This window comes from Streptomyces sp. NPDC050534 (assembly GCF_044457745.1).
Classification (GTDB): domain Bacteria; phylum Actinomycetota; class Actinomycetes; order Streptomycetales; family Streptomycetaceae; genus Streptomyces.
In genome coordinates, this window is record NZ_JBITHF010000016.1 from 1 (window position 1) to 217,877 (window position 217,877).

The following is a 217,877-nucleotide window of genomic DNA, read 5'->3' on the forward strand; positions in this document are numbered from 1 at the left end:
ACCGGCAGCACCGAGCCGTTCACCATCCACACCCGCTGGATCGAGACCGAGTTCGTCAACGAGATCAAGCCCTTCGCCGCCCCCGCCGACGCGGACACGGACGAGGAGCCGGGCCGCGAGACGGTCGTCGTCGAGGTCGGCGGCAAGCGCCTGGAGGTCTCCCTGCCGTCCTCGCTGGGCATGTCCCTGGCCCGCACCGGCCTGGCGGCCGGCGCCCGCCCCAAACGGCGCGCGGCCAAGAAGTCCGGCCCCCTCGCCTCCGGCGACACCCTCGCCTCCCCGATGCAGGGCACCATCGTCAAGGTCGCCGTCGAGGAGGGCCAGGAGGTCAACGAGGGCGACCTCGTCGTCGTCCTGGAGGCCATGAAGATGGAACAGCCCCTCAACGCGCACAAGTCCGGCACCATCAAGGGCCTGTCCGCCGAGATCGGCGCCTCCCTCACCTCCGGCGCCGCCATCTGCGAGATCAAGGACTGACGACCGGAACGTTCACGAGGCGCCCGGCGGACTGGAGCAACAGGTCCGCCGGGCGCCTCGTTTTTCTCCCCCGTCCCCCGAGGCATCGGTCTCGACCGGCGCGCCGCACCCGGCAGGTGCCGTCCTCGCGCGGAGCGCCTCAGATCAGTGAAGCGGTGGGACGTGTCCGGCGACCACCCGTCAATTCTGACGGGTCGCGACGTATCGCATTCGTCAGTCGCCGATCAGCCCGAGATCCCGCCCCCGGCGCAACAGCGCCGCCGTGTGCCCCGCCTCCAACTTGCGGTGCAGGGAGGCGATGTAGCCCCTTACGGTGGTCGGCGAAAGACCCATGTGCCGGGCCGTCTCGGTCGCCGTACGCCCCTCGTGGAGATGGAGCAGCGTGCGGTGCTCCTGCTCGGTGACCCCGTGCCTGCGGGCCGTCGCGCGGGCGCGGGCGAGGTCGCGCAGGAGAAGCAGGGCGGAGAGCCCGGGTCCGGCCGGGGGCACGTACCGCACCTCGATGTGCCGGGCGACGAACGACTCGGGCCGTCCCAGCCGCGGATCGTCCCCCACCACGGCCAGCAGGCCGGCGGCGACGGCGTTGAGAGCCTGCGGGCGCCCGTTCCCGTCGAGGGCGGCGACCCCGCGCTCGTGCCCGCCGGCCAGCTCCAGGGCCACGGCGGCCAGCGCGCGCAACTGCTCGCGCTCGCGCACCGCCCGTTCCGCGAGGCCGAGCCGGAGCTGGGCGAAGCCGAACAGGTCGCGGTCGTGCTCGGTGAAGTCCTCCCCCGAGCGGGCCAGCGCGTACCCCTCGACCGTGGCCGCGTCCGAGCCGGCCGATGCCACCAGGTGACGGCGCAGCCCGAAGGGACGGAAGTCCAGGTTGTAGCAGTGGGTGCGCCGCCACTCCCGGTCCCCGGCGACGTCACTCACCCGCCAGGCGTCCGGGGCCGGCGTCTCCAGCATCGCGTCGGTCAGCGGGTGGTCGAGGGGATGGTCGTAGATGACCATCGGGTCCTCGTGGAAGGACTCGTGCGGCAGCGAGAGGGCGGACACCGCCGATCCGTCGGCCGAGAACCGGTAGCACTGGGCCGCGTCGGCGCCGATCAGTCCGAGCAGCCCGGGCAGCGCCCGCTCCTGCAACTCCCGGACGGAGTCGGACTCCTCCAGATCCTCCACGAGCGTCAGCACGTGACGCGCGTCCGCACCGCTGATGTCCATCCCGATCTCCCGGCGCTGCTCCCGCCTGAGAAGACGGTACGGCCTGTGCACGGTCCTTCAAGCCCGCTCGCGCATCCTCGATGGCATTCTTGAGGCAGAAGGGGGCGCACGCGAGGACGAACGGGAGGCATGGTGGACACGACGTCGGCGCAGACCGCGGCGCACGGCGGTGCCACGGTGACACCCGCGACGCCGCGCGCCATGCGGGCCGACGCCCGCCGCAACCACGAACGGCTGCTCGCCGAGGCCCGCTCCGCCTTCGCCGCCCACGGCACGGACGCGTCCCTGGAGGACGTGGCCCGCCGCGCGGGCGTCGGCATCGGCACGCTCTACCGTCACTTCCCCAACCGGCACGCCCTGTTGAGCGCCGTCTTCGAGGACGCGGTCGGCGACCTGCTCGCCCGCTCCCGCGAACTGCTCGGCGCCCCCGAGCCCTGCACGGCACTGGTGACCTGGCTCCGCGAGACGGTCACGCACGCGAGCGAGTACCGCGGTCTGGCCCGGGCCCTGCTGTCGGTCTCCGCCGACACCACGTCGGCCCTCTCCCGATGCAGCGACCCGATCCGCGAGGCGGGCAGCGCCCTGCTGCTCCGCGCCCAGGAAGCGGGAAGGATCCGCCCCGGCGTCACCATCGGCGATCTCCTCCAACTGACCCACGCCATCGCACTGGCGGCAGAGGAATCCCCGGCGGACCCGGACCTCGCGGACCGCCTGCTGACGCTCACCCTGCAGGGCTTGAGAGCCGTCTAGCAGCAACGCCCCAAGGGGCGCGGGGCTGTGTTCAATATGCGGCTCCGCCGCGCGGGCGCGACAAGCCACGACGGACCCGCACTCGCCCACGAACACGAGCCCCCACGGCGCCGAGGCGCAAACCCCTAGCGCCGCCGCATATCCGCGACCCGCGCCCGCTGCTCCGCCCCCGCCGACGTCTCACCGAGCACCGTCGCCGTCCTGAGCCCGGACGGCCCGCGCCGAGGTCCCGGCAGGGCCACGTCCCGGCGCGGCTGGCGCGGGGGGACCGAATCACCGCCCGAGTTCCCGGACGCCCCGGCCACCGCGATCTGCACCCCTTGATCGGCAAGGGCCTGCAGCTCGGTCGCCGCCCGGTCGTCGTGCGCCGGCGGCTCGTCCGTCACCAGCCGGGTGATCACGTCCGTGGGCACGGTCTGGAACATGGTGTCCGTACCGAGCTTGGTGTGATCGGCGAGGACGACGACCTCCGCCGCCGCCTGCACCAGCGCCCGGTCGACGGACGCCGAGAGCATGTTGGACGTGGACAGCCCGCGCTCGGCGGTGAGCCCGCTCCCGGAGAGGAAGGCCCGCGAGACCCGAAGTCCCTGCAGGGACTGCTCGGCTCCGCTGCCCACGAGCGCGTAGTTGGAACCGCGCAGCGTGCCGCCGGTCATCACGACCTCCACGCGGTTGGCATGGGCCAACGCCTGGGCGACCAGCAGGGAGTTGGTGACGACGGTCAGCCCGGGCACCCGGGCGAGCCGGCGGGCCAGCTCCTGGGTGGTGGTGCCCGCCCCGACCACGATGGCCTCGCCTTCTTCCACGAAGTTGGCGGCGAGGTCCGCGATGGCGGTCTTCTCGGCGGTCGCGAGATGTGATTTCTGCGGAAAGCCGGACTCCCGCGTGAACCCGCCCGGCAGTACCGCACCGCCGTGCCGGCGGTCGAGGAGTCCTTCTGCCTCCAGTGCGCGCACGTCCCGCCGTACGGTCACTTCGGAGGTCTGGACGACGCGGGCGAGCTCACGGAGCGATACGGCCCCGTTCGCTCGCACCATTTCGAGGATCAATTGGCGACGTTCTGCAGCGAACACGAAACTGACAGTAACCCCAACGACCGTCTGGTTTCAGCAGTTTGCGCCGAATAACAGAAGTTGTTCGCACAGAAGGCCGGGAAGTGGTATGGGGCCTACCCGCCCCGCCTATGCCGCACGCATGCTCGACAACTCCCTGTGACCAGCGGGGAGTCGGATCCGGCCGCTGGACAGAGCCTAGACGTCCCCGCTCGTCTTGCGCGTGTGGAGCTGGCGGGCGACCTCCGCGATCGACCCCGAAAGGGACGGATACACGGTGAACGCGTTCGCGATCTGTTCGACCGTCAGATTGTTGTCGACGGCGATCGAGATCGGGTGGATCAGTTCCGAGGCGCGCGGCGAGACGACGACACCGCCGACCACGATCCCCGTGCCCGGGCGGCAGAACAGCTTCACGAACCCGTCGCGGATGCCCTGCATCTTGGCGCGCGGGTTGCGCAGCAGGGGCAGCTTGACGACGCGGGCGTCGATCTTGCCGCCGTCGACGTCCGCCTGCGTGTAGCCGACGGTCGCGATCTCGGGGTCGGTGAAGACGTTGGACGAGACCGTCTTCAGGTTCAGCGGGGCCACCGCGTCGCCGAGGAAGTGGTACATGGCGATACGTCCCTGCATGGCGGCGACGGACGCGAGCGCGAAGACGCCGGTCACGTCGCCGGCCGCGTAGACGCCCGGGGCGGTGGTGCGCGAGACCTTGTCGGTCCAGATGTGCCCGGAGTCGCGCAGCCTGACGCCGGCCTCCTCCAGGCCCATGCCCTGGCTGTTCGGGATGGCGCCGACCGCCATCAGGCAGTGCGTGCCGGTGATGACCCGGCCGTCGGACAGGGTGACCTCGACCCGGTCGCCGACCCGCTTGGCGGCGGCGGCACGGGAGCGCGCCATGACGTTCATGCCGCGGCGGCGGAAGACGTCCTCCAGGACGGCGGCGGCGTCCGGGTCCTCGCCGGGCAGCACGCGGTCGCGGGAGGAGACGAGGGTCACCTTCGAGCCGAGGGCCTGGTAGGCGCCGGCGAACTCGGCGCCGGTGACACCGGAGCCGACCACGATGAGCTCCTCGGGGAGCTCGGTCAGGTCGTACACCTGCGTCCAGTTGAGGATGCGCTCGCCGTCGGGCTGGGCGTCGGGCACCTCGCGCGGGTGGCCGCCGGTGGCGATCAGGACGGCGTCGGCGGTGAGGGTCTCCTCGCTGCCGTCCGCGGCCGCGACCACGACCTTGCGGGAGCCGTCGAGGGCCTGCATGCCCTCGAGGCGGCCGCGGCCGCGCATGACCCGGGCGCCCGCACGCGTGACCGAGGCGGTGATGTCGTGCGACTGGGCGAGGGCGAGCCGCTTCACACGGCGGTTCACCTTGCCGAGGTCCACGCCCACGACCCGCGCAGCCTGCTCCAGCGGCGGGGTGTCGTCGGCGACGATGATGCCGAGCTCTTCGTACGACGAGTCGAAGGTGGTCATCACCTCGGCCGTGGCGATAAGGGTCTTCGACGGCACGCAGTCGGTCAGCACCGACGCTCCGCCCAGACCGTCGCAGTCGACGACGGTCACCTCCGCGCCGAGCTGGGCGGCCACCAGGGCCGCCTCGTATCCGCCGGGTCCGCCACCGATGATCACGATCCGAGTCACGTACCCCATTGTCCCGCACTCCTCAAGGTGCTTCTGCCCGGGGGCCCGGGCCCCCGGGTTCCGCCGGCGCGGGGCAATGGGTTGGCAAGGGGCCTCCGGTACCGGCGGGGCGGGTGTGTCCGCTGCCGTACTCTCGACGCATGTCGCTCTACGCCGCGTACGCCGGAAACCTCGATGCGCGGCTGATGTCCCGTCGCGCCCCCCACTCGCCGCTGCGCGCCACCGGCTGGCTGAACGGCTGGCGGCTGACCTTCGGGGGCGAGCACATGGGCTGGGAGGGCGCGCTGGCGACGATCGTCGAAGACCCCTTCTGCCAGGTCTTCGTCGCGCTGTACGACATCGCGCCGCCCGACGAGGAGGCCATGGACCGCTGGGAGGGCGTCGGGCTCGGCATCTACCGCCGGATGCGGACCCGGGTGCACACGCTGGACGGCGAGGAGCCCGCCTGGACGTACGTCCTCGACGGCTACGAGGGCGGTCTGCCGGCGGCGCGCTATCTGGGCGAGATCGCCGACGCGGCGGAGTCCGCGGGGGCTCCGCACGACTACGTGATGGAGTTGCGGAAACGCCCCTGCTGATCCCGGCCCGCCGCCGCGGCCGGGCACAGCCTGCGCACAGCCACGTCACATGAGCCGCAGAGGCCCCGCTGCGTCACGGCTTTCGTTGGAAACGACAAGACAACGATCGCCATCCCGTGAGCTCCGTCATCTACGCGCGTAGGCCCAGACCGGCTACTCTCGTGCGCGTGAACGCATCTCTTCTTCCGGACGACATCCAGGGCGACCCGCACGCCGCCGCCGACGCCGCCGCCTCGCGCCTGCGCGAACTGACCGGCGCCGAGACCCACGACGTCGCCCTCGTGATGGGCTCCGGCTGGGCGCCGGCCGTGGACGCCCTCGGCGCACCCGACGCCGAGTTCCAGGTCACCGAGCTGCCCGGGTTCCCGCCCCCGGCGGTGGAGGGACATGGCGGCAAGATCCGCTCCTACCGGTTCGGCGGCAAGCGCGCGCTGGTCTTCCTGGGCCGGACGCACTACTACGAGGGCCGCGGCGTCGCCGCCGTCGCGCACGGCGTCCGCACCGCGGTCGCCGCCGGCTGCAAGACCGTGGTCCTGACCAACGGCTGCGGCGGCCTGCGGGAGGGCATGCGCCCCGGCCAGCCGGTGCTGATCAGCGACCACATCAACCTGACGGCGACCTCCCCGATCGTCGGTGCCAACTTCGTCGATCTGACCGACCTGTACTCCCCGCGCCTGCGCGCCCTGTGCAAGGAGATCGACTCCACGCTGGAGGAGGGCGTCTACGCCCAGTTCCCCGGCCCGCACTACGAGACGCCGGCCGAGATCCGCATGGCCCGGGTGATCGGCGCGGACCTGGTGGGCATGTCGACGGTGCTGGAGGCCATCGCCGCGCGCGAGGCGGGTGCGGAGGTGCTGGGTATCTCCCTGGTGACCAACCTCGCCGCCGGGATGACCGGCGAGCCGCTGAACCACGAGGAGGTCCTGCAGGCGGGCCGCGACTCGGCGACGCGGATGGGTTCCCTGCTGGCTCAGGTACTCGGCCGGCTGTAGGCAACGCACCAGGAGGCTCCGCCCCCTGGACCCCCGCTCCTCAAACGCCGGAGCGCTGGTTTTGACGATCACGAGAGGCTGACCCCGACGTGCACGACGACCTGCTAGCCCGCGCCCACGCATGGCTCGCCGAGGACCCCGACGCGGAGACCCGCGACGAGCTCGCCAAGCTCATCGAGGCCGGGGACGTCACGGAGCTCGCCGAACGGTTCGGCGGCACGCTCCAGTTCGGCACCGCGGGTCTGCGCGGTGAGCTCGGCGCCGGCCCCCAGCGTATGAACCGCGCGGTCGTCATCCGGGCGGCCGCCGGTCTCGCCGCGTACCTGAAGAAGATCGGCCAGGGCGGCGGCCTCGTCGTCATCGGCTACGACGCCCGCCACAAGTCCGCCGACTTCGCCCGCGACACCGCGGCGGTCATGACGGGCGCGGGTCTCGGGGCCGCCGTGCTCCCCCGCCCGCTGCCGACCCCGGTCCTGGCCTTCGCCATACGGCACCTCGGCGCGGTCGCCGGTGTCGAGGTCACCGCCAGCCACAACCCGCCCCGCGACAACGGCTACAAGGTCTACCTCGGCGACGGCTCGCAGATCGTGCCGCCCGCCGACGCGGAGATCGCCGCCGAGATCGACGCGATCGCCGCCCTGGCCGACGTGCCGCGCCCGGAGACCGGCTGGGAGACCCTCGGCGACGGCGTCCTCGGCGCCTACCTCTCCCGTACGGACGCCGTCCTGGCGCCCGGCTCCCCGCGCACCGCCCGCACCGTCTACACGGCGATGCACGGCGTCGGCAAGGACACCCTCCTGGCCGCCTTCGCCCGGGCCGGCTTCCCCGAGCCGGTCCTCGTCGCCGAACAGGCCGAGCCGGACCCGGACTTCCCCACGGTCGCCTTCCCCAACCCGGAGGAGCCGGGCGCCATGGACCTCGCGTTCGCCAGGGCCCGCGAGACCGACCCGGATCTGATCGTCGCCAACGATCCCGACGCCGACCGCTGCGCCGTGGCCGTCAAGGGCGCCGGCGGCGACTGGCGCATGCTGCGCGGTGACGAGGTCGGCGCCCTGCTCGCCGCGCACCTCGTCCGGCGTGGCGCCCGGGGCACCTTCGCCGAGTCGATCGTCTCGTCCTCCCTGCTGGGCCGCATCGCCGAGAAGGCGGGCCTGCCGTACGAGGAGACCCTCACCGGCTTCAAGTGGATCGCCCGCGTCGAGGGCCTGCGCTACGGCTACGAGGAGGCCCTCGGCTACTGCGTCGACCCCGACGGCGTACGCGACAAGGACGGCATCACCGCCGCCCTGCTCATCACCGAACTGGCCTCCGAACTCAAGGAGCAGGGCCGTACGCTGCCCGACCTGCTCGACGACCTCGCGGTGGAGCACGGTCTGCACGCCACCGACCAGCTCTCGGTCCGCGTCGAGGACCTCTCGGTCATCGCCGACGCGATGCGCCGCCTGCGCGAGCAGCCGCCGACCGAGCTCGCGGGCCTGGCCATCACCCGGGCCGAGGACCTCACGCAGGGCACGGAGACGCTCCCGCCCACCGACGGCCTGCGCTACACGCTCGACGGCGCCCGCGTCGTCGTCCGCCCCAGCGGCACGGAACCCAAGCTGAAGTGCTACCTGGAGGTCGTGGTCCCGGTCTCCACGCACGCCGGCCTTCCGGCCGCCCACGCCGCCGCGACCGACCGCCTCACGGCGATCAAGCGCGACCTGTCGGCCGCCGCCGGGATCTGAGGCATGCGGCCGGCGGCCGCCGGCCCGGCATGCGGAACGGGGTGCCCGTACCGGGCGCCCCGTTCGGCGTCCCGTGCGGCGCTCAGCCCGTCGCCACCAGGATCGCCAGCAGCACCGCACCGGCCACCACCGGTGCCGCGATCTCGTAGGCCCAGCGGACCCTCACCTCGCCCTGCGCCGCCTCCGACTCCCCCTTGGTCTCCAGGAGCTCGCGCAGGTCGTCCATGACCTTGTCGGACTCCGCGCGTGCGGGTCCGTCGGAGACGTCGGCGGCGCCGCGGGAGAGGCCGCCGAGTCCGAAGCCGCCGCCCATGCCGCGGCGGCCGCCCTGGCCGCTCGCCTCGGCGGCGCGCTGCGCGTTCGCCCTGGAGTCCCGCGCGGCCGCCTTCTTCCGGGCCCGCAGCGAGACGGGGACGGCCCACAGCTGGTACTTGCCGCCGGACTTCGCGACGACCTCGTTGGAGTAGCCGGACCGCAGCGAGACGACCTGGCCCCAGGGCATCGTGATGATGCGGAAGGGATTGCGGATGCGCAGCCGCTCCTCGTTGGCGAACACGGCGGGTCGCAGTGTGAAGGCCGCGACCAGCGGGACGAGGAAGATCATCGCGGCGAGTGCCAGCCAGGGGGTGCGGTCGCGCCCGGAGACGATCGCGTCGATGCCGAGCCAGGCCACGATGGCCAGCAGCAGGACGCCTCCGGCGATGCCCATGGGGGAACGGTAGGCGCGGTCCCGCTGCCCCGGGGTGGGGGGCTGGGACGCAGGTGACTCGTGGTCGGGGGTCGTCATGCCTGCGATTGTGCCGTAGGCGGGGCGTGCGGGCGCCGTGGGGCCGGGCGTCCCTTCCGTACAGCGATCCGTCTTCTCGGGCTGTACAGCCGCTACGCGCGTAGATATGCTCGTCTGGTGACCATGCCCACCAATGCACCGTCCGCAGCCCACGCACTGACGGACATCACCACGTCCGACCGCACGCTGCGCCGCTTCCTGCACGGGCTGCCCGGCGTCGACGCGGTCGGCCTGGAGGCGCGCGCCGCCTCGCTCGGCACCCGTTCCATCAAGACCACCGCGAAGGCGTACGCCATCGACCTGGCCATCTCGATGGTCGACCTGACGACGCTGGAAGGCGCGGACACCCCGGGCAAGGTCCGGGCGCTCGGCGCCAAGGCGGTCCGGCCCGACCCGACGGACCGCACGGCTCCGTCGACCGCGGCCGTCTGCGTCTACCCCGACATGGTGCCCGTCGCCAAGGAGGCCGTGGCCGGCTCGACCGTCAAGGTCGCCTCCGTCGCCACCGCCTTCCCCGCGGGCCGCGCCCCGCTCTCCGTGAAGCTGGCGGACGTGCGCGAGGCCGTCGCCGCGGGCGCCGACGAGATCGACATGGTCATCGACCGCGGGGCGTTCCTCGCGGGCCACTACATCAAGGTGTACGACGAGATCGCCGCCGTGAAGGAGACCTGCGGGACCTCGGCCCGCCTGAAGGTCATCTTCGAGACGGGCGAGCTGTCGACGTACGACAACATCCGGCGCGCGAGCTGGCTCGGCATGCTGGCGGGCGCCGACTTCATCAAGACGTCCACCGGCAAGGTGGCGGTGAACGCGACGCCTGCGAACACCCTGCTGATGCTGGAGGCGGTGCGCGACTTCCGCGCCCAGACCGGGATCCAGGTCGGGGTGAAGCCGGCCGGCGGCATCCGTACGTCCAAGGACGCGATCAAGTTCCTGGTACTGGTCAACGAGACCGCCGGCGAGGACTGGCTGGACAACCACTGGTTCCGCTTCGGCGCCTCCTCGCTCCTGAACGACCTGCTGATGCAGCGTCAGAAGCTGGCCACCGGCCGCTACTCCGGCCCCGACTACGTGACGGTGGACTGATCACCATGGCACCCGCATTCGAATACGCCCCGGCGCCCGAGTCCCGCTCGATCGTCGACATCGCCCCGTCCTACGGCCTGTTCATCGACGGCGAGTTCACCGAGGCCGCCGACGGCAAGGTCTTCAAGACCGTCTCGCCGTCGACCGAGGAGGTCCTCTCCGAGATCGCCCAGGCCGGCGAGGCGGACGTGGACCGCGCGGTGAAGGCCGCCCGCAAGGCCTTCGAGAAGTGGTCGGCGCTGCCCGGTTCCGAGCGCGCCAAGTACCTGTTCCGCATCGCCCGGATCATCCAGGAGCGCAGCCGTGAGCTGGCCGTCCTGGAGACGCTGGACAACGGCAAGCCGATCAGGGAGACGCGCGACGCGGACCTGCCGCTGGTCGCCGCGCACTTCTTCTACTACGCGGGCTGGGCCGACAAGCTCGGCCACGCGGGCTTCGGCGCGGACCCGCGGCCGCTCGGCGTCGCGGGGCAGGTCATCCCCTGGAACTTCCCGCTGCTGATGCTGGCATGGAAGATCGCCCCCGCGCTGGCCACGGGCAACACGGTCGTCCTGAAGCCCGCCGAGACCACCCCGCTCTCCGCCCTCTTCTTCGCGGACATCTGCCGCCAGGCCGGTCTGCCCAAGGGCGTCGTCAACATCCTTCCGGGATACGGCGACGCGGGCGCCGCGGTCGTCGCGCACCCGGACGTGAACAAGGTCGCCTTCACCGGCTCCACCGCCGTCGGCAAGGAGATCGCGCGGACGGTCGCGGGCACCCGCAAGAAGCTCACCCTCGAACTGGGCGGCAAGGGCGCCAACATCGTCTTCGACGACGCCCCGATCGACCAGGCGGTGGAGGGGATCGTCACCGGCATCTTCTTCAACCAGGGCCAGGTCTGCTGCGCGGGCAGCCGGCTGCTGGTCCAGGAGTCGATCCAGGACGAGCTCCTCGACTCCCTCAAGCGCCGCCTGTCGACGCTCCGGCTCGGCGACCCGCTGGACAAGAACACGGACATCGGCGCGATCAACTCCGCCGAGCAGCTCTCCCGTATCACCACGCTCGTCGAGCGGGGCGAGGCGGAGGGCGCCGAGCGCTGGTCCCCGGCCTGTGAACTGCCGTCCTCCGGCTACTGGTTCGCCCCGACGCTGTTCACGAACGTCACCCAGGCGCACACGGTCGCCCGCGACGAGATCTTCGGGCCGGTGCTGTCGGTGCTGACCTTCCGCACCCCCGACGAGGCCGTCGCCAAGGCCAACAACACCCCGTACGGCCTGTCGGCGGGCATCTGGACGGAGAAGGGCTCGCGCATCCTCGCGGTCGCGAACAAGCTCCGGGCGGGCGTCGTCTGGTCCAACACGTTCAACAAGTTCGACCCGACCTCGCCGTTCGGCGGGTACAAGGAGTCGGGCTTCGGCCGCGAGGGCGGCCGCCATGGCCTGGAGGCGTACCTCGCCCCGTCGAGCCCGGAGGGCGAGCGATAAATGAGTGCAGTCGAGCGACTTTCTGTCTTCAAGACCTACAAGCTGTACGTGGGCGGGAAGTTCCCGCGTTCCGAGAGCGGCCGGGTGTACGAGGTGACCGACAAGAAGGGCAACTGGCTGGCGAACGTGCCCCTTTCGTCCCGCAAGGACGCCCGTGACGCGGTGGTCGCCGCGCGCAAGGCGGTCGGGGCGTGGTCGGGTGCGACGGCGTACAACCGCGGCCAGATCCTCTACCGCGTCGCGGAGATGCTCGAGGGCCGGCGGGAGCAGTTCGTCCGCGAGGTCGCCGAGTCGGAGGGGCTGTCCAAGTCGAAGGCGGCCGCCCTCGTGGACGCCGCGATCGACCGCTGGGTCTGGTACGCGGGCTGGACCGACAAGATCGCCCAGGTCGTGGGCGGCGGCAACCCGGTCGCGGGCCCGTTCTTCAACCTCTCCTCGCCGGAGCCGACGGGCGTGGTCGTGGTCCTCGCGCCCCAGGAGTCGTCCTTCCTGGGCCTGGTCTCGGTGATCGCCCCGGTGATCGCGACCGGCAACACGGCGATCGTGATCGCGAGCGAGAAGTCCCCGCTGCCCGCCCTGTCGCTGGGCGAGGTGCTGGCCACCTCGGACCTCCCCGGCGGCGTGGTCAACGTCCTGTCCGGCCGTACGGCGGAGATCGCCGCCCCGCTGGCCGCGCACCAGGACGTCAACGCGATCGACCTCACGGGCGCCGGCGCCGACGACGTACTGGCGAAGGAGCTGGAGATCGCGGCGGCGGACAACCTCAAGCGGGTTCTTCGTCCACAGCCTGTGGACGAAGTCGACTGGTCGGCGGAGCCGGGCACCGACCGCATGACGGCGTTCCTGGAGACGAAGACCGTCTGGCACCCGACGGGCGCGCTGGGCGCGTCCGGCTCGTCGTACTGAGCCCCCTGCCGCAAGACCGAGAGCCGCGCCCTCCCTCCGTCCGGGGAAGACGCGGCTCTCCTGCGTGCGCCGCTGCGGCGCGGCCGCCGTCAGGACAGGCCGCTCGCGCCGCCGCCCAGCAGTCCCGCGACTCCTTCCAGCGCCGGGACGGCGCCGATCGGGCCGGTCTGGGTGACGGGGCCGGTCAGCTGGGAGAGCGGGATGTCGACGCCGTTGCCGTGCGGGTCGCCTGCCGCGCCCCTGAGGATCGTGACGTCGCCCCCGATGCCCTTCACCGGACCGGCCTGCGCCGCGGCGGCGGAGTCCGCGGACGCCGTCGCCGCGCCCGCGCCGAGGGCCGCCGTCGCGGCCGCCAGGGCGATCAGGGCGCGCGTGGCGGTGGAGTTGAGGGGGGACGAGTGTCGTGCCATGGCTGAGGCCACCTTCGGATGCGTCGAGTAATCGGGTCGACACGAAGGGTAGTTGAGGTGTGATCCGTGCTCAAAAGCCGACCCGCGGGGTCGGCAGGGCGTACGGCATACGTCAAACTGGTGTCCCGTGAGCATCCATCCCTCCTCGCCCGCCCGCGTCGTGCTGCTCTGCGGTCCCTCGGGCTCGGGCAAGTCCCTCGTCGCCGCCCGCTCCGGCCTCCCCGTGCTGCGTCTCGACGACTTCTACAAGGAGGGAGCGGACCCGACGCTGCCCCTGGTGGCGGGCAGCGGCGACATCGACTGGGACCACCCGGACTCCTGGGACGCGGACGCCGCCGTCGCCGCGATCGCGGACCTGTGCCGCACGGGCCGTACGAACGTCCCCGTCTACGACCTCTCCCTGTCCGCCCGCACCGGCGAGGAGACCGTCGACGTCGGACGGACGCCGGTGTTCATCGCGGAGGGCATCTTCGCGGCCGAGATCGTCGAGCGCTGCCGGGAGTCGGGGCTGCTGACCGACGCGCTGTGCCTGAACCGCGGCGCGGTGCGCACGTTCCGCCGGCGCTTCCTGCGCGACCTCAAGGAGGGCCGCAAGTCGGTCCCGTTCCTGGTCCGCCGCGGCTGGCGGCTGATGCGCGAGGAGCGCTCGATCATCGCCCGGCAGACCGCCCTCGGCGCACACGCCTGCGACCGGGACGAGGCCCTCGGCCGACTGGCCGCCGCCGCGGTGGGCCGGCGTCCGGCGGCGGCGCCCACGAGCTGAACGCCGGCGCCCGGGCGCCGGCGGGCACACATACGAAAAGCGGGACTGGACGGACCCCCCGGCCTTCCAGTCCCGCTCTCCCCCGTTCCCCCGTGGCGCTCCCCCCGGGTTACCGGTCGCCAGTGACCCCCGTTTCCCCCGTGGGTCCCCGGCGACCGTTCCCCCGTCCTTCCCCCGTGCTCCCCCCGTTACCTGCTTCCCCCCGGACCCTCAGGCGACGAGCTCCCCGAAGGCGTCCTCCTCGTCACGGCCGAAGCTGAGGACCTCGTCCTCACGCAGCCGGCGCAGGGAGCGCCAGATGCTCGACTTCACCGTGCCGACACTGATGTCGAGGATCTCCGCGATCTCCGGGTCGGTGCGGCCCTCGTAGTAGCGCAGGACCAGCATCGTGCGCTGGAGTTCGGGCAGCCGGGCGAGCGCCTGCCACAGGACGGCGCGCAGTTCGGTGCCGCGCATCGCGTCCGTGTCGCCGGGCGTCTCCGGCAGTTCCTCGGTCGGGTACTCGTTCAGCTTGCGGCGGCGCCACGCGCTGATGTGAAGATTCGTCATGGTGCGGCGGAGGTAGCCCCCGACCGCAGCCTTGTCGCTGATCCGGTCCCATGCCTTGTACGTCGAGAACAGCGCGCTCTGCAGCAGGTCCTCGGCCTCGAAGCGGTCACCGGTCAGGTGGTACGCGGTTGCGTACAGGGAGGCGCGGCGCTCCTGGACGTAGGCGGTGAACTCCGCCTCCGACAGCGAGCGACGTTCCCCCGTGTCCTCCCTGTACGCGCTTCCCCCGTGGTTCTCCCCCGTGCTGTCAACCACCGACATGTACCCGGTGTGCTGACGCCCGGTGCCGCGAGCGCACCCCCGCCCGCTCACGGCACCGGACTTCTCTGAACCCCGGCCCCCGTTCACGTCGTGCAGGCGCGTGATCACTGCGCTGATGCTGGTGCCGTGCAGCGTATTCATCTCGCGCCCCCCGTCGTGGACTTCCGGTGTTCGGTCTTCTCAGGCGGTGCTTCCTTGCCTGTGCCGAGAAGCTTGCCGGGGCACCTTCATCGCCGTGTCAGCCGACTGTCACAGACCTGTCACAGGGGTCCCTGGTACTAGGGGCACAGCACGGTCACAGAGAGGAGCTGTACATGCACGTACTCGTACAGGAGTCGAAACCGCGGCCTGCCATGGGCCAGAATGTGCCTCGTGCCTTCCCTGTTGCTGATCGAGGACGACGACGCCATCCGTACGGCCCTGGAGCTGTCCCTTACGCGCCAGGGACACCGGGTTGCCACCGCTGCCACCGGTGAGGACGGTCTGAAGCTCCTGCGGGAGCAACGGCCGGACCTGATCGTGCTGGACGTGATGCTGCCCGGCATCGACGGGTTCGAGGTGTGCCGGCGCATCCGGCGCACCGACCAGCTGCCGATCATCCTGCTGACCGCGCGCAGCGATGACATCGACGTGGTGGTGGGCCTGGAGTCCGGCGCCGACGACTACGTCGTCAAACCCGTCCAGGGGCGGGTGCTCGACGCCCGCATCCGGGCCGTGCTGCGGCGCGGTGAGCGGGAGGCGAACGACTCGGCGACCTTCGGCTCGCTGGTCATCGACCGCGCGGCCATGACCGTGACCAAGAACGGCGAGGACCTCCAGCTCACCCCGACCGAGCTCAGGCTGCTCCTCGAACTGAGCCGGCGGCCCGGACAGGCCCTGTCGCGGCAGCAGTTGCTGCGGCTGGTGTGGGAGCACGACTACCTCGGCGACTCCCGGCTGGTGGACGCCTGCGTCCAGCGGCTGCGCGCCAAGGTCGAGGACGTCCCGTCGTCCCCGACGCTGATCCGTACCGTGCGTGGTGTGGGCTACCGGCTGGACACTCCTCAGTGACACCAGCGCAAGGGGGGGTTCGCGGCTGGGCCGCGACGCGCAAGGGACATCTGTCGCGGCTGCGGTTCACCAGTCTCCGGCTGCGCCTGGTCGTCGTGTTCGGGCTGGTGGCGCTCACCGCGGCCGTGTCCGCGTCGGGCATCGCGTACTGGCTCAACCGCGAGGCCGTACTCACCCGCACCCAGGACGCGGTGCTCGGCGACTTCCGGCAGGCGATGCAGACCCGCGCGGGCACGCTGCCCCCGCATCCCACCCAGGACGAACTCCAGCGCACCGCGGGGCAGATGACGAACACCAGCCAGCGCTTCAGTGTGCTGCTCGTCGCCAAGGACTCCGACGGCCGCACGGTGTACGGCAGTTCGGGCGGCCTGGACGGCTTCTCGCTCCAGGACGTGCCCGCGTCGCTGCGGGCGGCCGTGAACAAGAAGCAGCCGGTCGACTCCGGCAACAAGTACGCGTACCACCTGTACTGGCAGCGCGTCGTCGACCACGGCACGCCGTACCTGGTGGCCGGCACGCGGGTGATCGACGGCGGTTCGACGGGCTACATGCTCAAGTCGCTGGAGCCGGAGGCCAAGGACCTCAACTCCCTCGCCTGGTCGCTTGGGATCGCCACCGGTCTGGCGCTGATCGGCTCCGCGCTGCTCGCGCAGGCCGCCGCCTCCACCGTACTGAAGCCCGTGCAGCGGCTGGGCGTGGCCGCCCGGCGGCTCGGCGAGGGCAAGCTGGACACCCGGCTCAGGGTGTCCGGGACGGACGAACTCGCCGATCTCTCCCGGACGTTCAACGACGCGGCCGAGGCGCTGGAGAAGCGGGTCGACGACATGGCCACGCGCGACGACGCGTCCCGGCGCTTCGTCGCGGACATGAGCCATGAACTCCGTACGCCGCTCACCGCGATCACCGCCGTGACCGAGATCCTGGAGGAGGAGCTGGAGGCGGAGTCGGGGTCGATGGACCCGATGATCGAGCCCGCCGTACGGCTCGTCGTCAGCGAGACCCGGCGGCTCAACGACCTCGTCGAGAACCTGATGGAGGTCACCCGCTTCGACGCGGGCACCGCCCGGCTGGTGCTCGACGACGTGGACATCGCGGACCAGATCACCGCCTGCATCGACGCGCGCGCCTGGCTGGACGCGGTGGACCTGGAGGCCGAACGCGGCGTCCACGCCCGGCTCGACCCGCGCCGCCTGGACGTGATCCTGGCGAACCTCATCGGCAACGCCCTCAAGCACGGCGGCTCCCCGGTGCGGATCGCGGTGCGGGCGACGGACGACGAGATCGTCATCGCGGTACGGGACCACGGCCACGGCATCCCCGAGGACGTCCTGCCGCACGTCTTCGACCGCTTCTACAAGGCGAGCGCCTCCCGGCCGCGCTCCGAGGGCAGCGGCCTGGGCCTGTCCATCGCGATGGAGAACGCCCACATCCACGGCGGCGAGATCACCGCAGCGAACTCCCCCGAGGGGGGCGCGGTGTTCACGCTGCGGCTGCCGCGCGACGCGTCGGAGCTCGCGGAGGAGTCCGAGAAGGACTCGGGGAAGAACGGGGACGCCACATGACCGTACGACGCCTGCTGGCGGTCCCGGTTCTGGCCGCGCTGCTCACCGGGTGCGGCATCCGGTCCACCCAGGTGCCCACGGACTTCGGGGCTGCGCCGTCACGGGTGCAGTGCTCGCTCCCCGAGCCGGAGGTCGCCTCGCAGGCCTCGCGCGGCCTGCCGGTGCAGGTGTTCCTGCTGTGCGGCTCGTCGCTGGTCGCCGTGGACCGGACGGTACGGGTACCGGACGGCACCGCGGACTCGCAGCGGCGGGTGCTGGTGGCGCAGGGGCTGCTGGACCAGCTCGCGGCGACGCCGTCGGCCGCCGAGAAGGAGGCCGGGTACACCACGGACGTGCGCGGCGGCATGACGGTCGGCGGCCCGCGCGCCGGCGACCCCGAGGACACGCTCCGCCTCAGCACCCCGCCCGGCGACCTCACGTCCTTCGCTCTCGCCCAGGTCGTGTGCACCTTCTCCGACTCGGCGGCGGCCCAGGGTGACGGCTCGGTCATCCTCGGCGGCCCGGGACGCGAGCCGCTGCGCCGCTACGAGTGCACCGACGACGTCCGCTCCCGCCCCGGCACCGCACAGCCGCCGTCGAGCGCGGTCACGGGCGGCTGACGCGGCGCGGGGGGCCGCAGGGGCCCGGCACCGCCCGCGGCGTCCCGGGAGGTGAACGCGCGTCGACGGGGGCGTGTGGCGCAAGCCTCACCCAGGTACCTGCGGGCGACCCGGAACCGATCCCGCCGGTGGCCGCGTCTAGGGGGGCGTGCAGCGTCAAGGCTCCATCGGCGGCAGCGCCGCGATCCGCATCCGTGTGACAGGGGTTGTCCTCCTCGTCGCACACCTCGCGCTCGTCGCCTGGCTCACGCTGCGTCCGCTGGACGTCCCCTGGGTGATGCCGCCCAATCTGCGTCCGTTCGCCGGCATCCGGGCCGATCTCGCGCTGGGCGGACCGGTGGCGGCCCGCTGCATCGCCGAGGGCCTCGCCCTCCTCGCACCGCTCGGGGTGCTGCTGCCGATGGCGCACGGCAGGCTCTGGGTCTCCCCGTTCGCCTCCTTCGTCCGTACGGTCGCCGCGGGCGCCCTGGTCTCGCTGGGCATCCTGCTGCTGCAGACGGGCGTGCCGGGGCGGGTCCCGGACGTCGACTCGCTGCTGCTGAACACGGCGGGCGTGGCCGTCGCGCACCTCGCCGTCGTCCCCGCGGCCCGCTCCTGGCTCCGCCGCAGGTCGCAGTGGAGGGATCACGCGGCCGTCCGCCAGGAGGAAGCGGCTCAGGGTCGGACCCCGACGTTTCCCAGGGTGGGGATCGCACCGTGGAGCGATGCTTTGCCCCCTTCGTCCTCGTAGCGTTGAAGGCAGATGAGGAAGCCACACGGGCTCTCTCATACCGACGCTCACGAAGGAGCCGCACATGTCCGCCCTCGTCCGCCCCACCCAAGGCCGCATGATCGGCGGCGTGTGCGCCGGTCTGGCGCGGCGCTTCGGCACCTCTGCGACCACGATGCGCGTGATCTTCCTGCTCTCCTGCCTGCTGCCGGGCCCGCAGTTCCTGCTCTACATAGCGCTGTGGATCCTGCTGCCCTCGGAGGACAAGGCGGCCGCCCGCTCGGCCTGGTGACACCTGTTCGCACGTACGCCGACGGGGCGCCCCCGTGTCCAAGGGGGCGCCCCGTCGGCGCGTTGCGCGGGCGGATCAGCCGCCGAGCGGCAGGCCCTTCACCGGCACGCCGCCCTGCACCGGCAGACCGCCGAGCAGCCCGGCGACCGGCGTGGACGGGCCGTCGGCGATGGCCCGCTGGGCGGCCGGCTGCACGGAGGCCAGACCGCGCTCGATGGCGGGCTTGCCCTGGGCCACCGCCGCCTGGGCGCCGGGGAGCGCCTGGGAGACGTTCTGCGCCGGGAGCTGACTGGTGACGGAGTCCAGCGTTCCGGAGGCGTCCGGAACCGCCGAAGCCGCGTTCGCGGCGCCCGCGCCCGTGGCGGCGAAGGCGGCACCGAGAGCGGCGACACCGAGGGTCTTGGCAGCAGACTGCTTCATGAAAATGCGTCCTCGAAATGGATTACGGGGAAGTGAGCGGTGTCCAAGACCGTAAACACGCACACCCGCCCGCCGCAAACATCAAAATGCGGACGGGTTGTGAATACCCGTCCGCATTCCTCACACCCCAATTTTTTCCGTCACTCGTCCGATTCCACAGAACCGCTGGTGGAGGCGGTCTGCTGGAACAGCCATTCGGACTTCAGCTCGGCATATCCGGGCTTGATCACGTCATTGATCATCGCGAGTCGTTCATCGAAAGGAATGAACGCTGATTTCATCGCATTGACGGAGAACCATTGGAGGTCGTCGAGCGAATAACCGAACGCCTCGACCAGGTGCTCGAATTCCCTGCTCATACTCGTGCCCGACATAAGGCGATTGTCCGTATTCACCGTCGCGCGGAAGTGCAGCCGGCGCAGCAGACCGATCGGATGCTCCGCATACGACGACGCCGCGCCGGTCTGGAGGTTGGAGCTGGGGCACAGCTCCAGCGGGATGCGCTTGTCGCGGACGTAGGAGGCGAGCCGGCCGAGCTTCACCGAGCCGTCGGCCTGCACCTGGATGTCGTCGATGATGCGCACGCCGTGCCCGAGCCGGTCCGCGCCGCACCACTGGAGGGCCTGCCAGATGGACGGCAGCCCGAAGGCCTCGCCGGCGTGGATGGTGAAGTGGTTGTTCTCGCGCTTGAGGTACTCGAAGGCGTCGAGGTGCCGGGTGGGCGGGTAACCGGCCTCCGCGCCCGCGATGTCGAAGCCGACGACGCCCAAGTCCCGGTAGCGGTTCGCGAGTTCCGCGATCTCCAGGGCGCGGGCGGCGTGCCGCATGGCGGTGAGCAGGGCGCCGACGCGGATCCGGTGGCCGTTCGCCCGGGCCAGCTGCTCCCCTTCCCTGAAGCCCTCGTTGACGGCCTCGACGACCTCTTCGAGGGTGAGTCCGCCTTCGAGGTGCTGCTCGGGGGCGTACCGCACCTCGGCGTACACCACGCCGTCCTCCGCGAGGTCCTCGGCGCACTCGCGGGCGACCCGGACGAGGGCGTCGCGGGTCTGCATCACGCCGACGGTGTGGGAGAAGGTCTCCAGGTACCGCTCCAGCGAACCGGAGTCGGCGGCCTCGCGGAACCAGATGCCGAGCTTGCCGGGATCGGTCTCCGGGAGGCGTGAGTAGCCCGTGTCATGGGCGAGTTCGACGATCGTCCCCGGGCGGAGGCCGCCGTCGAGGTGGTCGTGCAGCAGAACCTTCGGCGCCCGGCGGATCCGGTCCGGCGTCGGGGTCTTCGAGATGGCCTGGCTCGTCATCTCCGCACTCTATCCCCTACGCGCGTAGATCGCCCGTTGTACAGTTCCGCCGATACGTAACGGTGACCGCAAGTACGGGTCGCGTACACCCACCCTTCTGACACTGTTCTGTCATGGCGCACCAAGCGATGCCGATCCGGGCCCGGCTGGGGCGGGCACTCGGCCCGGAGCCGACAGCGGTGAGCGGAGTGGTCCTGCTGCTCCCCGGCGGTGCCGAGGAATCGGCCCGCAGACCCTCCCCCATGCTGGCGACCGCATCCGTACGCGCGCTGGGCAGACGGCTGGCCCGCGCGGGCCGCGACGAGGGCCTCGCCACGCACGTCGTCCACTACCGCTACCGCGGCTGGAACGGCAGCGAGGCCCATCTGGCGCGTGACGCCGCCTGGGCCGCCGACGAGGTCGTACGACGGTACGGCGACGTCTCGATCTGCCTCGCCGGCGTCGACATGGGCGGCCGGGCGGCGCTGCGCGCGGGCGGGCACGAAGCCGTCAACTCCGTTCTGGCGATAGGGCCCTGGCTCCCGGAGGAGGACGTCGCCGCCTCGCCCGAACCGGTGAAGCAGCTGGTCGGCCGGCGGGTGCTGATCGTGCACGGCACGAACGACGGTGTCTGCGACCCCGAGCTGTCCTTCCGGCTGGCGGCGCGGGCGAAGAAGGCGAACCGGGACGTGTGCCGGTTCGAAGTCCACTCGGACGGCCACGGGTTGCATCAGTACCGCAGTGAAGTGCAGGCGCTGGCCGAGAACTTCGTGCTGGGGAGCCTGTTCGGCCGGGCGTACTCCCGGCCGGTCGAGGACGCGTTCGCGGCTCCGCCCCCTCTGGGGTTGCGGATGCCGTTGGCCGCGGGGTTCGGCAAGTCGCTGCGCCGGTGACCGGGGTCAGTCGGGCAGCAGGCTGCCCCTCCTCGACAGCAGGAACTTCTTGAAGGCCGCCACCGGGGGTGTGTCCGGGCGGCCGTCCAGCCAGGCGACCCCGATCTCGCGGACCGCCCGCTGGCCGGTGACGGTCAGTTCCACAACTCCCGGGCGGGGCACGGTCGGTGGGGGCAGGAGGGCGACGCCGAGGCCCGCGGCCACCAGGCCCCGAAGGGTCTCCGTCTCCTCTCCCTCGAAGGCGATCCTGGGCCGGAAGCCGGCCTCCAGGCAGAGGTGGTCGGTGATGCGGCGCAGGCCGTAGCCGGGTTCGAGCGTCACGAAGGTCTCGTCGGACGCCTCCGCCAGGCGGATGCGGCGGCGGGCCGCGAGCGGGTGGTCGGCGGGAACGACCAGCCGGAGCTTCTGCTCGTCGAGACGGCGGGCGACGAGGCCGGGGGCGTCCGGGACCGGTGAGGTCAGGCAGAGGTCGAGCTCCCCCGCCCGCAGCTTCTCCAGCATCGCCTCGCCGTAGTTCTGGACGAGGCTGAAGCGGACGCGCGGATGGTCGACGCGGAAGGCCTGGAGCAGGCCCGGGACCGTCTCCGCCCCCATGGTGTGCAGAAAGCCGAAGGCGACCTTGCCGGTGGTGGCGTCGGCGTCCGCGCGCACCTCGTCGGCGGCCCGCTCGATCTCGGCGAGCGCCCGCTCGACCGAGGCGAGGAAGGTGCGCCCGGCCGGGGTGAGGGAGACGGTGCGGCCGCGCCGGGCGAACAGGTCGACCCCCAGGTCCTGTTCCAGGCGGACCATGGCCCGCGACAGGGTCGACTGCGGCACCTGGAGTTCCTGCGCGGCCCGGGTGACGTGCTCGGTACGGGCGACTCCCGCGAAGTGCGCGAGACGGGGAGCCAGCAACATCACCATGTCTTCTGTGTCACTGGACGGTGACAGGCGAGGCTGTGAGCTGTGTTGATGCGCCATGGGAACGATTATGGCAATTCCGTGCATTGGACGGATGAGCGGGAGCGTACGTAGCTTCGAAGCATGTCTCCCGCCGATACCGGGGCGTCCACCGTCGTGGGCGCCGCTCCCCTCGTCCCCTCCACCGATTCCCGTCTGGCCCCGGGCGGCCCCGGCTACCGCCGGATGAGCTTCGCCCTCTTCCTCGCGGGCGTCGCGACCTTCGCCCTGCTCTACTCCACGCAGGCCCTGCTGCCGCTGATCTCGGGCGAGTTCGGGGTGGCGGCGAGCGCGGCGAGCTGGACGGTGGCGGGCGCGACCGGCGGTCTGGCGCTGTTCGTGCTGCCGATGAGCGCGCTGTCGGAGCGGTTCGGCCGCCGTACGGTGATGACGGGCTCGCTGGCGGTCGCGGTGACGGTGGGGCTCCTGGTCCCCTTCGCGCCCTCGCTGACCACGCTGGTCGTGCTGCGGGCCGTGCAGGGCGCGGCCCTGGCCGGGCTGCCGGCCTCGGCGACCGCGTACCTGGCGGAGGAGGTCCGGCCGAAGGCGCTGGTCACCGCGATCGGGCTGTTCGTCGCCGGCAACAGCGTCGGCGGGATGAGCGGCCGGGTCATCACCGGATGGGTCGCGCAGGAATGGGGCTGGCGCGTCGCGGTGGGCGTGATCGGCGTGATCGCCGTCGCCTGCGCGGTGGCCTTCCGGCTGCTGCTGCCCGCCCCGCGCCACTTCACGGCGGGCTCGCTGCGGCCGCGGGTCCTGGCCCGCACGGTGCGCGACCACCTCGCCGACCCGCTGCTGCGCCGGCTGTACGCCATCGGCGCGCTGTTCATGACGGTCTTCGGCGGCGTCTACACGGTGATCGGCTACCGCCTGACGCAGGCGCCGTTCTCGCTGCCGCAGGGCATCATCGGGTCGATCTTCCTGGTCTACCTGGTGGGCACGGTCTCCGCCTCGACCGCGGGCCGGCTGGTCGGGCGGCTGGGCCGCCGCGGCTCCCTGTACCTGGCGGGCGGTACGACGACGGCGGGCCTGCTGCTGACCCTCGTCGGGTCCCTCGTACCGGTCCTGCTCGGCCTCGTGCTGATCACCGCCGGATTCTTCGCGGGCCACGCGGTCGCGTCGTCGGCGGTCAGCAGGACCGCGACCCGCGGACGCGCGCAGGCCGCGGCGCTCTACCAGTCGGCTTACTACATCGGCTCCAGTGCCGGCAGCACGGTCGGCGCGGTGGCCTTCCACGCCGCGGGCTGGTCCGGGACGGTCGGGGTCGGCCTGCTGGCCGTGCTGGGAGTCGTGACGATCACGGTGGTCGGGTCGCGCGCGGCACGGGTCGCCGCACGGCAGCCCGTCATGGCCTAGCCGCTTTCCCCACCCCCGGCCTGACCTGCGCCTTCACCAACTCCGGGCGCCATTGTCAGTGCCCTGCGGTAGCTTCCAAGGTGCTGGGCGCAAAGGCGCGCGACAGATATTCCACAGGGGTGGGTGGACGATGAGCGACGGTACGGGGACGACGACAGCGGACCTCGACATCAGGCTGGAGAAACACCGCGTCGAGCTGACCGGCTACTGCTACCGCATGCTCGGCTCCTCCTTCGAGGCCGAGGACGCGGTGCAGGACACCATGGTCCGCGCCTGGCGGAGCTACGAGAAGTTCGAGGGCCGCTCCAGCCTGCGCTCCTGGCTGTACCGCATCGCGACGAACGTCTGCCTGGACATGCTGACGGCGGGCAACAAGCGCGCCCGCCCGATGGACCTCAGCGAGTCGACGCCCCTGGCCCAGGCCGCCCTCTCCCCCCGCTCGGACAACACCTGGCTCGAGCCGATGCCGGACAACCGCGTCCTGCCCACGACCGACGACCCGGCGGAGGCGGCCGTCGCCAAGGAGTCCGTGCGGCTCGCCTTCATGGCCGCGCTCCAGCAGCTGCCGTCGAAGCAGCGCGCGGTGCTCATCCTGCGCGAGGTGCTGGCCTGGAGGGCGAGCGAGGTCGCCGAGCTGCTCGACACCTCGGTCGCGTCGGTCAACAGCGCGCTCCAGCGGGCCCGTGCGACCCTCGCCGAGCGGGACGAGAAGGCGGCGCACGCGGCCGTCTCGGACCCGCTGGACGAGGACCAGCAGAAGCTCCTCGACCGCTACGTCGCGGCCTTCGAGGGATACGACATGACGGCGCTGACGACCCTGCTGCACGAGGACGCCGTCATGACGATGCCGCCGTTCGACCTGTGGCTGACCGGCCACGACGACATCACGGGCTTCATGACGACGCTGGGCGCGGCCTGCGAGGGCTCCCGTCTGGTGCCGGTGCAGGTCAACGGCCTGCCGGGGTTCGCCCAGTACAAGCCGGACCCGGAGCAGGGCGGCTACACCCCGTGGGCGGTGCAGGTGCTGGAGATCTCAGACGGCCGGCTCACCGGGTTCCACTTCTTCCTGGACACCAAGCGGTGGTTCCCGCTGTTCGGCCTGCCCCTCCATCTCGAAGCGGAGCCCGACCAGATTCAGGAGGGCGTGTAGGGAGGGGCTGGGGTCCCGCAGCCGGATCCGGCCCCCGGCCCGCCGGGCGGACAGCTCCAGCCGGGCGAGCAGGTCGACGGCACCGAGCCCCGGGGGCCCTATGGCCGCGACGTCGACCACGAGGACCCCGGTGCCGGTGGACTCCAGCAGGTCGCGCGCGTCGTCGCACAGCCCGGTCGCCTCGTCACGGGTGACGGGGCCGGGCAGGACGAGTACAGCGTGTGTCACGGCATCCACGATCTGTAGACCGGCCGGACACCCGGAAATCATCGGGTCGCGCGCCCCCGTTCGCGCCGACCCTCCCTCCCGCACGGCCGTGTCCGCCGGCCGGGATCACATTGACCTGCCGCCCTCCTCCCCCGGAGGGTTGGCTGTATGCCCCACGGATCAGCACCGCCCCGGATACCCGACGGCCTCCTCCGCTTCGAGGAGGCTCCGTGCAGGGGGTGCTGACGGGCTTCGCGGTCATCGCGGTCGTCATCGCGGTCGGGTACGTCATCGGCCGGCGGGGCCATCTCGGCGAGCACGGCCGCGAGGTGCTGACCAAGCTGGCCTTCCACGTGGCGTCCCCGGCGCTGCTCTTCACGACCCTCGCGAAGGCCGACCTGTCGGTGATCTTCTCCAGCCGGCTGCTGGTGACGGCGATGAGCACGGCCGCGGCGGCCGGCGTCTTCGTCGCGGTCGGAGCCGTGCGGGGCTGGGGCGTGGGCCGCACCACGATCGGCGCCCTGTGCTCCAGCTACGTCAACTCCGGCAACCTCGGCATCCCGATCGCCGTGTACGTGCTGGGCGACGCCTCCCTGGTGGCGCCGGTGCTGCTGTTCCAGATCATCGCCGTCACCCCGATCGCGCTGACGATCCTCGACCTGTCCGGCAGGGGCGAGAAGGGCCCGCTGTGGATGCGGCTGCTCACGCCGCTGCGCAACCCGATCGCCGTCTGCTCGCTCGCCGGCGTCGCGGTCGCCGCGGCGGGCGTCCGGGTCCCGGACCCGGTCATGGACCCGCTGACCCTGATCGGCAACATGTCCGTCCCCGCGGTCCTGCTGGCCTTCGGCATCTCCCTGTGCGGCAGCACGATGCCGGGCCGGGGCGCCGACAGGGCCCCGGTGTTCCTCTCGGTCGCCCTGAAGGCGGTGGGTCAGCCGGTGGCGGCCTGGGCCCTCGCGACCGGCGTCTTCGGCCTGCGCGGCTCCCAACTCCTCGACGTGGTGGTGACGTCGGCGCTGCCGGCGGCCCAGAACCTGTACACGTACGCGAGCCGTTACCGGGTGGCGGAGGGCCTGGCGCGCGACTCGATCCTGTTGTCGACGGTGCTTTCCGTGCCTGTACTCGTGGTGGTGGCCGCCCTGCTCGGCTGACCCCGGGAAGGCCGAAGGGGCCGGTCCCCCCGGGACCGGCCCCTTCAACTCACCGTGAACGTCAGGCGATTCGCTCCAGCACGACCGGCGACGGCTTGAACTCCGTCTCCGCGGCGCCGATGTCGTACGAGCCCTCCAGGGCCTGGAGCGCGTACTCGAAGCGCTCGGGGGTGTCGGTGTGCAGGGTCAGCAGGGGCTGTCCCTCGGTCACCGTGGCGCCGGGCTTGGCGTGGAGTTCGACGCCCGCCGCCGCCTGGACGGGGTCCTCCTTGCGGGCACGGCCCGCGCCGAGACGCCAGGCCGCGACGCCGATGCCGTAGGCGTCGAGACGGGTCAGGACGCCCGCCGACGGGGCCTTGACCACGTGCTGCTCGCGGGAGGTGGGCAGTTCGGCGTCCGGGTCGCCGCCCTGGGCCGTGATCATGCGGCGCCAGACGTCCATCGCGGAGCCGTCGGCCAGAGCCTTCGCCGGGTCGGCGTCCCGCACGCCCGCCGCGTCCAGCATCTCGCGGGCGAGGGCCAGGGTCAGTTCCACGACGTCCGAGGGGCCGCCGCCGGCCAGGACCTCCAGCGACTCGCGGACCTCCAGGGCGTTGCCCGCCGTGAGGCCCAGCGGCGTGGACATGTCCGTCAGCAGGGCGACCGTCTTGACGCCGTGGTCGGTGCCCAGGCCCACCATGGTGGACGCCAGTTCCCGTGCGTCCTCGATGGTCTTCATGAAGGCGCCGGTGCCGACCTTCACGTCCAGGACCAGCGAGCCCGTGCCCTCCGCGATCTTCTTCGACATGATGGAGGAGGCGATCAGGGGGATCGCCTCGACCGTGCCGGTGACGTCCCGCAGCGCGTAGAGCTTCTTGTCCGCCGGGGCCAGACCGTCGCCCGCCGCGCAGATCACCGCGCCGGTGGTGTCGAGGACGTGCAGCATCTCCTCGTTGGAGAGCAGGGCGCGCCAGCCCGGGATCGACTCCAGCTTGTCCAGGGTGCCGCCGGTGTGGCCGAGGCCGCGGCCCGACAGTTGCGGCACCGCCGCGCCGCAGGCCGCCACCAGGGGTGCCAGCGGAAGCGTGATCTTGTCGCCGACGCCGCCCGTCGAGTGCTTGTCCGCAGTAGGGCGGGACAGCGAGGAGAATTCCATGCGCTCGCCGGAGGCGATCATCGCGGCCGTCCAGCGGGCGATCTCACGGCGGTTCATGCCGTTGAGCAGGATGGCCATCGCGAGTGCGGACATCTGCTCGTCGGCGACCTCCCCGCGGGTGTACGCGTCGATGACCCAGTCGATCTGCTCGTCGCTGAGTTCGCCGCGGTCCCGCTTGGTGCGGATGACGGAGATAACGTCCATGGCCATGACGTGCGTTCCTTCCGAGGTTCCTGGAAGTGCGCGGCCCCTCCGCCGAAGTCAGAGGGGCCGCACGGGAGTTACTGGGTGAGATGGTCCGGGCCGAAGGCCTGGGGCAGCATCTCCGAGAGGGGGAGGATCCCCGCCGGGGTCTCCAGCAGCAGGTCCGGGCCCCCGAACTCGTGGAGCAGCTGGCGGCAGCGGCCGCACGGGACCAGGATCTCGCCGTGTCCGTCCACGCACGTGAAGTGCGTCAGACGGCCGCCGCCGGTGCGCTGCAGCTGCGAGACCAGCCCGCACTCGGCGCACAGGCTGATGCCGTAGGAGGCGTTCTCGACGTTGCAGCCGGAGACCGTGCGGCCGTCATCGACCAGGGCGGCGACCCCGACGGGATAACCCGAGTAGGGGGCGTACGCGTGCGTCATGGCTTCGCGGGCCTCGGCACGCAGCGCCTCCCAGTCGACGCCGGCCTGCGAGGTCACTTGCCCTGGCCCTTCCGGTAGCGCATGCCGTCCGCCTTCGGCATCCGCAGGCGCTGCGCGGACAGCGACAGCACCAGCAGGGTGACGACGTACGGGGTGGCGCCCACGAAGTCGCTCGGGACCTCGTCGGTGAACAGGTACCAGACCAGGACCAACGCGCCGACCATGAGGCTGATCCCGCCCTGCCAGTGCGCCCCGCGGTACATCTTCCAGCCGGCCAGGCCCACGAGGAGCACGACCAGCAGGAGCAGCAGCGCGTGGACGGTCTCGCCGCCGTTGCGCAGCTGCAGCGCGTCGGAATAGCCGAACAGGCCGGCGCCCATGGCGAGTCCGCCCGGCCGCCAGTTGCCGAAGATCATGGCCGCGAGACCGATGTAACCGCGCCCGCCGGTCTGGCCCTCGAGGTAGGTGTGCGAGGTGACCAGTGCGAGGAAGGCGCCGCCGAGCCCGGCGAGGCCGCCGGAGATGGCCACGGCCACGTACTTGTACCGGTAGACGTTGACGCCGAGCGACTCCGCGGCGATCGGGTTCTCACCGCAGGAGCGCAGGCGCAGACCGAACGAGGTGCGCCACAGCACCCACCAGCTGCCGACGAAGAGCAGTGCGGCCAGGATCGTCACCACGGACAGGTCGGTGACCAGGCCGCCGAGGATGCCCGCGAGGTCGGAGATCACGAACCAGTGGTGGTTCTCGACGGAGTGCAGGGCGTCCGAGAGACCGGGGATGTCGAAGTTGGGCAGCGAGTCGACCGGCGGGGACTGCTTGGGGTTGCCGCCCGCGTCGGCCGCCTTGCCCTCCGAGAAGAAGAGCTTGGCGAGGTACTGGGTGGCGCCCAGCGCGAGCAGGTTGACCGCGACACCGGAGACGATGTGGTCGACGCCGAAGGTGATGGTGGCGACGGCGTGCACCAGGCCGCCGAGGACACCGAAGCCGATGCCGCACAGCAGACCCAGCCAGGGGTTGGTCTGCCAGCCGATCCAGCCGGCACCGAAGGTGCCGAGGATCATCATGCCCTCGAGGCCGATGTTGACCACGCCGGACCGCTCGGACCACAGACCCGCGAGACCGGCGAGACCGATCGGCACGGCGAGACCCAGCGCGGCGGAGATCTGTCCCTCGGAGGTGAGCTGGTCGGCACCGGTGATGATGCGGACCACGGCCACCAGGACCACTCCGGCGGCGAGGATGGTGAGGATACGGCCGAGCGGGCGGCCCGAGCCGGAGCGGCCGGTGTCCGCCTTGGGAGCCGCGGGCGGCGGCGTGTCGGTCATCGTGGCAGTCATCACGCCACCTCCTGCTTCTCGGTCGTGGCGGCGGCCTGGGCGGCGAGCTCGGCGCCGACCCGCTGCTGCTGGCGCTTGAGGCCGTAGCGGCGTACGACCTCGTAGGCGATGACGACGCACAGGACGATGACGCCCTGGATGACGCCGAGGATCTCCTTGTCGTAGCCCTGGAACTCCAGGTGGTTGGTGGTGCGCTCCAGGAAGCCCCACAGCAGGGCGCCGAGGGCGATGCCCACGGGGTTGTTGCGGCCCAGCAGCGCGATGGCGATGCCGGTGAACCCGATGCCCGACGGGAAGTCGTTGCTGAACTGGTGGCTGTCGTTGAGCAGGGTCGGCATGCCGATCAGACCGGCCACGGCGCCCGAGATGAGCATGCTGGTGGCGACCATCTTCTTGACGGAGACACCGCTCGCGGAGGCCGCGCTCTCGGACTGGCCGACCGTGCGCAGGTCGAAGCCGAAGCGCGTGCGGCCGAGCACGAACCAGTACGCGACACCGACGAGCACGGCGATCACGATGAAGCCCCAGAGCTCACCGGCCGCACCCGTGTTGAAGCTGAAGAAGTACGAGTCCTTCGGCAGCGGTTTGGTCGACACGACGGTGCCGCCGCTCTGCAGCTCGGCGAGCTTCCCCGGCTGCAGCAGGTAGGCAATGATCGCGGTGGCGATGGAGTTCAGCATGATCGTCGAGATGACCTCGCTGACCCCCCGGGTCACCTTCAGGATGCCGGCGATACCGGCCCACAGGGCGCCCACCGCCATCGCGCAGAGGATCATCAGCGGGATGGAGACGAAGCCCGGCAGGGTCAGCGCGCCGCCGAGCACCGCCGCGAAGAACGCGGCGATGCGGTACTGGCCGTCGACGCCGATGTTGAACAGGTTCATGCGGAAGCCGATGGCCACCGCGACACCCGCCAGGTAGTACGTCGTCGCCTTGTTCAGGATGTAGACCTGGCTGTCGCTTGCGGAGCCGTAGGTCGCCATGTCGCTGAAGGCGGCGCCCGGGTTCTTGCCGGTGGCGAGGATGACCAGGGCGGTGACGACGAGCGCGGCGACGATCGCCAGCAGGGGCGCCGCGATGCCGAGGAGCAGCCGCTCCTTGTCGATGCGTTGGGTCAGCTTCTTCATCGGTCGTCGTCCTCTGCGTGCTCCAGGTGGCCGGAGGCCGCACCCGTCATGGCGGAGCCCAGCTCCTCGGGGGTGATCGTGGCGGGGTCGGCGTCGGCGACCAGGCGGCCGCGGTACATCACCCGCAGGGTGTCGGAGAGCCCGATGAGCTCGTCCAGGTCGGCGGAGATCAGCAGCACGGCCAGGCCCTCGCGGCGGGCCTCGCGGATGTGGTCCCAGATCGCGGCCTGCGCGCCGACGTCCACACCGCGGGTGGGGTGGGCGGCGATGAGCAGCTTCGGCGCGTGGCTCATCTCGCGGCCGACGATCAGCTTCTGCTGGTTGCCGCCGGACAGGGAGGCCGCGGTCACCTCGATACCCGGGGTGCGCACGTCGTAGGCCTGCACGATGCGCTCGGTGTCGGCGCGGGCGCCCTTGATGTCGAGCAGCGCGCCGCGCGAGTTGGGGCGCTCGGAGACATGGCCGAGGATGCGGTTCTCCCACAGCGGGGCCTCGAGGAGCAGGCCGTGGCGCTGGCGGTCCTCGGGGATGTAGCCGACGCCGGCCTCGCGGCGGCGGCGGGTGGGCGCGTGGGAGATGTCGGTGCCGTCGAGCGTGATGGAGCCGGCGTCGGGCTCGCGGATGCCGACGATCGCCTCGACGAGCTCGGACTGGCCGTTGCCCTCGACACCGGCGATGCCGAGGACCTCGCCCTTGTGGATGGTGAAGCCGATCTCGTCGAGGATGACCCGCTCGACGCCGTCGAGATCCGTCTGGCTCAGGTGCAGCCCCGACACCGCCAGCATCGGGACGTCCGTGACCGTGGACTCCTCGGTCTCCGGCGTGGGCAGCTCGCTGCCGACCATCAGCTCGGCGAGCTGCTTGGACGTGGTGCCGCGCGGGTCGACCGTGCCGACCGTGGTGCCGCGCCGGATGACGGTGATCGTGTCGGCGACGGAGAGCACCTCGCCCAGCTTGTGCGAGATGAAGATGACGGTGAGCCCCTCGGCCTTCAGCTCACGCAGGTTGTCGAAGAGGGCGTCGACCTCCTGCGGCACGAGGACGGCGGTGGGCTCGTCGAGGATGAGGGTCTTGGCGCCGCGGTAGAGGACCTTGAGGATCTCCACCCGCTGGCGGTCGGCGACACCGAGCTGCTCCAGCAGGACGTCGGGCCGTACGTTCAGCCCGTACGCCTCGGAGAGCTCCTTGATCTTGGCGCGGGCCTTGGCGCCGATGCCGTACAGCTTCTCCGCGCCGAGGACGACGTTCTCCAGCACGGTGAGGTTGTCGGCGAGCATGAAGTGCTGGTGCACCATGCCGATGCCGCGCGCGATGGCGTCTGCGGGGTTGTTGAAGGTGACCCGCTCGCCGCCCACCGTGATGGTGCCCTCGTCCGGCTGCTGCATGCCGTAGAGGATCTTCATCAGGGTGGACTTGCCGGCGCCGTTCTCACCGCAGAGCGCGTGGACGGTGCCCGCGGCGACGGTGATGTCGATGTCCTTGTTGGCGACGACGCCGGGGAAGCGTTTGGTGATGCCGCGCAGTTCGACGGCAGCGGGAGGGCTGGACGCGTTGATGGCGCACTCTCCTCGGGGAAAGGGGCTGCGTAGGGGAGGGCAGGCGTCGGCGACGCTAGCGCGGCAACTCCACGCTACACGCGTAGAGTTGACACATTGTTATGGCTCGGCGAGGGGGTTGTCGAGCGCCCCTTCGCCGAGCCGTGGTCCGGCGGGAACCGTCAGGTCACGGAGTGGTCTTGACCTTGATGGTGCCGTCGACGATCTTCTTCTTGGCGGCGTCCAGCTTGGGCTGGATGTCGGAGATGAAGCCACCGCTGGTCGCCAGGGAGACACCGCCCTTGGACAGCGAGTAGACCTGGTTGCCGGTCAGCGGCTTGCCGTCGTGCACGGACTTGATGAAGTCGAACACACCGACGTCCACGTTCTTGACCATCGAGGTCAGGATCGAGCTCTTGTAGGCGGCCAGACCCGGGATGTTGTACTGGTCGGAGTCCACGCCGATGGCCCAGGCGCCCTTGACGCCGTGGACCGCCTCGATCGCGCCGTTGCCCGAGGAGCCGGCCGCCGTGTAGATGACGTCGGCGCCCTTGTCGAGCATGCCCTGCGCGGCCTCCTTGCCCTTGTCGGGGCTGGAGAAGCCGGAGAGGTCGGAGCCGTGCGTCAGGTACTGGACGTCGACCTTGACCTTGGCGTTGGTGTCCTTGACGCCCTGGACGTAACCCGCCTCGAACTTCTTGATCAGCGGGGTGTCGACACCACCGATGAAGCCGACCTGGTTCTTCTTGGTCTTGAGCGCCGCGGCGACACCGGCCAGGTACGAGCCCTGCTCCTCGGTGAAGGTGATGCTGTTGACGTTCTTGCCCTCGACGACCGAGTCGACGATGCCGAAGTTGATCTTCGGGTACTTCGCGGCGACCTTCTGCATCGAGGTGGCGTAGGAGAAGCCGACGCCGACGATGGGGTTGTAGCCGGCGTCCGCCAGGTCGGTCAGGCGCTGCTCGCGGTCGGCCTCGGTGTCGGAGGTCTTGGCGGTCAGCTCCTTGATCGAGCCACCGAACTGGGACTTGGCCTTGTCGGCGCCGCGGGCGGCGGAGTCGTTGAAGGAACGGTCACCGCGACCGCCGACGTCGAAGGCGAGGCCGATCTTGACGCCCTTGCCGCCACCGGAGGAGGCGGACGAGGAGCTGCCACTGTCGGACGAGGTGCTGCCACATGCAGTGGCAGACAGTGCGAGAGCTGCGGTCGCGATACACGCAGCGGAAAGCTTGGCTACCCGGCGCACGGGAAGGCTCCTTCACCTGACCTGAGCGCCTCGTCGGCGCTTGATGTGAGCACCATGCCAGTGCTCGAGCCGGAACGCCCCGGCGGCGTTGGCTTCGCGGCATCGTAACGCGCGTAGATGTCAGAAAAACACCTCTCGCGAAGCCGTTATCGATTCGAGGCAAACACCGTCTGAACTTGGTGCCTTGCGGTCGTCCGCGGTTGATTTCGATGGGTGAACGAATGGCTTACAACCGTGTTGCGCCGGACGGCGGAGGGGCCCTCGCGGGGCCCCGGCCGCTCAGCGGGCGTCCGCGTCCAGCAGTGCCGCCGCCGTGAAGAGCTCCACGCCCACGGTGATCGCCGACTCGTCGGCGTCGAAGTCGCCCTGGTGCAGATCGCGTACGGTGCGCTCGCCCGGGGTGCGGACGCCGAGGCGGGCCATGGCGCCGGGCACGTGCTCCAGGTACCAGGAGAAGTCCTCGCCGCCGAGGCTCTGCTCGGTGCTCTCGACGGACTGCGCTCCGCGCCGCGCGGTCATGGCGTCGCGCAGCAGCTCCGTCACGTCCGGGTCGTTGACCACGGGCGGAACGCCGCGCACGTAGTTGATCTCCGACTTGGCGCCGTGCAGGTTGGCGACCTCGTCGATGGCGGCGACGACCATGTCCGGCGCCTGCCGCCAGGCGGCGAGGTCGAGGCAGCGGACGGTCCCGGAGAGCTCGGCGTGCTGCGGGATGACGTTCGGGGCGTGCCCGGACTCGATCCGGCCCCAGGTGATGGCGAGCCCGCTGCGGGTGTCCACGCGCCGGCCGACGAGGGCGGGCACGTCGACGACGACGCGGGCGGCGGCGGTGACCAGGTCGGTGGTCAGGTGGGGCCGGGCGGTGTGCCCGCCGGGGCCGTCGAGGCCGATCTCGAGCCGGTCGCAGGCGGAGGTGATGGCGCCCTCGCGCAGTCCGATGCGGCCCGCGTCCACCCTGGGGTCGCAGTGCACGGCGATCATCCGGCCCACGCCGTCGAGCACGCCGCACCCGATGGCGTCGGCGGCGCCGCCGGGCAGCACCTCCTCGGCCGGCTGGAAGATGAGCCGGACCGGCCGCGGGAGCAGGCCGCGGCGGTGCAGCCCGGCCAGGACCAGACCGGCGCCGAGGACCACGGTGGTGTGCACGTCGTGCCCGCACGCGTGGGCGCGGTCGGGGACGGTGGAGCGGTAGGCGCACTCGGTCTTCATGTCCGGGATGGGCAGGGCGTCGATGTCGGCGCGCAGGCCGAGCATGGGCGTCCCGCCGTCCCACTCACCGATGTCGCAGACGAGTCCCGTACCCATGCCGAGCACACGCGGCGTGAGGCCCGCGGCCTCCAGCCGTGCCTTGATCGCGGCGGTGGTGCGGAACTCCTGGTTGCCGAGTTCGGGGTGCATGTGCAAGTCGCGCCGGAAGGCTACGAGCTCGGCACGCAGATCCTCGGGCAGCGTGCCGGGAAGCGCGGCTTCCCCGGGAAGGTCGACCTCGGGCTCAAGAGACATCAGTTGCTTCACCCTCTGAAGGGTAGGACGCCGAAGTGGTGGACCGACCCTCGATCAACAAAAGTTCAACCCCTGAGGGGAAGAAAATCCGGCCGCTCGACGCATGGCTGTGAGTAGAGATGGGTAAACCTGTGTTTTCTCTACGCATACCACGCTCCGTACCGCGTCGGCGGTTCTGTTCCATCTGTCGGGACGGCCCCCGGGCCCAGGGCGCCCCCAGTAGGGTGCGGCGCGTGAGCTCCGAGAAACCGGCCGGCCCGGATTTCCTGTACACCACACGAGTCTCCTACGACGCGATCGCCAAGCCCTACAGCGAGCAGTTCGCCGACCATCTGGGTGACCAGCCGCTGGACCTGGCCCTCGTCACCGCCTTCGCCGAACTCGTCCGGGCGTCGGGTACGGCGCCCGTCGCGGACGTCGGCAGCGGGCCGGGGTACGTCACCGCGCGGCTCGACGCTCTGGGGGTCCCGGCCTTCGGGGTGGACGTCTCCCCCGGCATGGTGGCCCTCGCCCGGCAGGCCCATCCCGGGATCCGCTTCCACGTGGGCTCGATGACGGCGCTGGATCTGCCGGACGCCACGCTGGGCGGCGTGCTCGCCCTCTACTCGGTCATCCACGTCCCGGACGACCACCTGCCGACGGCCTTCGCCGAGTTCCACCGCGTCCTGGTGCCCGGCGGCCACGTTCTGCTCGGCTTCCAGAGCGGCGACGAGGGGGGCCACCTGCACATGACGGAACGCTTCGGCCAGGACATCGCCCTCGACTACTACTGGCGCACGCCCGACTCCGTCACGGAGCACCTGGTCAAGGCGGGCCTGCGCCTGCGGGCCCGCGTGCTGCGCGAGCCGACCGGGCAGGAGAAGCGCCCACGGGCGTTCCTGCTGGCGCAGAAGGAGGACTGAGGGGTCCTTGCCGGCCCCGTACGGAGCCTTCAGGCGGCAGTGACCGCCGACAGGCGCGTCACGTCCCGGGCCTTGCCCGTCACTCCCGACAGGAAGCCCTGGGCCCGGGGCGAGGCGTTCTCCGTCAGCCAGGCCGGGTCGATGTCGCAGACCGCCACACGGACCTCCGTGCCGGCCAGGGCGAGGGGGAGGGTGTGGACGACCGTGGAGGGGAAGCTGAGGATGGTGCGGCCCACCGGGCCGCGGCGGGCGATCACTTCCAGCGGAAGGTCGGGGCGGACGATCTCCAGGCCCGTCTCCGCGGCGAGGCGGTGCAGCTTGTCCACGCTTTCGCGGCGGTGCGCGAAGTAGCGGGTGGCGCCGTGGGCCTTCGCGAGGGTGCGGACGGCCTCCAGGTAGTGGTCGCCGTCGACCACGCCGGTCTCCACCAGCGAGGTGCCCACCATGTCGGCGCCCTTGGTGATACGGGGCGGGCCGAAGCGGGCCCGGGTCCAGGCGAAGTCGTTCGCGGTCACGGTCACCCCCTCCGGCTTCTCGTCCACCGGCATGGAGGAGAAGACCTCCACGTGCCGCCGGTCGCCGGGCGTCAGCCGGCGGCGGGCCGAGGAGGAGACGGGCGCGAAGATCAGGTCCCGGGCGCCCGGCCGGCCGCCCTTGCGGTGCCAGCGCACCAGGCGCTCCCCGCGGGCGAGTTGCGCGACGAACTCCATCGTGGCGGTGCCGTCGTCGACGACGACGAGGTCACGGGCCTTGGTGATCGTCAGCAGAAGCTGTACGTAGCGGGAGAACGGGTCTCCCATCACGACCCGCCGCGCCCGCCGCAGCAGCGGCGTCAGGCCGCCGATCGTCTGGAAGGGGGCGCCCGGACCTCCGCGCGCCTCCTCCCAGCGGACCTGGTACCCCTCGTCCCGCGCCAGCTCGGCCATCCGGCGCAGCTGGCCACGGGTCATGGGGTCGGTCGGGGACAGCACGACGAGCATGAGAGCCGGGGAACCGGCTCCGGGTCCCGCGCCGGATGCCTCCGGGGCCCCGAGGGCATGGAGGTGCGCCCACTCCAGCACGTTGAGCAGCTGTACCGGGCTCTCGACGAACGCGAGAGTGTGGGGGCCGGCTGACCCGGCGCGGGGGCTCATCTACGTACGACCGTCCCGTCGTAGAGCGTCACAGGTGTTGAGCGTTGCGGGTGTTCAGACCGAGACCGGCTCGCCCGCGGCCGCGGCGATCTCCGCCTCGGCGACGGCGCCCGCGACACGGCGCAGCTTCTTCATCGGGCCGAGCTCGGAGTCGTAGACCTTCTTGACGCCGTCGCCCAGGGAGGCCTCGATGGTGCGGATGTCGCGGACGAGGCGCGTCAGGCCCTGCGGCTCGACCGACGCCGCCTGGTCGGAGCCCCACATCGCGCGGTCGAGGGTGATGTGGCGCTCGACGAAGGTGGCGCCGAGGGCGACCGCGGCGAGGGTGGTCTGCAGGCCCGTCTCGTGGCCGGAGTAGCCGATCGGGACGTTCGGGTACTCGTCCTGCAGGGTGTTGATGACGCGGAGGTTGAGCTCCTCGGCCTTCGCCGGGTACGTCGAAGTGGCGTGGCAGAGAAGGATGTTGTCGCTGCCCAGGACCTCGACCGCGTGGCGGATCTGCTTCGGGGTCGACATGCCCGAGGACAGGATGACGGTGCGGCCCGTGGCGCGCAGGGCGCGCAGCAGCTCGTCGTCGGTCAGGGAGGCGGAGGCGACCTTGTGGGCGGGGACGTCGAACTTCTCCAGGAAGGCGACGGCCTCGGTGTCCCACGGGGAGGCGAACCAGGCGATCCCCTTCTCCTTGCAGTACTCGTCGATCTGGCGGTACTCGTCCTCGCCGAACTCCACGCGGTGGCGGTAGTCGATGTAGGTCATCCGGCCCCAGGGGGTGTCGCGCTCGATGTCCCACTGGTCGCGCGGGGTGCAGATCTCGGGGGTGCGCTTCTGGAACTTCACGGCGTCGCAGCCGGCCTCGGCGGCCACGTCGATGAGCTTGAACGCGTTCTCCAGCTCGCCGTTGTGGTTGATGCCGATCTCGCCGCAGATGTAAACCGGCTGGCCCGGTCCGGCAAGGCGCGAGGAACCGAACGTACGCAGGCGGGAGTTGGTGCTCATGGCAGAACTGTCCTTACTTGGTTAGGGAGTCGAGAGAGGGGCCGAGGATCCAGCTGGCGATCTCTCGGATCGCGCCGTCGCCACCGGGGAGGGTGGTGACCGCACGGGCGGCGCCGCGTACCACGTCGTGGGCGCTCGCGACCGCCACGGGCCAGCCCACGAGGGCGAAGCACGGGAGGTCGTTGACGTCGTTGCCGACGTAGAGCACGCGCTCGGGCGCGATGCCCTGCTCCTCGCACCACTGCTTCAGCGCGAGGTCCTTCCGGTCGATGCCGTGCAGGACCGGGATCTGCAGCTTCCGGGCCCGCGCGGCGACGACCGGGTTCTTCTCCGTGGAGAGGATCAGCATGTTCAGCCCGCTCCTGCGCAGGGCGGCGATGCCGAGGCCGTCTCCGCGGTGCACGGAGACGAACTCCTTTCCATCGGCGTCGATCAGCACCCGGTCGTCGGTCTGGGTGCCGTCGAAGTCCAGTACGACCGCGTCGACGTCGTCGGCGGTCGGCAGCGAACCGGGGCGGTCCGCGTCGAAGAGGGGCGCCAGCGCCCGGGCCCGCGCCATGTCGTGCGGGTCGTCGATCTCCAGCACGCGCGCGGGGTCCGTGCGGACCAGCTCGGTGCGGCCGAAGAAGCGGTGCTGGTGCTTGCGGAAGCCGGCTGCGTCCATGCCGTAGACCGCGCCGGTCTCCAGGAAGTCCTGGGGGCGGTCCTGGCGGCGCGGCCGGAAGGACTTGTCGTGGTTGATGCCGTAGCCGCCGCCGGTGGCAGCGTCGATCTCGGTGACGCTGCCGGCCACGGCCTCGTCGTCGGCGTCGCGCCACACGAAGCCGTGGAAGGGGGCCACGGTGTGGGCGGTGTCGGCGCCGTTATGCACGACGGCCTCGACCACCCCGTCCACGTCCTCGCGGAGGATGAAGGGGCTGGTGCACTGCACCAGCAGCACCACGTCCACCGGCGAGCCGTGCAGCGCCTCGTGCGCGTCCATCGCGTGCAGCACCGCCGCCTCGGAGGTCGCCGTGTCCCCGGCGATGGCCGCGGGCCGCAGCACGATCTCGGCGCCGGCCTCGCGCGCCGCCGCCGCGATGGCCTGGTCGTCGGTGGACACCACGACGTCGGTCACCAGCCGGGACGCCCGGCACTCGCGCACCGCGCGCGCCACCAGCGGGACCCCGCCGACGGGCAGCAGGTTCTTCGCGGGCACGCCCTTGGAGCCGCCGCGCGCGGGGATCACCGCGAGCACCCGGCGCACCGAAACGCCTTGGCCCGCTTGCGGGTTGGACATGGGGTCAGCTCCTTGGAATGGGGTCGTGCGGCTCACAGCTCGCCCATCCGCCGGATGACGGGCGCGACCCGCTGCACTCCGTGCCGGTAGGCGCCGCGCGCCGCCCTGCGCACGATCTGCCGTACCGGTCCGGGCTCCTTGCCGGCGGCGGGGGCGCCGGGCAGCGGACTGCCGTCGGGGCCGAGGTGGTGGCGAGCGAGGATCCCGGGCAGATAGCCGGGGGCGGTCGCGGGTGTGTAGTACGGGGTGAGCGGCTGCAGGCCGCCGGGCCGGTCGAGCAGCTTGGCGATGCGCTCGCGCGCCGCGTCGAAGGCCGCCTCATAGGAGCCTCCCCCGGAGGGGGAACCCCCGGCGACGACCCCCTGCCGGGCCACCCAGTCCGCGTCGGGAACGGGCCGGTGCCCGTCGTCGAGCTGGTCCCAGGAGGCGAGGCAGCCCGAGCCGACGAAGTGGTGGTTGCCGAGCACCTCGCGCACGCCCAGGTCGGTCAGGACCACCGTGGGGATACGGCGGTGCAGGGACTCCAGGGCGGCCGTCGAGCTGATGGTGACCAGCAGGTCGGTGCGGTCCAGGACCTCGCCCATGTTCCCGTAGACCAGGCGGAAGTTGGCCGGCGGTTCGAGCCGCTGGACCAGCTTCTGGTAGGGCAGCTCCTCGATGTGCGTGGTGTGTTCGCCCGGCCGGGAGCGCAGCTTCAGCAGCACCTCGCGCCCGGGGTGCAGCCGGGCGTGCTGGATCAGCCGGTTCAGCAGGTACACCCGGTCCCTGCGGTTGTCCGGGACGGACGGCTGCACGGCGAACACCACGGTGCAGCGGTCGTGTTCACCTTCGTACGGAGCACCGCCGAGGAACGGCAGTGCCACCTCGGTCACCGACGAGGCGTCGGCGCCCACGCCCTCGTAGACGTCCCGGAAACGCTCCGCGTCCTGGCGGGAGTTGGCGAGGACGAGGTCCGCGCCGTGCCGCAGCAGCAGGCCGTCGGCGAGCTTCTCGTAGACGACGCCGACATAGCCGGTGACGACCACGGGGCGGTCCGTGCGCCCCTCCCACACCCGCCCCAGGCCGTGCAGCATCGCCTGGACGCCGCCGCCGACGAGCGCGAGCACGACGACGTCGTACGACTCCTCGGCCATGGCGCGCAGGAACTCGACGGCCGAGACCTCCTTGAGGGAGTCGGCGCGCACACCGATCTCCGCCAGCTGGCGCGCAGTTGGCGTCGCCCGTCCGCGCAGCAGGAATCCGTCCAGCTCGACACCGACTTGCGCGTCGTCGAGAGATGCGGCTTCCATGGACGGGTTCGGAGCGATACGGGCCGCGGTCAGCGCACCCCATTTCCAGCGGGTGTCGGAGTCCGCGAGTACGGCGATTCGCGTGGGCTTCGAGGTACTTGGTGGCACGCCGAAGACGCTAGGAAGCAATTCCGAGGAGCGGCCCAACCGCACCTCAACAAAAAGTTAACAACACCCCGCCGAGAGCCGAACTGGCCCGCCAAAACCCGGGAAGTACATGCGATGCACCGATCCGACACATTCAGTTCACCGTCTGTACGGGTACCGTAAAGTTCCCCCGACGGGCGGCCTCCTAGGCTTTCTCATGTGCCAAAGCTTTCCGTCATCGTGCCGTTCTACAACGTGCAGCAATACGCCCCGGACACTCTTAGAAGCCTTCGGTTGAACGCTCGACAGGATTTCGAGTTCATCCTGGTCGACGACCATTCCAAGGACGAGACTCCGGCCATTCTCGAACGCGCGGCCGAGCAACTCTCGGACGTCGCGCAGGTGCGTTACATCCGCCATGAGAAGAACGGGGGACTCGCCACCGCGCGCAACACCGGCCTGGACGCCGCGCAGGGCGAGTACCTGACGTTCCTGGACGGCGACGACTGGCTGGCTCCCGGCTACTTCGCCGAACTGGTCGGTGCCATCGAGAAGTTGGGCTGCGATTTCGTCCGTACCGACCACGTCCAGGCCACCGCCCGCGCACGCAGCGTGCACCGGGTACCGATCGGGCGCCGCTGGGAGGCGTTCGACCCGCGTGAGGCCATCCTGCCCGCCGACCGCAGCACCTCCGTCGACTACGCGTACGCGTGGGCCGGCGCCTACCACCGCCGGCTGCTCGACAAGGGCCTGCTCCACTTCACCGACGGCCTGCGCACCGCCGAGGACCGGCCGTGGATCTGGAAGCTGCACCGCGAGGCGGAGTCCTTCGCCGTGGTCAGCCTCCTCGGCGTCTTCTACCGGCGCGGGGTCGCCTCCTCGCTGACCCAGATCGGCGACGTCCGCCAGCTCGACTTCATCCGCGCCTTCGACCAGGTCATCGAGGAGACCGCGCAGGACCCGGACGCGGACAGGCTGCTGCCGAAGGCCGTGCGGACGTACTGCGCGATCATCGCCCACCACCTCTCCGACGAGAGCAAGTGGGAGCCCTCGGTGGCCAGGCAGCTGCGGGCCATGAGCGCGGCGGCGATCAAGCGGATGCCGCAGGACGCCCTCGGTGACGTCCTGGAGACCATGGACTTCCACCGCTCCTCCAAGCTGCGGCGGCTGCGCCGCCGGGTCACCACTGCGAAGGCGGCTGCCTGATGTCCCGGACCACCCGTATCTTCTGCGTCTCGACCCTGTACGGCGCCGCGACGCTGGCCGCGGCGATCGACTCGGACTGCTTCCAGGAGAGGGACGGCCAGGAGCCGGCCCGTCGGCTGCTGCTGGTCTTCAACAACTCCGCGACGCCCGAAGTCACTGTGCCCGTGGACGAGATGCCCGGCTTCGAGCCGCTGCGCGGCCGCTTCGACGCCATAGTGTCCTGGAACGAGGCCATCCGCCCCTTCCACCCCGGGTCCTGGACCCCGCGCTCGGACGACGTCCCGCTGTTCGAGCGCTATCTGCGCATGCTGTGGGACCTGGGCGAGGACCGGGTGGAGCTGGTCCTGGAGTCCATCCAGGTCGCCCCCGCGCTGAGCGTGGCCCAGCTGTTCACCGACGCGCCCGTCGAGGTCTACGCCGACGGCCTGATGAGCTACGGCCCCACCCGCAACAAGCTCGACCCGCTGGTCGGCACGCGGGTGCGGCGGCTGCTGCACCTGGATCTGGTGCCGGGGCTCACCCCGATGCTGCTGACCGAGTTCGGGGTGCCGGCGCAGGTCCTGCCGACCGAGGCCTTCCTGAAGGTGATGGGCGAACTCACCTCCTCCGTACCGGAGTTGCCCGTCCTGCCGGACGACTCGGCGCTGCTGCTGGGCCAGTACCTGTCCGCGCTGGGCATCCTCTCCCCCGAGGAGGAGGAGGACCTGCATGTGCGGATGATGCGCGGGGCGGTCGAGCGCGGCCACCGGGCGATCGTCTTCAAGCCGCACCCCACGGCACCGGCCCGCTACAGCCGCGCGCTGGAGACCGAGGCGGAGCGGCTCGGCGTCGACCTCACCGTCCTCGACCTGCCCGTCCTCGCCGAGCTGCTCTTCGAGAAGTCGCCGCCCGGGCTGGTCGTGGGCTGCTTCTCCACGGCGCTGTTCACGGCGTCCTCGTTCTACGGCCTCCCGGCCGCCCGCATCGGTACCGAGCCGCTCCTCGATCGCCTGACGCCGTACCAGAACAGCAACCGGGTCCCGGTCGTCCTGGCCGACGCGCTGATCCCGGACCTGGAGGGCGGAAAGAGCGAGCAGACGGTCCCCGCGGACACGCTGGACGGCCTGCTGGCCGCGCTCGGCTACACCATGCAGTCCCAGATCCACCCGGGGCTGCGCACGGCGGCGGAACGCTATCTCTCCCGGCACCTCGGGCCGCGCACCAAGCGCTACTTCAAGCGCAAGCGCCTCACGTCGCTGGGCCTGCCCGGGGGACTCCCGGAACGCCTGGCCTTCCTCCCCCGCAACTCCACGGCCCGCCGGGTGGTCCGCCGCGCACGGGCCCTGAAGAAGTCCGTGAAGCGCTGAGCGAACGCCCGCACGGAACCCGTGCGAACGCACGCCTGCGCCATGCCGGTGGGGCGGCCTGCGGATCCCCGGATCCCGGAGGCCGCCCCACCGCTTTTGCGGGGTGCGGCCCGTGGGCTACCCGGCGTACCTCGCCTCGACCCCCGCGATCACCAGCTGCAGGCCCTCCTCGAAGTGCCGGTCGTGGTTCTGACCGCCGCTACGAACTCGCCAGCGACAGCTTCACCGCGAAGCCCAGGAACAGGGCCCCCGCCGCCGAGGTCGCCGTGGCCGACAGGCGCTTGCGGCGGCGGAAGGCGGCGGCGAGGCGGGTGCCGCCGAAGATCAGGGCGCTGAGGTAGAGGAAGCTCGCGATCTGGGCGAAGGTGCCGAGGACGACGAAGGACAGCGCCGGGTAGGCGTAGCCCGGGTCGACGAACTGCACGAAGAAGGCGACGAAGAACAGGATCGCCTTGGGGTTGAAGAGGCTGACGACCAGCGCACGGCGGTAGGGCCGCTCGTCGGCCGCCACCGGAGCGGCCTCCTGCTCCGCGGCGCGCTCCCGCCGGCCCCGCCACATCGCCCACGCGGCCCGCATCATCCCGATGGCGAGCCACGTCAGATACCCGGCACCGGCGTACTTCACGATCCCGAACAGCACTGCGTTCGCCTGGAGCAGCGAGGCGACCCCGGCGGCGGAGAGGGTCATCAGCACGGTGTCGCCGCACCACACGCCGGCCGCCGCGGTGTATCCGGCGCGTACCCCGCGGCGGGCGGCCACGGAGAGCACGTACAGCGAGTTGGGACCGGGCAGCAGCACGATGAGGACGAGGCCCGCCAGGTAGGTGGGGAGATCTATGACGCCGAGCATGAGAGGGAGTGTGACATGTCAGAAGGCGTCCGACGGCACGTGGGTGCCCCATACCTCCCGGAGTGCGTTGCACACCTCGCCGACCGTCGCGCGGGCGCGCAGGGCGTCCTTCATCGGGTACAGGGTGTTGTCCTCGCCGGCGGCCGCCTTCTTCAGCGCCGCGAGGGCCGCGTCCACCGCCGGCTGGTCGCGCTCGGAACGCAGCTTCGCCAGCCGGGCCGCCTGCTGCGCCTCGATGGCGGGGTCGACGCGGAGCGGCTCGTACGGCTCCTCCTCGTCCAGCTGGAAGCGGTTGACGCCGACCACGACCCGCTCACCGGAGTCCGTCTCCTGAGCGATCCGGTAGGCGCTGCGCTCGATCTCGGCCTTCTGGAAGCCGCGCTCGATGGCGTCGACCGCGCCACCGAGGTCCTCGACCTTCCGCATCAGCTCGACGGCGGCCGCCTCCACGTCGTCGGTCATGCTCTCGATGACGTACGAGCCCGCGAAGGGGTCGACCGTCGCCGTGACGTCCGTCTCGTACGCCAGCACCTGCTGGGTCCGCAGGGCGAGGCGCGCGGACTTGTCCGTCGGCAGCGCGATCGCCTCGTCGAAGGAGTTGGTGTGCAGCGACTGGGTGCCGCCGAGCACCGCGCCCAGGCCCTGGACCGCGACCCGCACCAGGTTCACCTCCGGCTGCTGGGCCGTCAGCTGCACCCCGGCCGTCTGCGTGTGGAAGCGCAGCATCATCGACTTCGGGTCCTTCGCGCCGAACTCCTCCCGCATCACACGGGCCCAGATCCTGCGCGCGGCACGGAACTTGGCGACCTCCTCGAGGATCGTCGTACGGGCCACGAAGAAGAAGGACAGCCGGGGCGCGAAGTCGTCCACGTCCATGCCGGCGGCGACCGCCGTGCGGACGTACTCGATGCCGTCCGCGAGCGTGAAGGCGATCTCCTGCGCGGGGGACGCGCCCGCCTCGGCCATGTGGTAGCCGGAGATCGAGATCGTGTTCCACTTCGGGATCTCGGCCCGGCAGTACTTGAAGATGTCGGCGGTCAGCCGCAGGGACGGCTTGGGCGGGAAGATGTACGTCCCGCGCGCGATGTACTCCTTCAGCACGTCGTTCTGGATCGTGCCCGTGAGCCGGGAGGCCGCGATCCCCTGCTCCTCGGCCACCAGTTGGTACAGGAGCAGCAGCAGGGCGGCGGGCGCGTTGATCGTCATCGACGTCGAGACCTGGTCCAGCGGGATGCCTCCGAACAGCACCCGCATGTCGTCGATCGAGTCGATCGCCACGCCCACCTTGCCGACCTCGCCGTGCGCCAGGGGGGCGTCGGAGTCGTGGCCCATCTGGGTGGGCAGGTCGAAGGCGACGGACAGGCCGGTCGTGCCGTGGGCGATCAGCTGCCGGTAGCGGGCGTTGGACTCCGTGGCCGTACCGAATCCGGCGTACTGGCGCATGGTCCACGGCCGGCCCGTGTACATCGACGGGTAGACACCGCGGGTGAAGGGGTACGACCCCGGTTCGCCCAGTTTCCCGCCCGGGTCCCAGCCCGCCAGGTCCTCAGGCCCGTAGACCGGTTCGATGGGCAGTCCGGACTCCGACTCGCGCGCCATGGTGGTGATGCCTCCCGCTGGGGGTTGACTCCGAACCGGACGTGTACGGTCCCGGTCCCCACAATGCCGCGCCGTTCGCGGCCAGTCATCCGCGGGCACCATCTCAGGTGACACGCGGGTGTGCCGCTGAGAGCGAGGGGGGCCGTGGTGCGTAATACGGGCATGGGGAGATCGTTGGCCGCCGTGGCGGCACTCGCGGCCCTGGTCGCCGTGTGCGGGTGCACCGTGCAGGGCACCGACGGCAAGACCCACTCGCCCGTGCACATAGAGCTGCCCGGCAGCAAGCCGCCCTCCGCCACCGCCGACGGCAGGCCGGGCGGGAGCGACGGGAAGCCGAGCGCGCCCACCTCGAAGGGCGGCGCCCCGGTCATGTGGTCCCCCGGCGACTCCGGCGGCGGAGTGCGCGAGCTGCAGGCCCGGCTGCGCCAGGCCGACTGGCTCTTCGACGGTCCGACCGGCACGTACGACGACCTGACCGAGAACGCGGTCAAGGGGTTCCAGGGCAAGCGCGGGCTGCCGAGGACGGGCGAGACGGACACGGTCACCTGGCAGCGGCTGACGGGGATGACGCACGAGCCGGGCAAGTGGGAGCTGTATCTGATGGGCGGCCAGCCCGCGGGGCCCGCCGATCCGCGGTGCCTGACCGGGCGCGTGCTGTGCATCGACAAGACGAGCCGGACCCTGCGCTGGATGATCGACGGACGGACGGTGGCGACGATGTCGGTCCGCTTCGGCGCGGTCGGCACACCGACCCGCGAGGGCGTCTTCCACGTGTACTGGAAGTCCCGCCACCACTGGTCGACGCTCTACGACTCGTCCATGCCGTACGCGATGTTCTTCAGCGGCGGCCAGGCCGTGCACTACTCCTACGACTTCGCCGCCCGCGGCTACACCGGCGCCTCGCACGGCTGCGTCAACGTACGGGACGAGGCGGCGATCGCGGATCTGTACGCGCAGGTGCGCACCGGCGACAAGGTCGTCGTGTACGAGTGAGGTCCCGGAAGCGGGAGAGGAGTGTGGGGCGCGGGCGGGACCGGGGGAACGTGTCCCGCCCGCGCCGAGGTGCACGAGCCGTAGGTACGGGGGGAACCCCGGCTCTGTGCGACGGCCGATGACCAGTCGGCTCACTCTCTACTGCGCGGAGGCGGCCGAAAACGTTACTGACGCGGCCGGGAAAAGTTCCCGCACCACAAAACCGCAGGTCAGAGCGCGCTGTACGTCGGGCTCGGAGCCGGGGTGGGGGTCTTGATCAGCTGCTTGGGCAGCACCGGGGCGAGGGAGGACGACGTACCGGCGCCGGTTCCGCCGACGCCGGGCAGTATGCCGTGGCCGTCGCCGTCACCACCCTGGTCGCCCTGGTCGCCGCCCTGGCCGTGCTCGCCGCCCTGATCGCCCTGATCGCCCTGGCCGGTGTCGCCGCCCTGGCCGTCCCGGCCCGTGTCCTTGCCGCGGGACGCGCCGTCGGTGAGGGCGAGGACGCTCTTGCAATACTTCCCCACGCGCTTGGGGTCGGAGCCGCCCGCGGCATCCTCGAGGGCACGCCTGCGGACGGCGCCCAGCTCCTTGCCGTCGCGGATGTCGCCGCAGGCCGACGGGGCCCCGCGCCACCAGCGGCCGGCGCTGTTGCGGCCGTCGGAGCCGCGGCCCGGGGCGGCCGACGTGGCACCGCCGGACGAGCCGGGCGGGATCGCCGGGCCGGTGGAGGCGCCGGAGGAGCCGTCGGGTGTGGGCTCGCCCAGGGAGCCGCCCGTCGAGGGCGACACGAGCGGGCTCTGCTGCGGCACGGAGGCCGAGACGGAGGCACCGGGGGCGGGGCGGTCGTGGCCGAACGGCGTCGGGAGCACTCCGCTCGTCGCCGCGACGGCGACTCCGCCGACCATCCCGGCGGCCAGTACGGCCGTCAGCACGAAGCGCGAGGACCGGCCCCGGCGGGAGGTGCGTTCGCTCCGGCCGGGGCCGCCGATACGGACGAGACCGGCGTCGGGGGGCGGAGGTGCCGCGGCGCGCGGCCCCGTGGTGGAACGCCCGGCCCGCGCGTCGGACCGCGCGGCGCGGAAGGCGGCCAGCGCGGCGGCCTCACCGGGCAGTTCGACGCTGCCCTGCGGGGGTTCGCCGGTCAGCCCCTCAAGGGTCTTCGCAAGCCGTTCGGCCTGATCACGGACGGCGGGGTCGACAGCCTCGAGCGACTCTCCGCGCAGCAAACACTCCGCTGTTTCGCGGTCCAGCCACCTGTACTGCTCGTCGGCCATCACATGTCCTTCTGCGTCCGCGCACGCATATGCGTCACACTCGCGGACGTCACCGCGGCGCCGCGCGGTTCTCGCTGGGGCGGCAGCCCGTCCAGACCGCCGGTCGATTCCGGATCGTCGCCGAGCAGTTCGGCGAGTCGTTTCAGACCGCGGTGCGCCGCCGTGCGCACGGCGCCCGGGCGCTTGCCGAGCGTCTCGGCGGCGGTCTTGGCGTCCAGGCCCACGACCACCCGCAGCACGACGGCCTCGGCCTGGTCCTGCGGCAGCCGGGCGATCAGGGAGAGGGTGTGGTCGGTGGAGAGCGACTCCATGGCCTCGCCCGCGGTGTCGGACTCGGCGGGCCTGCCGGTCAGTTCCGTTTCGTCGCCGCCGATGGCGGGGCGGCGCCCGCGCATGCGTATGTGGTCCAGTGCGCGGTTGCGGGCGATCCGGGCGGCCCAGCCGCGGAAGCGGTCCGCGTCGCCCTCGAAGCGCTCCAGGTCACGGGCAATCTGCAACCAGGCCTCGGACGCGACGTCCTCGGCATCCGGGTCGCCGACCAGTGTCCGGACGTATCCGAGCAGGCGCGGGTGCACTGCGCGGTACACAGTCCGGAACGCGGTCTCGTTCCCGTCCTGCGCCGCAAGCACCGCGGCCGTCAGCTCCGCGTCGTCCCCCAGCACCAGTGGTTCCTCGTTCGATGGTCGCGGCGTCGAGGCCGCCGATCGTTGCCATGATCTTGTCTTCCGCGCCCGGCGCGAAAGGCACGTTACGACCTGAAACCGCTGCTCGTCCATGTCCGTACAACATGCAACCACCTGTCACGCGGAGCGGAATGCCTGGGGTGTGACAGAAACCGCACTCATGGCGCTGTAGGAAGTACGGGTCGCCGCGCGGCCCGTGCCGCGCGACGGCCGGGGCCTCTCCTGTGGGGGGTGGCGGCCCCGGCCGTTGCTTCGGTGGTGCACGGCAGGGCCGTGAACGAGCCACGGCGGGGTCCCTGACGAGGGCACGCCGAAGGAAGCGGAACCCGGCTTCCCGCTCGGATTCCCCTTCGGACCGCCCTTGCGAAGAGGGCTAATTTCCCTTCTTGCCGGAGTCGGCGCCGGTGGATCCGGCAGAGCCGCCCGAGCTGCCCGAGCTGCCCGCGTTGGCGTTCTTCGACGGCCTGGCCCTCTGGGTGCTCTGCGGGTTCTTCGGCTTCCTGGTCGCGGACGGCGTGTTCCCGCCCGCCGGCTGCCTCAGCTTCGCGGCGCAGTAGGCCGTGACGTTGTCCTTGCCGCCCGCGGCCGCGACCAGCCGCTGCCAGGCGGTCGACTCCAGCGCCTTGCCGCTTCCCTCGGCCTTCTCGTACGCCCGGCAGTGCGCCTCGGTGTCCTTCGCCGTCGGCGGCTGGTCCGGTGCGGCGGGTGAGCCCGGCGTGTGGGACGCCGTGCCGGACGCGGCGGCCGGGGCGTGGGTCTGCTGCCGGGAGGCGTGCCCGTCGTGCGAGGAGCGGTGTGCGGAGTCGATCGCGGCGAACGCGACGCCGCCCAGGGTGAGGCCGGCCAGGGAGAGCGTGAAGGTGACGCGCAGCGAGCGTCGGATCCTGCGGTGCTCGCGCGGGCGCCAGTCGTCCCGCCGGCGGGTCCGCGCACCGGGTACCCCGGCCCGGTGGGCAGCCCGGAACGCCGCCACGGCGCGCCGCTCGGCGTCGGCGTCGAGCGCCTCCGTGCGCAGCACGCCGGCGATCAGGCTCTCCAGTGCCGGGCCGGCCGGCCCGTCGAGCGGGCCCGGCAGGGTCTCGCCCGGGTGCGCGCGCCGACGAGCGCGGGCACCGCCGTCGCTGTGCCGGTCACCCATGTCCGTATCCATCCGTGTGCGGCTGCCGGCCGTTCGCGCCGGTCCCGCCGTCGTCGTCATTCGTCGCGTCGTGGACGTTCGATCCGAGGTGGACGTTCGTTCCGCCGCTGTCAGTCATGTCGACTCCCCCAGCGTCCGTGGATCGTCATTCGTCACACCCGGGCCGTTGATCAGGGTCGCGAGGCGCTTCAGTCCCCGGTGCGCGGCCGTGCGCACGGCGCCGGGGCGCTTGCCGAGGACGCGGGCCGCCGAGGGGCCGTCGAGCCCGACGACCACGCGCAGCAGCACGGCTTCGGCCTGGTCGGGCGGCAGGCTGCGGACCAGCTCCAGGGCGCGCTCGGTGGACAGCGCCTCCAGGGCCTGATCGTGGGTGCTGTGCGGACCGGCCAGCTCCAGTACGTCCGCATCGAACCCCGCCGACCGGGGCCGTACCTTCTGCCGGCGCAGGTGGTCCAGGGCGCGGTGCCGGGCGATGGTCGCGGTCCAGCCGCGAAAGCCCGCCCCGTCGCCCTTGAACCGCCCGAGGTCGCGGGCTATCTCCAGCCAGGCGTCGGACGCCACGTCCTCGGCGTCGTCGCCGACGATCCCGCGCAGATAGCCGAGGAGCCCGGGCTGCACGATCCGGTACGCGCGGGCGAAGGAGGCCTCGTCGCCCTCCTGGGCCCGCGCGACGGCCGTCCCCAGCTCCTCGTCGTACGCCTGCGCGCGGCGGGGTTCCCGTCCCTGGCCCAACACATTCCTCGTCGTTCGTACGAGTGGTCCGCGGGCTCCGCAGAGCCCGCACCGTGCGCCACATCGGCCCGTGGACACGCCCCCACGGTCCTCTGCGCCAGGCGTCACAGAAGTGTCACAGGTGACGTTTGGTCAAAGCTTGGCGCTGTGTGTAAGTGCCACCTGCCGTCTCAGGTGTGCCACGCATGAACTTCTCTTAGGGGTGGGGTAATTGAGTCCTCGCGGTACGCGCGCGTACAGACCGCTGAGCCTGAAACGGAGGGCATGGCTGACGCTCGGCGCGGTGGTGCTGGGAGGGGGCGGCGTCGTCACCTACGCCGTGGCCAGCCCGTCCGCCGATCACCAGGCGGCCGGCCGGGCCAAGCGGCCGGTGAAGGTCTACGACCTCGCGCTGAAGGACGCCGCGAACGGCAGGCGGGAACTGCCGCGCACGGACACGAAGCAGTTCTCGATGCTCGGCGTCTCCTGGACGGGGGCGACCCGGCGGCTGCACGGCACGGCCCAGGTCCGTACGCACGGCGTCGAGAGCGGCGAGTGGAGCGCCTGGCGGGACCTGGAGGCGGACGCCGACCCGCTGCGGGACCCGCAGGCGGGTGCCGACGCCCGCGGCGCGTCCGAGCCGCTGTGGGTCGGCCCGTCCGACGGCGTCGAGGTCCAGGTCGTGCACAAGAACGGCTCCACCAGCGCCGGACTGCCCAAGGGGCTTCAGGTCAACCTGGTCGACCCGGGTGTGGTCACCGACGCCGAGGCGAAGGCGACCGACCCCGCGAAGGAGCCCGCCGCGTTCGTGGCGGACACGACGCCGGGCGCCACGCCGACGGACAGCGCCTCCGCGAGCCCGACGGACACCACGTCACCGAGCCCGACCGACAGCGTGTCGGCGAGCCCGACCGACACCACGTCGCCGAGCCCGACGGACAGCGCCTCCGCCAGCCCGACCGTGCCGACCGCGCCGCCGTCCACCGTCCCCGAGCCGCCGATCACCTCGCGCGCGGGCTGGGGTGCGGACGAGTCGATCAGCCCCGACCCGTCGGAGTACAACGCGGACGTGAAGGCCGTCTTCGTGCACCACACCGACGGCTCCAACGACTACTCGTGCGCCGACTCGGCCTCGATCGTGCGCGGCATCTACGCGTATCACGTGCAGGTCAACGGCTGGAACGACATCGGCTACAACTTCCTGGTCGACAAGTGCGGCACGATCTTCGAGGGCCGCAAGGGCGGCACCGACCTGCCCGTGCTCGGCGCCCACACCTACGGCTGGAACCGCGAGTCCGCGGGCATCGCGGTGCTCGGTGACTTCACCTCCACCGGCGCGACCGACGCGGCCCTGGCCTCCGTCGCCCGTATCGCGGCCTGGAAGCTGGGCCAGTACGGCGCCGATCCCTCCTCGACCGTGAAGCTCACCGCGGGCGCGGCGCAGACGAACTACTTCGGCACCGCCTTCACCGCGGGCAGCCAGTACACCTTCAACCGGATCTCCGCGCACCGCGACGGCTACAACACGCAGTGCCCGGGCAGCTCGCTCTACGCCCAGCTGCCGACCGTCCGCGCCTGGGCGTCCGGCCCGGTGCAGGGCCTGAAGATCACCTCGCTGTCCGGCGCGGGCCTGTCCGGCTCGACGTACTACACCAAGGGCGCGATCACGGCGAAGTGGTCCACCACCACGCCCAGTTCGCTGATCTCCAGGTTCGAGCTGCTTGTGGACGGCAAGGTCGCGGCCACCGCGACGGGTTCGGCCACCTCCGTCGGCGCCACCGTGCCGTCGGGCAGCCACACCGTCGCCGTACGGGCCGTGCACCAGTCGGGGAAGACGGCGACGAGCTCCGCGCTGACCGTCGTGACGGACACCACCGCGCCGGCGTTCACGACCACCCCGAAGATCTCCCTGCGCACCGGCACGGTCAACACCACAGCCGTCCCGGTCACCCTCGGCTGGAAGGCCACCGACAGCGCCGCGCTGAAGTCCGTGAGCCTGCTGTCCCCGACGACGGCCACCTTCGGCCCGACCACGACCAGTTCCAGCCGCACCGCCAAGTCCGGCACCGCGAGCACCTGGTCGATGAAGGCGTACGACTACGCGGGCAACACCAAGACCTCGTCGCCCTCGTACACGCCGGTGATCCTGCAGGAGTCCTCGGCGGTCAAGTCCGGTAGCTGGACCACCCGTTCCTCCACCAGCTACCTCGGCGGCAAGTCGTACTCCAGCGGCTCCAAGAACGCGAGCCTGACCTGGACGTTCACCGGCCGCTCCGCGTCCTGGGTGGTCTCCCGGGCCTCCAGCTCGGGCCAGGCCTACGTCTACGTCGACGGCACGAAGGTCTCCACCGTCGACCTGAAGTCCTCGACGACCCTGTACCGGCAGGCGATCTGGACCAAGACCTGGTCGAGCAGCGCCAAGCACACCGTGAAGATCGTGGTGGTGGGCACCAGCGGCCGCCCGACGATCACGACGGACGGCCTGGTCTACGTCAAGTAGCCGCTCACAGCGCCGAATCCACCGGCTCGGGCGCCCGCTTCTCCGCACTCTGGGGAGTGGGCGCCCGCTTCGCGTTCACGACCACCCCGGCGATCAGCGCGGCCAGCAGCAGCGCGGCCATCGCCCACCACGTGGCGACGTTGAAGCCGTGAACGGTGGCCTTCGCCGCCAGCAGCCCCTTGTCCACGCCCGGCGCCGCGTGCGCCGTCAGATACCGCGCCGTCACGGTCGCGGCGATGGTGTTGAGCAGCGCCGTACCGATCGAACCACCCACCTGCTGGGCGGTGTTGAAGGTCGCCGAGGCCGCGCCCGAGTCACGCGGCGCGACGCTTCCCGTGGCCAGCGACACCGAGGTCATCATCGCCGAACTCATGCCGAGACCCAGCATCAGCATGCCGGGCAGGACATGCGAGGCGTACGCCGGCTCCACACCGACCTGGGCGATGACGGCCAGCCCGCCCGCGGCCAGCAGCAGCCCCGGCACGATCACCACGCGGGGCGGCACCCTGTTCAGCAGCCGTGCGGCGATCTGGGTCGAGCCGACGACCATCGCGACCGTCATCGGCAGGTAGGCGACCCCGGTCTTCAGCGGCGACCAGCCGAGGACGCCCTGCAGGTAGTACGTCAGGAAGAGGAAGACGCCGAACATACCGACGGTCACCAGCAGCACGGTCAGGAAGGCGCCGATCCGCTGCCGGTCCTTCACCACCGACATCGGCAGCAGAGGCACCCGGGCCCGCGTCTGCCACCAGCCGAACGCCACGAGGAGCACGACCCCGCCGGCCAGCATCCCCAGCACCAGGCCGTCGCGCCAGCCCCTCGACTCCGCCTCGGAGAAGCCGTACACCAGCGAGAGCATCCCGGCGGAGCCGAGCACCGCGCCGGGCACGTCGAGACGGGCGTCGGGATGGCGCTCGCCGGGCGTGAGCAGCGCCAGGGCGCCGAAGAAGGCGACCAGGGCGATGGGGATGTTGACGTACAGGCACCAGCGCCAGTTCAGGTACTGGGTGAGGAAGCCGCCCGCGAGCAGACCGACGGCGGCGCCGGCGCCGATGATGGCGCCGAAGATGCCGAACGCCTTCCCGCGGTCCTTGGGGTCGGTGAAGGTCGTGGCGAGCAGCGACAGCGCGGACGGCGCGAGCAGCGCGGCGAACACGCCCTGCAGGGCCCGCGCCCCGAACAGCATCGCCGAGCTGCCGGCGGCTCCGCCGAGCGCGGAGGCGGCGGCGAAGCCGAGCAGCCCGATCACAAAGGTCTTCCGGCGTCCGACCAGGTCGGCGACCCGGCCGCCGAGCAGCAGCAGTCCTCCGAAGGCCAGCGTGTAGGCGGTGATCACCCACTGGCGGTTCCCGTCCGACATGTTCAGGTCGGCCTGGGCGGACGGCAGGGCGATGTTCACGATGGTCATGTCGAGGACGACCATCAACTGGGCGAGGGCGATGACCACGAGCGCCCACCAACGGCGGTTGTCAGCCATACGGCCCATCGTGCGCCCGTCGCCCCCCGTTTGGGAACGCCAGCGTCTCTTATTACGTGGTTTTTGCCGCCCCGGCCACCCCGCCGACCGCCGTCCCGGCCGCCGTCACCACGTCCCGGCACAGCAGCCGCAGCGAACCGTCGCCCCCGAAGCAGCGGCGGGCCTCGTCGATCGGGTCCCACATCCGCCCGTCGGGCGTACGGATCCAGTGCTCCCCGCTGCCCGACCACCACTCGGCGCCGGTCTGACGGACGATCACCTCGCCCGCGTACGCCCCGAAGGAGCGCAGCACGCTCTCCACGGCGGCGTACGGCGCCCCCTCCTGCCGTATCCCCTCGATGATCCGGTCGACGCGCCACAAACTCTGTGCCGAGTAGTCGAGGCGCACCCGCGCCCCCTCGCGCATCGCCAGAACGGCGTCCGCCGCCCACCGCACGGGCTTCGTCGCCGCGTTCGGCCTGGTCTCGTGGAAGGTAGTCACATACACAGGAGCGGAACAGGCGTGCCGGGTGTCACGCCGATTCCGGGGATTCCCCGAGACGGGCGCAGGACCGCCCCAGCCCCGCCGCAGGACGGACACAGGACGCTCTCAGGTGCGGGTTCTTCCGGGGGAGTGACGCTTCGCCCCTGCGCTGCGCTCCACTCACTGATGAGCATGTACTTCCATCTCCGCGCGGTGCCCCCGTCGGCGCTGCGCAACAGCGCGAACTGGTTGCGGCGGCTGTTCGAGGACGACTGGACGACAGTGCGCCGAAGGATCGACCGGCACCGGGAGGAATTCCTGTACCGGCACCACCCCGACCACGACCTCCTCTACGCCGGCGCTCCACCGCACCGCACCGAGGGCGGCCCACCGGCCGACGTGGTGCTCGGCGGCAGCCCGGTCCCGCACCCGGACCCCGGCCACCCGCCGTTCCTCCTGCTGCCGGCGGCCCGGGCCGCCCAGGTCGCCGCCTACCTCACGACGGCCGACATCGCGGACCTGTGGCACCGGTCCCGCGAGGAACTCCTCCCCCGCTACGGCGGCGCCCCCGCGGAGGACCAGACCCGCACCCTCTTCGAATCCACCCACCACGACCTGACGGCCTTCTACACGAGGACGGCCGAATACGGTGACGCGGTGGTCAAGTGCGTCCTGCACTGAAGGGGCCGCAAGCAACCACCGACGACCCGCACCCTCCGAACGGCCAACCGCCCCTACCCCAACCGCGCCCGCCGAGCGACAACGGCCTGCAGCACCCGCCGCCCCTCGATGGAAACCTCCAGGGCCCGGCGCAGCCCACCCGCACCATGCCCGGCCAGCACCTCGAGCACCACAACCTGCCGGCGCAGCTCCGCGGCGACAAGAGGCGACATCCCGTCCGTACGCCCTTCACGGCGCGCGTCGACGGAGGACTCCTCGTCGTCGACCAGGTCCAAGAGCCGGTGTATCTGCAGCGCGGCCACGGAACAGGCGTCCGCCCACACCCGCACCGGCCCACCAACGGGATCGTCCGGCGCAGCCGCCAGCATCCGCCGGGCCAGCATCGCCGCCTCGCTCTCGCCGGGCTCCTCGGGGCCGCCCAGCTTCGCCCGCGCGTCCTCCAGCCGCTCGCCCCAGTCACCGGTGTCGCCGGCGTCGGCGAGGTTGGCCCACAGCGGCCGCAACACCTCGTCGTCGCCGCCGAGCAGGGGCACACAGCGGTCCAAACAAGCCAACCCGCTGGCGGCCAGTCCGCGTTCGTCGGCCTGAGCGATCAGGTCCACCAGGCTCATCCACGCCTCCCTCTGCGGGTCCCCCGCACGGTTCAGCAGGGCTCCACACCTCACCGAGCCCGCACTTTCCCTTACTGCGTGCGACGGCCCGTGAGTGTCACAGCGGCACCACGCCCAGCCGGTCGAGCAGCCGGAAGAAGAGGTTTTCGGCCAACGGGTCGGGGTCGGCGGCCAGTACGTCGACCAGCGGTCCGGCCGCCACGTCGTACCCGGCCTCCGCGGCCCAGGCGACCGCCCGGCCGGCGGCGTCCTGGGGCTCGAGGAAGTAATCCTCGACCGTGAGCCCGTCGCTCCCGAGGTACCCGGCCATCGCCTCCCGCGCCAGACACGTCGTCCACGCGCCGCTCTCCGGCGCCGATGCCTCGACGACCACGCAGTCGCTGTCCATGACGTACCCGAAGAGCGCGGGCGCCCCGGTCTCCCCGGCGAGGACGTTCATGTTCCCGACCTCGCCCTCCCCGTTCGGGTACTCCCACACCTGCCAGCCGCCGGGCGCCTCTGCGCGCAGCTCCATGCCCTTGGCGTCCGACAACGCGTCCAGCTCCGCGAGCGGCCGCCCGCTGCGGCCCACGACGAAGTAACCCCAGTAGCCCATGTCCCGCTCCCCCACGGCTGTGTCGGCTTCGGCTCGCGCCGAATACACCACATTCGTACGGCAGTTCGCAGGCGGACGACCCAAATGGCCCGAGTCCCGGGGCGGGCTCAGCCCACCTTGGCCGCCAGTGCCTGGAACTGCGCCCACGTCAGCGCCGGCCTCCGCGGGTCCCACAGCTTCTGGACCGTCGCCCGCAGGGGCATCCGGATGCCGGCCGCGACCTGGTCCTGCGTCTGCGAGCCGGAGAGGTCGCACCAGACCGCGAAGGATCCGCCGAGGATCTGCGCGTCGTACCTGGCCGGCACCGCCTGGGTGCCGCGCACGACGAGCGGGGTCCACTGCTCGTAGATCCGCCGGCCCGTCGGGTACACGAAGCCGTTCGGCTGCCCGAGGACGTAGTACAGGTACTCGTCGTTGTAGTTGATCAGCTTCCGGCCGGCGCTCAGGTACTCCACCGGCTGCCGCGCCCCGATCTCCTTGCCGGTCCAGTACGCGACCTGCAGGTCCTTGGCGGGCTGCACCGACGTCCCCGCGTAGAAGCCGTCGTTCCACGCCCGCATCGTCCGGTCATGGGCCCGGACCGTCCTGGCGCGGTCGTTCAGCCACCCCGTGGCGAGGTCGGAGATGGTCCCGCCGGGCCCGTACGCCTTCTGGGCGGCGGCCGCCAGCTGCGGATAGGAGGCGGACGGGCTGGGCGCCATCAGCGCCTGGTACTCGTCACCGCCGAGGTTCCACTTGCCGCCGGGGAAGAGGCCGGCGTACTCGTTCAGCAGGTCGTCGATGATCCTGGCGGCGGCCGGCTTGGAGATGTCGACGGCCCCGCGCGCCGCCACGCCCCGCGTGTTGCGCAGCTGGAGGTCGGGGTGGGCGGCGATGACGGCCCCCAGGTGCCCCGGCGAGTCGATCTCGGGGACCACGGTGATGTGCCGGCTCGCGGCGAGACCGACGATCTTCTTGACCTCGGCCTTCGTCAGATGCTGCTCCGACACGATCTCCGGATGCGTGCCGGACTCGATCCGGAAGCCCTGGTCGTCGGAGAAGTGCAGCCCCAGCTCGTTGAACTTGAGGTCGCCGAGCTCCCGCACCCGGTCCTCGATCCAGCCCGCGGTGAAGTGCTTGCGCGCGATGTCCAGCATGAACCCGCGCACCGGCTTGGCCGGCCCGTCCTTCACGACGCCCTCGGGCGCCGTGCCTGAGCCGTGCACCTCCTGCTTGAGGGTTCGCGTGCCGTAGAAGACGCCCGCGTCGGAGCGCCCGCTGATGCTCACCCGCCCGCCGCGCACGGTCATCGTGTACGACTCGGGGTCCGCCCCCTCGTCGTCGTTCAGCGCCAGCCGTACGTCCCCGGCCTGCACGTCGTCCTTCTCGCCGCCGTACGCCAGCCCCAGTTCACCGGCGATCAGCCGGCCCTCGTCGGCCAGGTCGGCGTCGCCGACCACCACGCGCTCACCGCGCGCCGGCCGCCAGCCGGGCCCGCGGGCCGCGGTGTGGGAGCGCACGGCCGGGATGGTGGCGGGAGCCTTGGAGAGGGCGTAGGAACGGGTCGGGCTCGGCTTCGCGCTCGTGCCGTCCGAGCCGGAGGAGTCCCCGGTCCTGCCGGCCGAGGGCTGCTGCGCCGACCCCGCCGGGCCGCCGTCGCCGGCGGAGGCCCACAGACCCAGACCGACCCCGAGCGCGATCGTCCCGGCTACCGCGCCCGCGACGATCATCCGCCTCTGCTTCACATTCCGCGCCGGAGGCCGGCGCCGGTGCTGGCTCACAGGGCCAACCTAGAACCCTCGGGCACCACGGTGCGTCCACCACACGTTCCGAAACTCTCCCCTCCGGGTGAAATTCGGGCATCCCCCGGACACGTCATGCCCACTCTCGATAACGTGACGTCACACCTCCCACAGCTTCCTCTGCCGAAACCCACGTGACGCCCACACACTTTCCTGGCCGGGTCGCCGCCATACCGGCGCTGCCCGAGCAGACGCGCACTCCACCGTCCCCGAAGGGGCTGGAGGAGTTCAACACCGCGCCCTCCGACGAGGCGCGGCGCCTTCTCCTCACGTGCCTCCGCAGCCTCAGCTGGGCCCATCGCGTGGCGGCCCACCGTCCCTACCCGGACCTCGGCTCCCTCCTCGCCGCCTCCGACGAGGCCGCGTACGACCTCTCCCCGGCCGACCTCTCGGAGGCGCTGGCCGGCGAGGCCTGGCCGGCCCTTCCGGACGAGACGTACGCGGCCGCCCATACGGCACTGAGCGCGGCCCACGCGGCGTACGAGGCCCGTTTCGGCCACTCCTTCGTCATCTACGTGGGCGACGCACCCCCCGGCGAGTACCTCGACCGCATCCTCGAAGGCATCCGCTCCCGCCTGGCGAACGACCCGGAGGAAGAACGCGTGGTGGCGGCCGAGGAGCTACGGCGCCATGCGAAGGACCGGCTGGTGCAGCTGCTCAGGAGCACGATCGGCACATAACCGCACACACCGCCCCGGAAGCCGCCCCTCTAACCCATACGCGTGCCACTTTGATCACACCGGTAGGCCCGGCGTAAGCCCGGCGGCAGCGCCTGAGTACGATGCTGGGGGCCGGAGGACCGTACCCGGCCGGGCCCGACCGACAGCACAAGCCGGCGCGGCCCCAATCCCCGCTCCCGGAGGGACTTCCGTGCCGGCTGGAACGCTGTACCGCGGCCGGGAAGGAATGTGGTCCTGGGTGGCTCATCGAGTCACCGGCGTCCTCATCTTCTTCTTCCTGTTCGTTCACGTGCTGGACACCGCTCTCGTTCGTGTCTCCCCCGAGGACTACGACAAGGTCGTAGCCACGTACAAGACCCCGATCGTGGCTGTGCTGGAGTACGGCCTCGTCGCGGCCATCCTCTTCCACGCACTGAACGGCCTGCGCGTCATCGCCGTCGACTTCTGGTCGAAGGGCCCGCGCTACCAGAAGCAGATGCTCTGGTCCGTCGTGGGCATCTGGGTCGTGCTGATGCTCGGGGCGATCTACCCCGTCCTCGGCCACGCCGCTCGTGAACTGTTCGGGAGCTGACTCAGATGGCGACCACTGAAACCACCGCGTCCGGGATCGGGCCCGTCGAAGGCGACTCCGTCTACAACGTCGACAACCCGGCGCCCCTCATCGAGGCCCCGCGCAAGCGCACCAAGAAGACCCCGAAGTCGACCCGGGGCAACTTCGAGATGGCGGCCTGGCTCTTCATGCGCCTGTCCGGCGTCGTCCTGGTCGTCCTGGTCATCGGCCACCTGCTGATCCAGCTGGTGCTGGACGGCGGTGTCTCGAAGATCGGCTTCGCCTTCGTGGCCGGCCGCTGGGCGTCCCCCTTCTGGCAGGTGTGGGACCTCCTGATGCTGTGGCTCGCGATGCTGCACGGCGCCAACGGCCTGCGCACGATCATCAACGACTACGCGGAGCGCGCGAACACCCGGCTGTGGCTGAAGGCCCTGCTCTACACCGCCACGGTGTTCACCATCCTGCTGGGCACGCTGGTGATCTTCACCTTCGACCCGAACATCCGCTAGGCACGGGGCTGCGAGAATCATGAAGATCCACAAGTACGACACCGTCATCGTCGGCGCCGGCGGCGCCGGCATGCGCGCGGCCATCGAGTCGACGAAGCGCAGCCGCACCGCCGTGCTGACCAAGCTGTACCCCACCCGCTCCCACACGGGCGCCGCGCAGGGCGGCATGGCCGCCGCGCTCGCCAACGTGGAGGAGGACAACTGGGAGTGGCACACCTTCGACACGGTCAAGGGCGGTGACTACCTGGTCGACCAGGACGCCGCCGAGATCCTCGCGAAGGAGGCCATCGACTCGGTCCTCGACCTGGAGAAGATGGGCCTGCCGTTCAACCGCACCCCGAACGGCACGATCGACCAGCGCCGCTTCGGCGGGCACAGCCGCAACCACGGCGAGGCCCCGGTCCGCCGGTCCTGCTACGCCGCGGACCGCACCGGCCACATGATCCTCCAGACGCTGTACCAGAACTGCGTCAAGGAGGGCGTGGAGTTCTTCAACGAGTTCTACGTCCTGGACCAGCTGATCACCGAGGTCGACGGCGTCAAGCGCTCGGCCGGTGTCGTCGCGTACGAGCTGGCGACCGGCGAGATCCACGTCTTCCAGGCGAAGGCCGTGATCTACGCGTCCGGCGGCTGCGGCAAGTTCTTCAAGGTGACGTCGAACGCGCACACGCTGACCGGTGACGGCCAGGCCGCGGTCTACCGCCGGGGTCTGCCGCTGGAGGACATGGAGTTCTTCCAGTTCCACCCGACCGGCATCTGGCGCATGGGCATCCTGCTGACGGAGGGCGCCCGCGGTGAGGGCGGCATCCTCCGCAACAAGGACGGCGAGCGCTTCATGGAGAAGTACGCGCCGGTCATGAAGGACCTCGCCTCCCGCGACGTCGTCTCGCGCTCCATCTACACGGAGATCCGCGAGGGCCGCGGCTGCGGTCCCGAGGGCGACCACGTCTACCTCGACCTCACGCACCTCCCGCCGGAGCAGCTCGACGCGAAGCTGCCCGACATCACGGAGTTCGCGCGCACCTACCTCGGCATCGAGCCCTACACCGACCCGATCCCGATCCAGCCGACGGCCCACTACGCGATGGGCGGCATCCCGACGAACGTCGAGGGTGAGGTCCTGACCGACAACACGACGGTCGTCCCGGGTCTGTACGCGGCCGGCGAGGTCGCCTGCGTGTCGGTGCACGGCGCCAACCGCCTGGGCACCAACTCGCTGCTGGACATCAACGTGTTCGGCCGCCGGGCCGGCATCGCGGCGGCGGAGTACAGCCAGAAGGCGGACTTCGTCGAGCTGCCGGAGAACCCGGCGCAGCTCGTGATCGACCAGGTCGAGCAGCTGCGTTCGTCGACGGGCACCGAGCGCGTGGCGGTCATCCGCCGCGAGCTGCAGGAGACCATGGACGCGAACGTCATGGTGTTCCGCACCGAGCAGACGATCAAGACGGCCGTCGAGAAGATCGCCGAGCTGCGCGCGCGCTACAAGAACGTCGCGATCCAGGACAAGGGCCGGCGGTTCAACACGGACCTGCTGGAGGCCGTCGAGCTGGGCAACCTGCTCGACCTGGCCGAGGTCATGGCCGTGTCCGCCCTGGCCCGCAAGGAGTCCCGCGGTGGTCACTACCGCGAGGACTACCCCAACCGCGACGACGTCAACTTCATGCGCCACACCATGGCGTACCGCGAGGTGGGCGACGACGGCACCGAGTCCATCCGTCTCGACTACAAGCCGGTCGTCCAGACCCGCTACCAGCCGATGGAGCGTAAGTACTGATGGCAACCCCTGTTCTGGACAAGGTGGAGGCGGAGTCCGCGGCGTCCCCCTACATCACGGTCACCTTCCGTGTCCGCCGCTTCAACCCCGAGGTCTCGGCCGAGGCGACCTGGGAAGACTTCCAGCTGGAGATCGACCCCAAGGAGCGCGTCCTCGACGGCCTGCACAAGATCAAGTGGGACGTCGACGGCACGCTGACGTTCCGCCGGTCCTGCGCGCACGGCATCTGCGGCTCCGACGCCATGCGGATCAACGGCAAGAACCGCCTTGCCTGCAAGACGCTGATCAAGGACATCAACCCCGAGAAGCCGATCACGGTCGAGCCCATCAAGGGCCTGACGGTGCTCAAGGACCTCGTGGTCGACATGGACCCGTTCTTCCAGGCGTACCGCGACGTGATGCCCTTCCTGATCACGAAGGACACCAACGAGCCGACGCGCGAGCGGCTGCAGTCGGCGGAGGACCGCGCGCGGTTCGACGACACGACGAAGTGCATCCTCTGCGCGGCCTGCACGTCCTCGTGCCCGGTCTTCTGGAACGACGGCCAGTACTTCGGCCCGGCGGCCATCGTCAACGCGCACCGCTTCATCTTCGACTCGCGTGACGAGGCCGGCGAGCAGCGCCTGGAGATCCTCAACGACCGTGACGGCGTGTGGCGTTGCCGCACGACCTTCAACTGCACGGACGCCTGCCCGCGCGGCATCGAGGTCACGAAGGCGATCCAGGAGGTCAAGCGGGCGCTGATCACGCGCCGCTTCTGAGCTCCGCTCTCCTGCGCCAGGAAGGGCCCCGCCCCGGTTTCGCACCGGGGCGGGGCCCTTCTCGCGTCCTATTCTGACGGTATGTCAGATGACCAGTCGTACGAACTGCTCGGATTCGACAACGTCCTGCTGCCCGTCGGCGACCTCGGCACGGCGGTCGGTTTCTACGAGAGCGCCGGGTTCGCGGTGGGGTTCCGGTTCGACGAGGCCGGGATCGCGCTGCTCAACGCCGGCGCTGAGACCCCCGGCGTCCTGCTGCGCCAGGAGGACGGCCTGGGGCACCGACCACCGCCCTGGCCCTCCGCGCGCCTGTGGATCGAGGTGACCGACGCGCGGACGACGGCCCGCGCCCTCGCCGCGGCCGGCATCCCCCCGCTCGACGAGCCCTTCGCCGTGGCCACCGGCTGGACGGTGGAGATCGCCGATCCGTGGGGGAACGTCGTCGGATTCACCGACTACACCAAGCGCCCCGAACTGGGCCGCCGCACCTGAGACTTCACACCACCCCTCCCCCGGTTGAACGCGTTCAAAAATGGGTCTAGAGTCATCCCCGTCAGCTTTTTGAACGCGTTCAAGAAGGGTGGGGGCATGGACCGCACGGTCGTCGCCTACGTCATCTACCTGCTGGTCAGCATCGCGCTGACCATCTGGGTGGCCCGCACGCTCAGCCGCAACGGACGGATCTTCCTCGCCGACGTGCTCAAGGGGAACGAGAACCTCGCCGAGGCCGTCAACCACCTCCTGGTGGTCGGCTTCTACCTCGTCAACCTCGGCTTCGTCGCCCTGTACCTGAGCGGCGACGGCACCATCGAGGACACCCGGGGAATCTTCGAGACCCTGTCGACCAAGCTCGGCGTGGTGCTCCTGGTGCTCGGCGTGATGCACCTGGGCAACGTGTACGTCCTCAACAAGATCCGGCGGCGCGGGGCGCTGGAGCGGGAGCAGGTGCCGCCGGTCGCGCCGCAGGACTGGGTCGGGGCGTGAGGACCGTGGGCACCACCGCGGCGGACCGGGTCCCGGTCCGCCGGCTCACCCTCCTGTACGACGCCGAGTGCTCGCTGTGCACCTTCCTGCGCGACTGGCTCACGCGGCAGCCGCAGCTCGTGCCGCTGGAGCTCGTGCCCGCGGGCTCGGAGCAGGCCCGGCGGCGCTTCCCCGCCCTCGACCACCGCGCCACCCTCGACGACATCACCGCCGTGGGCGACGCCGGGCAGGTCTACCGGGGCGCCGCCGCCTGGATCGTCACCCTGTGGGCGCTGCGCGAGCACCGGCCGCTCGCCCACCGGCTCAGCACTCCGTCGGGCGCGAGGCTCGCCAAGGGGGCGGTGCTGGCGGCCGCGAAGTGGCGGGGCGGCCAGTGGGGCGGCCGGGCGTACAGCCGCGGGGACGGCTGGCGCTACGACCCGGGGCAGGGCTGGCGGTACGTGACACCGGGGTGCGACGACGGTACGTGCCTCACCCCTTAGGCTCTGGTTCCGTGCCTGCGAAGAACGACGGCCCCGACGAGGGCGCCAACCCGACCAAGTCCGAGCAGACCCGCGCGCTGATCCTGGAGACCGCGATGCGGCTGTTCCAGGAGCGCGGCTACGACAAGACGACGATGCGGGCCATCGCCACGGAGGCCGGCGTCTCCGTGGGCAACGCGTACTACTACTTCGCCGGCAAGGAGCACCTGATCCAGGGCTTCTACGACCGGATCGCCGCCGAGCACCGGGTGGCGGTCCGGGAGGTCCTGGACCGGGAGACCGACCTGGAGGCGCGGCTCGCCGGCGTGCTGCGGGTGTGGCTGGACATCGCGACGCCGTACCACGAGTTCGCGGTCCAGTTCTTCAAGAACGCCGCCGATCCGGACAGCCCGCTCAGCCCGTTCTCCGAGGAGTCGGAGCACGCGCGCGAGGAGGCCATCTCCATCCACCGGGAGGTGCTCGCGGGGGCGACCAGGACCAAGGTCCCGGAGGAACTGCGGGACATACTGCCCGAGTTGATGTGGCTCTCCCAGATGGGCCTGGTCCTGTACTGGATCTTCGACCGCACGGAGGGCCGGGAGCGCAGCTACCGGCTCGCCGAGCGGGGGGCCCGGCTGACCGCCCGGGGCGTCTCCCTGGCCCGCTTCCGGGTACTGCGGCCGCTGGTGCGGGAGGTGCACGAACTGTTCACGGACTTCCTGCCGGGGATGACGAAGGTTCTCCCCACCCCCGGCAAGTCCTAGCGCCGGGACGCGGTCAGTTCACCGCGTCCACCTCGCCCTCCGCCAGCTCCACGTCGAACACCACAGGGCCCTCGGCCACCGCCACATGGGCCGCCCGCGAGCCGTACGGCGCGGCCGTGGTCGCCAGGAGGTACGTCCCCGGTGCGGGCACCGACACGATGTACGAGCCGTCCGCCAGGGACGTCACCCGGTCCAGCTGACGGCCGCCGTTGGACAGCAGCGTCACCGAGGCGCCGTCGACCGGCTCACCGTCGGAGGTGCGGATGAAGCCGTGGACCGCCGAGGCGGGGCCGTGCGCGGCCGGCGGTTCGAGCGCCTCCTCCTTCGGCTCGACCGCCAGGTGCGGCAGCCGCCGCTCCAGCCATCCCGGCAGCCACCAGTTGGAGTTCCCGAGCAGATGCATCGCGGCCGGCACCAGGGCCGTACGGAGGATGAAGGCGTCGAGCGCGACCGCGGCCGCGAGGCCGACGCCCGCCATCGCCGCCCCCGAGTCGCCGCTCAGGACGAACGCCAGGAACACGCAGACCATGATCAGAGCGGCGCTGTTGATGACCCGGCTGGTCTCGGCGAGGCCCACGCGCACCGCGCGCGCGTTGTCCCTCGTGTGCACCCACTCCTCGTGCATCCGGCTGACCAGGAACACCTGGTAGTCCATCGAGAGCCCGAAGAGCAGCGACAGCATGATCACCGGCAGGAAGGCGTTGATCGGTCCCTCCTTGCCGAGGCCGAGCAGGTCCAGGCCCCATCCCCACTGGAAGACCGCGACGAGCACGCCGAAGGAGGCCGCCGCGGCGATCAGGTTCATCAGAGCGGCCGTCAACGGCACCACGAGCGAGCGGAAGGCGACCAGCAGGAGCAGGAAACCGAGTCCGATGATCGTCGCGATGAACAGCGGCAGACGGTCGCCCGTCACCGACGCGAAGTCCTTGGAGACCGCGGTCACGCCGCCCACGTGCGCCTGCGCGCCCGCCTTCGGGATCACCTCGTTGCGCAGGGTGTCGATCAGGTCGTCCGTCTGCTTCGACTGCGGTGACGTCGTCGGCACGACCTGGATCACCGTCACGCCCTTGGCGGGCGGCAGCGGGGCGACCCGGGCGACCCCCGGGGTCGCGTCGATGCCCTTGACCAGCGTGGCCGTGTCGCCGCTCACGCTGACCACCTGGAGCGGGCCGTTGAAGCCGGGCCCGAAGCCCTCCGCGAGCAGGTCGTACGCCTTCCTGGTGGTCGTCGACGCGTCGTCGTTGCCCTGGTCGGTGGCGCCGAGGCGGAGCGACAGCACCGGGATGGCGAGCACGGCCATGACGACCAGGGCGAGCGCGGCGATCCGGCGGGGGCGCTTCTGGACGTTCACCGACCAGCGCGCGGCGAGCCCGCTCGCCTTCTCGGTCTCAAAACCGTTCGCGGCCAGCCGGCGCCGCTGGCGGCGGCTGAGCACGCGCGGGCCCAGGAGGCCGAGCAGGGCCGGGAGCAGGGTCGTGGCCGCGAGCACGCTCAGCACCACGGTCAGCGAGGTGCCGATGACGACGCCGTCCAGGAAGCGCAGCCGTGTCACGAGCATGCCGGCGAGCGCGATGCAGACCGTGCCGCCCGCGAAGAGCACCGCCCTTCCCGACGTGTTGAGGGCCGTGACCGCCGACTCCTCGGGGTCCATGCCCCGCTGGATGCCGCGCCGGTGCCGGGTGACGATGAACAGGGCGTAGTCGATGCCGACACCGAGGCCGATCAGGGAGGCGAGCAGCGGAGCGATGTCGGGGACGTCGGTGGTGTGGCTGAGCAGCTGGGTGGAGAACAGGCCCATGCCCACACCGAAGACGGCTATCGCGATCGGCAGCAGCATCGCGAAGAGCGAGCCGAACGCCAGGAACAGCACGACGGCCGCGGCGACGATGCCGACCATCTCCGACAGGCCCTGCGGCGGCTCCTGGATGCGCTGGATCGCCTGGCCGCCCAACTCGACCCGCAGGCCGCCGCGTTCGGCGTTCTGCGCGGTGTCGACGACGTTCTGGACGAGGTCCTTGGGCACCTCGTTCGCGCGCTTGGTGAAGGTCAGCTGGGCGTACGCGATCTTGCCGTCACCGCTGATCTGCGCGGCCCCCCGGGCACCCGCGTAGGGGCTGGCGACCGCGCCTACGCCGGGCATCTTCGCGATCTTGTCGAGGGCCGGCTGGACGCGGGTCCGGACCGCCTGGTCCCGCACCGAGCCGTCGTCGACCTTCCACACCACCGTGTCGGTGTCGCCCGAGGTGCTCGGGAAGGCCTTCTGCATCAGGTCGTACGCGCTCTTGGAGTCCGTGTCGGGGAGGGAGAAGACGTTCGCGTAGTTCGTGCCCGCCGCCGAGGCCGAGAAGCCCACGCCGAACAACGCCCCCACCCAAAGGATCAGGACCACCAGCCGGTGCCGATAGCACCACCGTGCCAATGCCGCCACGATCAATCGCTCCTTGTCGGTCGTCGGTCGGTCCCCCAGGTCCTGGGCAACAGGATTGGGTGCGCGGCACGCGCACGGGCGGGCTGGGCCATGACTCTCAAGGAACTCCAAAGACCGATCCGGCCCCGCTGCCGGTGGTCCACCCGATACTGGGGACATGACGACGGCTCCAGGCACCGTGCTGGTGGTGGAGGACGAGCCGAGCATCGCGGACGTCCTGGCCATCGCCCTGCGCTACCACCGCTTCGAGGTGATGGTCGCGGGCACCGTCCGCGAGGCCCTCGCGCTCATCGAGCGCACCCGGCCGGACGCGGCACTGCTCGACGTCATGCTCCCGGACGGCGACGGCCGGGCGCTCGGGCGTGAACTGCGTGTCCGGCAGCCCGATCTGGCGCTCGTCTTCCTCACCGCGCGCGACTCGCCCGCCGAGATCGTCGGCGCCCTCGGCTTCGGCGACGACTACATCACCAAGCCGTTCAACATCGACGAGGTGGTCGCCCGGATCACGGCCGTGCTGCGCCGCACCCGCCCGGCGGACGTGCTGCCGCAGCGGCCCCCGCTGAGATACGGCGACCTGGAGCTGGACGAGACGACGTACAGCGTCCACCGCGCGGGCCGCAGCGTCGAGCTCACCCCCACCGAGTACGCGCTCCTGCGCTTCCTGGTGCGCAACGGCGGCCGGATCGTGCCCAAGGAGCAACTCCTGCGCCACGTCTGGCAGTACGAGCACACTCCGCCCGAGTCCACCGTGGTCGAGACGTACATCAGCTATCTGCGGCGCAAGCTGGAGGCGCTCGGGCCACCGGTGATCACCACCCGGCGCGGTGTGGGATACGGGCTGGCATGAGGATCCGCTGGCTGAACTGCGAGCGCGGCATGCACTCGCTGCGCGCCAAGCTGACGCTGACCAACGTCGCGCTGCTCGCCCTCGGCATCGTGGCGACCACCGCGATCAGCCTCATGGGCATGCGCTACTACCTGCTCGACCAGGTCGACTCGCAGCTGACCAAGATGCGCGACTCCCTGAGCGGTTCGCAGCTCACGATCCGGCAGATCGACTCGCTGAGCGCCCTGGCGTTCGTACACGACCGGCTGGTCCCGGACGACACGGACAAGGAGCGCTCCGCCCCGGACTCGATCTACACGGCCGTCGACGGCCGCGGCACGGCCGTCGGCATACTCGGCGTCGAGCCCACCGAGGCGCAGCGGGGTCTGGCCCACGCGGTCGGTGACGCCGCGGCCCTCGCCAAGGACACCGATCCGCACGACGTGAAGGTGCACGGCACCCCGTACCGGGTCACCGCCGTGCGGCTGGCCGACGGCACGTACGTCCTGATGGCCACCTCCACCGAGGCCCTGCACACCGGCATGAGCAAGGCGCTCCGGCTCGACTTCGCGGTCGGCGGTCTGCTGCTCGCCCTGCTCGCCTGTCTGACGCTGTTCAGCGTGGGGCGGCGGATGCGGCCGCTGGAGGACATGGTGGAGACGTCGTCGGCGATCGCGGAGGGCGACCTGACCCTGCGCGTCCCCTCCAGCACCCATCCGACGCAGGAGGTCGAGCAGTTGCGGCTCGCCCTCAACTCCATGCTCCACCAGGTCGAGTCGGCGTACCTCACGCGCGAGCACAGCGCGGCCCAGCTGCGCCGCTTCGTCGCGGACGCCTCGCACGAGTTGCGCACCCCGCTGTCCGCGATACGCGGCTATCTCCAGCTGTACGACAAGGGCATGCTCAGCGATCCGGACGAGCGAAAGCGCGCCTGGGAGCGGGTACTGGCGGAGACGGACCGCATGGGGCGGCTGGTGGACGAGCTGCTCACCCTGGCCCGCCTCGACCAGCAGCCCGAACTGCGCTTCCGTAACGTCGACCTGAGCCGCCTGGTACGGGACGCGGCCGAGGACCTGCGGGTGCAGCAGCCTCAGCGGCCCATCACGGTGGGCGCCGACGGCGCGCTCCTGGTGCACGCCGACGAGTCGGGTCTGAGGCAGGTGCTCGGCAACCTGGTGGGAAACGTCCGCACGCACACGCCCGCGGACGTGCCGGTGCGGCTGGACGTGGGACGGCAGGACGGAGTCGTCCACCTGTGCGTCGCGGACGAGGGCCCGGGGCTGTGCGACGACGACGCGGCACGCGTCTTCGACCGCTTCTTCCGGATCGGCACAGGCGCGGGCAGCGGACTGGGCCTGGCGATCGTGCAGGGGGTCGTGCAGGCACACGGCGGAGAGGTGGCGGTGCGCACGGCACCGGGAGAGGGTCTGGCGGTGACGGTCACGCTCCCGGCCCGCACGGCCGCACGGCCGTGACTTCGGGGGCCGTACGCCTGCCGGCCGCAACTCCCCTTGCGTGACTCAGGCGTTGGCCGTCACGAGCGCCCACACCGTCTTGCCGTGGCGCCCTCTGCTCCACACCCCCCAGGCCGCGGCGACGTGCTCCACCAGATGCAGGCCGCGGCCGGCCTCCTCCCGGTCGCCGACGACGCGAAGACGTGGCTCCAGCCGGCCCTCGTCCGACACCTCGATGAGACAGGAGCCGTCCGCCAGCGCGGTCACCGCCACCTCGAACTCCCGCTCCAGCAGCGGCCCGTGGCGTACGACGTTGGTCGCCAGCTCGGACACCAGCAGCACCGCGTCGGCCAGCGCCGGATCGTCCGGCAGATGGCCCCAGTCGGCCAGATGGTCCCGGACCCGGTGCCGGGCGAGACCGACGGAAGCCGGATGCCGGGGCAGCCGGAAGGAGTTGCGTCTCAACACGTTCGCTCCTCACCGTGCGCACGCCTCCGTCACATGGTCCTGCGTCGGACGGGTGTCCGGCATCCCTCGCGGAGGCCGGCGCCGCGAGTTCACGTCAGATCCAGGTGAGGCTCCACAGCCGGAACACGCCGGTGCCGTCGTCGAGATACTGGCCGCCGCCGACGTCCTCGCTGCTGAGGACGTACTCCTTGCCCTGCCACAGCGGGATGACCGGCACGTCGCGGGCGACGTCCTGCTGGAGACTGCTGAAGTCGGTCGCGGCGTCCGAGCGGTCGGCGTACGACTGGCTGGTCCGGATCAGCCCGTCGACCGCCTTGCTGCTGTACCCGGTGTTCATGGTCCCGTCGCTGCCGACGAGCGGGGCGCCGAAGGTGTCCGGGTCCGGGTAGTCGGCGACCCAGCCGACGGCGTACGCGTCCAGCTTCCCGGCGGCCCAGCGCTCCTGGAAGTCGGTCCACTCGTAGCCCTTGAGGGTCACCTTGAACAGGCCGCTCGCCTCCAGCTGCCGCTTGAGGGCCGTGGCCTCCGCCTCGGAGGCGCCGCGGTTCTTGGCATAGCCGTAGGTGAAGCGGACCGGCGTCGTCACGCCGGCCTCGGCGAGCAGGGTCTTCGCCTTCTGCGCGTCCTGCCTGGGGTAGGCGTCGAAGAACGACGTGGTGTGGCCGGTGATGCCCGTCGGGATCAGCGAGTACAGCGGGTCGACGGTCCCCTCGTACACCGTGGCGGCCAGCCGCTCGCGGTTGATGAGCCAGGCCATGGCCTGCCGCACCCGCACGTCGTGCAGGGGCGAGCCCGCCCGGGTGTTGAGGTAGAGGTTGCGGGTCTCGGAGCTGTCCGACTCCGACAGTCGCTGGTGCGGATCGCTCGCCGAGAGCCCGGACAGGACCCCGGGCGGCAGCTGGCGGGTGGCGACGTCGACCTGCTTCGCGTTCCAGGCCTTGTCGAGGGCCTGCGGGTCGACGTAGTAGAGCAGGTCGACGGGCCGGCCCGTGCTCTTCAGGGCGCCCCGGTAGCGCTTGTTGGGCATGAGGACGGCCTTCTTGCCCTTGTCGTACGACGTCAGCGCGTACGGCCCGGTGCCGTCCACGCCGGCGTCGGTGCGCAGGCCGCCCTTCGGGTACTTCTGGCTGTCCACGATCGAGCCGGCGCCGGTGGCCACCTTGAACGGGAACGTGGCGTCCGGCGAGGACAGGTGGAAGGTGACGGTCAGGCCGTCCGCGCTCACCGAGCGGAGCGTGCCGAACAGCGAGGACGGGCCGACGTCGGACTTGATCTTCTTGACCCGGTCGAAGGAGTACTTGACGTCCTCCGCCGTCATCGCGCGGCCGCTCGGGAAGGTGAGCCCGGCCCGCAACCGGCAGCGGTACGTGGTCGGTTCGCTTCCGACGAAGCCGCAGCTCCGGGCCGCGTCGGGCACCGGCGTGGCGCTGCCCGGCTCGTAGGTCAGCAGTGACTGGAAGACGTTGCTGAACAGCGCCCAGGAGCCCGCGTCGTAGGCGCCGGCCGGATCGAGTGCCGTGATCTCGTCCGTCGTGCCGACCCTGATGGTCTTCCCGGAGTCCTCCTGTGACGGCAGCAGTTGCCAGCCACCCACTCCCACGCCCGCAAGTACCAGAAGCGACGCGAGAATGCGCATGCGAACCGAGCGCATCGGTTTGCCCTCCCCTGCCCCGAAGGGCCCCACCCCATGTGCCACCCCCTAGTGGCGCGGCTCACCTAATCACACGTGTTTCAGCTGAGGGAAGAGGAATCTGGTGAGTTGAGACCGAAGTCGCCGCAAGGGGTTTCCGCCACGTTTCACAGCGTCTTCACAGGGTCCGTCCCGGATGGTCGCGCAAGCGGTCACCACGGACGGCCCGGGACGGTCAGGCCCGCGTCGAGGCCAGTTCGATCACGGTGATGTCGGACGGCGCCCCCACGCGCGTGGGCGGCCCCCAGGCGCCGGCGCCCCGGCTGACGTACAACTGCGTGTGGCCGTAGCGCTCCAGGCCCGCGACGGTCGGATTGGCGGCCGCCGCGATGAAGTTGCCGGGCCAGAGCTGGCCGCCATGGGTGTGGCCGGAGAGCTGGAGGTCGACGCCGTGCTTGACGGCGTCGTGGATCTGGACCGGCTGGTGGGCGAGGAGCACGCACGCGCGTGCCGTGTCCCGGTCGCCGAGCGCCTTGCCGAAGTCGGGGCCCTGGCCCGTGCTCTCGCCCGCGATGTCGTTGACACCTGCCAGGTCGAACCAGGGCAGTTCGGTACGGGCGTTCTCCAGCGGGTGCAGTCCGAGCCGCCGCACCTCCTCGACCCACTGCTCGGCGCCGGAGAAGTACTCGTGGTTGCCGGTGACGAAGTAGGAGGGCGCCTGCAGCTGCGTCAGCGGGGCCGCCGCCGGAGCCAGGTTCTTCACGCTGCCGTCGACCAGGTCCCCGACGACCGCGACGATGTCCGGCTGCGTGGAGTTGATCGTGTCGACGACCTTCTGCGTGAAGCTCCGGCCGAGGATCGGGCCCAGGTGGATGTCGCTGACCACCGCGATGCGGTACCCGTGCGCCGCACGCGGGAGCTTGGCCAGCGGCACGGTGACGCGCTTCACACTCGGACCACGCAGGACGCCGTACGTGCCGTACCCGACGGTGCCGACGGCGGCGGCCGCGGCGGCGCCCGCGACGACACGGGAGACGAAGAGGCGGCGTGAGGGGTCGGAGGACCCGCCCTCCGGCTCACTGCCTGACTCGGGCCCGGGCCCGGACTCGGGTTCGCGCAGGGGTACGGATCCGGCCGAAACCGGCAGCGCCTGCGGTACGTCCGCCGAGGCGCGCGCCCGCCGGGTCGACGCGCGGCGCAGCAGCGGCCGTACGACCTCACCCGCCACCACGGCCAGCAGCAGGTAGAGCGACAGCGCGAGCCACAGGAAGCCCGGCCAGGCGAGGACCTGCTGGAGCCAGAAGGGGGCGCCGGCGCGCTCGGCGACGATCGCGCCGACGGCCAGCACCCAGCCGCCCGCGATCAGCGCCGCGCCCGCCCGCCGCACCGGGCCCGGCCGCGCCGTCGTGTCGCGGAACAGACGGCGCCACAGGTACCAGTTGGCCGCGCCGAGCACGCCGAGCGCGAGCAGGGCGACCAGGACGAAGACGATGACCACCGTGCCGTTGACCCCCGTTGCCGGTTCTGGCGTTGTGTGCGGGTTCGCCGCTTATGAGGTCTGACGCAAAGCGCGCAGGCCGCGCAACCCGATGCCGCCGATGACCGTCCCCAATACGAAGGAGACGACAGCGAGCGTCAGGTGCACCCAGAAGTAGGCCGTCGGGTGGCCGTCGTCGAACGCGAGGCCGCTGCCGTCCTTGACCAGGTTCTTGACGAAAGTGACCCAGATGACCCAGCTCCACACCCCGAAGGCGAGCAGGAACCAGGAGACGGGGCGACTGAGCTTCATGCGTCCAGTATCACCGCCGCCTGTCCCGTTCGGCGTCCGGGGTGGGGTGGGAGGCGGGACTTCGCGCCGTACGGCATGTACGTTTCCGTCCGTGTCCGCTCCCAAGAAGACCATCAGGCGATCCCTGCTGGTCACCGCCGCCGCCCTGTCCTCGCTCCCGCTGGCCGCGACCGCCGCCCTCGCGGCCCCCAGTCCCTCCACGAGTCCGTCGGCCACTCCCCCCGCGCACATGTCGAGCGTGGGCGGCGCCCGCCTCGGCCTGTCGGGGACCCAGGTGAACCTCGGCAGCGGCGCCCCGGTGCTCCCCAAGGACATCACGGCCCGCTCGTGGATCGTCGCGGACGCCGAGTCGGGCGAGGTGCTCGCCGCGCACAACGCGCACTGGCGGCTGCCCCCGGCGAGCACGATGAAGATGCTGTTCGCTGACACGGTGCTGCCGAAGTTCCCGAAGACCGACAAGCACAAGGTCGTCCCCGCCGACCTGGCCGGTATGGGCGCCGGCTCCAGCATGGTCGGGATAAAGGAGGGCGAGACCTACACGGTCCACGACCTGTGGCTCGGCGTCTTTCTTCGCTCCGGCAACGACGCCGTGCACGTGCTGTCGGCCATGAACGACGGCGTCGACACCACCGTCAAGGAGATGAACGAGCACGCCCAGGACCTCCAGGCCCTCGACACGCACGTCGTCACGCCCGACGGCTACGACGCCCCGCGCCAGGTCTCGTCGGCGTACGACCTGACCCTGTTCGCCCGCTCCGGGCTGCAGAAGAAGGACTTCCGGGAGTACTGCTCGACCGTGCGCGCCAAGTTCCCGGGCGAGACGAAGAAGGGCAAGAAGGGCGGCAAGCCGGTCCGTCAGTCCTTCGAGATCCAGAACACCAACCGGCTGCTGGCGGGCGACTACGACACCCCCGTCTACCAGGGCATCGCGGGCGTGAAGAACGGCAACACGACGAACGCGGGCGCGACCTTCACGGGCGTCGCCGAGCGCAACGGCCGGGTGCTGCTGGTCACCGTCATGCACCCGGAGAAGAGCGACCACAACGAGGTCTACAAGGAGACCTCCAAGCTCTTCGACTGGGGCTTCAAGGCGTCCGGCAAGGCGACGCCGGTGGGCGCGCTGGTCGCGCCGCGGAGCGCGCAGGCGAGCGCGCAGCCGGGGGCGACCCCCTCGGGCCAGGCGGGCGGCGCCGGTGACGCCTCGGGTGCGCCGGTGGCGAGCTCCACGGCGAAGGGCGCCCCGGGCGGCATGGGGGTCGCCTTCGCCATAGCGGCCGGGGTGCTGGTGCTGCTCGGGGCGGGCGCCTTCCTGGTCAACCGCCGCTGGCCGCTGCCGGATCTGGTACGCCGCCGACCTCGGCCGTGACGTCGTCCGCGGCCTCCTTGCTCTGCGTCGCCGTCCACGCGGCGCAGAACAGGACCAGCTTCGAGGTGAAGTTGATCCACAGCAGCAGGGCCACCGGCACGCCGAACGCGCCGTACATGCTCTTCGCCGCCACGCCCTGCATATAGCCGCTGAGCAGCGTCTTCAGCAGTTCGAAGCCGATCGCGCCGGTCAGCGCGGCGATCGCCAGCCGGCGACGCGGCGGCTCGACGCCGGGCAGCAGGGTGAGGACGTACAGAAGCAGCAGGAAGTCGGCGAACACGGAGACGGCGAACGCGATGACGTAGAGCAGGATGCCGCCCCAGCCGTTCTTGTCGATGCCGATCTGCCGGGTGATCCAGCCGACCATCGCCGAGGCGACGGTGGAGGTCGCCAGCGTGACGAGGACGGCGCCGCCGAGTCCGACGAGGATGCCCAGGTCCTTGGCCTTGCGCAGGAAGAAGTTCTCCTCCTCGTCGGGCAGCTCCCACACCGCCCGAAGGCTGTCCCGCATGGAACCCGCCCAGCCGATGCCGGTGAACAGCAGGACGGCGCCCGCGATGAGGCCGATGGTGCCTGCGTTGTCGACCAGGCTCTGGATGTCGAGCTGGTCGGAGATGCCGGGCACCTGCTCGGCGATCTTGTCCTGGAGGTCCTTCTGCTGCTGGTCGCTGAGCGTGGCGGCGGCGACCGCGGCACTCACGGTGAGCAGCGGGAACAGCGCGACGAAACTGGTGAAGGTCATCGCGGCGGCCAGCCTGGTCCACTTCACACGATCCAGACGCTCGAACGAACGCCACGCGTGCGTGAGCATCAGTCGCGCCACCAGCGGGCCGACGACGGGGAGTTTCTTCAGCCAGTCCATGATCCGACTCTCCCCTCGGTACGGACACCCGATGTGCGCATACCCCTGTGCGAGTACCCCGAAAGGATTGCGGCGTTACCGCGCCGTGCGCGCTCAAGGCCGTCGATGTCGTGGCAATATTGCCCGACATCCCACTAATCACCCATTTCGCGGATGAGCGTCATGTTTTCAAACTGATCGCCGGTAAAGGGGCGATACGGTCACCGACATGTCTGCCGACACCGTTCCCGTCACCCTCACGGGCTGGGGCCGCACCGCTCCCACCGCGGCCCGTCTGATCCGTCCCAGGACGTACGAGGAGGCCGTGGCCGCGGTCCGGGGCTGCGGAGTCCGCGGGGGCATCCCGAGGGGCCTGGGGCGGGCGTACGGAGACGCCGCGCAGAACGCCGGCGGAACGGTGCTCGACATGACGGGCCTCGACCGCATCCACGCTGTCGACGCCGACGGCGGCACCGTGCTGTGCGACGCGGGCGTCTCGCTGCACCGCCTGATGGAGGTGCTGCTGCCGCTCGGCTGGTTCGTGCCGGTCACGCCCGGCACCCGCCACGTGACGGTGGGCGGAGCGATCGGCGCCGACGTCCACGGCCAGAACCATCACGTGGCCGGATCGTTCTCCCGCCACGTCCTCTCGCTCGAACTCCTCACCGCCGACGGCGAGATCCGCACGGTAGGCCGGGACACGCCCCTGTTCGACGCGACCGCCGGCGGCATGGGCCTGACCGGAGTGATCCTGACGGCCACCGTCCGGCTGCTGCCGGTGGAGACCTCCCTGATGTCGGTCGACACGGTGCGCACCACCGGCCTCGACGACCTGCTGGCGCGCCTGACGGCCACCGACCACCTCTACGGCTACTCGGCCGCCTGGCTCGATCTGCCGGCCCGTGGCGCGGCGACCGGGCGCGCGGTCCTCACCCGTGCCGACCACGCCCCGCTCGACGCGCTGCCGGCACGCGCGCGTAGAGCTCCGCTGGCCTTCCGAACCCGGCGGTTCGCCGCTCCCTCGGCGCTCCTCCCGGCGGACCTGCTCGGCGGCCCGGCCGCGGGCCTGTGCAACGAGCTGCGGTACCGGACGACGCCACGCGTGCGTACCGGCGAACTGCGCGGCATCTCCGCCTACTTGCATCCGCTCGACGGCGCGCCCCAGTGGAACCGTGTCCACGGCCGCGGCGGCTTCGTGCGGTACCAGTGCGTCGTCGGGGACGGCCAGGAGGACGCCCTGCACCGGATCGTGCGCCGCATCGCCGCACAGCGCTCCCCGGCCTTCCGGGCCGTCCTCAAGCGCTTCGGTGAGACCGGCCCGGGCTGGCTGTCGTTCCCCTTGCCGGGCTGGTCGCTCGCCCTAGGACTCCCGGCCCGCCTGCCCGGCCTCACAGCCTTCCTCGACGGCCTCGACGAGGAGGTCGCCGCGGCCGGCGGACGCGTCTGCCTCGCCAAGGACGCCCGGCTGCGCCCCGAACTGCTCGCCGCGATGTACCCGCGCCTCGACGACTTCCGGGCCCTGCGGGCCGAACTCGACCCGCGCGCGGTGTTCGCCTCGGACCTGTCCCGCCGTCTCGCCCTCTAGACACCTAGGAGCTGCTGTCGTGAAGGACGCCTTCGGCCTCCCCCAGTCCCTGCTCGTCCTCGGCGGTACGTCCGAGATCGCGCTCGCCACCGCACGCCGGCTCATCGCCCGCCGCACCCGCACGGTGTGGCTCGCGGGACGCCCCTCCCCCGCCCTGGAACAGGCCGCCGAGCAGCTGCGCGGGCACGGCGCCGACGTGCACACCGTCGCCTTCGACGCGCTCGACCCCGGCTCCCACGAGACCGTCCTCGGCAAGGTCTTCGCCGAGGGCGACGTCGACATGGTGCTGCTCGCCTTCGGGATCCTCGGCGACCAGGCACGCGACGAGCGCGATCCGGCCGCCGCGGTGCGCGTCGCGCAGACCAACTACACAGGGGCGGTGTCGGCGGCCCTGGTGAGCGCGAGCGCGCTGCAGGCGCAGGGCCACGGATCCCTGGTGGTGCTCTCCTCCGTCGCCGGCGAGCGGGCCCTGCGCAGCAACTTCATCTACGGCTCCAGCAAGGCCGGCCTGGACGCCTTCGCGCAGGGCCTGGGCGACGCGCTGTACGGCACGGGCGCGCACGTCATGGTCGTACGCCCCGGGTTCGTCCGGTCGAAGATGACCGCGGGTCTGCCCGAGGCGCCGTTCGCGACGACCCCGGAGGCGGTCGCCACGGCCGTCGAACTGGGGCTGCGGCGGCGCTCGGAGACGGTGTGGGTGCCCGGCAGGCTGCGCGTGGTGATGTCGGTGCTGCGGCATGTGCCGCGGGCGGTGCTGCGCCGGCTGCCGGTCTGATCAGCGGCGGGGGCTCGGTTCCGGTGAGTGCCGGCTACTCGGTTCCGGTCAGTGGCTGGGGATGGTGCCGCGAACATGACCACCCTGGGGCGGCACCATCGGGCTCCCGAAGGGGAACTCGCGCATCTTGCGCCAGACGCCGTCGGGGCCCTGCTCGTACAGCGCGAAGCCGGTGCACGACCACTCGGCGCGGTAGTCGGCGAGTTCCTCGAAGGCGCGGTCCATCGACTCCTCGTCGATGCCGTGAGCGACCGTGACGTGCGGGTGGTACGGGAACTGGAGCTCCCGCGGCACCGGGCCGGAGGCGTCGCGGACCTGCTTCTGCAGCCAGGTGCACGCCTCGGCGCCCTCGTCGACCCGTACGAAGACGACGGGTGACAGGGGCCGGAAGGTGCCGGTCCCGCACAGCCGCATCGGGAACGGCCGCCCGGCCGCGGCGACATCGGTCAGATGCGCCTCCACGGCCGGCAGGGCACTGCCGTCGACCTCCGTCGGCGGCAGCAGGGTGACGTGGGTGGGAATGCCCTGAGCCGCGGCGTCGCCGAAGCCCGTGCGCAGCTGTTGGAGCAGGCTGCCGTAAGGCTCCGGGACCGCGATCGAAACGCCGATCGTTACGGTCCCCACGTCGTCTCCTGTCGTCGTGACGGATTTGTTCTCGGCCGTCGGCTATCGACTGTACGGCTACGGATGTGTCGTGGGCACGCGCAACCGTAGTGATGTGCAGCGCTCTGCCGAAAGGTGCCCGTGGGCAGTGGTGCGCGTCAGTGCTTGGCGGGCAGGAAGCCCACCTTGTCGTACGCCTGAGAGAGGGTCTCCGCGGCGACCGCGCGCGCCTTCTCGGCGCCCTTGGCCAGGATCGCGTCCAGCGTCTCCGGGTCGTCCAGGTACTGCTGGGTGCGCTCCCGGAAGGGCGTCACGAACTCGACCATGACCTCGGCGAGGTCCGTCTTCAGCGCGCCGTACATCTTGCCCTCGTAGTCGCGCTCCAGCCCGGCGACGGACTTGCCGGTGAGGGTCGAGTAGATGGTGAGCAGGTTGCTGACGCCCGGCTTGTTCGCGACGTCGTAGCGGATGACGGTGTCGGTGTCGGTGACCGCGCTCTTGACCTTCTTCGCGGTGGCCTTGGGCTCGTCGAGGAGGTTGATCAGGCCCTTCGGCGTGGACGCCGACTTGCTCATCTTGATCGACGGGTCCTGCAGGTCGTAGATCTTCGCCGTCTCCTTGAGGATGTACGGCTTCGGGATCGTGAAGGTCTCGCCGAAGCGGCCGTTGAAGCGCGTGGCGAGGTCACGGGTCAACTCGACGTGCTGGCGCTGGTCCTCGCCGACCGGGACCTCGTTGGCCTGGTACAGCAGGATGTCGGCGACCTGGAGGATCGGGTACGTGAACAGGCCGACGCTCGCGCGGTCGGCGCCCTGCCTGGCGGACTTGTCCTTGAACTGGGTCATGCGGCTCGCCTCGCCGAAGCCGGTGAGGCAGTTCATGACCCAGGCCAGCTGGGCGTGCTCGGGGACATGGCTCTGGACGAACAGCGTGCAGCGCTCGGGGTCGAGACCGGCCGCGAGGAGCTGGGCGGCGGCCAGACGGGTGTTCGCGCGCAGCTCGGCCGGGTCCTGGGGAACCGTGATCGCGTGCAGGTCGACGACCATGTAGAACGCGTCGTGGGACTCCTGCAGGGCGACCCACTGGCGAACGGCGCCGAGGTAGTTGCCGAGGTGGAACGAGCCTGCGGTGGGCTGGATTCCGGAGAGCACGCGGGGACGGTCTGAAGCCATGTTCACCATTCTCTCAGGTCCCGGGCCCCGATCCGGAACTGGTCGGAAACAGACGGGAACCGATCTGTCTCCCGCGGTGTAACAAGGGTGTGAGGACGCGGGAGGGGGGCCGCATCGTCGATGAGGCCGCGGTGATCGCACGCGTACGCGCCGGAGAGCCGGAGGCGTACGCGGAGCTGGTGCGGGCCCATACGGGCATCGCGCTCAGGGCGGCCGCCGCGCTCGGGGCGGGGGCGGACGCGGAGGACGTGGTGCAGCAGGCCTTCGTGAAGGCGTATTGCGCGCTGGGCAGATTCCGGGACGGCGCGGCCTTCAAGCCGTGGCTGCTGTCGATCGTCGCCAATGAGACGAGGAACACAGTGCGCACGGCGGCGCGGCAGCGCACGCTCGCCGGCCGGGAGGCGGCCTTCGCGGAGGCGGAGCCGCTGATACCGGAATCGGCGGACCCGGCGATGGCGACGCTGGAGACGGAGCGCCGCACCGCCCTCCTGGCGGCCCTGGAGCGGCTGAGCGAGGAGCACCGCCTGGTCGTCACCTACCGCTATCTCCTGGAGATGGACGAGTCCGAGACCGCCCAGGCCCTGGCCTGGCCGCGCGGGACGGTCAAGTCCCGCCTCAACCGCGCCCTGCGCAAGCTGGGCCGGCTCCTGCCGGATTTCGAGCCCCGGGAAGGGGGTGATGAGCGTGAGTGAGGGACCGAATGTGTACGACGGTGAGGGTGGGCGTGGCCGTGACGGTGACCGGGGTCCGGGGCAGCGAGGACGCGTCCGCGGTCGGCGTCGTGACGGCGGCGCGTCCGGGCTGCGGGATGATCTGCGGGCGCTGGGCAGGTCGCTGGAGGCGCCCGGGGCGAGCGGCGCGGGGGGCGCCGGTGATCCTCTCGGCTCCGAGACGATGGTCGAGCGCGTGCTGGGACAGATACTGGCCGAGCGGCTGCCGGTTCCCACGGCCGAGCCCCGGGGCGCGCGCGAGGGGCTGCGTGCGGTCCGGCGCTGGGCGCGGCTGCGGTGGCGGTCGGTGACCGCGGCCCTGTGCGGCCTGCTGACGGTGCTCGCGCTCACGCCTCCCGTGCGGGCCGCGGTCATGGACTGGTTCGACTTCGGCGGGGTCGAGGTGCGGTACGACCCTTCGGCGGTGCCCTCGCCCGGAGCCGTTGTGCCCGGCTGTGGCAGGTCGGTGTCGCTCGGACAGGCCCGGCAGCGGGCCGGCTTCGAGCCGCTGGTGCCGGACGCGCTCGGCATGCCGGACACGGTGGCGGTGACCGACGAGCCGCACGGCCGGTTCCTGGTGAGCCTGTGCTGGCGTGAGGGCAGGCGGACGGTCCGGCTCGACGAGTTCCCGGCCTGGCTGGACGTCGGCTTCGCCAAGAGACTGCGGGAGCCTCCGCAGTGGCTCCCGCTGGGCAGCCGGACGCCGTCCGGGGGCGTGCGGGACTTCGCCCTGTGGTTCCCCGAGCCGCATCTGCTGAGCTTCTGGCTGGTGGACGCGGACGGGCACCGCTTCACACGCGAGGAGCGGACCGCCGGGCCGACGTTGCTGTGGACCCATGCGACCGGGGACGGGGGCGTGACGCTGCGCCTGGAGGGCGTGGCGTCCAAGGAGCGGGCCGTGCGGATCGCCGAGTCGGTGCGGGCGCCGTCGGGGAAGTCGTCCGAGTCCTCTGGATAGTTCGCCGGGACTGGGAACCCCGGCGGGCCGGGCGGTGTACCAGAAGTGACATGCGGTTCGAGGACGGGCCGCGCGGACTTTCCGGTGGGGGGACGACATGGGTGGATGGAAGCGCGGGGTCCGTGAACCGGCGGCACTGGCAGGGACCTTGGCGACCTTGCTCGCCCTGACGCTGTGGGGCGCGTCCTCCGCTTCGGCCGGTGGGCCGGCGAACCCTCACCCGGACGTCCCGGATCTGGCGATGATCGTGGCGGGCGGGACAGGCCGGACGACGGTGCTGCGCTCCGGCCAGGCTTCCTTCGACCATCTGCGGCAGCTGCTGCGGCCCGACTACATGGGGACGGAGCGGGTGCCCGAGGCGTGGGCCGAGGGCCGTTTTCCGCCGGTGGACTTCACCGTGGTCTGGGGCCTGACGGGCGTCGGGGGCTGGCCGCAGACGGATCGTGCGCCGGGCGGTGACGTGGCGGTCGAGCGGCAGGACCAGCTGGTGGTGGCGGCGGACGGCACGCCCTGGATACGGACCGATCCGGCACCGGACATCCAGGACGACGACATCCGCTGGCACCGCGCGCCGCGCTCGATCTTCGTGGAGCTGGAGCGGGAGATGGTGCTCGCCGGGCTCGGCGGGAGCGCGTCCGAGGCCGGGCGGGGCGGGGACGGGGCCGCCCCGCGGAAGGCCGCCGGGGACGGGGGCGGCCGGGGCAGTCGCTGGTGGGCGGTCCCGGGGCTGGCCGTGGGGCTCGTGGCCGGCGCAGGCGGCACGCTGCTGATACGCCGCGCGGCGGCCCGGCCGGGAGCCGGACCGCCGCGGGAGGAGCCACGACAGGAACTCATCGATCTCTGACCGTCGCGCATTCCGCCTCGACCGTCGTGGACCTCGCAGAGTCCCGGATCTTTGAAAACTCCAGAGAGGGCGTGTCAGCCCAGGTCGATCTCCGGGTACAGCGGGAATCCGGCCACGAGGTCGGTGGCGCGGCGCGAGATCTCGTCCGCGATCTTGGGGTCGAGGATGTGCTGGGCCTTCGACCGGGTGCCCTTGCTGGTGGTGCCCGGTTCCGTGCTGGTGAGGACACGGTCGATGAGGCCCGCGACCTCGTCCATCTCCGCGGTGCCCAGGCCGCGCGTGGTCAGGGCGGGGGTGCCGATCCGGATGCCGGAGGTGTACCAGGCGCCGTTGGGGTCGGCCGGGATGGCGTTGCGGTTGGTGACGATGCCGGAGTCGAGGAGCGCGGCCTCGGCCTGGCGTCCGGTGAGTCCGTACGAGGTGGCGACGTCGATCAGGTTGAGGTGGTTGTCGGTGCCGCCGGTGACCAGGGTGGCGCCCCGGCGCATCAGGCCCTCCGCCAGCGCACGGGAGTTGTCGACGATGCGCTGCGCGTAGTCCTGGAAGTCGGGCCGGCGGGCCTCGGCGAGGGCGACGGCCTTGGCGGCCATGACGTGCGGCAGCGGACCGCCGAGGACCATCGGGCAGCCGCGGTCGACCTGGTCCTTGAGGGAGTCGTCGCACAGGACCATGCCGCCGCGCGGGCCGCGCAGCGACTTGTGGGTGGTGGTCGTGACGATCTGGGCGTGCGGGACCGGGTCGAAGTCGCCGGTCAGCACCTTGCCCGCGACCAGGCCGGCGAAGTGCGCCATGTCCACCATCAGGGTCGCCCCGACCTCGTCGGCGATCTCGCGCATGATGCGGAAGTTCACGAGGCGCGGGTAGGCGGAGTAGCCGGCGACGATGATGAGCGGCTTGAACTCACGGGCCGACTCGCGCAGCGCCTCGTAGTCGACCAGGCCCGTCGTGGGGTCGGTGCCGTAGGAGCGCTGATCGAACATCTTGCCCGAGATGTTGGGGCGGAAGCCGTGGGTGAGATGGCCGCCGGCGTCCAGGGACATACCGAGCATGCGCTGGTTGCCGAAGGCCCGGCGCAGCTCGGCCCAGTCGGCGTCGGACAGGTCGTTGACCTGGCGGACGCCGGCCTTCTCCAGTGCCGGGGTCTCGACGCGCTGGGCCAGGATGGACCAGAAGGCGACGAGGTTGGCGTCGATGCCGGAATGCGGCTGGACGTAGGCGTGGCGGGCGCCGAAGAGCTCCCTGGCGTGCTCGGCGGCGAGGGACTCGACGGTGTCGACGTTGCGGCAGCCGGCGTAGAAGCGGCGGCCGATGGTTCCCTCGGCGTACTTGTCGCTGAACCAGTTGCCCATCGCGAGAAGAGTGGCCGGGGAGGCGTAGTTCTCGGAGGCGATCAGCTTCAGCATCTCGCGCTGGTCGTGGACCTCCTGGCCGATGGCGTCGGCGACGCGCGGCTCGACGGACCTGATCACGTCGAGGGCGGCACGGAAGGCGGTGGACTCGGTGGAGAGGGGCTGCTGCTCTGACATGTCGTCGGCCTCCGGGTGGCGTGGCTTGAAGCATTCACGGTTCACGGTTTGGCCCAGGCGCACGGCACTCGCTCGCTTCACGGGCCGCTCCCCGATGGTCGGTCCCATCCCAGCGCGCCAGTCACGGCCCGTCGGCCAGCCTACCGGGCGGGCCGGCAGGCCGAGGGTCCGCGTCCACCATGCGAGCGACGACGAAAGTGGGGGCACCTCCGGCACCCTGCACGTTTCGGCGTTTCGCTCCGGCGCCCTCGGAGGCGCCCTTCCGGAACCGGGAAGCTCCTAGAGGATCACGTGCGGCAGGAAGCGGGCGTACTCGTCCGTGATCAGGCCGGACGACTCGCGGATGCCGAGGCCCGCGGACTCGTCCTCCACGACCCAGGCGCCGAGGACGACGCGGTTGCCGTCGAAGTCGGGCAGCGGAGCCAACTCCTGGTAGCAGCACGCCTCTTCGTGGAGGGATGGCGGCATCGTTCTGTTGCCGGCCTGCTCGGTGCCGGGCTCGTGGACCGTCACACCGGCGCCTTCGCGGCCGAGCAGGGGCTTGGCGACGTAGCCCGTCGTGCTCGCCAGGTCGCGGGGCCCGTCGAGGTAGGCCGGGAGGAGGTTGGGGTGACCCGGGTGGAGCTCCCAGAGGATCGCCAGGAGGGCCTTGTTGCTGAGGAGCATCTTCCAGGCAGGCTCGATCCACATCGTCGACCCCGTGCCGCCGCCGTTGTCGAGGGTGTCGAGGACATGGCCGGCGAAGCCGTCGGTGGTGAGCCACTCCCAGGGATAGAGCTTGAAGCAGCTGCGGATGAAGCGGAGCTGGTTGTCGACGAAGCGGCCGGAGAGGGAGTCCCAGCCGATCTCCTCCATGGAGATCCAGTCGGTGTCCAGACCTGCCTGCTCGGCGGTCTCCTTGAGGTAGGCGACCGTCATCAGGTCCTCGCCGAGTTCGTCGTCCGAGGAGTGCGCGAAGTAGAGGGGGCTGCCCGGCGGGAGGAGGGCGGACTGCTTCTTCCAGGCGGCGACCAGACGTTCGTGGAGGGAGTTCCACTGGTCGGCGCCCGGGAAGCGCTCCTCCATCCAGAACCACTGGGGGGAGGCGGCCTCGACCAGGGAGGTGGGGGTGTCGGCGTTGTACTCCAGAAGCTTCGCCGGGCCGGTGCCGTCGTAGCGGAGGTCGAAACGGCCGTAGAGGGAGGGGAGTTCGTCGCGCCGGCGCCAGGCGTCGGCGACCGCCTCGGCCACGCGGGGGTCGGTGATGCCCAGGTCGGCGAAGCGGCCGGCGGTGACGATGTGGTCCGCCGCCGCCAGGCACATGCGGTGGAGTTCCTCGACGGTCTCCTCCAGCGCCTCCACCTCGTCGAGGGTGAAGGAGTAGTAGGCGCTCTCGTCCCAGTACGGGCGCAGGGAGTCGTCGGGGTGCCGGGTGAGCGGGTAGATGAGGCCCTGCTCCTCGACGGTCTGCTGCCAGCCGGGGCGGGGGGTGATGGTGTGGCGTCGCATGGTGTGGCCCGTGTCCCGGCTCAGCCGCCGGAGCTCCCCTTGCCGCCGCCGAAGCCGCCGCGGGAGACACCGTGGCCGCCGCCGGAACCTCCCGAACCACCGGAAGCCTTGCGGGGCTTGGTGAAGGAGCCGTCCTCGACCCAGGAGCCCTTCTTGCTGCCGCCGTAGTACCAGGAGCCTCTGGCCGAGGTCTTGGTGGACGTGCAGTTCTTGTCGGAGACGACCTTGTAGCCCTTGGCGAGGTGGTAGCTGTCGCGGTCCACGCAGCGCTTGTCGGGGTCCGAGGAGCAGGCGGTCAGGGCCGCGGCGAGCAGTCCCATGCCGCCGAGTACGACCGTGCCCGAGCGAAGTTGCCGGCGTGCGTCCGCCATGTCCTGTCTCCCCGTTGAAGTACCGTCGCGCGATGTCGGTCGCGATGTCAGGGGCCAGCCTAGAGATCGGTGTGAGCACACCCCGAGGGGCCCCATCCGGGCGGGCCTCCCCTACAGTCACTTTGTGATCTTTGGGATGCTGTGCGCCCTCGGGGCGGCGGTCTGCTTCGGCACCGCGACGGTGCTGCAGGCGGTCGCCGCGCGAGCGGCGAGTGCGGAAGGGGGCGCGGGCGGGGAGGCGGCGCTGCTGCTCCGGGCCCTGCGGCAGTGGCGTTATCTGGCCGGGCTGGCGCTGGACGGGCTGGGATTCCTGCTCCAGATCGCCGCGTTGCGGTCGATCCCGATCTACGCCGTGGCGGCGGCCCTCGCGTCCAGCCTCGCGGTCACCGGGGTGGTGGCGGCGCGGCTGCTGCGGGTGCGGCTGAGCGGGGTGGAGTGGGCGGCGGTCGGCGTGGTGTGCGCCGGGCTCGCGATGCTCGGTCTGGCGTCCGGGACCGAGGGAAACAGCGCGGCGCCCGCGGCGCTGAAGTGGGTGATGCTCGCGATCGCCGTACTGGTGCTGCTGCTCGGGCTGTTCGGCGGCCGCTGGACCGGGCGCGGGCGGGCACTGGTCCTCGGATCGGGGGCGGGGTGCGGGTTCGGGGTGGTGGAGGTGTCGGTGCGGCTGATCGACTCACTCAAACCGTCGGATCTGCTCACCAATCCGGCGATGTACGCGCTCCTTCTCGGCGGGGGCGGCGCCTTCCTGCTGCTGACCTCGGCGCTCCAGCGCGGTTCGGTCACCACGGCGACGGCCGGAATGGTGATCGGCGAGACGATCGGACCGGCGCTGGTGGGCGTGGTGTGGCTCGGGGACCGTACCCGGGACGGGCTGGCCTGGCTGGCGGTCCTGGGGTTCGTGATCGCCGTCGCGGGGGCGCTGGCGCTGGCACGGTTCGGGGAGGCGCCGGAGGTGGAGGAGACGGCCTGAATCCCGCCCACTGCCTCTCGGCACTCCGCCTCGGCGTTCACAAAAACGGAGGGGGCCATCACGGGCCGGACGGTTCTGACGCCGACGATTCCGGCCCGTTCAGCTCCGGCCCCGTCAACCCCGGCCCGTCGCCTCCAGCTCGTCGGATTCCGGCAGCACCGTGCACAGCGCCTCCAGTGCTCCCGACCACGCGTGGTCCGGTGGTGTTCCGTAGCCCACCACCAGCGCGTCCAGGGGCTTGAACGTCGCGTCGGGGTGCCGGTAGCGGTGCAGGCCGTGGAGTGCGAGGTCCTGCCAGGAGGCCGCCCGTAGCGTCGCCTGTTCGGTGCCGGGCGGCAGGCGGAGCACCACGTGCAGGCCGGCCGAGATGCCGGTGGCGTGGACCTGCGGGGCGCGGCGCGCGAGCTCGGCCACGAGCGCGTCACGGCGGCGCCGGTAGCGCAGACGGGCGGCGCGCACGTGGCGGTCGTAGGCGCCCGAAGTGAGGAATTCGGCGAGGGTCAGCTGGTCGAGGGCGCCGCACATGTCCTTGCCGCCCTTCGCCCGTGCCGCCTCCTTGACGAGGCCCGACGGGAGCACCAGCCAGGCCAGCCGGAGGCCGGGAGCGAGGGACTTGCTGATGGTGCCCGCGTAGACGACGTGGTCGGGGTCCAGGCCCTGGAGGGCGCCGACGGGCTGGCGGTCGTAGCGGAACTCGCCGTCGTAGTCGTCCTCGACGATCAGCCCGCCGGTGCGGCGCGCCCAGTCGACGACGGCCGCGCGACGGTCGCGGTGCAGGGTGCCCCCCATGGGGAACTGGTGGGCGGGGGTGAGCAGGACGGCAGCCTGTTCCGTCAACTGCCGTGGATCCGTGCCGAGTTCGTCGAAGGGCAGCGGGACGGTCCGCAGGCCGGCGTCGGCCAGCAGCCGCCAGTGGACGTCGAGGCCGTACGACTCCACGGCCACCGTGCTCGCGCCGCGTGCCCGGAGCATGGCGCCGAGGATCTGCAGGCCGTGCGAGATGCCCGCGCAGACCAGGATGCGTCCGGGGTCGGCGCGTACGCCCCGGGCGCGGGCGAGGTAGCCGGCGAGGGCGGTGCGCAGTTCGACGCGGCCTCGCGGGTCGCCGTAGTCGAAGGCCTCGTTCGGCGCGGCGACGAGGGCGCGGCGGGCGGCCTTGAGCCACTCGGCGCGGGGGAAGGAGGAGAGGTCGGGCACGCCGGGGAGCAGGTCGTAGGCGGGGCGGCTGCGGGGGCGGGGCTGCGGGGCGGTGCCGGTGGGCTGGACGGCTGCGCTCCCCCACGGCCCCGAAGCCGTGGAAGGCACCCCCGCCGCCACGCGTGTGCCCGAGCCCTGCCGCGCGGTGAGCCAGCCCTCGGCGACCAGGTCGGCGTAGGCGTCGGCGACGGTGTTGCGGGCGATGCCCAGGTCGGCGGCGAGGGCGCGGGAGGAGGGCAGCCGGGTGCCGGGGGTCAGCCGGCCGGTGCGGACGGCCTCGCGCAGGGCGTCGGTCAGGCCCCGGCGCACCCTCGGCCCGGTCGGCTCCACATGCAGGTCGATGCCCAAAGTGGCCCGTGATTTCGCCATAGAACTGGACCATACCCGTGGGCTGCCCTGCTCCTAGAGTCGACGGCATGACGACACAGGAGACCGTCGAATACGCCACCGAACACGAGCCCCGGCTGCGCTGGGCCCAGCACGCACCCGAGGTCTACAAGGCGATGCTCCGCCTCGACGCGGCCGCCCGGCAGGGGGTCGACCCCCGGCTGCTGGAGCTGGTGAAGATCCGCGCCTCGCAGCTCAACCACTGCGCGTTCTGCCTGGACATGCACTCCAAGGACGCGCTGGCGGCCGGCGAGAGCGTGGAGCGGATCATCCAGCTCGGCGCGTGGGAGGAGTCGGCGCACTTCTACACGGAGAAGGAACTCGCGGCGCTCGCGCTGACCGATGCGGTGACCGTGCTGACTGGGGGCACCTCCCAGGCTTTCGGCTCTGGGGGAGGTTTCGTGCCGGACGACGTCTACGAGCGGGCCGCCAAGCACTTCGAGGAGGCCGAGCTGGCGCAGCTGATCGCCGCGATCACCGTGATCAACGCCTGGAACCGGTTCGGCGTGACCTGCCGGATGACTCCGGGCCACTACGAGGCGGGGCAGCACCGATGAGCCGGACGACGGTTCTCGACCGCGAGGTCGCACAGGCATTCTCCGCGCTCAGCGCGACCGCGAAGCGGGGGCTCGGCGACCCCGCGCTCGCCGAGCTGGTGGTGCTCCGGGCCTCGCAGCTCAACCACTGCGCCTTCTGCCTGGACATGCATCTCGCCCTCGCCCGCAAGCACGGGGTGAGCGAGCGGCAGCTGGATCTGCTCGCCGCCTGGGAGGAGACCGAGGACGTCTACGACGAGCGGGAGCGGGCCGCGCTCGCGCTGACCGAGGCGGTGACCGTGCTGACTGGGGGCACCTCCCAGGCTTTCGGCTCTGGGGGAGGTTTCGTGCCGGACGAGGTCTACGAGCGGGCCGCCAAGCACTTCGACGAGCCCCGGCTCGCCCATCTCATCGCCCTGATCGTGTCCATCAACAACTGGAACCGGGTGATGGTCAGCCGCCGCATTCCGCCGGGGGGTTACACGCCGTGAGCAAGGTGGAGGTCTTCCGCGCACTGCACCGGGGCCGGCTCCCGGGCGACCCCCTCGTGCTGCCCGGACCCTGGGACGCGGTCAGCGCCCAGGTGTGCGTCGAGGCCGGCTTCCCCGCGCTGGCGACGCCGAGCGCGGGGGTCGCCGCGTCCCTCGGGTACGAGGACGGCTCGACTCCGGCCGAGGAGATGTTCGCCGCGGTGGCGCGCATCGTACGGGCCGTGGACGTGCCGGTGTCGGCGGACATCGAGGGTGGATACGGGCTGGCGCCCAAGGAGTTGGTGGAGCGGCTGCTGGAGACGGGAGCCGTGGGCTGCAACCTCGAGGACTCTGGGTCAGGAGTTCTCAAGGACCCTCGCGAGCATGCGGACTGGCTCGCCGAGGTGCGGGCGGCGGCCGGTGACCAGCTCTTCGTCAACGCCCGCGTCGACACCTTCATCCGGGGCGAGGCCGACCCCGACCGGGCCATCGAGCGGGCCGCGCTGTACGTCGCCGCCGGTGCCGACTGCGTCTATCCGATCGGCGCCCCGGCGGACGTGCTGCCGCTGCTGCGGTCCGGCATCCAGGGCCCGGTCAACGTGCACGGCACCCTGGACGGCAAGGGCCCCTCGCCCACCGAACTCGGTGAACTCGGGGCCACTCGCGTCACCTTCGGGCCGGGGATGCAGCGCTGGGCGGAGCGGGCGCTGCGCGGGATGGCCGACGAAGTGACCAGGCGCCGGTGATCAGGACAGCCACGCCTTCCAGGTGGACGCGTGGCTGTCCACCCACTTCTTCGCCGCCTGTTCCGGCGTCATCTTCTGGTCGGCGATCATCAGGGAGACCTCGTTCTGGTCGTCGGTCGTCCACCTGAACTTCTTCAGGAAGGCCGCCGCCTTGCCGCCGTTCTTCGAGAAGCCGGCGTTGAGGTACTTCTGCAGCGGGGTATGCGGATAGGCGCAGGCGACCTTGGCCGCGTCCGCGTCGCATCCCTCCTTGTACGCCGGCAGCTTCACCTCGGTCATGGGGACCTTCTTGAACAGCCACTGCGGCGCGTACCAGTACGTCAGGAAGGGCTTCTTCTCCTTGGCGAACTGCTTCATCTGGGTGATCTGCGCGGCCTCCGAACCGGCGAACACCACCTGGTAGTTCAGCTTCAGGTTGTTCACCAGGGCCTTGTCGTTGGTGACGTAGGACGGGGAGCCGTCCATCAGCTGGCCCTTGCCGCCGCTCTCCGGGGTGCGGAACAGCGAGGCGTACTTGTTGAGGTTCTTCCAGTCGGTGATGTCGGGGTGCTGCTTGACCAGGTAGGTCGGCAGGTACCAGCCGATGTGACCGGTCACGCCGAGGCCGCCGCCGCGGGTGATCGTCTTCTTGTCGGTGACGTACCGCTTCTCCTGGTCGGGGTGGCCCCAGTCCTCCAGGATCGCGTCGACCCGGCCCTGGCTGAGCGCGTCCCAGGCGGGCACCTCGTCGACCTGGACGGTGTCGACGCGGTAGCCGAGCTTGTGCTCCAGCAGGTACTGGGCGACGGCGACGTTCGACTGGGCGCCGACCCACGACTGCACGGACAGGGTCACGGTCTTGGCGCCCTGCGCGTTGGCGAAGGGGGACGCCTGCTTGGTCATGTCGGCGGCGCCGCAGCCGGTGAGGAGGGAGAGCGCCGCGGCCGAGGAGGCGATCAGGGCCGTCCTGCGGTTCAGGTTCGGTGCCATGTCACACACCGCCCTTCGTGCGGCGCTGCGTCGGCTGCGTCACCCGGTCCAGCATCAGCCCCAGGCACACGATCGCGGCACCGGCCACCAGACCGGTCGCCAGGTCGCCCTGCGCGAGGCCGAAGACGACGTCGTAGCCGAGCGCGCCTCCGCCGACCAGACCGCCGATGATGACGACGGCGAGGACCAGGACCACGCCCTGGTTGAGGGCGAGCAGCAACGCGGGCCGGGCGAGCGGGAGTTGGACCTGGCGCAACTGCTGGGCGCTGCTCGCGCCGAGCGAGCGGGCCGACTCCAGCGCCGCCGGGTCGACCTGGCGCAGGCCCTGCGCGGTGATGCGGACGACGGCGGGCAGCGCGTAGACGACGGCCGCGGCGACCGCCGGGGCGCGGCCGACGCCGAAGAGCGCCACGACCGGGATCAGGTACACGAACTGCGGCATCGTCTGGAAGACGTCCAGGACGGGGCGCAGCGCCCGTTCGAAGCGGTCGCTGCGGGCCGCCGCGATACCGATCGCGAAGCCCAGGACGAGCGTGACGGCGACGGCGGCGAGCACCTGGGAGAGCGTGTCGAGTGACGGCTTCCACACTCCGAGCACACCGATCGCGGCCATGGCGAGGACCGCGGTGAGCGCGGTGCGCCAGGTGCCGATCAGCCAGGCGAGCGCGGCCACCAGCAGCAGGACCGACCACCAGGGCAGCCACTGCAGGCCGCTGCGGACCGGGTCGAGCACCCAGGTGGTGAAGCGGCCCGCCCAGTCGGCGGTGCCGCCCACGACGGGGACGCCCGAGTACAGGTGCGCGGTCATCCAGTCGACGGCGCGGTTGACCGGGCCGGCGAGGTTCGCGGTCCAGGCGTCGGGCCAGTCCAGGAGCCCGGCCAGGCGCCCGGCGACTGCCACGGCGACGGCGGCGACGGCCGCGTAGAGCCAGCGAAGCCGGCCTCCGGGTTCCTCGCCGGCGTGCTCGCCCGCCGCGCCGGTGATGCGGTCCAGGACGACGGCCAGCAGCACGATCGGGATGCCGGCTTCGAGGGCGGCGCCCACGTCGACCGAGGCCAGCGCCTGGTAGACGCGGTCACCGAGGCCGCCCGCGCCGATGACGGAGGCGATGACGGCCATCGACAGCGCCATCATGATCGTCTGGTTCAGGCCCAGCAGGAGCTCCTTGCGGGCCAGCGGAAGGCGGGCGGTCAGCAGGCGCTGGGGTGCGGTGGCGCCGAGCGACTCGACCGCCTCCAGCACCTCCTTGTCGGCGCCGCGCAGGCCGAGCGCGGTGAGGCGGGCCATGGGCGGGGCCGCGTAGACGACGGTGGCGAGGACGGCGGCGGGGACGCCGATGCCGAAGACCAGCACCACGGGCAGCAGATAGGCGAACGCCGGCAGCACCTGCATGGTGTCCAGGACGGGGCGCAGCGCCCGGTCGAAGCGGTCGGAGAGGCCGGCGGCGAGGCCGAGCACGGCTCCCACGATCACCGATACGAGCACGGCGACCACCATGAGGGCGAGCGTCTGCATGGTCGGCACCCACATGCCCAGCAGCCCGCAGGCCAGGAACGCGACGGTCGTGCCGAGGGCAAGGCGCACTCCGGCCACGCGCCAGGCGACGACGGCGCCGATGGCCGTGACCCCGGCCCAGCCCGCCGCGAGGAGCAGCAGGTAAACGGCGCGTACGGAGAGCACGACCGCGTTGCTGATGTAGCCGAAGAAGTACAGGAACAGCGGGTGGCTGTCGCGGTTGTCGATGATCCAGTTGCTGGCGTCGGCGAGCGGCTTGGAGACGTCGACGGTGAGGGCGTGCGGCCAGCTGCCGCTCGACCAGCGGGCGGCGGCGAGCGGCACGAGGACCGCGGCGGCGAGCCCGAGCAGCAGCAGCTTGCGCACGGCGTGGTGCCTGAGGACCCCGGGCAGCGCGAGGCGCGGGGCGGACGCGGTGACCGTGGTCATCAGACCGCCTCCTTCTGCGGCTCCGTTCCCGCCACCACCCCGAGCAGACGTTCGTGGTCGACGACGCCGAGACAGCGGCCGTCCTCCACGACACAGGCGGCCCTGCCGCTGCGGGCGACGACCTTGATGGCGTCGGCGACGACCTCGCCCGGGGCGAGCGCGCCGGGGTGCTCCGTCCCGTCGCAGGCGCCGGGCCGCATCGCCGTACGGACCGTCATGACGTGTTCGCGCGGCACGTCGCGGACGAACTCGCGGACGTAGTCGTCGGCGGGGTGGCCGACGATCTCCTCCGGGGTGCCGAGCTGCACCACGCGGCCGTCGCGCATCAGGGCGATGCGGTCGCCCAGCTTCAGCGCCTCGGACAGGTCGTGGGTGATGAAGACCATGGTGCGGCCCTCCTCGCGGTGCAGGCGTATCACCTCCTCCTGCATGTCCCGCCGGATCAGCGGGTCGAGCGCACTGAACGGCTCGTCGAAGAGCAGGACCTCGGGGTCCACCGCGAGCGCCCGGGCCAGGCCCACGCGCTGGCGCTGGCCGCCGGAGAGCTGGGCCGGGCGGCGCTGCTCCATGCCCTCCAGGCCGACCTTGTCGACGACCTCCTGGGCGCGCCTGCGCCGCTCGGACCGGCTCACGCCCTGGATCTCCAGGCCGTACGCCACGTTGTCGAGGACCGTGCGGTGCGGCAGCAGGCCGAAGTGCTGGAAGACCATCGCGGCGCGGTGGCGGCGCAGTTCGCGAAGCCGGGACCTGTCCATGGCGCGGACGTCCTCGCCGTCGATGGCGATCGAGCCCGCGGTCGGCTCGATCAGCCGGGTCAGACAGCGCACGAGGGTCGACTTGCCCGAGCCGGACAGGCCCATCACCACGAAGACCTCGCCCTTGTGGACGTCGAAGGAGACGTCACGGACGGCGGCCGTGCAGCCGGTGCGGGAGCGCAGTTCGGCGGGCTCCAGCGAGGTCAGCTCCTGGTCGCCGGGGACGCGGTCGGCCTTCGGGCCGAACACCTTCCACAGCCCCTCGACCGAAAAGACCGGAGTACTCATCACACACCACTTCCCATCAGGTCTACGGCCCTCTCCCCGACCATCAGCACTCCGATCATCGGGTTCACGGCGGTCATGGTCGGGAACACGGAGGCGTCCGCGACGCGGATGCCGTCCAGGCCGCGGATCCTCAGCTCCGGGTCCACGACGGCCCGCGGATCGTCCGCGGCGCCCATGCGGCAGGTGCCCGCCGGGTGGTACACGGTGTGCGCGACCTTGCGGGCGTACTCGCTCAGTTCCTCGTCGCTCGTGAGGTGCGGGCCGGGGGCCACCTCGCGCTTGAGCCAGCCGGCCAGCGGCTCGGTCTTCGCGATCTCACGGGCGATCCGGATGCCGTCGACGAGGGTGCGGCCGTCGTAGTCGTCCTCGTCGGTGAAGTAGCGGAAGTCGAGGGCGGGCTTGACCGACGGGTCGGCGCTCGTCAGGTAGAGGCGGCCGCGGCTCTTCGGCTTCGGGATGTTGGGGGTCATCGAGACGCCGTGCGGCGGGCGTTCGTAGCCCAGGCGCTCCGGGTTGTCCGTGAACGGCACCTGGTAGAAGTGGAACATCAGGTCCGGGCCCGCGTGTTCGGGGTCGCGGCGCACGAACAGCCCGGCGTCGCTGTCCATCGCGGAGTTCTCCGGGATCGGCCCCTCGGTCTCCCAGACGATCACCGACTCGGGGTGGTCGAGCAGGTTCTCGCCGACGCCCGGCAGGTCGTGCGCGACGGGGATGCCGAGCGCCTGGAGGTCCGCCTTCGGGCCGATGCCCGAGTGCAGCAGCAGACGGGGCGAGTCGACGGCGCCGGCGCAGAGCACCACCTCGCGCCGGGCCTTGACGAGGATCTCCTCGCCGTCCTTGGTGCGCACGTGCACGCCCTCGGCGCGGGTGCCGTTCAGCTCGAGCCGGTACGCCCACGTCTCCAGCAGGATCGTCAGGTTCTCGCGCTGGTCCATCACCGGGTGCAGATACGCCACCGACGCCGACGAGCGCTTGTTGTCCTCGGGGTGGTAGGCGAGGTCGAAGAAGCCGGCGCCGTCGGCGAAAGGCGCGAGGTTGAAGCCCTCGACCCGGGGCACTCCGGTCGCATGCAGAGCTGCGTCGACGAAGTCACGGGCGATGGGATTCCGGTCCTTCTCGTCGACCGGGACGATGTTGTTCAGCAGCCGGGCGTAGTACGCCTCCATCGGCACCGCGCCCCAGCCCTTGGCGCCGGCCTCCTCCCACTCGTCCCAGTCGGAGGGCAGCGGCTTGAAGGCGATGAGCGTGTTGTGCGAGGAGCAGCCGCCGAGGACGCGGGCGCGGCTGTGCCGGATGTGGGAGTTGCCGCGCGGCTGCTCGGTGGTGGGGTAGTCGTAGTCCAGCTCGCCGCCGAGCAGGCCCATCCAGCGGCGCAGCGTCAGGACGTCCTCGCGGCCGACGTCGCTGGGGCCGCCCTCGACGACGGCGACGGTGACGTCCGGGTTCTCGGTGAGGCGGGAGGCGATGACGGAGCCCGCCGTGCCGCCGCCGATGACGACGTAGTCGTATATCTGGGTGTTCTCGGGCATGTCGGGTCGTGCTCCAAGGGGGGTGGGGGAGGTCGTGGGGGAGGGCGGCTCAGCCCGCGAACCAGCGCACCGGCTTCGGCGCGAGGTTCTGGTAGACGTGCTTCGTCTCGCGGTACTCGGCGAGCCCTGCGGGGCCGAGCTCCCGGCCCGTGCCGCTCTTGCCGAAGCCTCCCCACTCCGCCTGCGGCAGGTAGGGGTGGAAGTCGTTGATCCAGACGGTGCCGTGGCGCAGCCGTCCCGCGACGCGGCGGGCCCGGCCGGCGTCCGTGGTCCACACGGCGCCCGCGAGGCCGTACTCGGTGTCGTTGGCGAGGGCGACCGCCTCGTCCTCGGTGCGGAAGGTCTCCACGGTGAGGACGGGGCCGAAGACCTCCTCGCGTACGACGCGCATCTCGCGGTGGCACTGGTCGAGGACCGTCGGCTCGTAGAAGAAGCCGCCGTCGGGCCGCTCCGGCGCGGCCTCGGGCCGCCTGCCGCCGGTGCGCAGCACCGCGCCCTCCTCCAGCGCGGAGGCGACGTACGCCTCGACCTTGGCGCGCTGCTGCTCGGAGACGAGGGGGCCGCACTCGACGCCGTCCTCGCTGCCGCGGCCGAGGCGGATCCGGCCCGCCCGGCGGGCGAGTTCGGCCACGAAGCGCTCGCGCACGGACTCCTCGACGATGAGGCGGGAACCGGCCGAGCAGACCTGGCCGCTGTGGATGAAGGCGGCGTTGAGGGCCTGGTCGACGGCCGTGTCGAAGTCCTCGTCCGTGGCGCAGGCGTCGGCGAAGACCACGTTGGGGTTCTTGCCGCCGAGTTCGAGGGCGACCTTCTTCACCGTGGGGGCCGCGGCCTCGGCGACCTTGGTGCCGCTGACCAGGCCGCCGGTGAAGGAGACCAGGTCGACGTCGGGGTGCTCGGCCAGCCGGGCGCCGACCGAGTGGCCGGGTCCGGTGACGATGCCCGCGACACCGGCGGGCAATCCGGCCTCGGACAGCAGGTCGATCAGGGCGATGGTGGTCAGCGGGGTGATCTCGCTCGGCTTGACCACGAAGGTGTTTCCTGCCGCGAGGGCCGGCGCGATCTTCCAACTGGCCTGCAGCAGCGGGTAGTTCCAGGGTGTGATCAGCGTGCAGACGCCGACGGGTTCGTGCACGACGACGCTGTGGATGTCGGGCGAGCCCGCGTCCACGACCCGGCCGGGGGCCTCGCCCGCGACCAGGTCGGCGAAGTAGCGGAAGGCGTCGGCGACACAGTCGATGTCGACCCGGCCCTCCTCGATCGTCTTGCCCGCGTCGCGGCTCTCCAGCCGCCCGAGCCGTTCGCGGTCGCGCACCAGGAGGTCCGCGGCGCGGCGCAGCAGGGCGGCGCGCTCGGCGACCGGGGTGCGGGGCCAGTCGCCGTCGTCGAAGGCCCGGCGGGCCGCCGCGACCGCCAGGTCGACATCCTTCTCGTCACCCTCCGCGACCAGAGCGAAGGGCTGTCCGTCCGCCGGGTCGAGAATCTCGCGCGTGGCGCCGGAGACGGCATCTCGCCACTCCCCCGCCACGTGGATGGTCGCCTGCGCGTCCAGCCCTTGGGTTTCCGCTCTGTCCGCCATGATCCGTGTTGCCTTCCGTTCCTGTTCCACATCCCTGAGTGACACAGGTGTCACCCACCAGGACCGGGAGCGCCTGCCCCCTCGCCCGCGGATACATGCGCATCGCTTCCGCAAAGTGCGCCGTGTCACTGAAACCGTCCGTCGCCGCCGCCCCATGGACACCCGAAAATCCTTTGACTAAAGTCAAAGAAATATGGAGCCAGTGTCTACGGAGCAGGTGGCGGCCCTCCGCCGGTTCAACCGTTACTTCACGCGCCGCATCGGGGCGCTGAACGACCACTACCTCGGCCAGGACCGCCCGCTCGGCGAGGCGCGGCTGCTGTTCGAGATCGGGGACGGGCTCCCGCTGCGCGAGCTCAGGAGCAGGCTCGGTCTGGACGCCGGCTATCTGAGCCGGATGACCAAGGCGCTTCAGGCGCAGGGCATGGTCCGGGTGAGCGTGCATCCCGAGGACAGCCGGGTGCGGATGATCGCGCTCACTCCGGCCGGCCGTATCGAGGTGGACGAGCAGAACCGGCGGGCCGACGCCCTGGCCACGGGCCTGCTCGACGCCCTCGACGCGGGCCGGCGCGCGCAGCTGATCGAGGCGATGACCACGTCACAGCGCCTGCTGCGGCTGGCCGCCATCACCGTCGAGCTCGTCGACGGCGCCGCTCCGGACGCCCGCACCTGCCTGGACGCCTACGCCGCCGACATCGACGCCCGCTTCCCGGAGGGCTTCGACCGGTCCGACCTGGTGTCGCCCGAGGAGGTCTCCGGTGAGGCGGGCGCGTTCTTCGTGGCGTACGAGGAGGGGTGCCCGGTGGGCTGCGGGGCGCTGCGCCGGCTGGAGCCGGGCGTCGGCGAGATCCGGCATGTGTGGGTGCACGCCGGGGCCCGGCGCCTGGGCCTGGCCCGCCGCATACTCGCCGCGCTGGAGGGTGCGGCCGCCGCGCGCGGGCTGAGCGTCGTGCGGCTCGACACGCACCGGGCGCTCACCGAGGCGCAGGCCATGTACCGGGCGTCCGGCTACACCGAGATCCCGGCCTACGTCGACCACGTCTACGCGGACCACTGGTTCGAGAAGCGGCTACGGACGGGCGGCTGAGACGCCCCGCCGCCGGGCCACTCGGCAAGCGGCTCCCGCACCGTCCGCCGCAGCCAGGCGTGCGCGGGGCCGGCGTCGCGCCACGGATGTCAGGCCAACCCGACCGTCAGGGGCGGCAGTTGGAGCGGTACCTCGTGGGCGACCGGGCCCGGCGCGGTCACCCGCGCGGCTACGAGCACTGCGCGCCCGTCGGGCAGAAGGAGCGCACGGCCGCGGCGAGGGGCTCCCGCACCTGCTCCGGGTCGAGATCCGCGGGGCCGCTGGAGCGGATCGCGTACAGCGTGCCGTCGGCGGCCCGGAAGCGGTGGTCGATGACCTGGCGGGCACCCTTGTCGGTGTCGTCGTAGCGGTAGGTCAGTTCGGCCCAGGTGTCGCCGCGGTCGCGGCCGAGGGGCTGGTAGCCGCGCTGCTTGGCGAAGCCGAAGCCCGGGTCGGTCTCGGCCAGCGTCAGGGACTGGTAGGGCGTGTCCTCGGTGACCTCGAAGATCTGCAGCTGGCGGCCGTCGGAGGCGTTGTCGTAGTAGACGACGGGGGCCAGCTTGCCCTGCGTCTGGCGGCGGGTCCAGCTGTCGGGGACGTCGACCGAGTAGCCGACGGGGTCCTGCGCGCGGCGGTAGCCGACCGAGGGCGAGGACGACGGGGACGCGAGCGTCGAGGCCGACGGGGTGCCGGTGGCGGTCGGGGTGTCCGTCGCCGTCGGGCTCTGCGACGGCGTGGTGGTGACCGTGACGCTGACGCTCGTCCCGGGACCGGCCCCGTTGCCCGTCGAGTGGTCGCGGGTGAGGTACCAGGCGCCCGCTCCGGTGCCCGCTCCGACGACGGCCACCGCGACGAAGGCGAGCAGCACGTTGCGGGCGCCGCGGCGCGGGGCGGGTGCGACCGCCGGGGTCGGCACGGTCGTCGCGGGGGCCGGGCCGGGGCCCGGGACCGGAGGGGGCGGCGGCGGGGGCGGCCAGGCCGACGGCGTAGGGCCGCCCGTGCGGGTCTCGGCGGACGCCCACGGCGGCGGTGTCTGCCCGGCCTGTGTCTCGGCCGACGCCCAGGGCGGCACGCTGCCCGGCTGTCCGGCGGCCCAGGCCGCCTGGCCTCTCTCCTCGCTGGGTTCGCGCTCCGGCCCGGAGCCGGAGTGGTGGCCTTCTTCGTAGCCGTCCCATTCGGTCATGACACGTCCCCCGAATCACCCCATTGGCTATCGCTTTCAGACGGTAGCGGTGAAAACGGCCACGGGCCCCGTTCCGGCGAAATCCGGAACGGGGCCCGTGCAGGCTCGTGACAGAACCGTAAAGGGCTCAGATGAGGCCGAGGGAGCGGACCGCCTCGCGCTCCTCCTCGAGCTCCTTGACGGAGGCGTCGATACGGGCGCGGGAGAACTCGTTGATGTCCAGGCCCTGGACGATCTCGTACGCGCCGTCCTTGACGGTGACCGGGAAGGAGGAGATCAGGCCCTCCGCGACGCCGTAGGAACCGTCCGACGGGATACCCATGGAGACCCAGTCGCCGTCCGCGGTGCCGTTGACCCACGTGTGCACGTGGTCGATGGCGGCGTTGGCGGCGGAGGCCGCGGAGGAGGCGCCACGGGCCTCGATGATCGCGGCGCCGCGCTTGGCGACGGTCGGGATGAAGTCCTCGGCCAGCCACTTCTCGTCGTTCACGACCTCGGCGGCGTTCTTGCCGGCGATGGTGGCGTGGAAGATGTCGGGGTACTGCGTGGCGGAGTGGTTGCCCCAGATCGTCAGGCGCTTGATGTCGGCGACCGTGGAGCCCGTCTTCTTCGCGAGCTGGGTCAGCGCGCGGTTGTGGTCGAGGCGGGTCATCGCGGTGAAGCGCTCGGCCGGTACGTCCGGCGCGGCGGCCTGGGCGATCAGGGCGTTGGTGTTGGCCGGGTTGCCGACGACGAGGACCTTGATGTCGTCCGCGGCGTGGTCGTTGATGGCCTTGCCCTGCGGCTTGAAGATGCCGCCGTTGGCCTCCAGGAGGTCACCGCGCTCCATGCCCTTGGTGCGGGGGCGGGCGCCGACGAGCAGACCGACATTGGTGCCGTCGAAGGCGACGTTCGGGTCGTCGGTGATGTCGATGCCCTGAAGGAGCGGGAACGCGCAGTCGTCGAGCTCCATGGCCGTGCCCTCGGCCGCCTTCAGCGCGGGCGTGATCTCGAGCAGGCGGAGCTTGACCGGCACGTCCGCGCCGAGCAGCTGGCCGGAGGCGATGCGGAAGAGGAGGGCGTAACCGATCTGGCCGGCCGCGCCGGTGACGGTGACGTTCACGGGAGTGCGGGTCATGGCGTTCTCCGTATGACAGCTGGCGGTGGGCGTAGCGTCCTTGCCCTGGGGTGCGGACGGACGTACAGATGATCGATCTCTTGGTATCAAGAGAGATCCACCGGTCAGGCTATCGCGCATCCGGCATCCCGGATGCGCGGCCCCCTGTGGCCCACCCCACAGAGCGGGACCCGTACGAAGAATTCTCGGGTGGCAGGAATACACACCCTCATCCCGGGCACGCGAACGAGTACCCCCACGGGAGTCCGGCACGGTCGGTACCCCCAACGGCGGCCGTCGCAGTCTCTCCTCTCCCGGACGGGCGGCCGCCCCCCTCTGTCTTCACCGTCTTTCAGGGCCCGTTACGGGGTGCACCCCTTCTGCCCCGACGCCAGCGTCGCGCACGCCTTCGCCTCGCCCGCGTCCTTCACGGCGACCATCGGGGTGTAGGCGATGGTGTCCCCGGTCGCGGTGATGCTGTCGTTCTCCTTGGCCGAGCCGGCGCTCACCTGCACCGAATCCCCCTGCGCGGCCTGGGTGATACGGCCCCACGCCGCACCGCACGTCTTGCTGTAGCGCACCTCCAGCGTGGTCGCGCCGACCACCGCGGTCTTGGCGGTGGTCACCGCGGCGGTGTCCTTGGTGCAGCCCATGGCCTCGGCGTCCTTGCCGGTGCAGGAGGCGCCCGCGCACTTCACTCCGGGCGGCAGGTCGGTCCGCTTGTCCGCGGACGGGGACGGCTTGTTGCCGCCCTCGTTCTTCTTGCCCCCGCCGTTGTCGGTGAGGAAGAAGACGGCCGCGATCACGACCAGCACGCCGACGACGCCCGCGAGGAACATCGTCAGCCTGCGCCGGCCCCCTCCGGGGGAGGGATCTCCACCGGGGCGCGGGCCCTGCGGCGGCTCGCCGAACGGGCCGGGCGTCCCCGGCGTCCAGGCGGGACCGTCGGCGGAGGGCGTCGGCGCCGCGGCCTCCGGTGCCCGGCCGCCGGTCTGCGACGGCCCCTTGTAACCGGCCAGCCGCCACGAGTTGGAGCCGGAAGAGCTCGCCTGCGAGGAGGATGCCTCCGGGTCGCGGGCGTCGCGGACGTCGGGCGCCGTCGGCTGGGACGGCACCGACGGCTGTGCGGGCGCCGAGGGCGGGGAGGGCACCGAGGGAACCACTCCCGCCGGCCCCGCGACACCCGGCGTCGCCGTCGCGGGACCGGACTTGCGGGCCGGCTTGCCGCCCTTGGCGTTGGGCGGAGGTGCCCCGAACTCACTGAGCGCGGCGCGCGCCTGGGATATGCGGATGGCCTCCATGGTCATGTCGTGGCGCATCTCCGAACGGCTCCAGGCGCGTTCGGCGAGCTCCCACATCGTTGTGAGATGGACCGGATTGGTGCCCGTGACCTCGGCCAGCGCCACGACCGCGCCCTTCGGCGCGAGCAGCCGGCCGTTCAGATAACGCTCCCACGACGTCTTGCTGTAGCCCGTACGGTCGGCCACCGACGCGATGCTCAGGCCGCTGCGGTCCACGAGCCGCCGCAGCTGGCTCGCGAACTCCCTGACCTGCGGATCGAGTTCGTCCGGCAAGGCCCTCCAACGAGGCATTGCTTCCCCCTCTTCCCCCCGGTTCGTGCTGGTACCTCGCGACTCCCCCGTGCGTGGTGCCCGTTCTGGCTACCCACAGGGATGCGCCCGACAAGGATCTCAGTTCCCGGGCTGGGGGCGCACGGGAGCGTTCGAGCCGCTCGGCAGCACCGTCGCACGCCGACCCGGCCGTGGTCCAGTGTCCCACCGGCCGCCGACGCCGCCCGGACGTCCGGCTCAGCCGAGGGCGACGGCGGCGACCAGCAGGATCAGCAGCATGAGGACGATGAGCAGCGCGAAGTAGAGCAGCAGCGGGCCGCCGGGCCTGCGGCCGCCGTCCTCCTCGGGGGTGTCCCACCAGGGCAGGGTGGGGTCGTCCTCGTACTCGGGCGCGCTCTGCTCACCGGCGGGTTTCGCCGGCCGCGGCCAGACCTGGACGGCCAGTTCCCAGCGCACGACGTACCGTTCGGCATCCGCCTCGGCGAGGCCCGCGATGCGGCACAGGGCGGCGACCGCCTGCCGGGGCGGCGGCTGGGTGGCGTTGAGATAGCGGTGCCACGAGGACTTGCTGTACGCGGTGCGGGCGCCGAGTGCGACGAGGCTGAGCCCCGTACGGTCCTTCAGGAGCCGCAGTTGCTCCACGAAGTGCCGCACCTCCGGCGGCAGATCGTCCGGCAGCGGCTGCCAGCCGCCCATCGCCCACCTCCACGGCCTTTCTCGCAATTGCCCGGTCTGAGCAGGTGACGAAGCCGGCCCGCCGATGGTTCCCGCGTTGCGGAACGGTCACCTCCGTGCCACAGCGCTCTGACAGCGGTTGAACAGGCAGTTCTCCGTGCAGGAGGGTGGATCCCGGCGCCGGTCCGTCCTTGCTCGGGGGAGAGGACGGGCCGGTGCCGTCGCGTGCCGGCGTCAGCCGCCGCTGCTGACCGTGAAGTGCAGCGTGTCCTTCAGGAACGGGATCTGCAGCCACGGGTTCGGCTGCACCATCATCGCCAGCAGCACGATGACCAGGCCGAGGACGCCGTAGGTGACGATGTCCGTGAAGCGGGAGCGCACGGCGAGCATGCCGACACCGGGCATGACCCAGCGCAGCACGGCGCCGGCGACCAGGGCGAGGCCGATCAGCAGGGTGCCGTAGCGGAAGAGGTCGAGCGCCGTCAGCAGCAGGCCGAGGCCGACCACGCCGCAGACGGCGAGGATCGGCCACTGCCGGGCGGGCGCGGGGGCGTCCGAGGGCGCCGCACGGCCGCCGCCCTCGGGGCGCGCGGTGTCCCTCGTGAACAGCGGGAAGCGGCGCGTCGTGCGACGCGGGTGCCCCGTCGCGTCAGGAGCGCTGATCGCGTCTCGCACGGTCTCCTCCGCCTGTTCCTGGGGGTCCTTCGCCTCAGCCGGCACTGCGCTCCGCCGCCTCGACCACGTTGACGAGCAGTTGCGCGCGGGTCATCGGGCCGACACCGCCGGGGTTCGGCGAGACCCACCCGGCGACCTCGGCGACGCCCGGGTGGACGTCACCCACGATCTTGCCCTCGGCGCTGCGCGAGACGCCGACGTCGAGGACGGCCGCGCCCGGCTTGACGTCCTCGGGCCGGATCAGGTGGGCCGAGCCCGCGGCCGCGACGATGATGTCCGCACGCCTGAGGTGGGACGAGAGGTCGCGGGTGCCGGTGTGGCACTGGGTCACGGTCGCGTTCTCGCTGCGCCGGGTCAGCAGCAGCGGCATCGGGCGGCCGATGGTGACACCGCGGCCGACGACCACGACCTCGGCGCCCTTGATCTCCACGCCGTAGCGGCGCAGGAGCGTGAGGACGCCGTTGGGGGTGCAGGGCAGCGGGGCCGGCTCGTTCAGGACCAGCCGGCCGAGGTTCATCGGATGCAGGCCGTCCGCGTCCTTGTCCGGGTCCATCAGCTCGAGGATGCGGTTCTCGTCGATGCCCTTCGGCAGCGGCAGCTGGACGATGTAACCGGTGCACGCCGGGTCCTCGTTGAGCTCGCGGACGACCGCCTCGATCTCCTCCTGCGAGGCCGTGGCGGGCAGTTCGCGCTGGATGGAGGCGATGCCGACCTGGGCGCAGTCGCGGTGCTTGCCGGCGACGTACTTCTGGCTGCCGGGGTCGTCCCCGACGAGGATCGTGCCGAGGCCGGGCGTGACGCCCTTCTCCTTCAGCGCCGCCACGCGGGCGGTCAGATCGGACTTGATCGCGGCTGCGGTGGCCTTGCCATCGAGAATCTGGGCGGTCATACCCCCATCCTCGCGGATGACCGCCTCGCGGTTCCAATCAGGGGCCCGTACGACCGCCCCGTCACACCTCCGTCCGTATCCGGCCAAGATCACGGATGTTGCACTTGCACAACACATATGGCTTCCCGCTGGACAAGTAAGTCAGCAGTAAAGAACGATGGCCCGATAGTGCCGCGGGCAGCTCATCGGGGGGATCGAGCGCACTACAAGAACGTTCCTCCGTACGGAGCCGCGCGTCGTCCCCGCACTTGGACCCGACGGAGGAAGACCCGCCATGAGTTTCGGCGACCCGAACAATCCCTACGGCCCCCCTCAGGGCCAGCAGCAGGGCTACGGCTATCCGCAGCAGCCGCAGGCACCGGGCGGCTACGGCTACCCGGCGGCTCCTCCGGTCGGCCCCTACGGCGGCGGCCCCGTGATGACGTCGATGCCCGGCACGGTGAGCGCGGCCCGCGTGATGCTGTGGGTCATCGTCGGCCTCCAGATCCTCGGTGTGGCCCTGTTCGCCTTCGGTGCCGCGAGCGTCCACGCCGCCAAGAACGACGACCAGCTCAAGAACGACGCCGCCTTCCAGCAGCTCGCCGACTACTCGTCCGGCATGCTCTGGGGATTCGCGGCCTTCGCCGTGGCCTGGGCGGTGTTCGCGATCGTGCTGGCGGTGAAGTTCAACACCGGCGGCAACGGCGTCCGGATCACCACCCTGGTCTTCGCCATCATCACCGCGATCCTCGGCATCTACCCGTTCATCGTCGTGGGCCTCATCCACACCGTGCTGGCCATTCTGGTCGCCGTGTTCGTGGGCAACGCCAACGGCGCCGCCTGGTTCAACCGCCCGCGCTACTGAGCGTCCGGCACCATCGGCACCAACACGCGGGCCGCACTGAACAGTTCGCGCCAATAAATCGCCCCGGGCCGTGTCTCACCCGTATGAGGGGGACACGGCCCGCGCGCGTCCCCCTACGCTGACGTGGATAGCTGCAGGCACGGGGAGACGCACCTTGTACAGCATCATCGTGGTACCTCCGCCGACCACGGAGGAACGCCACCGCACCCAGTTCCGGCTCGCGCCCGGCGAGCGGCTCACCTTCGGACGCTCGGCGCACGACGTCGACGTGCCGATCCCGCACGAGGGCGTGTCCCGCAGAGCGGGTGAGATCACCGCGCAGGGCGCGTTCTGGATACTGAGCAACCTCAGCCGGGAGCAGACGTACGTCGTGGAGAACCCGGAGGGCGCCGGGGAGCACATCAAGGTCGGGCCGGGCCGGCTGGACGCGCCGGTCCCGTTCGAGTTCTCGCGGATCGTGCTGCCGGCCGCGGGCGACCTGCTGCCGATCGAGGTGTGGGCGCCGCGCCACGACTACCTGCACACCGAGGGCGGCCTCGACGGCGCCACCACCGCGCCCGCCTTCTCCGTCGACCGCACCAAGCGGTACTTCGCGGTGCTGGCGGCCCTGTGCGAGCCGCGGCTGCGGGGCGAACCGCACGCGCCGCTGCCCACGGTGGACCAGGTCGTCGGCCGGCTGCGCCCGAACTGGCCGAGCGCGTCGCGCACTTCGGTGCAGTGGAACATCGACTACCTCGCGGTGAAGCTGCGTCTGAAGCCCGGCCCGGAGGAGGCCGACACGGGCCCGCGCCTGAACGGCAAGAAGGAGTCGCTGGTCTCGCTCGCGCTCCGCTTCGACCTCGTGCGCGAGGACGACCTGATCGTCCTGTCCGCCGCACGGTCCGGCCGGGCCGCCCGGTGACCGAGCCGTACGCCGTGCCGGTGCCCAAGGGGTACCGGGTCGGTGCCTGGGAGGTCCGGGAGCCGATCGCCACGGGTGCCTTCGGGAGCGTGTACGAGGGCAGACGCGTCGGCGACCCGGCGGCCGGCCTGCCCCGCACGGCCGCCCTCAAGTTCCTGCCCACCGGCACCGGCACCCCCCGCCAGCTCACGCACCTGCGCGAACTCATCGACCGCGAGGTCGAGTTGCACCGCAGGCTGAAGCAGCCGCGGCTGATCCGGATGTACGAGTCGCTCGTCGTCGACGACCGGGAGCGCCCCGCCCTCGACGGCGCCACCGTCCTCGTGCTGGAGAAGGCGGAGGGGTCGCTCGGCGCGCTCCTCGACCGCACGCCCGCACCGGACGCGGGGCCCGCGCTCCTCGCGCAGATCTGCGAGGGCCTGGCGCAGCTGCACCGCGCGGGCTGGGTGCACGGCGATCTCAAGCCGGCCAACGTGCTGCTGATGAAGGACGGTTCGGCGCGGCTGGCCGACTTCAACATGGCCGCGGAGCTGGAGGGCACGCACGCCTACACGCCCGCCTTCTCCACGCCCGACTACACCCCGCCGGAGCTGCTCTGGGCGGAGATCGGCGAGCGGGGCCGCCGCATCCGCCCGTCGGCGGACGTCTGGGCCTTCGGCGTTCTGGCCCATCTGGTGCTGACCGGCTCCTTCCCGCTGCCGGGCGGCACCCCGACGGCCCGCCGTGACGCGGCGGTCGCCTACGCCCGCGGTACGGACGAGCTGCGGCTCTCCCCCGAACTCCCGGACGCCTGGCGGGAGATCGTGCGGGACTGCCTGGCCCGGACGCACGCGGACCGCGTCGGCACCGACGCGCTGCTGCGGCGGGTCGAGACGGCGGCCGGCACGGGCCGCTCGCCGCGGCTGCCCAGGGCGCTGCTCCCGCGCCGGCGCCGCGGCGCCGTGGCGCTGGCCTCCGCGGTGGCGACGGTGGCCGTGGCGGCACTCGGCTACGGCATCAGCGACTGGGCCGACTCGGGCGCGCAGGAGGCCAGGAGCTCCACGGGCGCCGCCGCCTACGGCGCCGCCGAACTCCGTACCGACAAGGGCATCCCGGTGCGCTACCGCCGCCTGATCGTCGACTCGGCGCACGACTGCCTCCAGCGGGAGGTCTCCCCGGTGCTGATCGCGGCGATGCTGAAGGTGGAGAGCGACTTCGATCCGAACGTCTCCGATCCCTCCGTGGACGGGGGCGAGCACGGCATCGCCCGCTGGACGCCGGGCGTGCTGCGCTGGTGGATCCGCTCCGACGGCGTGCCCGCCTCGGCGACGCCCACGCCGCCGCTGTCGCCCTCGGTGTCCATCCCGGCCATGGGCCGCTACCTGTGCTACATGGAGCCCCTGCTCAACACCTCCCTGCCGGGCGACCGCCGCGTCCTGCTCGCCGCCGCCTACCGGACCTCGTACAAGAAGGTGAACGCCGCGGGCGGTGTTCCCCCGAAGAACCGCGCCTACTCCACCCGCGTCGCCCACTACCTCAAGGAGTACGCCCCTCCCGGCAGGAAGTGACCCTGAGACTTCTCAGGTACCGCCCGCGGGGGGCCCGCGCGAGCGTGGTCACATGACCGCGGCCTCCGGCTCCCTCGGGGGAGGGCCGGAGGCCGCGGTCGTGTCCGGGTCGGTGAGATCCGGGTGTCAGTGGAAGAAGTGGCGCGTGCCCGTGAAGTACATCGTGACGCCCGCCTTCTCCGCGGCCTCGACGACCAGTTCGTCGCGGACCGAGCCACCCGGCTGGACGACGGCCTTCACGCCGGCGCCGGTGAGGATCTCCAGGCCGTCGGGGAAGGGGAAGAACGCGTCCGAGGCGGCGTACGAGCCCTGGGCGCGCTCGGCCCCGGCCCGCTCGACGGCGAGCTTCGCGGAGTCGACGCGGTTGACCTGGCCCATGCCGACGCCGACGGAGGCGCCGTCCTTGGCGAGCAGGATCGCGTTGGACTTGACGGCGCGGCACGCCTTCCAGGCGAAGGCCAGCTCCGACAGCTCGTCCGCGGTGAGCGCCTCGCCGGTCGCCAGCGTCCAGTTGGCCGGGTCGTCGCCGTCGGCCTGGAGGCGGTCGGTGACCTGGAGGAGGGCGCCGCCGTCGATCGGCTTGACCTCGACCTGGGTCTCGGGGCGGCCCGGGGCGCGCAGCACGCGAATGTTCTTCTTCCTGGCGAGGGCCTCCAGCGCGCCGTCCTCGTAGCCGGGCGCGACGATGACCTCGGTGAAGATCTCGGCGACCTGTTCGGCCATCTCCCGGCTCACCGGACGGTTGACGGCGATGACGCCGCCGAACGCCGACAGCGGGTCGCAGGCGTGCGCCTTGCGGTGCGCCTCGGCTACGTCCGAACCGACCGCGATACCGCAGGGGTTGGCGTGCTTGATGATCGCGACGCACGGCTCGTCGTGGTCGTACGCGGCACGGCGCGCGGCGTCCGTGTCCGTGTAGTTGTTGTACGACATCTCCTTGCCGTGCAGCTGCTCGGCCTCGGCCAGTCCGCCCGTGCCCGAGGTGTAGAGCGCGGCCGGCTGGTGCGGGTTCTCGCCGTAGCGCAGGGTGTGGGCGCGCTGCAGGCTGGACGCCGTGAAGTCGGGGAACTGCGAGTCGTCGGCGGGCGCGTAGGAGGAGGCGAACCAGGAGGACACGGCGATGTCGTACTCGGCCGTGTGCCGGAAGGCCTCCGCGGCGAGGCGCTTGCGGGTGGCGAGGTCGAAGCCGCCGTTCTCGGCCGCGGCGAGGACGTCCCCGTACCGCGCCGGGCTGGTGACGACGGCGACCGACGGGTGGTTCTTGGCGGCGGCGCGGACCATCGACGGGCCGCCGATGTCGATCTGCTCGACGCACTCGTCGGGCGAGGCACCGGAGGCGACGGTCTCGCGGAACGGGTACAGGTTGACGACGACGAGGTCGAAGGGCTCGACGCCCAGCTCGGCCAGCTGCTGCCGGTGGCTCTCCAGGCGCAGGTCGGCGAGGATGCCCGCGTGCACCTTGGGGTGCAGGGTCTTGACCCGGCCGTCCAGGCACTCGGGGAAGCCGGTGAGCTCCTCGACCTTGGTGACCGGGACGCCGGCGGCGGCGATCTTCGCGGCGGTGGAGCCGGTGGAGACGAGTTCCACGCCGGCCTCGTGCAGCCCGCGGGCGAGCTCCTCCAGGCCGGTCTTGTCGTAGACGCTGACGAGCGCCCTGCGAAGGGGCCGCTTGTTGCTCTCGGCGGTCACTGGATAACTACCTTTCGTCCCTCAATGCGATAGCCGTTGCGGGCGAGCCGCCCCACGACATCGACGAGCAGCCTTCGCTCGACTTCCTTGATGCGCTCGTGCAGAGCGCTCTCGTCGTCCTCGTCCCGGACCTCCACCACGCCCTGCGCGATGATCGGCCCGGTGTCGACGCCGTCGTCGACGAAGTGGACGGTGCAGCCGGTGACCCTGGCGCCGTACGCGAGCGCGTCACGCACACCGTGGGCTCCGGGAAAACTGGGCAGCAGGGCGGGGTGGGTGTTCACGAACCGCCCGCCGAAGCGCGCGAGGAACTCCTCACCGACGATCTTCATGAATCCGGCGGAGACGACGAGGTCGGGCTCGTACGCGGCGACGGCCTCGGCGAGGTGCGCATCCCACTCCTTGCGGCTCCCGAAGTCCTTCACCCGGCAGACGAAGCTCGGCAGCCCCGCGCGCTCCGCGCGCGCGAGCCCCTCGATGCCCTCACGGTCGGCGCCGACGGCCACGATCTCCGCGCCGTAGGCCTCGGCGCCGGCGGCCCCGATCTCGTCGAGGAGCGCCTGCAGGTTGGTACCGGATCCGGAGACCAGCACGACGAGGCGCTTGACCACGGGCTTGGCGGCCACGGGTGGGGCCCTTTCTCGAAGGAGCGTTTGTACGGTCGTACGAATGCTTCGGGCCCCCGGATACGGGGAAGTCTACGAAGCGGCCGAACGTCAGCAACGATACCGGCACTCCGGACGGCCCCCACGGGACGGGGGCGTGGCCGGAAGGTAGCGTCTGGGAGAGCTCCGTCGGGAACGTGGTCGTCGCGCGGTGCGTTCCCCGAGGGAAGGGCTCACGCGAGACCGCCGTACGAACGCCTGATCAACGCCGTATACCTAGGGGAAGACGCTCACTTGATGCCGGACCGCAGCCTGCGACTCCTCACGCTCCCGCCGCAGCAGGTGCAGGGAGGGGAGCGCCGCGGCGTGCTGCTGCGGGAGCGCCCCGCCTCTCCGCCCGACGCGCCCTCCGACCGCGAGGACGGCAAGAAGGACGGCGGGGGCCAGGACGAGGACAACCCCTTCGCGCCGCCGCCGGAGGGCACGCCCGACCAGCCGTGGCGGCCGCGCCGCCCGGCCGGCGGCGGTGACGGGTCCGACGGCGACGGCAGCTCCCCGTGGGGCAGCCAGTGGAGCGACCGCCAGCCGGGCCGCTCCCCCGGCGGCTTCGGCGAGCGGCCCGGCGGTCCGCCGGCCGGCCCCGAGGGCCAGGGCGGCAACACCCCGGGCCAGGGCATGCGCTGGGACCCGTCGGACCCCGCCCAGCGCCGCGCGCGCTACGCACTGCTGTGCGGCATGTGGGCCTTCTTCTTCGCCCTCTTCAGCTGGCCCTACGTGGCTCTGCTGCTGGGCGCCCTCGCCCTGTACTGGGGCGTGAGCGCGCTGCGCGCCAAGTCCGGCGACCGGGAGTCCTCGCACGACCCGGCGGCCGGCCGGCCCCAGACGACGGCGGCGGTGACCGGCCTGGTGACGGCCTCGCTGGCCCTCGCCCTGGTCGCCGCGACCTTCACGGCCCAGCTGGTCTACAGCGACTACTACTCCTGCACCAACGACGCCCTCACCAGCCAGGCGAAGCAGTCCTGCAGCGATCTGCTGCCGAAGGAGCTGCGGGGTCTGCTGGGCACGAACCCCTGACGGGCGCCGTCACGGCCTGTCGGTCGGGTCAGTGGTGTCAGTGGTGTCCGACGCGGCCGGCGCATCCGGTGCGGCCGGTGGCGTCGCCTCGCGCGTCTCCGGCGTACGGGACAGCGCGGACTCCTGCTTGAGCGCCGTCCAGCGCGCCTCCAGCTCCGCCCAGCGGGCCTCGCGGGCCTCGCGGGCGGCGTCGTCGCGCCGGGGAGCGGGCGGCGCGGGGAACGGTTCGGCGGGCAGGAAGTCGTACGGCGTCTCGTCCTTGGCGCCGAGCGGGCCGTACACGTCCCCCTGGTCGTAGGGGACGGACGGCGGCTTCGCCGCTGCTCCGGCCGTCGCCGGCTCCTCCTGGCCGGGGGCCTTCTGGAACCCGAACCACGCCCCGACCGACCTGATCGCCCGCCGCACCCGGCCGCCGCGTACCGGCGTCCCCGAACCGGGCCCTCCGCACCCGGGCGCCACCGCCTTCGCCCCCGCGGCCTTCGCGCCGGCGCTCTGCTGCCCCACGATCTGCTGCCCCACGACCTTCGGCTCCACGGTCTTCGGCTCCTTGATCCTCAGTTCCACGGTCTTCTTCGTCCGGCTCCTCTTCTCGGCCGCCCGGCGGCGCTTGCGGCACCCCCAGGCCCACCGCGCCAGCGCCACCGGAACCGCCACCGGCGCCGTCCACGCCAGCGCCGCGGCCCCGGTCTGCCACCACACCGGCCCGAACCGGGCCAGCTCCGCGACGCCGAGCGGGCCCCCGGCCAGTCCGGTGAGTACGGCGGTGGCGCCCGCGCTCAGCACTGCCGCCAGCACGGCGGTCCCGGCGGTGCGCCGGGCACCGGCCGGTTCGGCCCGGCCCACGAACCAGCCCACGGTCAGGGCGGACGCCAGCGGCACCCCGCCCGCGGCCCAGTTCACCCACTCCCCGGCCCCGGCCTCCGGCACCGCTGCCAGCAGCGGGAACGGCGGCAGCAGCGGTGCCGGCGCCGAGGACAGCGGCCCCACCACATGCCCCGCGCCCAGCACGAATCCCGGTCCGAGGCCGTACGCCGCCGCCCACACCGCCGCGTTCGGCACCAGCGCGACGCACAGCAGCAGCACGGCGAACCGGCCCGACCAGCCCTCCGTGAGCTGCCGGAACGCGGCCTGCACCGCCTCGCCGTGCCACATCAGGGAGGCGGCCACCAGCAGCGCCCCGCCCCCGGCGAGCACGGCCGTGCCCGCGCCCGCGGCCCGCGCCGCCGTGACCAGGCGCGCACGGCCGTCCGGCGTGAACAGCGGACGCACCGGCGGCTGCCGTCCCGGCACGACGTCGGCGACCTCGAGCGGCCGCCCGTACGCCGCCCACACCCCGCTCGCCGCCGCCCCCATGACAAGGACCGGCAGGCTCACCACGGTCCACTCCCAGGACGGCCGCAGCTCACCGCCGGACGCGTACACCGCGGCGGCCAGGCCGACACCGAGGTAGCCGATGACGACGCCCGCCCACGCCGCGCGGCCGGAGCCGGGCGGCGCGTCCTCCGCGCCGCTCTCCACCGCGTCGCGCGCCGCCCGGTGCACCAGCCACACGGACAGCGCGAGCAGCAGCAGCGGGGTGACGCCCACGGGCGCGGGGACTCCGGAGAGGGTGTCGGTGCGGATCAGTTCGGCGCCGTGCGCCAGCAGCCAAAGCGACGCGGCGACATGGAGCGAGCCGCCCGGCCCGCTGTCGGGATACGGCGAACTGATCCACATCACCACCACGAGCACGGCGAACGACCCGAGCCCCAGCCCGGCGGCCAGGACACCGCCGACGAGGCCGGCGGCCAGTCCCGGCGAGCGCTCGCGCAGCCGGGCGAGCAGGGACGACAACGGAGGTCGGCGAACAGTCGTCTGGATCACGCCCGCCATGCTCCCAACGACACGCGCTTTCTCGTCGTAACAGGCAAACCTCCGAAGTGTCGCTCAATATACGTTTATGTTCTTTTTCAGTCGGAAGGGCGCACCGTGACGCCGAACGCAGCGAGCCCGCTGCCCCCGCCCGCGGAACGCCGACGCCTGCGCGAGTCCGGCTCGCTGACGCAGGATCAGCTCGCCAAGCGGCTGGGCATCCCGAGCAGGACCGTGAACGCCTGGGAGAGCGGCCGTACCACCCCGCGCGGCCGCAAGCGCAAGTCCTACGCCGCCCTGCTGGCCGAACTCTCCCGCAGCGCAGCCAAGGTGACGGTCAGTCTGGAGAAGCGCCCGGCGGCTCCGGAACCGGCTCCCGCCGCCGCCCCGCTGACGCCCGCTCAGACCTTCGACGCGCTCTACGCGTTCTGCGCCCCCGCCCTCGTACGGCAGGCGTATCTGCTCTGCGGGCAGCGCGAGCTGGCGCGCGAATCGGTCGAGCGGGCCTTCCAGCTCGCCTGGCAGCGCTGGCCCGAGGTGGCCGTCGACCGGGACCCCGCGGGGTGGGTGCGGGCGTCGGCGTACGAGTACGCGCTCTCTCCCTGGCACCGCTTCCGCCCGAGTCACCGGCACCCCGAGCCGCCCCCGCCGGACGCGGACGACCGCGCGCTGATGGACGTACTCCTGAAGCTGCCGCCGCCGTACCGCCGGACGCTGCTGCTCTACGACGGCGTCGGACTCGACCTGCCCGAGACCGCGGCCGAGACGGAGGCGAGCACACCGGCGACGGCCGGCCGGCTGCTGCACGCGCGCGAGACGATCGCGAGGCGCCTGCCGGAGCTGGCCGATCCGTCCGTGCTGCACCGGCGGCTGGCCGAACTCGCCTCCGTGGAGCGGCTGAACGCGCCCAGGCCGCCGGCGGTGCGCACGGGCGGCGAGCGCCGGTCCCGTTTCTGGACGCGGGCCGCCATCGCCTTCACGGTGGCGCTGATCGGGACGACGACGTTCACCCTGCGCACGGCTCCGACGCACTACGAAGCCCCGGTGCCGGCCGGCGTGCAGGTGCAGGGGGTGCCGCCGCGGGTGGCTCTCGGTCCCCTGTCGGAGGCGGAGACGCAGCTGCGGACGAAGCTGCGCCAGGCCGCGGCGCACGGGCCCGAGCGACTGCTTCCGGTGTTCCGCTGACGCGGACGGGCCCGCCCCCCGGAAGGGAGCGGGCCCGTCGACTAGCAACCGGGGAGCGGCTGTTCAGCCGGCCAGGATGGCGCGCGCCAGCTTGGCGGTCTCGGTCGGCGTCTTGCCGACCTTGACGCCGGCGGCCTCGAGGGCCTCCTTCTTGGCGGCGGCCGTGCCGGAGGAGCCGGAGACGATGGCGCCCGCGTGGCCCATGGTCTTGCCCTCGGGCGCGGTGAAGCCCGCGACGTAGCCGACGACCGGCTTGGTCACGTTCTCCTTGATGAAGGCCGCGGCCCGCTCCTCGGCGTCGCCGCCGATCTCACCGATCATCACGATCAGGTCGGTGTCGGGGTCGGCCTCGAACGCGGCGAGCGCGTCGATGTGGGTGGTGCCGATGACCGGGTCGCCACCGATGCCGACGGCGGAGGAGAAGCCGATGTCACGCAGCTCGTACATCATCTGGTACGTCAGCGTGCCGGACTTCGAGACCAGGCCGATGCGGCCCGGCTTGGTGATGTCGCCCGGAATGATGCCGGCGTTCGACTGGCCCGGCGTGATGAGGCCGGGGCAGTTCGGGCCGATGATCCGGGTCTTGTCGCCCTTGGACTTGGCGTACGCGTAGAACGCGGCCGAGTCGTGGACGGCGATGCCCTCGGTGATGACGACCGCGAGCGGGATCTCGGCGTCGATGGCCTCGACGACGGCGGCCTTGGAGAAGGCCGGCGGTACGAAGAGGACGGATACGTTCGCGCCCGTCTTCTCCATCGCCTCGGCGACCGTGCCGAAGACCGGGATCTCGGTGCCGTCGAAGTCGACGGAGGTGCCCGCCTTGCGCGGGTTCACGCCACCGACGATGTTCGTGCCGTCGCCGAGCATGAGCTTGGTGTGCTTCATGCCCGTGGAGCCGGTCATGCCCTGGACGATGACCTTGGAGTCCTTGTTGAGGAAGATAGCCATGGCTGGTGTGTCCTCGTCCCTTACTTCGCAGCCGCGAGCTCGGCGGCCTTGTCGGCCGCGCCGTCCATGGTGTCCACGCGCTGGACCAGCGGGTGGTTGGCGTCGGTGAGGATCTGACGACCCAGCTCGGCGTTGTTGCCGTCCAGACGCACGACCAGCGGCTTGGTGACGTCCTCGCCGCGGTCCTCCAGGAGCTTCAGCGCCTGGACGATGCCGTTGGCGACCTCGTCGCACGCGGTGATGCCGCCGAAGACGTTGACGAAGACGGACTTGACGTCCGCGTCGCCCAGGATGATCTCCAGGCCGTTCGCCATCACCTGCGCGGAGGCGCCGCCGCCGATGTCGAGGAAGTTGGCGGGCTTCACTCCGCCGTGGTTCTCACCGGCGTACGCGACGACGTCCAGGGTGCTCATGACGAGACCCGCGCCGTTGCCGATGATGCCGACCTCGCCGTCGAGCTTGACGTAGTTGAGGTTCTTCTCCTTCGCGGCGGCCTCCAGCGGGTTCGCGGAGTCCTTGTCCTGGAGGGCCTCGTGCTCCGGCTGGCGGAACTCGGCGTTCTCGTCCAGGGAGACCTTGCCGTCCAGGGCGAGGACCTCACCGGAGGCGACCTTGGCCAGCGGGTTGACCTCGACCAGGAGGGCGTCCTCCTCGACGAAGGTCTTCCACAGGGTGACCAGGACGTTGGCGACCTTGTCGGCGACCTCGGCCGGGAACTTCGCGGCCTCGACGATCTGGCGCGCGACCTCGGGGGTCACACCCACGTTGGCGTCGATCGGCGTCTTGGCGACGGCCTCGGGGCGGGTCTCCGCCACCTCCTCGATCTCCATGCCGCCCTCGACGGACGCGATGGAGAGGAAGGTGCGGTTGGCACGGTCGAGGAGGAAGGAGACGTAGTACTCCTCCACGATCTCGGGAGCCGTCTCGGCGATCATCACCTTGTGGACCGTGTGGCCCTTGATGTCCATGCCGAGGATGTTGGAGGCGTGCTCGACCGCCTCGTCGGCGGTGGCGGCGAGCTTCACGCCACCGGCCTTGCCGCGGCCGCCCACCTTCACCTGGGCCTTGACGACAGACTTGCCACCGAGACGCTCGGTGGCTGCGCGGGCCGCCTCAGGCGTGTCGATGACTTCACCGGCCAGCACCGGTACATCGTGCTTGGCGAAGAGGTCCCTCGCCTGGTACTCGAACAGGTCCACGCGCTTCCGTCCCTATCAGTGATCTCGCGGTTCGTTGGATGCGTGGGCGTGCCGCGAAGGGCAACGTGACGTCCGCATGTGTCACAAGGGAGGCGCACACGGTGTCCGAGCGCGCGGCATGTCCGTCTCGCAGGTTATCTCTGCTTCCGAGGGGCCTCTAAATCGCGGGTCACACCTGAGCGGTGATACCTGTCACATGATGCCGCGCTCACTGGCACGGCGTGCCGCATGTGAGGCACCGGAGCGGTATGGGGCGGACGACGGGAAGGGCCTCACCGGGCTGGGGTTGACCCGGTGAGGCCCCTTGAACACCCCCGGAGGGCCCTGATCGGGCCGCCCCTGGGGCTGCGGACGGGCGATCACCACCCCAATGGGGACCGTCCGTCCCGTTCCGCGGGGTCTCGGCCGGACGGACCGACGGCTTTCGGCCGTCCGGGTCTCGTCACCCCGTGGAGTCGGTTGGCCGGCGCGCCCGTCGGGCGCGCCGGTTCGGGACGCGCCGCTCTCCGGGCGCGTCCGGTGGGGGTCAGATCCCGTAGGTGCCGCCGCCGTGCAGGTAGTCGGGCGTAACGGACCCGGCGACGCCGTCGACGCCGGTGACGGCGTGCCCGGCGAGCGGGCCGGCGGTGGAGCGCACGGTGCCGGTCAGGTCACCGGCGAAGGGCGCGACCTGGTCCACGACGCCGTGCGCGAAGGGGGCGGCCTCGCCGGCCACCGCGCCCGCGAACGGGGTCACGTCGCCCGCGACGCCGTACGCCAGCGTCGTCGCGGTGCCGCCGACGCCCCGCACGACCGGCCGGACCGTCCCGGTGACGGAGTCCACGACGGGCTGGACGGCACCGGTGACACCCTGCGCGAACTGCGGCACCTCGCCGGTCACGCCGTGGGCGAGACCGGTCGCGTGACCGGCCACGCCGTACGCGAACGGCACCGCGGCCTCGGCGACCCCGCCGGCGAACGGCTGCACGTCGCCAGTGACGCCGTACGCCAGCGCGCCCGCGTCCGTCACGGCCTGCCCGGCGACCGGCAGCACGCCGTCCACCGCGGTGTGCACGACCGGCGGCAGCACGGAGCCGGTGACGTCGTCGCGGACCTGGCCGACCAGACCGGTGGCGTACGGCGGCACGTCCGCGACGACTCCGCCCGCGACCGGCACCACGCCGTACACGGCGGCACCGGCCACCGACCGCACGCCGGACACCGCACCGCCGGCGACCGGCGTCACTTCCTGCACCACACCGCCGGCGACCGGCTGCACGCCCTGGACGACGCCCCCGGCGACCGGCTGGACGTCGGCCACGACGCCGTACGCCAGAGCCGTCGCCGCGTCGACCGTGTGACCGGCGGTCCGCGCGACCCCGGCGACCGCTCCGCCCACGACGGGCGTAACGCCGTGCACGGCACCGGTGGCGACCGGCACCACGCCGTCGACCGCGTGACCGGCGACGGGCGCGACCCCGGCGACGGCCCGGCCGGCGACCGGGACGGCACCCGCCACGGCCTGACCGGCGATCGGCGTCACGCCGTGCACAGCGTCGGCCGCGAGCGGCGGGACGGTCTCCTCGACGACCGGGGCGACCAGGCCGGGAACGCCGTCGACGGTGCCGACGACCCGCTGCCCGACACCGGTGACGGTGCCCGTGACATGGCCGGGAACCGCGGAGACGGCCTCGTGCGCGGCGCCGGCGACGGCACCCGCCTCACCCTGAGCGGTGCCGGTCACGCCGCCGGCCCGGCCCCCGGCGCCGGCCACCGCGGTCTGTGCGGCGCCGTGGACACCCGCCGCGGTGCGGCCCGCGCCCGCGACGGCGTACTGCGCCTTCGTCCGTACGGTGCCGTCGACGCCCTGCGTCCGGGTGCGGGCCGCCGACTGCACGCCCTGGAGCTTGGTCTGGGCGGCGGCGAGCGCCTCCTCCACCTCCGGCGCGAAGGCACCGAGGGGACCGAAGAGGTAGTCGACCTCGCCGCGGGTCGAGGAGCCGGCGCCGGAGACGGTGGTGCGGGCGGCGGCCACGGTGTGCTCGGCCGTGGCGTGCACGTCGGCGTGCGTCCGGGCCTGCGCGGCGCGGGCGGCCTTGGCGCCGTGGATGGCGGCGGCGCCCCTGATCCTGGACGCCGTCCCGGTCGTCCTCTCCGCCGTCCGGACGGCGGAGGACTTCGCGGCGGCCTGCCGGCCGGTCTGCTCGGCGGTGCCGGCGGGTGTGGTCTTCCGGACCCCGCCGAGGGTGTCGCCGACCGTGGAGGTCGCCGTGCCCGCGGTGTCGTCGGCCGTGCCGGTGACGCCGGAGACGGTGTCGTGCACACCGGTGACCACGCCGTCGACCGTGCCGGTGACGGCGTCGGTGACCGAGCCGAGGGTGCTGCCGGTGTCACCGGTCGCGTCGGACGTGGACAGGGAGGATGCGGGCAGTTCGTCGGCGCTGGCCACGGCCGAACCGAGCGCCCACGCGCCGGTGACACCGGCGGCTATGACGATGGAACGGCGGATGTTCTTGTTCATGCGTGCGTCAGATCCCTAGATCTTCGAAAGGCTTGGGGCATGTGCGGTGCCGCGTCCTGTCCTGGTCCGGGGAGTCGGGGACCAGCGGTGGCGGCGGCTTGCCGTCCGGGGAACGCAGACGTGCCCCGGCGGGCGGACCTGTTCCACCCCCGCGCGACAGGTCGGGCGGGGGAAGGGCCTGCCGTGCCCTAGCCGGGAAAGACGGGGATGTCCCGGTGCCTGTCCCGGGTGCCGGCCGCGCCGGCGCGAGCGGCGGAGCCGGGCGCGAGCAGCACGGGCGCCCGGTGGCTCAGGGTGACGGCGTGCGCGTCACCGTGCCTGGAGCTGCCGTTGTCGACCGCGGCATGGCTCACCAGCTCGTCGGTCGGGTCACCGTCGGGGGCGGGGTGGGGGTGCGCCGGGGCGCGCCCGGCCGAGGCCGGCCGCGGCACACGGGTGGCACCGGCCACGGCCTCGGTGGTGCCGGTGGCGGGCTGCGGCCCGAACACCGCGCCGCTCGCTCCCGCTGACGGGCGCCTCTCGTCCACGGCCGCTTCCGCCGCGTGCCCCGCGTCACCGGGCTTCGGGGCCTGTACGACCGGCGCGGGGAGCGTGTGGCCGGGCAGCGCGCCGGGCAGGGGCGGCAGCACGGGCAACGACGGAGACCCGGGCACCGGCACAGCGGGCAGGGATGCCAACGGCGGTATCTGCCAGGTCACTTCGCCCAGCCCTGTGGTCACGGTCCCGATCAGGTCGCCCACCGGCTGGACGACGCGGTCGCACACGGTCCGCACGAGCTGATCGGTCAGCGGTCCGAGAACGGGGCCGGCCGTGCCGGGGCGCGTGAGGGCGTCGGTGAGCGGGCGGCCGGAGGACTTGGTGACCGGGCGGGCCGGAGCCGGGAGTTGCGGCGCGGCGGGCGCGGACTCGGGGTCGGCCGGATCGGCCGGCTTCGTCTTGGGGTGGGGCTGGGAGTGGGGGTGGGGCTGGGGCGCGGGCGTGGCCGGGACGTACGGCTTCGGCCTGGCCGGAGTGACCGGCTTCGGCTCGGCGGTGGGCTTCGTCGAGTGCACCGCGGGTGCCGCGGGAGCGTGTGTCAGGCGGGCGACCGCGCCGACCGCGCTGCCCACCAGGGAGCGGACGCCGACCGCTGGTTCGGCCGGGGCGGCCTTCGCAGAGGAGAGGACCGGCGTTCCCTCCGCCGCGTGTGCCTGCTCGCCGCACAGGAAGCCGAGCGCGAACAACCCGCCCACCAGCAGGACCACTTGCAGCGCACGCCGCCCGGCCGCTGTGCGCATCATGCGCACAGCGGCTCCGGGCAGAGCTGCTGACCAGGTCAAGGGGGGTGGGTCCTCCCGTGCGGCGGAACTGATGACACGTAACGAACCGTGACGAGCTACGCGTCGGCGTGGCGCGGTACGAACGTGCGGAGCGCGGCGCACAGCCGGCGAGCGTCGATCCTCGCACGGGACTCCCGAGGTTGCGCAAGCCCCCTGTTACCGATGGGTAGTCATGTCCCTTTTGCTGGGCCAAGTCGGACGGTCACGGGTCGACAAATCGTCGCCGAACACCCCGCCTCGGCCCGGCGCGCGTCTCCCGGCCGGCCCGGCGGTCACGCCGTGTCCGGTATCGGCAGCGGCCGCTTCTCGATCGCCGCCGCCATCACCTCCGGGAAGAGGTCGGGCGTGCAGGCGAACGCCGGTGCCCCGAGCGCCCCGAGCGCTGCCGCGTGCTCCCGGTCGTAGGCGGGTGCCCCCTCGTCCGACAGCGCGAGCAGCGTCACGAACTGCACCCCGGACGCCTTCATCGCGGCGACCCGCTTGAGCATCTCGTTGCGTATCCCGCCCTCGTAGAGATCGCTGATGAGCACGACCACCGTCTCCGCGGGCCGGGTGATCTGCGACTGGCAGTAGGCGAGCGCCCGGTTGATGTCCGTGCCCCCGCCGAGCTGCGTCCCGAACAGGACGTCCACCGGGTCGTCGAGCTGGTCGGTGAGGTCGACCACCGCCGTGTCGAAGACGACGAGTCGCGTGGAGATCGTCCGCATCGAGGCGAGCACCGCTCCGAACACCGATGCGTACACGACCGATGCCGCCATGGATCCCGACTGGTCGATACAGAGGATGACCTCCTTCTTGGTGGACTGCGCCGCCCGCCCGTACCCGACGAGGCGCTCCGGCACGACCGTTCGGTACTCGGGCAGGTAGTGCTTGAGGTTGGCCGCGATGGTGCGGTTCCAGTCGATGTCGTGGTGGCGCGGCCGGCTGATCCGGGCGCTGCGGTCGAGCGCGCCGGTGAGGGTGGCGCGCGTGCGGGTCGCGAGCCGCTTCTCGAGGTCCTCGACGACCTTGCGCACGACGGCCCGTGCCGTCTCCTTCGTCGTCTCGGGCATCGCCTTGTTGAGGGAGAGCAGCGTGCCGACGAGGTGGACGTCGGCCTCCACCGCCTCCAGCATCTCCGGCTCCAGCAGCAGCGTGGACAGACCGAGCCGGTCAATGGCGTCGCGCTGCATGACCTGGACGACGGAGGAGGGGAAGTACGTCCGGATGTCCCCGAGCCAGCGCGCCACGGACGGCGCCGACGCCCCGAGCCCCGCCGAACGGTCCCGCCCCGCCTGTGCCTTCCTGTCCCCCTTCCCGTACAGCGCGGCCAGCGCTCCGTCCATCGCGGCGTCCTGGCCCGACAGCGCGCATCCCGTCCCGTCGGCCGCGTCGCCCCCGAGCACCAGCCGCCAGCGCCGCAGCCGCTCCTGCGCCGGGTCCGTCGCCCCGGTGGTCATCGGCACACCCCCCGACGGGGCCGGTCCCACAGCGGCATCACCGCGACGGAGACCGCCGGCCGGTCCTTCCCTCCGCTTCCGTACCCGTGGCCGGCGCCGTCCCGGCCGGCCGCCGCCCTGCCCGCGCTCTCCCGCTCTTCCGTCCGCCGGTTCTTCGTCATCCCGCCACCCCCGCAAGGTCGTTGTCGATGTCCTCTTCCGCTCGGCCCGGTCGGGCCGAACCGTCCAGCCCCAGCAGCAGCCGGAGCACCGGCAGTACGGCCTCCGCGCGCGCGGGGTCGAGATCGGCCGCGAAGCCGGGTATGCCGGAGCCGGCGGCCGTCACACCGCCCCGCTCCCCCGGTCCGCGCCGGACCAGCTCGCCCAGCGTGCGGCGCACCCCGGGCTCGTACGCCGAGAACGTCCGCCGCAGCAGCGGCAGTACGTCCGTGAACGCCTCCCCCGGCACGCCGGTCAGCCACGCGTCGACCAGCCCGAGCAGCCGCTCGTCGTGGACGAGGAGCATTCCGCCTCCGGAGCCTCCGCCGACGAAGCCCTCGATCCACGCGGCCGCGTCCCCCGGCGGCGTCCCCGGCGACAGCACGAGCCCCATGAGCCGAGCCGCCTCGTCCTGCCCCAGCTCCCCGTCGTCCAGCAGCAGCCGTACGGCCCGGCCCCGGATCACGCCGGGCACGGTGTCCCGGACGGACAGCACGCGCAGCACGGACTGCCAACGCGCGCGCAGATCGCGGTGTCCCGGCCCGGGCACGTCGTCCAGCAGCCCCACCGCACCGTGCACCGCGTCCACATGACGCCGCATCTCCTCGGCGGCGTCCGCGTCCAGGGCCGTACAGGCCGGCGGCAGGCCGACGAAGATCCGCTCGGCGAGGCCCGCGGCCACCCCGGCCAGCGCCCCGGTGCCGGTGCCGCGCACATCGCCGTACCGCAGGGAGCGGACCAGGGCCGGCAGGGCCTGCGCGAGATGGCCGACGTCGGTGTCGAGCGCCGCGCGGTCGGCGAGGACCCGCATCACCACCGGCAGCGCTTCCGGCAGTTCGGCCAGCAGACAGTGCTCGGCGAGCCCGGTGACGTCCGCCAGGGCCTGCGCGCCGAGGGCGTCCGCCTCCGCCTTGGCGGTCGCGGCGGCGAGCACGGTCGTGCCCCACACCCCGGCCTCCGCGACCCGCACGGACAGCTCCGGCTCCCAGCACAGCCGCCACGTCTCCCGGAAGGTGCCCGTGCTCCCGCGCGACACCGCCGGCTCGCCCCACGCGATGCCCAGCAACCGCAGCCGGTGCAGCAGCCTGCTGCGCCCGGCGTCGGTCTCCTTGCGCAGGTCGAGCTCCAACTCCCGCTCCAGCGCCTCCGGTTTGAGCCGCAACCGGCGCTGGGTCCGGTCCAGGTCCCGCTGCAACGGCACGGCGGGCGCGGCCTGCGGCACCTCCCCCAGCACGTCCCCGACCACCAGCCGGTCGTGCACCAGCGCCAGCGGCACGTCCGAGCCCTCGCACATCACCGCGCGCACGGCGTCGGTCGTCTCGCCGAGCCCCGCCAGCGGGCGGCCGCGCATCGCGGCGAGCGTCTCGGCCAGCCGCACCGCCTCGATCACGTGCGCCGAGGAGACGATCCGGTCCTCGTCCCGCAGCAGTCCGGCCACCTTGGTCATCCACCGCTCGACCGGCCGGTCCGGGGCGGCGAACAGATGTCCGTACCAGCCCGGCGAGTCGATCCCCGCTCCGTACCCGCTGACCCGCGACAGCCTCCGGTGCGTCCACGGCACCCAGGTCATGTCGGCCTTGACCTTGGGCAGCCCCTTCAGCAGGGCACGGTCGGCGGCGACGGCCGTCTTCCGGCGCAGTGCGGGCACGTGCCAGGCCCCGCACACGACGGCCACCTCGGCCCCGAACTCCCGCTGCGCAGCCCGCACTTGGAGCCGCATGTACGCCTCCCGCACGAGATCCCGCTCGTGCCCCCCGGTGCCGTACGCCTCCCGCAGGGCCCCCATGGCCTCTTCGAGCACGGCGAACGGGGCGAACACGTCCCCCTCACCGATCCCCCGGTGCTCGACGACGTCCTCCCACCACCGCTCGGCATCGTCATAACCGGCCGCCTCGGCGAGGACGGCGAGCGGGTCGATGCGGACGTCGGCGTCGGCCGCGGGGCCGTCGGCAGAGGGCTCGCCGTCGGCACCGGCACCGCTTTCCGCGTCGGCGTCCCCACCGGTGCCCTCCCCGTCGCCTGCCGCGCCCTCGTCCAGCGCCTCACCTCTCCCCCACGCCAGCGAGTGCGTCGCCGGCAAGTCGATGAACCGCGCCGGGACTTCGTGCCGCCCGGCCCATCGGATCGCGACCCACTCCGGGGAGAACTCGGCGAGCGGCCAGAAGGCCGAGCGACCGGGCTCGTCCACGGCGTGGGCGAGCAGGGCGACCGGCGGCCGCATGTCCTCCTCGGCGGCCAGCGGGATCAACGCGTCGGCCTCGGGCGGCCCTTCGATCAGCACGACCTGGGGCCGGGCCGCGTCCAGCGCCGCCCGCACCGCGCGCGCGGAGCCGGGCCCGTGGTGCCGCACGCCGAGCAGCAGCGGCCCGTCACCGGCCGCCCCGCTCGCGCCCCTGTCCAGCCCTGTCACACCGTCCCCCTCGTCATCGCCACGCCCGGCTGCCGCTGGGCGCCTTCGTGACGCCCGCCCGCCGCTGCCGCGCCCGTCCGTGCACACCGCCCTCGTACGACGCGCACATGAAGCCACCCGATCCCTTGGACCCGCCTGACCCCTTGGACCCGCTCGAGCCCTTCGGCCCGCCCGAGTCCTTGGATCCGCCGTCCTTGCTCCCGCCCGAGTCCTTGCCGCCGCCCGTGCGCCCCCACCCCAGATCGCTCACGCGCTGACCTCCCGGCAGGCCCGGTAGAAGTCCTTCCATCCGTCACGCTCGCGGACGACCGCCTCCAGGTACTCCTGCCAGACGACGCGGTCGGCCGCCGGGTCGCGGACGACGGCGCCGAGGATGCCCGCCGCCACGTCGCCGGACCGCAGCACGCCGTCACCGAAGTGGGCGGCCAGGGCGAGCCCGCTGGTGACGACGGAGATGGCCTCGGCCGTCGACAGCGTGCCGCTGGGCGACTTGACCTTCGTACGGCCGTCGGAGGTGACCCCGTCGCGCAGCTCACGGAAGACGGTCACGACGCGGCGGATCTCGTCGATGCCGTCGGGCACGGCCGGCAGGTCCAGCGAGCGGCCGATCTGGTCGACTCGGCGCGAGACGATGTCGACCTCGGCCTCGACGCTCTCCGGCAGCGGCAGCACCACCGTGTTGAAGCGGCGGCGCAGCGCGCTGGAGAGCTCGTTGACCCCGCGGTCGCGGTCGTTGGCCGTGGCGATCACGTTGAAGCCGCGGACCGCCTGCACCTCCTGCCCCAGCTCCGGTATCGGCAGCGTCTTCTCGGAAAGGATCGTGATCAGCGTGTCCTGCACGTCCGCCGGGATACGGGTCAGCTCCTCAACCCGCGCCGTCATCCCCTCCGCCATGGCCCGCATGACCGGACTGGGCACCAGGGCGTCCCGGCTCGGGCCGTTGGCCAGCAGCTGCGCGTAGTTCCAGCCGTAACGGATCGCCTCCTCCGGCGTGCCCGCCGTGCCCTGCACGAGCAGCGTCGAGTCGCCGCTGACCGCCGCCGCCAGGTGCTCGGACACCCAGGTCTTCGCGGTGCCGGGCACGCCGAGCAGCAGCAGGGCGCGGTCGGTGGCGAGGGTGGTGACGGCGACCTCGACGATGCGGCGCGGGCCCACGTACTTCGGTGAGATCACCGTGCCGTCCGGCAGGGTGCCGCCGAGCAGATACGTCGCCACCGCCCACGGCGACAGCTTCCAGCGGGCCGGGCGCGGGCGGTCGTCCTGCGCGGCCAGCGTCGCCAGCTCACCGGCGAAGGCGTCTTCGGCGTGCGGTCGCAACGCCTCGGCGGGCTCCTTCGCGAGAACTTCCACAGACGTCGGTTCCACGGACACAGACATGGCTGAGGCCCCCTCCAGCTCGGCCGGTTCGGATCTGTCACCAACCGTGCACCACGCCACTGACAATGCGTTGTGACCTGCGCAAACGCTCTCGCGAGGCCGATTGTCAGTGCCGGGATCTACCTTCGATGACATGACTCAGCAGGGGGTGCGCTGGAGCGCGGAACAGGTGCTGGCACTGGCGCCTGACGCCGCGTCACGCAAAGCGGGCAGCAAACTCGGCGCGGCCGGGCCGTGGTCCGAGGCGGGGAGTTCCGACGAGGGGGCGTTGTGGGGGTTGTGCAAGGGCAGCGGCAGCAAGCCGTATCGGACGGTCGTCGACATCGCGGACGCGGCGGGCCCCGCCTACAAGTGCAGTTGCCCGAGCCGCAAGTTCCCGTGCAAGCACGCCCTCGGGCTGCTGCTGCTCTGGGCGGGCGATGACGGCGCGGTGCCGCCGGGCGAGGCGCCGGACTGGGCCGAGCAGTGGCTGGCGGGGAGAAGACAGCGCGCCGAGCAGAAGCGGGCGGCGCCCGCGGCCGGTGCCTCGTCAGGCTCCGGTGATCCGGAGGCCGCGCGGCGCCGGGCGGAGCGCCGGGCCGAGCGGGTGACGGCGGGCGCGACCGAGCTGGAGCAGCGTCTGGCCGACCTGCTGCGCGGCGGCCTGGCGAGCGCCGAGCAGGCGGGCTACGGACTGTGGGAGGAGACGGCGGCCCGCATGGTCGACGCGCAGGCCCCCGGACTGGCCGCCCGCGTGCGGGAGTTGGGGGCGATCCCGTCGTCCGGACCCGGCTGGCCGGTGCGCCTGCTGGAGGAGTGCGCGCTGCTGCACCTCCTCGACCAGGGCTGGCTGCGCCGCGAAGAGCTGCCGGACGGCCTGGCGGCGACGGTCCGTCACCGCATCGGCCTGTCCGGCACCGCGGACGGCCCGCCGCTGCGCGACCGCTGGCTGGTCCTCGCCCAGTACGACACGGCGGACGCCCGCCTGACGACCCGCCGCATCTGGCTGCACGGCGCCGACTCGGACCGGACGGCACTGCTGCTCTCCTACGGCGCGGCGGGCCGCGCACCGGAGCTCGCGCTGCCCGTCGGGCTGGCCCTGGACGCCGAGGTGTCCGCCTACCCGGGCGCCGGGCAGCTGCGGGCGTCCCTGGGCGAGCAGTTCGCACCGCCGGCACCCGACGCGACCCGGCCGCCGGGCGTGACGGCGGCCCAGGCGGCGGCGCGCTACGGCGAGGCGCTGCGGGACGATCCGTGGCTGGACTCCGTCCCGGTGACCCTGGACCGGGTCATACCGGTCCCGGACGGTGACTCCTGGCAGCTGGCGGACGCGGACGGGAACGCGGCGCTCCCGCTGACCTCCGCCGCCCGTTCCCGACCCGGCCTGTGGCGCCTCGTCGCTCTCTCGGGCGGCACCCCGGTCAAGGTCTTCGGGGAGTGCGGCCACCGGGGCTTCACCCCGCTGACGGCCTGGCCGGAGAAGCCGGGAGAGGCGGTACCGCTGTGCTGACCGCCCGAACCACCGGCGTATCCGGCCCCTCTCCCCTCCTCGGCACCCCACGGAAAGGAACCGCATGAACAGGACGCCCGTACCTGCGGACGCGCCCGCGCCGGGCGCCTGGGAAGAGCTCGTCACGACGGCCCTGCTCGGTACGGAGCGACGTACCCCGCCGGGCGGTGCGCCGGGGCGGGAAGCGCCGGTGGCGCTGCTGGACGCGGCGGCCGTGGAGACCGTACGGCGACGGGCCGGACTGCGACCCGCCCGCGCCGCCGGGCGGCCGGAGCCGGCTGCCGAGGACCCGCGTCCCGCGCTGCCCGCGGCGGCGGTGCGCAGGCTCGCGCTGCTGCTGGCCGACCGTCCCGGCACGGGCGGCGGCCGCAGAGGTACGGCGCCGGACCTCATGGAACTGCTGCCCCAGTGGCTCGCGGCGGTGAACGCCCGCGGCTTCGCACCACCCCCGCAGGCGCTGCCCGCGCTGCTGGACGCGGCGCGGGGACGCACGGATCTGCGTCCTGCGGCGCTGGTCTTCGCCGGCCCGCGCGCGGTGTGGCTGGCCCGGCTGAACCCGGACTGGCGGTTCGCCCTGCGCGCGACGCCGGGCGGGGGCACCGCCCTGCCGGACCCCGAGGACGCCGAGCAGACCCGGCGCCTGTGGGAGGAGGGCCTGTTCGCGGAGCGGGTCGCGCTGCTGTCCGCCCTGCGCGCCCGCGAGCCCGCCGCCGCACGCGAACTGCTGTCGACGACATGGACCACGGAGCGGGCCGAGGACCGGCTGATGTTCCTGGACTCGCTGCGCACCGGGCTCGGCCCGCAGGACGAACCCTTCCTGGAGCAGGCGCTGTCCGACCGCAGCCGGAACGTAAGGGCGACGGCGGCCGAGCTGCTCTCCGCGCTCCCCGGCTCGGCGCTCGCGGCGCGGATGGCGGTCAGAGCCGCGGCGTGCGTGGCCGTCGACCGCACGCAGGACTCACCGGCGATCACGGTCGAAGCGCCGCACGAGTGCGACTCGAGCATGGAGCGCGACGGTGTCGTGGCCAAGCCTCCGGCAGGACGGGGTGAACGGTCATGGTGGTTCGGCCAGTTGGTGGAGGCGACGCCGCTCGCGACCTGGTCCGCGCGCCTGGGCGGGCGTACGCCCCGGGAGATCGTGGCCCTGCCCGTCGCGGACGACTGGCAGGGCGAACTGCACGCGGCATGGTGCCGGGCGGCCGTACGGCAGCGGGACCCCGAGTGGGCCCGCGCGCTCCTCGGCGCCCCGTCCGCCCCGGAGGCGGGCGGTCCGGGAGCGGTGTCACTGGCCGAGCGCGCCAAGCTGCTCGGCACCCTGGACGCCGCCGAACGGGCCGGCTGGGTCGCCGGATTCATCGCGGCACACGGCCTGTCCGAGGCGTTCCAACTGCTCGGAGTCTGCGCGTTGCCCTGGACCGCGGCGCTCGGCGGGGCGGTGGTCGACGCGCTCAACATCGCGCGGGACGCGGGGAGTTACCCATGGAGTTTCAGCGGAGTGATGGGCCTGGCCGAACGCTGCCTCGACCCTGCCGAGGCGAGCCACCTCGACGGCCTCCTCGCGATACCGGACGAACGCGAGGACGCGTCACCCGGCGCCGGCGGCTACTGGGCGGAGGCGTTCCAGCGTCTGGTCACGACACTGCGGCTGCGCAAGGCGATGGCGGAGGAACTGGAAGCGGAGTAGGACTGCACCTCGCGGCCCGTCCGGCGTTCGAAGACGAGGCCCGCGGGGCCGACCGGGGGTCCGGGGGCGGAGCCCCCAGGGCCGGTCACCCCACCCGACCCGCACCCACCGACCACCGGCGCCAAGACGTATGCCTACGCCGGCTGCCCGGCGTGGCCCCGCACCCAGTCCACGATCGACTGCGTGGTCGCCCCCGGCGTGAAGATCTCCGCGACGCCCTTCTCCTTCAGCGGCGCAATGTCGGCCTCGGGAATGATCCCGCCGCCGAACACCAGGATGTCCTCCGCGTCCCGCTCCTTGAGCAGTTCGATCACGGCGGCGAACAGGGTGTTGTGCGCGCCGGAGAGGATGGACAGCCCGATCGCGTCGGCGTCCTCCTGGATCGCGGTGTCGACGATCTGCTCGGGGGTCTGGTGAAGCCCGGTGTAGATGACCTCCATACCGGCGTCGCGCAGGGCCCGCGCGATCACCTTGGCTCCCCGATCGTGGCCGTCGAGCCCCGGCTTGGCCACCACCACGCGGATCGGACCGGCTGCCACACCCATCACTGCCTCCATGAAGCGACTGCATTCATCCCTACCGACAAGTACAGCGGTACCCGCACCCACCAGGGAAGTGAACGAACGTTATCCCCAGCATCCCGCAACCGGCAGTTTCGCGGTCCAGACCGAGGGGGAAATCACACGATGGGACACGTTCACCGCGCGGCGTTCCGGCGGGAGCACGCGCAACAGGAGCCGCAATGAGGTCGCCGTACCACGGCACCGCAGGCACGCGGGCCGTGGCGGTGTGGCGCGTCGACGACGGCAGGACAGAGCCGTCGACCGCCGTCCTCGCGGCTTCCCACGAGGGCACACGGGGGACAGAGGCGTCCTCCTGCGTGCCGACAGGAGGTCGGCCATGAAGGTCACCAGGGCAGCACTGCCCTTTCCGCCGCTCTGCCAGAGGCTGCTTCCGGGCAGGCTGGCGGGGCTCTCACTGGCCCTGCTGAAGGCGACCGCCCTGGAACTCGCGATCCTCGCGGGCCACCTCCTCCTCTATCCCACCGGCATCACCGCGGAACGCCGAGGACCCTCGGCCCAGGCCCCCTCGCCGGACGGCGCCGCGCAGCTGCCGACCGAGACCAAGCCCCCGGTCGTCCTGCTGCACGGCTTCATAGACAACCGCTCGGTCTTCCTGCTGCTGCGCCGCAGCCTCGCCCAGCACGGCAGGCAGCAGGTGGAGTCGCTCAACTACTCGCCGCTGACCTGCGACATCCGTACGGCGGCCGAGCTGCTCGGCCGGCACATAGAGGAGATCTGCGAGCGCACGGGCAGCAGGCAGGTCGACATCGTCGGGCACAGCCTCGGCGGGCTGATCGCGCGGTACTACGTGCAGCGGCTCGGCGGCGACATCCGCGTCCGCACCCTGGTCACGCTGGGCACCCCGCACTCCGGGACGCGGGTGGTGCCGCTGGCCAACGCGCACCCGATCGTGCGCCAGATGCGCCCCGGATCGGCGCTGCTCGAGGAGCTGACCCGGCCCGCGCCGGGCTGCCGTACGCATTTCGTCAGCTTCTGGAGCGACCTCGACCACCTGATGGACCCTCTGGAGACCGCCTGTATCGACCACCCCGACCTGATGGTGCAGAACGTCCAGGTGAGCGGGATCGGGCATCTGGCCCTGCCGGTGCACCCGGCCGTCGCGACCGGGATACGCCAGGCCCTCGACGCCGAGCGGACGGGAGCCGAAGCCGCCGCCCACGCCGGCGGCCTGACAGTGGCGTGACAGGCGCCGCTCAGAGACCCCGCAGAGACCTCACACGAGACCCCGCGCGAGACCTCACATCGAACAGCGCTCGAACACTCGGCCAAGGCCGCGTCCGCACTCCGCCGAAACACGGCCGAATGCCCGTTTCCTGCGCGCCCGAAACCAGTTGAAGATTGTCGCGCCCGCATACCGCCGGGTACAGTCGCCGCACTGCTCTGGCAGCCCCTGTTGTCGAGGCGAAAGAGAAGTTGGTGAACGACCGTCACCCGTCGGGGACCATGACCACCCCGGCCCCGGCTTCCGATGCCGCCTCGGCGCACTTCGCGCCCTATGGCACGCAGGAAGTCCAGTACGGCGACTTCACCACGTACGGCGACTACGACGCCAACGGTTTTGCGACCGGCGGACACCCGGTCGCGACGGCGACCTTCGACGCCGATCCCCTCTTCGGCAGCCTCCCGGGCGACGGCGGCACCGGCTCGTACGACGCGTCCCAGTGGGGCACGGGCCACCACCAGACCGCGCACTACGACGCGTACGCGACCGGGCAGCACGCCACCTACGACACCGGCGCCTACGAAACGAACGCCTGGGCCGCCGGCTACCAGCAGCCGCTCCCGGTCATCCCGCCGCAGTCCACCGGCCACGACGCCTCCGGTCAGTGGGACGCGAACGCCTGGCTCCAGCCCGATCAGCAAGGCCACGCCGCCGACCAGACCCAGCACTGGGAATGGGGCACCCAGACCTTCGAGACCGGCACGTACGACGCCACGCAGTGGAACTCCGGCGGCGAGCAGCCCGGAGAACCGTTCGACCAGCAGTCGACCACCGTCTTCGAGCAGGCCGAGCCGGACGCGTACACGGACCAGGACGCGTACACGGACCAGAGCCAGTACGGGGAACACGCGGAGGACGACGGCGAGTTGGGCACCACGGGTGAACTCCCCGCCGTGGCGCCGCTGCTGGACGACCAGGAAGAGGTCGTGCCGGTTCCGGCTCCGCGCGCCGCCCCGCGCAACGCGTCCCGTTCCCGCCGCCGCGCCCCCGCCAAGCGCTCCGCGCTGCTGACCATCGCCGTGCCCTCGGCCTGTGTGATGGGCGTGGCCGGTATCGCCGCCGCCTCCGTGGGCACCTTCAGCGAGAGCAAGGACACCGCGACGACCGCGTCGGACGCGCACGCGGTGAAGCCGTCCTCCGCCAACAACAAGCTGGACAGCCAGCTCCAGAGCCTCTCCGCGGGCGCCGACGACTTCGCCGACCGGGCCAGCCGTACGCAGGAGCGCATCGACCTCAAGGCACAGCAGGCGGCCGACAAGAAGAAGGCGGCGGAAGAGGCCGCCCGCAAGGAGCGGCTGCGCCCCAAGTTCGTGCTGCCGGTGACCCAGAAGGGGCTCAGCGCCTACTTCGGCCAGGCCGGCGTCAACTGGATGTCCGTGCACACCGGTATCGACTTCCCGGTCTCGTACGGCACTACGGTGATGGCCGCGACCGACGGCACCGTCCGTACGCAGTGGAACAGCGCGTACGGGAACATGCTGATCCTGACCGCGAAGGACGGCACGGAGACGTGGTACTGCCACCTCTCCAGCTACCGCGTCTCCTCCGGCACGGAGGTGAAGGCCGGCACGCCGATCGCGTACTCCGGCAACTCGGGCAACTCGACCGGCCCGCACCTGCACTTCGAGGTCCGGCCGGGCGGCGGTGCCGCGATCGACCCGCTGCCGTGGCTGCGCAGCCACGGGCTCGACCCGACGTAGAGCTGATGAACTTCCGCGAGCCCCCGTCGTTGAGCGGGGGCTCACGTGTGAGGACCTACAGCTTCTCCACCGGCGCGTACCGCAGCAGCAGCCGCTTCGGCTTCTCGTCGCCGAAGTCGATCGTCGCCTCGGCGTTCCCGCCCGTGCCCTTCACCGCGACGACCGTGCCGAGCCCGAACTGGTCGTGGGTGACCCGGTCGCCGACGGCCAGCGAGACCACCGGCTTGTCGGAGGCGCGGCGGGTGGCGAAGCCGGACGCGCCCGACGCCGAGGAGCGCGAGCGGGACGACGACAGGGAGGCGGCCACACCGGACGCCGGGCCGGAGGAGACCGGTGCCGTGGCGCCCGTCCGCTTCCAGTCGACGTGCTGGGCCGGGATCTCCTCCAGGAACCGGGAGGGAGGGTTGTACGACGGCTGGCCCCAGGCGCTGCGCAGCGACGACCGTGTCAGATACAGCCGTTCCCGCGCGCGCGTGATGCCGACGTAGGCGAGCCGGCGCTCCTCCTCCAGCTCCTTGGTCTGGCCGAGGGCGCGCATGTGCGGGAAGACGCCGTCCTCCATGCCGGTCAGGAAGACGACCGGGAACTCGAGGCCCTTGGCGGTGTGCAGGGTCATCAGGGTGATGACTCCGGAGCCGTCCTCCTCCTCGTCCGGGATCTGGTCGGAGTCGGCGACCAGCGCGACCCGCTCCAGGAAGGCGGCGAGCCCGGGGGACTCCTCGCCCTCGCCGGACTCCTGCTCGAACTCCAGGGCCACGGCCGCGAGTTCCTGGAGGTTCTCGATGCGTGTCTCGTCTTGCGGGTCGGTCGAAGCCTGCAACTCGGCCAGATAACCGGTCCGTTCGAGAATCGCCTCCAGGACGGTCGCCGGGCCCGCGCCGGACTCGGCGATCGTACGGAGGTCCTCCATCAGCGTGTTGAACTTCTTGACGGCGTTGGCGGAGCGCGCCGCCATGCCGTACGCCTCGTCGACGCGGCGCAGCGCCTGCGGGAAGCTGATCTTCTCGCGCTGGGAGAGGGCGTCGATCATCGCCTCGGCGCGCTCGCCGATGCCGCGCTTGGGCACGTTGAGGATGCGGCGCAGCGGCACCGAGTCCTCGGGGTTGGCGAGCACCCGCAGGTAGGCCAGGACGTCCCGGACCTCCTTGCGCTCGTAGAAGCGGACGCCGCCGACGACCTTGTAGGGCAGGCCGACGCGGATGAAGACCTCTTCGAAGACACGGGACTGGGCGTTGGTGCGGTAGAAGACGGCGACGTCGCCGGCCTTCGCGTCGCCCGCGTCCGTGAGACGGTCTATCTCGTCGGCGACGAACTGGGCCTCGTCGTGCTCGGTGTCGGCGACGTAACCCGTGATGCGCGCGCCCGCGCCCGCGTTGGTCCACAGGTTCTTGGGGCGGCGGGACTCGTTGCGCTCGATGACCGCGTTGGCCGCGGTCAGGATGGTCTGCGTGGAGCGGTAGTTCTGCTCCAGCAGGATCGTCGTCGCGTCCGGGTAGTCCTCCTCGAACTGGAGGATGTTGCGGATCGTCGCGCCGCGGAAGGCGTAGATGGACTGGTCGGCGTCGCCCACGACACACAGTTCGGCGGGCGGGAGGTCGTGCTCGCCGGGCGGTACGTCCTCGTCGTGGGCACCGGTCCCGACGAGTTCCCGTACGAGCGCGTACTGGGCGTGGTTGGTGTCCTGGTACTCGTCGACGAGTACGTGCCGGAAGCGGCGGCGGTAGTGCTCGGCGACGTCCGGGAAGGCGCGCAGGAGATTGACCGTCGTCATGATCAGGTCGTCGAAGTCGAGGGCGTTCGCCTCGCGCAACCGCGACTGGTACATCGCGTAGGCCTGGGCGAGGGTCTTCTCGAAGCCGTCGGTCGCCTGCGCGGCGAAGTCCTCCTCGTCGATCAGCTCGTTCTTCAGGTTGCTGATCTTGGCGCTGAAGGACTTCGGCGGGTAGCGCTTGGGGTCGAGGTCCAGGTCGCGGCAGACCAGGGCCATCAGGCGCTTGGAGTCGGCGGCGTCGTAGATCGAGAACGACGACGTGAAGCCGAGCTTCTTCGACTCACGGCGCAGGATGCGCACGCACGCGCTGTGGAAGGTCATCACCCACATCGCGTTCGCGCGCGGGCCGACGAGGTGCTCGACGCGCTCCTTCATCTCGCCCGCGGCCTTGTTGGTGAAGGTGATCGCGAGGACCTGTCCCGGATGCACGTGGCGCTCCGCGAGCAGGTGGGCGATGCGGTGCGTGAGCACACGGGTCTTGCCGGAGCCGGCGCCGGCCACGATGAGCAGCGGCGTGCCGGAGTGGACGACGGCCGCGCGCTGGTTCTCGTTCAGCCCGTCCAGCAGGGCGGCCGGGTCGATCGCCGGGCGCGGCGCGCCGTCGCGGTAGTAGGAGTCCCGGTCCGGCGGCACGTCGAACTTCCCGCCGAACAGATCGTCCGGAACCGGCTCCGGTACGTGATCGTCCTCGGGCGGCGGTGGGGGCTCCCCCTCGTGCCCGCGAGGGGCCTTGAGGTCCGCCAGGAAGCTGTCGTCAAAGAGGCTGCTCATCGCCTTCCGAGTCTAGGGCGCCTCACTGACAGCCCGCCGCCACCCCGGGAACTTCGCCGGATCGGGGACGTCGCGCCCGGAAGACGCTGATCCGCCCGGTCCGGCCGCCCGGTGTCCCGCCCCCGGTGTCCTGTTGCCGTCCAGGACCGAGCCGTCACGCTCCGCCACCGATCAGGTGCAGTCCGCCGCACCCCGCACCCCTCCCCCCGCCGTGGCACCCGACCACGGTTGGCTGGAAATTAACGCTCGGAAGCAGGCACACCGTGCCGATCTGACCGAAATGCCCGCGAATCCGTACAGGCCATACCGGAAAGACCGCACGCTGCGACCTCTTGACCAAAGGTCACGAAAATGTATCGGGCATATCGAACATCAACCTTCACAGGGGCCACACGAGTTGGCTACGGTTCCGGGCAGGCCGTACGACCCCCACCGGCGAACGTCGCCGGGCCGCGCGGCCTCCGCCGAATCCGGTGCGCCGCCGCGTATCCGGAACCGGGGACCCACCGTCCCCGGGGTGAATCGGCCCGACTCCCGCACGGGGCCCGGACCGTAGGGCAAGCCTTCCGAACCACCCGCCCGAACCCGACAGCTAACCCGGTAGGCGGAACGTGGAAGGAGTCGCCTCCCTTGGCGTCGCACCGCAAGTCGCGCCCCTCAGGTTCGCGCGTCGCAGGCATACGTACCCCCGCTCTCGCCACGGCCGCCCTCACCTCCGTGGCCCTGCTGTCCCAGTCGGCCAACGCCGCTCCCGTGGCCGACGGCAAGCCGAGCGTGGAGGAAGTCGAGAAGAAGGTCGACGACCTCTACCGTCAGGCGGAATCGGCCACCGAGAAGTACAACGCGGCCAAGGAGAAGACCACGACGCAGCGCAAGCGCGTGGACACCCTCCTCACCGACGTCGCCAAGCGCACCCAGAAGCTCAACGACGAGCGGGAGCAGCTCGGCACGTTCGCCGCGGCCCAGTACCGCACGGGCGCCTCAGCACCCGGCACGGCGACCCTCCTGCTCGCCGACTCCCCGCAGGACTACTTCGACCAGACGCAGCTGATGGGCCGCCTGACCTCACGTCAGAAGACCGCGGTCGACGACTACTTCACCGAGCAGTCCGCGACGATGAAGAAGCGCCAGGAGGCGTCCAAGGACCTCCAGACGCTCACCGCGACCCAGGGCGACCTGCGGACGGCCAAGTCCACGGTGCAGAAGAAGCTCTCCGACGCGCGCGAGCTGCTGTCGAAGCTGAACGCCGAGGAGAAGGCGCGGCTCGCGGCGATCCAGAAGCAGAAGGAAGAGGAGGCCGCCCGCCAGGCGGCCGAGCTGGCCAAGAAGCAGGCGGCCGCGCAGAAGGCCAAGGAGGAGGCGGCGGCCCAGGCCGGCAGCTCCTCGTCCGGGTCCACCTCCACCTCCGGCTCGTCCTCGGGCTCCACCTCCACCTCCACCGGCGACTCCACGTACGCCACCAAGGCCGCGAAGACGCTCGCCTTCGCCCGTGCACAGATCGGCAAGCCGTACGTCTGGGGCGCCACCGGCCCCGACTCCTACGACTGCTCCGGCCTTACCCAGGCCGCCTGGAAGGCCGCCGGCGTCAGCCTCCCGCGCACCACCTACGACCAGGTCAACGCCGGCACCACGGTCTCCCTCACCGACGCCCAGCCGGGCGACCTGATCTTCTTCTACGACGACATCAGCCACGTCGGCATCTACATCGGCAACGGCATGATGATCCACGCCCCGAAGCCCGGCGCGTACGTCCGCGAGGAGTCGATCTACTACGCCGGCTCGTCGATCATCCACAGCGTGGTGCGGCCCGCCTGAGACACGCGCGGGGCACTCCCCCGCGCGTAATTTGCCGCGCCCGCGCGCGTGCCCTTCCCGCAACACCGCCCGCGCTCCTTAGCATCGGCCCCATGTCCGGACCGAGCTCCTTCCGCGCCTGGTGGGCGCAGCGTCCGCCGGCGGCCGGGGCCGCCGTGATGGCGACCGGCATCGTGTCGGTCGGGCTGCGCCTGACGGAACACTTGGTGCTGTCGCGCATCGCCCTGGTCCTGGCCTGTGCGGCCTGGGTGGGGCTGGCGGCGGACTTCGGCGTGCGTCTGGTGCGGGACCGGGAGAGGTGGTGGGCGGACGCGCGCAGACCGCAGTCGCTCACCGCCGTCGCGGCCACCACCGTTCTCGGGACCCGGTTCTCGCTGGCCGGCCGCCCGACCCTGGCCGAGGCCCTGCTCGCGCTGGCGGCCGTGCTGTGGCCGGTGCTGCTCGTCGAGGTCGTACGGAACTGGCAGCGCCGCATGCCCGGTTCGGTGTTCCTGTGCTGCGTGGCCACCGAGGGGCTCGCGGTGCTCGGCGCCACGCTCGCGGGGGCCGAGGCGACGGCATGGCTCGCGCACACGGCGCTCGTGCTGTTCGGACTCGGGCTCGTCCTGTACTGCTTCGCCCTGCCCCGCTTCGACCTGCGGCAGGTGACGGAGGGGCAGGGGGACCACTGGGTGGCGGGCGGCGCGCTCGCCATCTCGGCGCTCGCCGGGTCCAAGCTCCTCACCGCGGACAGTGCGCGCCTGTACCTGTGGAACGACGACGACCGCGGCGTCCTGCGCTTCGTCACCGCGGCCCTGCTCGTGCTCGACCTGGCCTCGTACGCCGTGCTGCTCGTCGCCGAGGCGGCCCGGCCGAGGCTGCGCTACGACGCGCGCCGCTGGGCGACCGCGTTCACGCTGGGGATGACGGCGGCGGCCGTGCTGTCCGCCGCCACGGCCCTGGATGCACCGTGGCTGAAGGGGCCCGGGCAGGTGCTGCTGTGGATCGCGGTGGCGGTGTGGGTGGCCGTCGCCGCAGGGGCCGCGGCGGACGTCCGCGCCGGCCTCAGGTCCACAGCACCGCGATGAAGATGTTCGCCGTGGTGAGCAGGCCCACCAGGCCGAACAGGCCCTTGTCCACCTTCTCGTCGTCCCGCTTCACGTAGACCAGGCCGAGGATGACGACCAGCAGGGCCAGCTTGATGCCGATCTTGATGTTGTTGACGTGATGGTCGTCGGCCTGGTTGAGGCCGACCAGGGCCGCGCCGGTGACCAGCATCGTCAGCGCCCCGTGCAGCATGCCGGGGACGAAGCGGGCCGTGCCCTGCCCCATCGCCTTCATCTGGGTGAGGAAGCCACCGAGCAGCGCGGCGATGCCGATGATGTGCAGGGCGACGAAGAGATGGATGAGTACGTCCATGGGGCTGGAGCTTAAACAGGGACGCATGGGGCGCCCGACACCGGCCCCGCCCTTTCATCGGTCTTGCATATATGCGGTCCATAGCAGCCCGTCCCCCGGCCGGGGTCCCGAACAGGTACATCGGTCAGCGCTCTGTGTGAAGTCGACGGCACGGCTCCTGGATCACGGTCGCAAACGGTCACCCGGCGATCCGGCCGCGGCACTTCCGCACAACGTGTCACCGAACGGTCACGGTCAGGTTTAGCGTCCTGCCCCAGGTGGCCGGCTCCCCACCGTCGCCCGGGCCAGGGGCGGCAGTCGGACACCACCGCCGAGAAGGTCCGGTGGCGGCCCGCTCCCCCTGTGCGGGCCGCCACCGGACGCGTAAAGCCGCCGGGGGACGAGGCGGCCGAACGAAAGGACGTGCAGTCCACGTGGCAGCGCACCGCAAGACCGGTCGGCGTTCACTCGGCGGCAGCACGGCCCGCACCGCCTTCACCATCGCCCTGGCAGGGGCGGCGACCGCGACCGGCTTCGAGGGCACCGGACACGCGGAGCCCGACCTGACACCGGCACAGGTCAAGGCGAGGGTGGACAAGCTGTACCAGGAGGCGGAGACCGCCACCGAGAAGTACGACGGCGCGAAGGAGAAGGCGGACGCGGCCGAGCGCCGGCTCTCCACCCTGCGGGACGAGGCGGCACGCAAGACGGACAAGCTCAACTCGGCGCGGGAAGCGCTGGGTTCGATGGCCGCCGCGCAGTACCGCGACGGCGGTCTCGACCCGGCGCTGCAACTCGCGCTGTCCGACGATCCCGACCGCTATCTCGAGGGCGCCGAGTTCGCCGACCGGGCGGGCACCCGGCAGGCGGCGGCCGTCGCGGACGTACGCAAGCAGCTGCGGGAGATCGAGCAGCTGCGCGGGGCCGCCCGCGTCGAACTGACCGGGCTTAAGGCGCGGCAGGCGGAACTGAGGCGGACCCGGACGACGATCACCGGGAAACTGGACGCGGCACGGCGGCTGCTCGGACAACTGCCCGCGGCGGAGCGCGCACGGCTCGGCCTCGGCGGCGGCACGGGCGGCACGGACCGTGCGTCACGCTCCGGGTCGGCCCCGCGCATCGGGCTGGAGGCCCCCGGTTCCGCAACCGCAGACGCGCCCGGCTCCCGTGCCGCGGCAGCCGTCTCGTACGCCTACTCCAAGCTCGGCAGCCCCTATGTGTGGGGCGCCACCGGTCCGAACGCCTTCGACTGCTCGGGCCTCGTCCAGGCCGCCTACCACTCCGCCGGCATCTCCCTCCCCCGCACGACCTACGCCCAGATCGACGCCGGCCGCCGGATCTCCCGTTCCGAACTGGCCCCGGGCGACCTGGTGTTCTTCTACTCCGGCATCAGCCACGTCGGCATCTACGTCGGCAACGGCCAGATGATCCACGCCCCGAACCCGTCGGCACCGGTGCGGCTGGCACCGATCGACGAGATGCCGTTCGCGGGCGCCACGCGCGTGGCGTGACCGTCACACCAGCCGGCGCGCCGTCGCCCACCTGGTCAGCTCGTGCCGGTTGGACAGCTGCAACTTCCGCAGTACCGCCGAGACATGGGACTCGACCGTCTTCACGGAGATGAAGAGCTGCTTGGCGATCTCCTTGTACGCGTATCCGCGGGCGATGAGCCGCAGCACCTCGCGCTCGCGCTGGGTGAGGCGGTCCAGGTCCTCGTCGACCGGCGGTGCGTCGGTGGACGCGAAGGCGTCGAGCACGAAGCCGGCCAGCCGCGGCGAGAAGACGGCGTCGCCCTCCTGCACGCGGAAGATGGAGTTGACGAGGTCGGTGCCGGTGATGGTCTTGGTGACGTAGCCGCGCGCACCGCCCCGGATCACGCCGATCACGTCCTCCGCCGCGTCCGACACGGACAGTGCGAGAAAACGCACCGGCTGCTCGGCGTCGGCCATCAACGGCGCGCAGCGGCGCAGGACTTCGACCCCGCCGCCGCCCGGGAGGTGGACGTCGAGCAGGACCACCTCGGGGCGGGTCGCGGTGATGACCGTGACCGCCTGGTCGACGTCCGCGGCCTCTCCGACCACCTCGACGCCGGTCTCGTCGGTCCGGCCGATCTCGGCCTGGACTCCCGTACGGAACATCCGGTGGTCGTCGACGAGGACCACGCGCACGTGCCGCTCGCCCGCGCTCCCGCCGGTCGGCTCCAGGGGCTCGTTCGCCTCGGTCGGGTCGCTCATCACGTCTTCTCCGCCCTCTCCATTTCCAGCTCGACCTCCGTGCCGCCGTCGGGCACCGCGCGCAGCCGCGCCGTGCCGCCGTGGCGCTCCATGCGGCCGATGATCGATTCTCTGACGCCCATGCGGTCGGCGGGTATCGAGTCCAGGTCGAAGCCCGGGCCGCGATCCCGGACCGACACGAAGACCGTCCTCCCCTCGACCTCGGCGTAGACCTGCACCGCGCCGCCCTCGCCACCGTACTTGGCGGCGTTCACCATCGCCTCGCGTGCGGCCTGCATCTGCGGGCCGGTTCTCTCGTCGAGCGGGCAGTCGCCGACTATGACGACCTCTATCGGGACGCCGTGCTTGTCCTCCACCTCCGCGGCGTTGCGCCGCACCGCGTCGGCGAGTGTGGTGGGTTCGTCGGCCTCGTCCTTGCCGGTGCCCTCGGGCTTGTAGAGCCAGGTGCGCAGGTCGCGCTCCTGTGCGCGGGCGAGCCGGCGCACCTCGTTCGCGTTCTCCGCGTTGCGCTGGATCAGGGTCAGGGTGTGCAGCACGGAGTCGTGGACATGGGCGGCGACCTCGGCGCGCTCCTGCGCGCGGATGCGCATCAGGCGCTCCTCGGAGAGGTCCTGGGTCATACGCACCAGGTACGGCCCCGCGAGGAGCGTTATCCCGACGAGGACCGCGAGGGCCGCCTGCAGGACGGAACCGAGATGGGCGGCGGAGCCCTGGAGCACGAAGATGCCGGAGACGCCGGCCGTGACGAGGAGGACACCGCCTGCCGCGCGGAGCAGGGTCAGCGTGCGGCGCCGGCTGCCGACCTCGACCCAGCGGGCCCGCCGCACGTTGTCCGCCTGGCGCCAGACCAGGGCGACGCCCGCGCCGACCAGGACGACGGGCCAGAGGTAGACCTTGGCGCCGCCGCTCAGATTGACGTTGCCCACGAAGATCATGGCCACGGCGACCATGAGCAGCAGGGCCACGATCTGGCCCCGGTCCGGCCTGCGGGCGACCAGTCTGCGGCGGCCGTCCGCCGAGGTCTCGGTGGTGACCAGCGACGGGGGTTTCTGGTCGCCCACGCCGCCCACGCCGAGCGGCACGAAGAACCAGAACGCGGCATACAGCAGCGCGCCGAGACCGTCCGCCATGAACAGGCCGACGAACACGAGCCGCACCCAGATGACGGGCAGGCCGAGATGCCCGGCGAGCCCCCGCGCCACGCCACCCAGCCAGCGTCCGTCGCTGCTGCGGTAGAGCTTGCGCGGCGGCCGCGGTTCGGCGAGTGGCGCTGCGGCGGCTTCCGGCATGCCATCGATACTCACACGGCCGAAGGGCACGGGCATCAGGGTCGACCCCCGATACTCCCCTGATCTTCGAACGCCCGGCCCGTCGAACGCTTCCCCGGCGCCGGCTCAGGGGCGATATCAGGGTCCGGCCAGGGTCGTACCGACTCCCGCCGGAGCCTCTCGGCCGTCACCATGGACACATGACAGATCACGAGCGCGCCGCGACGGGTCCGGGACCCGGCGCCGGCCCGGACCCCGCCGAGGGTGCCGGGCCGCAGGATGCCGCGCCGGCCGCGGACGCCGCGGCCGGGGCGGGACCCGGTGCGGGCGCGCCGCAAGAGGGGAGCCCGCAGGCGGAGGCCGCGGAGGCCCCCGGCAAGTTCCGCCGCGACCGGCGGAACAAGACGCTCGCGGGGGTGTGCGCCGGGCTCGGGCGGCAGTGCGACATGGACCCGGTGATCTTCCGGATCACGCTGGCCGTGCTCTCCGCGACCGGCGGCATCGGCCTGATCTTCTACGGCTTCGCCTGGCTCCTCGTGCCGTACGAGGACGAGGACGAGAACGAGGTACGCAAGCTGCTGACCGGCCGCGTCGACGGCCAGGCACTGACGGCCGTGCTGTTCGCACTGGTCGGCTGCGGGGTCTTTCTGACGATGCTGAAGAACGGCGGGGTGCTGGCCTTCGCCGTGGTCCTCTCCCTGCTCCTCGCCGGCGCCGGGTACTGGTCGCGGCAGCGTGGGACCCTCGATCCCGACCCGCTCGCCGCCCAGGCCGCCGCCGACGCCCCGCCGGAGGCACAGGCCCCGCCGGTGCCCGCCGCCTACCCGTCGTGGTGGCGCGACCCCATCGTCAAGGACGGGACGCACTACGGCGGCACGGGCTACCTCTGGGGTCCCCGCGACTCCCGCGACCGGGACATCGCCGCCGCGGTCGACATCAGCCTCGGCAACTCCTGGAAAGACCGCGCCGACACACGGACCGCGCGCACCCCGGCGCCGAGGCCGCGCGGCCCGCGCTGGATCGGCGGCTGGGTCTTTCTGCTCGCCCTGCTCGCGGGCGGCCTCGGCACCCGCCTGACGTGGGACGACCATGCGCTGGGCACCAGCCTGCAGGCCGGGTTCGCCGCCGCGCTGATCGTCTTCGGCCTGGGCATCGCCATCAGCGCCTTCCTGGGGCGCACGGGTGCGGGTTCGGTCTTCCTGGCCGTCGTCACCGCGGCCCTGCTCGCGACGTCGGCCGCGCTCCCCAAGGACATCAACACCCACTGGATACGCACGACTTGGCAGCCGGCCGCGATCGCGGACGTCCAGCCGAAGTACGAGCTGGGCAGCGGCGTCGGCACCCTGGACCTGGGCCGGCTGCGGGTGGCGAAGGGGCAGACGGTGAGCACGAACGCCGAGGTCGGCGCGGGCCGGCTGAAGGTGATCGTGCCCAAGGACGCGACGGTGAAGCTGAGCATCGACGTGGGGGTGGGCGACATCCAGTTGCCGGGCGACGGGCAGAAGGACGTGGACGTGGAGCCGGGCAAGCACAAGGAGCTGACCCTGCCGCCGGTCACGGGTGGCGGCAACACCGGCACGCTCGACCTCGATCTCAAGGTCGGCGTCGGACAGGCGGAGGTGAGCCGTGCTGCGTCATGAGTTCCAGCCGGGAAGGCTGGTCGCCGGTCTGTTCCTCGCCACTGCGGGCGTGGTCTTCGCCGCAGACGCGGGCGGCCTGTGGGAGACGCCGTGGTTCGTGGTGATTCCGTTGGTCGTGGGCGGGCTCTGCCTCGCCGGGGCCGCTGGGGTGGTCAGCCGGACCGTACGCCGGCGCCGGGCCGTCACCGGGCGGTCTGACCCGGCGGACCCGGCGCAGGCACCGATGGACGCGTCGCGATGAGAGCGGCGGCGGGGTGGGAGCGGCCGTGACGGGGTCCCGGGTCACGCCCGGGACCCGCCACCGGTAGCCCCCGCCGAACAGGGGCTACCAGTAGCCTCCCGCCCGCTGCCTCCGCCGCGCGCGGATCGCCGCGTCCAGGGAGAACACGGAGGCACCCGCGAGGACGAGGGGCAGCCAGGCCATCAGGTAGGCGAGGTCGTTGCCGTAGTAGTAGGGGTCGGAGGCCCAGCTCACCGTGAGCCAGAGGCTGAGGGAGATCAGCGCGCCGCCGAGCGCCGCGAGGCGGGCGAGCAGGCCGATCAGGGTGCCGATGCCGACGGCCAGTTCACCGAGGGCGATGGCGTAGCCGAAGCCCACGGGGTTCTTCAGGGCCATGTCGACCATCGCCGGGATGGCGGCGGTGCCGCGGACCTGGTGCATCATGTCGCCGATGGAGCCGGCGCCGGAGGCCTTCAGGAAGTCGCTGTTGGTGAGCTTGTCCAGGCCCGCGTAGATGAAGGTGACGCCGAGAAAGACCCGCAGTGGAAGGAGGGCGTATCGGGTGGCGGTGTCGCGCCAGGACCGGTCGCCGTCGAGGTAGGGGGTGTGCGTGTCCGTGCGCATGCCGTGGGTCATCGCTGTCGCCTCTCGCCCGCAGTGCCGGGACCCTCAGAAGACGATACGTGCGTAAGGGAGGGTGCGCTCAATCCGTTCGTGCCGATTTCCGACCGGGTGCCCGGTGGCCGGACTCGGGGTCCAGGCTGGTCACATCACTCCGTCACGTCGATCGCGTACTGGTTGGTCTCTACCCCCGCAGCGGTCACCACTTGCACCTCGACCCTCCCCGGTTCCACGTCCACCGGAACGGGCACGGTCAGGACGGCGTCCGTCGGGTTGCTGAAGCCTCCGGTGACGGGGATCAGGGGCACATGGACGTTGACCGCGCCGATGCGGACCACGATCCGCGTGAGCCGGTCGGCGCCCTGCGAACCGGGTGGCACGAAGCCCGCGCCGCGGATCTCGATGTCGTCGCCCGTGCGGATGGGGGCGTCCAGGTCGCCGGCCTCCCGGGCGCGCACCACGGAGAGGATCACCGGACGGCCGCCCTCGGCGTACTTGCCGGCCACGTAGGTCGCCGCGGACACCAGCACCAGCACCGCGAGGCCCCAGGGAAGGTCCGGGAGCTGGTCCGGGCGGCGGGCGAGCCGTACCGCGGCGAACACGACGGCGACGGCGCTGATCATGACGTACTGGATGTCGGCGAAGGCGCCCCGGCCCGCGTCGTCCGTGAGCAGGTCGGCCGCGCGGGGCCGGTCCGCCCGCACCTTCTGCAGCCGCTGGCCGAGGACCCGCAGGCCGACGACGCGCCGCACCAGCACGGCGACCGCGCAGATCACGGCGAGGACGGTGACGACCCCGGCGCCGCGGGCGAGGTCGAGGCCGGAGATCAGGGCGTCGCGCTCCGCGTGGCCGGAGGCCATGGCGAGGCGCCCGGCGAGGACGAGCACGGCGTGGACGACGAACAGCACCCAGGCCGCGGCCACCGTGCGGGAGGTGGACAGCCGGTTGTCCTCACCGATGACGGGAGCCAGTACGCCGCCGCGCGCACGGTGGAACCAGGACGCGGCGGTCAGCGCGCCGGCCGTGACCAGGGCCGCCAGCAGGCCGGCCGTGCGGGCCGGCGTCCAGCCCGCGCCGATCGCGGTCAGCGTCTGCACCAGCAGCAACACAAGCACCAGTGCCCACACCGTGCACACCGTCCAGCGCCACAGGCGCCCCAGCCACGCCTCGCCCTCTGCGCGGCCGCGTTCGGCGACGAGTTCCGCGGACTGGCGCAGTTCCTCCGAGACCCACTCGCGGGAGGCCGAGGCCGAGTGGGCCACGGCCGCGGGCAGCCCCTGTCCGGCCGCGAACCCGTCGCGCAGCACCAGGAACTCCGCGACCGCCCGCCGGTGCCCCGCACGCGCCCCGTGCGGGCAGTCCCCGCAGGTGCAGCCGCCTCCATGGACGCTGCCCGGCGCGTCCGCGCCGCCTCTCGCCTCCTGCACCGCCACGCCCGACGCCCGCCTTCCCGGAGCCCCTGCCGCCGGCACCCTTCCGGCCGACGGCCACGACCCGGCAACTCCCATGTGGTGACAGCGAATTGTGCCCTACGCCACCCCCTCCGCGTCCGGCAGGTCCGGTCGACGCGGGTGAAGCGGGGCCCGCCGTGTTGACCCGGCTGCGAGAATTTCCCTATGGCCGAGATCATCCAGCGGGACGGGACCTGGGCCTTCGACGGCACCACGGTCAGGATCACGCCGGGTCTTCACCGCTCCGTGCCGCTGTTCCGGCAGACGTACGGGGAGGTGACCGTACCCCTCGAAGCCGTCGCGGGCGTGGTCTTCGAGCCCGAACGCAAGCGGGGACGGCTGCGGATGCGGCTGCGCGAGGGGGCGGATCCGCTGCTCCAGGCGACCGGCGGGCGGCTGCCGGATCCGGCCGATCCTTACCGGCTGGTGGTGGACGTGGACCGGGCCGGGGTCGCCGAGTACGTCGCCGAGGAGATCCGCCGGGCGCTGATGCTGGACCAGATCCCCAAGGAACCGACCAAGGCGTACCTGCTGCCCGGGCCGCCCGTCCCGGTCTCTGTCCGCTCCTCCGACGGGACCGTCTCCTTCGACGGCAACCAGGTGCGCATCGACTGGGCCGACACCTCCGACCGGGTCAAGCGGGCGACCGGGCCCCGGATCATCTCCGTGGCCGATCTGGTGCAGGTCGAGTGGCTGCCCAACTCCGGTTACGAGGATGGCTTCCTGCGCTTCGTGACCCGTGAGACCGCGTTCTCCAAACTGCCGCCGGAGAAGGACCCCTACGCGCTGGACCTGTGGGGCAGCGCCCGTCGCGATCTGCTCACCGCGCTCGTCGCCACCGCGATCACCGCGCGTCTGCCGCACCCGTCCACCCGGGGCGGCGAGTTGGTCGACCGGCGGCAGCAGGCGGCCGTGACGCCCCCGGCCGACCACCACGACGTACTCCTGCGGCGGCTGAAGGAGTTGGGCGAGCTGCACCGGGACGGGGTGCTCACGGACGAGGAGTTCGCGATGACCAAGGCGGCCGTGCTGCGGGGCTTCTAGCCGGCCGTGGCGTGCCGGGCGGCCGTCGGCGTGTCAGCTCAGCAGGTCGGGCTCGCTGCGGCTGACGTCCTGCCACAGGGGCTGGTAGTTGATCCACGCGACCAGGTCGCCGCCGAGCTGTTCGCGGGTCGCCACCGCCGCCCGGTGGTCGATGAGGAGCGGGCGCCCGGCGGCCTTGGCGGTCAGCTGCACCTGGGCGGAGCGCTCCATGGACACGAACCACCAGGCCGCGGCGTCCACCGAGTCGCCGACCGTCAGCAGCCCGTGGTTGCGCAGCACCAGCGCCTTGCGGGTGCCGAGCGCGGTGGCGATACGGCGGCCCTCCTCGGCGTCGACGGCGACGCCGGTGTAGGCGTCGTAGAGGGCGTGGTCCTCGTAGAAGGCGCAGCTCTCCTGGGTGATCGGGTCGAGCAGCTCGCCCAGCGCGGACAGGGCCCGGCCGTGCACGGAGTGGCAGTGGGCCACGGCGACGACGTCGGGGCGGGCCGCGTGGACCTGGGAGTGGACGGTGAAGGCGGCCTGGTTCACGTGGTAGCGGCCCTCGATCACCTGCCCCTCCGAGTTGGCGAGCACCAGGTCGCTCACGGTGACGTGCTTGAAGGGCATCCCGAACGGGTTGACCCAGAAGCAGTCGCTGTACTCGGGGTCGCGCGCCGTGATGTGCCCCGAGACGCCGTCCTCGAAGCCGAGCCGACCGAAGATCCGCAGCGCGCCCGCGAGCCGCTCCCTGCGGTGGCGGCGCTCGTCGTCGACCGAGTCGTGCATCGGCGGCATCGCGAACTGAAGCCGGTCGGACGGGAGGGCGGGGGGCGGAGTGGGCCCGGCCCCGGGGGTGCCGTGCATGTGTCCTCCAGGACTGGATTGGTGTACGGGGCGGAAGTTACCGCCGGTCAGCGAAGGAGAACAGAGCTGTTCTGTAAAGATGACGCGTGCGGCCGATACCCGACAGCAGATGTCCGGTATCGGCGCGAGACTCTGCGTATGGCATGGAACTGGGCGGCCTTCACCGCCGCGGAACCCGAACTGGCGAAGATCGCCGAGGAGCGCTTCGGCGCCTACACCCACCACGTGCTGGCCACGCTCCGCAGGGACGGCTCCCCGCGCACCAGCGGCCTCGAGGTCCGTTTCCTCGACGGCGAGCTCTGGCTCGGCATGATGCCCCACTCGCTCAAGGCGCTGGACCTGCGCCGCGACCCGCGGTTCGCGCTCCAGGCGAACCCCGGCCCCGGGAAGGACCCGGGCTCCGGCGACATCCGGATCGGCGGGCGCGCGATCGAGGTCGAGGACCCGGCGGCGAAGGGCGCGTACGTGAAAGAGGTGGAACCGCCGGAGCCGTTCCACCTCTTCCGCACCGAGCTGACGGAGGTCGTACGGACCTACGTCGAGGACGACACGTATCTGGTCACCCAGGTCTGGCAGCCCGGAGAGCCGGTGCGCACTCTCAAACGGACGTAGCGGGGACTACTCCCACTCGATGGTGCCCGGCGGCTTCGACGTCACGTCGAGCACGACCCGGTTGACCTCCGCGACCTCGTTGGTGATCCGCGTGGAGATCCGGCCGAGGACGTCGTACGGCAGTCGCGACCAGTCGGCCGTCATGGCGTCCTCGCTGGACACCGGGCGCAGCACGATCGGGTGGCCGTAGGTGCGGCCGTCGCCCTGGACGCCGACGCTGCGGACGTCCGCGAGCAGCACCACCGGGCACTGCCAGATGTCCCGGTCGAGGCCGGCCGCGGTCAGCTCCTCGCGGGCGATCGCGTCGGCCTCGCGCAGCAGGTCCAGACGGTCCTTGGTGACCTCGCCGACGATGCGGATGCCGAGGCCCGGGCCCGGGAACGGCTGGCGCTGGACGATCTCGTCCGGCAGGCCGAGCTCCTGTCCGACCATCCGCACCTCGTCCTTGAACAGCTTGCGCAGCGGCTCGATGAGCTGGAACTCGAGGTCCTCGGGCAGGCCGCCCACGTTGTGGTGGGACTTGATGTTCGCCGTTCCGGTGCCGCCGCCGGACTCGACGACGTCCGGGTAGAGCGTGCCCTGCACCAGGAACTCCACCGCCGGGCCCTCGTCCGCGATGATCTCCGCCTGCGCCTGCTCGAAGACGCGGATGAACTCGCGGCCGATGATCTTCCGCTTCTCCTCCGGGTCCGAGACACCCTTCAGAGCGGTCAGGAAGCGCTCCTCCGCGTCGACGACCTTCAGCTGGACACCGGTCGCGGCCACGAAGTCCTTCTCGACCTGCTCGGTCTCGCCCTTGCGCATCAGGCCGTGGTCGACGTAGACGCAGGTCAGCTGGGAGCCGATGGCCTTCTGGACGAGGGCCGCGGCCACGGCCGAGTCGACGCCGCCGGACAGACCGCAGATGGCGCGCTTGTCGCCGACCTGCTCGCGGATGGCGGCGACCTGCTCGTCGATGACGTTGCCGGTCGTCCAGTCAGGGGTGAGGCCCGCGCCCCGGTACAGGAAGTGCTCCAGCACCTGCTGGCCGTGCGTGGAGTGCATGACCTCGGGGTGGTACTGGACGCCGTAGAGCTTCTTCTCGTCGTTCTCGAAGGCGGCGACCGGGACGACCTCGGTGGAGGCGGTGACGGTGAAGCCCTCGGGGGCGGCGGAGCAGGCGTCGCCGTGCGACATCCACACGTGCTGCTCGGCCGGGGTGCCCTCGAAGAGGGTGGAGGACGACTTCGACACGTGCAGATCGGTACGGCCGTACTCGCGGGCGCCGCTGTTGTCGACCGTGCCGCCGAGGGAGCGCGCCATCAACTGGAAGCCGTAGCACATGCCGAACACGGGGACGCCGGCCTCGAAGATCGCGCGGTCGAGGCCGGGAGCGCCCTCCTCGTACACCGACGAGGGGCCGCCGGAGAGGATGATCGCCGCCGGGTTCTTCGCGAGCATCTCGGCGACCGGCATGGTGCTCGGCACGATCTCGCTGTAGACCCGGGCCTCGCGGACGCGACGGGCGATGAGCTGGGCGTACTGCGCGCCGAAGTCGACCACCAGGACGGTGTCGGGGGCGGCGGCAGCGGAGGTCGCTGATGACACGGGGTGCCTTCCGGCGGTGGGGCGGGGGTCTGTGTTTCCGATTCTAACGGGGTGGCCGTGGGTCACCTCCCCGCCCGGATCGTGGACGCGGCTTGGACGGGACCCCCGCCCCATGCATACTGGCCCCATGCTCACGCAGACGACCTTCCTCTTTACCTATGGCAACCGGCCCACCGGCTGCCATGGTCGTGCCGCTTGAGCAACTGACGAGCGACTTCCCAGGCGCCCCGGGCCGACAAGGTCCGGGGCGCCTGGCGTTTCACCGGATCCTGCCGGGCCGGGGCACCGCATCCCAGCCATGTGACGAGGAGCCCCCGACATGACCGCCATCGCGAACAAGAAGACCGGCGCCCGCACCACCGAGGCCGCCGGCGTGATCACCGGCGCCCGTGAGCGCATCGACGCGCTCGACGACCGGATCATCGGCCTGATCCAGGAACGGATGGCCGTCTCCGCCGTCATCCAGGAGGCGCGCATCGCCTCCGGCGGCCGGCGCGTGAACCTCTCCCGCGAGATGGAGGTCCTCGGCCACTACAGCGACGCCCTCGGCAAGCCCGGCACGGGGCTCGCCATGACGCTGCTCGAACTGTGCCGCGGTCGCATCTGAGTTCGGGACTCCTCTCACCCGTACGGCGCGTGACCGCCGCCCGGGCCCCTTCGTTGTGGAGGTGTCCGTGCCAGCCAGGGGCGGGCCCGAAAGAACCACGCGTGGCTTGCTGGGGCGATGAGACGTACGGGTCGTGCCGTACGTCGTGGGACCTCGCTCCAGGGATGTGGCCGGACGGCAGGGGACAGCAGCCCGGTCACCCAAGAGAACGGTCGGCTCCGGGGACGCCCGGGGCCGACCGGCGGAAAATGCAAAAATGCACAACCCTGGGTGAAACGGTTGCGTAGCCCCCGCCCATCCAGCACGATGCGTACAAAGCCCAAGTCCCGCCGCAGACAACCGCATTGCTTGCACTTCCGTACCGCCAGAGGTCGAGACCACCCGTGCGCCCCAACTGCGCCGGGTCGGCAACCCAGGGCACACGAGACAAGCGGCGCAACCCCCCGGCGCCGCTCCCAGGCACCGGCGCTGCCCTGACGTCGGTGCTGACGGAGAAGGGCCCCGCGGCTCGAGCCCGCGGGGCCCTTCGCGTGCCCGCATCAAGGGTGATCCAGGCCACATAAAAATTCTGTCAGCCTCGGCACAACCATTCACCGGCTTCACTGATCCAACCTGGCGAATCAGGGCCCACACCCGCGCCCCACACGCGGAGCCCTCCCTTTGGACTCCCTTGAGGTTTTCATGAAGCTGCGTCGTGCCATGGCCACTGCGGCCGCGACGGCTGTGATAGCGCCCCTGACCCTGCTCTCGGCACCGGCCGCCTTCGCGGAGGACACTCCCAGCACCTCTACGAGCAGCCCCGCCGCCGACGCCACCGCGACCGAGACCACTCCGGCCGGCGGCGAGAGCACCACTCCCGCCGCCGGCGAGACCACGCCCTCCGGCGACAACACCACCCCGGCCGGGAGCGACACCACCACTCCGGCGGGCGGCGAGAGCACCACCCCCGCCGCCGGCGAGAGCACCACGCCTGCCCCGGACGGAAGCAGCAGCGCGAGCGCGAGCGCGTCCCCGTCGCCGAGCCCCAGCTCGAGCGCCCCCGCCGGCGGCGAGCTGTGCGTCGACGAGAACGGCGACAGCACCGCCGAGCTCAGCGACGCCCTGAAGAGCGGCCTGTCCGGCCTGCCCGACACGATCGTCGCGGGCAGCGGCTGGACCGCGTTCTCCTTCAACGTGTCCAACCACGGCGACCAGGAGATCAAGGACATCAAGCCGCTGATCGGCGTCGCCGCGGTCGGCTGGGAGGACGCGAAGGACTACTCGGGCCAGATCAAGGTCCAGGTCTTCGACAAGTCCACCAAGTCCTGGCAGACCATCGCGGACGCCGCGGGTGAGGGCGGCACCTTCACCGCGTTCTCGCTCGGCGCCGGCCAGTCGGTCTCCTACCAGCTGCGCCTGAGCGTCAGCGGCAAGGTGCCGGACTCGCTCGGTCTGACCGGCGGTCTCGCCGAGTACGCGGACGAGCAGGGCTGCTGGCTCGCCGACGACCCGAACGGCTGGGTCTACTTCTTCGACATCCTGGCCGCCGGCTCCGACCCCGGGAAGCCGGGCGACGCCAAGCCGCAGACCGGTGGCATGAAGCCGATCAAGGACGTGAACGAGGTGGACGCCACCGGCAGCCTCGCCGAGACCGGCTCCAGCTCCGCGCTGCCGATGATCGGCCTCACCGGCGGCCTCGCCGTCGCGCTGGGAGCCGGCGCGGTCTTCGTCGTGCGCCGCCGCAAGGCCGGCACCGTCGCGTGACACGCATGGCCTGACCGGAGCCCGCTCCAGGACAGGAGAAGGACCCGCGCTCGGAGGGGGGTGCGGGTCCTTCTCTCATGTCCAACGGCCGTCACTGCCGCGGACGGTCACTTCTTGGGTGGCACCGCCGGCATCCCCAGGAACGGCAGCTTCAGCGCGCCGAAGGCGTCCGCCGGGACCGCCGGGGCCAGCGGCTCCACCGGCTTCAGGCGTTCGTACGCCGCCCCCTGCTCCGGACGCTGGTCCGTCTCGCCCTTGTTGGGCCAGTACGACATCGCGCGCTCGGCCTGCGCGGTGATGGTGAGGGAGGGGTTCACGCCCAGGTTCGCCGAGACCGCGGCGCCGTCCACCACCGAGATGCCGGGGTGGCCGTAGAGGCGGTGGTACGGGTCGATCACGCCGGTCTCGCGGGAGGAGCCGATCGGGCAGCCGCCGAGGAAGTGGGCGGTGAGGGGGGTGCCCATGAGCTCGCCGACGTTGGAGCCCGCGAAACCGTTGATGCCGGCGGCGATGACCGAGGCGCTCTCGGAAGCGGCCTTGATCTGCACGGGGTTGGGGGCTCCGTGGCCCTGGCGGGCGGTGAGCAGGCCCTTGCCCATGCCGTCCGGCTTCAGGTACGTGGTCAGGGAGTTGTCCAGGGACTGCATCACCAGTCCGATGATGGTCCGCTCCGACCAGCGGCGGTTGGACAGGGAGCGCAGGACGAGCATCGGGTGGCGGACCGCGTTGCGCAGCCAGGCCAGCACCCTGGACGAGCCCTCCGCGTACGGCACCTGGAGGATGGACAGGCCGCCCATGGAGTTGGAGCCCTTGCCGTAGCGGACCGGCTCGATGTGGGTGTTCTCGTCCGGGTGGATGGACGAGGTGATGGCGACGCCCCGCGTGAAGTCGACCTTCGGCTCGCCCGTCGCCTTGCGGTAGCGCCGGTTGTCCGTCTGCGCGCCGACCAGCGCCTCGGAGTTCGTACGGGTCAGCACGCCCAACTTCTCCGAGATGTACGGCAGTTGACCGCCGGCCTTCATACGGTGCAGCAGGGTCTGGGTGCCGTAGGTGCCGGCCGCCAGCACCACCCGGCGGGCCTTGAAGGTGCGGCCGGCGCCCTTCTTCTTGTTGTCGGTGGGGAGGGTCGCGACGGCGTAGCCGCCCTGCGAGTCGTCCGTGACCGACACGACGGTGGTCATCGGGTGCACGACCGCGCCCGCCTTCTCGGCGAGGTACAGGTAGTTCTCGTTGAGGGTGTTCTTCGCGCCGTGGCGGCAGCCCGTCATGCACTCGCCGCACTCGGTGCAGGCGTTGCGGGCCGGTCCCGCGCCGCCGAAGTAGGGGTCGTCCACCTGCTGTCCGGGCGCGGTCCTCGACTTCCCCTCGGCGTCCTTGCCGTCGCCGAAGAAGACGCCGACCGGCGCCATGTGGAAGGTGTCGCCCACGCCCATCTGCTCGGCGGCGGCCTTCAGATGCACGTCGGACGGGGTCATCGTCGGGTTCAGCCGGACGCCGAGCATGCGCTGCGCCTGGTCGTAGTACGGCTTCAACTCCTCCTGCCAGTCCGTGATGTCACGCCACTGCGGGTCGTCGAAGAACGGCTTCGGCGGTACGTAGAGGGTGTTGGCGTAGTTGAGGGAGCCGCCGCCGACGCCCGCGCCGGCCAGCACCATGACGTTGCCGAGCAGGTGGATGCGCTGGATGCCGAACATGCCGAGCTTCGGCGCCCAGAGGTAGTTCTTCAGGTCCCAGGAGTTCTTGGGCAGGGACTCGCGGGTCCAGCGCCGGCCCGCCTCCAGCACCCCTACGCGATAGCCCTTCTCGGTGAGGCGCAGGGCGGTGACCGAACCGCCGAAGCCGGATCCGACAACGATCACGTCGTAGTCGTAAGCGTCGTTGCTCACGCGCACTCTCCTCTTACCGGAACCGGAACGCCTTCATGAGCCGCAGGCTCCGGCTCATGAACTGGGCGTACTTCTCGTCGTCCATCCCCAGCGACGGCGCCATCGGCAGCAGGCGCTGGTGGGCCACCGTCTGGGCCTCCGTGTACTTGAGGATGCCCTCGGAGCCGTGCCGGCGGCCGAGGCCGGAGTCCTTCATCCCGCCCATGGGGGACTGGACGCTGCCGTAGGCGGGGGCGTAGCCCTCGTTGACGTTCACGGTGCCCGTGCGCAGCCGTGCGGCGACCGCGCGGCCGCGGCCGCCGTCCTTCGTCCAGACCGACGAATTCAGGCCGTACGGCGTGGAGTTGGCGTGCTCGATCGCCTCGTCGTCGGTCTTGAAGCGGTAGATCGAGACGACCGGTCCGAAGGTCTCCTCCGTGCACACCGACATCGGCTCGGTCACGCCGTCGAGGATGGTCGGCTCGAAGAAGTACGGGCCGATGTCCGGGCGGGCGGTGCCGCCGGCGACGACCTTCGCGCCCTTGGCCACGGCCTCCTCGACGTGCCGGGTGACCGTCTCCAGCTGCCGCTCCCCCACCAGTGAGCCCATGTCGGCGCCGTAGGCGAGGGACCTGCCGAGGCGCATGCCCTTGGTGCGGGCGGCGAAGCGCTCCAGGAAGGCGTCGGCGATCGACTCGTGGACGTACAACCGCTCGATGGAGATGCAGAGTTGGCCGGCCGAGGAGAAACAGGCGCGGATCGCGCCCGCGGCCGCCTTCTCGATGTCGGCGTCCTCCAGGACCAGCATCGCGTTCTTGCCGCCGAGCTCGAGGGAGACGCCGACCAATCGGGCGGCGGCGCCCTGGGCGACCTCGCGGCCGGTGCGGGTGGAGCCGGTGAAGGAGACGTAGTCGGCGTGCTTGACGACCTCGGGGCCGACGACCGGGCCCTCGCCGAGCACGACCTGGAAGACGCCCGCGGGCAGACCGGCCTCGATCAGCAGGTCGCGGGCCCACAGGGCGGTGAGGCAGGTCTCCGTGTCGGGCTTCATCACCACCGCGTTGCCCGCGACGAAGGCCGGGAGAGCGTCGCCGACGGACAGTTCCAGGGGGTAGTTCCAGGGGGCGATCTGGCCGACCACGCCGCGCGGGTGGCGCAGTTCGGAGACCTTCGTCAGCGTCGGGATCGCGCCCGTGTGCCGCTTCGGCCTGAGGTACGAGGGGGCCTTGCGCCCGTAGTGGCGGGAGGCCACGGCGACGGCCTGGACCTCCTCGTGGGCGTGCAGGCGGGCCTTGCCGGTCTCCAGCTGGATCAGGTCGAGGACCTCGGCCTGGCGGGCGAGCACCAGGTCGTGGAAGCGGAGCAGGACGGCCGCGCGCTGCCGGACCGGTGTCTGCGCCCACACCGCCTGCGCCGCGCGGGCCGCCTCGAACGCCTTGGCCACATCCTCGGGCGTGGACTCCGGCAGGTCGGCGAGCTTCTCGCCGGTGAACGGCGTGTGGTTGGCGGTCCGGCCGGAGCCGACCACGCCCTTGGTCAGCTGGGCGACCAGCTCGGGCGTCACCACGTCGGCGGCCGTACGGGCGCCCTCCGGTGCGGGGGCGAGGGGATTCGTGCCGGTCTTGGCCGGGGCTTGCGCGTCCGTCATGAGGCGCAGGGTATGCCGGTGCGCAGGCTTTGGGTACCCGTCGGTAACGCGACTTCACCGACTGCTCACACGATGCCAGTGCTCACTGGCAACGAATGCGCTGATCAGCGCTTGTGCGGGTACGGCCCGCGGCGGTTCAGCTTCTTCCGATGACAAGACGGTCACGTGCGCCCTTGAAGAGCGACGTTCCCTTCTTCTCGTCCGGAGTGCCCTTGGGCATGTCGACGCGCAATTCGTACAGGCGGCCGTCGCCGGTGCGGACCATCAGCTGCATCACCCGGGTCCGGGCGTCGGCCGTGCCGTAGGTGGTGTCGGCGAGGACGGCCTCGGCACCGTGGAGGGTGGTGCGGGTGTACTGGGTGCGCGCGTCCCCGTCGTAGCCGTTCCAGGTGGCGTGGGCCGCCCGCGCCTCGGCCATCGGCGTGCGGGGCGCCTGGTCCCACTCGGTGAGGCGGATGGTGACGTCGCTGCCGGTCTCGTCGTACTCGGCCAGACGGGGCGGATGGGCGGTGTCCCCCTCCCTGGCGGACTCCCGGTACGGGCTCGGGAGGGAGAGGACGGCGTTCATCGCGATCTCGCGGTGCGCGGTCCAGCCGGCGGGGCCGGCGGTGGACGTCGGGGCCGCGACGCGGGCCGGGGCCTCGCTGAGGGTGGCGGTGCGCTCGGTGGCACCGTCGGGCGCGGTGGCGTAGGAGACGCCGAGCCAGCTGCCGCCGGCGAGAAGGGCGACGAGGGCCGCGAGCAGGACGGGGCGGCGGAGGGGGCGTACCGGGGCGTGAGTGGGGGCGGGGGCGGCGGTGGAGGCGGTCGTGGTGGCGGGTTCGGAGGGTGGCTCGGGTAACGCGGTGGCGGGCTCGGGGAGCGGCTCCGCGGAGCCCTCGCCCGCGCCCGGGCCCCCGTCCGCGCCCGGTGCCGGCTTCTCCCGCCGTCGTACGGTCCCTGTGTCGTCCGCGAACTCCCGTAGCGCCGAAACGTCCTGAGTCACCGTCACGTCATCGCCGACGACCGGCACCGGCCACCCCTCGGCCACCGCCTCCAGCACGATCGCCGTCTGTTCCGCGGCGGGTCGCCGCTCGGGGTCCTTCAGGAGCAGGTGGGATATCAACGGGCCCAGCGGTCCCGCCTGTTTCGGCGCGGGCGCATCGGCGGCGATGACCGCGGCGAGCGTGGACTCCACCGTCGTACGCCGGAACGGGGAGGAGCCTTCCACCGCCGCGTACAGCAGGACGCCCAGCGACCACAGGTCGGAGGCGGGCCCCGCGCTCCGGCCCGACATCCGCTCGGGCGCGACGAACTCCAGCGAGCCGACGAACTCCCCGCTCATGGTGAGGGATTCCTCGCCCTGGACATGGGCGATGCCGAAGTCGGTGAGGACGACGCGGCCGTGGGCGCCGAGCAGCACGTTGGCGGGCTTCACGTCCCGGTGGACGATGCCGACGGAGTGCGCGGCGCGCAGGGCGCCGAGGACGGCGAGACCGATACGGGCGGCCTCGACGGCCTCGACCGGCCCGCGCCGGAGCACCTCGTGCAGGGACTCACCGCGGACCAGCTCCATGACGATCCACGGCAGTCCGTCCTCCTCCACCACGTCGTGGATGGAGACGGCGGCGGGATGGTCGACGCGGGCGGCGGCGCGGGCCTCGCGGTAGAGGCGGTGGGCGGCCCGCCGATGGTGCTCGTCGTCCGGATCGCCCGGCAGCCGCGGCTGCTTGACGGCGACCTCCCGCCGCACGAGTTCGTCGTACGCCTGCCAGACCGTGCCCATCCCGCCGGAGCCGATGCGCTCGGTCAGCCGGTAGCGCCCGCCGACCAGCCGGCCGTCGCGCGTACGTTCGCCGCCTTCGCTCATGCCTCATCAGTACCGTGCGGAACGGCGGCTTGTCGACGCTGGTCCGGCCGGCTCGCGCGGGCCCCGCGGCTACGGCCTGGCGATGTCGATGTTGGCCAGCGCGGTCTTCGCCACCTCACGCCCGCGGGCCGTGAAGTCGCCCTTGCCCGGGTAGCTGACGGTGACCTTGTACATGTCGCCGGACCTGGTCCGGTAGTACCAGATCTGGAGTTCGCGCGGGCGCGGGTTCTGGCTGTCGTCGGTGGTGTAGGCGACGGTGTTCTCGGCCGCGGGCCTGCCGTCGTGCGTGATGTTGCCGTTCGTCCTCGTCCTCGTCTTCGCCCCGGAGGGCATGTTGAGGTCGTACTCGCCGTCGCTCTTGAAGTGCTCGTTGTCGGCGTACATCTGGGCGGCGGCGGAGTTCTTGATGTCGCCCGCGGTGTCTTCGCTCTTCCTCGACAGGTTCACGCCGATCCAGACGGCGCCGCTCCGGTCGGTGTAGGTGACCCAGTTCTTGTCGGAGTCGTCCTTGCCCGGACGGCCCACCTCATAGGTCGCGGGCACCCCGATCGTCACGCCCAGCCCGGGGCTCGCCTGCTTCTTCCAGCCGTCGGGGAGCGGTCCCGCGAACGGGTCCGCGAGCACCAGATACGCCGCCACGGCCGCCGCGACGACCCCCGCACCGATGCCGAGCAGCGTCTTCCGGCCGAGCCGGATCCCCCGCTCGACGATCCGCACCTGCTGCATGGGCGCGGTCGGCACGGGCTCCGGCGGGTTCGCGGCCTGGGACAGCAGGGCCCGGACCCGGGCGGCGCCCGGACGTCTCGCCGGGTCCTTCTGGAGCAGGCCCGTGATCAGCTCGGCCAGCGGGCCGGACGCCGAAGCGGGCGGTGCCGGCGTGGCGTTGAGGACCGACTGGAGCGTGGCCGGCGTGTTGCTGCGGCGGAACGGCGAGACGCCCTCGGTGGCCGCGTAGAGCACCACGCCCAGCGACCAGAGGTCGGAGGCCGGGCCGGGGCGCTGGCCGAGCACGCGCTCCGGGGCGATGTACTCGGGCGAGCCGACGAAGCCGCCGGTGTCCGTCAGATTGGTCTCGCCCTCGATCTGCGCGATGCCGAAGTCGGTGAGGACGACGCGGTCGTAGCGGCCGAGGAGGACGTTGTCGGGCTTGACGTCGCGGTGCAGGATGCCCGCCTCGTGCGCGGCCTCCAGCGCGCCGAGCACCTCCAGGCCGATCCTGGCGGCCTCGCGGGCGTCCAGCGTGCCCTCCTGGAGGGCGCTGCCGAGCGAGCGGCCCCGCACCAGCTCCATGACGATCCACGGCTGGCCGTCCACGACCGCCACATCATGGACGTCGACGACCGCGGGATGGTCCAGACGGGCCGCGGCGCGCGCCTCGCGGCGCATCCGCTCGAAGACGTTGGCACGTTCGCGATCGGGAAGGTGGTCCGGAACGCGGGGCTCCTTGACGGCGACCTCGCGGTCGACCGTCTCGTCCTTCGCGCGCCACACCGTGCCCATGCCGCCGTGCCCGAGCTTGGCCAGCAGCCGGTACCGGCCGGCGATGAGACGACCGGTGCCCGGGTCCGGAGGCGATGCCACCTGGGTGGGCACTGCGTACGGGTTCGGCTCCTGCGGCGGTTGCAGGACAAAACTCGTCGTCTCGTCGGACTCCTGGCCCGCGCCCCCGTTGTTGCTCATGGAACCATCCATATCTCGTCACGCACTCCCGTATCCACAGGGAATGCCCTCCGGTCACAGACCCGTGACGCGTACTGCTGCTTATCTCCCATTTATGTACGTACGAACGTGTCGATCGCGACGTCGAAGTACTCCTTGGCCTCCCGCACCTTGCCGACGGGCGCCGACACCCACACGTCGTACATCCGCCCGTCCTCCTCCCAGCACAGGTCGTAGGTGTGCCGTGCACCCTCCGCCGTGCTGAAGCCGTTCCAGGTGAACTCCCAGAGAGCGGCGGGGTGTCCGTGCCGCGTGGCCGAGGTGACCCGGCCGTCGTGGTAGCCGGGGTTCGTGTCCGGGCCCTTTGCGGCGGAGCGCTGCATCACCGCGAGCGGACCGCCGGGGTCCGGTTCGGCGGCCTTGATGCCGAGGCGGAACGTCTCTCCCGGCGACAGGTAGAAGACGCGCTCCCCCTGCGGCTCACGCGTGAAGCCCTCCGGTACGGCGAGGGAGAAGCCGGCCGGGTCGTCGGCGACGCGGTAGCCGGACGGTGCGGAGGGGCGGCGGCTCACGGAGGAACCGGGCGAGGGGCTCGCGCTGGGGGACGGTGACCTGCTCGAACCGCTGGGCGAGGGCGACCTCGAGCCGCTGAGAGAGGCCGACGCGCTCACCGACGTACCGGGGCTTGAACTCGCCGGTGTGCCGCCCCCGTCGCCGCCGCGGTTCATCAGCAGCGCCGCCGCCGACACCCCCGCCCCGGCCATCGCGGCGACGAGCAGCGCGGCCACGAGCACGCCCCGGGTGGAGTGCCGGGGCTGCTCCACCGTCGCCGGCGGCGACGGCGCCGGTGCCGGTGCCGGCAACGGGGCCGGGGCGGGCTGCGGGCGGGGCACGTCCCGCTGGGTCGGTGTGTAGTCGGGCGCCGGGATACGGCCCGTGGAGCGGTAGGCGCGCAGCATCCGCTCGGCCTGGTCCGCGTCCAGCCGCCGGTCCGGATCGCGCTCCAGCAGGCCCCGTACGACGGGCAGGAGCGGTTCGGCCTGCGGCGGCGGCCGAATCTCGTCGAACACGACCGCGTGCAGGATGCCGCCCAACGAGTCGCGCCGGAACGGGGATTCGCCGCTCAGCACGGTGCACAGCAGCGCGCCGACCGACCAGAGGTCGGACTCCGGACCGGTGCGCGCCCCGGACATCCGTTCCGGCGCGGTGTACTCGGGCGAGCCGACGAAGGAGCCCGTCTCGGTGAGCGTGGTGGCGCCCGCGACCTGCGCGATGCCGAAGTCGGTGAGGACGACGCGATGGGAGCCCGACTCCAGCAGGACGTTGGCGGGTTTGATGTCGCGGTGCAGGACACCGGCCGCGTGCGCCGTGCGCAGCGCGCTCAGCAGGCCGATGCCGATCCGGGCGGCCTCGGCGGCGTCGACCGGCCCGTGCGCGGAGACCCGGTCGGCCAGCGTGCCGCCGTCGATCAACTCCATGACGAGGTACGGGCGTTCGTCGTGCACCACGACGTCGTGCACGACGATGATGTGCGGATGGCGCAGCTGGGCCACCGCGCGCGCCTCACGCAGCGTGCGCTCGCGCTGCCGCCGGGCCTCCTCGGCCGAGAGCGTCTCGTCGAGGTCGAGCGGGATCTCCTTGACCGCCACGCGCCGGCCGAGCAGCTCGTCGGTCGCCCGCCACACCACGCCCATGCCGCCGCGCCCGAGCCTCGCCTCGAGCCGGTAACGGCCCGCGATGACACGGACGTTCTCCCCCTCGGTCCCCATGCGCCCCATCATGCCCCACCGGACGGATGGGCTCCGGGGCGGTGATCGGCCAACTCCGGCTACTGCGAGGTCTTTTCCTGCCAGCCCTGCAGCACCGCGGCGAACTGCTTGCTCGTCTTCGTCCAGTCCTTCGCGGGCGAGGACATGTAGAGCGCGTACTCCGTGTTGTCGCGCGAGAAGTAGGTCTCCTCGACGGCGCGCCGCGGCCCGTAGCCGTTGGGCGAGTCCTTCTGCAGCGCCGTCCAGGTGTACTCCCACACCGAGCCGTCGCGGTCGCGGTAGATGTTCTTCTCCAGCTGGAGGCGCGTGTAGTTGACCAGGCGGCCGTCGAGCTGCTGGTCCAGGTCGAGCTGGTGCGCGTAGGCGTCCTTGAAGTCCGGCGAGGTGTCCATGGCGATACGGACGAAGCGCCTGCCGTTGTCGGGCGAGTAGTCGACCTGCCTGAGATCCCCCTGGACGCCGACGACCGAGCGCTTCCAGCCCTTGGGCAGCCAGACGCTGAAGCCCCACGGGTCGTCGTACTGCTTCCAGGAGGCGGGGACGCCGCCGACGGGTCCGCCGCCCGGGCTCTTCGACGGGGCCGGGCTCTGCGACGAGGAGGCACCGCCGCCGGTCTGCCGCCCGTCGTCGTACTTCTGCCACGCGACGGCCGCGCCGCCGCCGATGACCGCGGCGAGCGCGACCGTGAGCAGGAGAGTGCGCAGCCGGCGCCGCTTCGGCCCGGGAGCGGCGCCCGCGGGCATGCCGTTCGGCCCGAGCATCGTGGGCGCCGTCGCCGGCGGGTACGGCGTCGAGGAGCCGGTCTGCGGCCCGGTGTTGGCCGCCGTCTCGTAGCGGGGGCCCACGTGCTGCGTCGGCACGTACGCCTGGGCCGCGTTCGAGCGCCGGCCCTCCGCCACCTCGGCGAGCATCTGCTCGGCCTCGACGGCGCCCGGGCGCGCCGCCGGGTCCTTGTGCAGCAGCGCGGCCATGACGGGCCCGAGGGGACCGGCGAACTGCGGCTCGGCGGCGTCCTCCTCGACGACCGCCTGCATCGTGGACAGCGGCGAGGTGCGCCGGAACGGCGACCTGCCCTCCACCGCCGTGTACAGCGTCGCGCCGAGCGCCCACAAATCGGAGGCGGGGCCCGGATCGTGGCCGCGGACGCGCTCGGGGGCGAGGTAGTCGACCGAGCCGACGACCTCACCGGTGCGCGTGATGGTGGAGTCGCCCTCTATCTGGGCGATGCCGAAGTCGGTCAGCAGGACGCGGCCGTCGTGGCCGATGAGCACGTTGCCGGGCTTCACGTCGCGGTGCAGCACCCCGGCGGAGTGCGCGGCGCGCAGCGCACGCAGCACCCACATCCCGATGCGCGCGGCCTCCGCGGGCTCGACCCGGCCGCGCTCCTTGACCGCGTCGGCCAGCGAGTACCCCTCGACCAGCTCCATCACGATCCACGGGCGGCCGTCGTGCTCGAGCACGTCGTGCACGGTGACCACGGCGGAGTGGTTGATGCGCGCGGCGGCGCGCGCCTCCGCCCGCGTCCGCGCGAGCAGCCGGTCCTGGTCGCTCTCGGAGACGTAGAGCGCGGCGGTCAACTCCTTGATCGCGACGGCCCGGTGCAGCACCTCGTCGTGCGCGCGCCACACGCGGCCCATGCCACCGCTGCCGATCGAGTCGGCGAGCCGGTAGCGGCCCGCGACAAGCTGGCCCTGCATCTGATTCACGTTGCCCCGCAATGCTCTTGACAGGGTCAGACTAAGGACAGGGTCGCCAACACGGAACCAGGGGGGTACCAAGGAGACCGCACTGTGACGGTTGTCGCTTCCGTGCGTATGGCGCAACCATCCGGGCCCTTCACGGAGCCTTCACAGATGAGTTCAGTCAGTCACCTGATACGTGGCCGAGGCCTGCTCGTACAGCTTCGTCACCTCGTCCCGCTGGGACTCGGGCCCGCGCACCTGCACGATGTGGTAGCGCCCGTCGATGAGCATCGCGATGTTGCGCACGTACAGGTCGCGTCCGCTGCCGTCGGTCCAGGTGAACTGCCCCTCGGCCGAGGTCCGCGTGCCCACGGTGACGGTGCGCAACCCGGTCGCGGTGGCCCAGCTGGAGCTGCGGTACGGCTGCAACTCGTGCTCCGTGTCCCGCTGGTAGGCCATCGGGTCCTTGCCGTAGGTGACCGCGCCGTCGCGCCCCTTGACCACGATCAGCTCGAAGTCGCCGTGCGTGTACACGACTTGGTTCCACGCGTTCTTCGGGACCCGCGACCAGCCCTTGGCCACGGCGATCCGGAAGCCGTCGGGGTCCTTGCGGAGGGTGAAGCCGCCCGGGAGATCGGGGCCGGTGGTCTGACTCTCCGTCGCACCGGCCGACTTGGAGGCACCGGAGCTGTTCCCGGACGTGGGCGAGGTCTGGTCGGGCCGCGGCTGACTGCTCGCGCCCTGCTCCGACTGCGTGGGGGCCGGGCCGACCTCCCCCGCGCTGCCGGTGCGGTCGCCCGCCGCGCCGGTGTCTTTGGCCTTCGGCATGAAGAGCACGGCGTACGCGATCGCCGCGGCCAGCAGGAGCAGGACCAGCAGAAGCAGCGTACGGCCCAGCCTGCGCGGCGATTTCACCTCCCGCTTGGCCCGCTTGTGCCGGCCGTGCGGGCTGGTCGCGGGAAGCTGGGCGCGCCGCCTGCGCACCAGCTCGCCCCGCCGCCGTACGACGGGCAGCCGGCTGGTGTCGGTCGGCGGTGCCGCTATGACGTGCACGCCGGCGTCCGGCTCGGGCGCGGACCGCACGAGCGACCGCAGCCAGCCGCGCAGCTCCTCGAAGTCCAGCCGCTCGGTGGGGTCCTGACGCAGCAGCGACTCCACGACCGGCCTCAGCGGCCCGCACTCCTCGGCGAAGGCGGGCGGCTCGGCGCACACCATCTGCACCAGCTCGGCCGTCGACTCCTCGGGGTAGGGCCCGTGTCCCTGTACGGCCCTGAAGAGCAGCGCGCCCAGCGCCCACAGGTCGGTCGCGGGTCCGATGGGCGGCGCCAACTGCCAGTTCTCGTGCACCGGTCCGGCCTGCTCGGGTGCCCAGCGCTCGGTCACCGGCCCCACGACGGCCATCCGCGCCTGCCGCGCCCGCTCCGCGGCGAGCGGAGTGGCGGGACCACGGGACGCGGGGCTGCCGGCCACGAGGTCGTCCCACCGGCTCGGGGGCGTCGTGCCGGGCGGCAGCGGTGCCGGGGCCGCGCCGGGCAGGGCGTGCGCGCCGGGGCCGACGGGCATCGGAACTCCCGCCGCGGGCGCGGTGTCCAGGCCGGGCGCGGGGGCTCCGGGGGCGGTGGCTCCGGGCGAGGCGGCTCCGGGCCAGGTGGCTCCGTAAGCACCGCCGGCTTCGACGGCGCCGTCGAGGGGCGAGCCACCCGCCTCCGTGCCGCCGGCCATCATGCCGCCAGGCTCCGCGCCACCGGCCTCCGTGCCTCCGGGCGGAAGTGCCGTGCGTCCGCCCTGGCCGCTCGCGGGGCCTGCCGCTCCATTGGCGCCGGGGCGGGGCGCGGCGCCGTGCCAGGAGGCGCCGCCCACGCCGTAGGGGTCGGCTATCTGTCCCGGAGGCGCGGGCGCGGGGTCACCGGAAGCGTGCGTCTGCGCCGAGCCGTTGGCCTGGGACGCGGGGCCGCCCTCGGGCGCGGAACGGGCACCCGGCAGCGCCGCCCGCTGACCCTGCTGCGCCTGCTGCACCCTGGCCGCGGCCCGGGCGCCCGCCCGGTACGCCGCGATCGCACCCGCCCGCGCGGCCCGGATGTCCCCGCCGCTCTCGATGGCCTTGGGAGCGAGGGCACCGGTCGCCCCCGCTGCTTGCGCCGTGTCCGCCCCTGCGGGGGCCAGTCCCCCGGCCGCCCGTGCCGCGATCGCCGCCCGCCGAGCGGCCTCGGGATCGCCACCGGGACCGCCCTGGGGACTCGGGACGACCTGACCGCCCGGCAGCTCCAGGCCGCCGGACGCACGGGACCCGGCCGAACCCGAGGAGGGGCCGGGCGCGGCTCCGAACCCGCCGTCCTCGTCACTCTCCGCAGCCGGCACCGGGTCGTACCCGCACAGCGCCTCTTCCGCCGCACCGACCGCGAGCCCGGTCAGCATCACCCGTCCGTCGTCGCAGACGAGCACCGTCTTGGCCGTGATGTTCCGGTGCACCCAGCCGTGGGCGTGCAGCACGCGCAGCGCCATGAGGACGTCGGACGCCACCTCGGCCGCGCGATACGGCGTCAGCGGCTTCTCGGCGAGCAGCGCCGCCAGCGGGCGGGCCTCCACCAACTCGCTGACGATCCACAGCGAACCGCCCTCGGCGAACACGTCGAAGACCTGGTCGAGCCGTGGATGGTCGGGAATCCGCGCCGCGGCCTGCGCGGCCTCCATCGCACGCCGTACGGCCGGATCGGTGGGCCGCCGCGTCCCGGCGCGTGTCTGGGACCGGGCTCCCCGATCCCGGGGACCACGAGCCGTGAAGCCGTCGGGCAGGCCGTCGGCGTCGATCACCTCGGCCTCGACGACCTCCGGCAACGGAATCTGCCTGACCAGGACTTCCTGCCCGCTGTAGGTGTCGAAGGCGCGGGTGTCGGTGAGTTCGTACTCGTCGGCGGGCGGCAACGGCAGGCGGTAGCGGTCGGCGAGCACCCGACCCGCATAGTCGTCCACGTTGCCTCCCCCGGCAGCCCGGTCGGTCAATTCCGTTCGCCTTGCGCGCCGTTCCGAACCGATACTCGGATGCGTACGGTCCGCAAGCACTCACGATACGTGCCGGAGGCAACCCGCAAAGAGGGGATGCCAGATCTCACGGCTCAAACGCGGGGCCGGTCACATCACGACTTCGGTTCGAACGTCTTCGCGAGCGTCTTCCATGTGTCCTTACGGAGTTCACTGCCCCAATTGGCCGCTTTAGCGGTGTACATCAGTGCATATCCGAGATGGTCGTTGACGACGAATCCCCGGTCTATGGTCCGGTACTTCGTGCCGCCGTCCACATAGGTGAATTCCCAGTCGGCCGCGTTCCAGCCGCGGTAATCCACCTTCTCTATCCGGATCTTCTGGTACCCCGAGCGCACCATGTAGCGTTCCTGGTTCTTCCAGTCGGCCACGGGGTCGCCCTTGGGCGTGGACGTCCAGGCGATGAGCAGCTTCTGCCCGTCGGGCCCGGTGAACCGGTCCCCGGCGGCGCCGGTGGACTCGTACTTCCATCCCTTGGGCAGCCCGATCGAGTAGCCCTGGCTCCCCTTGTGCGTCGACTCCGCCGCGCCACCGCCCCCGGACGACCCGTCAGCCGCGCTGCCGCCGGTCGCGGTCGGGCTGTCACCCGGCGCGCCGGCCGACGGCGAGGCCGCACCGGACTGCGCGGCGCCGCCGTCCTTGTCCTTATGGGTCCCGCCGCTCGCGTCCTCCTTGGTACTGGCACGGGCGGACGCACTCGCCGCGGCCTTCCCGCCGCCGCTCTTCGCGCCGTTGGAGTCCTTGCCGCCGCCCCCGCCGAGCGTGAGCGCCAGCACGGTCCCGAGCACGGCCAGCACGGCCACGACCGCGATGATCACCAGTGTCCGCTTCGGCACCACGTCACTGAGCGGCGCCCGGGGCACGGGCCGCGGCGGCAGATCCGGCGGCGGCACGACCGGCCACCCCGAACTGCGCCCACCGGACGGCGTGTTCGCCCCATGCGCCCCACTCTCGGTGCCCGCGGAGTCCGCCGCGCGCGCCGCAGCCGATGCACCCGTGGTCCCGGAAGAGGCCGGGGAACCCGAGTCCCGCCCCGGTGCCGACGGCGCCGAAGACGGCGACGCGGCAGACGCGGCAGACGCGGACGCGGGAGGCACCGGCGGCAACGGAGCGGTGGGAGCCGTGGGAGCGCTGGACCCGGCCGCCCCCGCGGACGCGTCACCGGAACCCGAACCGGCTTCAGCGCCACCGGACTTGCCGCGCGCCGCAGCCGCCGAACCGGCCGCCGCTCCCGCCGCCGTGGCGGCCTTGCGCACGGAGCGCAGCGCCCCGCGCAGCTTCTCCGCCGCCTCCTCGCCCCGCTTGCCCCCGGAGCCGCCCGAACTCCGCCCGCCCTCGGGACCGTCGGGCTGCGTCGGCAACGGCACGACCTTGGTCGCGTCGGCCGGCGGCTCCGGCTCGTCCTTCCGCTCGGGCGCGTGGATCACCGCGTTGAGCATGGCCCGCGCACCCGCGTCGTCGAGCCGCTGGGCCGGATCCTTGGTCAGCAGACCGTAGATGACGTCCTTCAGCGGCCCCGCGTTCTTCGGCTCCTCCAGCGGCTCCGTCATCACCGCGGTCAGAGTCGCTATGGCCGAGCCCTTGTCGTACGGCGGCAGGCCCTCGACCGCCGCGTACAGCAGTCCGCCGAGCGACCACAGGTCGGCCGCGGGGCCCGGCTTGTGCCCGCGGGCCCGCTCGGGGGAGATGTAGGAGGGCGCTCCGACGAGCATGCCGGTCGAGGTGATGGACGGGTCGCCCTCGACCTGGGCGATACCGAAGTCGGTGAGCACCACCCGGCCGGTGTCGGACTCCAGCAGGACGTTGGACGGCTTCACGTCACGGTGCAGGATGCCCTCGCGGTGCGCCGAACGCAGCACGTCGAGAACGGCCAGCCCGACCTCGGCAGCCCGCTTCGGCTCGAGCAGGCCGTCCTCCCGGATGACCTCGGCGAGCGACTTGCCCTCGACGAGCTCCATCACGATCCACGGCCGGTCGTCCTCGTCGACCACGTCGAAGACCGTCACCGCGCTGTTGTTGCGGATCCGCGCGATCGCCTTGGCCTCGCGCAGCGTCCGCGTGATCAGCCGGCGCTTCTCGTCCTCGTCGATGTTCGACGGGAACCGCAGCTCCTTGACGGCGACCGTCCGGCCCAGGGTCTCGTCCTCGGCCCGCCACACCGTGCCCATGCCGCCGCGGCCGAGCACCCTCCCCAGCCGGTAGCGCCCGGCGAGTAGACGATCACGGTTGTCCTGACGAGTCTCCTGACGAGATGACCCCGCCCGCTCCGCCTCCGACATGCGTCCCCTCATGCAACCCGCCCTGACAGAGCCTCCATTGTCCCTCACCCGACAAGTGCCCAGTGCCCAGGGTGCCAGTGGTGCCGTACGGGGGATTTGCGCCCTCAAGACCCCCCTGAACCGCGGATTCCGCCACCCTGCATGATGGGCCGTGACAAGGGAGGAGCCGCGATGGCGCCGCTTCGGACACTACTGGCCGTACCTGTGTCCCTGGCCCTGCTCGCCCTCCTCCCCAGCGGCCTTCCGGCCCCCCGGTCCCCCGCCGCGAATGCGGTCCTTCCGCTGCTGGTCACACGGGGTGGAGCGCCCGCCGCGGCCCTTCTGGCCCAGGAGCAGTCCGGCACCCGCTACGCCCGGGCGGGTCGCGGCATCGCCCGCGCCGACCACTTCCGCGCCGGCAGCATCACCAAGACCTTCGTCGCCACCGTCGTCCTGCAACTGGCCGCACAGCACCGGCTCTCCCTGTCCGACACCGTCGAGCGGCACCTGCCCGGGCTGGTGCGCGGAGCGGGCAACGACGGCCGGGCGCTGACGCTGCGGGCCCTGCTCACCCACACCAGCGGCCTGTACGACTTCACCCGGGACACCAGGGGCGTCACCCCCGTCACTCCGCTTCAGGCCGTACGCATCGCACTCACCCACCCCCCGGCCCACCGCGGCCGCTTCTCGTACTCGAACACCAACTACGTCCTGCTCGGCCTGGTCGTCCAGCAGGTCACCGGCCGCTCCTACGCCGCCGAGGCCGAGCGGCGCATCATCGCTCCGCTGGGTCTGACGGGCACCTCCTTTCCTGGCTCGCGCACCTCTCTGCCCTCCCCGCACGGCCGCGCCTACACCGCCGGCGGAGCCGACGTCACCGAACTCGACCCGCGGGTGGCCGGGGCCGCGGGCGAGCTGGTGACCACGCTCGCCGATCTGGACCGCTTCTACTCGGCCCTGCTCGACGGCGAACTGCTGCCCTCGCGCTGGCTGCGCGAGATGCTCGACACCCGTACCGCACACGGCTCGTACGGCATGGGCCTGTTTCCCGTGAAGCTGCCGTGCGGCACCACGGTGTGGGGACACAACGGACGCATCCTCGGCAGCTACGTGCGCGCCGCAGCCACCGCCGACGGCCGTCGTGTCCTCACCTTCCGGGTGAACACGGCGGGGATCGCGGATCCCGGTCTCGAACCCCGGCTGCTCGATGCCGAGTTCTGCCCCCGCATTCAGTAGAACGACCGGGTTCCGAACGAAGATCCCGAATCCTGACACTCGTTCGGGTGACACTTCGGGTGACTCGTCAGGTAATACGAGGTCAGGCCCTCGATCACAGGGGGGACTTACAACCGAGCGAGGACCTACAGCCGAAGCGGGGCCTTACAGCGGCACGATGTCCGGCGCCCCCAGCCGCGCCGCGTCCGCCGTGAGGTCGTCGGGCTGCCGCTGCGACTCCCGCTCTGCCTCCACCCGCTTCTCGTAGTGCTCGACCTCGCGCTCGATCTGGTCCTTGTCCCAGCCGAGCACCGGTGCCATGAGTTCGGCCGCTTCCCGCGCGCTGCGCGTGCCCCGGTCGAAGGTCTCGATGGAGATGCGGGTGCGCCGGGTCAGCGCGTCGTCCAGATGCCGGGCGCCCTCGTGCGAGGCGGCGTAGACGATTTCGGCGCGCAGATAGTCGTCGGCGGCCTGGAGGGGCTCACCGAGGGACGAGTCGGTGCCGATGAGGTCGAGGACCTCCTCCGCCATCGCGCCGTACCGATTCAGCAGATGCTCCACGCGCACCACGTGCAGGCCGGTCCGTGCCGCGATCCGCGCCCGGGCGTTCCACAGCGCCCGGTAGCCCTCGGCGCCCAGCAGCGGCACGTCCTCCGTCACGCACTCGGCGACCCGCATGTCGAGGCCGTGCACCGCCTCGTCCACCGCGTCCTTGGCCATCACCCGGTATGTCGTGTACTTGCCGCCCGCCACCACGACCAGGCCGGGCGCCGGATGCGCCACGGTGTGCTCGCGCGACAGCTTGCTGGTGGCGTCCGACTCGCCGGCCAGCAGCGGGCGCAGACCCGCGTACACCCCCTGCACGTCGTCCCGCGTCAGCGGCACCGCGAGGACCGAGTTCACATGCTCCAGCAGGTAGTCGATGTCCGCGCTGGACGCGGCGGGATGCGCCTTGTCGAGGTCCCAGTCGGTGTCCGTCGTGCCGACGATCCAGTGCCGGCCCCAGGGGATGACGAAGAGCACGGACTTCTCCGTGCGCAGGATCAGCCCGGACGAGGAGCTGATGCGGTCCTTCGGTACGACCAGGTGGATGCCCTTGGACGCCCGGACGTGGAACTGCCCGCGCTCACCCACCATGGCCTGGGTGTCGTCGGTCCACACGCCCGTCGCGTTGACGACCTGCTTGGCGTGGACCTCGTACTCCCCGCCCGCCTCGACGTCCCGCACGCGCGCGCCGACGACCCGTTCGCCCTCGCGGATGAACCCCGTCACGCGCGCGCGGTTGGCGACCTTCGCGCCATAGGACGCCGCAGTGCGCACCAGTGTGGCCACGTAACGCGCGTCGTCCATCTGGGCGTCGTAGTACTGCAGGGCCCCGACCAGCGCGTCCTTCTTCAAGGCCGGAGCCACGCGCAGGGCGTGACGGCGGGTCAGGTGACGGTGCAGGGGCAGACCGCGGCCGTGTCCGCGGGCCATCGACATGGCGTCGTAGAGCGCGACGCCCGAGCCCGCGTACAGCCGCTCCCAGCCCTTGTGCTGCAGCGGGTAGAGGAACGGCACCGGCTTCACCAGGTGCGGGGCCAGCCGCTCCAGCAGAAGCCCGCGCTCCTTCAGCGCCTCCCGTACGAGCGCGAAGTCGAGCATCTCCAGATAGCGCAGTCCGCCGTGGACCAGCTTGCTGGACCTGCTGGAGGTGCCCGAGGCCCAGTCCCGGGCTTCGACCAGGCCGGTGGACAGACCGCGTGTCACGGCGTCGAGGGCGGTTCCCGCACCGACCACGCCACCGCCCACGACCAGCACGTCCAGCTCGCGCTCGGCCATTCCGGCCAGTGACTCGGCGCGCTGCGCCGGCCCCAGTGTCGCTGTCCTCACTGCTGCCTCCCGCTATCGATAGCGCCGGCCGCACCCGTCGGGCGAAGCCCGTTTCCTATCCCCCATGCCCAAAATTCTGACCGTGTTGCCCGAGTTCAGCCACCACTCGCCCCCAGCCTGTGGACAACATTCCCAGGACCTGCGGAAAACGCGGTCGGCCAATACCGCAAGACGGTCATATTTACTCCTAGTGTGACATTGCGCTTCACCTGTCCTGTCCACAGGGCTTGCGCACCTGTCCCGCTTCGGTTACTGGGAAGGACGGTCCACGCCATGCCCGCAGATCTCGCCGTCATCGGACTCGGCCCGTTCGGCCTGCCCCTGGCCCAGGCGGCCGTCGCCGCCGGCATCCCCACGCTCGGCTACCGGACCGGTCCCGAACCCGGTTCCCTCAGCCCCGCGGAACTGCGCCGCATGTTTTCGGGGGGCTTCAAGCACGCCACCGCCCCCGCCGAGCTCGGCCGGGTCCGCACCGCGGTCATCTGCGCGCCGACGCCCCGCGGCGCGGACGGGGGCCTCGACCTCGGCCAGGTGGAGGCCGCCGCGCGCACGCTGGCCGCGCACCTGCGCCCGCACACCACGGTGATCCTGGAGTCGCCCGTACCCCCCGGAACGACCGAGGAGTTTCTGCGCCCGGTCCTGGAACAGGGCTCCGGGCTGCGCGCGGGCCGCGACTTCCACCTCGCCTACTCCCCCAGTCGGGTGGATCCCGGCAACCGCGACTTCACCCCGGCCAACATCCCCAAGGTGATCGGCGGCCTCACGCCCGCGTGCACCGAGTCGGCGGCCGCGTTCTACGGCCGCCTCACCGACAAGGTGGTACGCGCGCGTGGTCTGCGCGAGGCGGAGACCGTGCAGCTCCTGGAGACCAACTTCCGGCACGTCAACATCGCGCTCGTCAACGAGATGGCCGTCCTCTGCCACGGCCTGGGCGTCGACCTGTGGGACGTCATCCGCTGCGCGGAGACCAAGCCGTTCGGCTTCGAGGCCTTCCGGCCCGGTCCCGGTGTCGGCGGGCACGCCGTCCCCCAGGACCTGACCGGCCACGCCGGACGCACCCTGCGCATGGTCGAACTGGCCCAGCAGGTCAACAGCCAGATGCCCCGTTACGTCGTCCGGCGCGCGGCGACCCTCCTCAACGAGCACGGCAAGTCGGCCCGGGGGGCCCGCGTTCTCCTCCTCGGCGTCACGTACAAGCCCGACCTCGCCGACCAACAGGGCACCCCCGCCCAGGAGATCGCCGTCCGCCTGATGGAACTCGGCGCCTCCGTCAGCTACCACGACCCGCACGTCCCGTCCTGGAACGTCCTCGACCGCCCGGTCCCCCGCGCCGACTCCCTCTACGAGGCCGCGGCCGACGCCGACCTGACGATCCTTCTCCAGCAGCACCGGACATACGACCTGCAGGGCCTGTCGGTGAAGGCACAACTCCTGCTGGACACCCGCGGCGCCGCACCCACCGGGGTGGCGCACCGGTTGTGAAGAGGGGCGCGCGGGTGGGCGAGCCCCGGGGGCCGGTGGCATGCGGGACAGGAAGGGGGCCGGTCACCCCACCAGGTGACCGGCCCCCTTCACGCCGTACGCGTCACCGCTTGTGCTGCGAGTCCGCCACCGTGACCTCGACGCGCTGGAACTCCTTGAGCTCGCTGTAGCCGGTCGTGGCCATCGCGCGGCGCAGGGCGCCGAAGAAGTTCATGGAACCGTCGGGGGTGTGCGAGGGGCCCGTCAGGACCTCCTCGATCGTGCCGACGGTGCCCAGGTCGACCTTCTTGCCGCGCGGCAGCTCCTCGTTGACGGCCTCCATGCCCCAGTGGTGGCCGCGACCCGGTGCATCCGTCGCGCGGGCCAGCGGGGAGCCCATCATCACCGAGTCGGCGCCGCAGGCGATCGCCTTCGGGAGGTCGCCGGACCAGCCGACACCGCCGTCGGCGATCACGTGCACGTACCGGCCGCCGGACTCGTCCATGTAGTCGCGGCGGGCCGCGGCCACGTCCGCGACCGCCGTGGCCATCGGGACCTGGATGCCCAGGACGTTGCGCGTGGTGTGCGCCGCGCCGCCGCCGAAGCCGACGAGCACGCCCGCCGCGCCCGTGCGCATGAGGTGCAGCGCCGCGGTGTAGGTGGCACAGCCGCCGACGATCACCGGGACGTCGAGCTCGTAGATGAACTGCTTCAGGTTCAGCGGCTCGTGCGAGCCGGAGACGTGCTCCGCCGACACAGTCGTGCCGCGGATGACGAAGATGTCCACGCCCGCGTCCACGACCGCCTTGGAAAACTGCGCCGTGCGCTGCGGGGAGAGCGCGGCCGCCGTGACCACACCGGAGTCGCGCACCTCCTTGATGCGCTGGCCGATCAGCTCCTCCTTGATGGGAGCCGTGTAGATCTCCTGGATACGGCGGGTCGCGGCCTCCGCGGGCAGCCCGGCGATCTCGTCGAGCAGCGGCTGCGGGTCCTCGTACCGCGTCCACAGGCCCTCGAGGTTGAGCACACCGAGGCCGCCGAGCTCGCCGATGCGGATCGCGGTGGCCGGCGAGACGACCGAGTCCATGGGAGCGGCCAGGAACGGCAGCTCGAAGCGGTAGGCATCGATCTGCCAGGCGATCGAGACCTCCTTCGGGTCCCGCGTACGGCGGCTGGGGACGACGGCGATGTCGTCGAAGGCGTACGCCCGGCGGCCGCGCTTGCCGCGCCCGATCTCGATCTCAGTCACGTCTGTGGCCTTTCCCTGATGCGTTGCAGCGTCTTCCAGTATCGCCGACGGGTACGACAAGGGCGGCCCCGGAGTGTTCCGGGACCGCCCAGTGCGTCCGCTACGCGCGCGTGCGCGTCACTGCCTGCTGTAGTTCGGCGCCTCGACCGTCATCTGGATGTCGTGCGGGTGGCTCTCCTTGAGGCCCGCCGAGGTGATCCGGACGAAGCGGCCCTTGGACTCCATCTCCTCGATGGTGGCCGCGCCCACGTAGCCCATGGTCTGACGCAGACCGCCGACGAGCTGGTGCAGGACGTTGGCCAGCGGGCCGCGGTAGGGCACCTGGCCCTCGACGCCCTCGGGCACGAGCTTGTCGTCGGAGGCGACCTCGGCCTGGAAGTAGCGGTCCTTCGAGAAGGACTTCCCCTGGCCGCGGGACTGCATCGCGCCGAGCGAGCCCATGCCGCGGTAGGACTTGAACTGCTTGCCGTTGATGAAGAGCAGCTCGCCGGGCGACTCCTCGCAGCCCGCGAGCAGGCTGCCCAGCATGACGGTGTCGGCACCGGCGGCGAGCGCCTTGCCGATGTCGCCGGAGTACTGCAGGCCGCCGTCGCCGATCAGGGGGATGCCCGCGGGGCGGGCGGCGAGGGACGCCTCGTAGATGGCGGTGACCTGCGGAACGCCGATGCCGGCGACCACGCGCGTGGTGCAGATCGAACCGGGGCCCACGCCCACCTTGATGCCGTCGACGCCGGCGTCGATCAGCGCCTGCGCGCCGTCACGCGTGGCGACGTTGCCGCCGATCACGTCGACCGAGACGCTCGACTTGATCTTCGCCATCCAGCTGAGGGCGTTGCTGTTGTGGCCGTGCGAGGTGTCGACGACCAGGAAGTCCACGCCCGCCCCAGCCAGCGCCTGGGCCCGCTCCAGGGCCTCGGGGCTGGCGCCCACGGCGGCACCGACGAGCAGCCGGCCCTCCGCGTCCTTGGCGGCGTTCGGGTACTTCTCGGCCTTGACGAAGTCCTTGACGGTGATCAGGCCCTTGAGGATGCCCTCGCCGTCGACCAGCGGCAGCTTCTCGATCTTGTGCTTGCGCAGCAGCTCCATGGCGTCGACACCGGAGATGCCGACCTTGCCGGTGACCAGCGGCATGGGCGTCATGACGTCGCGCACCTGACGGCTGCGGTCGGTCTCGAAGGCCATGTCGCGGTTGGTGACGATGCCGAGCAGCTTGCCGGCCGGGTCGGTCACGGGCACACCGCTGATCCGGAACTTGGCGCACAGGGCGTCCGCCTCCGCGAGCGTCGCCTCGGGGTGCACCGTGATGGGGTCGGTGACCATGCCGGACTCGGACCGCTTGACCAGGTCGACCTGGTTGACCTGGTCCTCGACCGACAGGTTGCGGTGCAGGACGCCGACGCCGCCCAGGCGGGCCATCGCGATCGCCATGCGGGACTCGGTCACCTTGTCCATCGCCGCCGAGAGCAGCGGGATGTTGACCCGGACGTTGCGGGAGATGCGGGACGAGGTGTCGACCGCGTTGGGCAGCACCTCGGATGCGCCCGGCAGCAGCAGCACGTCGTCGTAGGTCAGCCCGAGTGTCGCGAATTTTCCGGGCACTCCGTCGACGTTCGCAGTCATGACACCTTCCCCAAATGGCCTTGATCGGTGCGGATGTCCATGCTAACGGGAAGCGTGCCTCTCAAATTCCACGGTTCCGCATGGCCCCGGGCTTCGTATGTTCGTACGGAATCGTTGAGGCGCCTGTTCAAAGCAGGCGCTCAACACAGGGGCGTCACTGCTCCGCGAGCGCCCTGAGCCGACTCAGTGCCCGGTGCTGCGCGACCCGCACCGCTCCGGGTGACATTCCCAACATCTGACCCGTCTCCTCGGCCGTGAGGCCCACCGCGATGCGCAGCAGGAGCAGTTCGCGCTGGTTCTCGGGGAGGTTGGCCAGGAGTTTCTTGGCCCATTCGGCGTCGCTGCTGAGCAGCGCGCGCTCCTCCGGACCGAGTGAGTCGTCGGGCCGCTCCGGCATCTCGTCCGACGGCAGCACCGTCGACCCGGGGTGCCGCATCGCCGCCCGCTGGAGGTCCGCGACCTTGTGCGCGGCGATCGCGAAGACGAACGCCTCGAAGGGGCGGCCGGTGTCCTTGTAGCGCGGCAGCGCGAGCAGGACGGCGACGCAGACTTCCTGCGCGAGGTCCTCCACGAAGTGCCGGGCGTCGCCCGGCAGGCGGGACAGACGCGTGCGGCAGTAGCGCAGCGCAAGGGGGTGGACATGGGCGAGCAGGTCGTGTGTCGCCTGTTCGTCCCCGTCGACGGCGCGATGGACGAGCGCACCGATCGCCCCTGCGGCATTGGCCGCCTCGTCGTCGCGCATCGGTCCATGGTGCCTTGCGGCCACACGGTCCGTGGCACCGCGCTCGATGTTGTGCACCGAAGCGTTATGAGCAGGTGCGCCGGAACTCATCCCTTGCGCCCTCCTCTTCCGCTCGACCGACTCGTCCCCGAGAGACTCCACACCTCAAGGATGCGGCATCCGCGCCGAAACGAGCAGCGGGCACCCGGCGGGTCGTTTTGCCACCCCCGCCCACCGTGCGGTAGGCGGGGATTCTCCGAACCCCCGCTACGACACACACAAGGCCCTAACGGACCAGGCCCCAGCGGAAACCGAGCGCCACCGCGTGTGCCCGGTCCGAGGCGCCGAGCTTCTTGAACAGCCGCCGGGCGTGCGTCTTGACGGTGTCCTCGGAGAGGAACAGCTCGCGGCCGATCTCCGCGTTGGACCGGCCGTGGCTCATGCCCTCGAGCACCTGGATCTCACGCGCGGTGAGCGTGGGCGCGGCGCCCATCTCGGCGGAGCGCAGCCGGCGCGGGGCCAGTCGCCAGGTCGGGTCGGCGAGCGCCTGGGTGACGGTCGCGCGCAACTCCGCGCGCGAGGCGTCCTTGTGCAGATAGCCGCGGGCACCCGCGGCGACCGCGAGGGCCACGCCGTCCAGGTCCTCGGCGACGGTCAGCATGATGATGCGCGCACCGGGGTCGGCGGACAGCAGCCGCCGCACGGTCTCCACGCCGCCCAGGCCGGGCATGCGCACATCCATCAGAATCAGGTCCGAGCGGTCCGCGCCCCAGCGGCGGAGGACTTCCTCGCCGTTGGCCGCGGTCGTCACACGCTCGACGCCGGGCACGGTTGCGACCGCGCGACGGAGCGCCTCTCGGGCAAGCGGGGAGTCGTCGCAGACGAGGACGGATGTCATGGCCGCCCTCCGCAGCTGATGCGCGTCACCTTGAGCCTCCAGGCTGGTACGAAATCGTCACCTGTGCGGTCGACCGTCTCGGACGCCTGCCCGAGCACTTGTTGTTTCAACCGCCTCCGCCCTCTCAACGACGGTCACTCGAAAGAGTTACGGGGCCGTGTGCCATCTTCGGCACTCTACGTGAGGGCCCGGACACGGTGGAGACATGCGGCGCGGACCCTCAATGTTTCATCACAACCCATGCCCCATTTAGACCCCTTTTCTTCCCACCTAGTGGTGTCTGAGGCTAGATTCGCAATGAGTCATATTTTCATCTCCTTAGATCATAGATGTACGGTCGTTGGCACGTATCCGCCCAGAACGGCTACAAGGGGTCACGTAATGGCAGATTTCTCCCGCCTTCCCGGACCGAACGCGGACCTTTGGGACTGGCAGCTTCTGGCCGCCTGTCGTGGGGTGGACAGCTCCCTCTTTTTTCACCCGGAGGGTGAGCGCGGTGCGGCCCGGAGCGCTCGCGAGAACTCGGCCAAGGAGGTCTGCATGAGGTGCCCCGTGCGCGCGCAGTGCGCGGCGCACGCGCTCGCGGTGAGAGAGCCGTACGGCGTGTGGGGTGGCCTGACCGAGGACGAGCGCGAAGAACTCATGGGACGCGCGCGAAACCGGCTGGTCGTAGCGGCTGGTGGGGACAGCGCATCGAACACTTGAAGGAACGTTTCTCCCACTCCGTGATGGGCACGCGCCGCGTGCCCATCATTTTTTCTGGCGGGCGGCCGCGCGCGCGAGGTGCTCCAGGGTCGCCGCGACCGCGGGTACCTGGGCGAGGTCGGGCAGGGTCAGCGCCACGATCTCCCGGCGCACCGCCGGCCGGAGTTCCAGCACGCGCGCGCGCCGAGGCCGTACGGACTCGATGGCGAGCTGCGGCAGTACGGCGACACCGAGGCCCGCGCCGACCAGGCCGACCACCGCCGGATAGTCGTCGGTGGCGAAGTCGATGCGCGGGGTGAAGCCGGCACCCTCGCACACCTCCACCAACTGCCCGCGGCAGCGCGGGCATCCGGCGATCCACGGCTCGCGCGCGAGGTCGCCGATAGCCACCGAGCCGGCCCCCGCGAGCCGGTGCCGCTCCGGCACGAGCCCGACGAGGCGGTCGCTCAGCAGCGGCCGTACGACCAGGTCGTCCCATTCCTCCGCGCCCGCCGCGCCCTCGTAGCGGAAGGCCAGTGCCACGTCGCAGTCGCCCTCGCGCAGCAGTTCGACGGAGGCGGGGGGTTCCGCCTCCTCGAGCGAGACGCGGGTGCCGGGGTGCGCGGCGCGCAGGGCGGCGAGGGCGGTGGGGACGAGGGTGGAGCTGCCGCTGGGGAAGGAGACGAGCCGGACGCGTCCCGCGCGCAGCCCGGCGATGGCCGCGACCTCCTCCTCGGCGGCGGTGAGTCCGGCGAGGATGCCGTTGGCGTGCCGGACCAGGGCCTCGCCGGCCTGGGTCAGCCGCATCTCGCGACCGCTGCGCACGAGCAGCGGGGTGCCCACGGACGACTCCAGGGCCTTCATCTGCTGGCTCACGGCGGGCTGGGTGCAGCCGAGTTCGCGCCCCGCCGCCGAGAAGGAGCCGGTGGCGGCGACGGCACGCAGGACACGCAGATGACGGGCTTCGATCACAGAACCAAGGATAAGAGATCCTTTGATACGGCACCTGATAATGCGTCGACGCTTTGGTGCCCCTTCGCCTAACGTCTCCGGGCATGAAGCTTCTGTCTGTGAACGTCGGCCGCGCCCGTCCCGTGCCGTACACGGACCAGCCGCAGGGCCTGACCGGCATCGGCAAGCAGCCGGCGGACGGGCCGGTGCGGGTCGCGGCGCCGGGCCCCAAGGGGACCGGGGCGAGCGGGCTCGGCGGGGACGCGGTGTGCGACACCCGCCACCACGGCGGGGACGAACAGGCGGTGTACGCCTACGCGCGCGAGGACCTCGACGACTGGGAGCGCGAACTGGGCCGGCCGCTGGCCGACGGCTGCTTCGGCGAGAACCTCACGACCGGCGGACTGGACGTGTCCCACGCGCTGATCGGCGAGCGCTGGCGGATCGGCTCGCAGGTCGTCCTGGAGGTGACCTCGGGGCGCATCCCGTGCCGCACGTTCCAGGGCCATATGGGCGAGCGGGGCTGGGTGAAGAGGTTCACCCGGAAGGGCGTGACCGGCGCCTATCTGCGGGTCGTCGAAGCGGGTGAGATCCAGGCCGGCGATCCGGTCGAGATCGTGCACCGGCCGGACCACGGGGTGACGGCCGCGCTGCAGTTCCGCGCGGTCACCACGGAGCGTGAGCTGCTGCCGCGTCTGCTCGCGGCCGGACCCGCGCTGCACTCGGAGGCGCTGGCGCTGGCCCTCAAGTACGTGGCGCGGAACGGCGGCTGACACGTCGTCAGAATCGAGGCGCCGTACGCCGTCCCGCGCGGATGAGGCTGTCGGTCCTGGTCACTACCCTTGGTCCATGACAACGGCTCTGATTACGGGATCGACCGCGGGCATCGGTGCCGCGTTCGCGCGTCGGCTGGCGGCCGACGGGCACAACCTGGTTCTCGTCGCGCGCGACACCAAGCGGCTCCAGGAGCAGGCGACCGAACTGCACGACCGGCACGGCATCGAGGCGGAGGTCCTCACGGCGGACCTCGCCACGGACGACGGCATCGAGGCCGTGGCCGCGCGCGTGTCCGACCGCAGAAACCCCGTCGACCTGCTGATCAACAACGCCGGCTTCGGCAACAAGGGCCACTTCCTCGACGTGTCGATGGCCGACGAGCTGACCATGCTCAAGGTCCACTGCGAGGCGGTGCTCCGGCTCACGGCGGCGGCGACCGAGGCGATGCGGGAGCGCGGCCGCGGCGGGGTCGTCAACGTCGCGTCCGTGGCCGCCTTCGTGCCGCGTGGCACCTACGGCGCCTCCAAGGCGTGGGTCGTGCAGTTCACGCAGGGCGCGGCACGCGATCTGGCGGGCAGCGGCGTGCGGCTGATGGCGCTGTGCCCGGGGTTCGTGCGGACGGAGTTCCACCAGCGGGCCGGCATGGGGACCGACAACATCCCGAACTGGATGTGGCTCGACGCGGACAAGCTGGTGGCGGCGGCGCTGCACGATCTGGCGCGCGGGAAGTCGCTGTCCATTCCGGACCCGCGCTACAAGGCGCTGATGGGCCTGGTGAAGGTGACGCCGCGCGGCCTGCTGGGCGGGATCACCTCGCGGACCGGGCGGAAGTACGGACCGCAGTAGCCCTCCGGTGGGGAGGCGCGAGGGCGCCCAGGTGGGAAAATGGTGCTGTTCAACCGGACCCCGAGGGACCGGAGGCAACCATGACCTTCGTTCAGATCATCGACTGCAGGACCAGCCGGTTCGACGACATCAACCGGCTGATGGACACATGGGTCGAGCAGACCAGGGGCAGGCGGACGGCGACGCACGCGGTGGTCGGGAAGGACCACTCGGACGCGTCGCACTTCGTCGAGATCGTGGAGTTCCCGTCGTACGAGGAGGCGATGCGGAACTCCAGCCTGCCGGAGACCGACAAGATCTTCCGGGAGATGGTCGCCCTGTGCGACGAGATGCCCACCTTCACGGATCTCGACGTCGTACGGGACGAGCAGCTGTACGCGACCACCGCGCGGCGGTTCTTCGAGACGGTGGCCATCAGGGGAGAGCTGCCGCCGCTCGACGACCTGTTCGCCGAGAATTACCACGACCACGATCCCGCCAAGGAGCAGGACTCCATCGGGATGGATGCCATGCGGCGCGACGTCGAGATGTGGCGGGGCGGCTTCGACCTCGACTTCACGATCGAGGACCAGATCTGCGACGACGACCGCGTGTGCACGCGCTGGACCCTGAACGCTCTGCACAAGGGCGAGTTCATGGGCCTTCCGTCCACCGGGCGGAACGTGGTCATGACCGGCACGACCATCTTCCGGTTCGGCGACCACGGCAAGATCGTCGAGGGGTGGTGGCAGTACGACCGGCTCGGGCTGATGGCGCAGCTGGGGGCGCTGGAAGGGCTGGAGAAGTAGGGAAGGGCGAAGGCCCGGCACCGAAGCGGTACCGGGCCTTCGTACTGACCGTTGTCAGTGGGCGTGGCCGTGGCCCGCGGCGGCCGGCTCCTCCTCTTCCTTCTTCTCGACGACCAGGGTCTCGGTCGTGAGCAGGAGGGAGGCGATGGAGGCGGCGTTCTCCAGGGCGGAGCGGGTGACCTTGACCGGGTCGATGACGCCGGCCTTGACCAGGTCGCCGTACTCGCCGGTGGCGGCGTTGAAGCCCTGGCCCTTCTCGAGCTCGGCGACCTTGGAGGTGATGACGTAGCCCTCCAGGCCGGCGTTCTCGGCGATCCAGCGCAGCGGCTCGACGACCGCGCGGCGGACGACGGCGACACCGGTGGCCTCGTCGCCGGTCTTGCCGAGGCTGCCCTCGAGGACCTTGGCGGCGTGGACCAGCGCGGAGCCACCACCGGAGACGATGCCCTCCTCGACCGCGGCGCGGGTCGCGGAGATGGCGTCCTCCAGACGGTGCTTCTTCTCCTTCAGCTCCACCTCGGTGGCGGCGCCGACCTTGATCACGCACACGCCGCCGGCCAGCTTCGCGAGGCGCTCCTGGAGCTTCTCGCGGTCCCAGTCGGAGTCCGTGTTCTCGATCTCGGCCTTGATCTGGGAGATACGGCCCTGGACGTCGGCGGAGTCACCGGCGCCGTCCACGATGGTCGTGTCGTCCTTGGTGACCGTGATGCGGCGGGCGGAGCCCAGCACGTCCAGGCCGACCTGGTCGAGCTTGAGGCCGACCTCCTCGGAGATGACCGTGGCACCGGTGAGGGTGGCCATGTCCTGCAGCATCGCCTTGCGGCGGTCGCCGAAGCCGGGGGCCTTCACCGCGACGGCGTTGAAGGTGCCGCGGATCTTGTTGACCACCAGGGTCGACAGGGCCTCGCCCTCGACGTCCTCGGCGATGATCAGCAGCGGCTTGGAGGAGCCGGCCTGGATGACCTTCTCCAGCAGCGGCAGCAGGTCGGCGATGGAGCCGATCTTGCCCTGGTTGATGAGGATGTAGGGGTCCTCCAGGACGGCCTCCATGCGCTCCTGGTCCGTCACGAAGTACGGCGACAGGTAGCCCTTGTCGAAGGCCATGCCCTCGGTGAAGTCCAGCTCCAGACCGAAGGTGTTGGACTCCTCGACGGTGATGACACCGTCCTTGCCGACCTTGTCCATCGCCTCGGCGATGAGCTCGCCGACCTGGCTGTCCTGGGCGGACAGTCCGGCCACGGCGGCGATGTCGGACTTCTCGTCGATCGGGCGGGCGGTCGCGAGGAGCTCCTCGGAGACCGCGGCCACGGCCGCGTCGATGCCCTTCTTCAGCAGCGCCGGGGAAGCACCCGCGGCGACGTTCCTCAGGCCCTCGCGCACGAGCGCCTGGGCGAGCACGGTGGCGGTGGTGGTGCCGTCGCCCGCGATGTCGTTGGTCTTGGTCGCCACCTCCTTCACCAGCTGCGCGCCGAGGTTCTCGAACGGGTCCTCGACCTCGACCTCACGGGCGATGGTGACGCCGTCGTTGGTGATGGTGGGCGCGCCGAACTTCTTGTCGATGACGACGTTGCGGCCCTTGGGGCCGATCGTCACCTTGACCGTGTCGGCCAGCTTGTTGACGCCGCGCTCGAGGGCGCGACGGGCGTCCTCGTCGAACTTCAGGATCTTCGCCATGACAGCGGGAGCCCTCTCGGATTTCGGGGGTGGAAAATGCGCTGCGCCCCGGGCGCCCGGCTTGTTAAAGGTCGCGGGGGCCAGGGGCGCAGCTCAGAACAATGTGTTCGAGATGAATTACTTCTCGATGATCGCGAGCACGTCGCGAGCCGAGAGGACGAGGTACTCCTCGCCGTTGTACTTCACCTCGGTGCCGCCGTACTTGCTGTACAGCACGATGTCGCCGGTCTTGACGTCGAGCGGAAGACGCTCGCCGTTCTCGAAACGGCCCGGGCCCACGGCCAGGACGACGCCCTCCTGGGGCTTCTCCTTGGCGGTGTCCGGGATGACCAGGCCAGAGGCGGTGGTCTGCTCGGCGTCGAGCGGCTGGACCACAATGCGGTCCTCGAGCGGCTTGATGGCAACCTTGGAGCTGGTGGTCGTCACGATCCGACCTCCCCCTTCGGAGATCTCACGGGGTTAACTGTCTGAGGTGGCGACCAGGTGGATCCGTCGTCGCGGGTGCCGGACCTGCCCGTCGCGTAGTTGGCACTCTCCAGTGGGGAGTGCCAGAGCCGAGACTATGACTGCGATTAGCACTCGGTCAAGCGGAGTGCCAATGCCTGCGGCGCGTCGGCGGGGATCGTCGGCCTTGAGGGCCTCGTCCTCAAGCGCCGGACGGGCTGAAAATGCGTACCCGGCGCTCTGGAAGTCAGACGTAGTCCTCCAGGCGGCCCACCGTCAGCCCGCGCTCCTGTACCCGGCGCAGCAGCCGCAGCGTTCGCTCGCGCAGGGTCAGGCCGGTGCCCTCGTCCGGGTCGACGGCCACGATGTCGCCGGGGCGCAGGTGGCCGGGACCCTTGGTGTACGTCAGGTCGCCGGTGCCCGTCATGGACACCCGCCACAGGACGAGGGCCGAGATGCCGCAGTCGGCGGCCGCCCGGCGGGTGGTGGTGTCGTAGGTGCCGTAGGGCGGGCGGAAGAGGCGGGGGCGGGTGCCGAAGCGGCCGCGGAGCTTGTCCTGCTGGCCGCAGATCTCGGCGCGCTGGCCGGCGTAGGGCAGGCCGCGCAGGGCGGGGTGGTCGAGGGTGTGGTTCTGGATGCTCGCGCCGACCGCTCGGAGCCGGGCGAAGTGGCCGTAGCCCGGTCCGACGACGCTGTCGGTGAGGAACACGCTGACGGGCAGGCGCAGTTCGCGGACCATGTCGACGAACCGCGGGTCCTTCTCGGCCCCGTCGTCGTAGGTCAGGAAGACGACCTTGTCGCGGGTCCGGACGCGGTGCACCACCGGGGGCAGGCCCCGGCCCGCCGCCCGGGCCGGTGAGGCGCGGGACGGCTTCGGGGCGGGCGCCAGCGGGGCCGCGAGGCCCCAGTGGCGGTACGCCCGTTCGGCCGGGCCGGCCGGCTCGTGCGGCCGTACCCGCTGGGCCGCCTTCTCGCTCAGCCGCTCGATGGGGTCGACGGACTGGGCGCAGCCGGTGAGCAGGGCGAGTGCCAGCCCGGAGGCCGCCAGGACCCTTGGCCTCACAGGTAGTCCTCCAGGCGGGCCACCGCGTAGCCCTTGGCCGTGACCAGGTTCAGGAAGCGGCGCATGTCGTCGACCATCGTGCCCTTCCACTCGTCGCGGCCGCGGAAGTGGGTGAGCACGATGTCGCCGGGGTGCAGGTCCTGGTCGTCCTCGCGGTACTCCCAGTGGTCGACGTAGACCTCCTCGTCCCAGATCGGCGCGTACTCGATGCCGCAGGACTTGGCGGCGCGCAGGGTGTCCTGGTTGTAGTTGCCGAAGGGCGGGCGGAAGAGGCGGGGGCGCTTGCCGTAGTGCTTCTCCAGCACGTCCTGCATGCCGCAGATCTCGTGCCTCTGCTGCCGGTAGGACAGGGCGGGCAGGTAGGGGTGGGTCAGGGTGTGGTTGTTCAGGACGATGCCCTGGTCCTGCATCTTCTTGAAGTAGCCGTAGTCGTCCTTGATCAGGAAGCCGCTGAGGAAGGCGGTGTACGGGATCTTCAGATCGCTCATCATCCGCAGGAACGCCGGGTCCTTCTCGGCGCCGTCGTCGATGGTCAGGAAGACGACCTTCTGCTGGGTGGGGATCGTCGTGAAGACGGGCGGGAGGCCCAGTTCCTCCTGGTCCTGCACCTCGAAGCCCTTGCGGGCGGTGATCCTCGGCTTCCGGGCGGGCGGCGGCGGAGCCGTGAGCGGGACCCTCGCCAGGCTCCAGTGTCTCGCCGCGGCGACGCGGGCGGCGTGCGCCGCCCGCAGCTTCGTGGCGTACGAGTCGAGAGCACGGGCGGCGGGTGCGTGGAGCGGCTGCGGACCGGCGGCCGGACGGACCTCGCGGCCGCCTGGCGAGTCGCAGCCCGAGACGACGGCCGCGACGGCGAGGGCGGCGATCCCGCCGCGGACCCACATGCCGCTGCGGGCCCGATTTTTTTCATTTTGTCCTACTGCTCGCATGGCGCCGGATCCTTGCAGGCCGGAGCGCTGAAACCGGCCCGACACCGCGGCTCGCGGCGCGCCGTCCACCGACTGGCCCACAATGACCCGGTGAACGACCTCGCCCCCCTCCTCACCCCCGAAGGCCGCGCCCTCCTCGACGAGGTGCGCGGCACGGCCCCCGCCGACGAACTCGCCGTCGCCACCCGGCTGCGCCGCTCGCACCCCGCCGAACTGGTGTCGGCGGCGATCGGGCAGGCGCGGCTGCGGCAGCGGGCGGTGGCCAAGTTCGGCGCCGAGGACGCGGAGCGGATGTTCTTCACGCCGAACGGGGTGGAGCAGTCGACGCGGGCGAGCGTGGCCACGTATCGCGCGGAGCGGCTGCGGGCGCTCGGGGTGACGTCCGTCGCCGACCTGTGCTGCGGGATCGGCGGGGACGCGATCGCGCTCGCCCGCGCGGGGATCCGCGTCCTCGCCGTGGACCGGGACCCGCTGACGGCGGCCGCCGCCCGGGCGAACGCCGGGGCGCTGGGGCTGGGCGAGCTGATCGAGGTGCGGGAGGACGATGTCACGCAGGTGAGCACGGACGGCTACGACGCCGTGTTCGTGGACCCCGCCAGACGGGGCGGACGTGGGCGGATCTTCGACCCCGAGGCGTACTCGCCGCCCCTGTCGTGGGCCGTCGAGGCCGCCCGCACGGCTCCGCACGCCGCGCTGAAGGTGGCACCCGGCATCCCCCACGAGGCCGTGCCCGGGGACGCCGAGGCCGAGTGGATCTCGGACGGCGGGGACGTGAAGGAGGCGGTGCTGTGGTTCGGGACCCGGCCGGGCGCCGTGCGCGCCACGCTGCTGCCGGGACCGCGCACGCTGCTCGGCACCGGGCTGCCGGACCCTCAAGTCCGCCCTGTGGGACGGTACTTGTACGAGCCCGACGGCGCCGTCATCCGCGCACACCTGGTCGCCGAGGTCGCCGAGGAGCTGAACGGCGGACTGATCGACCCCACCATCGCGTACGTCACCTCGGACGAACGGCATGAGACCCCGTACGCCTCCGCCTACGAGATCACCGACCAACTGCCCTTCAATGTCAAGAAGTTGAAGGCGCTGCTGCGGGAGCGCGAGGTCGGCATCCTCACCGTGAAGAAGCGCGGGTCGGCCGTCGAGCCGGAGGAACTGCGCCGCAAGGCCCTGCCGAAGGGGCAGGGTTCGAAGGCGGCCACCGTGTTCCTGACGCGGGTCGCGGGGGCGCCGACCATGCTGATCGGTGCCCCCGCCGTCTAGCCGGGCTACTGGTGCTGGACCGTCCTGAGCGAGCCCAGGTGCGGGTCGGAGCCGACCGGGCCGGTGCGGGCCACCGTGGCCGGCTGACCGCCGTTGGTGCGGGCCGCGTAGGTGCTCTGCAGGGCCGTCGCCGGGATGACGCCGTTGTAGTACGGGTGGTACACGAACTGGCTCGCGCTCGCGCTGATCGCGGCGCCCGCGGTGTCCAGCGCGGCCTTGGCGACCGAACCGGTGCCGCCGAACGCGGCCACGGAGTTCGTGCCGGCCGACTCGCGCAGCAGGTAGCTCTTGACCTCGCTGGAGAGGCTGTCCTTGGCGGTCCACAGGACGGGGCCGAAGACGTTCATGGCCGCGCCCGCGGAGACTCCGCCGCGCCAGGAGTTGGTGTAGGCGAGCGCCGCCGTGCTCGGCGCGGTCCACCAGAACTTGGCGATGGCGACCGAGGTGCCCTCGTTCGTCGGCGCCGTGATCGGGTAGTACGAGTACGTCGACGGCCAGTTGGAGAAGTTCGTGTGTGTCAGCGCGTACTTCGCCGAGGCACCCACCGTGATGATCATGGTGTTCTTGGGGTTCAGGCTGTTGAGGTACGACTTCACCGACGAGGTCAGCGTGTTGCCGTTGTTGAGCACGACGCTGCCCGCGCTGCTCGTGCCGTCGGCGCCGGCCGCGGCGGAGGCCGCGAGCGCCGAGTGGTAGTCGGTGCCGGTGGCCAGGAAGACGTACTTCGGGCTGCTCGTCACCGACTTGGCGACGGCGACCGAGGTGGCGTAGCGGTCGGTGCCGGACAGCCGCTTCGGGATGAAGCCGAGCGAGCTGACCTGCGAGGAGACGGTGCTGGTCAGGATCGACGTGCCGCCGATGAGGTAGACGTTCGAGCCCGGCTTCAGGGTGCGCTTGAGCTCGTTCTTCACCGCGGTCGTCAGGCCGCTCTTGGTGGTGCCGAGGACCGGGCCGTGCTTCTTGCCGGCGAGGGCGGGCGCGGTGAGCGAGTACGCCGAGTCGTCGCGGTTGATCAGGACGGCGGCCTTGGCGTCCATCAGGCCCGGCTCCTTCGTGCCGCCGTAGGTGTTCCAGGTCCAGCGCGAGGAGGCGATGTTGCTGGCGTAGACGTCGGAGCCCCAGACGCGGTCGGCGGAGTTCTTCCGCAGCGGCTGCCAGCTGGGGTTGCTGCCCTTCGGCGTGCCGGGGATCGCGGTCGTCGTGCCGGTGGCCACGTCGACGTACTCGGTGGTGTGCACGTCGGAGCTGTCGCCGGAGGTGTGGACGTCGGCGATGATCCGGGTGCCGGTCGGCGACCAGGACGGGTTCGCGTAGCCGCGGCCGTCGGTGGTGATCTGCTTGACGCCGGTGCCGTCGGCGTTCGCGGTGAAGAGCTGGCTGAGGCCGCCGTTCACGTTCCGGACGAAGGCGAGCCTGCTGCCGTCCGGGGAGAACGCGGGCTGCGCGGCGTCGGCGATGACCCGCTTGACCGTCTTCGCGGACGAGTCGTAGACCCAGACGCCGTCGTTGTCGTAGCAGCCGTAGTTGATGCGGCGGGAGAAGGCCATCAGGCCGCTCGGGCTGACGGTCGGGTCCTCGTCGCAGACGGTGGACGGCTCCTGGGTGGCCGACAGCAGGGGCTCGGGGGCCCACGAGGCGTCGGAGGGGCCGTAGACGAGCTGGCCGCCGGTGGAGTAGACGACGTAACGGCCGCCCCACCAGAAGGCGATGTCCTTCTGCTCGGCGCTGGAGCGCACGCCCGCCGCCCAGGGCAGGCTGAACCGCGAGCTGCCGTCGGGCCGTTCGCTGGCGAGCTGGCCCCATTCGGAGACGATCCGGCTGCCGTCCGGAGCCCAGGCCGCGTAGTCCCCCATGTAGGTGCCCACCTGGGTGGCGGTCCCGGTGGCCGGATCGACCAGCGTCGGGCCGTCGGTGAGGATCTTGCCCTCGGTGCCCGGCCAGGGCCCGGCGTCGTCGGCGGCGGCGCCCGGAGCGCTCGCCAGGGTGCCCACCGCGGCGAGTGCCGCCGCGGTCGCGAGCGCCGCGGCACGGCGGCGCGTGAACAGTCTCAAGTTGTCGACCCCCCATGGATCACGAATACAGGCCCCGCACGGGGGCTGAGTCACTGTAGATGCCATCGAGACGCATGGGAACAGAGTTTCAGGGGAACAAGATTACGTTTCACATTCCGTGGCCCGCCCCAGCAGCAGCTCCCGCTCCCGCTCGTTGCGCGCGAGCCCCGCGGCCCGTACGAACTCCTCGCGGGCCTCCGCCGTACGCCCGAGCCGGGCCAGCAGGTCGCCGCGCACGCTGGGCAGCAAGTGGTAGTCGCGCAGGGCGGGTTCGGCGGCGAGAGCGTCGGCGATCGCGAGGCCCTCGGCGGGTCCCCGCGCCATCGACACGGCGACGGCGCGGTTGAGTTCGACGACCGGGGACGGCGCGCGGACGGCGAGCAGGCCGTAGAGCGTCGCGATGCTCGCCCAGTCGGTCTCCTCGTACGTGTAGGCGTGCGCGTGGCAGGCGGCGATGGCGGCCTGGAGGGCGTACGGGCCAGGGGCGCCGGTGGCCGTGGCGTCGGCGTGGTGGAGGGCGGTGATGCCGCGGGCGATGAGCATGCGGTTCCAGCGGCGCCGGTTCTGGTCCTTGAGCAGCACCGGCTCACCGTCCGGGCCGGTGCGGGCCGCCGTACGGGACGCCTGGAACTCCAGGAGGGAGACCAGCGCGTGCACCTCGGGCTCCTTGGGCATCAGCCCCGACAGCACGCGGGCCAGCCGCAGCGCGTCCTCGCACAGGGCGGGGCGCAGCCAGTCGTCGCCGGCCGTGGCGGCGTACCCCTCGTTGAAGACCAGGTAGATGACGTCGAGCACGGAGCCGAGCCGGGCCTCGCGCTCGGGGCCGTAGGGCACCTCGAAGGCGACGTTCCTGGTGGCGAGGGTCTTCTTGGCGCGGACGATGCGCTGGGCGACGGTCGGCTCGGGGACCAGGAACGCGCGGGCGATCTCGGCCGTGGTCAGGCCGCCGAGCAGGCGCAGGGTGAGGGCGATGCGCGCCTCGGCCGACAGGACCGGGTGGCAGGCGGTGAAGACCAGGCGAAGCAGGTCGTCGTCGATGTCCTCGGGGTCGGCGGGCTCCTCCGGCGGGGCCGTCGTCTCCAGGCTGCGGCCGATCTCCGCCAGCTTGTGGGCGTAGTTCTCCCGGCGCCGGATCAGGTCGACGGCGCGGTGCCGCGCGGTGGACATGAGCCAGGCGCCCGGGTTGTCCGGCACGCCGTCCCGCGGCCACTGCTCCAGGGCGGCGACCAGGGCGTCCTGCGCGAGCTCCTCGGCGATGCCGACGTCGCGGACGATGCGCGTGACGCCGGCGATGATCCGGGGCGACTCGATGCGGAAGACGGTCTCGATGGCGTGGCGCGGGTCGGCGCCGGCGGAGGGCTGTGTGCTCACAGCCCTCCATTCGACACCGCTCCCGGCCCACGGCCAAGGAAAGACGCCAGGGCCTAGCCCTCCGCGATCTCCCGGACCTCGCACGTCACGGTCCAGTGCTCCTCGTGCACCTTCAGGAACTTCTTGGCCCACTCCTGCGCCTCGGCCATGTCCTTGCACTGCATGATGGCGTAGCCCCCGATGACCTCCTTGGCCTCGGTGAAGGGCCCGTCGGTGACGGAGATCTGCCCGCCCTCCCAGTGCACCCGGGTGCCCTGCGCGGACGGCGTCAGCCCGGCGGTGTCGAGCATGACGCCCGCCTTGGTGACCTCCTCGATCAGCTCGCCCATGCGCTGCATCAGCTCGGGGCTCGGGCCCTCGGCGGGCATGGTGGACTCGTCGATCTTGACGAGCGACATGTAACGCGGCATGACAGCCTCCTCGGTCGGTGCGGCCGGTCCTTCCCGGCCTCTCACCTGTGCGTCGATCGGGGCCCGGCCGGATCGACACACGCACCGGATTTCTTCGAAGATTTTTCCAGGAAGCACGTCTTCGCAGGTCGGGGCGGGTTCAGAGGTGTACCGGCGCTCAGCGCAGCGACGCCCACAGCTCGCTCGCCGCCGGTTCCTTCGCCACCACGCGGTTGTGGTCCGAGGGGGCCGGCACCACCGGCATCATCACCGTCCTCACGTCGTGCGCGGACAGGCCCTTGAGGCTGCGGCCGAGGTCGACGAGCTCGCTCAGCGAGTCGAGGCCGGTGTCGGTGGTCAGGCTGCTGGTCACCGCCTCGGCGACCGTGTAGAGCTTCGCGGGGTCGGTGAACAGGTCGGTCGAGGAGATCTGTTCCAGCAGGGCTTTGACCAGCTTCTGCTGGAGCCCTATGCGGCCCAGGTCGCTGCCGTCGCCTATGCCGTGCCGGGTGCGGGCGAGCGCCAGGGCCTGCTTGCCGTCCAGTCTGCGGGTGCCCGCCTTGATGTGCAGGTGGCTGTCGTCGTCGTCGATGTCCTGGTCGAGCGTCACGGTGACGCCGCCCAGCGCGTCCACCAGCCGCGCGAAGCCGGAGAAGTCGATCTCGACGTAGTGGTCCATGCGTACGTCCGTGATCGACTCGACCGTCTTGACCGCGCACACCGGCCCGCCCACCGAGTACGCGCTGTTGAACATCGCCCCGTACGCCACCGACGTCGACCCGCCCGACGTCAGCGGGCAGGACGGGCGCGTGACCAGCGTGTCGCGCGGGATGCTGACGACGGTGGCCTTCCTGCGGCCCGCGTCGATGTGCACCACCATCGCCGTGTCGGAGCGGGCGCCGGAGCTGTCGCCCCCGCCGAGCGCCTTGTTCTCCTTGCCGCTGCGCGAGTCCGAGCCCAGGACCAGGATGTTCAGGGAGCCGGTCGGGAGCGGGGAGGCGGAGGCCGGGGCGTCGGCGGGCGGGGTCGTCACCGGCTTCGCCGGGCGGTCGTCGCCGAGCGCGTTGTTGATGTCGACACTCTTGATGTTGCCGTTGAGGTGCCAGTACGCCCAGCCCGCCGCACCCGCGCCCAGCACCAGCAGGCCCGCCATGGTGAGGCCGGCGACCTTCAGCACCGTCGACCGCCGGCCCCTGGGTCTGCCCGCATCGCCGTTCTCGTCGTGTCCCGTCACGGGCAGGAACGTAAGTCCGAATTATTAGGGGATTGTTAGGGACAAGAGCGCGAAGCGGATTTCTTCGGAGAATCTCACGTTTCTCATCCCTTGATCAGCCGCGGGTCAGCTCCCGGATCAGCCCAGCGTCACGGCCGGCACCGGATTGCTGCCGCTCCACGACCCGTTGAAGCCGAACGTCGCCGAACTCCCGTCCGGCACCGAGCCGTTGTAGGACGCGTTGCCGCAGCTGACCGCCGAACCGCTCTGCGCGCACGTCGCGTTCCACGCCTGGGTGATCTGCTGCCCCGCTCCGAACGTCCAGCTCGCCTTCCAGGACGAGAGCGACGCCCCGGAGCAGGAGATCTTCACCTGGCCCGTGAACCCGGTGTCCCACTGGCTCGTCACGCTGTACGCCGCCGTGCAGGCGCCCGTGGGCGGCGGGGCCGCCGTACCGCCGAGTGCCTCCGCGATCGCGGAGTACGCCGGTTTCGGCGCGTAGTTCTCGTCGTACGGCGTCGCCGCCCCGTAGCCGGGGAAGGTGCTCGGCACCCAGGAGTCGGAGTCGGTGAAGCCCCAGACGGTGACACCGGCGCAACGGGCCACCGCCGCACAGGCGTTGACCACGGTCTTGTAGTCGGCGGCCTGCTGGGCGAGCTTCGCGGTGTCCGCCGGGAGCGCCACGCGCACGTCCAGCTCGGTGATCGCCACGTCGACGCCGAGGTCGGCGAAGCGCTGGATGTTCTGCTGCAGCGACGACGGCACCTGGCCGAGGATCAGGTGCGCCTGGAGGCCGACCCCGTCGATCGGGACGCCCCGGCCCTTGAGGTCCTTGACCAGGTTGTACAGGGCGTTCGACTTCGCGCCCACGCCCTCGACGTTGTAGTCGTTGATGTACAGCCTGGCGCCCGGGTCGGCGGCGTGCGCCCAGGTCAGGGCGTTCGCGATGTAGTCGGCGCCGAGGCCGTCGTACCAGAGCGTCGAGCGGTAGGTGCCGTCCTCGTTGAACGGCTCGTTGACCACGTCCCAGGCGGCGATCTCGCCCTTGTAGCGGCCGACCTCGGTGCTGATGTGGTTCTGCAGCAGGGTGCTGAGCTGGGCGGACGTCCAGGTGCCGTTGGTCAGCCAGCTCGGGTTCTGGCTGTGCCAGACCAGGGTGTGGCCGCGCACCTGCTGGTGGTGGGCCTGGGCGAAGGCCACGATCTGGTCGGCCTCGCTCCAGTTGAAGCTGCCCTGGGCCGGCTCGACCGTGCCCCACTTCATGGCGTTGCCGGGGGTGAGTGAGTTGAACTGCGCCCCGGCGATGTCGCCGTACGTCCCGGTGAGCTTGGAGCCGGTCACCGCCGTGCCGATGACCTTGCCCCTGGCGTCGGCCAGGTCGCGCAGGGGGGTGTCGGCGGCGTGTGCCACGGGCGCCGTGAACAGCAGCGCGACGCCGGTGACAAGTGCCGCCAGGGATAAGCCCGTTCTCAGAGATCTCATTGCGGGATGCCTCCGAAAGTTTCGGTTGAACAACCGATTGGCTTCGGAGCAGTGTGGGGGCGTCCCGCCACAGCCGTCAATACAGCCCCACGGCCCTCAATACAGCCGCGCGGCCCCCGGTACGGCACCGCTAGCGCGCCGGAGGCGCTCCCGTGCTGCTGCGTACCACCAGACTCGTCGCCAGCTCCACCCGCGTCGCGACCGGCGGCTGGTCCTGACGCCCCAGGTCGAGCACCAGCTTGGCGGCGGCCTCGGCCATCTCCGTCAGCGGCTGCCGCACGGTCGTCAGCGGCGGCCCCACCCAGCGGGCGACCGGCAGGTCGTCGAAACCGACCACGCTCAGGTCCTCCGGGATGCGCAGCCCCAGTTCCCGCGCGGCCTCGTAGAGACCGAGGGCCATCAGGTCGTTGCCCGCGAAGATCGCCGTGGGGCGGTCCGGGCGGCGCAGCAGCTCCAGCCCCAGCCGGTAGCCGGAGTCATGGTGGAAGTCACCCGGGACGATCAACGACGGATCGACCGGCAGTCCGGCCGTCTCCAGCGCCGCCCGGTAGCCGTCCACGCGGGCGCGGCTGCACATCATCTGGGACGGTCCGCTCAGCGCGCCGATCCGGGTGTGGCCGAGTTCGACCAGGTGCCGGGTCGCGGCGAGACCGCCCTGCCAGTTGGTGGCGCCGATCGACGGCACGTCGGCCCCGGGGTCGCCGGCCGGGTCCATCACCACGAACGGGATGGACCTGCTGGTCAGCAGCGCACGCTGGGACTCGTCGAGGCCGGACAGCACGAGGACCACGCCGTGCGGACGGCGCGCGGCGACCTGGTCGGCCCACGTCCGGCCGGGGGTGAGCCGCCCGGCCGACTCGGAAAGGACCACGCTCAGGCCCGCGTCCCGGGCCACGTTCTCCACGCCCCTGATGACCTCCATCGCCCACGCGCTCTCCAGCTCGTGGAAGACCAGGTCGATCAAGGGCGAACGGGAAGCCTCGGCACGTCGCCGCCGGTAGCCGTACGAACGCAGCAGTTCCTCGACCCGGGTGCGGGTCGAGGGCGCGACATCGGCGCGGCCGTTCAGGACCTTCGAAACAGTCGGGGCGGAAACTCCGGCCTCGCGAGCGATTTCGGCGAGCGTCGCCGTCTGCGTTTCTGTGGGCTTCCCAGACTTCATGCCCGGGATCGTAACCCTGCCAGACCTCTTGACGAAGCCACTCTTCCACCATACGTTCCCGGAACATTCGAAAAGCAATCCGAAACATTCGCTAGGAGCCAGGTCCATGGAGTCCACCACGCCCGACGGCGGACGCACGTTCAGCAGACGCTGGGTGCTCGGCGCCGGCGCCACCACAGTTCTCACCGCCGGACTCTCGGCCTGCGGCTCCTCCGGAGGCACCGGAAGCGGGGGCGGCGGCACCATCACCGCCTTCGTGTACGGCGACGACGCCGTCAAGGTCCAGGTCAAGGCCGTCAGCCGGTTCAACGCCTCGGCCGCCGCCAAGAAGGCCAAGGGCAAGGTCAAGATCGAGAAGGTGCCCGGCGCCGAGTACCCGGCCAAGCTGCGCACCGCGATGGGTTCGCCCAACGCCCCCGACGTCTTCTTCAACTGGGGCGGCGGCTCGATCAAGGCGTACAAGGACGCCGACCAGCTCGTCGACCTCACCGACACCATCACGTCGGATCCGGTCCTCAAGGACGGCTTCCTGCCCGCGGTCCTCGCGGCGGGCGGCCTGAGCGGGCACAACTACGGCATTCCCATGCGCGGCATGCAGCCCGTGATCCTCTTCTACAACAAGACCCTCTTCGCCGAGCACAAGCTCACCCCGCCCACCACCTGGGCCCAGCTCCTCGACATCAACGCCAAGCTCAAGAAGGCGAAGATCACCCCGTTCGCGCTCGGCGGCGCGGACATCTGGCCCGAGCTGATGTGGCTGGAGTACCTGGTCGACCGCATCGGCGGCCCCAAGGTCTTCGACCGCATCAAGAACGGCGACGCCTCCGGCTGGGGCGACCCGGCCGTCCTCAAGGCCGCCGAGACGGTCAAGCAGCTCATCGACGACGGCGCCTTCGGCAAGGGCTACAGCTCGGTCGCCTACACGAACGGCGGCGCCCCCGCCGTCTTCGCCAAGGGCAAGGCCGCGATGCACCTGATGGGCTCCTGGGAGTACTCCACGCAGCTCGGCAAGTTCCCCGACTTCGCCAAGAAGGACCTCGGCTGGTGCGCGTTCCCCTCGTTCGACGGCGGCGCCGGTGACATCCGCAACGTGGTCGGCAACCCGACCAACTACTGGTCGATCAACGCCCGTACGTCCAACAAGGACGCGGCGCTGGCGTTCCTGCGGGACTGCGCCTCGGAGCAGTACGCCAAGGACCTGATCGCCAACGGTGACATCCCGGCCACGGCGAACGCCGAGAAGCTGCTCGACGCCTCGCCCAACCCGGAGTTCGCCAAGTTCCAGTACCAGATGGTGCAGCAGGCCCCGGCGTTCACGCTCAGCTGGGACCAGGCGGTCGACCCGAACGTGTCGACGCCGATGCTCACCGAGATCAACAAGCTGTTCGTCGGCAAGTCGTCACCGAGCCAGTTCGTGTCGGCTCTGAAAGGTCTGAAGTGAGCACCACCGCAGTGAAGGGCGGCTCGCGCACCGGCGCGGGCCGCCCGCCCGGTGGCTCCCCCGTCAGGGCGGGCCGCCCGCACGCCGCCTGGGCCCTGCCCGGCGTCCTGTTCTTCGCGTTCTTCGCCATCGCCCCCATGGCGCTGGCCTTCTACCTGTCCTTCACCAAGTGGAACGGCCTCGGCGACCCCCAGCCGGTCGGTCTCGCCAACTGGCAGAAGCTGCTGAGCGACGACCGGCTCACCCAGTCCCTCACGGTCACCGTCCTGCTGACCGTCGTGAGCTGGGCCTTCCAGACGGTCGTCGCGCTGCTGCTCGGCGTCTGGGCGGCGGGCCGGCAGAAGAACCGCGCGATCCTGTCGGCGATCTTCTTCGTGCCGTTCCTGCTGTCCTCGACGGCGATCTCCCTGCTCTTCTACGCCCTGCTGGACCCGAACTTCGGCATCATCCGCGGGGACACCCTCGGTTCGACCAACGGCGCCTTCCTGGCGATCGTGTTCGTCGGCGGCTGGCAGTTCATCCCCTTCCACACCCTGATCTACCAGGGCGGGGCGCGGCAGATCCCCGAGGTGCTCTACCAGGCCGCGGCGATCGACGGTGCGGGACGCCTGCGCCAGTTCTTCTCGATCACCCTGCCCCAGCTGCGCAACACCGCGGCCACGTCGAGCGTGCTGATGGTCGTCGGCTCGCTGACCTACTTCGAAACCGTCCTGATCCTGACCCAGGGCGGGCCCGGCACCGACACGGCGATCCTGCCGTACCTGATGTACGAAGCCGGCTTCAAGAGCTACGACTTCGGCTACGCGAGCGCCATCGCCTCCTTCCTGGTGGTGGTCGCGACCGCGCTGTCCCTGCTGATGGTGAAGCTGTCCGGCTTCGGCGCGATGCGCAGTACCCGGGAAGGGATGTGACGCGATGTCACACGACACGTTGCCCCGTCCCGTGAAGACCGCCGACGCGCCCGCCGGGCAGCCCGCCCGCCGCCGCACGCACTGGACCAGGCGTGCCAACCCCCTCGCCGGCATCAGCTCGGCCATCTGGCTCGTCATCGTGATCGTCCCGGTCTACGCGATGATCTCGGCCTCGCTCACCAAACAGGACGAGGCGCTCGGCAGCAACGCCCTGAAGCCGCCGAGCGATCCGACCCTGGACAACTACAACACCGTCCTGCACAACGGGTTCGGCCACTTCCTGTGGAACACGATCGTCGTGGCCGCGGCGGTCGTGGCGATCGTCCTCGTCCTGTGCGTGCCGCTCGCCTACGTCGCCGTACGGACCCGGAACATCTGGTCCACCTCGGCGTTCCGGATGTTCCTGATGGGTGTGGCGATCCCGGCGCAGGCCGTCGTGGTCCCCCTCTACCTGATGATCGCCAAGCTGAACCTCTACGACAGCCTCCTCGCGATCATCCTGCCGACGGCCGCCTTCGCGATGCCCGTGTCGGTGCTGGTCCTCACCGGAACCCTGCGGGACATCTCCGAGGAGATGTACGAGGCCATGGCCCTGGACGGCGCCTCGACCACCCGCATGCTGTTCCAGCTGGTCATCCCGATGACCAAGGGCGGCATCAGCACCGTGGTCATCTACTCGGCGCTGCAGGCCTGGAACGGCTTCCTCTTCCCGCTGATCTTCACCCAGTCCGACGGTCCCCGCGTGCTGACCCTCGGCCTGTTCAACTACGTGAGCCAGTTCGGCGTGAACATCCCCGCCCTGCTCGCCTCGGTCGTCCTCTCCGGCATCCCCATCTTCGCCGTGTACCTCGTGGCCCGCCGTGCGCTGGTGGGCGGCCTGATGGGCGTGGGTGGCAAGTGAACGCGAACCCTTCCGGGCAGCCCACCCCCCTCTCCCCCGACAGGAGTTCCATGACCATCGAGCCCTGGCGCGACCCCGCCCTGCCCGCCGCCTCCCGCGTCGACGACCTCCTCTCCCGGATGACCCTGGAGGAGAAGACCGCCCAGCTCTACGGCGTCTGGGTGGGCGCCGCCACGGACGGCGACGGAGTCGCCCCGCTCCAGTCCGAGATGACCTCCGACTACGACTGGGACGAGCTGATCACGCAGGGCCTGGGCCAGCTCACCCGCTCCTACGGCACAGCGCCCGTGGACCCGGTGCTGGGCGCGCAGGCCCTGGCCCGCGCCCAGCGCCGTATCGTCGCGGCCGGCCGTTTCGGCATCCCGGCCGTCGCCCACGAGGAGTGCCTGGCCGGCTTCACGGCCTGGGGCGCCACCGCGTATCCGGTGCCGCTGGCCTGGGGCGCCTCCTTCGACCCGGCCCTCGTCGAGGACATGGCCCGCCGCATCGGCGCCGACCTCCGCTCCGCGGGCGTCCACCAGGGCCTCGCCCCGGTCCTGGACGTCGTACGCGATCCGCGCTGGGGGCGGGTCGAGGAGACCATCGGCGAGGACCCGTACCTGGTCGGCACGATCGGCGCGGCCTACGTCCGGGGCCTGGAGTCCGCCGGGATCGTGGCCACGCTCAAGCACTTCGCCGGGTACGCCTCCTCGGCGGGCGCCCGCAATCTCGCCCCCGTCCGGGCGGGCGTCCGCGAGCTCGCGGACGTGACGCTGCCGCCCTTCGAGATGGCGCTGCGCGAGGGCAATCCCCGCTCGGTGATGGCCGCGTACAACGACACGGACGGCATCCCGGCCTCGGCGGACCCCGGCCTGCTGACCGAACTCCTGCGGGAGCAGTGGGGGTTCACCGGCACGGTCGTCGCCGACTACTTCGGCATCGGCTTCCTGCAGACCCTGCACCGGGTGGCGGGCTCCCCCGCCGAGGCCGCGCACGCGGCGCTGGCGGCCGGCATCGATGTCGAACTGCCGACCCTCAAGTGCTACGGCAAACCGCTGCTGGAGGCGGTGCGGGCGGGCGCCGTGCCCGAGTCGCTGGTCGACCGCGCGGCCCGCCGGGTCCTGATCCAGAAGTGCGAACTGGGCCTGCTGGACGAGGACTGGGACCCCGAGCCCGCCGCCGCGATCGACCTCGACTCGGCCGCGAACCGGGCGCTGGCCCGCCGGCTGGCCGAGGAGTCGGTGGTGCTCCTGGACAACCCGGACGGGACCCTTCCGCTCTCGCCCGACACCCGTATCGCGGTGGTCGGCCCGCGGGCGGCCGACGCGCTGGCGATGCTCGGCTGCTACTCCTTCCCGTCCCATGTGCTGCCGCACCACCCCGACGTGGAGATGGGCGTGGAGATCCCGACCGTCCTTCAGGCGCTGCGCACCGAACTCCCGGACGCCAAGGTGACGTTCGCGGAGGGCTGCGACACCTCGGACCCGGACACCTCGGGCTTCGAGGAGGCGGTGGCGCGGACCGCCGAGGCGGACGTCTGCGTGGCCGTACTGGGCGACCGGGCGGGCCTGTTCGGGCGGGGCACCTCAGGAGAGGGCTGCGACGTGACGGACCTGCGGCTCCCCGGCGTGCAGGCCGAACTGCTGGACGCCCTGGTCGCCACCGGCGTGCCCGTGGTCCTGGTCCTGCTGACCGGCCGCCCGTACGCGCTGGGCCGCTGGCAGGGCCGGCTGGCCGCCGTGGTGCAGGCGTTCTTCCCCGGGGAGGAGGGCGGCCCCGCGATCGCGGGCGTGCTGTCGGGCCGGGTGAACCCCTCCGGCCGGCTGCCGGTGAGCGTCCCGCAGGACCCGGGCGGCCAGCCGTGGACGTACCTGCAGCCCCCGCTGGGCCTCGCGGGCGAGGTCAGCAACCTCGACCCGACCCCGCTGTACGCCTTCGGCCACGGCCGCTCGTACACGAGCTTCGCCTGGGAGTCGGAGCCGGCGCAGGCCGAGATCGGCACAGACGGCTCCTACGACGTCGCCGTCACCGTCCGCAACACGGGCGACCGCGCGGGCGCCGAGGTGGTGCAGCTGTATCTGCACGACCCGGTGGCCTCGGTGACCCGTCCGGACGTCCGCCTGATCGGCTACCGGCGGCTGGAGCTGGACCCCGGCCAGGCGGCCGAGGTCACCTTCCGCTTCCACGCCGACCTGTCCGCCTTCACGGACCGTTCCGGCGCGCGGGTGGTCGAACCCGGCGCCCTGGAACTACGGTTGGCGGCATCCAGCGCGGACGTACGGCACACGGCACGTCTGCACCTCACGGGACCGGTGAGGGTCCTCGGCACCGCCCGGCGGCTGCGCTGCGAGACGGAGGTGTCGGCGGTGGGGTGACCCTCGCGCCGGAGCGACGGGGGTTGCGATGATCCGGTACGTGTACCACGAACTGATGGCCGCCGTCGCCCTGTTGACCGCCGCCGCGGCCGGTGTCGCGGTGGGGGTCTCCGTCGAAGGCGGCGCGTCGGTGCGGGCGGGGACGGTGGCGTGGGTGACCGTCGCCGCGCTCGTCTTCCTCGCGCTCTCGGCGCGCCTGCGGGCCTCACGGCTCAAGTGGCTCGGGGACATAAGGGAGTTCGAGGCGGCCGACCCGTTGCCGAGCGGCGGTCCGGACCGGCCCGACCACACGCTGCGCAAGGCGCTGCGGTTCTCCCTGTTCCTGCTGCCGAGTGTGGCCATCGGCCTGCTGGGGCTGCCGTCGGTGCTGCTGGTGGCCCTGGCGCTGTCCCTGGACTGGACCGTCAAGGCCGCGGTGGGCGCCCGCTGGGAGCGCAGGAACGGCCGGCGTCTGTGGATGGGCCACGACCCGGCCGATCCGAACCGGCTGTCCTACTCCCCCGTCACTCCGCCCCCGTCGACTCGAACCGCCACCGATGCACCGTCCGGGTGACCAAGTCACCGCCGGGTTCGGGCAGTTCGGGCAGCTCGGCGTCGTAGGCCGCGTCCCACCAGGTGATGACGAGGACGCGGTCCTGCGGGGCGCGGAAGGTCTCCCGGCGCAGGGGCGCGGCCGGCAGTTCCTGCCCGCGCGCCCAGGCCAGCAGCTCCTCGCCCCGGCCCTCGGCCGCCCGCGCCTCCCACATCAACGCGACCGTCACGAGTAGAGGTTCTCCTTGCTGACCTCGTGCACGTGGTCGTGGTGGTGGCCGGGCACGTGCGGGTCGGTCACCGGCAGCGAGGAGTCCGCCGACAGGTCCCAGCTCGACGCCGCCCGGTTGCGGGCGACCATCTCCGCGCCCAGCGCCGCCACCATCGCGCCGTTGTCGGTGCACAGCTTCGGGCGTGGCACCCGCAGCCGGATCCCGGCGGACTCGCAGCGCTCCTGCGCGAGCGCCCGCAGCCGGGAGTTGGCGGCCACGCCGCCGCCGATCATCAGGTGGTCGACGCCCTCGTCCTTGCAGGCCCGTACGGCCTTGCGGGTGAGCACGTCGACGACCGCCTCCTGGAAGGACGCCGCCACGTCACGCACCGGCACCTCCTCCCCCGCCGCCCGCTTGGCCTCGATCCAGCGGGCCACGGACGTCTTCAGACCGGAGAAGGAGAAGTCGTACGCCGCATCGCGCGGGCCGGTCAGACCGCGCGGGAACGCGATCGACGCCGGGTCACCCTCGCGCGCGTACCGGTCGATGACCGGGCCGCCGGGGAAGCCGAGGTCCAGCACGCGCGCGATCTTGTCGAAGGCCTCGCCGGCCGCGTCGTCGATGGTCGAGCCCAGGGGCCGTACGTCCGAGGTGATGTCGGTGGACAGCAGCAGGGAGCTGTGCCCGCCGGACACCAGCAGCGCCATCGTGGGCTCGGGCAGCGCGCCGTGCTCCAGCTGGTCCACACAGATGTGTGACGCCAGGTGGTTGACGCCGTACAGGGGCTTACCGAGCGCGTAGGCGTACGCCTTCGCCGCCGAGACCCCGACCAGGAGGGCGCCGGCGAGTCCGGGACCCGCGGTGACGGCGATGCCGTCCAGGTCGCGGGCGCTCACCCCCGCCTCCTTCAGCGCGCGCTCGATCGTGGGCACCATCGCCTCGAGGTGCGCGCGGGAGGCGACCTCCGGCACGACACCGCCGAAGCGGGCGTGCTCGTCGACGCTGGACGCGACGGCGTCGGCCAGCAGGGTGGTGCCGCGGACGATGCCGACGCCGGTCTCGTCGCAGGAGGTCTCGATGCCGAGTACGAGCGGCTCGTCGCGTTGGTCAGCCATTGATCTCGGTTCCTTGTACGGAGGTTGCAGGGTCGGTCAGTCGCATGACCAGGGCGTCCACGTTGCCGGGCTGGTAGTAGCCGCGCCGGAACCCGATGGCCTCGAAGCCGAAGCGCTCGTACAGCTTCTGGGCCCGGACGTTGTCGATCCGGCACTCCAGCATCACTTCGGCGCACTCGAAGGCGGTGGCGGCCTTCAGCAGCTCGGTCAGCAGCAGCCCGCCGAGCCCCGTGCCCCACTGGTCGCGGGCGACGGCGATGGTCTGGATGTCGGCGAGGTCTCCCGAGGAGGCGACGCCCGCGTAGCCGACCAGGCGTCCGTCGCCGTCCTCGGCGACGAGGTAGCGGCGGGTCGCCTCGGCCCCGCGCGCGTGGGCCAGCTCGGACCAGAACATGCCCCGGGACCAGGCGTCCTCGGGGAAGAGGTCCTTCTCCAGCTCGAGCACGCGGTCGATGTCCCACCAGCGCATCTCGCGCAGTCGAGAGGTCACGGGTCCGGTCACTTGGGGGTGACCACCTTGTAGTTCTTGGGGACCTGGGCGTCCGGCCGGCGCAGGTACAGCGGCCGGGGCGGGGGCAGTTCCTCGCCCCGCTCCAGCCGCTCGGCGGCCAGGCTCGCCAGCGCCGCGGCGGAGACGTGCTCCGGCTCGTGCGCCGCGGGGAAGGTGTCGGGGTACAGCAGCGCGCCCGCGCCGACGGCGGGCAGGCCGGCGACCTGGTCGGCGATGTCGGCGGGCCGGTCGACGGCCGGGTCGGTCAGGCGCGTACGGGAGTCGGCGTAGCGCGCCCAGTAGACCTCCTTGCGCCGGGCGTCGGTCGCCACGACGAACGGGCCGGTGCCGATGTCGGTCGCGTACGCCAGCCCGTCGAGCGTGCACACGCCGTGCACGGGGACACCGAGCACGAGCCCGAAGGTGTCCGCGGTCATCAGTCCGACGCGCAGGCCGGTGTAGGGGCCGGGACCGATGCCCACGACGATGCCGGTGACGGCGTCGAGCCTGAGACCTGCCTCGGCGAGCACCCGGTCGACGGCCGGCAGCAGCAGCTCGCCGTGCCGGCGGGCGTCCACCTGGCTGGAGGAGGCGATGACGTCCGAGCCGTCGTGCAGGGCGACGGTCACGGAGGGGGTTGCGGTATCCAGAGCGAGCAAGAGCACGCAAACAGCCTACGGCTCCCGCGCCTCCGGTATCGCCGCCCCGGTCGGGCGGGTGAAGGCTGCTACGGTCGCCGCAAATACGACGTACGACGCGATGGGTCAGGTGGGCGACGGTGCCAAGCAGCAGCTCCGGATTCGTGTTCGGGCTCACCGCCGCCGCCCTCGCGGCGGTCGGCTTCCTCGGCTACCAGGCCCACGCGACCGTCCCGGTCGCCCTGGCCAAGCCGCAGGCGAGCACCTCACCGTCGGCGATCGTCTCCAAGGCGCCCCGCGGCAGGATCAGCCCCGACGTCCCGCCCGCCGGTTCCGGCGTGGGCGAACGCGTCGTGTACTCGACGGGTGGCAACCGCGTCTGGCTGGTGGGCGGGCGCAACGAGGTCACGCGCAGCTTCACGGTCACCCCCGGCAGCGTCGACCCGGCGCCCGGCGTCTACCGGGTCACGTCCCGCTCGAACTCGGTCGTCGGCACCGACGGCGTACCCATCGAGCACGTCGTGCGCTTCGCCGACGTCGACGGCGTGGCCGTCGGCTTCAGCGCGGCGGTCGGCAAGACCTCGGAGGAGACCGACCCCGGTGTGCGCACGGGCGGCATCCGTGAGGCCCGCGAGGACGGCACCGCGATGTGGGAGTTCGCGACGATCGGCGCTCAGGTCGCGGTGATCCCCTAAGCGGCTTCCCGGTGCCGGGCCGGTGACTCGGCCGGTTCCGGGTCCGGCAGCCGCGGCGGGGTCGAGATCGTGCTCGCCGCGGCGCACGACGCCAGCAGGTCGCGCATGGAGACGCCGGCTGCGACGGCGTAGGGCTTCTGCTGCTGGTCGCTGCTCTCGGTGGCCGGCATGGACGCCTCCTGAGGACCCGGGGGCGGGCGTAGTTAGGTAGACCTAACTACGAACTGGGTACCATGTGACCACGCACAGGACAATTAATGCAACAGCTTGCCGACGTCTTGTCGGAACGTTCACGGAAATGCGCGCCTGCCGGGAGCGGGGCGGACGGCTCAGGCGGACAGGACGCTCAGGTCCGTCGCCGACCAGCGCTCGCCGAGCCCGGTCACCGTCACGTGCCGGACCTCGTCCGTCGTGTCCCCCACGGCCCGGTGGATGACGACGTTCAGCCGGTCCTCGGTCAGCTCCTCGACCTTGCCCTCGCCCCACTCCACGACGATCACCGAGTCGGTCAGCGAGACGTCGAGGTCGAGGTCCTCCATCTCGTCGAGCCCGCCGGACAGGCGGTACGCGTCGGCGTGCACGAGCGGCGGGCCGTCGCCCAGCGACGGATGCACCCGGGCGATCACGAAGGTCGGCGAGGTCACCGCCCCCCGGACGCCGAGTCCCTCGCCCAGCCCGCGGGTGAGCGTCGTCTTGCCCGCACCGAGCTCGCCGTTGAGCATCACGAGGTCGCCGGCGCGCAGCAGTTTGGCGAGACCGCGGCCCAGGTCCCGCATCTGCTCGGGGGAGGTGACGGTCAGCTCGGTCTCAACCGGGTTGCGCGGTGCTGCTGGTGCTTCCATAGCCACCCACGGTAGCTCCTGCCGGCACTGCACCCGCACGGGTGAGGAGGTCGGCCAGCCGGTCGGTGACCACTTCCGGGTGTTCCAGCATGACCAGATGCCCGGCGTCGGGCACCAGCACCAGTTCCGCGTCCGGCAGCAGGTCGGCGATGGCCTCGCTGTGCTCGCTGGGCGTGACCAGGTCGCCGATCCCGGCCAGCACCAGCACCGGAAGGTCCGCGAAGTGCCGCAGCGCCTCGGTCTTGTCGTGGTCGGTGAAGGCCGGGTAGAACTCGGCGACCACGTCGATCGGCGTGCCCTCGATCATCCGCTCGGCGAACCGCGCGACCGCCGGGTCGACGTCCCGCGAGGCGAACGAGTAGCGCTTGATGACCCCGGTGAACAGGTCGGCGGTCGCCCGGCGCCCCTTCTCCACCAGCGCGGCCTGGGTCCCCAGCGCCTTCAGCACTCCGGGGAGGACGCGACGCACCGCGTTGACGCCGGCGACGGGCAACCCGAAGTTGACCTCGCCGAGTCGCCCGGACGACGTACCCACGAGCGCGACGGCGACGACCCGGTCGCGGACGAACTCGGGGTACTGGTCGGCCAGCGCCATCACCGTCATGCCGCCCATGGAGTGCCCGACGAGCACGATCGGTCCCTCGGGCACGGCGGCGTCGATGACGGCCTTCAGATCGTGCCCGAGCTGGTCGATGGTGACCGCCGCGCCGTCCTGCACCTGCTGCACGCCCCGCTCGGAGCGGCCGTGGCTGCGCTGGTCCCAGTGCACGGTCCGCACGACGCCCCGCAGGGCCGCGCGCTGGAAGTGCCATGAGTCCTGGCTGAGGCAGTAGCCGTGGCTGAAGACGACGGTGACGGGCGCGGGCGCCTTCCGCCCGAACAGCCGCCGGCGGCGCGGTCCCAGCGCGGGCACGGCCGCGGGGTCGACGTCGTCGACCTCGTAGTACAGCTCGGTGCCGTCGTCGGCCGTGGCCTTGCCGGGGGCGCCGCGCAGCGACCCGTACGGTCCCGTCGAGTCGAGGGCCAGCCGGGCCTTCCTGCGCATGCCCCGGCCTACGGTGAGCCGCTCGATGGCGACGCCGGCCGCGGCGCCCGCGGCCACCACGCCTATCGCGGCGCCGGCGATGCCGGTGGCCCTGCGCCAGTTGCCGGCCGCCCCCGTGGCGGAGGCGAGGGCCGTGACGGCCTCGGCACTGCTCTCGCTCACGTACCTCTCCTTCTCGCCGGTCTGCTGTTGCCTCTTGGGTCGGATGGTGCGGGTGGTGTTCGTGCGATGCCGCTGTCGATCGTTACCGCTGGGTCGGCCGGTGGGTGTTGCGGGACTCGCAGATGCTGCGCTCATCCCGGACCGCCTGGTCCCTGTGCGGGTTACCCGCTTCGTTCCTCATTCACATAGACGCGCGGAACGCGCGTTCCGATCCGTGTGACGATCTCATAAGCGATGGTGCCCGCCGCCTGGGCCCAGTCCTCGGCGGTGGGTTCGCCGCGGTCGCCGGGCCCGAAGAGGACCGCCTCGGTGCCGACGGCGGGCTCGTCCCCGCCGAGGTCGACGACGAACTGGTCCATCGCGACGCGCCCCGCGACGGTCCGCCACTTCCCCCCGACCAGCACCGGGCCCGAGCCGGAGGCGTGCCGCGGGATGCCGTCGGCGTATCCGACGGGCACGAGTGCGAGGGTGGTCTCGCCGGGGGTGACGTAGTGATGCCCGTAACTGACGCCGTGACCCCCCGGAACGTGCTTCACGAGCGCGAGGTTCGCCGAGAGCGTCATCACCGGCCGCAGCCCGAAGTCCGCAGGGGTGCCGACCTCGGGGCTCGGCGAGATGCCGTAGAGCGCGATCCCGGTCCGCACGAGGTCGAAGTGGGCCTCGGGAAGGGTGAGCGTGGCGGGCGAGTTGGCGATGTGCCGGACCTCGGGGCGCACCCCCTGGCCCTCGGCGTGCGCCAGCATCTCCCGGAAGGTGGTGAGCTGGTGGGCGATGGAGGGGTGGCCGGGTTCGTCGGCGCAGGCGAAGTGCGACCAGAGCCCGGTGACGCGGATCAGCCCCTCGGCCTCGGCCCGCAGGGCCGCCGCGACCAGCTCGGCCCAGTCCTCGCCCGGCTGGCAGCCGTTGCGCCCCAGGCCGGTGTCCGCCTTGAGCTGCACGCGCGCGGGCACGCCTGCGCGGCGGGCGGCGTCCGTGGCCTCCGTCAGGGCCCACATGCCGCTCACCGAGACGTCGATGTCGGCCTCGACGGCCTCCCGCCAGGGTCCGCCCGGCACCCACAGCCAGCACATGATGCGTCCGGGCAGCCCGGCGGCCCGCAGCGCGAGGGCCTCCTCGGGCGTGGCGGTGCCCAGCCATGCGGCCCCCGCCTCCACGGCCGCCCGCGCGCACGGCACGGCCCCGTGGCCGTACGCGTCGGACTTGACCACGGCCATGAGGGCGGCGCCCGGCGCCTGGGCGCGCAGGGCGCGCACGTTGGCGCGCAGCGCGCCCAGGTCGATCTCGGCGCGGGCGCGCAGGCGCGCGGTCGGGGCAGCAGCTGTCTCAGTCATGGCAGCCCCAGTGTCGCAGAGGGGTCGGACAGCCTTGCGGCACCGGTCCCATGAAAGTGCTGTGAGCTGCGGCGACGCACCGTGCGGACCCGGTAACCGGGTGTCCCGTCAGTCCCGTACGTCCCGCCAGGCCGCGGGAATCGCCTCCGCCACGTCGTGGGCGCCCGCCGGTGCGCCGTCGGCCGCGTAACGCCCCGCCAATCCGTGCAGATACGCCGCCGCGCTTCCCGCGTCCCGCGCGGAGAGCCCGGCCGCCAGCAGCGATCCGGCCAGGCCCGACAGCACGTCGCCGCTGCCGGCCGTGGCCAGCCACGGCGTGCCCGTGGCATTCACCCGTACGGCGCCGCCCCGCGCGTCGGCGACGAGGGTGGTCGAGCCCTTGAGGAGGACGGTCGCCCCGTACCGCGAGGCGAGTTCGCGCGCCCAGGTCAGGCGCGCCCCCTCGACGGTCTCCCGGGACACGCCCAGCAGGGCGGCGGCCTCCCCGGCGTGCGGGGTCATCAGGGTGGGTGCCGTACGGGCCCGTACGGCGTCGGCGTCGGCCAGCCGCAGGCCGTCCGCGTCGATGAGCACCGGCACGTCGGACGAGAGCACCTCCCCCACGGCGGACGCGTCGTCCCCGGCCCCGGGCCCCACGACCCACGCCTGCACCCGCCCCGCGTGTTTCGGCCCCTGGTCCGACACGAGCGTCTCGGGGAACCGGGAGATCACCGCATCCCCGGCGGGCCCGACGTACCGCACGGCGCCCGCGCCGCCCCGCAGCGCCCCGGACACGGCGAGCACGGCGGCGCCGGGGTACCGGACGGACCCGGCGGCGATGCCCACGACGCCGCGCCGGTACTTGTCGCTCTCCGCGGCGGGCACCGGCAGCAGCCGCGCCACGTCCGCGTGCTGCAGCGCCTCCAGCTCGGGCTCGTCGGGCAGTTCGGCGCCGAGCCCGATGTCGACGAGCCGCACGGAACCGGCGTACTCGCGCGCGGGGTCGATCAGCAGCCCCGGCTTGTGCGTCCCGAAGGTGACGGTCAGGTCGGCCCGTACGGCGTCGCCGGGCACCTCCCCGGTGTCGGCGTCGACCCCGCTCGGCAGGTCCACGGCGACCACGGCGGCACGGGACTCGGTGGCGCAGGCCGCCAACCGCGCGGCCTCGGGCCGCAGTCCGCCCTTGCCGCCGATCCCCACGATGCCGTCGACGACGAGATCGGCCCGCAGGACCGCCTCCTCCACCGCGCCGACACCGGCCGCGGCGGCGGCACCGGCGGACCGGTCCGCGCCCGCGCCGACGACCCGGCCGCCGGCCCGCAGCAGCGCCGCGAGCCCTTCGGCGTGGGCCCGTTCGGGTGCGAGCAGCACGGCGGCGACCCCCGCTCCGCGCCGGGCGAGCCGGGCGCCGGCGTACATTGCGTCACCGCCGTTGTCGCCGCTGCCGACGAGCAGCACGACCCGGCTGCCGTACACCCGCCCGAGCAACTCGGCGCAGGCGGCGGCGAGCCCGGCGGCGGCGCGCTGCATCAACGCCCCTTCGGGAAGCCGCGCCATCAGCGCACGCTCGGCCGTCCTTACCGTCTCCACGCTGTACGCAGTACGCATGCGGTCGAGTCTCTCCCGATCCCGGCCCGGGCCGCACCCCCGCCCCCGCCCCGTCCCCCGTCCGCGCGTCCGCGCGGTCGTGCGGTCGTGCGGTCGTGCGCGAGGACGGGAGGGGTCACCCCTCGGCCACCACCACCGCCGAGGCGACCCCGGCGTCGTGACTCAGCGACACATGCCAGGTCCGCACCCCGAGCGCCGCCGCCCTGGCGGCCACCGTGCCCTTCACCCGCAGCCGCGGCTGCCCGCTGTCCTCGACGTACACCTCGGCGTCCGTCCAGTGCAGCCCGGCCGGCGCCCCGAGCGCCTTGGCCAGCGCCTCCTTCGCGGCGAAGCGCGCGGCGAGCGAGGCGACACCCCGGCGCTCACCGCTGGGCAGCAGCAACTCACCCTCGACGAACAGCCGTTGCGCCATCCCGGGCGTCCTCTTCAGCGACGCCTCGAACCGCTCGATCTCCGCCACGTCGATCCCGACGCCGATGATGCTCATGGCGAGCACCTTACGAGGTGATCACCACGGGCAACCTCACTCCACCGTCACCGACTTGGCCAGATTCCGCGGCTGGTCCACCTCGTTGCCCCGTGCCGTCGCCAGCTCGCAGGCGAAGACCTGAAGCGGCACCGTGGCCACGAGGGGCTGCAGGAGGGTCGGGACGGGCGGGATGCGGATCAGGTGGTCGGCGTACGGGGCGACCGCCTCGTCGCCCTCCTCCGCGATGACGACGGTGCGCGCCCCACGGGCCCGGATCTCCTGGATGTTGGAGACGATCTTGTCGTGGAGCACGGACCGCCCCCGGGGCGATGGCACCACGACCACGACCGGCATGTCGGCCTCGATCAGCGCGATCGGCCCGTGCTTCAACTCCCCCGCCGCGAAGCCCTCGGCGTGCATGTACGCCAGTTCCTTGAGCTTGAGCGCGCCCTCCAGGGCGACCGGATGTCCGACGTGCCGCCCGAGGAACAGCACCGTGTTCTTGGCGGCGAGGGACCGCGCCAGCTCCCGGACCGGCGCCATGGTCTCCAGCACCCGCTCGACCGCTCCCGAGATCTTCGACAGGTCGCGGATGACGGCGCCGATCTCGTCGCCCCACTTGGTGCCGCGCACCTGCCCGAGATACAGCGCGACCAGGTAGCAGGCGACCAGTTGCGTCAGGAACGCCTTGGTCGAGGCGACGGCGACCTCCGGCCCGGCGTGCGTGTAGAGGACGGCGTCCGACTCGCGCGGGATCGTCGAGCCGTTGGTGTTGCAGATCGCCAGCACGTGGGAGCCCTGCTCGCGGGCGTGCCGCACGGCCATCAGCGTGTCCATGGTCTCGCCGGACTGCGAGATCGCGATCACCAGCGACCGCGGCCCCAGGATCGGGTCCCGGTACCGGAACTCGCTCGCCAGCTCCACCTCGCACGGAATCCGCGTCCAGTGCTCGATGGCGTACTTGGCGATCATCCCGGCGTGGAAGGCCGTACCGCACGCGACCACGACGACCTTGTCGACCTCCCGCAGCACCCCGGCGGGAATCCGCACCTCGTCCAGCGTCAGCGAGCCGGCCTGGTCGATGCGCCCCAGCAACGTGTCGGCGACCGCCTTGGGCTGCTCGGCGATCTCCTTGAGCATGAAGTAGTCGTGGCCCCCCTTCTCCGCGGCCGACGCGTCCCAGTCGACGTGGTACGGCCGGGCCTGTGCGGGGCGCCCGTCGAAGCCGGTCACCGTCACCCCGTCCCGCCGCAGCTCGACGACCTGGTCCTGCCCCAGCTCGAGCGCCGACCGCGTGTGGGCGATGAAGGCGGCGACGTCCGAAGCGAGAAAGGCCTCCCCCTCCCCGACCCCCACCACCAGCGGCGAGTTCCGCCGCGCCCCCACCACCACGTCCGGCTCGTCCGCGTGCACGGCGACCAGCGTGAACGCCCCGTCCAGCCGCCGGCACACGAGCCGCATCGCGTCCGCGAGATCGGCCGTCACGGAGAACTCCTCCGCGAGCAGATGCGCCACGACCTCGGTGTCGGTCTCGGAGACCAGTTCGTGGCCGCGCTCGGCCAGTTCGGCCCGCAGCGCGGCGAAGTTCTCGATGATGCCGTTGTGCACGACGGCGACGCGCCCCGCGTTGTCGAGGTGGGGATGCGCGTTCCCGTCGGTGGGCGCCCCGTGCGTGGCCCACCGGGTGTGCCCGATCCCCGTGCCGCCGGTCGGCAGCGGCCGCTCCTGCAGCTCCTTCTCCAGGTTGACGAGCTTCCCGGCCCTCTTCGCGGCCGCCAGCCCGCCGTCCGCGAGCACCGAGACGCCCGCCGAGTCGTAACCCCGGTACTCCAGCCGCTTCAGCCCGGCCATGACGACCTCGAGCGCAGCCTGCGGCCCCACGTATCCCACGATTCCGCACATGTGCCGCAGCCTACGGTCCACCACGCGCCGAAAAGTGGCGCCGCCTGCCCGAAATCGGAAATTCCCACCGTCGTACGACAGCGTCCGGCCAACGTGACACAGCCCACCCGCCGACCCGTTCAAACTCCGTTAACAATGGAATGTGATCTCTCCGGTCTCCCCGATGCCCCGGAGCGCCCACCGGTCCAGGCCGGAGGCGACTCCCTACGTCGACCTCACCCGAGCCGAGTGGAGCGCGCTGCGCGAGAAGACGCCGCTGCCGCTCACCGCGGAGGAGGTCGAGAAGCTGCGCGGCCTCGGCGACGTGATCGACCTCGACGAGGTGCGGGACATCTACCTCCCGCTGTCCCGGCTGCTCAACCTCTACGTCGGCGCCACGGACGGCCTTCGCGGCGCCCTGAACACCTTCCTCGGCGAGCAGGGCTCCCAGTCCGGCACGCCCTTCGTCATAGGAGTCGCCGGCTCCGTGGCCGTAGGCAAGTCCACGGTCGCGCGCCTCTTGCGCGCCCTGCTCTCCCGCTGGCCCGAGCACCCGCGCGTGGAGCTGGTGACCACCGACGGCTTCCTGCTGCCCACCAAGGAGCTCCAGGCCCGCGGCCTGATGTCGCGCAAAGGCTTCCCCGAGTCCTTCGACCGGCGTGCCCTGACCCGCTTCGTCGCCGACATCAAGGCCGGCAAGGACGAGGTGACGGCCCCGGTCTACTCGCACCTGATCTATGACATCGTGCCGGACCAGAAGCTCACGGTCCGCCGCCCCGACATCCTCATCGTCGAGGGCCTGAACGTCCTCCAGCCCGCGCTCCCCGGCAAGGACGGCCGCACCCGCGTCGGCCTCGCCGACTACTTCGACTTCAGCGTCTACGTCGACGCCCGCACCGAGGACATCGAGCGCTGGTACCTCAACCGGTTCCGCAAGCTGCGCGACACGGCCTTCCAGAACCCGTCCTCGTACTTCCGCAAGTACACGCAGGTCTCCGAGGACGAGGCCCTCGACTACGCCCGCACGATGTGGCGCACCATCAACAAGCCCAATCTGGTGGAGAACATCGCGCCCACCCGCGGCCGGGCCACCCTGGTCCTGCGCAAGGGCCCGGACCACAAGGTACAGCGGCTCAGCCTGCGCAAACTGTGACCGCTAACCTGCCTCCATGCTGCACCTGCGCCTGATCTCGCCGTCCGGCACGACCGACGACGTGGTCCGTCTGCTCGAACGGACGGTCGGCACCGCGCACTTGGTCGTGCTGCCCGGCGCCGCCCGCGACCCCGCGGGCGACCTGGTGCTCTGCGACGTCGCGCGCGAGGCGGGCGACGAACTCATCGGCGAGCTGCGGGCGTTGGGCCTCCACGAGACGGGCTCGATCGCCGTCGAGGACATCGGCCTGAGCCTGTCCCACCGGGCCGACAAGGCCGAGAAGGACGCACCCGGCGAGGGCGCGGACGCGGTGCTGTGGGAGGGGCTGACAGAGGCGACCCACGAGGAGTCGACGCTGTCGGTCACCTACGTCGCCTTCATCACGCTCGCCACGATGATCGCTGCCTGCGGTGTCGTACTGGACAACGCGATCCTGATCGTGGGCGCGATGGCGGTGGGCCCGGAGTTCGGCCCGCTGGCGGGCATCAGCACCTCGGTGGTGCGGCGCCAACCGCGGCTCGCCCTACGCTCGTTGATCGCACTGCTGGTGGGCTTCGCAGTGGCGATGCTGGTGACGGTCGCCTTCACCCTGTTCATGGACGCCGCCGGGCTCTTCCACGAGTCGGACCTCGAAGGCGACCGTCCCAACACGGCGTTCGTGTACGCGCCTGACGCCTTCTCGTTCATCGTGGCCGTCCTGGCCGGCATGGCGGGCACGCTCTCGCTGACCTCCGCCAAGTCGGGTGCCCTGGTGGGGGTCGCGATCTCGGTGACGACCGTCCCGGCCGCCGCCAACGCCGCGGTGGCCCTCGCCTACGGCGACATGTCCCAGACGATCGGCTCGACGAACCAGCTCCTGCTGAACCTGCTGGGCATCGTCCTCGCGGGAATCGGCACGCTCGTCGCCCAGAAGTACTTCTGGAGACGTCAGCGCAGGGTGTCCTAGGAGCGCGGGGAACTGCGCGACAGGCCACGACGAACCCGCAGCCCGCAACGCTCGGATCCCCCCACCCCCAACCCGGCCGAGACCTAACCCAGCGCGGACTTCACCACGTCGGCAAGCCGCCCCGCGACCGACCGCGCCTGATCGATGTCCGCCGCTTCGACCATGACCCGCACCAGCGGCTCCGTACCCGAAGGCCGCAGCAACACCCGCCCCGTAGAGCCGAGTTCACGCTCCGCGTCGGCGACGGCCGCGGCAAGATCGGCCGAGTTCCCGACACGGGACCTGTCCACGTCCGGCACATTGATCAGCACCTGCGGCAGCCGCTCCATGACCCCCGCGAGATCCCGGAGCGTACGACCGGTCTCGGCGACCCGCGCCGCCAGCAGCAGCCCGGTCAGCGTGCCGTCACCGGTGGTCGCGTGGTCGAGGATGATCACGTGCCCGGACTGCTCGCCGCCGAGCGCGTAGCCGTGCTCCTTCATCTCCTCCAGGACGTACCGGTCGCCGACCGCCGTCTGGATCAGGTGGAGCCCCTCGCGCTCCAGCGCGAGCTTGAAGCCCAGGTTGGACATCACCGTCGCGACCACCGTGTCCGAGCGCAGCGTGGAATGCTCCCGCATGGCCAGCGCCAGGACGGCCAGGATCTGGTCGCCGTCGATCTCCGCACCGGTGTGGTCCACGGCGAGGCACCGGTCCGCGTCACCGTCGTGCGCGATACCGAAGTTCGCGTCGTGCTCGACGACGGCGGCCTTCAGCTTGTCCAGATGGGTCGAGCCGCAGCCGTCGTTGATGTTGAGCCCGTCCGGCTCGGCACCGATCGTGATCACCTCGGCGCCGGCCCGCGAGAACGCCTCCGGCGAGACCCGCGCGGCCGCGCCGTGCGCCTCGTCGAGGACGATCTTCAGCCCGTCAAGACGGTTCGGCAGCACGGCGATGAGGTGGGCGACGTACTGGTCGAAGCCCTCGTCGTACGAGCGCACCCGCCCCACGCCCGAACCCGTGGGCCGCTGCCAGGGCTCACCGTGCCGGTGCGACTCGTAGACGGCCTCGATCCGGTCCTCGAGCTCGTCGGCGAGCTTGTGGCCGCCGCGGGCGAAGAACTTGATGCCGTTGTCGGGCATGGCGTTGTGGCTCGCGGAGAGCATCACGCCGAGGTCCGCGCCGAGCGCACCGGTGAGGTACGCCACCGCGGGCGTCGGCAGCACGCCCACGCGCAGGACGTCCACGCCCGCGCTGGCGAGACCCGCGACCACGGCGGCCTCCAGGAACTCCCCGGACGCGCGCGGATCCCGTCCGACGACCGCCCTCGGCCGGTGGCCCTCGAAGGTGCCCGCCTCGGCGAGCACGTGCGCCGCGGCCACGGAGAGGGAGAGCGCCATCTCCGCCGTAAGGTCCGCGTTGGCGACGCCGCGCACGCCGTCCGTGCCGAAGAGTCGTCCCACAGTGGTGTCCTCCGAATTGCTGAAGAGAGTGCGGCTCACTCCCGGGTACATCCCCTGAGACTGTCCGGGGACGGTAGGGGTTGTGTAAACGAACCGCCCCGGCAGCACAATCCGTGCGGCCGGGGCGATTGTTGCGAAGACAGCGGACGCGATTAGCGCTTGCTGTACTGCGGGGCCTTGCGGGCCTTCTTGAGACCGGCCTTCTTGCGCTCGACCGCACGGTCGTCGCGCTTGAGGAAGCCGGCCTTCTTGAGCGGGCCGCGGTTGTTGTCGACGTCGGCCTCGTTCAGCGCGCGGGCGACACCGAGACGGAGCGCACCGGCCTGACCGGAGACACCGCCACCCGCGATGCGGGCGATGACGTCGTAACGGCCCTCGAGCTCGAGCACCTTGAAGGGCTCGTTGACTTCCTGCTGGTGCACCTTGTTGGGGAAGTAGTCCTCAAGGGTGCGACCGTTGATCTTCCACTTGCCGGTGCCCGGGACGATCCGGACGCGGGCGATGGCGTTCTTGCGACGGCCCAGGCCGGCGGCCGGCTGCGGGTCGCCGAAGCGGGACGCCATGGACTCCGACGTGTACTCGCCCTCGACGGGCGTGTCGGACTCGGTGGTGTAGCTCTCGATGTCGACGATCTCTTCGCCCTCGACGGGCGTCTCGACGGTGGTCTCGGCCACGATGCTCCTCAGATTCTCTTCTGTCTTAGGGGGTGGCCGGACTTACTGCGCGACCTGGGTGATCTCGAACGGCACCGGCTGCTGAGCAGCGTGCGGGTGCTGGTCGCCCGAGTAGACCTTCAACTTGGTGAGCATCTGACGGCCCAGGGTGTTCTTGGGGAGCATGCCCTTGACGGCCTTCTCGATGGCCTTCTCGGGGTTCTTGTCGAGGAGCTCGTCGTAACGGACGGAGCGCAGACCACCCGGGTAGCCGGAGTGGCGGTACGCCATCTTCTGGGTCCGCTTGTTGCCGGACAGGTGCACCTTGTCGGCGTTGATGATGATGACGAAGTCACCGGTGTCGACGTGGGGGGCGTAGATCGGCTTGTGCTTGCCCCGCAGAAGGGACGCGGCGGTGGTGGCGAGTCGGCCCAGGACGATGTCCTGTGCGTCAATGACGTGCCACTGGCGAGTCACATCGCCAGGCTTAGGGCTGTACGTACGCACTTCGCAGCCTTTTCTTCTTCAGTGGATGGATGGTGACACATGGCATCACTGAAGCGATCGTGCAGCTGGGGACGACAGTGCCGGGAACGCTGCCCGTATGCCGCCCACTGGTAACTGCTCCAGGGAACCTACGTATGGGCCTCTCACGTGAGAATGAGCAAGCCAATACGCATAACAAACCGCAAGGGTACTCGGGCTGCCCCGCACGGGTCAAAACGAGCCCGGCCGGACCCGTCGGCACGCCGGTCCGGCCGCAATGTACGGCAGTGCCGGAAAGGTCCCCGGGCGGCCCGCCGGAGGCACACCGGCACCTCTCGCCCCCCGTCTAAGATGCGCCCCATGAGCTATGGGCAGCAGGGGGGACCCCCGTCCCAGTGGGACCCCTGGAAACCAAACTCCCAGCAGCCGTGGAACAACGGCGGGGACAGCCAGACTCCGGACTGGGCGGCGCTCGCGGAGGCGTCGGAGACGCGCAACAAGAGGCGCCGGCTGCTGTTCATCGGCGGCGGCGTGATCGCCACCGTGGCGATAGGCACCGCCGTCGCCATGGCCGTGGTGTCGGCGAACGGCGACGACAAGGCATCCGGAAACCCCGGCACCGCGCCGGCCAGCGGCGCCATACCGAGCAGCAGCGCGACGGCCCCGTCCTTCGCGCCGACGAGCGCCCCGCCCCCGCTGGACCCGAAGGAGTTCGTCTCCAGCAAGACCAAGGACACGGCCCCGCTCGGCGTGCAGACCCTCTTCCCGGGCACGCAGCTGACCATGGGCTCGACCGTGTACAAGAAGGGCGCGACGGCCGACACCAAGAACTGCGCCTCGGCCGCCGCGGGCAGCCTCCCGAAGGTCCTCACCGCCAGCAAGTGCACCCGCCTGCTGCGCGTGACCTACACCAAGGGCGGCGTCGCGGTGACGGTCGGCGTGGCCGTCTTCGACACCGAGGCACAGGCCACCAAGGCCAAGGGCCAGGCCGACAACAAGAGCCTCGTGCAGGCGCTCGCCGGCAAGGGCGTGAAGCCCTTCTGCAACTCCGCGACCTGCCGCACGACGACCAACTCCTACGGCCGCTACGCCTACTTCACCACCACCGGCTTCACCAACGGCAAGGACGTCACCAAGGCGGACACCCAGGTGTTCAAGGCCGGCGACGACCTGGCCGAGTTCACCTTCAGCCAGATCCGCAGGCGTGGCGAGGCCCAGGCCTCGGCCGCGGCGGCCGGCTAGGGGATCAGCAGCAGCCGGCACCCGGCAGCGACCGCTTGTTGCGCGCCTCCTTGCTGCGCGCGGCGAGCAGCTCGTCCGCCGGGTAGCCGACCTCCTCCAGCGTCAGCCCGTGCGGCCGTACGACATGAACGGCCGAATCCCGTACGCCGGCGGCGAGCACCTTGCCCGGCCAGTCCGGTGTGCGGTGCCCGTCCCCCACGAACAGCAGGGCGCCGATCAGCGAGCGCACCATGTTGTGGCAGAAGGCGTCGGCCCGCACGGTCGCGGTGATGATGCCGTCGTCCCCGCGCACCAGGCTCAGCCGCTGCAGCGTGCGGATGGTGGTCGCGCCCTCCCGCTTCTTGCAGTAGGCGGCGAAGTCGTGCTCCCCCAGCAGCCGCTCGGCGGCCTCGTTCATGGCGTCGACGTCGAGCGGCCAGTCGTGCCAGAGGACGTGGCCGCGCAGCAGCGGGTCGACCCCGCCGGGGTTGTCGGTGACCCGGTACGCGTACCGCCGCCAGACCGCCGAGAACCGGGCGTTGAAGCCGCTGGGCGCCTCCCGGAGGGCCCACACCCGTACGTCCCTCGGCAGCCGTCCGGCGAGCCGCTTGAGCAGCTTCTCGTGATGCTCCCGCCACACCGCCTCCGGCAGATCCACATGCGCGACCTGCCCCCGCGCGTGCACCCCGGCGTCGGTCCGCCCGGCGACCGTCAGTTCACAGGTCTCCCGCGACCGGGTCACGGTCCGCAGCGCGTCCTCGATCTCCCCCTGCACGGTCCGACGTCCCCCGGCCTGCTTGGCCCACCCGGAGAACTCGCTCCCGTCGTAGGAGAGATCGAGACGGACACGGACGTAACCGGGCTGCACTTCGTCACTCACCCGTAGATCCTCTCAGGGCTGCATCCTCTTCAAAACGTGGAACGGGCCCGCCCCGAAGGGCGGACCCGTTCACTGCAAGGCAGAACGCTCAGGCGTCCTTGGACTCCTCGGCGGTGTCCTCGGTGGCCTCGTCGGACTTGGCCTCGACGGCCTCGTCCTTCTTGAGGGTGTCTTCCTTGACCGCACGCTTGGTGGCGGCCTCGGCCTCGCCGGTGGCCTGCTGAGCGACCGTCAGCGCCTCGACCAGCTCGATGACAGCCATGGGCGCGTTGTCGCCACGGCGGTTACCGATCTTGGTGATGCGGGTGTAGCCACCCGGACGGTTCTCGTAGCGCGGGCCGATCTCGGTGAAGAGCGTGTGGACGATGCTCTTGTCCGTGATGACCTGCAGCACCTGGCGGCGGTTGTGAAGGTCGCCCTTCTTCGCCTTGGTGACCAGACGCTCGGCGTACGGGCGCAGGCGGCGGGCCTTCGCCTCGGTGGTGGTGATGCGACCGTGCTCGAAGAGCGCCTTCGCGAGGTTCGCGAGGAGCAGCTTCTCGTGCGCGGCACTGCCGCCCAGACGGGCACCCTTGGTGGGCTTCGGCATTTTCTTTCTCCTGTGTGTCTGCCCCGGCCGTGTCAGGTACCGGGGTCAGGAACCCGGTGAGCGGATGCCCACCGGCAACAACCGATCAGTACTGCTCGGTCTCCACGAAACCCGCGTCCGCGTCGTCGTCGGCGCCGAAGGCGTCGGCAGCGGCCGTGGGGTCGAATCCGGGCGGGCTGTCCTTCAGGGCCAGGCCCATGCCGGCCAGCTTCGCCTTGACCTCGTCGATGGACTTCGCACCGAAGTTGCGGATGTCCAGGAGGTCGGCCTCGGAGCGCGCCACGAGTTCACCCACGGAGTGGATGCCCTCACGCTTGAGGCAGTTGTAGGAACGGACCGTGAGCTCGAGCTCCTCGATCGGGAGCGCGAGGTCGGCCGCCAGGGCGGCGTCCGTGGGGGACGGGCCCATGTCGATGCCCTCGGCGTCGATGTTCAGCTCGCGGGCGAGACCGAACAGCTCGACCAGGGTCTT

At 71.7% G+C, this 217,877-nt stretch carries 196 protein-coding genes, 1 pseudogene and 2 riboswitches; of the genes and pseudogenes, 80 read left to right on the plus strand and 117 right to left on the minus strand.

The annotated features are described in order from the left end of the window. Positions 1-477, plus strand: a 477-nt coding sequence (locus ACIBN2_RS38990; RefSeq protein ID WP_399141845.1) for a biotin/lipoyl-containing protein, incomplete at its 5' end; no start/stop codon positions are given. A 213-nt stretch (positions 478-690) separates the two neighbouring features. Here ACIBN2_RS38990 and ACIBN2_RS38995 read toward each other — a convergent pair. Next, complete coding sequence (locus ACIBN2_RS38995; RefSeq protein WP_399141847.1) at positions 691-1,680, minus strand: response regulator transcription factor; 990 nt, start codon at positions 1,678-1,680, stop codon at positions 691-693. Positions 1,681-1,881: 201 nt separating this feature from the next. Here ACIBN2_RS38995 and ACIBN2_RS39000 point away from each other — a divergent pair, with 201 nt between their 5' ends. After that, positions 1,882-2,430, plus strand: coding sequence for a TetR/AcrR family transcriptional regulator (locus ACIBN2_RS39000; protein WP_399142154.1), 549 nt, complete (start codon positions 1,882-1,884; stop codon positions 2,428-2,430). Between the two features lie 125 nt (positions 2,431-2,555). On the opposite strand, the gene ACIBN2_RS39005 is transcribed toward ACIBN2_RS39000, so the two are convergent. After that, complete coding sequence (locus tag ACIBN2_RS39005) at positions 2,556-3,503, minus strand: DeoR/GlpR family DNA-binding transcription regulator (RefSeq protein WP_399141849.1); 948 nt, start codon at positions 3,501-3,503, stop codon at positions 2,556-2,558. 177 nt (positions 3,504-3,680) lie between these two features. Then, complete coding sequence (locus ACIBN2_RS39010) at positions 3,681-5,129, minus strand: NAD(P)H-quinone dehydrogenase (RefSeq protein ID WP_399141851.1); 1,449 nt, start codon at positions 5,127-5,129, stop codon at positions 3,681-3,683. A 131-nt stretch (positions 5,130-5,260) separates the two neighbouring features. Between ACIBN2_RS39010 and ACIBN2_RS39015 the strand changes: the two genes are divergently transcribed. From ACIBN2_RS39015 to ACIBN2_RS39025, 3 genes are all read left to right on the plus strand, one after another. Continuing rightward, positions 5,261-5,698 carry a gamma-glutamylcyclotransferase gene (locus tag ACIBN2_RS39015; RefSeq protein ID WP_399141853.1) on the plus strand — a complete coding sequence of 146 codons (438 nt, stop codon included), beginning with the start codon at positions 5,261-5,263 and terminating at the stop codon, positions 5,696-5,698. A 167-nt stretch (positions 5,699-5,865) separates the two neighbouring features. Further along, positions 5,866-6,690 (plus strand): purine-nucleoside phosphorylase, encoded by an 825-nt coding sequence (locus ACIBN2_RS39020; RefSeq protein WP_399141855.1) that lies wholly within the window; start codon positions 5,866-5,868, stop codon positions 6,688-6,690. 89 nt (positions 6,691-6,779) lie between these two features. After that, on the plus strand, positions 6,780-8,414 hold the full coding sequence (locus ACIBN2_RS39025; RefSeq protein WP_399141857.1) for a phospho-sugar mutase: 1,635 nt from the start codon (positions 6,780-6,782) through the stop codon (positions 8,412-8,414). Between the two features lie 82 nt (positions 8,415-8,496). On the opposite strand, the gene ACIBN2_RS39030 is transcribed toward ACIBN2_RS39025, so the two are convergent. Then, on the minus strand, positions 8,497-9,201 hold the full coding sequence (locus ACIBN2_RS39030; protein ID WP_399141858.1) for a PH domain-containing protein: 705 nt from the start codon (positions 9,199-9,201) through the stop codon (positions 8,497-8,499). A gap of 123 nt (positions 9,202-9,324) precedes the next feature. Between ACIBN2_RS39030 and deoC the strand changes: the two genes are divergently transcribed. The 3 genes from deoC to ACIBN2_RS39045 are packed head-to-tail and all read left to right on the plus strand — an operon-like array spanning position 9,325 to position 12,656. Beyond that, positions 9,325-10,287: a deoxyribose-phosphate aldolase gene (gene deoC, locus ACIBN2_RS39035; protein WP_399141859.1), complete on the plus strand. Its 963-nt coding sequence runs from the start codon at positions 9,325-9,327 to the stop codon at positions 10,285-10,287. Between the two features lie 5 nt (positions 10,288-10,292). Further along, the gene (locus ACIBN2_RS39040) at positions 10,293-11,750 is read left to right on the plus strand and encodes an aldehyde dehydrogenase family protein (RefSeq protein WP_399141861.1); all 1,458 of its coding nucleotides are present in this window, start codon (positions 10,293-10,295) and stop codon (positions 11,748-11,750) included. Beyond that, positions 11,751-12,656 (plus strand): aldehyde dehydrogenase family protein, encoded by a 906-nt coding sequence (locus ACIBN2_RS39045; RefSeq protein ID WP_399141863.1) that lies wholly within the window; start codon positions 11,751-11,753, stop codon positions 12,654-12,656. Positions 12,657-12,745: 89 nt separating this feature from the next. Here ACIBN2_RS39045 and ACIBN2_RS39050 read toward each other — a convergent pair whose 3' ends face one another. Continuing rightward, the gene (locus tag ACIBN2_RS39050) at positions 12,746-13,066 is read right to left on the minus strand and encodes a hypothetical protein (RefSeq protein ID WP_399141865.1); all 321 of its coding nucleotides are present in this window, start codon (positions 13,064-13,066) and stop codon (positions 12,746-12,748) included. Positions 13,067-13,193: 127 nt separating this feature from the next. On the opposite strand from ACIBN2_RS39050, the gene ACIBN2_RS39055 reads away from it, so the two are divergent. After that, a complete protein-coding gene (locus ACIBN2_RS39055) occupies positions 13,194-13,829 on the plus strand; it encodes a uridine kinase (protein WP_399141867.1) in 636 nt (211 codons plus the stop codon). Between the two features lie 210 nt (positions 13,830-14,039). Here the strand turns inward: ACIBN2_RS39055 and ACIBN2_RS39060 are convergent, their stop codons facing one another. Continuing rightward, a complete protein-coding gene (locus ACIBN2_RS39060) occupies positions 14,040-14,780 on the minus strand; it encodes a SigE family RNA polymerase sigma factor (RefSeq protein WP_399141868.1) in 741 nt (246 codons plus the stop codon). Positions 14,781-15,011: 231 nt separating this feature from the next. Between ACIBN2_RS39060 and afsQ1 the strand changes: the two genes are divergently transcribed. The 5 genes from afsQ1 to ACIBN2_RS39085 all read left to right on the plus strand — a co-directional run bounded on the left by afsQ1 (position 15,012) and on the right by ACIBN2_RS39085 (position 18,851). After that, positions 15,012-15,689 carry a two-component system response regulator AfsQ1 gene (afsQ1, locus tag ACIBN2_RS39065; protein WP_181387337.1) on the plus strand — a complete coding sequence of 226 codons (678 nt, stop codon included), beginning with the start codon at positions 15,012-15,014 and terminating at the stop codon, positions 15,687-15,689. Continuing rightward, positions 15,686-17,251 (plus strand): ATP-binding protein, encoded by a 1,566-nt coding sequence (locus tag ACIBN2_RS39070; protein WP_399141871.1) that lies wholly within the window; start codon positions 15,686-15,688, stop codon positions 17,249-17,251. Before afsQ1 ends, ACIBN2_RS39070 begins: the two co-directional genes overlap by 4 nt. After that, the gene (locus tag ACIBN2_RS39075; RefSeq protein ID WP_399141872.1) at positions 17,248-17,850 is read left to right on the plus strand and encodes a hypothetical protein; all 603 of its coding nucleotides are present in this window, start codon (positions 17,248-17,250) and stop codon (positions 17,848-17,850) included. Before ACIBN2_RS39070 ends, ACIBN2_RS39075 begins: the two co-directional genes overlap by 4 nt. 148 nt (positions 17,851-17,998) lie before the next feature. Next, on the plus strand, positions 17,999-18,580 hold the full coding sequence (locus ACIBN2_RS39080; protein ID WP_399141874.1) for a VanZ family protein: 582 nt from the start codon (positions 17,999-18,001) through the stop codon (positions 18,578-18,580). 64 nt (positions 18,581-18,644) lie between these two features. Next, positions 18,645-18,851 carry a PspC domain-containing protein gene (locus tag ACIBN2_RS39085; RefSeq protein ID WP_399141876.1) on the plus strand — a complete coding sequence of 69 codons (207 nt, stop codon included), beginning with the start codon at positions 18,645-18,647 and terminating at the stop codon, positions 18,849-18,851. A gap of 75 nt (positions 18,852-18,926) precedes the next feature. On the opposite strand, the gene ACIBN2_RS39090 is transcribed toward ACIBN2_RS39085, so the two are convergent. Next, positions 18,927-19,271 (minus strand): ATP-binding protein, encoded by a 345-nt coding sequence (locus ACIBN2_RS39090; protein ID WP_399141878.1) that lies wholly within the window; start codon positions 19,269-19,271, stop codon positions 18,927-18,929. A gap of 140 nt (positions 19,272-19,411) precedes the next feature. Further along, positions 19,412-20,569: an adenosine deaminase gene (locus tag ACIBN2_RS39095; protein ID WP_399141880.1), complete on the minus strand. Its 1,158-nt coding sequence runs from the start codon at positions 20,567-20,569 to the stop codon at positions 19,412-19,414. Positions 20,570-20,682: 113 nt separating this feature from the next. Here ACIBN2_RS39095 and ACIBN2_RS39100 point away from each other — a divergent pair, with 113 nt between their 5' ends. Continuing rightward, positions 20,683-21,441, plus strand: a complete 759-nt coding sequence (locus tag ACIBN2_RS39100) for an alpha/beta hydrolase (protein ID WP_399141882.1) — start codon at positions 20,683-20,685, stop codon at positions 21,439-21,441. Positions 21,442-21,447: 6 nt separating this feature from the next. On the opposite strand, the gene ACIBN2_RS39105 is transcribed toward ACIBN2_RS39100, so the two are convergent. Then, on the minus strand, positions 21,448-22,401 hold the full coding sequence (locus ACIBN2_RS39105) for a LysR substrate-binding domain-containing protein (protein ID WP_399141883.1): 954 nt from the start codon (positions 22,399-22,401) through the stop codon (positions 21,448-21,450). 63 nt (positions 22,402-22,464) lie between these two features. Here ACIBN2_RS39105 and ACIBN2_RS39110 point away from each other — a divergent pair, with 63 nt between their 5' ends. Both ACIBN2_RS39110 and ACIBN2_RS39115 read left to right on the plus strand, forming a co-directional pair. After that, the gene (locus tag ACIBN2_RS39110; protein ID WP_399141885.1) at positions 22,465-23,736 is read left to right on the plus strand and encodes an MFS transporter; all 1,272 of its coding nucleotides are present in this window, start codon (positions 22,465-22,467) and stop codon (positions 23,734-23,736) included. A gap of 130 nt (positions 23,737-23,866) precedes the next feature. Continuing rightward, entirely contained in the window at positions 23,867-24,886 is a 1,020-nt protein-coding gene (locus tag ACIBN2_RS39115) for a sigma-70 family RNA polymerase sigma factor (protein ID WP_399141886.1), read from the plus strand. Here the strand turns inward: ACIBN2_RS39115 and ACIBN2_RS39120 are convergent. Next, entirely contained in the window at positions 24,770-25,156 is a 387-nt protein-coding gene (locus tag ACIBN2_RS39120) for an STAS domain-containing protein (protein ID WP_399141888.1), read from the minus strand. The genes ACIBN2_RS39115 and ACIBN2_RS39120 overlap by 117 nt on opposite strands. A gap of 167 nt (positions 25,157-25,323) precedes the next feature. Between ACIBN2_RS39120 and ACIBN2_RS39125 the strand changes: the two genes are divergently transcribed. Next, positions 25,324-26,244, plus strand: coding sequence for an AEC family transporter (locus tag ACIBN2_RS39125; RefSeq protein WP_399141890.1), 921 nt, complete (start codon positions 25,324-25,326; stop codon positions 26,242-26,244). 61 nt (positions 26,245-26,305) lie between these two features. Here ACIBN2_RS39125 and ACIBN2_RS39130 read toward each other — a convergent pair whose 3' ends face one another. From ACIBN2_RS39130 to ACIBN2_RS39160, 7 genes are all read right to left on the minus strand, one after another. Continuing rightward, on the minus strand, positions 26,306-27,583 hold the full coding sequence (locus ACIBN2_RS39130; protein WP_399142156.1) for a thymidine phosphorylase: 1,278 nt from the start codon (positions 27,581-27,583) through the stop codon (positions 26,306-26,308). Between the two features lie 77 nt (positions 27,584-27,660). Further along, positions 27,661-28,062: a cytidine deaminase gene (locus ACIBN2_RS39135; RefSeq protein ID WP_399141892.1), complete on the minus strand. Its 402-nt coding sequence runs from the start codon at positions 28,060-28,062 to the stop codon at positions 27,661-27,663. Then, the gene (locus ACIBN2_RS39140; RefSeq protein WP_399141894.1) at positions 28,059-29,345 is read right to left on the minus strand and encodes an ABC transporter permease; all 1,287 of its coding nucleotides are present in this window, start codon (positions 29,343-29,345) and stop codon (positions 28,059-28,061) included. Before ACIBN2_RS39140 ends, ACIBN2_RS39135 begins: the two co-directional genes overlap by 4 nt. Continuing rightward, positions 29,345-30,472, minus strand: a complete 1,128-nt coding sequence (locus tag ACIBN2_RS39145; protein ID WP_399141895.1) for an ABC transporter permease — start codon at positions 30,470-30,472, stop codon at positions 29,345-29,347. The genes ACIBN2_RS39140 and ACIBN2_RS39145 overlap by 1 nt, the downstream gene beginning before the upstream one ends. Next, complete coding sequence (locus tag ACIBN2_RS39150; protein WP_399142158.1) at positions 30,469-31,995, minus strand: ABC transporter ATP-binding protein; 1,527 nt, start codon at positions 31,993-31,995, stop codon at positions 30,469-30,471. The genes ACIBN2_RS39145 and ACIBN2_RS39150 overlap by 4 nt, the downstream gene beginning before the upstream one ends. A 199-nt stretch (positions 31,996-32,194) precedes the next feature. After that, a complete protein-coding gene (locus ACIBN2_RS39155; protein ID WP_399141897.1) occupies positions 32,195-33,253 on the minus strand; it encodes a BMP family protein in 1,059 nt (352 codons plus the stop codon). 279 nt (positions 33,254-33,532) lie between these two features. Further along, on the minus strand, positions 33,533-34,756 hold the full coding sequence (locus tag ACIBN2_RS39160; RefSeq protein WP_399142160.1) for an amidohydrolase: 1,224 nt from the start codon (positions 34,754-34,756) through the stop codon (positions 33,533-33,535). 233 nt (positions 34,757-34,989) lie between these two features. Here ACIBN2_RS39160 and ACIBN2_RS39165 point away from each other — a divergent pair, with 233 nt between their 5' ends. Next, entirely contained in the window at positions 34,990-35,658 is a 669-nt protein-coding gene (locus ACIBN2_RS39165; RefSeq protein WP_399141899.1) for a class I SAM-dependent methyltransferase, read from the plus strand. Positions 35,659-35,687: 29 nt separating this feature from the next. Here ACIBN2_RS39165 and ACIBN2_RS39170 read toward each other — a convergent pair whose 3' ends face one another. Genes ACIBN2_RS39170 through ACIBN2_RS39185 form a run of 4 tightly spaced genes read right to left on the minus strand, consistent with a single transcriptional unit; the run spans position 35,688 to position 40,463 of the window. After that, positions 35,688-36,791 (minus strand): hypothetical protein, encoded by a 1,104-nt coding sequence (locus ACIBN2_RS39170; RefSeq protein ID WP_399141901.1) that lies wholly within the window; start codon positions 36,789-36,791, stop codon positions 35,688-35,690. Positions 36,792-36,845: 54 nt separating this feature from the next. After that, positions 36,846-37,787, minus strand: a complete 942-nt coding sequence (locus tag ACIBN2_RS39175; RefSeq protein WP_399141902.1) for an N-acetylneuraminate synthase family protein — start codon at positions 37,785-37,787, stop codon at positions 36,846-36,848. A 13-nt stretch (positions 37,788-37,800) separates the two neighbouring features. Next, positions 37,801-39,066, minus strand: coding sequence for a cytidylyltransferase domain-containing protein (locus ACIBN2_RS39180; protein ID WP_399141904.1), 1,266 nt, complete (start codon positions 39,064-39,066; stop codon positions 37,801-37,803). A 32-nt stretch (positions 39,067-39,098) separates the two neighbouring features. After that, positions 39,099-40,463, minus strand: a complete 1,365-nt coding sequence (locus tag ACIBN2_RS39185) for a DUF6716 putative glycosyltransferase (protein WP_399141906.1) — start codon at positions 40,461-40,463, stop codon at positions 39,099-39,101. A 198-nt stretch (positions 40,464-40,661) separates the two neighbouring features. Between ACIBN2_RS39185 and ACIBN2_RS39190 the strand changes: the two genes are divergently transcribed. Both ACIBN2_RS39190 and ACIBN2_RS39195 read left to right on the plus strand, forming a co-directional pair. Next, complete coding sequence (locus ACIBN2_RS39190) at positions 40,662-41,648, plus strand: glycosyltransferase family 2 protein (RefSeq protein ID WP_399141908.1); 987 nt, start codon at positions 40,662-40,664, stop codon at positions 41,646-41,648. After that, positions 41,648-42,994, plus strand: a complete 1,347-nt coding sequence (locus ACIBN2_RS39195) for an alpha-2,8-polysialyltransferase family protein (protein ID WP_399141909.1) — start codon at positions 41,648-41,650, stop codon at positions 42,992-42,994. Before ACIBN2_RS39190 ends, ACIBN2_RS39195 begins: the two co-directional genes overlap by 1 nt. Before the next feature lie 117 nt (positions 42,995-43,111). Here the strand turns inward: ACIBN2_RS39195 and ACIBN2_RS39200 are convergent. From ACIBN2_RS39200 to ACIBN2_RS39210, 3 genes and pseudogenes are all read right to left on the minus strand, one after another. Continuing rightward, positions 43,112-43,183: pseudogene (locus ACIBN2_RS39200) on the minus strand (TetR/AcrR family transcriptional regulator C-terminal domain-containing protein); the annotation flags it as partial. 10 nt (positions 43,184-43,193) lie between these two features. Continuing rightward, positions 43,194-43,844, minus strand: coding sequence for a leucine efflux protein LeuE (gene leuE / locus ACIBN2_RS39205; protein WP_399141911.1), 651 nt, complete (start codon positions 43,842-43,844; stop codon positions 43,194-43,196). A gap of 18 nt (positions 43,845-43,862) precedes the next feature. Then, a complete protein-coding gene (locus tag ACIBN2_RS39210) occupies positions 43,863-45,443 on the minus strand; it encodes a methylmalonyl-CoA mutase (protein ID WP_399141913.1) in 1,581 nt (526 codons plus the stop codon). Positions 45,444-45,605: 162 nt separating this feature from the next. Between ACIBN2_RS39210 and ACIBN2_RS39215 the strand changes: the two genes are divergently transcribed. Further along, positions 45,606-46,436 (plus strand): L,D-transpeptidase family protein, encoded by an 831-nt coding sequence (locus ACIBN2_RS39215; RefSeq protein WP_399141915.1) that lies wholly within the window; start codon positions 45,606-45,608, stop codon positions 46,434-46,436. Between the two features lie 209 nt (positions 46,437-46,645). On the opposite strand, the gene ACIBN2_RS39220 is transcribed toward ACIBN2_RS39215, so the two are convergent. The 4 genes from ACIBN2_RS39220 to ACIBN2_RS39235 all read right to left on the minus strand — a co-directional run bounded on the left by ACIBN2_RS39220 (position 46,646) and on the right by ACIBN2_RS39235 (position 50,245). Continuing rightward, a complete protein-coding gene (locus tag ACIBN2_RS39220; RefSeq protein WP_399141917.1) occupies positions 46,646-47,692 on the minus strand; it encodes a hypothetical protein in 1,047 nt (348 codons plus the stop codon). Continuing rightward, positions 47,692-48,354: an RNA polymerase sigma factor gene (locus tag ACIBN2_RS39225; RefSeq protein WP_399141919.1), complete on the minus strand. Its 663-nt coding sequence runs from the start codon at positions 48,352-48,354 to the stop codon at positions 47,692-47,694. Before ACIBN2_RS39225 ends, ACIBN2_RS39220 begins: the two co-directional genes overlap by 1 nt. A gap of 394 nt (positions 48,355-48,748) precedes the next feature. Continuing rightward, on the minus strand, positions 48,749-49,513 hold the full coding sequence (locus ACIBN2_RS39230) for a hypothetical protein (protein WP_399141920.1): 765 nt from the start codon (positions 49,511-49,513) through the stop codon (positions 48,749-48,751). Positions 49,514-49,627: 114 nt separating this feature from the next. Next, complete coding sequence (locus ACIBN2_RS39235) at positions 49,628-50,245, minus strand: RNA polymerase sigma factor (RefSeq protein WP_399141921.1); 618 nt, start codon at positions 50,243-50,245, stop codon at positions 49,628-49,630. A 250-nt stretch (positions 50,246-50,495) separates the two neighbouring features. Here ACIBN2_RS39235 and ACIBN2_RS39240 point away from each other — a divergent pair, with 250 nt between their 5' ends. Then, positions 50,496-52,724: an N-acetylmuramoyl-L-alanine amidase gene (locus tag ACIBN2_RS39240; RefSeq protein ID WP_399142162.1), complete on the plus strand. Its 2,229-nt coding sequence runs from the start codon at positions 50,496-50,498 to the stop codon at positions 52,722-52,724. Between the two features lie 4 nt (positions 52,725-52,728). Here the strand turns inward: ACIBN2_RS39240 and ACIBN2_RS39245 are convergent, their stop codons facing one another. Then, a complete protein-coding gene (locus ACIBN2_RS39245) occupies positions 52,729-54,201 on the minus strand; it encodes an MFS transporter (protein WP_399141923.1) in 1,473 nt (490 codons plus the stop codon). A 52-nt stretch (positions 54,202-54,253) separates the two neighbouring features. After that, positions 54,254-54,682 carry a hypothetical protein gene (locus tag ACIBN2_RS39250; RefSeq protein ID WP_399141924.1) on the minus strand — a complete coding sequence of 143 codons (429 nt, stop codon included), beginning with the start codon at positions 54,680-54,682 and terminating at the stop codon, positions 54,254-54,256. Between the two features lie 174 nt (positions 54,683-54,856). Between ACIBN2_RS39250 and ACIBN2_RS39255 the strand changes: the two genes are divergently transcribed. Then, positions 54,857-55,345 carry a DUF1877 family protein gene (locus ACIBN2_RS39255; protein ID WP_399141926.1) on the plus strand — a complete coding sequence of 163 codons (489 nt, stop codon included), beginning with the start codon at positions 54,857-54,859 and terminating at the stop codon, positions 55,343-55,345. 53 nt (positions 55,346-55,398) lie between these two features. Here the strand turns inward: ACIBN2_RS39255 and ACIBN2_RS39260 are convergent, their stop codons facing one another. From ACIBN2_RS39260 to ACIBN2_RS39270, 3 genes are all read right to left on the minus strand, one after another. Continuing rightward, complete coding sequence (locus ACIBN2_RS39260; protein WP_399141927.1) at positions 55,399-55,956, minus strand: hypothetical protein; 558 nt, start codon at positions 55,954-55,956, stop codon at positions 55,399-55,401. A 97-nt stretch (positions 55,957-56,053) separates the two neighbouring features. Then, on the minus strand, positions 56,054-56,551 hold the full coding sequence (locus ACIBN2_RS39265; RefSeq protein WP_399141929.1) for a hypothetical protein: 498 nt from the start codon (positions 56,549-56,551) through the stop codon (positions 56,054-56,056). Between the two features lie 107 nt (positions 56,552-56,658). Beyond that, complete coding sequence (locus ACIBN2_RS39270; protein ID WP_399141930.1) at positions 56,659-58,260, minus strand: family 20 glycosylhydrolase; 1,602 nt, start codon at positions 58,258-58,260, stop codon at positions 56,659-56,661. 206 nt (positions 58,261-58,466) lie between these two features. Here ACIBN2_RS39270 and ACIBN2_RS39275 point away from each other — a divergent pair, with 206 nt between their 5' ends. The 9 genes from ACIBN2_RS39275 to ACIBN2_RS39315 all read left to right on the plus strand — a co-directional run bounded on the left by ACIBN2_RS39275 (position 58,467) and on the right by ACIBN2_RS39315 (position 64,815). Beyond that, positions 58,467-59,012: a 2-oxo-4-hydroxy-4-carboxy-5-ureidoimidazoline decarboxylase gene (locus ACIBN2_RS39275; protein WP_399141932.1), complete on the plus strand. Its 546-nt coding sequence runs from the start codon at positions 58,467-58,469 to the stop codon at positions 59,010-59,012. Between the two features lie 190 nt (positions 59,013-59,202). Next, complete coding sequence (sdhC, locus tag ACIBN2_RS39280; RefSeq protein ID WP_079061657.1) at positions 59,203-59,583, plus strand: succinate dehydrogenase, cytochrome b556 subunit; 381 nt, start codon at positions 59,203-59,205, stop codon at positions 59,581-59,583. 5 nt (positions 59,584-59,588) lie between these two features. Beyond that, positions 59,589-60,071 (plus strand): succinate dehydrogenase hydrophobic membrane anchor subunit, encoded by a 483-nt coding sequence (locus tag ACIBN2_RS39285; RefSeq protein ID WP_399141935.1) that lies wholly within the window; start codon positions 59,589-59,591, stop codon positions 60,069-60,071. Between the two features lie 19 nt (positions 60,072-60,090). Then, complete coding sequence (gene sdhA, locus ACIBN2_RS39290; RefSeq protein WP_399141937.1) at positions 60,091-61,845, plus strand: succinate dehydrogenase flavoprotein subunit; 1,755 nt, start codon at positions 60,091-60,093, stop codon at positions 61,843-61,845. Next, complete coding sequence (locus ACIBN2_RS39295; protein WP_399141939.1) at positions 61,845-62,606, plus strand: succinate dehydrogenase iron-sulfur subunit; 762 nt, start codon at positions 61,845-61,847, stop codon at positions 62,604-62,606. The genes sdhA and ACIBN2_RS39295 overlap by 1 nt, the downstream gene beginning before the upstream one ends. Positions 62,607-62,687: 81 nt before the next feature. Beyond that, positions 62,688-63,098, plus strand: a complete 411-nt coding sequence (locus ACIBN2_RS39300; protein ID WP_399141941.1) for a VOC family protein — start codon at positions 62,688-62,690, stop codon at positions 63,096-63,098. A gap of 96 nt (positions 63,099-63,194) precedes the next feature. Continuing rightward, the gene (locus ACIBN2_RS39305; RefSeq protein WP_399141943.1) at positions 63,195-63,590 is read left to right on the plus strand and encodes a hypothetical protein; all 396 of its coding nucleotides are present in this window, start codon (positions 63,195-63,197) and stop codon (positions 63,588-63,590) included. Positions 63,591-63,595: 5 nt separating this feature from the next. Next, the gene (locus tag ACIBN2_RS39310) at positions 63,596-64,072 is read left to right on the plus strand and encodes a thiol-disulfide oxidoreductase DCC family protein (protein WP_399142164.1); all 477 of its coding nucleotides are present in this window, start codon (positions 63,596-63,598) and stop codon (positions 64,070-64,072) included. 11 nt (positions 64,073-64,083) lie between these two features. Continuing rightward, complete coding sequence (locus ACIBN2_RS39315; protein ID WP_399141945.1) at positions 64,084-64,815, plus strand: TetR/AcrR family transcriptional regulator; 732 nt, start codon at positions 64,084-64,086, stop codon at positions 64,813-64,815. Between the two features lie 13 nt (positions 64,816-64,828). On the opposite strand, the gene ACIBN2_RS39320 is transcribed toward ACIBN2_RS39315, so the two are convergent. Then, complete coding sequence (locus ACIBN2_RS39320) at positions 64,829-67,234, minus strand: MMPL family transporter (RefSeq protein ID WP_399142166.1); 2,406 nt, start codon at positions 67,232-67,234, stop codon at positions 64,829-64,831. A 166-nt stretch (positions 67,235-67,400) separates the two neighbouring features. Here ACIBN2_RS39320 and ACIBN2_RS39325 point away from each other — a divergent pair, with 166 nt between their 5' ends. Together ACIBN2_RS39325 and ACIBN2_RS39330 are read left to right on the plus strand one after the other, a co-directional pair. After that, the gene (locus tag ACIBN2_RS39325; protein WP_399141947.1) at positions 67,401-68,090 is read left to right on the plus strand and encodes a response regulator transcription factor; all 690 of its coding nucleotides are present in this window, start codon (positions 67,401-67,403) and stop codon (positions 68,088-68,090) included. After that, a complete protein-coding gene (locus ACIBN2_RS39330; protein WP_399141948.1) occupies positions 68,087-69,544 on the plus strand; it encodes an ATP-binding protein in 1,458 nt (485 codons plus the stop codon). The genes ACIBN2_RS39325 and ACIBN2_RS39330 overlap by 4 nt, the downstream gene beginning before the upstream one ends. Before the next feature lie 45 nt (positions 69,545-69,589). On the opposite strand, the gene ACIBN2_RS39335 is transcribed toward ACIBN2_RS39330, so the two are convergent. The 4 genes from ACIBN2_RS39335 to ACIBN2_RS39350 all read right to left on the minus strand — a co-directional run bounded on the left by ACIBN2_RS39335 (position 69,590) and on the right by ACIBN2_RS39350 (position 73,410). Continuing rightward, complete coding sequence (locus ACIBN2_RS39335; protein WP_399141949.1) at positions 69,590-69,991, minus strand: ATP-binding protein; 402 nt, start codon at positions 69,989-69,991, stop codon at positions 69,590-69,592. A 94-nt stretch (positions 69,992-70,085) separates the two neighbouring features. Continuing rightward, positions 70,086-71,642: an ABC transporter substrate-binding protein gene (locus ACIBN2_RS39340; RefSeq protein WP_399141950.1), complete on the minus strand. Its 1,557-nt coding sequence runs from the start codon at positions 71,640-71,642 to the stop codon at positions 70,086-70,088. A gap of 214 nt (positions 71,643-71,856) precedes the next feature. After that, on the minus strand, positions 71,857-73,119 hold the full coding sequence (locus tag ACIBN2_RS39345; protein ID WP_399141952.1) for a metallophosphoesterase: 1,263 nt from the start codon (positions 73,117-73,119) through the stop codon (positions 71,857-71,859). Positions 73,120-73,170: 51 nt separating this feature from the next. Next, positions 73,171-73,410, minus strand: a complete 240-nt coding sequence (locus tag ACIBN2_RS39350; RefSeq protein WP_266519999.1) for an SCO4848 family membrane protein — start codon at positions 73,408-73,410, stop codon at positions 73,171-73,173. A gap of 91 nt (positions 73,411-73,501) precedes the next feature. On the opposite strand from ACIBN2_RS39350, the gene ACIBN2_RS39355 reads away from it, so the two are divergent. Next, complete coding sequence (locus ACIBN2_RS39355) at positions 73,502-74,776, plus strand: D-alanyl-D-alanine carboxypeptidase family protein (protein ID WP_399141955.1); 1,275 nt, start codon at positions 73,502-73,504, stop codon at positions 74,774-74,776. On the opposite strand, the gene ACIBN2_RS39360 is transcribed toward ACIBN2_RS39355, so the two are convergent. Then, positions 74,724-75,638: a YihY/virulence factor BrkB family protein gene (locus tag ACIBN2_RS39360; protein ID WP_399141957.1), complete on the minus strand. Its 915-nt coding sequence runs from the start codon at positions 75,636-75,638 to the stop codon at positions 74,724-74,726. The two genes, ACIBN2_RS39355 and ACIBN2_RS39360, sit on opposite strands and share 53 nt — an antisense overlap. A gap of 208 nt (positions 75,639-75,846) precedes the next feature. Here ACIBN2_RS39360 and ACIBN2_RS39365 point away from each other — a divergent pair, with 208 nt between their 5' ends. Together ACIBN2_RS39365 and ACIBN2_RS39370 are read left to right on the plus strand one after the other, a co-directional pair. Further along, the gene (locus ACIBN2_RS39365) at positions 75,847-77,202 is read left to right on the plus strand and encodes an FAD-binding protein (RefSeq protein WP_399141959.1); all 1,356 of its coding nucleotides are present in this window, start codon (positions 75,847-75,849) and stop codon (positions 77,200-77,202) included. A gap of 19 nt (positions 77,203-77,221) precedes the next feature. Then, a complete protein-coding gene (locus ACIBN2_RS39370) occupies positions 77,222-77,977 on the plus strand; it encodes a decaprenylphospho-beta-D-erythro-pentofuranosid-2-ulose 2-reductase (RefSeq protein ID WP_399141961.1) in 756 nt (251 codons plus the stop codon). Between the two features lie 48 nt (positions 77,978-78,025). On the opposite strand, the gene ACIBN2_RS39375 is transcribed toward ACIBN2_RS39370, so the two are convergent. Beyond that, positions 78,026-78,601 (minus strand): 2'-5' RNA ligase family protein, encoded by a 576-nt coding sequence (locus tag ACIBN2_RS39375; protein ID WP_399141962.1) that lies wholly within the window; start codon positions 78,599-78,601, stop codon positions 78,026-78,028. A 137-nt stretch (positions 78,602-78,738) separates the two neighbouring features. Further along, positions 78,739-79,752, minus strand: a complete 1,014-nt coding sequence (gene trpS, locus ACIBN2_RS39380; protein ID WP_399141963.1) for a tryptophan--tRNA ligase — start codon at positions 79,750-79,752, stop codon at positions 78,739-78,741. Between the two features lie 131 nt (positions 79,753-79,883). On the opposite strand from trpS, the gene ACIBN2_RS39385 reads away from it, so the two are divergent. From ACIBN2_RS39385 to ACIBN2_RS39395, 3 genes are all read left to right on the plus strand, one after another. Continuing rightward, the gene (locus tag ACIBN2_RS39385; protein WP_399141965.1) at positions 79,884-80,444 is read left to right on the plus strand and encodes an RNA polymerase sigma factor; all 561 of its coding nucleotides are present in this window, start codon (positions 79,884-79,886) and stop codon (positions 80,442-80,444) included. After that, positions 80,431-81,420, plus strand: a complete 990-nt coding sequence (locus tag ACIBN2_RS39390; RefSeq protein ID WP_399141966.1) for a hypothetical protein — start codon at positions 80,431-80,433, stop codon at positions 81,418-81,420. The genes ACIBN2_RS39385 and ACIBN2_RS39390 overlap by 14 nt, the downstream gene beginning before the upstream one ends. A gap of 97 nt (positions 81,421-81,517) precedes the next feature. Then, positions 81,518-82,264, plus strand: a complete 747-nt coding sequence (locus ACIBN2_RS39395) for a hypothetical protein (protein WP_399141968.1) — start codon at positions 81,518-81,520, stop codon at positions 82,262-82,264. Positions 82,265-82,338: 74 nt separating this feature from the next. Here the strand turns inward: ACIBN2_RS39395 and ACIBN2_RS39400 are convergent, their stop codons facing one another. The 3 genes from ACIBN2_RS39400 to ACIBN2_RS39410 form a co-directional block, all read right to left on the minus strand. Next, positions 82,339-83,790, minus strand: coding sequence for a glycine hydroxymethyltransferase (locus ACIBN2_RS39400; RefSeq protein ID WP_399141969.1), 1,452 nt, complete (start codon positions 83,788-83,790; stop codon positions 82,339-82,341). A 44-nt stretch (positions 83,791-83,834) separates the two neighbouring features. Continuing rightward, positions 83,835-83,925: riboswitch (ZMP/ZTP riboswitch) on the minus strand. A 144-nt stretch (positions 83,926-84,069) separates the two neighbouring features. Further along, positions 84,070-85,278 carry a glutathionylspermidine synthase family protein gene (locus ACIBN2_RS39405; RefSeq protein WP_399141970.1) on the minus strand — a complete coding sequence of 403 codons (1,209 nt, stop codon included), beginning with the start codon at positions 85,276-85,278 and terminating at the stop codon, positions 84,070-84,072. A 20-nt stretch (positions 85,279-85,298) separates the two neighbouring features. Further along, the gene (locus ACIBN2_RS39410) at positions 85,299-85,649 is read right to left on the minus strand and encodes a hypothetical protein (protein WP_399141971.1); all 351 of its coding nucleotides are present in this window, start codon (positions 85,647-85,649) and stop codon (positions 85,299-85,301) included. Positions 85,650-85,785: 136 nt separating this feature from the next. On the opposite strand from ACIBN2_RS39410, the gene ACIBN2_RS39415 reads away from it, so the two are divergent. After that, entirely contained in the window at positions 85,786-86,619 is an 834-nt protein-coding gene (locus tag ACIBN2_RS39415; RefSeq protein ID WP_399142168.1) for a hypothetical protein, read from the plus strand. A gap of 114 nt (positions 86,620-86,733) precedes the next feature. Here ACIBN2_RS39415 and ACIBN2_RS39420 read toward each other — a convergent pair whose 3' ends face one another. Further along, positions 86,734-88,185 carry a PLP-dependent aminotransferase family protein gene (locus ACIBN2_RS39420; RefSeq protein WP_399141973.1) on the minus strand — a complete coding sequence of 484 codons (1,452 nt, stop codon included), beginning with the start codon at positions 88,183-88,185 and terminating at the stop codon, positions 86,734-86,736. 47 nt (positions 88,186-88,232) lie between these two features. Here ACIBN2_RS39420 and ACIBN2_RS39425 point away from each other — a divergent pair, with 47 nt between their 5' ends. Genes ACIBN2_RS39425 through ACIBN2_RS39435 form a run of 3 tightly spaced genes read left to right on the plus strand, consistent with a single transcriptional unit; the run spans position 88,233 to position 89,955 of the window. Further along, positions 88,233-88,760: a carboxymuconolactone decarboxylase family protein gene (locus ACIBN2_RS39425; protein WP_399141975.1), complete on the plus strand. Its 528-nt coding sequence runs from the start codon at positions 88,233-88,235 to the stop codon at positions 88,758-88,760. Further along, positions 88,757-89,230: a carboxymuconolactone decarboxylase family protein gene (locus tag ACIBN2_RS39430; protein ID WP_399141977.1), complete on the plus strand. Its 474-nt coding sequence runs from the start codon at positions 88,757-88,759 to the stop codon at positions 89,228-89,230. The genes ACIBN2_RS39425 and ACIBN2_RS39430 overlap by 4 nt, the downstream gene beginning before the upstream one ends. Further along, a complete protein-coding gene (locus ACIBN2_RS39435; protein WP_399141979.1) occupies positions 89,227-89,955 on the plus strand; it encodes an isocitrate lyase/phosphoenolpyruvate mutase family protein in 729 nt (242 codons plus the stop codon). The genes ACIBN2_RS39430 and ACIBN2_RS39435 overlap by 4 nt, the downstream gene beginning before the upstream one ends. Here ACIBN2_RS39435 and ACIBN2_RS39440 read toward each other — a convergent pair whose 3' ends face one another. From ACIBN2_RS39440 to ACIBN2_RS39460, 5 genes are read right to left on the minus strand one after another with little or no spacing between them, the layout of a single operon-like run. Next, the gene (locus ACIBN2_RS39440; protein WP_399141981.1) at positions 89,956-90,924 is read right to left on the minus strand and encodes an ABC transporter substrate-binding protein; all 969 of its coding nucleotides are present in this window, start codon (positions 90,922-90,924) and stop codon (positions 89,956-89,958) included. A gap of 1 nt (position 90,925) precedes the next feature. Then, entirely contained in the window at positions 90,926-92,869 is a 1,944-nt protein-coding gene (locus tag ACIBN2_RS39445) for an ABC transporter permease (RefSeq protein WP_399141982.1), read from the minus strand. Further along, positions 92,869-93,912, minus strand: a complete 1,044-nt coding sequence (locus ACIBN2_RS39450; RefSeq protein ID WP_399141984.1) for a glycine betaine/L-proline ABC transporter ATP-binding protein — start codon at positions 93,910-93,912, stop codon at positions 92,869-92,871. The genes ACIBN2_RS39445 and ACIBN2_RS39450 overlap by 1 nt, the downstream gene beginning before the upstream one ends. Then, on the minus strand, positions 93,912-95,441 hold the full coding sequence (locus tag ACIBN2_RS39455) for a GMC family oxidoreductase (RefSeq protein ID WP_399141986.1): 1,530 nt from the start codon (positions 95,439-95,441) through the stop codon (positions 93,912-93,914). The genes ACIBN2_RS39450 and ACIBN2_RS39455 overlap by 1 nt, the downstream gene beginning before the upstream one ends. 49 nt (positions 95,442-95,490) lie before the next feature. Continuing rightward, entirely contained in the window at positions 95,491-97,020 is a 1,530-nt protein-coding gene (locus ACIBN2_RS39460; RefSeq protein ID WP_399141987.1) for an aldehyde dehydrogenase family protein, read from the minus strand. 193 nt (positions 97,021-97,213) lie between these two features. Here ACIBN2_RS39460 and ACIBN2_RS39465 point away from each other — a divergent pair, with 193 nt between their 5' ends. Further along, on the plus strand, positions 97,214-98,107 hold the full coding sequence (locus ACIBN2_RS39465; RefSeq protein ID WP_399141988.1) for a GNAT family N-acetyltransferase: 894 nt from the start codon (positions 97,214-97,216) through the stop codon (positions 98,105-98,107). Positions 98,108-98,276: 169 nt separating this feature from the next. Here the strand turns inward: ACIBN2_RS39465 and ACIBN2_RS39470 are convergent, their stop codons facing one another. From ACIBN2_RS39470 to ACIBN2_RS39495, 6 genes are all read right to left on the minus strand, one after another. Next, positions 98,277-99,269, minus strand: coding sequence for a hypothetical protein (locus ACIBN2_RS39470; RefSeq protein ID WP_399141989.1), 993 nt, complete (start codon positions 99,267-99,269; stop codon positions 98,277-98,279). 127 nt (positions 99,270-99,396) lie between these two features. Then, positions 99,397-100,386 carry a malate dehydrogenase gene (locus ACIBN2_RS39475; protein ID WP_399141991.1) on the minus strand — a complete coding sequence of 330 codons (990 nt, stop codon included), beginning with the start codon at positions 100,384-100,386 and terminating at the stop codon, positions 99,397-99,399. A gap of 341 nt (positions 100,387-100,727) precedes the next feature. After that, positions 100,728-101,957: a DUF2690 domain-containing protein gene (locus tag ACIBN2_RS39480; RefSeq protein WP_399141993.1), complete on the minus strand. Its 1,230-nt coding sequence runs from the start codon at positions 101,955-101,957 to the stop codon at positions 100,728-100,730. Between the two features lie 216 nt (positions 101,958-102,173). After that, positions 102,174-102,632, minus strand: a complete 459-nt coding sequence (locus tag ACIBN2_RS39485; protein WP_399141994.1) for a helix-turn-helix domain-containing protein — start codon at positions 102,630-102,632, stop codon at positions 102,174-102,176. Between the two features lie 213 nt (positions 102,633-102,845). Then, positions 102,846-103,331 (minus strand): DUF3017 domain-containing protein, encoded by a 486-nt coding sequence (locus ACIBN2_RS39490; protein ID WP_399141995.1) that lies wholly within the window; start codon positions 103,329-103,331, stop codon positions 102,846-102,848. Next, positions 103,321-104,175, minus strand: a complete 855-nt coding sequence (locus tag ACIBN2_RS39495) for a bifunctional methylenetetrahydrofolate dehydrogenase/methenyltetrahydrofolate cyclohydrolase (protein ID WP_399141997.1) — start codon at positions 104,173-104,175, stop codon at positions 103,321-103,323. The genes ACIBN2_RS39490 and ACIBN2_RS39495 overlap by 11 nt, the downstream gene beginning before the upstream one ends. Positions 104,176-104,449: 274 nt before the next feature. Here ACIBN2_RS39495 and ACIBN2_RS39500 point away from each other — a divergent pair, with 274 nt between their 5' ends. The 3 genes from ACIBN2_RS39500 to ACIBN2_RS39510 all read left to right on the plus strand — a co-directional run bounded on the left by ACIBN2_RS39500 (position 104,450) and on the right by ACIBN2_RS39510 (position 107,467). Next, positions 104,450-105,019: a hypothetical protein gene (locus ACIBN2_RS39500; RefSeq protein ID WP_399141999.1), complete on the plus strand. Its 570-nt coding sequence runs from the start codon at positions 104,450-104,452 to the stop codon at positions 105,017-105,019. 154 nt (positions 105,020-105,173) lie between these two features. Next, positions 105,174-105,920 carry an FHA domain-containing protein gene (locus ACIBN2_RS39505; protein ID WP_399142001.1) on the plus strand — a complete coding sequence of 249 codons (747 nt, stop codon included), beginning with the start codon at positions 105,174-105,176 and terminating at the stop codon, positions 105,918-105,920. Then, positions 105,917-107,467: a protein kinase gene (locus ACIBN2_RS39510; RefSeq protein WP_399142003.1), complete on the plus strand. Its 1,551-nt coding sequence runs from the start codon at positions 105,917-105,919 to the stop codon at positions 107,465-107,467. The genes ACIBN2_RS39505 and ACIBN2_RS39510 overlap by 4 nt, the downstream gene beginning before the upstream one ends. A gap of 126 nt (positions 107,468-107,593) precedes the next feature. Here the strand turns inward: ACIBN2_RS39510 and purH are convergent, their stop codons facing one another. After that, positions 107,594-109,156 carry a bifunctional phosphoribosylaminoimidazolecarboxamide formyltransferase/IMP cyclohydrolase gene (gene purH / locus ACIBN2_RS39515; RefSeq protein WP_399142005.1) on the minus strand — a complete coding sequence of 521 codons (1,563 nt, stop codon included), beginning with the start codon at positions 109,154-109,156 and terminating at the stop codon, positions 107,594-107,596. Beyond that, positions 109,153-109,782 carry a phosphoribosylglycinamide formyltransferase gene (gene purN / locus ACIBN2_RS39520; RefSeq protein ID WP_399142007.1) on the minus strand — a complete coding sequence of 210 codons (630 nt, stop codon included), beginning with the start codon at positions 109,780-109,782 and terminating at the stop codon, positions 109,153-109,155. Before purN ends, purH begins: the two co-directional genes overlap by 4 nt. Before the next feature lie 276 nt (positions 109,783-110,058). Here purN and ACIBN2_RS39525 point away from each other — a divergent pair, with 276 nt between their 5' ends. Next, positions 110,059-110,835, plus strand: coding sequence for a hypothetical protein (locus ACIBN2_RS39525; protein ID WP_399142009.1), 777 nt, complete (start codon positions 110,059-110,061; stop codon positions 110,833-110,835). Positions 110,836-110,844: 9 nt separating this feature from the next. Here the strand turns inward: ACIBN2_RS39525 and ACIBN2_RS39530 are convergent, their stop codons facing one another. Then, positions 110,845-112,707: a DUF6350 family protein gene (locus ACIBN2_RS39530; RefSeq protein WP_399142011.1), complete on the minus strand. Its 1,863-nt coding sequence runs from the start codon at positions 112,705-112,707 to the stop codon at positions 110,845-110,847. Between the two features lie 96 nt (positions 112,708-112,803). Here ACIBN2_RS39530 and ACIBN2_RS39535 point away from each other — a divergent pair, with 96 nt between their 5' ends. Further along, entirely contained in the window at positions 112,804-113,871 is a 1,068-nt protein-coding gene (locus ACIBN2_RS39535) for a helix-turn-helix domain-containing protein (protein ID WP_399142013.1), read from the plus strand. A gap of 63 nt (positions 113,872-113,934) precedes the next feature. Here the strand turns inward: ACIBN2_RS39535 and sucD are convergent, their stop codons facing one another. From sucD to ACIBN2_RS39575, 8 genes are all read right to left on the minus strand, one after another. Further along, positions 113,935-114,819, minus strand: a complete 885-nt coding sequence (gene sucD / locus ACIBN2_RS39540; protein ID WP_393864233.1) for a succinate--CoA ligase subunit alpha — start codon at positions 114,817-114,819, stop codon at positions 113,935-113,937. A 20-nt stretch (positions 114,820-114,839) separates the two neighbouring features. Next, positions 114,840-116,018, minus strand: coding sequence for an ADP-forming succinate--CoA ligase subunit beta (gene sucC, locus ACIBN2_RS39545; RefSeq protein WP_399142015.1), 1,179 nt, complete (start codon positions 116,016-116,018; stop codon positions 114,840-114,842). Positions 116,019-116,544: 526 nt separating this feature from the next. Further along, the gene (locus ACIBN2_RS39550; protein WP_399142017.1) at positions 116,545-118,518 is read right to left on the minus strand and encodes a hypothetical protein; all 1,974 of its coding nucleotides are present in this window, start codon (positions 118,516-118,518) and stop codon (positions 116,545-116,547) included. 188 nt (positions 118,519-118,706) lie between these two features. After that, on the minus strand, positions 118,707-119,798 hold the full coding sequence (locus ACIBN2_RS39555; protein WP_399142019.1) for a hypothetical protein: 1,092 nt from the start codon (positions 119,796-119,798) through the stop codon (positions 118,707-118,709). Positions 119,799-120,109: 311 nt separating this feature from the next. Beyond that, on the minus strand, positions 120,110-121,276 hold the full coding sequence (locus ACIBN2_RS39560) for a vWA domain-containing protein (RefSeq protein ID WP_399142021.1): 1,167 nt from the start codon (positions 121,274-121,276) through the stop codon (positions 120,110-120,112). A 157-nt stretch (positions 121,277-121,433) separates the two neighbouring features. Beyond that, positions 121,434-123,884, minus strand: a complete 2,451-nt coding sequence (locus ACIBN2_RS39565) for a DUF5682 family protein (protein WP_399142022.1) — start codon at positions 123,882-123,884, stop codon at positions 121,434-121,436. 13 nt (positions 123,885-123,897) lie between these two features. After that, positions 123,898-124,134 carry a hypothetical protein gene (locus tag ACIBN2_RS39570; protein ID WP_399142024.1) on the minus strand — a complete coding sequence of 79 codons (237 nt, stop codon included), beginning with the start codon at positions 124,132-124,134 and terminating at the stop codon, positions 123,898-123,900. Then, positions 124,131-125,261 (minus strand): AAA family ATPase, encoded by a 1,131-nt coding sequence (locus ACIBN2_RS39575; protein ID WP_399142026.1) that lies wholly within the window; start codon positions 125,259-125,261, stop codon positions 124,131-124,133. Before ACIBN2_RS39575 ends, ACIBN2_RS39570 begins: the two co-directional genes overlap by 4 nt. Positions 125,262-125,394: 133 nt before the next feature. On the opposite strand from ACIBN2_RS39575, the gene ACIBN2_RS39580 reads away from it, so the two are divergent. Together ACIBN2_RS39580 and ACIBN2_RS39585 are read left to right on the plus strand one after the other, a co-directional pair. Further along, positions 125,395-126,750, plus strand: coding sequence for an SWIM zinc finger family protein (locus ACIBN2_RS39580; RefSeq protein ID WP_399142028.1), 1,356 nt, complete (start codon positions 125,395-125,397; stop codon positions 126,748-126,750). Positions 126,751-126,814: 64 nt separating this feature from the next. Further along, a complete protein-coding gene (locus ACIBN2_RS39585) occupies positions 126,815-128,434 on the plus strand; it encodes a DUF5691 domain-containing protein (protein WP_399142030.1) in 1,620 nt (539 codons plus the stop codon). A gap of 134 nt (positions 128,435-128,568) precedes the next feature. On the opposite strand, the gene ACIBN2_RS39590 is transcribed toward ACIBN2_RS39585, so the two are convergent. Further along, positions 128,569-128,979: a cobalamin B12-binding domain-containing protein gene (locus ACIBN2_RS39590; protein ID WP_384252415.1), complete on the minus strand. Its 411-nt coding sequence runs from the start codon at positions 128,977-128,979 to the stop codon at positions 128,569-128,571. Positions 128,980-129,334: 355 nt separating this feature from the next. Here ACIBN2_RS39590 and ACIBN2_RS39595 point away from each other — a divergent pair, with 355 nt between their 5' ends. Then, on the plus strand, positions 129,335-130,201 hold the full coding sequence (locus ACIBN2_RS39595; protein ID WP_399142033.1) for a lipase family alpha/beta hydrolase: 867 nt from the start codon (positions 129,335-129,337) through the stop codon (positions 130,199-130,201). Between the two features lie 233 nt (positions 130,202-130,434). Continuing rightward, positions 130,435-131,940: a M23 family metallopeptidase gene (locus tag ACIBN2_RS39600; protein ID WP_399142034.1), complete on the plus strand. Its 1,506-nt coding sequence runs from the start codon at positions 130,435-130,437 to the stop codon at positions 131,938-131,940. A gap of 55 nt (positions 131,941-131,995) precedes the next feature. Here the strand turns inward: ACIBN2_RS39600 and pcrA are convergent, their stop codons facing one another. Beyond that, a complete protein-coding gene (gene pcrA, locus ACIBN2_RS39605; RefSeq protein WP_399142036.1) occupies positions 131,996-134,482 on the minus strand; it encodes a DNA helicase PcrA in 2,487 nt (828 codons plus the stop codon). A gap of 452 nt (positions 134,483-134,934) precedes the next feature. Beyond that, positions 134,935-135,105, plus strand: a riboswitch (cyclic di-AMP (ydaO/yuaA leader). A 7-nt stretch (positions 135,106-135,112) separates the two neighbouring features. Between pcrA and ACIBN2_RS39610 the strand changes: the two genes are divergently transcribed. Beyond that, positions 135,113-136,297: an NlpC/P60 family protein gene (locus ACIBN2_RS39610; protein ID WP_399142038.1), complete on the plus strand. Its 1,185-nt coding sequence runs from the start codon at positions 135,113-135,115 to the stop codon at positions 136,295-136,297. Positions 136,298-136,389: 92 nt separating this feature from the next. Beyond that, positions 136,390-137,364: a tellurite resistance/C4-dicarboxylate transporter family protein gene (locus tag ACIBN2_RS39615; RefSeq protein WP_399142039.1), complete on the plus strand. Its 975-nt coding sequence runs from the start codon at positions 136,390-136,392 to the stop codon at positions 137,362-137,364. On the opposite strand, the gene ACIBN2_RS39620 is transcribed toward ACIBN2_RS39615, so the two are convergent. Continuing rightward, positions 137,342-137,695, minus strand: coding sequence for a hypothetical protein (locus ACIBN2_RS39620; protein WP_399142040.1), 354 nt, complete (start codon positions 137,693-137,695; stop codon positions 137,342-137,344). The genes ACIBN2_RS39615 and ACIBN2_RS39620 overlap by 23 nt on opposite strands. A gap of 413 nt (positions 137,696-138,108) precedes the next feature. On the opposite strand from ACIBN2_RS39620, the gene ACIBN2_RS39625 reads away from it, so the two are divergent. Then, complete coding sequence (locus ACIBN2_RS39625; RefSeq protein WP_399142042.1) at positions 138,109-139,185, plus strand: NlpC/P60 family protein; 1,077 nt, start codon at positions 138,109-138,111, stop codon at positions 139,183-139,185. A 3-nt stretch (positions 139,186-139,188) separates the two neighbouring features. On the opposite strand, the gene ACIBN2_RS39630 is transcribed toward ACIBN2_RS39625, so the two are convergent. Together ACIBN2_RS39630 and ACIBN2_RS39635 are read right to left on the minus strand one after the other, a co-directional pair. Continuing rightward, complete coding sequence (locus ACIBN2_RS39630; RefSeq protein WP_399142044.1) at positions 139,189-139,908, minus strand: LuxR C-terminal-related transcriptional regulator; 720 nt, start codon at positions 139,906-139,908, stop codon at positions 139,189-139,191. Further along, complete coding sequence (locus ACIBN2_RS39635) at positions 139,908-141,197, minus strand: PspC domain-containing protein (protein WP_399142045.1); 1,290 nt, start codon at positions 141,195-141,197, stop codon at positions 139,908-139,910. Before ACIBN2_RS39635 ends, ACIBN2_RS39630 begins: the two co-directional genes overlap by 1 nt. Positions 141,198-141,376: 179 nt before the next feature. On the opposite strand from ACIBN2_RS39635, the gene ACIBN2_RS39640 reads away from it, so the two are divergent. Beyond that, positions 141,377-142,816: a PspC domain-containing protein gene (locus tag ACIBN2_RS39640; RefSeq protein ID WP_399142047.1), complete on the plus strand. Its 1,440-nt coding sequence runs from the start codon at positions 141,377-141,379 to the stop codon at positions 142,814-142,816. Continuing rightward, the gene (locus ACIBN2_RS39645) at positions 142,803-143,057 is read left to right on the plus strand and encodes a hypothetical protein (protein ID WP_399142049.1); all 255 of its coding nucleotides are present in this window, start codon (positions 142,803-142,805) and stop codon (positions 143,055-143,057) included. Before ACIBN2_RS39640 ends, ACIBN2_RS39645 begins: the two co-directional genes overlap by 14 nt. An 84-nt stretch (positions 143,058-143,141) precedes the next feature. On the opposite strand, the gene ACIBN2_RS39650 is transcribed toward ACIBN2_RS39645, so the two are convergent. Together ACIBN2_RS39650 and ACIBN2_RS39655 are read right to left on the minus strand one after the other, a co-directional pair. Then, positions 143,142-143,672: a DoxX family protein gene (locus ACIBN2_RS39650; RefSeq protein WP_399142051.1), complete on the minus strand. Its 531-nt coding sequence runs from the start codon at positions 143,670-143,672 to the stop codon at positions 143,142-143,144. Positions 143,673-143,806: 134 nt separating this feature from the next. After that, entirely contained in the window at positions 143,807-145,090 is a 1,284-nt protein-coding gene (locus ACIBN2_RS39655; protein ID WP_399142053.1) for a hypothetical protein, read from the minus strand. Between the two features lie 183 nt (positions 145,091-145,273). Between ACIBN2_RS39655 and ACIBN2_RS39660 the strand changes: the two genes are divergently transcribed. Further along, on the plus strand, positions 145,274-146,152 hold the full coding sequence (locus ACIBN2_RS39660; RefSeq protein ID WP_399142054.1) for a DUF4429 domain-containing protein: 879 nt from the start codon (positions 145,274-145,276) through the stop codon (positions 146,150-146,152). A gap of 33 nt (positions 146,153-146,185) precedes the next feature. Here ACIBN2_RS39660 and ACIBN2_RS39665 read toward each other — a convergent pair whose 3' ends face one another. Continuing rightward, positions 146,186-146,995: a class II aldolase/adducin family protein gene (locus tag ACIBN2_RS39665; RefSeq protein WP_399142056.1), complete on the minus strand. Its 810-nt coding sequence runs from the start codon at positions 146,993-146,995 to the stop codon at positions 146,186-146,188. 138 nt (positions 146,996-147,133) lie between these two features. Between ACIBN2_RS39665 and ACIBN2_RS39670 the strand changes: the two genes are divergently transcribed. Further along, positions 147,134-147,607, plus strand: coding sequence for a pyridoxamine 5'-phosphate oxidase family protein (locus tag ACIBN2_RS39670; protein ID WP_399142058.1), 474 nt, complete (start codon positions 147,134-147,136; stop codon positions 147,605-147,607). Between the two features lie 6 nt (positions 147,608-147,613). Here ACIBN2_RS39670 and guaA read toward each other — a convergent pair whose 3' ends face one another. Further along, the gene (gene guaA / locus ACIBN2_RS39675; RefSeq protein ID WP_399142059.1) at positions 147,614-149,194 is read right to left on the minus strand and encodes a glutamine-hydrolyzing GMP synthase; all 1,581 of its coding nucleotides are present in this window, start codon (positions 149,192-149,194) and stop codon (positions 147,614-147,616) included. Between the two features lie 319 nt (positions 149,195-149,513). Here guaA and ACIBN2_RS39680 point away from each other — a divergent pair, with 319 nt between their 5' ends. Both ACIBN2_RS39680 and ACIBN2_RS39685 read left to right on the plus strand, forming a co-directional pair. Then, positions 149,514-149,801 (plus strand): chorismate mutase, encoded by a 288-nt coding sequence (locus ACIBN2_RS39680; RefSeq protein ID WP_399142060.1) that lies wholly within the window; start codon positions 149,514-149,516, stop codon positions 149,799-149,801. Between the two features lie 681 nt (positions 149,802-150,482). Then, positions 150,483-151,544, plus strand: a complete 1,062-nt coding sequence (locus ACIBN2_RS39685) for an LAETG motif-containing sortase-dependent surface protein (protein ID WP_399142062.1) — start codon at positions 150,483-150,485, stop codon at positions 151,542-151,544. A gap of 107 nt (positions 151,545-151,651) precedes the next feature. On the opposite strand, the gene ACIBN2_RS39690 is transcribed toward ACIBN2_RS39685, so the two are convergent. The 8 genes from ACIBN2_RS39690 to ACIBN2_RS39725 form a co-directional block, all read right to left on the minus strand. Next, positions 151,652-153,430 (minus strand): GMC family oxidoreductase N-terminal domain-containing protein, encoded by a 1,779-nt coding sequence (locus ACIBN2_RS39690; RefSeq protein WP_399142064.1) that lies wholly within the window; start codon positions 153,428-153,430, stop codon positions 151,652-151,654. Between the two features lie 13 nt (positions 153,431-153,443). Next, a complete protein-coding gene (locus ACIBN2_RS39695) occupies positions 153,444-155,057 on the minus strand; it encodes a succinic semialdehyde dehydrogenase (RefSeq protein ID WP_399142065.1) in 1,614 nt (537 codons plus the stop codon). Between the two features lie 136 nt (positions 155,058-155,193). Next, the gene (locus tag ACIBN2_RS39700; protein WP_399142067.1) at positions 155,194-156,906 is read right to left on the minus strand and encodes a serine/threonine-protein kinase; all 1,713 of its coding nucleotides are present in this window, start codon (positions 156,904-156,906) and stop codon (positions 155,194-155,196) included. Between the two features lie 69 nt (positions 156,907-156,975). Continuing rightward, on the minus strand, positions 156,976-158,586 hold the full coding sequence (locus ACIBN2_RS39705; protein WP_399142068.1) for a serine/threonine-protein kinase: 1,611 nt from the start codon (positions 158,584-158,586) through the stop codon (positions 156,976-156,978). A gap of 92 nt (positions 158,587-158,678) precedes the next feature. Beyond that, entirely contained in the window at positions 158,679-160,334 is a 1,656-nt protein-coding gene (locus ACIBN2_RS39710; RefSeq protein WP_399142070.1) for a serine/threonine-protein kinase, read from the minus strand. Positions 160,335-160,393: 59 nt separating this feature from the next. Continuing rightward, positions 160,394-162,031: a protein kinase gene (locus tag ACIBN2_RS39715; protein WP_399142072.1), complete on the minus strand. Its 1,638-nt coding sequence runs from the start codon at positions 162,029-162,031 to the stop codon at positions 160,394-160,396. Positions 162,032-162,193: 162 nt separating this feature from the next. Next, positions 162,194-164,986 (minus strand): protein kinase, encoded by a 2,793-nt coding sequence (locus tag ACIBN2_RS39720; RefSeq protein WP_399142074.1) that lies wholly within the window; start codon positions 164,984-164,986, stop codon positions 162,194-162,196. Between the two features lie 164 nt (positions 164,987-165,150). After that, entirely contained in the window at positions 165,151-167,334 is a 2,184-nt protein-coding gene (locus ACIBN2_RS39725) for a serine/threonine-protein kinase (protein WP_399142169.1), read from the minus strand. 171 nt (positions 167,335-167,505) lie between these two features. Between ACIBN2_RS39725 and ACIBN2_RS39730 the strand changes: the two genes are divergently transcribed. After that, entirely contained in the window at positions 167,506-168,549 is a 1,044-nt protein-coding gene (locus tag ACIBN2_RS39730) for a serine hydrolase domain-containing protein (protein WP_399142075.1), read from the plus strand. A gap of 144 nt (positions 168,550-168,693) precedes the next feature. Here ACIBN2_RS39730 and ACIBN2_RS39735 read toward each other — a convergent pair whose 3' ends face one another. Next, complete coding sequence (locus tag ACIBN2_RS39735) at positions 168,694-170,400, minus strand: glycerol-3-phosphate dehydrogenase/oxidase (RefSeq protein ID WP_399142076.1); 1,707 nt, start codon at positions 170,398-170,400, stop codon at positions 168,694-168,696. A 273-nt stretch (positions 170,401-170,673) separates the two neighbouring features. Between ACIBN2_RS39735 and ACIBN2_RS39740 the strand changes: the two genes are divergently transcribed. Beyond that, positions 170,674-171,882 (plus strand): nucleotide sugar dehydrogenase, encoded by a 1,209-nt coding sequence (locus ACIBN2_RS39740; protein ID WP_399142078.1) that lies wholly within the window; start codon positions 170,674-170,676, stop codon positions 171,880-171,882. Between the two features lie 103 nt (positions 171,883-171,985). Here ACIBN2_RS39740 and ACIBN2_RS39745 read toward each other — a convergent pair whose 3' ends face one another. The 4 genes from ACIBN2_RS39745 to ACIBN2_RS39760 form a co-directional block, all read right to left on the minus strand. After that, positions 171,986-173,110, minus strand: a complete 1,125-nt coding sequence (locus tag ACIBN2_RS39745; RefSeq protein ID WP_399142080.1) for a GuaB3 family IMP dehydrogenase-related protein — start codon at positions 173,108-173,110, stop codon at positions 171,986-171,988. A 117-nt stretch (positions 173,111-173,227) separates the two neighbouring features. Further along, positions 173,228-174,730 (minus strand): IMP dehydrogenase, encoded by a 1,503-nt coding sequence (gene guaB, locus ACIBN2_RS39750; protein ID WP_399142081.1) that lies wholly within the window; start codon positions 174,728-174,730, stop codon positions 173,228-173,230. Positions 174,731-174,884: 154 nt separating this feature from the next. Continuing rightward, a complete protein-coding gene (locus ACIBN2_RS39755; protein WP_399142083.1) occupies positions 174,885-175,472 on the minus strand; it encodes a sigma-70 family RNA polymerase sigma factor in 588 nt (195 codons plus the stop codon). Between the two features lie 265 nt (positions 175,473-175,737). Further along, positions 175,738-176,349, minus strand: a complete 612-nt coding sequence (locus ACIBN2_RS39760; RefSeq protein WP_003948568.1) for a response regulator transcription factor — start codon at positions 176,347-176,349, stop codon at positions 175,738-175,740. A gap of 381 nt (positions 176,350-176,730) precedes the next feature. On the opposite strand from ACIBN2_RS39760, the gene ACIBN2_RS39765 reads away from it, so the two are divergent. Then, positions 176,731-177,054 (plus strand): WhiB family transcriptional regulator, encoded by a 324-nt coding sequence (locus ACIBN2_RS39765; protein WP_384252330.1) that lies wholly within the window; start codon positions 176,731-176,733, stop codon positions 177,052-177,054. 45 nt (positions 177,055-177,099) lie between these two features. Here the strand turns inward: ACIBN2_RS39765 and ACIBN2_RS39770 are convergent, their stop codons facing one another. Beyond that, complete coding sequence (locus ACIBN2_RS39770) at positions 177,100-178,005, minus strand: LysR family transcriptional regulator (RefSeq protein ID WP_399142085.1); 906 nt, start codon at positions 178,003-178,005, stop codon at positions 177,100-177,102. A gap of 83 nt (positions 178,006-178,088) precedes the next feature. On the opposite strand from ACIBN2_RS39770, the gene ACIBN2_RS39775 reads away from it, so the two are divergent. From ACIBN2_RS39775 to ACIBN2_RS39785, 3 genes are all read left to right on the plus strand, one after another. After that, complete coding sequence (locus ACIBN2_RS39775) at positions 178,089-178,757, plus strand: MOSC domain-containing protein (RefSeq protein WP_399142086.1); 669 nt, start codon at positions 178,089-178,091, stop codon at positions 178,755-178,757. 76 nt (positions 178,758-178,833) lie between these two features. Then, entirely contained in the window at positions 178,834-179,607 is a 774-nt protein-coding gene (locus tag ACIBN2_RS39780) for an SDR family NAD(P)-dependent oxidoreductase (protein ID WP_399142088.1), read from the plus strand. 80 nt (positions 179,608-179,687) lie between these two features. Beyond that, the gene (locus ACIBN2_RS39785; RefSeq protein WP_399142090.1) at positions 179,688-180,395 is read left to right on the plus strand and encodes an ester cyclase; all 708 of its coding nucleotides are present in this window, start codon (positions 179,688-179,690) and stop codon (positions 180,393-180,395) included. A 54-nt stretch (positions 180,396-180,449) separates the two neighbouring features. Here ACIBN2_RS39785 and groL read toward each other — a convergent pair whose 3' ends face one another. The 4 genes from groL to ACIBN2_RS39805 all read right to left on the minus strand — a co-directional run bounded on the left by groL (position 180,450) and on the right by ACIBN2_RS39805 (position 184,502). Then, positions 180,450-182,069, minus strand: coding sequence for a chaperonin GroEL (groL, locus tag ACIBN2_RS39790; protein WP_399142092.1), 1,620 nt, complete (start codon positions 182,067-182,069; stop codon positions 180,450-180,452). 117 nt (positions 182,070-182,186) lie between these two features. Continuing rightward, the gene (gene groES / locus ACIBN2_RS39795; protein ID WP_003998759.1) at positions 182,187-182,495 is read right to left on the minus strand and encodes a co-chaperone GroES; all 309 of its coding nucleotides are present in this window, start codon (positions 182,493-182,495) and stop codon (positions 182,187-182,189) included. Between the two features lie 265 nt (positions 182,496-182,760). Beyond that, positions 182,761-183,576: a polysaccharide deacetylase family protein gene (locus ACIBN2_RS39800; RefSeq protein ID WP_399142093.1), complete on the minus strand. Its 816-nt coding sequence runs from the start codon at positions 183,574-183,576 to the stop codon at positions 182,761-182,763. Then, the gene (locus ACIBN2_RS39805) at positions 183,573-184,502 is read right to left on the minus strand and encodes a polysaccharide deacetylase family protein (protein ID WP_399142095.1); all 930 of its coding nucleotides are present in this window, start codon (positions 184,500-184,502) and stop codon (positions 183,573-183,575) included. Before ACIBN2_RS39805 ends, ACIBN2_RS39800 begins: the two co-directional genes overlap by 4 nt. Here ACIBN2_RS39805 and ACIBN2_RS39810 point away from each other — a divergent pair. Further along, positions 184,485-185,762: a methyltransferase domain-containing protein gene (locus ACIBN2_RS39810; RefSeq protein WP_399142097.1), complete on the plus strand. Its 1,278-nt coding sequence runs from the start codon at positions 184,485-184,487 to the stop codon at positions 185,760-185,762. The two genes, ACIBN2_RS39805 and ACIBN2_RS39810, sit on opposite strands and share 18 nt — an antisense overlap. A 5-nt stretch (positions 185,763-185,767) precedes the next feature. Here ACIBN2_RS39810 and ACIBN2_RS39815 read toward each other — a convergent pair whose 3' ends face one another. The 6 genes from ACIBN2_RS39815 to ACIBN2_RS39840 all read right to left on the minus strand — a co-directional run bounded on the left by ACIBN2_RS39815 (position 185,768) and on the right by ACIBN2_RS39840 (position 193,430). Next, positions 185,768-187,813 (minus strand): cell wall-binding repeat-containing protein, encoded by a 2,046-nt coding sequence (locus tag ACIBN2_RS39815; RefSeq protein WP_399142099.1) that lies wholly within the window; start codon positions 187,811-187,813, stop codon positions 185,768-185,770. Between the two features lie 102 nt (positions 187,814-187,915). Beyond that, positions 187,916-189,184 carry an RNA polymerase sigma factor gene (locus tag ACIBN2_RS39820; RefSeq protein ID WP_399142101.1) on the minus strand — a complete coding sequence of 423 codons (1,269 nt, stop codon included), beginning with the start codon at positions 189,182-189,184 and terminating at the stop codon, positions 187,916-187,918. 53 nt (positions 189,185-189,237) lie between these two features. Next, positions 189,238-189,594: a YciI family protein gene (locus ACIBN2_RS39825; protein WP_399142102.1), complete on the minus strand. Its 357-nt coding sequence runs from the start codon at positions 189,592-189,594 to the stop codon at positions 189,238-189,240. 157 nt (positions 189,595-189,751) lie between these two features. Then, positions 189,752-190,807, minus strand: coding sequence for an LCP family protein (locus ACIBN2_RS39830; protein ID WP_399142104.1), 1,056 nt, complete (start codon positions 190,805-190,807; stop codon positions 189,752-189,754). 117 nt (positions 190,808-190,924) lie between these two features. After that, positions 190,925-192,268: an endo-1,4-beta-xylanase gene (locus tag ACIBN2_RS39835; RefSeq protein WP_399142106.1), complete on the minus strand. Its 1,344-nt coding sequence runs from the start codon at positions 192,266-192,268 to the stop codon at positions 190,925-190,927. A 130-nt stretch (positions 192,269-192,398) separates the two neighbouring features. Beyond that, positions 192,399-193,430 carry a LacI family DNA-binding transcriptional regulator gene (locus ACIBN2_RS39840; protein WP_399142108.1) on the minus strand — a complete coding sequence of 344 codons (1,032 nt, stop codon included), beginning with the start codon at positions 193,428-193,430 and terminating at the stop codon, positions 192,399-192,401. Positions 193,431-193,536: 106 nt separating this feature from the next. Here ACIBN2_RS39840 and ACIBN2_RS39845 point away from each other — a divergent pair, with 106 nt between their 5' ends. The 5 genes from ACIBN2_RS39845 (at position 193,537) to ACIBN2_RS39865 (ending at position 199,590) form a co-directional block, all read left to right on the plus strand. Continuing rightward, positions 193,537-194,871 carry an ABC transporter substrate-binding protein gene (locus ACIBN2_RS39845; RefSeq protein WP_399142110.1) on the plus strand — a complete coding sequence of 445 codons (1,335 nt, stop codon included), beginning with the start codon at positions 193,537-193,539 and terminating at the stop codon, positions 194,869-194,871. Positions 194,872-194,966: 95 nt separating this feature from the next. Next, positions 194,967-195,782, plus strand: a complete 816-nt coding sequence (locus tag ACIBN2_RS39850; protein WP_399142172.1) for a carbohydrate ABC transporter permease — start codon at positions 194,967-194,969, stop codon at positions 195,780-195,782. Positions 195,783-195,786: 4 nt separating this feature from the next. Next, on the plus strand, positions 195,787-196,683 hold the full coding sequence (locus tag ACIBN2_RS39855; protein WP_399142112.1) for a carbohydrate ABC transporter permease: 897 nt from the start codon (positions 195,787-195,789) through the stop codon (positions 196,681-196,683). A 50-nt stretch (positions 196,684-196,733) separates the two neighbouring features. Continuing rightward, positions 196,734-199,037 (plus strand): glycoside hydrolase family 3 N-terminal domain-containing protein, encoded by a 2,304-nt coding sequence (locus tag ACIBN2_RS39860; protein WP_399142114.1) that lies wholly within the window; start codon positions 196,734-196,736, stop codon positions 199,035-199,037. A gap of 28 nt (positions 199,038-199,065) precedes the next feature. Then, entirely contained in the window at positions 199,066-199,590 is a 525-nt protein-coding gene (locus tag ACIBN2_RS39865; protein WP_399142115.1) for a hypothetical protein, read from the plus strand. On the opposite strand, the gene ACIBN2_RS39870 is transcribed toward ACIBN2_RS39865, so the two are convergent. The 4 genes from ACIBN2_RS39870 to tsaB are packed head-to-tail and all read right to left on the minus strand — an operon-like array spanning position 199,541 to position 202,050. Continuing rightward, the gene (locus tag ACIBN2_RS39870; RefSeq protein WP_399142116.1) at positions 199,541-199,798 is read right to left on the minus strand and encodes a hypothetical protein; all 258 of its coding nucleotides are present in this window, start codon (positions 199,796-199,798) and stop codon (positions 199,541-199,543) included. The genes ACIBN2_RS39865 and ACIBN2_RS39870 overlap by 50 nt on opposite strands. Beyond that, positions 199,795-200,895, minus strand: a complete 1,101-nt coding sequence (tsaD, locus tag ACIBN2_RS39875) for a tRNA (adenosine(37)-N6)-threonylcarbamoyltransferase complex transferase subunit TsaD (RefSeq protein WP_399142118.1) — start codon at positions 200,893-200,895, stop codon at positions 199,795-199,797. The genes ACIBN2_RS39870 and tsaD overlap by 4 nt, the downstream gene beginning before the upstream one ends. Beyond that, positions 200,888-201,397, minus strand: coding sequence for a ribosomal protein S18-alanine N-acetyltransferase (rimI, locus tag ACIBN2_RS39880; RefSeq protein ID WP_399142120.1), 510 nt, complete (start codon positions 201,395-201,397; stop codon positions 200,888-200,890). Before rimI ends, tsaD begins: the two co-directional genes overlap by 8 nt. Further along, positions 201,394-202,050: a tRNA (adenosine(37)-N6)-threonylcarbamoyltransferase complex dimerization subunit type 1 TsaB gene (gene tsaB, locus ACIBN2_RS39885; RefSeq protein WP_399142122.1), complete on the minus strand. Its 657-nt coding sequence runs from the start codon at positions 202,048-202,050 to the stop codon at positions 201,394-201,396. Before tsaB ends, rimI begins: the two co-directional genes overlap by 4 nt. 113 nt (positions 202,051-202,163) lie before the next feature. Between tsaB and ACIBN2_RS39890 the strand changes: the two genes are divergently transcribed. Next, positions 202,164-202,718: a hypothetical protein gene (locus tag ACIBN2_RS39890; protein WP_399142124.1), complete on the plus strand. Its 555-nt coding sequence runs from the start codon at positions 202,164-202,166 to the stop codon at positions 202,716-202,718. On the opposite strand, the gene ACIBN2_RS39895 is transcribed toward ACIBN2_RS39890, so the two are convergent. The 7 genes from ACIBN2_RS39895 to glmS all read right to left on the minus strand — a co-directional run bounded on the left by ACIBN2_RS39895 (position 202,715) and on the right by glmS (position 210,056). After that, positions 202,715-202,888 carry a hypothetical protein gene (locus ACIBN2_RS39895; protein ID WP_399142126.1) on the minus strand — a complete coding sequence of 58 codons (174 nt, stop codon included), beginning with the start codon at positions 202,886-202,888 and terminating at the stop codon, positions 202,715-202,717. The genes ACIBN2_RS39890 and ACIBN2_RS39895 overlap by 4 nt on opposite strands. Positions 202,889-203,047: 159 nt before the next feature. Then, on the minus strand, positions 203,048-203,560 hold the full coding sequence (gene tsaE, locus ACIBN2_RS39900) for a tRNA (adenosine(37)-N6)-threonylcarbamoyltransferase complex ATPase subunit type 1 TsaE (protein ID WP_399142128.1): 513 nt from the start codon (positions 203,558-203,560) through the stop codon (positions 203,048-203,050). Further along, positions 203,526-204,767 carry an alpha/beta fold hydrolase gene (locus ACIBN2_RS39905; protein WP_399142130.1) on the minus strand — a complete coding sequence of 414 codons (1,242 nt, stop codon included), beginning with the start codon at positions 204,765-204,767 and terminating at the stop codon, positions 203,526-203,528. The genes tsaE and ACIBN2_RS39905 overlap by 35 nt, the downstream gene beginning before the upstream one ends. Before the next feature lie 161 nt (positions 204,768-204,928). Continuing rightward, on the minus strand, positions 204,929-206,098 hold the full coding sequence (alr, locus tag ACIBN2_RS39910; protein WP_399142132.1) for an alanine racemase: 1,170 nt from the start codon (positions 206,096-206,098) through the stop codon (positions 204,929-204,931). Positions 206,099-206,206: 108 nt separating this feature from the next. After that, on the minus strand, positions 206,207-207,685 hold the full coding sequence (locus tag ACIBN2_RS39915; protein WP_399142134.1) for an NAD(P)H-hydrate dehydratase: 1,479 nt from the start codon (positions 207,683-207,685) through the stop codon (positions 206,207-206,209). 115 nt (positions 207,686-207,800) lie between these two features. Beyond that, entirely contained in the window at positions 207,801-208,172 is a 372-nt protein-coding gene (locus ACIBN2_RS39920; protein WP_399142135.1) for a holo-ACP synthase, read from the minus strand. 36 nt (positions 208,173-208,208) lie between these two features. Then, positions 208,209-210,056 carry a glutamine--fructose-6-phosphate transaminase (isomerizing) gene (gene glmS, locus ACIBN2_RS39925; RefSeq protein WP_399142137.1) on the minus strand — a complete coding sequence of 616 codons (1,848 nt, stop codon included), beginning with the start codon at positions 210,054-210,056 and terminating at the stop codon, positions 208,209-208,211. A 163-nt stretch (positions 210,057-210,219) separates the two neighbouring features. Between glmS and coaA the strand changes: the two genes are divergently transcribed. Together coaA and ACIBN2_RS39935 are read left to right on the plus strand one after the other, a co-directional pair. Next, positions 210,220-211,188, plus strand: a complete 969-nt coding sequence (gene coaA, locus ACIBN2_RS39930; protein ID WP_399142139.1) for a type I pantothenate kinase — start codon at positions 210,220-210,222, stop codon at positions 211,186-211,188. 16 nt (positions 211,189-211,204) lie between these two features. Then, positions 211,205-212,134 carry a DUF389 domain-containing protein gene (locus ACIBN2_RS39935; RefSeq protein WP_399142141.1) on the plus strand — a complete coding sequence of 310 codons (930 nt, stop codon included), beginning with the start codon at positions 211,205-211,207 and terminating at the stop codon, positions 212,132-212,134. An 83-nt stretch (positions 212,135-212,217) separates the two neighbouring features. Here ACIBN2_RS39935 and glmM read toward each other — a convergent pair whose 3' ends face one another. The 3 genes from glmM to rplM form a co-directional block, all read right to left on the minus strand. Continuing rightward, positions 212,218-213,576 (minus strand): phosphoglucosamine mutase, encoded by a 1,359-nt coding sequence (glmM, locus tag ACIBN2_RS39940; protein WP_399142143.1) that lies wholly within the window; start codon positions 213,574-213,576, stop codon positions 212,218-212,220. A gap of 152 nt (positions 213,577-213,728) precedes the next feature. Beyond that, positions 213,729-214,250, minus strand: coding sequence for a 30S ribosomal protein S9 (gene rpsI / locus ACIBN2_RS39945; protein WP_399142145.1), 522 nt, complete (start codon positions 214,248-214,250; stop codon positions 213,729-213,731). A 42-nt stretch (positions 214,251-214,292) separates the two neighbouring features. After that, positions 214,293-214,736, minus strand: coding sequence for a 50S ribosomal protein L13 (gene rplM / locus ACIBN2_RS39950; protein WP_360830097.1), 444 nt, complete (start codon positions 214,734-214,736; stop codon positions 214,293-214,295). 339 nt (positions 214,737-215,075) lie between these two features. Here rplM and ACIBN2_RS39955 point away from each other — a divergent pair, with 339 nt between their 5' ends. Further along, on the plus strand, positions 215,076-215,957 hold the full coding sequence (locus ACIBN2_RS39955; protein WP_399142148.1) for a hypothetical protein: 882 nt from the start codon (positions 215,076-215,078) through the stop codon (positions 215,955-215,957). A 4-nt stretch (positions 215,958-215,961) separates the two neighbouring features. On the opposite strand, the gene truA is transcribed toward ACIBN2_RS39955, so the two are convergent. The 3 genes from truA to ACIBN2_RS39970 all read right to left on the minus strand — a co-directional run. Then, entirely contained in the window at positions 215,962-216,816 is an 855-nt protein-coding gene (gene truA / locus ACIBN2_RS39960; RefSeq protein WP_399142150.1) for a tRNA pseudouridine(38-40) synthase TruA, read from the minus strand. An 88-nt stretch (positions 216,817-216,904) separates the two neighbouring features. Then, the gene (gene rplQ / locus ACIBN2_RS39965; RefSeq protein WP_399142152.1) at positions 216,905-217,405 is read right to left on the minus strand and encodes a 50S ribosomal protein L17; all 501 of its coding nucleotides are present in this window, start codon (positions 217,403-217,405) and stop codon (positions 216,905-216,907) included. Between the two features lie 85 nt (positions 217,406-217,490). Beyond that, positions 217,491-217,877: DNA-directed RNA polymerase subunit alpha C-terminal domain-containing protein (locus tag ACIBN2_RS39970; protein ID WP_282957442.1), on the minus strand; the 387-nt coding region annotated here is incomplete at its 5' end.

Bases quoted from the DNA above. Each gene is read 5' to 3' on its own strand.
- ACIBN2_RS38995 (WP_399141847.1), bottom strand. From the start codon at position 1,680: ATGGACATCAGCGGTGCGGACGCGCGTCACGTGCTGACGCTCGTGGAG.
- ACIBN2_RS39000 (WP_399142154.1), top strand. From the start codon at position 1,882: ATGCGGGCCGACGCCCGCCGCAACCACGAACGGCTGCTCGCCGAGGCC.
- ACIBN2_RS39010 (WP_399141851.1), bottom strand. From the start codon at position 5,129: ATGGGGTACGTGACTCGGATCGTGATCATCGGTGGCGGACCCGGCGGA.
- ACIBN2_RS39015 (WP_399141853.1), top strand. From the start codon at position 5,261: ATGTCGCTCTACGCCGCGTACGCCGGAAACCTCGATGCGCGGCTGATG.
- ACIBN2_RS39030 (WP_399141858.1), bottom strand. From the start codon at position 9,201: ATGACGACCCCCGACCACGAGTCACCTGCGTCCCAGCCCCCCACCCCG.
- deoC (WP_399141859.1), top strand. From the start codon at position 9,325: ATGCCCACCAATGCACCGTCCGCAGCCCACGCACTGACGGACATCACC.
- ACIBN2_RS39040 (WP_399141861.1), top strand. From the start codon at position 10,293: ATGGCACCCGCATTCGAATACGCCCCGGCGCCCGAGTCCCGCTCGATC.
- ACIBN2_RS39045 (WP_399141863.1), top strand. From the start codon at position 11,751: ATGAGTGCAGTCGAGCGACTTTCTGTCTTCAAGACCTACAAGCTGTAC.
- ACIBN2_RS39050 (WP_399141865.1), bottom strand. From the start codon at position 13,066: ATGGCACGACACTCGTCCCCCCTCAACTCCACCGCCACGCGCGCCCTG.
- ACIBN2_RS39060 (WP_399141868.1), bottom strand. From the start codon at position 14,780: ATGAATACGCTGCACGGCACCAGCATCAGCGCAGTGATCACGCGCCTG.
- ACIBN2_RS39075 (WP_399141872.1), top strand. From the start codon at position 17,248: ATGACCGTACGACGCCTGCTGGCGGTCCCGGTTCTGGCCGCGCTGCTC.
- ACIBN2_RS39085 (WP_399141876.1), top strand. From the start codon at position 18,645: ATGTCCGCCCTCGTCCGCCCCACCCAAGGCCGCATGATCGGCGGCGTG.
- ACIBN2_RS39090 (WP_399141878.1), bottom strand. From the start codon at position 19,271: ATGAAGCAGTCTGCTGCCAAGACCCTCGGTGTCGCCGCTCTCGGTGCC.
- ACIBN2_RS39095 (WP_399141880.1), bottom strand. From the start codon at position 20,569: ATGACGAGCCAGGCCATCTCGAAGACCCCGACGCCGGACCGGATCCGC.
- ACIBN2_RS39100 (WP_399141882.1), top strand. From the start codon at position 20,683: ATGGCGCACCAAGCGATGCCGATCCGGGCCCGGCTGGGGCGGGCACTC.
- ACIBN2_RS39105 (WP_399141883.1), bottom strand. From the start codon at position 22,401: ATGGCGCATCAACACAGCTCACAGCCTCGCCTGTCACCGTCCAGTGAC.
- ACIBN2_RS39110 (WP_399141885.1), top strand. From the start codon at position 22,465: ATGTCTCCCGCCGATACCGGGGCGTCCACCGTCGTGGGCGCCGCTCCC.
- ACIBN2_RS39115 (WP_399141886.1), top strand. From the start codon at position 23,867: ATGAGCGACGGTACGGGGACGACGACAGCGGACCTCGACATCAGGCTG.
- ACIBN2_RS39120 (WP_399141888.1), bottom strand. From the start codon at position 25,156: ATGATTTCCGGGTGTCCGGCCGGTCTACAGATCGTGGATGCCGTGACA.
- ACIBN2_RS39130 (WP_399142156.1), bottom strand. From the start codon at position 27,583: ATGGACGTTATCTCCGTCATCCGCACCAAGCGGGACCGCGGCGAACTC.
- ACIBN2_RS39140 (WP_399141894.1), bottom strand. From the start codon at position 29,345: ATGACTGCCACGATGACCGACACGCCGCCGCCCGCGGCTCCCAAGGCG.
- ACIBN2_RS39145 (WP_399141895.1), bottom strand. From the start codon at position 30,472: ATGAAGAAGCTGACCCAACGCATCGACAAGGAGCGGCTGCTCCTCGGC.
- ACIBN2_RS39160 (WP_399142160.1), bottom strand. From the start codon at position 34,756: ATGTCTCTTGAGCCCGAGGTCGACCTTCCCGGGGAAGCCGCGCTTCCC.
- ACIBN2_RS39170 (WP_399141901.1), bottom strand. From the start codon at position 36,791: ATGAGCCCCCGCGCCGGGTCAGCCGGCCCCCACACTCTCGCGTTCGTC.
- ACIBN2_RS39175 (WP_399141902.1), bottom strand. From the start codon at position 37,787: ATGAGCACCAACTCCCGCCTGCGTACGTTCGGTTCCTCGCGCCTTGCC.
- ACIBN2_RS39180 (WP_399141904.1), bottom strand. From the start codon at position 39,066: ATGTCCAACCCGCAAGCGGGCCAAGGCGTTTCGGTGCGCCGGGTGCTC.
- ACIBN2_RS39195 (WP_399141909.1), top strand. From the start codon at position 41,648: ATGTCCCGGACCACCCGTATCTTCTGCGTCTCGACCCTGTACGGCGCC.
- leuE (WP_399141911.1), bottom strand. From the start codon at position 43,844: ATGCTCGGCGTCATAGATCTCCCCACCTACCTGGCGGGCCTCGTCCTC.
- ACIBN2_RS39210 (WP_399141913.1), bottom strand. From the start codon at position 45,443: ATGGCGCGCGAGTCGGAGTCCGGACTGCCCATCGAACCGGTCTACGGG.
- ACIBN2_RS39215 (WP_399141915.1), top strand. From the start codon at position 45,606: ATGGGGAGATCGTTGGCCGCCGTGGCGGCACTCGCGGCCCTGGTCGCC.
- ACIBN2_RS39220 (WP_399141917.1), bottom strand. From the start codon at position 47,692: ATGGCCGACGAGCAGTACAGGTGGCTGGACCGCGAAACAGCGGAGTGT.
- ACIBN2_RS39230 (WP_399141920.1), bottom strand. From the start codon at position 49,513: ATGGGTGACCGGCACAGCGACGGCGGTGCCCGCGCTCGTCGGCGCGCG.
- ACIBN2_RS39245 (WP_399141923.1), bottom strand. From the start codon at position 54,201: ATGGCTGACAACCGCCGTTGGTGGGCGCTCGTGGTCATCGCCCTCGCC.
- ACIBN2_RS39255 (WP_399141926.1), top strand. From the start codon at position 54,857: ATGTACTTCCATCTCCGCGCGGTGCCCCCGTCGGCGCTGCGCAACAGC.
- ACIBN2_RS39260 (WP_399141927.1), bottom strand. From the start codon at position 55,956: ATGAGCCTGGTGGACCTGATCGCTCAGGCCGACGAACGCGGACTGGCC.
- ACIBN2_RS39265 (WP_399141929.1), bottom strand. From the start codon at position 56,551: ATGGGCTACTGGGGTTACTTCGTCGTGGGCCGCAGCGGGCGGCCGCTC.
- ACIBN2_RS39270 (WP_399141930.1), bottom strand. From the start codon at position 58,260: ATGATCGTCGCGGGCGCGGTAGCCGGGACGATCGCGCTCGGGGTCGGT.
- ACIBN2_RS39285 (WP_399141935.1), top strand. From the start codon at position 59,589: ATGGCGACCACTGAAACCACCGCGTCCGGGATCGGGCCCGTCGAAGGC.
- sdhA (WP_399141937.1), top strand. From the start codon at position 60,091: ATGAAGATCCACAAGTACGACACCGTCATCGTCGGCGCCGGCGGCGCC.
- ACIBN2_RS39295 (WP_399141939.1), top strand. From the start codon at position 61,845: ATGGCAACCCCTGTTCTGGACAAGGTGGAGGCGGAGTCCGCGGCGTCC.
- ACIBN2_RS39300 (WP_399141941.1), top strand. From the start codon at position 62,688: ATGTCAGATGACCAGTCGTACGAACTGCTCGGATTCGACAACGTCCTG.
- ACIBN2_RS39305 (WP_399141943.1), top strand. From the start codon at position 63,195: ATGGACCGCACGGTCGTCGCCTACGTCATCTACCTGCTGGTCAGCATC.
- ACIBN2_RS39325 (WP_399141947.1), top strand. From the start codon at position 67,401: ATGACGACGGCTCCAGGCACCGTGCTGGTGGTGGAGGACGAGCCGAGC.
- ACIBN2_RS39330 (WP_399141948.1), top strand. From the start codon at position 68,087: ATGAGGATCCGCTGGCTGAACTGCGAGCGCGGCATGCACTCGCTGCGC.
- ACIBN2_RS39340 (WP_399141950.1), bottom strand. From the start codon at position 71,642: ATGCGCTCGGTTCGCATGCGCATTCTCGCGTCGCTTCTGGTACTTGCG.
- ACIBN2_RS39350 (WP_266519999.1), bottom strand. From the start codon at position 73,410: ATGAAGCTCAGTCGCCCCGTCTCCTGGTTCCTGCTCGCCTTCGGGGTG.
- ACIBN2_RS39360 (WP_399141957.1), bottom strand. From the start codon at position 75,638: ATGGACTGGCTGAAGAAACTCCCCGTCGTCGGCCCGCTGGTGGCGCGA.
- ACIBN2_RS39365 (WP_399141959.1), top strand. From the start codon at position 75,847: ATGTCTGCCGACACCGTTCCCGTCACCCTCACGGGCTGGGGCCGCACC.
- trpS (WP_399141963.1), bottom strand. From the start codon at position 79,752: ATGGCTTCAGACCGTCCCCGCGTGCTCTCCGGAATCCAGCCCACCGCA.
- ACIBN2_RS39390 (WP_399141966.1), top strand. From the start codon at position 80,431: ATGAGCGTGAGTGAGGGACCGAATGTGTACGACGGTGAGGGTGGGCGT.
- ACIBN2_RS39395 (WP_399141968.1), top strand. From the start codon at position 81,518: ATGGGTGGATGGAAGCGCGGGGTCCGTGAACCGGCGGCACTGGCAGGG.
- ACIBN2_RS39400 (WP_399141969.1), bottom strand. From the start codon at position 83,790: ATGTCAGAGCAGCAGCCCCTCTCCACCGAGTCCACCGCCTTCCGTGCC.
- ACIBN2_RS39405 (WP_399141970.1), bottom strand. From the start codon at position 85,278: ATGCGACGCCACACCATCACCCCCCGCCCCGGCTGGCAGCAGACCGTC.
- ACIBN2_RS39410 (WP_399141971.1), bottom strand. From the start codon at position 85,649: ATGGCGGACGCACGCCGGCAACTTCGCTCGGGCACGGTCGTACTCGGC.
- ACIBN2_RS39415 (WP_399142168.1), top strand. From the start codon at position 85,786: ATGCTGTGCGCCCTCGGGGCGGCGGTCTGCTTCGGCACCGCGACGGTG.
- ACIBN2_RS39420 (WP_399141973.1), bottom strand. From the start codon at position 88,185: ATGGCGAAATCACGGGCCACTTTGGGCATCGACCTGCATGTGGAGCCG.
- ACIBN2_RS39425 (WP_399141975.1), top strand. From the start codon at position 88,233: ATGACGACACAGGAGACCGTCGAATACGCCACCGAACACGAGCCCCGG.
- ACIBN2_RS39430 (WP_399141977.1), top strand. From the start codon at position 88,757: ATGAGCCGGACGACGGTTCTCGACCGCGAGGTCGCACAGGCATTCTCC.
- ACIBN2_RS39440 (WP_399141981.1), bottom strand. From the start codon at position 90,924: ATGGCACCGAACCTGAACCGCAGGACGGCCCTGATCGCCTCCTCGGCC.
- ACIBN2_RS39445 (WP_399141982.1), bottom strand. From the start codon at position 92,869: ATGACCACGGTCACCGCGTCCGCCCCGCGCCTCGCGCTGCCCGGGGTC.
- ACIBN2_RS39450 (WP_399141984.1), bottom strand. From the start codon at position 93,912: ATGAGTACTCCGGTCTTTTCGGTCGAGGGGCTGTGGAAGGTGTTCGGC.
- ACIBN2_RS39455 (WP_399141986.1), bottom strand. From the start codon at position 95,441: ATGCCCGAGAACACCCAGATATACGACTACGTCGTCATCGGCGGCGGC.
- ACIBN2_RS39460 (WP_399141987.1), bottom strand. From the start codon at position 97,020: ATGGCGGACAGAGCGGAAACCCAAGGGCTGGACGCGCAGGCGACCATC.
- ACIBN2_RS39465 (WP_399141988.1), top strand. From the start codon at position 97,214: ATGGAGCCAGTGTCTACGGAGCAGGTGGCGGCCCTCCGCCGGTTCAAC.
- ACIBN2_RS39470 (WP_399141989.1), bottom strand. From the start codon at position 99,269: ATGACCGAATGGGACGGCTACGAAGAAGGCCACCACTCCGGCTCCGGG.
- ACIBN2_RS39475 (WP_399141991.1), bottom strand. From the start codon at position 100,386: ATGACCCGCACTCCCGTGAACGTCACCGTCACCGGCGCGGCCGGCCAG.
- ACIBN2_RS39480 (WP_399141993.1), bottom strand. From the start codon at position 101,957: ATGCCTCGTTGGAGGGCCTTGCCGGACGAACTCGATCCGCAGGTCAGG.
- ACIBN2_RS39485 (WP_399141994.1), bottom strand. From the start codon at position 102,632: ATGGGCGGCTGGCAGCCGCTGCCGGACGATCTGCCGCCGGAGGTGCGG.
- ACIBN2_RS39495 (WP_399141997.1), bottom strand. From the start codon at position 104,175: ATGACCGCCCAGATTCTCGATGGCAAGGCCACCGCAGCCGCGATCAAG.
- ACIBN2_RS39500 (WP_399141999.1), top strand. From the start codon at position 104,450: ATGAGTTTCGGCGACCCGAACAATCCCTACGGCCCCCCTCAGGGCCAG.
- ACIBN2_RS39525 (WP_399142009.1), top strand. From the start codon at position 110,059: ATGCCGGACCGCAGCCTGCGACTCCTCACGCTCCCGCCGCAGCAGGTG.
- ACIBN2_RS39530 (WP_399142011.1), bottom strand. From the start codon at position 112,707: ATGGCGGGCGTGATCCAGACGACTGTTCGCCGACCTCCGTTGTCGTCC.
- sucD (WP_393864233.1), bottom strand. From the start codon at position 114,819: ATGGCTATCTTCCTCAACAAGGACTCCAAGGTCATCGTCCAGGGCATG.
- ACIBN2_RS39550 (WP_399142017.1), bottom strand. From the start codon at position 118,518: ATGAACAAGAACATCCGCCGTTCCATCGTCATAGCCGCCGGTGTCACC.
- ACIBN2_RS39555 (WP_399142019.1), bottom strand. From the start codon at position 119,798: ATGATGCGCACAGCGGCCGGGCGGCGTGCGCTGCAAGTGGTCCTGCTG.
- ACIBN2_RS39560 (WP_399142021.1), bottom strand. From the start codon at position 121,276: ATGACCACCGGGGCGACGGACCCGGCGCAGGAGCGGCTGCGGCGCTGG.
- ACIBN2_RS39575 (WP_399142026.1), bottom strand. From the start codon at position 125,261: ATGTCTGTGTCCGTGGAACCGACGTCTGTGGAAGTTCTCGCGAAGGAG.
- ACIBN2_RS39580 (WP_399142028.1), top strand. From the start codon at position 125,395: ATGACTCAGCAGGGGGTGCGCTGGAGCGCGGAACAGGTGCTGGCACTG.
- ACIBN2_RS39585 (WP_399142030.1), top strand. From the start codon at position 126,815: ATGAACAGGACGCCCGTACCTGCGGACGCGCCCGCGCCGGGCGCCTGG.
- ACIBN2_RS39590 (WP_384252415.1), bottom strand. From the start codon at position 128,979: ATGGGTGTGGCAGCCGGTCCGATCCGCGTGGTGGTGGCCAAGCCGGGG.
- ACIBN2_RS39595 (WP_399142033.1), top strand. From the start codon at position 129,335: ATGAAGGTCACCAGGGCAGCACTGCCCTTTCCGCCGCTCTGCCAGAGG.
- pcrA (WP_399142036.1), bottom strand. From the start codon at position 134,482: ATGAGCAGCCTCTTTGACGACAGCTTCCTGGCGGACCTCAAGGCCCCT.
- ACIBN2_RS39615 (WP_399142039.1), top strand. From the start codon at position 136,390: ATGTCCGGACCGAGCTCCTTCCGCGCCTGGTGGGCGCAGCGTCCGCCG.
- ACIBN2_RS39620 (WP_399142040.1), bottom strand. From the start codon at position 137,695: ATGGACGTACTCATCCATCTCTTCGTCGCCCTGCACATCATCGGCATC.
- ACIBN2_RS39630 (WP_399142044.1), bottom strand. From the start codon at position 139,908: ATGAGCGACCCGACCGAGGCGAACGAGCCCCTGGAGCCGACCGGCGGG.
- ACIBN2_RS39635 (WP_399142045.1), bottom strand. From the start codon at position 141,197: ATGCCGGAAGCCGCCGCAGCGCCACTCGCCGAACCGCGGCCGCCGCGC.
- ACIBN2_RS39640 (WP_399142047.1), top strand. From the start codon at position 141,377: ATGACAGATCACGAGCGCGCCGCGACGGGTCCGGGACCCGGCGCCGGC.
- ACIBN2_RS39650 (WP_399142051.1), bottom strand. From the start codon at position 143,672: ATGACCCACGGCATGCGCACGGACACGCACACCCCCTACCTCGACGGC.
- ACIBN2_RS39660 (WP_399142054.1), top strand. From the start codon at position 145,274: ATGGCCGAGATCATCCAGCGGGACGGGACCTGGGCCTTCGACGGCACC.
- ACIBN2_RS39665 (WP_399142056.1), bottom strand. From the start codon at position 146,995: ATGCACGGCACCCCCGGGGCCGGGCCCACTCCGCCCCCCGCCCTCCCG.
- ACIBN2_RS39670 (WP_399142058.1), top strand. From the start codon at position 147,134: ATGGCATGGAACTGGGCGGCCTTCACCGCCGCGGAACCCGAACTGGCG.
- ACIBN2_RS39680 (WP_399142060.1), top strand. From the start codon at position 149,514: ATGACCGCCATCGCGAACAAGAAGACCGGCGCCCGCACCACCGAGGCC.
- ACIBN2_RS39685 (WP_399142062.1), top strand. From the start codon at position 150,483: ATGAAGCTGCGTCGTGCCATGGCCACTGCGGCCGCGACGGCTGTGATA.
- ACIBN2_RS39695 (WP_399142065.1), bottom strand. From the start codon at position 155,057: ATGACGGACGCGCAAGCCCCGGCCAAGACCGGCACGAATCCCCTCGCC.
- ACIBN2_RS39700 (WP_399142067.1), bottom strand. From the start codon at position 156,906: ATGAGCGAAGGCGGCGAACGTACGCGCGACGGCCGGCTGGTCGGCGGG.
- ACIBN2_RS39705 (WP_399142068.1), bottom strand. From the start codon at position 158,586: ATGAGCAACAACGGGGGCGCGGGCCAGGAGTCCGACGAGACGACGAGT.
- ACIBN2_RS39710 (WP_399142070.1), bottom strand. From the start codon at position 160,334: ATGGGGACCGAGGGGGAGAACGTCCGTGTCATCGCGGGCCGTTACCGG.
- ACIBN2_RS39715 (WP_399142072.1), bottom strand. From the start codon at position 162,031: ATGCAGGGCCAGCTTGTCGCGGGCCGCTACCGGCTCGCCGACTCGATC.
- ACIBN2_RS39725 (WP_399142169.1), bottom strand. From the start codon at position 167,334: ATGTCGGAGGCGGAGCGGGCGGGGTCATCTCGTCAGGAGACTCGTCAG.
- ACIBN2_RS39730 (WP_399142075.1), top strand. From the start codon at position 167,506: ATGGCGCCGCTTCGGACACTACTGGCCGTACCTGTGTCCCTGGCCCTG.
- ACIBN2_RS39740 (WP_399142078.1), top strand. From the start codon at position 170,674: ATGCCCGCAGATCTCGCCGTCATCGGACTCGGCCCGTTCGGCCTGCCC.
- guaB (WP_399142081.1), bottom strand. From the start codon at position 174,730: ATGACTGCGAACGTCGACGGAGTGCCCGGAAAATTCGCGACACTCGGG.
- ACIBN2_RS39755 (WP_399142083.1), bottom strand. From the start codon at position 175,472: ATGCGCGACGACGAGGCGGCCAATGCCGCAGGGGCGATCGGTGCGCTC.
- ACIBN2_RS39760 (WP_003948568.1), bottom strand. From the start codon at position 176,349: ATGACATCCGTCCTCGTCTGCGACGACTCCCCGCTTGCCCGAGAGGCG.
- ACIBN2_RS39765 (WP_384252330.1), top strand. From the start codon at position 176,731: ATGGCAGATTTCTCCCGCCTTCCCGGACCGAACGCGGACCTTTGGGAC.
- ACIBN2_RS39775 (WP_399142086.1), top strand. From the start codon at position 178,089: ATGAAGCTTCTGTCTGTGAACGTCGGCCGCGCCCGTCCCGTGCCGTAC.
- ACIBN2_RS39780 (WP_399142088.1), top strand. From the start codon at position 178,834: ATGACAACGGCTCTGATTACGGGATCGACCGCGGGCATCGGTGCCGCG.
- ACIBN2_RS39785 (WP_399142090.1), top strand. From the start codon at position 179,688: ATGACCTTCGTTCAGATCATCGACTGCAGGACCAGCCGGTTCGACGAC.
- groL (WP_399142092.1), bottom strand. From the start codon at position 182,069: ATGGCGAAGATCCTGAAGTTCGACGAGGACGCCCGTCGCGCCCTCGAG.
- ACIBN2_RS39805 (WP_399142095.1), bottom strand. From the start codon at position 184,502: ATGCGAGCAGTAGGACAAAATGAAAAAAATCGGGCCCGCAGCGGCATG.
- ACIBN2_RS39825 (WP_399142102.1), bottom strand. From the start codon at position 189,594: ATGCCGCGTTACATGTCGCTCGTCAAGATCGACGAGTCCACCATGCCC.
- ACIBN2_RS39835 (WP_399142106.1), bottom strand. From the start codon at position 192,268: ATGAGATCTCTGAGAACGGGCTTATCCCTGGCGGCACTTGTCACCGGC.
- ACIBN2_RS39840 (WP_399142108.1), bottom strand. From the start codon at position 193,430: ATGAAGTCTGGGAAGCCCACAGAAACGCAGACGGCGACGCTCGCCGAA.
- ACIBN2_RS39845 (WP_399142110.1), top strand. From the start codon at position 193,537: ATGGAGTCCACCACGCCCGACGGCGGACGCACGTTCAGCAGACGCTGG.
- ACIBN2_RS39855 (WP_399142112.1), top strand. From the start codon at position 195,787: ATGTCACACGACACGTTGCCCCGTCCCGTGAAGACCGCCGACGCGCCC.
- ACIBN2_RS39860 (WP_399142114.1), top strand. From the start codon at position 196,734: ATGACCATCGAGCCCTGGCGCGACCCCGCCCTGCCCGCCGCCTCCCGC.
- ACIBN2_RS39865 (WP_399142115.1), top strand. From the start codon at position 199,066: ATGATCCGGTACGTGTACCACGAACTGATGGCCGCCGTCGCCCTGTTG.
- tsaD (WP_399142118.1), bottom strand. From the start codon at position 200,895: ATGGCTGACCAACGCGACGAGCCGCTCGTACTCGGCATCGAGACCTCC.
- ACIBN2_RS39895 (WP_399142126.1), bottom strand. From the start codon at position 202,888: ATGCCGGCCACCGAGAGCAGCGACCAGCAGCAGAAGCCCTACGCCGTC.
- tsaE (WP_399142128.1), bottom strand. From the start codon at position 203,560: ATGGAAGCACCAGCAGCACCGCGCAACCCGGTTGAGACCGAGCTGACC.
- alr (WP_399142132.1), bottom strand. From the start codon at position 206,098: ATGACTGAGACAGCTGCTGCCCCGACCGCGCGCCTGCGCGCCCGCGCC.
- ACIBN2_RS39915 (WP_399142134.1), bottom strand. From the start codon at position 207,685: ATGCGTACTGCGTACAGCGTGGAGACGGTAAGGACGGCCGAGCGTGCG.
- ACIBN2_RS39920 (WP_399142135.1), bottom strand. From the start codon at position 208,172: ATGAGCATCATCGGCGTCGGGATCGACGTGGCGGAGATCGAGCGGTTC.
- glmS (WP_399142137.1), bottom strand. From the start codon at position 210,056: ATGTGCGGAATCGTGGGATACGTGGGGCCGCAGGCTGCGCTCGAGGTC.
- coaA (WP_399142139.1), top strand. From the start codon at position 210,220: ATGCCCCGGAGCGCCCACCGGTCCAGGCCGGAGGCGACTCCCTACGTC.
- ACIBN2_RS39935 (WP_399142141.1), top strand. From the start codon at position 211,205: ATGCTGCACCTGCGCCTGATCTCGCCGTCCGGCACGACCGACGACGTG.
- ACIBN2_RS39955 (WP_399142148.1), top strand. From the start codon at position 215,076: ATGAGCTATGGGCAGCAGGGGGGACCCCCGTCCCAGTGGGACCCCTGG.
- rplQ (WP_399142152.1), bottom strand. From the start codon at position 217,405: ATGCCGAAGCCCACCAAGGGTGCCCGTCTGGGCGGCAGTGCCGCGCAC.